This is a genomic window from Oligoflexus tunisiensis (assembly GCF_001748245.1).
GTDB lineage: Bacteria > Bdellovibrionota_B > Oligoflexia > Oligoflexales > Oligoflexaceae > Oligoflexus > Oligoflexus tunisiensis.
Genome location: NZ_BDFO01000001.1, coordinates 5311778 through 5541947, shown reverse-complemented (window position 1 = coordinate 5541947; position 230170 = coordinate 5311778). Strand labels below are relative to the sequence as shown.

208 protein-coding genes, 3 tRNA genes and 1 riboswitch (1 of these 212 only partly in view) are annotated in these 230170 nt (G+C 54.4%); of the genes, 100 read left to right on the top strand and 111 right to left on the bottom strand.

What is annotated here, in order from left to right; genetic code table 11:
- Together OLTU_RS22920 and OLTU_RS22915 are read right to left on the bottom strand one after the other, a co-directional pair.
- Positions 1 to 2506, bottom strand: partial view of a multidrug efflux RND transporter permease subunit gene (locus tag OLTU_RS22920; protein ID WP_141735078.1) — the 5' portion only. It extends 635 nt beyond the left edge of the window; 2506 of the gene's 3141 nt are visible here — the first part of the coding sequence; the start codon lies at positions 2504 to 2506; its stop codon lies beyond the left edge, outside the window.
- Positions 2507 to 2513: 7 nt separating this feature from the next.
- Positions 2514 to 3704 carry a MexX/AxyX family multidrug efflux RND transporter periplasmic adaptor subunit gene (locus tag OLTU_RS22915; protein WP_141735077.1) on the bottom strand — a complete coding sequence of 397 codons (1191 nt, stop codon included), beginning with the start codon at positions 3702 to 3704 and terminating at the stop codon, positions 2514 to 2516.
- A 158-nt stretch (positions 3705 to 3862) separates the two neighbouring features.
- Here OLTU_RS22915 and OLTU_RS22910 point away from each other — a divergent pair, with 158 nt between their 5' ends.
- On the top strand, positions 3863 to 4909 hold the full coding sequence (locus OLTU_RS22910) for a methyltransferase domain-containing protein (protein WP_141735076.1): 1047 nt from the start codon (positions 3863 to 3865) through the stop codon (positions 4907 to 4909).
- Here OLTU_RS22910 and selD read toward each other — a convergent pair.
- The gene (selD, locus tag OLTU_RS22905; protein WP_176736878.1) at positions 4906 to 7008 is read right to left on the bottom strand and encodes a selenide, water dikinase SelD; all 2103 of its coding nucleotides are present in this window, start codon (positions 7006 to 7008) and stop codon (positions 4906 to 4908) included. The genes OLTU_RS22910 and selD overlap by 4 nt on opposite strands.
- A 204-nt stretch (positions 7009 to 7212) precedes the next feature.
- Positions 7213 to 7512 carry a hypothetical protein gene (locus OLTU_RS22900; RefSeq protein ID WP_141735074.1) on the bottom strand — a complete coding sequence of 100 codons (300 nt, stop codon included), beginning with the start codon at positions 7510 to 7512 and terminating at the stop codon, positions 7213 to 7215.
- Between the two features lie 168 nt (positions 7513 to 7680).
- Between OLTU_RS22900 and OLTU_RS22895 the strand changes: the two genes are divergently transcribed.
- Genes OLTU_RS22895 through OLTU_RS22880 form a run of 4 tightly spaced genes read left to right on the top strand, consistent with a single transcriptional unit; the run spans position 7681 to position 10933 of the window.
- Entirely contained in the window at positions 7681 to 8871 is a 1191-nt protein-coding gene (locus OLTU_RS22895) for a hypothetical protein (RefSeq protein WP_141735073.1), read from the top strand.
- 8 nt (positions 8872 to 8879) lie between these two features.
- Positions 8880 to 9533 (top strand): hypothetical protein, encoded by a 654-nt coding sequence (locus OLTU_RS22890; protein WP_141735072.1) that lies wholly within the window; start codon positions 8880 to 8882, stop codon positions 9531 to 9533.
- A gap of 29 nt (positions 9534 to 9562) precedes the next feature.
- A complete protein-coding gene (gene arsS / locus OLTU_RS22885; protein WP_141735071.1) occupies positions 9563 to 10582 on the top strand; it encodes an arsenosugar biosynthesis radical SAM (seleno)protein ArsS in 1020 nt (339 codons plus the stop codon).
- A gap of 15 nt (positions 10583 to 10597) precedes the next feature.
- Positions 10598 to 10933 (top strand): arsenosugar biosynthesis-associated peroxidase-like protein, encoded by a 336-nt coding sequence (locus tag OLTU_RS22880; protein WP_218110208.1) that lies wholly within the window; start codon positions 10598 to 10600, stop codon positions 10931 to 10933.
- Here OLTU_RS22880 and OLTU_RS22875 read toward each other — a convergent pair.
- Together OLTU_RS22875 and OLTU_RS22870 are read right to left on the bottom strand one after the other, a co-directional pair.
- Positions 10926 to 11534: a TIGR04282 family arsenosugar biosynthesis glycosyltransferase gene (locus tag OLTU_RS22875; RefSeq protein WP_141735069.1), complete on the bottom strand. Its 609-nt coding sequence runs from the start codon at positions 11532 to 11534 to the stop codon at positions 10926 to 10928. The genes OLTU_RS22880 and OLTU_RS22875 overlap by 8 nt on opposite strands.
- Positions 11531 to 12205 carry a TIGR04283 family arsenosugar biosynthesis glycosyltransferase gene (locus OLTU_RS22870; protein ID WP_141735068.1) on the bottom strand — a complete coding sequence of 225 codons (675 nt, stop codon included), beginning with the start codon at positions 12203 to 12205 and terminating at the stop codon, positions 11531 to 11533. Before OLTU_RS22870 ends, OLTU_RS22875 begins: the two co-directional genes overlap by 4 nt.
- 84 nt (positions 12206 to 12289) lie before the next feature.
- On the opposite strand from OLTU_RS22870, the gene OLTU_RS32460 reads away from it, so the two are divergent.
- From OLTU_RS32460 to OLTU_RS22860, 3 genes are read left to right on the top strand one after another with little or no spacing between them, the layout of a single operon-like run.
- A complete protein-coding gene (locus OLTU_RS32460) occupies positions 12290 to 12988 on the top strand; it encodes a TVP38/TMEM64 family protein (protein ID WP_218110207.1) in 699 nt (232 codons plus the stop codon).
- Positions 12978 to 14423, top strand: a complete 1446-nt coding sequence (locus tag OLTU_RS22865; RefSeq protein WP_218110206.1) for a dihydrolipoyl dehydrogenase family protein — start codon at positions 12978 to 12980, stop codon at positions 14421 to 14423. Before OLTU_RS32460 ends, OLTU_RS22865 begins: the two co-directional genes overlap by 11 nt.
- Before the next feature lie 14 nt (positions 14424 to 14437).
- Positions 14438 to 14815 (top strand): hypothetical protein, encoded by a 378-nt coding sequence (locus tag OLTU_RS22860; protein WP_141735067.1) that lies wholly within the window; start codon positions 14438 to 14440, stop codon positions 14813 to 14815.
- Here the strand turns inward: OLTU_RS22860 and OLTU_RS22855 are convergent.
- Positions 14802 to 15437, bottom strand: a complete 636-nt coding sequence (locus OLTU_RS22855; RefSeq protein ID WP_141735066.1) for a hypothetical protein — start codon at positions 15435 to 15437, stop codon at positions 14802 to 14804. The genes OLTU_RS22860 and OLTU_RS22855 overlap by 14 nt on opposite strands.
- A gap of 116 nt (positions 15438 to 15553) precedes the next feature.
- Between OLTU_RS22855 and OLTU_RS22850 the strand changes: the two genes are divergently transcribed.
- On the top strand, positions 15554 to 16135 hold the full coding sequence (locus OLTU_RS22850; RefSeq protein ID WP_141735065.1) for an NUDIX domain-containing protein: 582 nt from the start codon (positions 15554 to 15556) through the stop codon (positions 16133 to 16135).
- 28 nt (positions 16136 to 16163) lie between these two features.
- Here OLTU_RS22850 and OLTU_RS22845 read toward each other — a convergent pair whose 3' ends face one another.
- From OLTU_RS22845 to OLTU_RS22835, 3 genes are all read right to left on the bottom strand, one after another.
- Positions 16164 to 17321, bottom strand: coding sequence for an NnrS family protein (locus tag OLTU_RS22845; RefSeq protein ID WP_176736877.1), 1158 nt, complete (start codon positions 17319 to 17321; stop codon positions 16164 to 16166).
- A 101-nt stretch (positions 17322 to 17422) separates the two neighbouring features.
- On the bottom strand, positions 17423 to 18616 hold the full coding sequence (locus OLTU_RS22840; RefSeq protein WP_141735063.1) for a hypothetical protein: 1194 nt from the start codon (positions 18614 to 18616) through the stop codon (positions 17423 to 17425).
- Entirely contained in the window at positions 18597 to 19421 is an 825-nt protein-coding gene (locus OLTU_RS22835; protein WP_141735062.1) for a hypothetical protein, read from the bottom strand. Before OLTU_RS22835 ends, OLTU_RS22840 begins: the two co-directional genes overlap by 20 nt.
- Positions 19422 to 19871: 450 nt before the next feature.
- Here OLTU_RS22835 and OLTU_RS22830 point away from each other — a divergent pair, with 450 nt between their 5' ends.
- The 4 genes from OLTU_RS22830 to OLTU_RS22815 all read left to right on the top strand — a co-directional run bounded on the left by OLTU_RS22830 (position 19872) and on the right by OLTU_RS22815 (position 23221).
- A complete protein-coding gene (locus tag OLTU_RS22830) occupies positions 19872 to 20591 on the top strand; it encodes a DUF4360 domain-containing protein (RefSeq protein ID WP_176736876.1) in 720 nt (239 codons plus the stop codon).
- 116 nt (positions 20592 to 20707) lie between these two features.
- Complete coding sequence (locus OLTU_RS22825) at positions 20708 to 21565, top strand: SDR family oxidoreductase (protein WP_141735060.1); 858 nt, start codon at positions 20708 to 20710, stop codon at positions 21563 to 21565.
- Between the two features lie 26 nt (positions 21566 to 21591).
- Positions 21592 to 22815 (top strand): SDR family oxidoreductase, encoded by a 1224-nt coding sequence (locus OLTU_RS22820; RefSeq protein WP_141735059.1) that lies wholly within the window; start codon positions 21592 to 21594, stop codon positions 22813 to 22815.
- Between the two features lie 190 nt (positions 22816 to 23005).
- Positions 23006 to 23221, top strand: a complete 216-nt coding sequence (locus OLTU_RS22815; protein WP_141735058.1) for a hypothetical protein — start codon at positions 23006 to 23008, stop codon at positions 23219 to 23221.
- Between the two features lie 58 nt (positions 23222 to 23279).
- Here the strand turns inward: OLTU_RS22815 and OLTU_RS22810 are convergent, their stop codons facing one another.
- From OLTU_RS22810 to OLTU_RS22770, 9 genes are all read right to left on the bottom strand, one after another.
- Entirely contained in the window at positions 23280 to 24137 is an 858-nt protein-coding gene (locus OLTU_RS22810; protein WP_218110205.1) for a hypothetical protein, read from the bottom strand.
- A 289-nt stretch (positions 24138 to 24426) separates the two neighbouring features.
- Positions 24427 to 24627, bottom strand: a complete 201-nt coding sequence (locus OLTU_RS22805) for a hypothetical protein (protein ID WP_141735056.1) — start codon at positions 24625 to 24627, stop codon at positions 24427 to 24429.
- Between the two features lie 114 nt (positions 24628 to 24741).
- Positions 24742 to 25845 carry a hypothetical protein gene (locus tag OLTU_RS22800; protein WP_141735055.1) on the bottom strand — a complete coding sequence of 368 codons (1104 nt, stop codon included), beginning with the start codon at positions 25843 to 25845 and terminating at the stop codon, positions 24742 to 24744.
- 110 nt (positions 25846 to 25955) lie between these two features.
- Positions 25956 to 26756, bottom strand: coding sequence for a trypsin-like serine peptidase (locus tag OLTU_RS22795; protein ID WP_141735054.1), 801 nt, complete (start codon positions 26754 to 26756; stop codon positions 25956 to 25958).
- A 48-nt stretch (positions 26757 to 26804) separates the two neighbouring features.
- The gene (locus tag OLTU_RS22790) at positions 26805 to 28256 is read right to left on the bottom strand and encodes an MACPF domain-containing protein (RefSeq protein WP_141735053.1); all 1452 of its coding nucleotides are present in this window, start codon (positions 28254 to 28256) and stop codon (positions 26805 to 26807) included.
- Between the two features lie 104 nt (positions 28257 to 28360).
- A complete protein-coding gene (locus OLTU_RS22785) occupies positions 28361 to 31732 on the bottom strand; it encodes an Ig-like domain-containing protein (protein WP_141735052.1) in 3372 nt (1123 codons plus the stop codon).
- Positions 31732 to 33360 (bottom strand): caspase family protein, encoded by a 1629-nt coding sequence (locus OLTU_RS22780; RefSeq protein ID WP_141735051.1) that lies wholly within the window; start codon positions 33358 to 33360, stop codon positions 31732 to 31734. The genes OLTU_RS22785 and OLTU_RS22780 overlap by 1 nt, the downstream gene beginning before the upstream one ends.
- A gap of 81 nt (positions 33361 to 33441) precedes the next feature.
- Positions 33442 to 34044 carry a hypothetical protein gene (locus tag OLTU_RS22775; RefSeq protein WP_141735050.1) on the bottom strand — a complete coding sequence of 201 codons (603 nt, stop codon included), beginning with the start codon at positions 34042 to 34044 and terminating at the stop codon, positions 33442 to 33444.
- Between the two features lie 12 nt (positions 34045 to 34056).
- Complete coding sequence (locus tag OLTU_RS22770) at positions 34057 to 34719, bottom strand: RNA polymerase sigma factor (RefSeq protein ID WP_176736875.1); 663 nt, start codon at positions 34717 to 34719, stop codon at positions 34057 to 34059.
- Between the two features lie 134 nt (positions 34720 to 34853).
- On the opposite strand from OLTU_RS22770, the gene OLTU_RS22765 reads away from it, so the two are divergent.
- From OLTU_RS22765 to OLTU_RS22755, 3 genes are read left to right on the top strand one after another with little or no spacing between them, the layout of a single operon-like run.
- On the top strand, positions 34854 to 35822 hold the full coding sequence (locus tag OLTU_RS22765; protein ID WP_176736874.1) for an isocitrate lyase/phosphoenolpyruvate mutase family protein: 969 nt from the start codon (positions 34854 to 34856) through the stop codon (positions 35820 to 35822).
- Positions 35822 to 36892 (top strand): phosphonopyruvate decarboxylase, encoded by a 1071-nt coding sequence (aepY, locus tag OLTU_RS22760; RefSeq protein ID WP_141735047.1) that lies wholly within the window; start codon positions 35822 to 35824, stop codon positions 36890 to 36892. Before OLTU_RS22765 ends, aepY begins: the two co-directional genes overlap by 1 nt.
- A complete protein-coding gene (locus tag OLTU_RS22755; RefSeq protein ID WP_141735046.1) occupies positions 36859 to 37950 on the top strand; it encodes an iron-containing alcohol dehydrogenase in 1092 nt (363 codons plus the stop codon). The genes aepY and OLTU_RS22755 overlap by 34 nt, the downstream gene beginning before the upstream one ends.
- Here the strand turns inward: OLTU_RS22755 and OLTU_RS22750 are convergent.
- Positions 37843 to 38853 (bottom strand): fatty acid desaturase family protein, encoded by a 1011-nt coding sequence (locus OLTU_RS22750; RefSeq protein ID WP_141735045.1) that lies wholly within the window; start codon positions 38851 to 38853, stop codon positions 37843 to 37845. The genes OLTU_RS22755 and OLTU_RS22750 overlap by 108 nt on opposite strands.
- Positions 38854 to 38865: 12 nt before the next feature.
- Between OLTU_RS22750 and OLTU_RS22745 the strand changes: the two genes are divergently transcribed.
- The 7 genes from OLTU_RS22745 (at position 38866) to OLTU_RS22715 (ending at position 52687) form a co-directional block, all read left to right on the top strand.
- The gene (locus OLTU_RS22745; protein WP_141735044.1) at positions 38866 to 42582 is read left to right on the top strand and encodes a CDP-archaeol synthase; all 3717 of its coding nucleotides are present in this window, start codon (positions 38866 to 38868) and stop codon (positions 42580 to 42582) included.
- Positions 42507 to 43223 (top strand): hypothetical protein, encoded by a 717-nt coding sequence (locus OLTU_RS22740; RefSeq protein ID WP_141735043.1) that lies wholly within the window; start codon positions 42507 to 42509, stop codon positions 43221 to 43223. Before OLTU_RS22745 ends, OLTU_RS22740 begins: the two co-directional genes overlap by 76 nt.
- A 17-nt stretch (positions 43224 to 43240) precedes the next feature.
- A complete protein-coding gene (locus OLTU_RS22735; protein WP_141735042.1) occupies positions 43241 to 44212 on the top strand; it encodes a class I SAM-dependent methyltransferase in 972 nt (323 codons plus the stop codon).
- Positions 44213 to 44227: 15 nt separating this feature from the next.
- A complete protein-coding gene (locus OLTU_RS22730; protein ID WP_141735041.1) occupies positions 44228 to 44938 on the top strand; it encodes a lysophospholipid acyltransferase family protein in 711 nt (236 codons plus the stop codon).
- Positions 44939 to 45038: 100 nt separating this feature from the next.
- On the top strand, positions 45039 to 47897 hold the full coding sequence (locus tag OLTU_RS22725; RefSeq protein ID WP_141735040.1) for a 7TM diverse intracellular signaling domain-containing protein: 2859 nt from the start codon (positions 45039 to 45041) through the stop codon (positions 47895 to 47897).
- A gap of 406 nt (positions 47898 to 48303) precedes the next feature.
- Positions 48304 to 51147 (top strand): coiled-coil domain-containing protein, encoded by a 2844-nt coding sequence (locus OLTU_RS22720; protein ID WP_141735039.1) that lies wholly within the window; start codon positions 48304 to 48306, stop codon positions 51145 to 51147.
- Positions 51148 to 51163: 16 nt separating this feature from the next.
- The gene (locus tag OLTU_RS22715; protein ID WP_141735038.1) at positions 51164 to 52687 is read left to right on the top strand and encodes an RCC1 domain-containing protein; all 1524 of its coding nucleotides are present in this window, start codon (positions 51164 to 51166) and stop codon (positions 52685 to 52687) included.
- Here the strand turns inward: OLTU_RS22715 and OLTU_RS22710 are convergent.
- The 4 genes from OLTU_RS22710 to OLTU_RS22695 all read right to left on the bottom strand — a co-directional run bounded on the left by OLTU_RS22710 (position 52674) and on the right by OLTU_RS22695 (position 55680).
- Complete coding sequence (locus tag OLTU_RS22710; protein WP_141735037.1) at positions 52674 to 53519, bottom strand: hypothetical protein; 846 nt, start codon at positions 53517 to 53519, stop codon at positions 52674 to 52676. The genes OLTU_RS22715 and OLTU_RS22710 overlap by 14 nt on opposite strands.
- Positions 53497 to 54642, bottom strand: a complete 1146-nt coding sequence (locus OLTU_RS22705) for a hypothetical protein (protein ID WP_141735036.1) — start codon at positions 54640 to 54642, stop codon at positions 53497 to 53499. Before OLTU_RS22705 ends, OLTU_RS22710 begins: the two co-directional genes overlap by 23 nt.
- Positions 54643 to 54733: 91 nt before the next feature.
- The gene (locus tag OLTU_RS22700) at positions 54734 to 55033 is read right to left on the bottom strand and encodes a hypothetical protein (RefSeq protein WP_141735035.1); all 300 of its coding nucleotides are present in this window, start codon (positions 55031 to 55033) and stop codon (positions 54734 to 54736) included.
- 287 nt (positions 55034 to 55320) lie between these two features.
- Complete coding sequence (locus OLTU_RS22695) at positions 55321 to 55680, bottom strand: hypothetical protein (protein WP_245676835.1); 360 nt, start codon at positions 55678 to 55680, stop codon at positions 55321 to 55323.
- A gap of 204 nt (positions 55681 to 55884) precedes the next feature.
- On the opposite strand from OLTU_RS22695, the gene OLTU_RS22690 reads away from it, so the two are divergent.
- Together OLTU_RS22690 and OLTU_RS22685 are read left to right on the top strand one after the other, a co-directional pair.
- On the top strand, positions 55885 to 56583 hold the full coding sequence (locus OLTU_RS22690; RefSeq protein ID WP_141735033.1) for a TetR/AcrR family transcriptional regulator: 699 nt from the start codon (positions 55885 to 55887) through the stop codon (positions 56581 to 56583).
- Between the two features lie 140 nt (positions 56584 to 56723).
- Positions 56724 to 59093 (top strand): parallel beta-helix domain-containing protein, encoded by a 2370-nt coding sequence (locus tag OLTU_RS22685; protein ID WP_141735032.1) that lies wholly within the window; start codon positions 56724 to 56726, stop codon positions 59091 to 59093.
- Between the two features lie 55 nt (positions 59094 to 59148).
- On the opposite strand, the gene OLTU_RS22680 is transcribed toward OLTU_RS22685, so the two are convergent.
- The gene (locus OLTU_RS22680) at positions 59149 to 59550 is read right to left on the bottom strand and encodes a CARDB domain-containing protein (RefSeq protein WP_141735031.1); all 402 of its coding nucleotides are present in this window, start codon (positions 59548 to 59550) and stop codon (positions 59149 to 59151) included.
- Between the two features lie 318 nt (positions 59551 to 59868).
- Between OLTU_RS22680 and OLTU_RS22675 the strand changes: the two genes are divergently transcribed.
- A complete protein-coding gene (locus tag OLTU_RS22675) occupies positions 59869 to 62316 on the top strand; it encodes a PAS domain S-box protein (protein ID WP_141735030.1) in 2448 nt (815 codons plus the stop codon).
- 122 nt (positions 62317 to 62438) lie between these two features.
- On the top strand, positions 62439 to 63281 hold the full coding sequence (locus tag OLTU_RS22670; protein ID WP_141735029.1) for a substrate-binding periplasmic protein: 843 nt from the start codon (positions 62439 to 62441) through the stop codon (positions 63279 to 63281).
- A gap of 14 nt (positions 63282 to 63295) precedes the next feature.
- On the opposite strand, the gene OLTU_RS22665 is transcribed toward OLTU_RS22670, so the two are convergent.
- The gene (locus tag OLTU_RS22665; protein ID WP_218110204.1) at positions 63296 to 63847 is read right to left on the bottom strand and encodes a VOC family protein; all 552 of its coding nucleotides are present in this window, start codon (positions 63845 to 63847) and stop codon (positions 63296 to 63298) included.
- A 211-nt stretch (positions 63848 to 64058) separates the two neighbouring features.
- Between OLTU_RS22665 and OLTU_RS22660 the strand changes: the two genes are divergently transcribed.
- The 5 genes from OLTU_RS22660 (at position 64059) to OLTU_RS22640 (ending at position 69362) form a co-directional block, all read left to right on the top strand.
- Positions 64059 to 64634 carry an RNA polymerase sigma factor gene (locus tag OLTU_RS22660; protein ID WP_176736871.1) on the top strand — a complete coding sequence of 192 codons (576 nt, stop codon included), beginning with the start codon at positions 64059 to 64061 and terminating at the stop codon, positions 64632 to 64634.
- Complete coding sequence (locus tag OLTU_RS22655; protein WP_141735027.1) at positions 64631 to 65272, top strand: hypothetical protein; 642 nt, start codon at positions 64631 to 64633, stop codon at positions 65270 to 65272. The genes OLTU_RS22660 and OLTU_RS22655 overlap by 4 nt, the downstream gene beginning before the upstream one ends.
- A complete protein-coding gene (locus OLTU_RS22650) occupies positions 65273 to 66919 on the top strand; it encodes a caspase family protein (protein WP_141735026.1) in 1647 nt (548 codons plus the stop codon). It begins immediately after the preceding gene.
- 11 nt (positions 66920 to 66930) lie between these two features.
- Positions 66931 to 68742: a carboxypeptidase-like regulatory domain-containing protein gene (locus tag OLTU_RS22645; protein ID WP_141735025.1), complete on the top strand. Its 1812-nt coding sequence runs from the start codon at positions 66931 to 66933 to the stop codon at positions 68740 to 68742.
- Between the two features lie 68 nt (positions 68743 to 68810).
- Positions 68811 to 69362: a hypothetical protein gene (locus tag OLTU_RS22640; RefSeq protein WP_141735024.1), complete on the top strand. Its 552-nt coding sequence runs from the start codon at positions 68811 to 68813 to the stop codon at positions 69360 to 69362.
- A 49-nt stretch (positions 69363 to 69411) separates the two neighbouring features.
- Here OLTU_RS22640 and OLTU_RS22635 read toward each other — a convergent pair whose 3' ends face one another.
- Both OLTU_RS22635 and OLTU_RS22630 read right to left on the bottom strand, forming a co-directional pair.
- Positions 69412 to 70152: a crotonase/enoyl-CoA hydratase family protein gene (locus tag OLTU_RS22635; RefSeq protein ID WP_141735023.1), complete on the bottom strand. Its 741-nt coding sequence runs from the start codon at positions 70150 to 70152 to the stop codon at positions 69412 to 69414.
- 116 nt (positions 70153 to 70268) lie between these two features.
- Complete coding sequence (locus tag OLTU_RS22630; protein ID WP_141735022.1) at positions 70269 to 70643, bottom strand: hypothetical protein; 375 nt, start codon at positions 70641 to 70643, stop codon at positions 70269 to 70271.
- Between the two features lie 232 nt (positions 70644 to 70875).
- Here OLTU_RS22630 and OLTU_RS22625 point away from each other — a divergent pair, with 232 nt between their 5' ends.
- Entirely contained in the window at positions 70876 to 72048 is a 1173-nt protein-coding gene (locus tag OLTU_RS22625) for a PQQ-dependent sugar dehydrogenase (RefSeq protein WP_141735021.1), read from the top strand.
- 33 nt (positions 72049 to 72081) lie between these two features.
- Positions 72082 to 72474 (top strand): cupin domain-containing protein, encoded by a 393-nt coding sequence (locus tag OLTU_RS22620; RefSeq protein WP_141735020.1) that lies wholly within the window; start codon positions 72082 to 72084, stop codon positions 72472 to 72474.
- A 14-nt stretch (positions 72475 to 72488) separates the two neighbouring features.
- Here OLTU_RS22620 and OLTU_RS22615 read toward each other — a convergent pair whose 3' ends face one another.
- Positions 72489 to 72782, bottom strand: coding sequence for a hypothetical protein (locus OLTU_RS22615; RefSeq protein WP_141735019.1), 294 nt, complete (start codon positions 72780 to 72782; stop codon positions 72489 to 72491).
- A gap of 254 nt (positions 72783 to 73036) precedes the next feature.
- On the opposite strand from OLTU_RS22615, the gene OLTU_RS22610 reads away from it, so the two are divergent.
- Complete coding sequence (locus OLTU_RS22610) at positions 73037 to 74062, top strand: transglutaminase-like domain-containing protein (RefSeq protein ID WP_176736870.1); 1026 nt, start codon at positions 73037 to 73039, stop codon at positions 74060 to 74062.
- 150 nt (positions 74063 to 74212) lie between these two features.
- Positions 74213 to 74641 (top strand): fasciclin domain-containing protein, encoded by a 429-nt coding sequence (locus OLTU_RS22605; RefSeq protein ID WP_141735017.1) that lies wholly within the window; start codon positions 74213 to 74215, stop codon positions 74639 to 74641.
- 52 nt (positions 74642 to 74693) lie between these two features.
- Here the strand turns inward: OLTU_RS22605 and OLTU_RS22600 are convergent, their stop codons facing one another.
- Together OLTU_RS22600 and OLTU_RS22595 are read right to left on the bottom strand one after the other, a co-directional pair.
- Positions 74694 to 76397, bottom strand: a complete 1704-nt coding sequence (locus tag OLTU_RS22600) for an acyl-CoA dehydrogenase family protein (RefSeq protein WP_141735016.1) — start codon at positions 76395 to 76397, stop codon at positions 74694 to 74696.
- A gap of 144 nt (positions 76398 to 76541) precedes the next feature.
- Positions 76542 to 77987: an aminotransferase-like domain-containing protein gene (locus tag OLTU_RS22595; protein WP_141735015.1), complete on the bottom strand. Its 1446-nt coding sequence runs from the start codon at positions 77985 to 77987 to the stop codon at positions 76542 to 76544.
- A gap of 160 nt (positions 77988 to 78147) precedes the next feature.
- On the opposite strand from OLTU_RS22595, the gene OLTU_RS22590 reads away from it, so the two are divergent.
- Positions 78148 to 78411, top strand: a complete 264-nt coding sequence (locus OLTU_RS22590; RefSeq protein WP_141735014.1) for a DUF2917 domain-containing protein — start codon at positions 78148 to 78150, stop codon at positions 78409 to 78411.
- Between the two features lie 24 nt (positions 78412 to 78435).
- On the opposite strand, the gene OLTU_RS22585 is transcribed toward OLTU_RS22590, so the two are convergent.
- A complete protein-coding gene (locus tag OLTU_RS22585) occupies positions 78436 to 79095 on the bottom strand; it encodes a dioxygenase family protein (protein ID WP_141735013.1) in 660 nt (219 codons plus the stop codon).
- Between the two features lie 113 nt (positions 79096 to 79208).
- On the opposite strand from OLTU_RS22585, the gene OLTU_RS22580 reads away from it, so the two are divergent.
- Positions 79209 to 80120, top strand: coding sequence for a LysR family transcriptional regulator (locus OLTU_RS22580; RefSeq protein WP_176736868.1), 912 nt, complete (start codon positions 79209 to 79211; stop codon positions 80118 to 80120).
- Positions 80121 to 80265: 145 nt separating this feature from the next.
- On the opposite strand, the gene OLTU_RS22575 is transcribed toward OLTU_RS22580, so the two are convergent.
- Positions 80266 to 80637 carry a hypothetical protein gene (locus tag OLTU_RS22575; RefSeq protein ID WP_141735011.1) on the bottom strand — a complete coding sequence of 124 codons (372 nt, stop codon included), beginning with the start codon at positions 80635 to 80637 and terminating at the stop codon, positions 80266 to 80268.
- Between the two features lie 367 nt (positions 80638 to 81004).
- Between OLTU_RS22575 and OLTU_RS22570 the strand changes: the two genes are divergently transcribed.
- Positions 81005 to 81442 carry a thioesterase family protein gene (locus tag OLTU_RS22570; protein ID WP_141735010.1) on the top strand — a complete coding sequence of 146 codons (438 nt, stop codon included), beginning with the start codon at positions 81005 to 81007 and terminating at the stop codon, positions 81440 to 81442.
- A gap of 6 nt (positions 81443 to 81448) precedes the next feature.
- Here OLTU_RS22570 and OLTU_RS22565 read toward each other — a convergent pair whose 3' ends face one another.
- The 4 genes from OLTU_RS22565 to OLTU_RS22550 all read right to left on the bottom strand — a co-directional run bounded on the left by OLTU_RS22565 (position 81449) and on the right by OLTU_RS22550 (position 85426).
- Positions 81449 to 82441 carry a GlxA family transcriptional regulator gene (locus tag OLTU_RS22565; protein WP_176736867.1) on the bottom strand — a complete coding sequence of 331 codons (993 nt, stop codon included), beginning with the start codon at positions 82439 to 82441 and terminating at the stop codon, positions 81449 to 81451.
- 742 nt (positions 82442 to 83183) lie between these two features.
- Positions 83184 to 83642, bottom strand: coding sequence for a hypothetical protein (locus tag OLTU_RS22560; RefSeq protein WP_141735008.1), 459 nt, complete (start codon positions 83640 to 83642; stop codon positions 83184 to 83186).
- Positions 83639 to 84307: a hypothetical protein gene (locus tag OLTU_RS22555; protein WP_141735007.1), complete on the bottom strand. Its 669-nt coding sequence runs from the start codon at positions 84305 to 84307 to the stop codon at positions 83639 to 83641. The genes OLTU_RS22560 and OLTU_RS22555 overlap by 4 nt, the downstream gene beginning before the upstream one ends.
- An 87-nt stretch (positions 84308 to 84394) precedes the next feature.
- Positions 84395 to 85426, bottom strand: a complete 1032-nt coding sequence (locus OLTU_RS22550) for an alkaline phosphatase D family protein (protein ID WP_141735006.1) — start codon at positions 85424 to 85426, stop codon at positions 84395 to 84397.
- An 803-nt stretch (positions 85427 to 86229) separates the two neighbouring features.
- Between OLTU_RS22550 and OLTU_RS22545 the strand changes: the two genes are divergently transcribed.
- The 5 genes from OLTU_RS22545 to OLTU_RS22525 all read left to right on the top strand — a co-directional run bounded on the left by OLTU_RS22545 (position 86230) and on the right by OLTU_RS22525 (position 89144).
- Positions 86230 to 87270: a Fic family protein gene (locus OLTU_RS22545; protein WP_141735005.1), complete on the top strand. Its 1041-nt coding sequence runs from the start codon at positions 86230 to 86232 to the stop codon at positions 87268 to 87270.
- Positions 87271 to 87438: 168 nt separating this feature from the next.
- Positions 87439 to 87573, top strand: coding sequence for a hypothetical protein (locus OLTU_RS33270; RefSeq protein ID WP_141735004.1), 135 nt, complete (start codon positions 87439 to 87441; stop codon positions 87571 to 87573).
- Positions 87519 to 87821, top strand: a complete 303-nt coding sequence (locus tag OLTU_RS22535; protein ID WP_141735003.1) for a helix-turn-helix domain-containing protein — start codon at positions 87519 to 87521, stop codon at positions 87819 to 87821. The genes OLTU_RS33270 and OLTU_RS22535 overlap by 55 nt, the downstream gene beginning before the upstream one ends.
- A complete protein-coding gene (locus OLTU_RS33265; protein ID WP_141735002.1) occupies positions 87776 to 88102 on the top strand; it encodes a transposase in 327 nt (108 codons plus the stop codon). Before OLTU_RS22535 ends, OLTU_RS33265 begins: the two co-directional genes overlap by 46 nt.
- Positions 88103 to 88277: 175 nt before the next feature.
- Positions 88278 to 89144 (top strand): alpha/beta hydrolase, encoded by an 867-nt coding sequence (locus tag OLTU_RS22525; RefSeq protein WP_218110202.1) that lies wholly within the window; start codon positions 88278 to 88280, stop codon positions 89142 to 89144.
- Here OLTU_RS22525 and OLTU_RS22520 read toward each other — a convergent pair.
- The 3 genes from OLTU_RS22520 to OLTU_RS22510 form a co-directional block, all read right to left on the bottom strand.
- Complete coding sequence (locus tag OLTU_RS22520) at positions 89111 to 91105, bottom strand: lipoprotein N-acyltransferase Lnb domain-containing protein (protein ID WP_218110201.1); 1995 nt, start codon at positions 91103 to 91105, stop codon at positions 89111 to 89113. The two genes, OLTU_RS22525 and OLTU_RS22520, sit on opposite strands and share 34 nt — an antisense overlap.
- Positions 91106 to 91517: 412 nt before the next feature.
- Entirely contained in the window at positions 91518 to 92804 is a 1287-nt protein-coding gene (locus OLTU_RS22515; RefSeq protein ID WP_141734999.1) for a hypothetical protein, read from the bottom strand.
- A 106-nt stretch (positions 92805 to 92910) separates the two neighbouring features.
- Entirely contained in the window at positions 92911 to 93753 is an 843-nt protein-coding gene (locus OLTU_RS22510) for a hypothetical protein (protein ID WP_218110200.1), read from the bottom strand.
- Between the two features lie 356 nt (positions 93754 to 94109).
- Here OLTU_RS22510 and OLTU_RS22505 point away from each other — a divergent pair, with 356 nt between their 5' ends.
- Together OLTU_RS22505 and OLTU_RS33380 are read left to right on the top strand one after the other, a co-directional pair.
- Complete coding sequence (locus OLTU_RS22505) at positions 94110 to 94529, top strand: hypothetical protein (protein ID WP_141734997.1); 420 nt, start codon at positions 94110 to 94112, stop codon at positions 94527 to 94529.
- Positions 94530 to 94542: 13 nt separating this feature from the next.
- Complete coding sequence (locus OLTU_RS33380) at positions 94543 to 95157, top strand: Kelch repeat-containing protein (protein ID WP_439956679.1); 615 nt, start codon at positions 94543 to 94545, stop codon at positions 95155 to 95157.
- A gap of 49 nt (positions 95158 to 95206) precedes the next feature.
- Here OLTU_RS33380 and OLTU_RS22500 read toward each other — a convergent pair.
- The 4 genes from OLTU_RS22500 to OLTU_RS22485 all read right to left on the bottom strand — a co-directional run bounded on the left by OLTU_RS22500 (position 95207) and on the right by OLTU_RS22485 (position 97083).
- Positions 95207 to 95290: transfer RNA gene (locus OLTU_RS22500), tRNA-Leu, on the bottom strand.
- 43 nt (positions 95291 to 95333) lie between these two features.
- Entirely contained in the window at positions 95334 to 96080 is a 747-nt protein-coding gene (locus tag OLTU_RS22495; RefSeq protein WP_141734996.1) for a matrixin family metalloprotease, read from the bottom strand.
- A complete protein-coding gene (locus OLTU_RS22490; protein ID WP_141734995.1) occupies positions 96071 to 96508 on the bottom strand; it encodes a hypothetical protein in 438 nt (145 codons plus the stop codon). The genes OLTU_RS22495 and OLTU_RS22490 overlap by 10 nt, the downstream gene beginning before the upstream one ends.
- Entirely contained in the window at positions 96496 to 97083 is a 588-nt protein-coding gene (locus OLTU_RS22485) for a hypothetical protein (RefSeq protein WP_218110199.1), read from the bottom strand. The genes OLTU_RS22490 and OLTU_RS22485 overlap by 13 nt, the downstream gene beginning before the upstream one ends.
- On the opposite strand from OLTU_RS22485, the gene OLTU_RS22480 reads away from it, so the two are divergent.
- Positions 97082 to 98056 (top strand): HD-GYP domain-containing protein, encoded by a 975-nt coding sequence (locus OLTU_RS22480; protein ID WP_218110198.1) that lies wholly within the window; start codon positions 97082 to 97084, stop codon positions 98054 to 98056. The two genes, OLTU_RS22485 and OLTU_RS22480, sit on opposite strands and share 2 nt — an antisense overlap.
- A gap of 74 nt (positions 98057 to 98130) precedes the next feature.
- Positions 98131 to 98862: a hypothetical protein gene (locus OLTU_RS22475; RefSeq protein ID WP_141734992.1), complete on the top strand. Its 732-nt coding sequence runs from the start codon at positions 98131 to 98133 to the stop codon at positions 98860 to 98862.
- A gap of 2 nt (positions 98863 to 98864) precedes the next feature.
- On the opposite strand, the gene OLTU_RS22470 is transcribed toward OLTU_RS22475, so the two are convergent.
- Both OLTU_RS22470 and hpf read right to left on the bottom strand, forming a co-directional pair.
- On the bottom strand, positions 98865 to 99824 hold the full coding sequence (locus OLTU_RS22470) for a GGDEF domain-containing response regulator (RefSeq protein WP_141734991.1): 960 nt from the start codon (positions 99822 to 99824) through the stop codon (positions 98865 to 98867).
- A gap of 184 nt (positions 99825 to 100008) precedes the next feature.
- Entirely contained in the window at positions 100009 to 100431 is a 423-nt protein-coding gene (gene hpf / locus OLTU_RS22465) for a ribosome hibernation-promoting factor, HPF/YfiA family (RefSeq protein WP_141734990.1), read from the bottom strand.
- A gap of 93 nt (positions 100432 to 100524) precedes the next feature.
- Here hpf and OLTU_RS22460 point away from each other — a divergent pair, with 93 nt between their 5' ends.
- Together OLTU_RS22460 and OLTU_RS22455 are read left to right on the top strand one after the other, a co-directional pair.
- On the top strand, positions 100525 to 101853 hold the full coding sequence (locus tag OLTU_RS22460) for a hypothetical protein (RefSeq protein WP_141734989.1): 1329 nt from the start codon (positions 100525 to 100527) through the stop codon (positions 101851 to 101853).
- Positions 101854 to 101968: 115 nt separating this feature from the next.
- Positions 101969 to 105202: a WD40 repeat domain-containing protein gene (locus OLTU_RS22455; protein ID WP_141734988.1), complete on the top strand. Its 3234-nt coding sequence runs from the start codon at positions 101969 to 101971 to the stop codon at positions 105200 to 105202.
- An 11-nt stretch (positions 105203 to 105213) separates the two neighbouring features.
- Here the strand turns inward: OLTU_RS22455 and OLTU_RS22450 are convergent, their stop codons facing one another.
- From OLTU_RS22450 to OLTU_RS22440, 3 genes are read right to left on the bottom strand one after another with little or no spacing between them, the layout of a single operon-like run.
- A complete protein-coding gene (locus OLTU_RS22450) occupies positions 105214 to 105651 on the bottom strand; it encodes a CopD family protein (protein ID WP_141734987.1) in 438 nt (145 codons plus the stop codon).
- Entirely contained in the window at positions 105651 to 106436 is a 786-nt protein-coding gene (locus tag OLTU_RS22445; protein ID WP_141734986.1) for a hypothetical protein, read from the bottom strand. The genes OLTU_RS22450 and OLTU_RS22445 overlap by 1 nt, the downstream gene beginning before the upstream one ends.
- Positions 106433 to 107386, bottom strand: coding sequence for an ATP-binding protein (locus OLTU_RS22440; protein ID WP_176736861.1), 954 nt, complete (start codon positions 107384 to 107386; stop codon positions 106433 to 106435). The genes OLTU_RS22445 and OLTU_RS22440 overlap by 4 nt, the downstream gene beginning before the upstream one ends.
- Positions 107387 to 107600: 214 nt before the next feature.
- Between OLTU_RS22440 and OLTU_RS22435 the strand changes: the two genes are divergently transcribed.
- The 3 genes from OLTU_RS22435 to OLTU_RS22425 are packed head-to-tail and all read left to right on the top strand — an operon-like array spanning position 107601 to position 110418.
- Positions 107601 to 109124 carry a M17 family metallopeptidase gene (locus tag OLTU_RS22435; protein WP_141734984.1) on the top strand — a complete coding sequence of 508 codons (1524 nt, stop codon included), beginning with the start codon at positions 107601 to 107603 and terminating at the stop codon, positions 109122 to 109124.
- A gap of 47 nt (positions 109125 to 109171) precedes the next feature.
- Positions 109172 to 109705, top strand: coding sequence for an RNA polymerase sigma factor (locus OLTU_RS22430; protein ID WP_176736860.1), 534 nt, complete (start codon positions 109172 to 109174; stop codon positions 109703 to 109705).
- Between the two features lie 23 nt (positions 109706 to 109728).
- Entirely contained in the window at positions 109729 to 110418 is a 690-nt protein-coding gene (locus tag OLTU_RS22425; RefSeq protein ID WP_141734982.1) for an anti-sigma factor, read from the top strand.
- Between the two features lie 6 nt (positions 110419 to 110424).
- On the opposite strand, the gene OLTU_RS22420 is transcribed toward OLTU_RS22425, so the two are convergent.
- The gene (locus OLTU_RS22420; RefSeq protein WP_141734981.1) at positions 110425 to 110808 is read right to left on the bottom strand and encodes a hypothetical protein; all 384 of its coding nucleotides are present in this window, start codon (positions 110806 to 110808) and stop codon (positions 110425 to 110427) included.
- Between the two features lie 235 nt (positions 110809 to 111043).
- Here OLTU_RS22420 and OLTU_RS22415 point away from each other — a divergent pair, with 235 nt between their 5' ends.
- Complete coding sequence (locus OLTU_RS22415) at positions 111044 to 111520, top strand: hypothetical protein (RefSeq protein WP_141734980.1); 477 nt, start codon at positions 111044 to 111046, stop codon at positions 111518 to 111520.
- Between the two features lie 93 nt (positions 111521 to 111613).
- Positions 111614 to 112090, top strand: coding sequence for a bacterioferritin (gene bfr, locus OLTU_RS22410; protein ID WP_141734979.1), 477 nt, complete (start codon positions 111614 to 111616; stop codon positions 112088 to 112090).
- Here the strand turns inward: bfr and OLTU_RS22405 are convergent.
- The 9 genes from OLTU_RS22405 to OLTU_RS22365 form a co-directional block, all read right to left on the bottom strand.
- Positions 112066 to 112260, bottom strand: a complete 195-nt coding sequence (locus tag OLTU_RS22405; protein ID WP_141734978.1) for a (2Fe-2S)-binding protein — start codon at positions 112258 to 112260, stop codon at positions 112066 to 112068. The two genes, bfr and OLTU_RS22405, sit on opposite strands and share 25 nt — an antisense overlap.
- Before the next feature lie 132 nt (positions 112261 to 112392).
- Positions 112393 to 113787, bottom strand: coding sequence for a di-heme oxidoreductase family protein (locus OLTU_RS22400; protein WP_218110197.1), 1395 nt, complete (start codon positions 113785 to 113787; stop codon positions 112393 to 112395).
- A 24-nt stretch (positions 113788 to 113811) separates the two neighbouring features.
- Positions 113812 to 114894, bottom strand: coding sequence for an imelysin family protein (locus tag OLTU_RS22395; protein ID WP_176736859.1), 1083 nt, complete (start codon positions 114892 to 114894; stop codon positions 113812 to 113814).
- Positions 114895 to 114920: 26 nt separating this feature from the next.
- The gene (locus tag OLTU_RS22390; protein ID WP_141734976.1) at positions 114921 to 116201 is read right to left on the bottom strand and encodes a hypothetical protein; all 1281 of its coding nucleotides are present in this window, start codon (positions 116199 to 116201) and stop codon (positions 114921 to 114923) included.
- Between the two features lie 288 nt (positions 116202 to 116489).
- Positions 116490 to 117047, bottom strand: coding sequence for a hypothetical protein (locus OLTU_RS22385; RefSeq protein WP_141734975.1), 558 nt, complete (start codon positions 117045 to 117047; stop codon positions 116490 to 116492).
- 26 nt (positions 117048 to 117073) lie between these two features.
- On the bottom strand, positions 117074 to 117682 hold the full coding sequence (locus OLTU_RS22380) for a DUF4360 domain-containing protein (RefSeq protein ID WP_141734974.1): 609 nt from the start codon (positions 117680 to 117682) through the stop codon (positions 117074 to 117076).
- Between the two features lie 150 nt (positions 117683 to 117832).
- Positions 117833 to 118255 carry a hypothetical protein gene (locus OLTU_RS22375; RefSeq protein ID WP_141734973.1) on the bottom strand — a complete coding sequence of 141 codons (423 nt, stop codon included), beginning with the start codon at positions 118253 to 118255 and terminating at the stop codon, positions 117833 to 117835.
- 40 nt (positions 118256 to 118295) lie between these two features.
- On the bottom strand, positions 118296 to 119792 hold the full coding sequence (locus tag OLTU_RS22370; protein ID WP_141736843.1) for a glycine--tRNA ligase: 1497 nt from the start codon (positions 119790 to 119792) through the stop codon (positions 118296 to 118298).
- A gap of 143 nt (positions 119793 to 119935) precedes the next feature.
- Positions 119936 to 120634 carry a hypothetical protein gene (locus tag OLTU_RS22365; RefSeq protein WP_141734972.1) on the bottom strand — a complete coding sequence of 233 codons (699 nt, stop codon included), beginning with the start codon at positions 120632 to 120634 and terminating at the stop codon, positions 119936 to 119938.
- Positions 120635 to 120810: 176 nt separating this feature from the next.
- Between OLTU_RS22365 and OLTU_RS22360 the strand changes: the two genes are divergently transcribed.
- On the top strand, positions 120811 to 121503 hold the full coding sequence (locus OLTU_RS22360; protein WP_141734971.1) for an HAD family hydrolase: 693 nt from the start codon (positions 120811 to 120813) through the stop codon (positions 121501 to 121503).
- On the opposite strand, the gene OLTU_RS22355 is transcribed toward OLTU_RS22360, so the two are convergent.
- The 4 genes from OLTU_RS22355 to OLTU_RS22340 all read right to left on the bottom strand — a co-directional run bounded on the left by OLTU_RS22355 (position 121500) and on the right by OLTU_RS22340 (position 125972).
- A complete protein-coding gene (locus OLTU_RS22355) occupies positions 121500 to 122264 on the bottom strand; it encodes a hypothetical protein (protein WP_141734970.1) in 765 nt (254 codons plus the stop codon). The genes OLTU_RS22360 and OLTU_RS22355 overlap by 4 nt on opposite strands.
- Positions 122265 to 122370: 106 nt before the next feature.
- Positions 122371 to 123108 carry an alpha/beta hydrolase family protein gene (locus OLTU_RS22350; protein WP_141734969.1) on the bottom strand — a complete coding sequence of 246 codons (738 nt, stop codon included), beginning with the start codon at positions 123106 to 123108 and terminating at the stop codon, positions 122371 to 122373.
- Positions 123109 to 123129: 21 nt separating this feature from the next.
- Positions 123130 to 124713, bottom strand: a complete 1584-nt coding sequence (locus tag OLTU_RS22345; RefSeq protein WP_141734968.1) for a hypothetical protein — start codon at positions 124711 to 124713, stop codon at positions 123130 to 123132.
- Positions 124714 to 124850: 137 nt separating this feature from the next.
- Positions 124851 to 125972 (bottom strand): glycosyltransferase family 4 protein, encoded by a 1122-nt coding sequence (locus tag OLTU_RS22340; RefSeq protein ID WP_176736858.1) that lies wholly within the window; start codon positions 125970 to 125972, stop codon positions 124851 to 124853.
- 87 nt (positions 125973 to 126059) lie between these two features.
- Between OLTU_RS22340 and OLTU_RS22335 the strand changes: the two genes are divergently transcribed.
- The 4 genes from OLTU_RS22335 (at position 126060) to OLTU_RS22320 (ending at position 128335) form a co-directional block, all read left to right on the top strand.
- Positions 126060 to 126680, top strand: coding sequence for a hypothetical protein (locus tag OLTU_RS22335; RefSeq protein ID WP_141734966.1), 621 nt, complete (start codon positions 126060 to 126062; stop codon positions 126678 to 126680).
- Positions 126681 to 126812: 132 nt separating this feature from the next.
- Entirely contained in the window at positions 126813 to 127073 is a 261-nt protein-coding gene (locus tag OLTU_RS22330; protein WP_141734965.1) for a hypothetical protein, read from the top strand.
- A gap of 226 nt (positions 127074 to 127299) precedes the next feature.
- Complete coding sequence (locus OLTU_RS22325) at positions 127300 to 128004, top strand: hypothetical protein (protein WP_141734964.1); 705 nt, start codon at positions 127300 to 127302, stop codon at positions 128002 to 128004.
- A 145-nt stretch (positions 128005 to 128149) separates the two neighbouring features.
- Positions 128150 to 128335, top strand: a complete 186-nt coding sequence (locus OLTU_RS22320) for a DUF7219 family protein (RefSeq protein WP_218110195.1) — start codon at positions 128150 to 128152, stop codon at positions 128333 to 128335.
- Here OLTU_RS22320 and OLTU_RS22315 read toward each other — a convergent pair whose 3' ends face one another.
- Complete coding sequence (locus tag OLTU_RS22315) at positions 128336 to 129547, bottom strand: zinc metalloprotease (RefSeq protein ID WP_141734962.1); 1212 nt, start codon at positions 129545 to 129547, stop codon at positions 128336 to 128338.
- Positions 129548 to 129970: 423 nt separating this feature from the next.
- On the opposite strand from OLTU_RS22315, the gene OLTU_RS22310 reads away from it, so the two are divergent.
- Together OLTU_RS22310 and OLTU_RS22305 are read left to right on the top strand one after the other, a co-directional pair.
- Entirely contained in the window at positions 129971 to 131551 is a 1581-nt protein-coding gene (locus OLTU_RS22310; RefSeq protein WP_218110194.1) for a sigma-54 interaction domain-containing protein, read from the top strand.
- Positions 131552 to 131738: 187 nt separating this feature from the next.
- Complete coding sequence (locus OLTU_RS22305) at positions 131739 to 132965, top strand: lactonase family protein (protein ID WP_176736857.1); 1227 nt, start codon at positions 131739 to 131741, stop codon at positions 132963 to 132965.
- 120 nt (positions 132966 to 133085) lie between these two features.
- Here the strand turns inward: OLTU_RS22305 and OLTU_RS22300 are convergent, their stop codons facing one another.
- Positions 133086 to 134351, bottom strand: a complete 1266-nt coding sequence (locus tag OLTU_RS22300; protein WP_141734960.1) for an NAD(P)/FAD-dependent oxidoreductase — start codon at positions 134349 to 134351, stop codon at positions 133086 to 133088.
- A 68-nt stretch (positions 134352 to 134419) separates the two neighbouring features.
- On the opposite strand from OLTU_RS22300, the gene OLTU_RS22295 reads away from it, so the two are divergent.
- From OLTU_RS22295 to glpX, 3 genes are all read left to right on the top strand, one after another.
- Positions 134420 to 135079 carry an NAD(P)H-binding protein gene (locus OLTU_RS22295; protein WP_141734959.1) on the top strand — a complete coding sequence of 220 codons (660 nt, stop codon included), beginning with the start codon at positions 134420 to 134422 and terminating at the stop codon, positions 135077 to 135079.
- 141 nt (positions 135080 to 135220) lie between these two features.
- Complete coding sequence (locus tag OLTU_RS22290) at positions 135221 to 135931, top strand: hypothetical protein (protein WP_141734958.1); 711 nt, start codon at positions 135221 to 135223, stop codon at positions 135929 to 135931.
- A 148-nt stretch (positions 135932 to 136079) separates the two neighbouring features.
- A complete protein-coding gene (gene glpX, locus OLTU_RS22285; protein ID WP_141734957.1) occupies positions 136080 to 137036 on the top strand; it encodes a class II fructose-bisphosphatase in 957 nt (318 codons plus the stop codon).
- Positions 137037 to 137094: 58 nt separating this feature from the next.
- On the opposite strand, the gene OLTU_RS22280 is transcribed toward glpX, so the two are convergent.
- A complete protein-coding gene (locus OLTU_RS22280) occupies positions 137095 to 138000 on the bottom strand; it encodes a hypothetical protein (protein ID WP_218110193.1) in 906 nt (301 codons plus the stop codon).
- 103 nt (positions 138001 to 138103) lie between these two features.
- Here OLTU_RS22280 and OLTU_RS22275 point away from each other — a divergent pair, with 103 nt between their 5' ends.
- Positions 138104 to 139162, top strand: coding sequence for a hypothetical protein (locus OLTU_RS22275; RefSeq protein ID WP_141734955.1), 1059 nt, complete (start codon positions 138104 to 138106; stop codon positions 139160 to 139162).
- A gap of 79 nt (positions 139163 to 139241) precedes the next feature.
- On the opposite strand, the gene uvrA is transcribed toward OLTU_RS22275, so the two are convergent.
- Positions 139242 to 142121, bottom strand: coding sequence for an excinuclease ABC subunit UvrA (gene uvrA, locus OLTU_RS22270; RefSeq protein WP_141734954.1), 2880 nt, complete (start codon positions 142119 to 142121; stop codon positions 139242 to 139244).
- Positions 142122 to 142273: 152 nt separating this feature from the next.
- Between uvrA and OLTU_RS22265 the strand changes: the two genes are divergently transcribed.
- Positions 142274 to 143125: a lysophospholipid acyltransferase family protein gene (locus OLTU_RS22265; RefSeq protein WP_176736856.1), complete on the top strand. Its 852-nt coding sequence runs from the start codon at positions 142274 to 142276 to the stop codon at positions 143123 to 143125.
- Positions 143126 to 143274: 149 nt separating this feature from the next.
- Entirely contained in the window at positions 143275 to 144531 is a 1257-nt protein-coding gene (locus OLTU_RS22260; protein WP_141734952.1) for a hypothetical protein, read from the top strand.
- A 36-nt stretch (positions 144532 to 144567) separates the two neighbouring features.
- Here OLTU_RS22260 and OLTU_RS22255 read toward each other — a convergent pair whose 3' ends face one another.
- Positions 144568 to 145443, bottom strand: coding sequence for a polyprenyl synthetase family protein (locus tag OLTU_RS22255; RefSeq protein ID WP_176736855.1), 876 nt, complete (start codon positions 145441 to 145443; stop codon positions 144568 to 144570).
- A gap of 241 nt (positions 145444 to 145684) precedes the next feature.
- Between OLTU_RS22255 and OLTU_RS22250 the strand changes: the two genes are divergently transcribed.
- Positions 145685 to 148465 carry a 7TM diverse intracellular signaling domain-containing protein gene (locus tag OLTU_RS22250; RefSeq protein WP_141734950.1) on the top strand — a complete coding sequence of 927 codons (2781 nt, stop codon included), beginning with the start codon at positions 145685 to 145687 and terminating at the stop codon, positions 148463 to 148465.
- Positions 148466 to 148480: 15 nt separating this feature from the next.
- Here OLTU_RS22250 and OLTU_RS22245 read toward each other — a convergent pair whose 3' ends face one another.
- The gene (locus OLTU_RS22245) at positions 148481 to 149491 is read right to left on the bottom strand and encodes an ATP-binding protein (protein WP_141734949.1); all 1011 of its coding nucleotides are present in this window, start codon (positions 149489 to 149491) and stop codon (positions 148481 to 148483) included.
- Positions 149492 to 149683: 192 nt separating this feature from the next.
- Between OLTU_RS22245 and OLTU_RS22240 the strand changes: the two genes are divergently transcribed.
- Positions 149684 to 150046 (top strand): Hpt domain-containing protein, encoded by a 363-nt coding sequence (locus tag OLTU_RS22240; protein WP_141734948.1) that lies wholly within the window; start codon positions 149684 to 149686, stop codon positions 150044 to 150046.
- 183 nt (positions 150047 to 150229) lie between these two features.
- The gene (locus OLTU_RS22235) at positions 150230 to 151015 is read left to right on the top strand and encodes a PilZ domain-containing protein (protein ID WP_141734947.1); all 786 of its coding nucleotides are present in this window, start codon (positions 150230 to 150232) and stop codon (positions 151013 to 151015) included.
- On the opposite strand, the gene OLTU_RS22230 is transcribed toward OLTU_RS22235, so the two are convergent.
- From OLTU_RS22230 to OLTU_RS22210, 5 genes are read right to left on the bottom strand one after another with little or no spacing between them, the layout of a single operon-like run.
- Entirely contained in the window at positions 151012 to 151557 is a 546-nt protein-coding gene (locus OLTU_RS22230) for a histidine phosphatase family protein (RefSeq protein WP_141734946.1), read from the bottom strand. The two genes, OLTU_RS22235 and OLTU_RS22230, sit on opposite strands and share 4 nt — an antisense overlap.
- A complete protein-coding gene (gene corA, locus OLTU_RS22225) occupies positions 151544 to 152698 on the bottom strand; it encodes a magnesium/cobalt transporter CorA (RefSeq protein WP_176736854.1) in 1155 nt (384 codons plus the stop codon). The genes OLTU_RS22230 and corA overlap by 14 nt, the downstream gene beginning before the upstream one ends.
- Positions 152699 to 152729: 31 nt before the next feature.
- Positions 152730 to 153521 carry an ABC transporter permease gene (locus OLTU_RS22220; protein ID WP_141734944.1) on the bottom strand — a complete coding sequence of 264 codons (792 nt, stop codon included), beginning with the start codon at positions 153519 to 153521 and terminating at the stop codon, positions 152730 to 152732.
- Positions 153522 to 153533: 12 nt separating this feature from the next.
- Positions 153534 to 154340, bottom strand: coding sequence for an ABC transporter permease (locus OLTU_RS22215; RefSeq protein ID WP_141734943.1), 807 nt, complete (start codon positions 154338 to 154340; stop codon positions 153534 to 153536).
- Positions 154337 to 155320 (bottom strand): ABC transporter ATP-binding protein, encoded by a 984-nt coding sequence (locus tag OLTU_RS22210; RefSeq protein ID WP_141734942.1) that lies wholly within the window; start codon positions 155318 to 155320, stop codon positions 154337 to 154339. The genes OLTU_RS22215 and OLTU_RS22210 overlap by 4 nt, the downstream gene beginning before the upstream one ends.
- A gap of 247 nt (positions 155321 to 155567) precedes the next feature.
- Between OLTU_RS22210 and OLTU_RS22200 the strand changes: the two genes are divergently transcribed.
- The 3 genes from OLTU_RS22200 (at position 155568) to OLTU_RS22190 (ending at position 158910) form a co-directional block, all read left to right on the top strand.
- The gene (locus OLTU_RS22200) at positions 155568 to 157337 is read left to right on the top strand and encodes a HEAT repeat domain-containing protein (RefSeq protein ID WP_218110192.1); all 1770 of its coding nucleotides are present in this window, start codon (positions 155568 to 155570) and stop codon (positions 157335 to 157337) included.
- Positions 157338 to 157366: 29 nt separating this feature from the next.
- Positions 157367 to 158206 (top strand): hypothetical protein, encoded by an 840-nt coding sequence (locus tag OLTU_RS22195; protein ID WP_141734939.1) that lies wholly within the window; start codon positions 157367 to 157369, stop codon positions 158204 to 158206.
- Positions 158207 to 158304: 98 nt separating this feature from the next.
- Positions 158305 to 158910, top strand: coding sequence for a 50S ribosomal protein L11 methyltransferase (locus tag OLTU_RS22190; protein ID WP_141734938.1), 606 nt, complete (start codon positions 158305 to 158307; stop codon positions 158908 to 158910).
- Here OLTU_RS22190 and OLTU_RS22185 read toward each other — a convergent pair.
- The 7 genes from OLTU_RS22185 to OLTU_RS22155 all read right to left on the bottom strand — a co-directional run bounded on the left by OLTU_RS22185 (position 158882) and on the right by OLTU_RS22155 (position 165672).
- A complete protein-coding gene (locus tag OLTU_RS22185; RefSeq protein ID WP_141734937.1) occupies positions 158882 to 159637 on the bottom strand; it encodes an adenosylcobinamide-GDP ribazoletransferase in 756 nt (251 codons plus the stop codon). The two genes, OLTU_RS22190 and OLTU_RS22185, sit on opposite strands and share 29 nt — an antisense overlap.
- Positions 159634 to 160671 carry a nicotinate-nucleotide--dimethylbenzimidazole phosphoribosyltransferase gene (gene cobT / locus OLTU_RS22180; RefSeq protein ID WP_141734936.1) on the bottom strand — a complete coding sequence of 346 codons (1038 nt, stop codon included), beginning with the start codon at positions 160669 to 160671 and terminating at the stop codon, positions 159634 to 159636. Before cobT ends, OLTU_RS22185 begins: the two co-directional genes overlap by 4 nt.
- A complete protein-coding gene (locus OLTU_RS22175) occupies positions 160646 to 162202 on the bottom strand; it encodes a cobyric acid synthase (protein ID WP_141734935.1) in 1557 nt (518 codons plus the stop codon). The genes cobT and OLTU_RS22175 overlap by 26 nt, the downstream gene beginning before the upstream one ends.
- Positions 162190 to 163248, bottom strand: coding sequence for a pyridoxal phosphate-dependent aminotransferase (locus tag OLTU_RS22170; RefSeq protein WP_176736853.1), 1059 nt, complete (start codon positions 163246 to 163248; stop codon positions 162190 to 162192). The genes OLTU_RS22175 and OLTU_RS22170 overlap by 13 nt, the downstream gene beginning before the upstream one ends.
- Positions 163249 to 163256: 8 nt before the next feature.
- A complete protein-coding gene (cbiB, locus tag OLTU_RS22165; protein WP_141734933.1) occupies positions 163257 to 164219 on the bottom strand; it encodes an adenosylcobinamide-phosphate synthase CbiB in 963 nt (320 codons plus the stop codon).
- Positions 164206 to 164802, bottom strand: coding sequence for a bifunctional adenosylcobinamide kinase/adenosylcobinamide-phosphate guanylyltransferase (cobU, locus tag OLTU_RS22160; RefSeq protein WP_218110191.1), 597 nt, complete (start codon positions 164800 to 164802; stop codon positions 164206 to 164208). The genes cbiB and cobU overlap by 14 nt, the downstream gene beginning before the upstream one ends.
- 150 nt (positions 164803 to 164952) lie before the next feature.
- Positions 164953 to 165672 carry an adenosylcobinamide amidohydrolase gene (locus tag OLTU_RS22155; protein WP_141734932.1) on the bottom strand — a complete coding sequence of 240 codons (720 nt, stop codon included), beginning with the start codon at positions 165670 to 165672 and terminating at the stop codon, positions 164953 to 164955.
- A 129-nt stretch (positions 165673 to 165801) separates the two neighbouring features.
- Between OLTU_RS22155 and OLTU_RS22150 the strand changes: the two genes are divergently transcribed.
- Positions 165802 to 168207, top strand: a complete 2406-nt coding sequence (locus OLTU_RS22150; protein ID WP_176736852.1) for a S9 family peptidase — start codon at positions 165802 to 165804, stop codon at positions 168205 to 168207.
- A 3-nt stretch (positions 168208 to 168210) separates the two neighbouring features.
- Here the strand turns inward: OLTU_RS22150 and OLTU_RS22145 are convergent, their stop codons facing one another.
- From OLTU_RS22145 to OLTU_RS22125, 5 genes are all read right to left on the bottom strand, one after another.
- The gene (locus tag OLTU_RS22145; protein ID WP_141734930.1) at positions 168211 to 169344 is read right to left on the bottom strand and encodes a hypothetical protein; all 1134 of its coding nucleotides are present in this window, start codon (positions 169342 to 169344) and stop codon (positions 168211 to 168213) included.
- The gene (locus OLTU_RS22140; protein WP_218110190.1) at positions 169341 to 170606 is read right to left on the bottom strand and encodes a hypothetical protein; all 1266 of its coding nucleotides are present in this window, start codon (positions 170604 to 170606) and stop codon (positions 169341 to 169343) included. Before OLTU_RS22140 ends, OLTU_RS22145 begins: the two co-directional genes overlap by 4 nt.
- 689 nt (positions 170607 to 171295) lie before the next feature.
- Positions 171296 to 172585 carry an MFS transporter gene (locus tag OLTU_RS22135; RefSeq protein WP_141734928.1) on the bottom strand — a complete coding sequence of 430 codons (1290 nt, stop codon included), beginning with the start codon at positions 172583 to 172585 and terminating at the stop codon, positions 171296 to 171298.
- A gap of 223 nt (positions 172586 to 172808) precedes the next feature.
- Positions 172809 to 173726: a hypothetical protein gene (locus tag OLTU_RS22130; protein ID WP_141734927.1), complete on the bottom strand. Its 918-nt coding sequence runs from the start codon at positions 173724 to 173726 to the stop codon at positions 172809 to 172811.
- A 69-nt stretch (positions 173727 to 173795) separates the two neighbouring features.
- On the bottom strand, positions 173796 to 174785 hold the full coding sequence (locus OLTU_RS22125) for a lipase family alpha/beta hydrolase (RefSeq protein WP_141734926.1): 990 nt from the start codon (positions 174783 to 174785) through the stop codon (positions 173796 to 173798).
- Between the two features lie 578 nt (positions 174786 to 175363).
- On the opposite strand from OLTU_RS22125, the gene OLTU_RS22120 reads away from it, so the two are divergent.
- Positions 175364 to 175714: a DMT family protein gene (locus OLTU_RS22120; protein WP_218110189.1), complete on the top strand. Its 351-nt coding sequence runs from the start codon at positions 175364 to 175366 to the stop codon at positions 175712 to 175714.
- 231 nt (positions 175715 to 175945) lie between these two features.
- Positions 175946 to 176611, top strand: a complete 666-nt coding sequence (locus OLTU_RS22115; protein ID WP_176736851.1) for an outer membrane protein — start codon at positions 175946 to 175948, stop codon at positions 176609 to 176611.
- A gap of 77 nt (positions 176612 to 176688) precedes the next feature.
- On the opposite strand, the gene OLTU_RS22110 is transcribed toward OLTU_RS22115, so the two are convergent.
- Positions 176689 to 177789: a DUF2225 domain-containing protein gene (locus tag OLTU_RS22110; protein ID WP_141734924.1), complete on the bottom strand. Its 1101-nt coding sequence runs from the start codon at positions 177787 to 177789 to the stop codon at positions 176689 to 176691.
- Between the two features lie 168 nt (positions 177790 to 177957).
- On the opposite strand from OLTU_RS22110, the gene OLTU_RS22105 reads away from it, so the two are divergent.
- On the top strand, positions 177958 to 178224 hold the full coding sequence (locus tag OLTU_RS22105) for a hypothetical protein (protein ID WP_141734923.1): 267 nt from the start codon (positions 177958 to 177960) through the stop codon (positions 178222 to 178224).
- A gap of 270 nt (positions 178225 to 178494) precedes the next feature.
- Positions 178495 to 180411: a molecular chaperone HtpG gene (gene htpG / locus OLTU_RS22100; protein WP_141734922.1), complete on the top strand. Its 1917-nt coding sequence runs from the start codon at positions 178495 to 178497 to the stop codon at positions 180409 to 180411.
- A 311-nt stretch (positions 180412 to 180722) separates the two neighbouring features.
- Here htpG and OLTU_RS22095 read toward each other — a convergent pair whose 3' ends face one another.
- The 5 genes from OLTU_RS22095 to OLTU_RS22075 all read right to left on the bottom strand — a co-directional run bounded on the left by OLTU_RS22095 (position 180723) and on the right by OLTU_RS22075 (position 184109).
- Positions 180723 to 182012, bottom strand: a complete 1290-nt coding sequence (locus OLTU_RS22095; protein ID WP_141734921.1) for an ATP-binding protein — start codon at positions 182010 to 182012, stop codon at positions 180723 to 180725.
- A complete protein-coding gene (locus OLTU_RS22090; RefSeq protein ID WP_141734920.1) occupies positions 182009 to 183070 on the bottom strand; it encodes a hypothetical protein in 1062 nt (353 codons plus the stop codon). Before OLTU_RS22090 ends, OLTU_RS22095 begins: the two co-directional genes overlap by 4 nt.
- An 11-nt stretch (positions 183071 to 183081) precedes the next feature.
- Positions 183082 to 183279 (bottom strand): CbtB domain-containing protein, encoded by a 198-nt coding sequence (locus OLTU_RS22085; protein ID WP_141734919.1) that lies wholly within the window; start codon positions 183277 to 183279, stop codon positions 183082 to 183084.
- A gap of 106 nt (positions 183280 to 183385) precedes the next feature.
- Positions 183386 to 183579: riboswitch (cobalamin riboswitch) on the bottom strand.
- 352 nt (positions 183580 to 183931) lie between these two features.
- Positions 183932 to 184008: transfer RNA gene (locus OLTU_RS22080), tRNA-Gly, on the bottom strand.
- 24 nt (positions 184009 to 184032) lie between these two features.
- Positions 184033 to 184109: transfer RNA gene (locus OLTU_RS22075), tRNA-Gly, on the bottom strand.
- A gap of 77 nt (positions 184110 to 184186) precedes the next feature.
- Between OLTU_RS22075 and OLTU_RS22070 the strand changes: the two genes are divergently transcribed.
- The 5 genes from OLTU_RS22070 (at position 184187) to OLTU_RS22050 (ending at position 190635) form a co-directional block, all read left to right on the top strand.
- Positions 184187 to 184777, top strand: a complete 591-nt coding sequence (locus tag OLTU_RS22070) for a hypothetical protein (protein ID WP_218110188.1) — start codon at positions 184187 to 184189, stop codon at positions 184775 to 184777.
- A 72-nt stretch (positions 184778 to 184849) separates the two neighbouring features.
- Entirely contained in the window at positions 184850 to 185476 is a 627-nt protein-coding gene (locus tag OLTU_RS22065) for a MotA/TolQ/ExbB proton channel family protein (protein ID WP_141734917.1), read from the top strand.
- Positions 185477 to 185485: 9 nt separating this feature from the next.
- Entirely contained in the window at positions 185486 to 185896 is a 411-nt protein-coding gene (locus OLTU_RS22060; RefSeq protein ID WP_141734916.1) for an ExbD/TolR family protein, read from the top strand.
- Between the two features lie 161 nt (positions 185897 to 186057).
- On the top strand, positions 186058 to 187494 hold the full coding sequence (locus tag OLTU_RS22055; RefSeq protein WP_141734915.1) for a glutamate-cysteine ligase family protein: 1437 nt from the start codon (positions 186058 to 186060) through the stop codon (positions 187492 to 187494).
- Between the two features lie 90 nt (positions 187495 to 187584).
- Positions 187585 to 190635 carry an NAD-glutamate dehydrogenase domain-containing protein gene (locus OLTU_RS22050; RefSeq protein WP_218110187.1) on the top strand — a complete coding sequence of 1017 codons (3051 nt, stop codon included), beginning with the start codon at positions 187585 to 187587 and terminating at the stop codon, positions 190633 to 190635.
- Positions 190636 to 190862: 227 nt separating this feature from the next.
- On the opposite strand, the gene OLTU_RS22045 is transcribed toward OLTU_RS22050, so the two are convergent.
- Entirely contained in the window at positions 190863 to 191477 is a 615-nt protein-coding gene (locus OLTU_RS22045; protein ID WP_141734913.1) for a YtfJ family protein, read from the bottom strand.
- A 148-nt stretch (positions 191478 to 191625) separates the two neighbouring features.
- Positions 191626 to 192159 (bottom strand): 2OG-Fe(II) oxygenase family protein, encoded by a 534-nt coding sequence (locus OLTU_RS22040; RefSeq protein ID WP_141734912.1) that lies wholly within the window; start codon positions 192157 to 192159, stop codon positions 191626 to 191628.
- 307 nt (positions 192160 to 192466) lie between these two features.
- On the opposite strand from OLTU_RS22040, the gene OLTU_RS22035 reads away from it, so the two are divergent.
- The 3 genes from OLTU_RS22035 to grrM all read left to right on the top strand — a co-directional run bounded on the left by OLTU_RS22035 (position 192467) and on the right by grrM (position 194734).
- Positions 192467 to 193144, top strand: coding sequence for a hypothetical protein (locus tag OLTU_RS22035; protein WP_218110186.1), 678 nt, complete (start codon positions 192467 to 192469; stop codon positions 193142 to 193144).
- Positions 193141 to 193518: a hypothetical protein gene (locus OLTU_RS32455; RefSeq protein ID WP_141734910.1), complete on the top strand. Its 378-nt coding sequence runs from the start codon at positions 193141 to 193143 to the stop codon at positions 193516 to 193518. The genes OLTU_RS22035 and OLTU_RS32455 overlap by 4 nt, the downstream gene beginning before the upstream one ends.
- Positions 193519 to 193579: 61 nt before the next feature.
- A complete protein-coding gene (gene grrM / locus OLTU_RS22025; RefSeq protein ID WP_141734909.1) occupies positions 193580 to 194734 on the top strand; it encodes a cyclophane-forming radical SAM/SPASM peptide maturase GrrM/OscB in 1155 nt (384 codons plus the stop codon).
- A gap of 5 nt (positions 194735 to 194739) precedes the next feature.
- On the opposite strand, the gene OLTU_RS22020 is transcribed toward grrM, so the two are convergent.
- From OLTU_RS22020 to OLTU_RS21995, 6 genes are all read right to left on the bottom strand, one after another.
- On the bottom strand, positions 194740 to 195798 hold the full coding sequence (locus OLTU_RS22020; RefSeq protein WP_141734908.1) for a hemerythrin domain-containing protein: 1059 nt from the start codon (positions 195796 to 195798) through the stop codon (positions 194740 to 194742).
- Between the two features lie 83 nt (positions 195799 to 195881).
- The gene (locus OLTU_RS22015) at positions 195882 to 196712 is read right to left on the bottom strand and encodes a hypothetical protein (protein WP_141734907.1); all 831 of its coding nucleotides are present in this window, start codon (positions 196710 to 196712) and stop codon (positions 195882 to 195884) included.
- Positions 196713 to 196716: 4 nt separating this feature from the next.
- Positions 196717 to 197820, bottom strand: a complete 1104-nt coding sequence (locus tag OLTU_RS22010; protein ID WP_141734906.1) for a hypothetical protein — start codon at positions 197818 to 197820, stop codon at positions 196717 to 196719.
- 72 nt (positions 197821 to 197892) lie between these two features.
- Entirely contained in the window at positions 197893 to 198405 is a 513-nt protein-coding gene (locus OLTU_RS22005) for a hypothetical protein (protein ID WP_141734905.1), read from the bottom strand.
- A gap of 32 nt (positions 198406 to 198437) precedes the next feature.
- Positions 198438 to 200429 carry a hypothetical protein gene (locus OLTU_RS22000; RefSeq protein ID WP_141734904.1) on the bottom strand — a complete coding sequence of 664 codons (1992 nt, stop codon included), beginning with the start codon at positions 200427 to 200429 and terminating at the stop codon, positions 198438 to 198440.
- Between the two features lie 204 nt (positions 200430 to 200633).
- On the bottom strand, positions 200634 to 201257 hold the full coding sequence (locus OLTU_RS21995; RefSeq protein ID WP_218110185.1) for a hypothetical protein: 624 nt from the start codon (positions 201255 to 201257) through the stop codon (positions 200634 to 200636).
- 434 nt (positions 201258 to 201691) lie between these two features.
- On the opposite strand from OLTU_RS21995, the gene OLTU_RS21990 reads away from it, so the two are divergent.
- Positions 201692 to 201940 carry a hypothetical protein gene (locus OLTU_RS21990; protein WP_141734902.1) on the top strand — a complete coding sequence of 83 codons (249 nt, stop codon included), beginning with the start codon at positions 201692 to 201694 and terminating at the stop codon, positions 201938 to 201940.
- A 75-nt stretch (positions 201941 to 202015) separates the two neighbouring features.
- On the opposite strand, the gene rpmG is transcribed toward OLTU_RS21990, so the two are convergent.
- On the bottom strand, positions 202016 to 202183 hold the full coding sequence (gene rpmG, locus OLTU_RS21985) for a 50S ribosomal protein L33 (RefSeq protein WP_141734901.1): 168 nt from the start codon (positions 202181 to 202183) through the stop codon (positions 202016 to 202018).
- A gap of 45 nt (positions 202184 to 202228) precedes the next feature.
- On the opposite strand from rpmG, the gene OLTU_RS21980 reads away from it, so the two are divergent.
- From OLTU_RS21980 to OLTU_RS21950, 7 genes are all read left to right on the top strand, one after another.
- Positions 202229 to 202624, top strand: a complete 396-nt coding sequence (locus tag OLTU_RS21980) for a GatB/YqeY domain-containing protein (protein ID WP_141734900.1) — start codon at positions 202229 to 202231, stop codon at positions 202622 to 202624.
- On the top strand, positions 202621 to 203382 hold the full coding sequence (locus tag OLTU_RS21975) for a 3'(2'),5'-bisphosphate nucleotidase CysQ family protein (protein ID WP_141734899.1): 762 nt from the start codon (positions 202621 to 202623) through the stop codon (positions 203380 to 203382). The genes OLTU_RS21980 and OLTU_RS21975 overlap by 4 nt, the downstream gene beginning before the upstream one ends.
- Positions 203383 to 203465: 83 nt before the next feature.
- Positions 203466 to 203897, top strand: a complete 432-nt coding sequence (locus tag OLTU_RS21970) for a response regulator (protein WP_141734898.1) — start codon at positions 203466 to 203468, stop codon at positions 203895 to 203897.
- Positions 203852 to 205132: a hypothetical protein gene (locus tag OLTU_RS21965; RefSeq protein ID WP_141734897.1), complete on the top strand. Its 1281-nt coding sequence runs from the start codon at positions 203852 to 203854 to the stop codon at positions 205130 to 205132. The genes OLTU_RS21970 and OLTU_RS21965 overlap by 46 nt, the downstream gene beginning before the upstream one ends.
- A gap of 7 nt (positions 205133 to 205139) precedes the next feature.
- Positions 205140 to 206657, top strand: coding sequence for a S1C family serine protease (locus tag OLTU_RS21960; protein ID WP_176736849.1), 1518 nt, complete (start codon positions 205140 to 205142; stop codon positions 206655 to 206657).
- Positions 206654 to 208108 (top strand): S1C family serine protease, encoded by a 1455-nt coding sequence (locus OLTU_RS21955; RefSeq protein WP_141734895.1) that lies wholly within the window; start codon positions 206654 to 206656, stop codon positions 208106 to 208108. Before OLTU_RS21960 ends, OLTU_RS21955 begins: the two co-directional genes overlap by 4 nt.
- A gap of 222 nt (positions 208109 to 208330) precedes the next feature.
- On the top strand, positions 208331 to 209635 hold the full coding sequence (locus OLTU_RS21950) for a sensor histidine kinase (protein WP_141734894.1): 1305 nt from the start codon (positions 208331 to 208333) through the stop codon (positions 209633 to 209635).
- Here the strand turns inward: OLTU_RS21950 and OLTU_RS21945 are convergent.
- Positions 209630 to 212125, bottom strand: a complete 2496-nt coding sequence (locus tag OLTU_RS21945; RefSeq protein ID WP_141734893.1) for a hypothetical protein — start codon at positions 212123 to 212125, stop codon at positions 209630 to 209632. The two genes, OLTU_RS21950 and OLTU_RS21945, sit on opposite strands and share 6 nt — an antisense overlap.
- A gap of 3 nt (positions 212126 to 212128) precedes the next feature.
- Positions 212129 to 213262: a two-component system sensor histidine kinase NtrB gene (locus tag OLTU_RS21940; RefSeq protein WP_176736848.1), complete on the bottom strand. Its 1134-nt coding sequence runs from the start codon at positions 213260 to 213262 to the stop codon at positions 212129 to 212131.
- Between the two features lie 186 nt (positions 213263 to 213448).
- On the opposite strand from OLTU_RS21940, the gene OLTU_RS21935 reads away from it, so the two are divergent.
- Positions 213449 to 213856, top strand: a complete 408-nt coding sequence (locus tag OLTU_RS21935; RefSeq protein ID WP_141734891.1) for a VOC family protein — start codon at positions 213449 to 213451, stop codon at positions 213854 to 213856.
- A 40-nt stretch (positions 213857 to 213896) separates the two neighbouring features.
- On the opposite strand, the gene OLTU_RS21930 is transcribed toward OLTU_RS21935, so the two are convergent.
- Together OLTU_RS21930 and OLTU_RS21925 are read right to left on the bottom strand one after the other, a co-directional pair.
- Positions 213897 to 215711 (bottom strand): monovalent cation:proton antiporter-2 (CPA2) family protein, encoded by a 1815-nt coding sequence (locus OLTU_RS21930; RefSeq protein WP_176736847.1) that lies wholly within the window; start codon positions 215709 to 215711, stop codon positions 213897 to 213899.
- Positions 215704 to 216300, bottom strand: a complete 597-nt coding sequence (locus OLTU_RS21925) for an NAD(P)H-dependent oxidoreductase (RefSeq protein WP_176736846.1) — start codon at positions 216298 to 216300, stop codon at positions 215704 to 215706. The genes OLTU_RS21930 and OLTU_RS21925 overlap by 8 nt, the downstream gene beginning before the upstream one ends.
- Before the next feature lie 154 nt (positions 216301 to 216454).
- On the opposite strand from OLTU_RS21925, the gene OLTU_RS21920 reads away from it, so the two are divergent.
- Positions 216455 to 217009, top strand: a complete 555-nt coding sequence (locus tag OLTU_RS21920; protein ID WP_176736845.1) for an RNA polymerase sigma factor — start codon at positions 216455 to 216457, stop codon at positions 217007 to 217009.
- A gap of 30 nt (positions 217010 to 217039) precedes the next feature.
- On the opposite strand, the gene OLTU_RS21915 is transcribed toward OLTU_RS21920, so the two are convergent.
- Positions 217040 to 217708, bottom strand: a complete 669-nt coding sequence (locus tag OLTU_RS21915) for an exopolysaccharide biosynthesis protein (protein ID WP_141734887.1) — start codon at positions 217706 to 217708, stop codon at positions 217040 to 217042.
- Between the two features lie 180 nt (positions 217709 to 217888).
- On the opposite strand from OLTU_RS21915, the gene OLTU_RS21910 reads away from it, so the two are divergent.
- Positions 217889 to 219301 (top strand): sensor histidine kinase, encoded by a 1413-nt coding sequence (locus OLTU_RS21910; protein WP_141734886.1) that lies wholly within the window; start codon positions 217889 to 217891, stop codon positions 219299 to 219301.
- A 77-nt stretch (positions 219302 to 219378) separates the two neighbouring features.
- Here the strand turns inward: OLTU_RS21910 and lon are convergent, their stop codons facing one another.
- The 4 genes from lon to tig all read right to left on the bottom strand — a co-directional run bounded on the left by lon (position 219379) and on the right by tig (position 225715).
- Positions 219379 to 221898, bottom strand: a complete 2520-nt coding sequence (lon, locus tag OLTU_RS21905) for an endopeptidase La (protein ID WP_141734885.1) — start codon at positions 221896 to 221898, stop codon at positions 219379 to 219381.
- A gap of 218 nt (positions 221899 to 222116) precedes the next feature.
- Positions 222117 to 223418, bottom strand: a complete 1302-nt coding sequence (clpX, locus tag OLTU_RS21900; RefSeq protein WP_141734884.1) for an ATP-dependent Clp protease ATP-binding subunit ClpX — start codon at positions 223416 to 223418, stop codon at positions 222117 to 222119.
- 62 nt (positions 223419 to 223480) lie between these two features.
- Positions 223481 to 224080, bottom strand: coding sequence for an ATP-dependent Clp endopeptidase proteolytic subunit ClpP (gene clpP / locus OLTU_RS21895; protein ID WP_141734883.1), 600 nt, complete (start codon positions 224078 to 224080; stop codon positions 223481 to 223483).
- Between the two features lie 345 nt (positions 224081 to 224425).
- Positions 224426 to 225715 carry a trigger factor gene (tig, locus tag OLTU_RS21890; protein WP_141734882.1) on the bottom strand — a complete coding sequence of 430 codons (1290 nt, stop codon included), beginning with the start codon at positions 225713 to 225715 and terminating at the stop codon, positions 224426 to 224428.
- A 226-nt stretch (positions 225716 to 225941) separates the two neighbouring features.
- Here tig and OLTU_RS21885 point away from each other — a divergent pair, with 226 nt between their 5' ends.
- Both OLTU_RS21885 and OLTU_RS21880 read left to right on the top strand, forming a co-directional pair.
- Positions 225942 to 226232, top strand: a complete 291-nt coding sequence (locus OLTU_RS21885; RefSeq protein WP_141734881.1) for an Hpt domain-containing protein — start codon at positions 225942 to 225944, stop codon at positions 226230 to 226232.
- A gap of 85 nt (positions 226233 to 226317) precedes the next feature.
- Positions 226318 to 228324, top strand: a complete 2007-nt coding sequence (locus tag OLTU_RS21880) for a hybrid sensor histidine kinase/response regulator (protein ID WP_141734880.1) — start codon at positions 226318 to 226320, stop codon at positions 228322 to 228324.
- Between the two features lie 3 nt (positions 228325 to 228327).
- On the opposite strand, the gene OLTU_RS21875 is transcribed toward OLTU_RS21880, so the two are convergent.
- The gene (locus tag OLTU_RS21875; protein ID WP_141734879.1) at positions 228328 to 230016 is read right to left on the bottom strand and encodes a dipeptidyl-peptidase 3 family protein; all 1689 of its coding nucleotides are present in this window, start codon (positions 230014 to 230016) and stop codon (positions 228328 to 228330) included.
- Positions 230017 to 230170: the final 154 nt, after the last annotated feature.

Sequence of the window (230170 nt, the reverse complement as noted above, 5' to 3'; positions counted from 1 at the left end):
CCATGGCATCACCACTGCTGCCGCCAGGAGGCGCCGTGCCGTTGATGGCGAGCGAGGGAAAACCATTGAACCGCGCAAGTTGCGGGGGGCCTACGGTCCAACGCAGCTGCGTAAAGGCTGACAGCGGAACCATGGTGCCTTCCCTGTTGCGGACATAGAGCCGGCCCACGTCTTCCGTTTCCAGGCGATTGCGTCCCTCGGCCTGGACGATGATCTTCCGCACTTGGTTGTTCATCATGAAGTCGCCAATATAATCCGAACCAAACATAACGGCGAGAGTTGTATTGATATCACCGATGGCCACTCCCATGGATTCAGCCTTTTCCCGATCGATTTCCAATTCCAGCTGCGGCGTGTCCGCGACACCTGCAAAATAAGCGCTGCCGATCGCAGGGTCCTGGCGCGCTGCATTCAGCAGCTGATCGCGTGCCGCCGTAAATTTTTGATAGCCGATACCCGCTCGATCCTGAAGCCGGAGATCAAAACCTGTGGATGTCCCAAGTCCAGGCAGGGAGGGTGTGTTGAGAGCCAGGACGGTCATATCACTACGGCCTGCAAAGGTCGCGGCGACCCGCCCCACAATCGCCTGGACGGAATCCTTGCTATCGTTCCTGTCGTCCCAGTTTTTGAGGTTGGCAAACATCATCCCGGAGCTGGGCCCGGACCCAAAAAAGCTGAAACCGCCAATCGCATAAACATAGCGAACCGGTTCATTGGCAAGAAGGTGACGCTGGACTTCACCCAGACTTTTCATGGTTTCCGCCAGTGGGGTTCCCTGTGGTTTGGAGACCATGATCATGAAACTGCCCTTGTCCTCTTCAGGAATAAAAGAGCCTGGCAGGCGCAAAAAGAGGAAGGCCATGACAGCCGTAAGGGACAGATAAAGGATGACCCAACGCAAAGGTCTTCTGACAATTCGATGAACCGACGCCGTGTACCGCTGCGTTGCGCGACTGAACATTTTATTGAACCAGCCGAAGAACCCTTTCCGTTCATGGTGTTCCTTGGGTATGGGTTTGAGCAGGGTGGCGGCCAAAGCCGGTGTCAGCGAAAGGGCCAGAAAAGCCGAGAAACTGATGGAAACGGCCAGTGTTACCGAGAATTGCCGATAAATGTTGCCGACCGCTCCACTGAAAAAGGCCATCGGAAGAAACACGGAAACCAGCACAACCGTAATTCCAATAATCGCGCCGCTGATCTGCTGCATGGCTTTGACAGTGGCCTCATAAGGTGGGAGTCCTTCCTCCTGCATCAGGCGTTCGACGTTTTCCACCACAACGATCGCGTCATCCACCAGAATACCGATGGCCAGCACCATCCCGAACATCGCGAGGACATTGATGGTGTAGCCCAGCGCCAGCAGGACCGCCATGGTTCCAAGCAAAGCCACAGGCACGACCAGGGTCGGTATGAGGGTCGCACGGAAATTTTGCATAAAGAGATACATGACGAGGAAGACCAGGAGGATGGCCTCGAGCAGTGTGACAATCACTCCTTTGATCGATATTTTGACAAACTCCGAAGTTTCAAAGGGTATATCGTAGCGGACGCCACTGGGAAACTGCTTCGACAGTTCATTCATCGCGGCCCGGACGGCATCAGCCGATTCCACGGCATTGGATCCAGGTGCAAGGCGGATGGCCAGACCTGACGCAGGAAGTCCATTGAGCCGCGACCTTGTCCCATACTCACTGCCACCGAGTTCGACACGGGCCACGTCCCTGATGCGAACGGCTGAACCGTCCGCTTGAGTCCGCAGGGCAATATCACCAAATTGTTCGGGTGTATTGAGATGAGACTCCGACATGATATTGGCACTGATGGGTGCGGATTCAGGCACACCTTCCGCACCGATGGCACCTACGGTCACGCGCGCATTATAGTTGCGCAGCGTGGCGATCAGATCCGTGGCCGTAATGTTCATGGCGGCGAGCCTGGCAGGATCGGGCCAGATACGCATGGCGCTTTCTGTGCCGAACTGCTGAACCTTTCCCACACCCTCAATGCGTCGAAGCGTTTGCAGAAGGGTGGCGGAAGCGAGTTCACCGAGTTCGACTTCATCCCAGCTGCCATCTTCTGACGAAAGCGTAACGATCATCGAAATGCTTTCCGCGGCCTTTTCCACCATCACACCATTGCGTCGGACGACTTCAGGCAAACGCGGTTCCACCGTCTTGAGGCGATTCTGGACTTCCACGGCTGCGAGATCCGGGTCGGTCCCCTGTTCGAAACTGACCGTGATGGAGGCCATGCCCGAGCTGCTGTTGGCGCTCGTATACATAAGCCCGGGCGCGCCGCTCATTTCCCGCTCGACGATGGCCGTTACAGCTTCCTCGACCGTTTGCGCGGAAGCGCCTGGATAGATCGCCGTAATCTGGACGACAGGCGGGGCAATATCCGGATACTGCTCGATGGGTAAGAGACGCAGAGACAGGATTCCGGCGAGCATGATGCCAAGAGCTATGACCCAGGCAAAAATAGGGCGATCGATAAAAAAACGAGCCATATTTTTCTCATCTTTTAATGGTTGAAGAGGGAGTCGTTGCCGGTTGATCTCTTGCCACCGGGGCCGACATGGGGATGGGTTTGACCTCCGTGCCGGCGACCATCCTGGACGGATTGGTTAAGATGATGCGTTCTCCACCCTTCAACCCTTGGGTCACGAGCCAGTTCGGGCCTTTGATCGTGTCAGCCTTCACGGTCAAGGCCTCGACCTTATCCTGCCCGTTGACCACCATGACGGTCGCTGAGTTCAGCCCGCGAATCAGAGCATCACGAGGCACAAGGACGGTGGCTTTGTTCACCGCTCTCACCATTCTTACGCTCACAAAGGTGCCCGGGAGCAATTCCTCTTTGGGATTGGGAAAGACAGCCCGCATGGTCACCGTATCGGTGTTGGGATCAACGGCCAGGTCGCTAAAAAGAAGTTGGCCCGGTTGATCGTATTCCGTGCCATCAGGCAGGATGATATGAACTGTGACTTCAGATTGGGGAATGCGTTCCAGTTGTCCCGTTTCGATGCCGCGCCGCATGTCCAGGACGTCGGCGGCTGGCTGGGCGAAGTTTACATATATCGGATCAATTTGCTCCACGATGGTCAAGGGTGTGGGAGTATCCAGCCCGACCAGGGCGCCTTCCGTGACCATGGCGCGGCGGGCCCGGCCATCGATGGGTGCGGTGACGTTGGCATAGGAAAGCTGCAGCCTGGCACTTTCCTGAGAGGCTTCAGCCGATACGACAGCAGCTCGCGCCTGGGCCTCTTCTGCCACTGCGGCTGTATATTCCATTTCGCTGACTGCTTTATCGGCCCGGAGTTCCTTGTAGCGATTCAGTTTATCCGCCGCCGCCGCGTGATTGGCTTTGGCGCTTTCCAGCTGTCCGGTCGCCATATTATAAGCGGCTCTGAGTGGAGCGGGATCGATGCGAAACAAACGCGTTCCTTTTTTTACCTGCTGACCTTCCTGATAAAGCCTGGCCGTGATGATGCCGGCAACCCTGGCTCTGACCTCGGCCTGGCGGAAAGCTTCCAGGCGTCCTGGCAGCTCTGTCGTAATGGGTTCTGAAGAACGCTCCGCGATCGCGATAACAACTTCAGGTTTGGCGGGGGGAGGTGCTTCTGCTGCTTTTTCCTTACATGCATTCTGGATAAAAATACCGGCTCCCAGGAAGGCCGCTGCCAGGATGATCTGCAGTTGTCTCAACATGTGATGCCTCTTATAGCAAGGATTGCGAAGGAATCCATGTACGGATCAAAGCCTACGACCTGTAGAAATATCATGGAATCACAGGAGTGCGTTTGATGTTCTTTCAAGGAATCCGTAATATGGGTGCAAACATGGATCTGTCACGGGGGAGCAAAGGAATGACCATGACACAACTGGACCTCATTAAAGACTACTATGGCAAAGTACTTGCCTCGAAAAATGATCTGAAAACCACAGCCTGTTGTTCCGCGGAATCGCTGGCTCCCCATCTCAGTCGGCTGGTCGCGCAGATTCACGACGAAGTGCGTGCCAAATTCTATGGATGCGGCGTGCCCATTCCCTCCTGTCTTGAGGGTTTGACCGTTCTCGACCTCGGCTGTGGCACGGGGCGGGATTGCTATCTGTTATCCAGTCTGGTGGGGCCGAAGGGCAAAGTGATCGGTGTGGACATGACCGACGAGCAGCTCGCGACGGCTCGGAAGTATCAGGACTATCACCGGAACATTTTTCAACTGAAGGAATCGAATATCAGCTTCCGGCAGGGTTTTATTGAAGATCTCACGGGCCTTGATATTGCGGATAACAGCGTGGATCTGGTTGTTTCCAACTGTGTGATCAACCTGTCGCCCGACAAGGAGCGGGTCTTCGCCGAAATCTTCCGGGTTCTGAAACCCGGCGGCGAACTTTATTTTTCGGATGTCTATGCGGATCGACGTCTGCCGGATCGTTTGCGTTCCGACCCGATCCTGCTGGGTGAATGTCTCGGCGGGGCTCTTTATTTTGAGGACTTCCGCCGCATCCTCGCGAAACAAAACTGCCTGGATTCGCGCACGGTCAGCCGTTCCGAAATCATGGTGACCGATCCGGAATTGCGGCAGCGCATCGGCAATGCGCGCTTTTTCAGTATCACCACCCGTTCGTTTAAACTGCCGCTGGAAGATCGCTGTGAAGATTACGGTCAGGTCGCCTGGTACAAGGGCACCATCGAACATGCGCCGCATACCTTTGCTCTCGACGACCATCATATTTTTGAAACCGGCAAGCCGATGACGGTCTGCTCCAATACAGCATCGATGCTGCAGGACACCCGTTATCGACAGCATTTCCGCGTGGAAGGCGATACCTCCACGCATTTTGGTTTGTTCGACTGCGGGCCTCAGACGGCAGCCCAGGCGAGTGGATCGAACGCCGGCGCCTGCTGCTAGCACACGTGAATGGCGGGATTTCCTGATTTTTGCACCGATCCGATGATGGAACAGTCCGGAAATCCTGCCAGACGCGCGGCAGCCACCCAGGCCTCCGCTTCGGATGCGGCGATGCTTAAAAGAAACGCTCCCGACGTTTGCGGATCGCAGAGCAGAGGCCAGGAGGCCGATCCCGCGTCGGAAATCTCACAGAGGCTTTCCGCATAACTCTGATTGCCGAGCGCCAGCGTACTGCTGATTCCTGCTTCGATCAGAGGGCCAACGCCATCCAGCTGCGGGATGTGATCGCCAAGCAATTCCACCGGAACCTGACTGGCGTGAGCCATTTCCGCCAGGTGACCGAGCAATCCGAATCCCGTCACATCCGTAACGCCGTGAACGCAGTCCTGCGTGATCAGCGAGAGAATATCCGCATGATTCCGCAGCATCGAACGCAGACAGCGATCCATCCAGAGACCGCGGGTGCGCTGATGCATGAGCCCCGCCAGCACCAGGCCCGTCCCCAAGGCTTTCGTCAGAACCAAAGCATCACCGGGCTTCAGACCGGCTTTCGGACGCCAGTTTGCGTCCGCAGGTTTTTGGGCCTGCAGGTGCAGGCCGATCGCCAACTGCTGACCTTCCGCCGTGTGTCCCCCCAGCATCGTCGCGTTCATCGTTTCCAAAATGGACGCCACGCCACAGAGCAGTTGATAGAGATCATCCTGCACCAACGGAGCGGCCTTATGCGGAAGCACCGCGAGCGTCATGCAGGTCTGAGGAAGGCCGCCTTTGGCGAGCAGGTCACCCGAGGCGTGGAGGCAGGCCATCTGTCCCAGGAGGAAGGGATCATCAATAAAGGCCGGGAAGTAATCGAGCGACTGCATGACCCAGCCCTGCATCGCGACCAGGGCCACATCCTCGCTCATGCCCATGGATTGGTGGGACGCGGCGTCCTGAAAAACTTTGGGATACGTCCGGGCCACGAGCCTGAGGGCTGATTTGAGGGTGCCGCCTTCCACTTTCGCACCGCAGCCCAGGCAACGCATGGAATCTTCACGGGCAGCGATCATCATGGGTGGCGCCAGGTTTTCAAATTTTTTCATGAAAGTTCGATCGATCCGGTTTTTCAAAGGCCAAACCCAGGAAGCCCCCCAATAAAGGGAACCGCGCATCGCGATCGCTTCCTTCCGTCCGGTGGTGATCAGAGCCAGATGATTCTTTTGCAGACGGGCCTTGAGCAAAGGCTGGGCCCTGAAGATCCGCCTGATATTTTCAAGGAGAGGACGGGCCAGGCGTACCGCATAGACTCCTGATCGGGGTCTCGGCTGCTTCTCAATAACAGCACAGTCGCCCACCGCAAAGATGCGATCCTGTCCCTGGCACAGGAGGGTTTCATCCGTCAGAAGAAAGCCACGTTTATCGACAGGAAGGCCGGATTCACGAAGAAGGCGAGGACCCTGGGCTGCGGTTGTCCACAGGACGAGGTCGCTGGCTGCTGCGATGCGGGTGGCGTGCGGTTCACCCAGGTGAAGTTCAATGCCACGATCCCGACACAGGCGCGCGAGTTTTTTTCGCAGACCCGCAGGAGCTTGCGGCACGAGTTCCGCATCGCGTTGAATCAAGGTGATTTTTTTTTCCGCTGCAAAACGACTCTGAAGGGCCAAGGCGACTTCCACACCGCCGGCGCCGCCACCGATAATGGCTATGCTTTGCGCTTCCCGCAGTCGATGTTCCTTCTGCAGGAAATCGTGCATGGGCTTCACGCCGACCCCAATCTCCTCTTTCTCAGGCTCACTGCCGATGTTGATGGAAAGAACGTCCCAGGGCAGGGCGGGGCGATGGGCCAGTGTGATTTTCTTATTTTTCACATCGATATGGGTTGCGGCGTCCTGAATAAAGCGGACCCGGGCGGCTGCGCAGAGCCGGACCAGATCGATATGCATCTCTTCATGGGAATAGTGCCCCGCCAGGTAACCGGGAAGCATTCCGGAATAGGCTGTCAGGCTCTGTGGGGACACCAGAACCACTTCCACATCAGGCAGAGGATTCATGCTCCACATTTTGATGAAAAGAGCGTGGGAGTGGCCGCCGCCGAGCAGTAAAAGTCGTTTCTTCAACATTGGACCTGAAGCACCCGTCATGCATATGATTTGGCCAGGGACTGTCGTATCAATAAAGATACTGCGTTGCTCGGTCGGCTGCGCTGCTCATTGGCCTGAAGCCAACTCCGCTGCTCGCCTTCCTCCCGCCTTGTCTTTTTATTGATACGACAGTCCCTGGCGAACACACTCTGCTTAGCATGACTGCGGGTTTTGGGAAAGCCTTCAGGGAATCCAGAGCTCATCATGGCATAGAACGCAGCTCGGTGGGCCATTATCGCTAACGCCTAGCAGGTCCGTGCCGTGGCACTCGGTGCAGGTGGTCGGGACCTGGTCGATCGATTCGTGATGCAGAAAGCCTTCACGATCCACGGTATGGGTCGCGGGCGCCAGCACCAGTTCCGGCTCATAGGCGATCCAGCGTTGCCCGTGACACTGATAGCACGAGGGTTCGCCGTTCAGGCCGCCCAGGAGGTTCGGTCCGTGACAGTGCTGGCAATACCGTTCGGCCCGGAGCGCGGACATGCCGTGCGCGATCCCTTGCTGGTCAACGGGATGACCGCGAATCTTGCGGATTCCCTTGTCCTGAATGCTGCAGGATGCGAAAATGAGGCAAAACCAAACTGAAATTATGATCCGGCCATATTTCAAGGAGTGAGCCCTCTCGTCAACTCATTCTGCAGGAAGTTTAACATGCCTCTGTTTCGAATCACCATGCTGGGTCTCATGTTTTTGTGCCTCATTCCATCCTATCACAGGATGGAGGCCACTCCGCTGCTCGCTCTGCGCGAAGCCCAAAACTGTGGGGGCTGCCATAACCCGGGGCGATCCCAGCGCCCCTACTTCGAGCGGCGCTGCACTTTGGATTGTCAGGGCTGCCACGCGGACCCTACCGGGGGTGGGGCTCGCAATCAGTGGGGCTATTATTATTCCATCGACCAGCTGCCGAGCTATCGCCCCTACAAGCCCATCGATCCGATGAAAGATGAGAGCCGCTTTGATTTGCATGTTGACGGCCGCACCCTAAACTGGGTGAAGCCCGGAGGGGAAAGGGTCACCTTCCCGATGTCGCTCGAGACGTCCGTGCGGGTCCGGCCCTTGATCCGTTACCTGAGCCTGAGCTATTCCGCGGTCATGATGGGCCGAATGGACGAATCCATTTTTCGGGTGGATCGTGAGGGATCCCGCCGCTTCCGCGAACGCTATGCGGCGATGGTCGATAACCTGCCCCTCAATGTTTATGTCCGGGCCTATCGCGGGACGCCCATGTATGGACTCAAGCGACCGAACCATACGCTGTGGATTCGCGAACGTCTGGGTCTGGATCAGTTCGCGACCACGGATGCCTATGAAATCGGGGGCACCCCCAACGTTCCATTCTTTCGCGTCTCCCGGATGATGGGTGATCCTTATGTGGAGGCTCCCTATCGGCAGAAGGGCACCAGCTATCATGCCGGCATGCGTGGCGTCAGCTTCGGCTGGCATGTGAACAGCAGCGGCTGGTCCACCCGTTCGGATTTTCATAAAATTGATATGACGGCCTTCGGCGGAGGCGCCACCTTCCTGAATTTCACACTGTATGGCGAACGCAACTGGCGCCACGTGCAGGCCATCGGCGGCATGGCCCCGGACGTGCCTCTCTACCTGCACCCATCCTCCAGCATTGGCGAATATACGCTGGCCTATCAGGGGCTGCGTGGCCTAACATTGGGTGTCATCAAAGAGGAACTGGATACCATGGGCCTCAAGGGGAAGCGGGATAATCTCTTCATCGACCTGCATCCCATTCCCTGGTTGCAGTTTGAAGTCTGGCGGCGGAAAGAAACTCTGGCTCGGACCGCCACCGATACGCTGGGTATCATCCATTTCTATGCTGATTTTTAAGGGGATTTATGAAAAAGCTGCTGCCCCGCTCCAGTCTGCTTCTGGCGGTCATCGCCCTGCCCACTCAGGTCAAGGACAAGTGGGAGCTGGAGACCTACTCGAGAATTCCTGTCAATGACGTGAGCTTTGCGCCCGAAGGCATTCGGATCAAGGTTCGCAAATCCGCCAGTCCCCTCATGTATCCCTTGGCCCCCCAGCCCGGAAAAATTTCCAGCTTCAAGATTTCAGGCACATTTCAAGGTCTGCCTGAATTCGCTGATGTCCGTCGGCAGGGCGAAAAAGGCGCTGATGACTATGCTTTGCGGCTGGGCCTGATCGTCCCTGGATCCAGGCAGCTCAGCGGCTGGCAGAAGCTCCTGGCGCCAGCCTGGGTGAAGAATCTTTATCAGAAGATGCCGCAGGGCATGGGGTTGGACGCCGTGCATTTTTTTAATATCACCCAGAATCCCGCTCAGGTAAACTCGGTCCGGGTTCATCCGGCATCCGAGCTTATCCGGGAGGAATTCATCGCGCACGTGTCGCAGCCAGGACCCTTTCAATATGAATATAAATTGAAGGAACCTGCATCAGCGGTGGCTCTTTGGTTAGCCGTTGATGGTGATGACACGCAATCAAACTACGACGTGGTGATCTCCAGCCTGGAACTCCGATCGGAACCCTAGGTTTTCCCGAGCCAACAAGGATACTGTTCATGGAACTCACAGCCACGCCGCTCGACACCGGGCGGGATCAGCATTTTCAATTTGCCAGCCGCGTGGCCCGAGCCGGGCTGGATCTCAAGCCGGGTAATATTGACACTCTGCAGATCAATATTACCAAACTCTGCAATCAGGCCTGTGTTCATTGCCATGTGGATGCCTCGCCACGGCGCCGGGAAATGATGAATGATGCGGTGGTGAATCAGGTCCTCAGGGTTCTGGAGGACAATCCGGAACTGCAGACGCTGGATATCACCGGCGGCGCTCCCGAGCTGCATCCACGCTTTATGGAAATGGTCATCCATGCCCGGTCTTTGGGCAGGAAGGTCATGGTTCGCCATAATCTGACTGTGATGCTCGACCCTCATCCTCGCACCAAAGAGTCCATGGAATACCTGGCGGATTTCTTTGCCGAGCAGCGGGTTGAAGTGATTTCCTCGCTTCCTTACTACCAGGAGTTTTTCACCGACAAGCAAAGGGGTGATGGAGTCTTCAAGAAAAGTATCGAAGCCATGCGCCGCCTGAACGCTCGAGGTTTTGGCATTCCGGGGACGGGCTTGATGTTCAACCTCGTCTATAATCCGGTCGGGTCCTTCCTTCCCGCTCCTCAGGCGGACCTGGAACGGGACTATCACCGGGAACTCCAGGCTCTTTTCCAGGTGCAGTTCAATCATCTCTTTGCGATCACGAACATGCCGATTCATCGGTTCAAAGCCCAGCTCCTGCGCATGGGTTCCTATGAAGAGTACATGGAAAAACTGGTCGCCGCGTTCAATCCCCAGGCGGCCGCCGGCATCATGTGCCGCAATTTAATTTCGGTGGCCTATGATGGTGCGCTTTACGATTGTGACTTCAATCAGATGCTCAAGCTGCCGTTGAACGAGGCAGGCAAACACCAGGATATTTTCACCTTTGATCGGACCAGGCTTGGGCAAAGAACCATAGCCGTGGCCGATCATTGTTTCGGATGCACAGCAGGAGCCGGTTCATCCTGCGGCGGGACCACTGCTTAAAATCAGGAGTTGCTAGTGAATTACTATGAATCCAAGGATCTGTCGAAATTTGCTGAAGTTGGAAAATTCCGTGGCGAGCTGATGGATAAATTCTTTGCTTACTACAATGCAGTGGTCGGGCAGGATGGAGCTTTGACCAAACGGGAAAAAGCCTTGATCGCACTCGCCGTATCGCACGTGAAGCAATGCCCCTATTGCATCGACGCCTATACCACCGCCTGTCTGGAAGCCGGTTCCAACCCGGAGCAGATGACGGAAGCCATTCACGTTGGAGCCGCCATGGAAGCCGGCATCAATCTGGTGCACGGGGTTCAGATGCACAATGCCTTGCGCCAGAAAGGGGCTATGTAAGCCATCCCGGAAGCCACTGCAGGTCGTCGGGTTCGTCGATATCATGAAGCATCGGCAGAGTCGCCAAAGTCCAGGACAGGGCCTGAATGCGGTCCTGGGTTTCGCGCGCCACCGACGCCGTGCTCCAATGAATATTTTCAAAGAGGGTGGAGTGAAAAGTCTTGAAACCAAGCAGAGCGTACCCGCCATCAAAGGTTGGTATCAAAACGCTGTCCCTGCTTTTTAACGCTTGCATGGCGGCTTGCATGGCGGCCGCGTCCAAAGCCGGACAGTCGGTGCCCACCAATAATACATTGTGTCCCGCCGCCGCAGCTCGGGAGCTGGCGCGAGCCAGTCGTTCACCCAAATCCCCCGAACCCTGTTCCGTTTGAATGATGCCAGGAGCGAGGGCCAGGCCACGCCAGCTGTCATCCTGCAGACTGGGTGTTGCACACAGTTCCACCTCATCGGCCCCCGCGAGCAGGGCCTGTTCCAGAGTATGCATCAGCATGCGCTGGGCCAGTTGAGCCGCGGATTCCGCTCCCAGTGCCGGAATCAAACGCGTCTTGGCAAATCCGGGCACGGGGGCTTTGGCAAAAATAATAATGCGGGTTGAATTCATCGATACGCCTTGACCAGGTCCTGAGGTGAAGCCCCTCGCCAGTACGCCCAGCGCAGACGCCACATGAGGAAAATGGTCCGCCAGACCCCTCGGGTTTCCCAACGGCGTCCGGACGTTCGCATCCTGGGCGTTAAACAGAGCGGGCGTGATATTCGCAAAAGACGTTTGGATATTTCGATATCTTCCATGAGCGGTTGATCGGGAAAGCCGCCGACCTGAAGAAAAGCCTCGCGTTTGATGAAGATCCCCTGATCCCCGGTCGCAATGCCTGAAAGCCGCGAACGCAGGTTGATAAAAAACGCAATGATCGGGAACATCCAGGCTCGCCCCTCGATCCGCACATCAAAGCGACCCCATACGCGGCGGGACCTCATTAAAGTCCGACTCATGATATCAAGCGCCCGAGGGGGAGGCAGGGTATCCGCATGGAGAAAGAGCAGGATATCACCGCGCGCCGCCTGGGCTCCGGTATTCATCTGCCGGGCCCGTCCGCGGGCTGCGGTTAAAACTTTGAAGCCTGCCTGTTCCACGATTGGCACCGAAGCATCGGCGCTGCCCCCATCCACAATCAGGACCTCGGCTCCACTTTGCGCGAAGGATCTCCAGTGATCCAGGACGAGGCCGAGAGACGCCGCCTCGTTCAGCATGGGAATAATAATGGACACGTTCACGCCAAGGTCCTACGTTGAGTTCATCCGGGGGCATGCTATCATCGAGCTGGGTATTCCGGCTATGGCTTTTCTGGAGACCAGGGCATGAAGCTTTCAGCGTCAAGAATTTCGGTGATCCTCCTTATCCTTCTTCTGGTGGTGGCCTATTTTTTTCTGGGGCTGGATTCCTATCTGACCCTGGATGCTCTGAAAGCCCAGCTTTCCCAATTTCAGGCTTTTTATCAGGAGCATCAGCTGCTGACGGTCCTGATTTATTTCGGCATTTATGTGGTGATGGCTGCCCTCTCCCTGCCAGGCGCCGCGGTTTTAACCCTGGCTGGTGGCGCGCTCTTTGGCTTCGGGCTGGGCCTTCTGCTGGTGTCCTTCGCGTCGACACTCGGAGCGACGGGGGCCTTTCTCGTGGCCCGGTTCCTCTTGCGCGACACGATTCAGAATCGCTATCGGGAACGCCTCGTGAAATTCAATGAGGGCATTCAGAAGGAAGGCGCCTTTTACCTCTTCACCCTGCGGCTTGTGCCCATTTTTCCCTTCTTTGTCATCAATCTGGTCATGGGCCTGACGCCTCTCCGGGCTTCCACCTTTTATTGGGTGAGTCAGCTCGGAATGCTTCCGGGGACAATGGTTTATGTCCTGGCAGGAACCCAGCTCGCCCGTTTTCAATCCCTGGCGGGCATCGTGTCGCTGGAAATTTTCGTCTCGTTCGCACTTTTGGGAATCTTTCCCTTGCTGGCCAAGCGTTTCATTACCTTTATAAAACGATATAGGAAAACTCATGAGCGCTAATCCACAGGACTACAACATGGTTGTGATCGGAGCCGGAGCTGCGGGTCTGGTCAGTGCTTATATCGCCGCCACGCTGAAAGCCAAGGTTGCCTTGATTGAAAAACATCGCATGGGCGGAGACTGTCTTTACACGGGCTGCGTGCCTTCCAAAGCTCTTATTAAAACCGCGCGGGTGGTCCATCAGATCAAGCAGCATAGAATCTATGGCATCAAATCGGCAAATTATGAGCTGGATTTCGCGGACGTGATGGAGCGCATTCAAACCGTCATCAAAAAAATTGAACCGCATGACAGTGTGGAACGCTACACCGGCCTGGGTGTCGAATGCATCCAGGGCGTGGCTGAGGTGGTGGATGCGCATACGGTCCAGGTCAACGGTCGCACGCTGAAGACCCGCAGTCTGGTTCTCGCGTTGGGGGCTTCCCCGCTGATTCCCAAAATCCCCGGCCTGGATGGGGTGAAAGTCCTGACCAGCGAAAACCTTTGGGACCTGCGAACCTTGCCTGAAAAACTTCTGGTGCTGGGCGGTGGTCCCATCGGCTGTGAAATGGCCCAGGCTTTCCAGCGTCTGGGATCGCAGGTCACCCTGGTCGAGGCGGGACCAAGGCTTCTGTCAAAGGAGGATGACGATGTCGCGGCGCTGATGGCCGCTCAGTTTCAACGCGAAGGGATACGGCTCCTCGTGGGCACCAAGGCCGAGGACGTAATCCGTGAAGCTGGTTCCACGATGATGCGAGTCCAAACGGTGGATGGACGCCAGGAAAAAATCGCGTTTGATGCCGTCTTCGTTGCCGTGGGTCGACGGGCCAACACCGGGCAGCTCGACATCGGGAACCTGGGTCTGGAGCTCAATGACAATGGCACCATCCGGGTGGATGAATACCTGCGGGCCAACGGTAAAAATATCTATGCGTGCGGTGATGTCGCCGGTCCTTATCAATTCACACACGCAGCGTCCCATCAGGCCTGGTACTGTGCGGTGAATGCGCTGTTTGCGCCGCTTAAAAAATTCAAAGTGGACTATCGGGTCATTCCCTGGGTGACATTCACGGACCCGGAGATTGCCCAGGTGGGGCATAACGAACAGACGGCCCGGAAGGAGGGTCTGGATTTTGAAACCACGATTTACAACCTGGATGATCTGGATCGTGCCATCGCGGAAAGTGAAGAGAGCGGTCGCATCAAGGTGCTCACCGAACGTGGCAAGGATAAAATCATCGGCGCCAACATCATCGGGCCGCATGCCGGGGAGTTGCTCGCCGAGTTCACAACGGCCATGAAACAGGGCTTGGGATTGAATTCCATTTTGGGGACGATTCATCCCTATCCCACCTTTGGAGAAGCCAATAAATATGTGGCGGGCCAATGGAAAAAGGAACATGCACCGGAAACCATCCTGGCCTGGCTCGAAAAGTATCAGGGTTGGCGTCGATAATGGGGGATTTTGGAATGGATGAGTTGGAACTTGTGCCCGAGCGTATTCGGCAGCTTTCGCTGTCTGAGGATGAATTGGTTCTGCCTTGGGATGCGGCTGTTGAGGCCGTCGCTATTTTGGAGAAAGTGGGTTTTCTGATTCTTTGCTGGGAAGGCTGGCTGCGCTATGCCGATGGCGCCGTGGGGCATTCGTTGAGTTATCAAGGCTCCCGCGAGATTCGGCGCTATCCTGACGAATCCTGGACGGATTTTTCGATGCGTGCCAGGCAGTCATTTCTCAAGTCGGGTGCTGAAAGTCTGCAAAAGTTTACCGCGAGGCCGGAAAATCCAGGGGCGCAGCTGTATTTTTGTTTGGTGTTTTCGAGGGACGAGGACAGGCCTAAAGGTCGATGATCCCACCGATCCCGACATGAACTGTGAGGAGAAGTATTTGCATCAAGCCAGGGGATTCAGCCGTCTGGTTAAGGCCTTCGTGGAACCATCCCGTGGGAAACCGGGTGCGGTAGAAGGTTAATGTCAGACCCCATTCGGAAAGTCTGATCAGAGATGGATGCTCTCTTTGGAAGTGAAGGCCAAGACCTGCATACTGACCCTGACGGCTGTGGTCAACCGAGGGTGGGTTCCAGTCATGGACGGTGGCAAGGACCCCGGGATGGTAGGTCACCCGCGTGGGCCCCCCGAACAGCACAAATCTTGTTGTATAAGTATCCGAGGTGCGAATCGATCGCGTCAGGCGCAGTCCCAGCAAATAATCAAAACCATAGAAGTATTGGTTGGGTTCCCGGGACTCGAAAAGATTGGCTCTGGCAAATTCCAATCCTGCACCGAAACCGTAGTCATCATACTCCGTGGTCCAGTCTCCCTGCACACGCAAGTGCAAGGCGTAGGCACTTCCATCAAACCCGGAGCCTCCGCCAGCGGAAATAAGAAAGCGCAGAGTGTCCTCGGATCCGGCAGATTCAGCCCGTCCGACCTTCGAACCCAGGAGGATAAGGATAAGAAATATGAATTTCATGATGGTTCCATGATAACACAAGCCCCTGGGGTACAAAATTTGCTGGAAGACCTTCCAGGCCGCATGCGGGTCATTGGTCTTTCGTTTCGCGTAACCACCGGCCAAGGAGAAACATTATGCCCCAGGATCGCGTCCGTATTCGCAAGGTCGAGGTTCTCTCGGATGACTGGTACATCCTGCGTAAAACCACGTTCGATTATCTCCGTAATGATGGCACATGGCAGACACTGACGCGGGAGACCTACGACCGCGGCAACGGTGCCACCATTTTGCTTTATAACCGCAGCCGGAAAACGGTAATCCTGACCCGACAGTTCCGCTACCCGGCCTTTGCCAATGGGAGCGATGGCTTTCTCATTGAAGCCTGTGCGGGTGTGCTGGATGAACAGGATCCGGAGGCCTGCGTCCGGCGGGAGACCGAGGAGGAGACTGGCTTCCGTATCAGGAACGTTCAGAAGGTCATGGAGGCTTTCATGAGTCCCGGTGCTGTTACCGAGCGCCTTTATTTCTTCATCGGTGAATACGACGACAAGGATCGGCACTCCCAAGGGGGCGGCAAGCCCGGTGAAGGAGAGGATATCGAGGTGCTGGAGTTGCCCCTGGATGAGGCTATGAGCATGGTTTCCCGTGGAGCGATCGTCGATGGCAAGACGATCATGCTGCTCCAGCATCTCAAGCTTTCAGGGCTCATGAATTAATGGGCCGAAAGCAGGATCGCACCGATGTTCAACCCGGTCGTCCATCCACTCGTGGCGAAGTCAGGACCTGCAGGAAAAGCCCGAAAAAAATGAGGAACGCCACGGCCCATAGAAGGCCGGCGATCACCACAGCGTTCCGGTAAAACAGAGGAGCCAATCCCACCACAACAACGCGCATCGCGGCGGCTGCATTGATCAGAACAAAACCCGTGACCAGAGCCCGTCGGGCCCGGATGGGGCGCCCGGTATGTCCAAGCGAAACCCGTGGCATCATCCCATAGATGAGAACGCCGATCGAACCGACCGCGATCGCGTGAATGCCAAGGCTCGGCGCGATCGGTTGCCAGACGCCGAAGCCTCGCAGAAAAAGTCCGATGACCAGCCAGAGATAACCGGAAAATAAAATCCAAAGCATCGGCTGGTGGCGCGTGCTCCAGGGATCCCACAACAGCCAGCGCGTTCCGTTGGCCAAAGCCGCCGCCAGCGTCACGACACCGAAAAAAGGCGATTGGGGCAGGAACGTGTCACTCAAAGCATAAACTGCGGTAAATCCCACACAGGCCAAATCAAGGGGGCGCCACGAGCGAACGTGAGCGGAGGCCTCGGCATTGCGTGTGAAGGCAGGAATCACCCGCCCGCCGATCACGACGATCAGGACGGTCAGCATTCCAACCCCGAGCGCGAGACCACGGTAGGCCGAGTCTTCCAGGATCCCCAGGGCTTCGCCATGAACCAGGGCATTCGCCCCAGCCAGAACCGCAAGCACAAGAAGAAGGCCCATATTCCGCTTTTGGCTCGCTTGCAAAAGATAAGGCGCAAGAAAAACGACCGCGAGGACGAGAAAAGCCAGATCCGTGGCTGCATAAAGATAACTGGGAGGCGCCAACAGCCAGGGCATGAGGCGAGCCACCAGCCAGACCCCTGCGAGCAGCTGCAATTTCCAACCATGAATGCCGCGTTTGCCCGTCCAGTTTTGCGAGGCTGTCATAAGAAAGCCCACAACCACAGCGGTCGCAAAGCCAAAGAGCATCTCGTGCGCATGCCACAGAATCATTGAAGGGAAATAGCGAGGTCCTGGCATCAACCCTGTCCATACGGCGAGCCATAAGAAAATCAGGACGGCAGCGGCCGCTCCGGCCAGCAGGAAAAACGGGCGGAAGGCCAAATTCCATAGAGCATGAGGCATGGTGCATTCCTCCGTTGACGTTTCATCGGTCTTTGGCTTCAGCATTTATGCAAGCTTTTTACCAGCTTTCTGGCTTGGGATTTGAGTCGCGCATGGCAGGGTCAACGGGAATACTTTTCAGTCCAATTGATGGCAAGAAGATCATCGGCCAGACCAAGGATATCCCCGCTCGCTCCTTCGCTGAGTTTCAAACTCAAGGACTTGTATTCCATAAAAACGGTGGCGGCGAGCTCATAGCTGCGATTGCGATAGAGCCAACGGGCCATTGCAATCCAGGACAGGAGCTCATGATCGACAAAAGGCATATCCCTGATCCTGGGCATGACCTTCTTGATTTCACTGATTCGTTTGATGAAAGGCACGGTGCTGTCATAGGCTTCTGCAATCGATTGCGTGATGGATTGCAGCTGTCCATGATGCTGAGCGTTGATGTTCACGAGGCCTGAGGAACGATCCAGAGCCGGTATACGATCCAGCCACTTCATTTTCGGTTGTCCTGCGGCCCACAGATAAAGTTCCATGAGGTAGGAACTGGCATCATGCGACATCCCTTTTCTGGTGATGGCGATCATTTCACTCAAATCCTGGCTGGCACTGGCGTGCAGGGTCACCCTCTGCCACTGCAACTCCAACTTGCAGGATTCATCGCGGATGATATTTTCCGATTCCTGTATCAATTCCCTGGTTTCTTCCAGGCGCCCGGCAAGGCGCATGGCCTTCACCAATTGAACGCGGATACGATCCCTGGTGTGTGGATCTTCGGTCTGGCTTAAACCATTTTTCAAAGCATGGATGGCAAGGGCAGCATTGCCGAGCCGCAGGGAACAGGTTCCCATCCCCAGGTTTTGCCGTGCCATGTGCTCGGCGGGCATGATGGCGATCTTTGCGGACAGCTGTCGTTCCCAAAGCGCCTGCGCGAACTCATGATTCGAATGATGGATGTCGCTCAAAATCGAATGAAGTTCCGAATAAAGAAAGGCCACTTGATTATGTCCAGGTTTGACTCCCACCACGCGCAGAATTTCCTGGCCTTGCATCGCCAGGTCATTGATCTGGCGTTTTCCGAGGCCACCAAAGCGGTAGTGATGAACCAAAGCCGACATGACCAGGATGAAGCGCCGAAGCATTTTCTCGGCATCCCTGGTTTCGCTTAACTGGTTGATCTGTTCGATAATGTAAAGGAGGCGACCCTCTTCCCTATGGCTGAGGAGGACCTGATCGAGTTCTTTTTTGATCCCGATTTTTTCCCGCTCGATATTGGGCCGCCGCCAAATCTCAAAGACGTTCTGAGCCATCACAGATGCCTCCCGCTTCCTGCAGACTTTGAATGTGCAGAAGGATGCCGGCCTCGTCCTCAGGTCTGAGATTGTCAAAATCCAAAATATACTGTTTGGCACTGGCGATGGCGCTACAGAAAGCCTGGGCTGATGCGGCTGATCGCGTGCGCAAATGCTCGTACAGATCGCCCTCCGCAGCATCAATACGCGCATAGAAGTTCATATTTTCCGGATTGTTGAGAGCCAATCGTTTGATTTGCGCAAAAGTGCTCGAAGTCCGTGCAAGATTTTCCGGCAGGATTTCGATGCCACGATCGGGCTTTAAAGCATTGGTTTCGATGCGAATGGATTGCCCTTGGGAATCCTGGAACGTGTAAGTATAAACAGAGGTTTCCGCCAGAATCTTAAGATTGGCGAGGGGACCACCGGCGAAATCAAAATCGACATCCCACAGGGCAGGCGCTACCGATGGCTTCTTCGCGATCGAATATCCGGCTGGGGCTTCTGCCGGCAGCTTCAGTTCATAACTCTCCCAGGCTTCCACCGGCGTCTTCACACGATTGCGATCGGCATCGGTAATCTTGCAACCCACGGTCAGTCTGGTTTCCTGCGTTTGATAGATGGAGCAATCCACCAAATATCCAGGCACACCTGCGCCGGTGTCGACGGGCCTGTCACTCGCCTTCGTATCAGGTTCCAGGGTTGCTATGGCGTCTGATGAATGATGACTTTTTTTGTCGCCAAAGATGTTGGCGTGATTCTGTTGGCAGCCCATAAGCTGCAAGAGGATGGAGAGCACAGAGAAGATCATCAAGGGTCGCATGGAATTCCTCTTCCGATTGAATACGGTAGCTTTTGCAGTTTTCTTGCCAAGGGCTTCGGGACGTCGCAGGATTTGGACACCTTTTAAGTCATTGATAATATCAAGCAATGTAGACCTGGCAGCTCACTGGACCCTGGCGAATCAGCTGGAAACTGTCCCCCCGTGAAATGGGCTTTTGCTCATTATTTTAATTATTACAGTATGTTACTAAAATTTCCTGGCGTCATTTTCTGTTTGGGTGTGTCAATGTCTTTGACGCGTCGTCCAAAAAAAGAGTCTTCTCATTCCTTCTCTATCCTCGCAAGGCTGTGAATCCGTTTCCTGCCAGGCAGATGAAGCGGAGAGTCGATGCAATGTAAGAAGTCAATTCAAGATCTTGGAATGCGACCGTGCTGGCTCATGGGTTGCAAAAAGAGATTTCAGAACGAAACCTCAACAAAGGGGATTCCCATGAAATCGAATGTGTTTGTTGCTCTGAGTCTTGTGGTTCTTATCGGCTGCCGTTCAGAATCCAAAAAAGCTGATCATGAAAACGAAGTGCCGGATCAGGTGGAGCAGACCACAACGCCCGCTCCAGCCAACGAAAACGTTCCCGAGGACGTGAATAAGCCGATGGTCAAGGAAACGGCTCCTGTGACCCCGGCCGCTGTTCCAGCTCTTCCCATCACAATAGGTAACAGTATCAGTGGCGGCAGTGGCTGTCCTCAAGGATCCCCGGCTCCCAAGGTATCATTTGATCAGGCGACGGGTCTGTTGAACTTTGCCTATGATCAGGTCGTGGCGAATGGTGACGCACTTGTGGAAAGTCGTAAGGTTTGCATATCAAGCCTCACCTTCGACATTCCAGCCGGTCAGCAGCTGGTTGTGCGGACCGACGATGGCGCGAAAGTCACGGGCGAGGCCAGCACGGCCGCTGATGGGTCGTCTTTCAGTGGATTTTACTATGAAGCCGGTGAGCCGCTCCAGGCGGAGTTCAAGCCGTCGCTGATCCCGGCGGGCGCCAATCAGAAGCTGACTCTTGCCATCAAAGCGGATCCCCTCACGGCTTCCTGTCAGACGTCGACCATCATCAACTTTTCCTTGAGCGCACGGGTTGCCGGCAGCGGAACGGTCCGTTTGAAATCCGCAGGGCCCTTCCGCGTTCAACTGATTCCCTGCAAGGCGCCATAAACGTAGGGAGATGGCCGGTCCCGCTGGCCATCACGTTCGAGTTCCTTGCTAAACCTGTGACTCATCCGTCATACTATTGTTACTATTTGCAGCCCAAGTCAGAAGGGTGATTCACCATGAGCCATTGGCAAGGAAAGACCGTTGTTATAACCGGAGCCGGATCAGGTATTGGCCGAGGGATCGCTCTGGCTCTTGCGAGGCAGCAGGCCAGGCTGATTGTGACCGACATTGACCTGGATGCCGTGAAAGCGACAGCAAAAGACTGCGGTGGAAGTGCAGAAGCTTTGCCGCTCGATGTCCGCGATGCTGCAGCCGTGTCGCGTTGTTGTGCTGATGTTGTGAAGCGCCATGGGCGCCTTGATTTTATGTTTAACAACGCTGGCCTGGGTATCGCAGGAGAGGTTCATGAAATCCCGCTCGTCTCCTGGGATCGCATTATTGATGTGAATATTCGGGGCGTCGTGCATGGCATCCATGCGGCTTACCCGATTATGGTGAAGCAAGGCAGTGGTCATATCATTAATACAGCGTCCCTGGCCGGCCTGGGATCTGTGCCGCTCTTCGCGCCTTATGCCATGACCAAGCATGCGATCGTGGGTCTGACGAGAAGTCTGCGCCTGGAGGCTGAGGTCCATGGGGTGCGGGTGAGTGCGCTCTGTCCCGCGGCCATTGAAACACCACTTCTGGATAAAACGGAAATTTCCGGACTGCCATCGATGGCCTGGATGCCTGATGCTCGACGTTTCCTGACCCGTCTGGGGGGACCTCCTTACCCGTTGGACCGTTTCGTTATCGAGACGCTTGCAGCCATTGAGAAGAATGAAGAACTGATCATCGTCCCAGGTCGGGCACGCATCGCTCAAAGGCTGGGGCAGTATATTCCAGGCGCCTTGACCCGGATCATAAGGAAGGTGCTGGCCGAGGAGCGGGCGCAACGGCCGTATTCGAATCCTTCTGGCAGGCAGGACGGATAGCCCATTCATCAAATACGGACGACCTCATGCAACAGACAAGTATCCTCCTGACAGGTGTCACTGGTTTTGTCGGAAGCACTCTTGCTGCGGTCATGCTCCGCCACGGCTATCGAATTCTCGCTCTCTCCCGAAACGACCCGGATGGCCTACGGACCAAAGCTAAAATTAAAGAAAGCTACCAGGGTTTCTTTCCAGGCGATTCGAACGAAATGCTGGAAAATCTTTTGCAGCATGTTGAAGTCCTGCCTTATGACCTCGAAGTCATTCGCTCCAACACAAGACACCTGGCTAACTTGAAGAGAGTCGATATAGTCTGGCACGGTGCGGCCGAGATGAGCTTCTCGTTGGGGAAGGCCGTTTCCACCTTCAATGGAAACGTGGGAATGGCCAACGGACTCTATCAACTGATCACGGAATTTTCGCCGAACTGCCGTCGCTTTTTCTTTGTTTCGACCGCGTATACCTCTGGCAACAGCCGCCAAATCCATCGCGAAGTTCTGCACTTTCAACCCGAACATGTGAACCCCTATCAAATGTCGAAGTGGGCCGCAGAGATGTCTCTGGCGATGGCCCGGACGGTTCACGGCCTGCCCCTGACCATTTTCCGTCCCTCGGTTGTGGTGGGGCATTCCCAAAACGGGTTTTACAATGGCCAGTCGTTCGGCATTTATGCCTATGCTCACCTTTATGAAAAGCTGCAGCAGCTCGGCATCCGCAAAGTTCATCTGGACGCGAAATCCGACACGACGCTGGATGTAGTTCCCATCGATCAGGTCGCGGCCCATGCCATGGCTCTGACCACGATGGCCCTGTCGGATGCCGTGTCCAGATTGGAACCCATGGATATCGTCCATGCGACCGGAACGCCCGTGAAAAGTTCCGAACTCGCGATGGCCCTCGAACGTGTCTACGGTGTTCAGTCCGTTCTGGATTCCAAACCCAGGAGCACCATTGATCACAGTCTGGATCAAGTCCTATCCATTTATAAGCGATTTAACAGCGACAATATTCGCTTTGATAAGTCCCGTATGTTGAGTCTGGTTCCTGCACCGGATGCCTGCAAAGCTGTGGATGTGGATAGGCTGTGCCTTTATTTCCAGAACACCAGTGTGCCGGATTCCAGGCTTTTAAAGAGTATGCAGCTTCTCGTCAGGTCTGTGAATCGTCTGTCCAAACCTTTCGATAATGTGAAGCAGATGGAACGCATCAATCGCAGCCTGGGCAATCGCCTCAAATTCTTTTTTATCTGAAATGACGAAAACCCTGCCAGCCACCGGAAATTCCTAGGGAAATTCCATCCCCTATATCTGAAAATATCAATAATATTAAAGGTATAAACTGTAGGAAATAAACCTATTAAATTTACCAGGGAGAGACCCGATCTCTTCAGGACTCGGTAATGAACTCCGAGCCATTTCCCCTTTTTGTAGAGGATCCGATATGTCAGATAGAAAAACTGTCTCTCTCAATGTTGAACAGATCAAAGACCGTGTATCGAGCAAAGCCCGTTCCGTTCTGGAAGATGCCAAGGATAGGGTGCAGGAGGCAAGGGAGCGGATTAACAACAAGGCCGTTGAGGTCAAAGAGCAGGCCCTTCTGGGAACAATTGACAAGGGTATCGCCATTCTGCAGAAGGCTAAAAATACCCTCAAATAATGTGCCTGTTGAAAGATTGAAAGCCCCAGCCTGGGGCTTTTTTTTGGAAGAGTTGATTTTAAAGATCGAAGTTGTAAAGCAGGCCCAAACCGAAGGAACTCGCATTGACAGAGATTTCTTCCTGAGCAACCGTATCGGTGGCTGCGACGCCATCAATCTTATAGGTGGCACCTTCCAATGCGGTTCCGCTGATCGAAGCAAATGCCGACAGACCCCAATATTGGCCCCAGAAATAGTCATAGCCCAAGCGGAGGCTTGTTCGGGTTCCGGACAGCTCGTAAGAAAGCTTGCGACCGGCCGTGTCCGTGGTTTCCGTTTCAAGATAGCCTGTTCCCACCGCTATCCCGAAGTACACGAGGCTCAGGGTGTCTCCATTCACATTCTTGAAGGCATTCCAGTCCAGTCGGATGGAGGTTCCGCTCAGGGAATAGTCCACGGAATCCCGGGTTACACTTTGTGTCACTAAATTCAGGTAAACAGCCCACCAGGACTCACTCCGAAAGCCGATCAGATCCCAGTCGAGCCCTGAATAGTTTTTGGGAAAGTCCAAAGTTTCGCTTTTTTGTTTGAAGCGCGCGGACTCTTGAGAGATTAGGAAGCGCCCTTGTAAACCCTGGCGCCAGCGACGTGGTTCTTCCTGATCCTTCCCGCCTTGCATGGTCTGAGTATTGACCTGACTATTCGTCTGCTCGTTCTTCTGTTCAACCTGATTGCTGTTGTTGACATTAATAACTGTTCCCGTTGACCCGGTGGATGCGTCATCGGAAATGTTTTGAATCGTATAGCGCTTGACCGTGACACGCCCCATCTCGGCCGTATCAATCACAAGGTCTGTTTGGTTCATCTCAACGATGACACCCTTCAGAACCGACCCGTTTTTCAGCTTGACGGTTTCCGCGACCAAGCCTTCACTCATCAATAAACCAGCCGCGATAAACAGCAATCTCATGGAAAGACCTGCCAAAGTTTAAGTGCTACCTCTCCCTGGTCGGTGCCTGCAAAGATTTCTTTAAGTCCGTTTTGCGAAAGGCCCTGGACCTCAACCGCAGGCTGGCGAAGCTTGAAACGTCAGATTTTCTTGTTCATTTTATGAGAAATTTGGAAAGCAGCAAAAGTCGCGGGTTGGGGTAAGTTAAAGCATAAACGCGTCATGTCCGCGAGCCAGCCTGGCGAGCGGCAGGTTGGAGGACAAGCTCCAGGTTCCCTTAGTGATGTTTGACTTCGTCACTGTTGAGCTTGTTCATTTTTTTCCGATTGGAAAGCTCCCGCTGCTCATCGGCGAGATCATCCAGGCCGCTGCCTTTTCCAGCGACTTTCACGTATTCCTGGTCCCTCTTCTGCCGGGCACGACGGCTTTCGTGGCTTTCTGCTTTGTCAGAATCGTTTGGTTGAAGATGGTCACTCATGGCATCCTCCTTTGAAGCGGGAAGGCTGATTCCCGCCGATAGCTTAAACTATCACTTCACTTTCCCTGGGTAAAGCTCATCCGTGAGGATGCGTCAGAGTCTCTCGTGCTGGTTTTACAGCTTTGTGGAATCGAAGGTTACGGTCTTTTCCAGAAGTTCGGAAACGCTTAGACCGGTGGCATTGGCTCTTGGGAAATTGCTAAGCCATGTGCTTTCGTTATAGATGAAATTGATGGTGCCATCCGCGTTGGCAGTCACCTGGTTGAACGCGAACTGCGGCGCATGCATCAGCTTGGATTGTGGCACGTTCGTATTCAATTGATTGACCGATGCGCCCACCGGTTCATCGTCTGTATTGAAAAGAACGGTCATCAGCATATCCGAATAGTTATTGCCATCATTGTCCGTACTGGTGACATCAAGGAAATAGCGTTCGATCGTGGGTTTGGCATCATCCACTGTTGAGAAGATATTGAGGAAGTTGCTGCAGATGGCCAGGGTATCGACACCGGCGCAGCCTGCGGCGTTCAGCAGGAGCTTGTTGTTGGTCACGTTCAGCATTCCATTGGGATCGGCATAGAGGACGATGTTCACATCCTTGTCAGGGCCGAGGACCACAGGCGTCTTCAGTGGAACGGTTGAACCGTGGCATTCGGATTCAATGGCAATCTCTTCAGCGGGTCCGGTTTCGGAAAGTCCCGTGGTGGCATTGGTATAGTATATTGTACCGTTCAGATCCGCTGAGGCCGTGACCAGAGTTTGATAGGTTTGTCCCCCCGTGCCGCCTTCTCCGCCCTTGCAGAATTCCACGGCTGTTCCCTGATATTCCACATCCGCTTCCACCGTTACCGAACCAGAGCCAGCGCTGGCGAGCAGGTTGTCCAGATCAGTGGTCATGAGGTCGACCATACAGTCAGCTGTGGTGGCTCCCGGGCATGTGTAAAAATCCGGACTGGCGTTGCTGTAACCGGTGCCACTCAGGCCTGACACCAGGTTCACGCGCGCGATGGGTACCTTGAGACTGGTGATCGTCAGATTGCTGTTGGAAATGGCTGTCCCCGCCAGGAGTTGCGCGCTCGGGCCCCGGAGTGCCTGCAGTTCGGCGGCGATCCCTGTGCTTCGCAACTTGGTGCCGACATTGGCTTTTTTGTCTTTCTCGCTGTCACAGGCGGAACTAGTGATGACGGCAGCCGTCAATAGCAGATAACGAGTAATCATGGAATTCCCTCCGGAATCTGAATTCGCAAATGAGTGGTAACATCCCTCATTATAGAAGCTCCAGAGTCCCGAGGTATGGGTAATCTTTACCGGGCGGGCGAGCCAGGGAATCAGTTTCTCGGCATGCGAGTCAGGGCCGCCGCAGCTGCTTTTGTATCCACGGCAACGTTGATAGGTTCCGAGGAACCACCGGTATAGTCAAAGAGATCATGATTGCCCGCCGCATTGATGGCGACGATTTGAAAGCCGCTCAGGGTTCTTTGCACGAGTGCTGCGCCCGACGACCCCGGCTCGGCATCACAGTCATGTGAAATCGTGCCGAGAGGAGCATTCGACTTCACGGAAGGCGTGATCGCTTTCAAAAGACGGCAACCCAAGTGAAAGGACGGGACTTCGCCATCCAGGCGATCTGAGGAATAGCCCTGCAGATCCACGGTGAGTGGATAACGGAGCGCAGCCGCCGCCTGTCCTGCCATTTTCAAAGGCGCAGGAGCCTTGCCCCAGGTGTGCTCGACCTTGACCAGCGCCCAATCATGTTTCCGGCCATCCACAGTGGAAGGTGTTGATGTGCCAAGGACAAAGGACTTGACCACATACTCGGCCGAGAAATTCCCCTGTTCATAAGCCGAATAAAAGAAACCATAGCTGAACTTATCAGCCGGAAAGACCAAACAGTGCGCCGCGGTGAGAACCACATCCGCCCTAACCAGGGTCGCCGTGCAGTATTTTTCAGAACCATTTTCCGGTGTCAACACCAGGCGTCCGATGGATTGCCTTGGGGCTACGGTCAGGTCAAAACTTTGAAAGGGCCGATCATCCGTGCCGATAACCGTGTGAACTTTGGATTCGTGACTCGATCCACAGCCCAGAGAGATCAGGGCCCAAACAGCAAGTACAAAACATGTCTTCATTGGAGTTCCTTAGGATGTGGGCCCCTCAGCAGTTCCGAGGGGCTCTGTTCAATGATGGGCCGGTGACACGGTCGCCGGTCGAATCACGACGGGACGAGGGTCCAGCACAATGTATTTACGGAATTTGCAGGTTACGTTCTCGATTTTATAGATCGTATTGGGCAAGGGAGATTTGCGATATTTCGCCATACACTCGCTCATGACGCCATTGCTTGTATAACCACTGGTTTTAAAGTTGAAAGTCTGTGTCAGAGTTTTTTTGGCAACGAATGGAAGGTTCGTCTTGAACGTCACCACGGCATCCATATCGTAGTGGCAAAGAGCCGCTTTATTCGCAGCTCGCGAATAGTTGCGCGCATTGGAGTCCATGCAGCCTTCCACAGTTTCCTTCTCGATGCGCTGAGGCAGGTCGGCTTTATTGGGATAAAGAAGATCCGTGTTGTAGCTGCAGCTGCGGGCCAGGTTGTAGCAATCACTGGAGCGACGGGCGATGGTGGTCAAGGTCTGATTCACTTCGATCAGCTTTTGATTCCAAACGCTGGCATCCAAACCAATGAACTGGCTCGGATTGTTCAGCATGAACTCAAGACTGTTTTTGTAGTCTTCATAGGCCAAAGACAGCTTTAGATAGTCGGCCAGAACCTCCTGGCGGAAAGCCAGATCAATGGTGTTATCAATGACAGGCAGTGCCAGAGTCTTGTAACTCACGGTGGTCACGCTTACCGGCCAGCCATTGTCGTGGTTGACGTTCTCGGGAAACTCAGTGATCCGTTTCACAACTTCCTCTGCGGACAGGTTGGCCTGAGTGTATACGCCACCGTCCTGGTACAAGGTATAGGACGTGCTGCTATTCTTGATAATATTTTCAAGATTTTGAGCGAAGCTGGCTGAACCTCCGAAAAGACCATAACTGCCTTTGATCGAAGCTTCTATCGTCCGCTTCTCCTCCTTGCTTCGGGTCTTAATCTCAAGCACTATGAAGAGTTCACCACCCGTTGTGCGACCTGCTACAAGTTCATTCCCGCAGCGTTCCAGGAAGCGCGAAAAATTTTCACCGGCCAGCTGATAGGCATCGGGCTTCAGCTGAATATCGCGCATGGCTTCGGTCATCAGTTGCACGTTGACCTTGCCCATGACATAAACCGAATAGTCATTAACCTTAATGGATTTTGCGTACTTGGCCTTGCCCGAAACCATGACGCCATAGTTGGCTTCTGCCGTGAAATCAAGCTTTTCAAATAGGTCCTGCGACGACTCAATCTTCTCGATCGTCATGCGGATACTCTTGCCATTGCTGGCGAAAACTTTTTCGGGTTCCGTCCGAACCACGCAGTCGCCTTTAACTTGACCGCTCAGCGTATCAAGTCCTTTCCCCAGATCCAGGGTGCTCTGCGGATCGGTGGGGATGATGGCCTTGGCAGTGGAATCCTGAGCGTCCTGTCCACAAGCCGTCAACAGGAGTCCTGCTGCCACAATGGCAGCCCATAGTGAAATCTTCATAGATGCCTCGAGTTACAAGGTTTAGGTAAGAAAAATTGGACCTCTCGAGGGGGAAGGACGCCGACGTGGGAAATGTTTTGCAGAAATTTATGGGGTGAAGCGATTCATGGTGTTGACAGCCACCAGCGGTCCCAGCCAGGGGTTGGCTCGACGTCATAGAGTGCCAGTTCCCCGGCCCTGCGGCTGATCCAGGCCAGACCATCTTCGAAGTAGGCGTAGCGACGATAGCCGTTGATAAATCCGTTGTGGCCAGAACTTAATCCTGGACCGGGGAGACTCCAATCCGGCGTCTCATAGTGAGTCCAGTCAGCCCCGCGTTTGACCAGCACTCCGGACGAGCGGCCGAAGCAGTAAAGCTCGCCCTTACGGTTGAAGCCGAGCCGTGCACAATGCGTGTGGCCCTGATCAGGAAGACGTTCCGTTTCCCATGTCTGGTTTCGATAAACACCGAGAATGCCGCGCTCCTCCTGATCGATCCCAGCGACCCAAAGTTCACCCTGATATTCGGTGGCATCATAAATTTTTTGGAAGGTTTGCCCGGCTCCGGTGGCTGTCGCCAGGCCGTTCTTCTCGCTCCAGGAATAAAGATCGTAGAGGCCATAGGAATCATGGATGACCTTGCGATTATCGCGCCAGAAGACTTCTCCATTGGCCAGAGTGATAAACTCTTCCGCACAGGTCATTCCACTTGCGTCATCGGCAAGCGGGGAGCAGCTCTGAATTTTGGTGAGTTTATTATCCTGAATAAAGAAATTCCCACCAGGCTTGCGGTATGCCCCGGAATCCACCATCGAAAACCAAAGACGGTTCCCGGCATCACGCTGCGCCGACCGGAAATAGGAGATCGCGACTCGTAGATCAAGGCTTTCAAAAAGCGGGTCTTTTTTATAGGAAAAGCCGTCAACATCAATTTTTCGCACGAGGCTGGAGTCTTCCCACTGGGACGTCCCAAAGATGCTGACGAGGCGGCCCTCCTCGAAGAGTGCAGCCGATGCCGTGTTAATGGGCATGCCGCTGGATTCATCGTGCCGCTGCATGGCTTTTTCGGACAAGGTGATCAAACCAGACCAGACCAGACCGAGATGCAAGACGCCGCCTTCCATACGAAACAGGTTGGTCGATCCGCCTGACAACTGCCGCGGCATATAAAAGTCGCGTGGCCGCGCGCTCGTTTGGGTGAGCACTCCTCCTTTGACACTTAAGAGCGATGATCCTTCATCGAAGAAAGCTGTCACTTCGGAAAAGCCATAGCTCCCGCCCCGGCTGTTCGGTGCCGGACCCTTCAATATTACGGTATTGAATGGGTTGAAAACAATTTTCTCAAGCGAGGCAAGATCCGGAACAAAGATAAGATCCCCGGACTTTAGGAAGACGTAGCTTCCGTCTTCAAACTGATAAGCGCCGCTGGTAAAACCCGCCTGGGGATGTAAACCCTGGTGAGAAATGTCCACCTGGCGCCAGACACCATTTTCCAGAACGTCGATCTGATTTTTCCCAGTGGTCCATACGCGATTGAGTTGATCACGATACAGTTCACGGGAGCGGAATTTGCCAGCCGGTCCCTGATACTCCGGAAATGCAGTCAGCTGACAGTCGCCAGTCGCGGGATCCAGGGTATAGTAGCGATCGTATGATAGAAGCGTCAGCAGCTTATCGGATTGCACCAGAATTTTCGGGTACTCGATCGCCTCAGGATTGTTCCAGACAGGACACGGAAATGCCTGGCGTTCGCCGTTCGGCAGAATTCGAAGGAAAGCCTCATCAGCCTTCAGACCGGCTGCCCACAAAACATCCGGGTTGAAGCGATCCGCGATCACACCGGCGTCGGTCATCGCCAGATCTTCGGTGCCCAGGGGCTGTTGCCAGCGATTTTCGGCCGGCAACCATTCCCAAAGCTGGGTTTTTCGATCCGCTGGCACTTGAAACACACCAAAGAAACGACCTTCCGAGTGATGCAAAGCCTGGGGCTGCAAGGCGGACGGATAATCAACAAGGGTCCACTGTCCAAAGGTGCCCGTCATGATTTGCCGGGCTGCACTGGTCGTGCGCAGGAGCCAGTAGTGATGGGGAGCCAGGCGGTCGATATCCCGGATACCATCCAGAGCCTGCCCCTCCCATTGATCAGCCGTAAACTGTGGATAGAGGCTTGGGTCGATCATGACCATGGCGGAATCGGTGGAAACTTTGCTGCGTTTGTCCATCGTGCGGACTTCCAGAATAATTTCCTTGGCTGCTGGAAATGTTTTCCAAAACGATTCATCCAGGCGGAACGCGATATCCGGGCTACAGGGCGTCCAGTCTTCCAGCCTTTGCCCCTGGCACCGGGCTTCATCACAGATGGCAAAACTTCCCGCTACCATCGTTACCGAATCGATTTGCATGCGCACGCGGCACTGCAGATTCGCGGTCAGAGTTTCATGGGGGCTGACATCATCCGCAAGCTGGGCGCTGGCCTCATAATAAGAGAAGGGCAGGCGTTCGACGTGCCCTAGGCGATTGCGGTGGGTTTGCGTCCAGCGCAAGTGAATGTCCGGCGGGCTGTGGTCCACGACCAGTGATAAGGGTTGCCGCTCGACAGTGTTCCCATGAGCGTCCGTGGCGCGCAGATACAGTGTATAGTGTCCGCCCTGGTTGAACCCCTGCCATTGATTGAGACTGCGAAATTGCGCTGGATTCTGGCAGCCCTGAGTATCATCCGGTGCAGCCAGACAATAGTAGGCTTCAACATCGGGATCGGTCTGGATCGGGAGGCGATCGGTGCCGTCGATCGAGACCTGACCTTCTTCATCCAAACTCACGTCCAATCTCGGTGTTCCGGTGAACATGGAGACGCGGCAGCCGCTGGCCAGGTTTTCCTTTTCACCAAAGGGATTGGTCAGGACGGGGGTGACAAGGTACTCGCCGTTATCCCATTCCGTATGATAGGGGGAAACATCGGTCAATCCCAGACCAGGTTCGATCCAGGAATCCAAACGATTCCACTCACGATCCAAAGCCTGGATGGCCAAATGCAAACTCTGTCCCTTCATGGCAAAGTCAGCTGCGATCGTCATAGGCAGTTCACTGCCGCGGCGCATTTTTCTGCCATCGACGGGACATTCCCAGGCAAATGTGGGGAGAGTCCATGCTTGAAGTCGTAAGTCCTGATTCAAGGCCAGTCGCGCGGAAACGATCCGAAAGGTTCGCTCCTGATTGTCCACGAGGAGATAGTCTTCACCTTCAGGCAGATCCAGACACGCGCGCTCGGTGATCGCTTCGGAACGGTCGTGACCTGTCAGCGTTCGAAGCGTGAGCTGGGAGCGATCCGCTTCCGTATAGCGCTCACCATTCGGCTTATGGATGGGGAAAGCTTCATGCTGGCTCGGACCACAGAGTCGCCGGTTGGTATCGATCCGATCCTGAAGCGAACCCGAGCAACTCATAAGAGCTGGCAAAACGACAAAAGCAAGTGTCAGGCCATGGAAATGTTTCATCATTAGAAAGTCCATGCGATCATGGTTGCTATTTTGGACCAGTGCCACACCCGGGGATAGCCGGATTCCGACGGATTTCTTATCCATTCCGTATCGACTTTGAGGCCGAATTTCAGGTTGCGGTCGATGTCTTCCCAGCCGATTTCACTTGTTAAACCCAGGAAGGGGCGCAGCAGAGTCTGATCGTTGTCGAGATAGGACGCGTCTTCCACATGCCGCTCCAAATAAAGAAGGCCAAGGCCTCCACCGATACTCACATAATAATCAGGATCACGTTTGATACCCGATACACGGAGATCCGCTCCCGTCCATGTCTGAGCAAGCTGAGCGGTCACTTGGGTCCAGCGCAGAGTTTGAGGGACCCGTGTGCCCTCTGAATCTATCCCATCGCTTTTCTGAGCGTGAAACAGCGATAACTCGCCAGCCCAGGGGCCCAGGATGTGATCGTAGGACCAGCCGAGCTGATAACCGAGGAGCGGCTTGTCACCCAACTTTTGCTTTAGGCCTGCATCATGCAGCCAGAGTTGGGCCGGGCCGATACGCAGAGCCTGCTCGGGTTTATATTCGAGGAAACGTGCGAGCGAATACTCGCGGCCTTCCTCCAGCCGGATGGTCTTGACGAGGAGGAGCTGATCGTTAAGGTCACGAATGGAAAGGCGATAGGATCCCGGCGGAACCGAGGCTCCACCTTTCTTCAGATCGGCCAGCTCTTGTCCATTCAGTTCCACTTTGAGTTTGCGCATCATCTTTTCATAGGCAAACAGCAGAGGATTGCCTTTCTTCTTCTCTCCGCGTACCACAATAGGATCACTGCCGACCACTTCAATCCGGGCGCTGGGGTGCTGCCGGCCCTGGCTTTCCTCCATCACCTGACGGCTTGCATAGCTGTGCGCTTCGGTGATGGAAATGGCTCCATCCTGATTCAGATCGTGTTGAAAGCCCTGGATGAGGTGATAAGTATAAAGACTATTCTGATGGCGGGCCGATTCGATGGCCTCTTCTCCCCAGGCGCTGGCCGAAAGAATAATGGAGCCTTCGACAGGGCTGCCGAACACGTTGTCGTCCCAGGCCCCCTTCTGTCGAGCCAGAAGGTCCAGGATTTTCTGATTGAGTCTGGACTTGCCGCCCCCTGAATAGCAGGTGTCGAGAATCAAAACCTTACGCCGGGATTTCAACCGCTGGAAGATTTCGAGCAGCTGTGTGTGGGACACACCGGAAAATGTGGGGGCTTCGGAGTCCGTTTCCGCTGTCACCATCACTTTTTCCAAAATGGTCCGACCATCCCGGATGGTTTTGCCGATGGTGCCATGCGCGGAGAGATAGATAACAACGACGTCGTCCTCTGAAAAGTTTTCCTTTTCCAGTTGATTCATGGATTGGATGACATCATCACGGGTGACCCAGCGATCTTTTTCACTCTGCGATGTGAGGACCACGCCACCATCAAAGGTGGCATCGAGAGCCTTGGCGAAGTCCTGAGCGTCTTTGCTCGCGTATTTCAACTGGCTCCAGTAGGAATCCTTGTATTGGTCGATACCAATCGTAAGATAGAGCCGTCGCGCGGCCCAAAGAGGATTTTGGAAGCCGAGCAGGATCAGGAATACCAGGGTTTTGAGGAGGCCGAAGTTCATGGAAATCTCGCCGAGGTTTGATGCACCCCCCTTATAAACAGCATGCTCTGCGAGGTCCAGACTTAATTTGGATAAAACGCCTTACTCAAATGATGGAGGTGTGACCTCACTGCAAGGCGCATCCACCGGGACTTCCTTCAACTCACGAATTATATTTATTTTTTGCGTGAGCTGGGCCTCATCGTCAGCAAGGATCGCACAGACGCGGCCTTGACGGGATTCGTTGAGTTCAAAGGTCCAGATCCCGGTCGGAGTCGGGCCTTGCCAGAGCACATGAAAAGGCTCGGTCGCCCAGACCAGGGCCAGGAACCTATATTCGCTGGCGGTTTCGCTCAGGCTGGCTTTGATTTGATTGGCGTCCCGTGTCAGGGTCAAGGCATTTGCAGGCAAACCAGGCTTTGATTCTCCACCTTTCCATTGATCCTGTTGGCGCTGATTCTGAAGCCATGGCACGAGGCCGAGCAGGAGAGCTGCGGCCAGCGCCCAGGGCCAATAGCGATGTTTCTTGACCGGGCTTGCGGTCGAGCCTATATCAGCTTCGAGTCTTTGCCAAAGGCGCTTCTTTTGCAGCTCATCGTCTGAAATGTCCGCATTCTGTTCCCGCATTTCCTGTTCGATCAATGCGACAAACTCTGCGTCGTTAATCAGATCTTTTGGTAAATCCGGTGTTTTCTGGTCTGTCACGCGTTTCAAGCCTCAAAGATAGGGTTCCAGCTTCTTTTGCAAACGCTGCTTGAATTTGTCTCTGAAGCGCGAGACCCGCGCTGCGATGGTTCCCGTCGGCTCCTGCAACCGTTCGGCGATCTCTTTCAGAGTCAAACCCTCTCGATAGTAAAGACAAAACGTTTCTCCGCCCGGTTCCTTGGCGATTTCATCGAGGAACTGACTCACCACCTGCAGCTGGATATCCCGCTCCGGATCGGATGCCCACATGGATTGTGACGGTTCGCGAACTTCAAAGGTATCCGGATCGGTCTTCTGCCGATTTTTTTTGCGAACGAAGTCAATGCCGGCGTTGCGGGCCGCAACGATTAAAAAAGACCGTTCCTGGTTTTCGGGGATCTGATCCATGCATTTATAAAAATTCATGAACACATCATGCTGAAGGTCTTCCACGTCCTTTTCAGTCAGGCGGAATTTCTTCAGAACATGACGCGTGACTTTGAAATTGTTTGTATAAATTTTTTGGAAACGTTGGTGTTTGGTCATTTCCACAAAAACCCGCATGATGGGAGGTTGGCGCCTGGCAGCTTCGGTTTGAAAGCCCATTCTTCCATGACTTGGCGCTGAATACCAACGGAAAGCGATGCAGCACCAGCCTTTGGCGGTCCGGCGACCGATGATGTTTGACTTTGGCATATGCCACATTTACCTGCATGAGTCCTCTGGATGCTAAAGAGGCAAGTTGATCGTGTCCAAATAGTTTTGTTAGCATGCCCCGACAATTGACCAGGAATTCAACGTGTTCTGCGCGTTCCACGGAAGGAAACAGCATGATCGGATACCCTGTGCTTCCTGAGATTCGGCGGCCGATGCTTTTGGAGAGTCTGAAGAGGAAAAGGACACTGCGTTTGGTGGAAGCTCACAGTCCTCTGGCCGCAAGGATCGTCAGCCTTGCCAAAGGCGCCGGTGATCCAGGCGAAGCCCTCCGATTCGATGGACTCTGGATCAGTTCCCTGGCGGATTCATCCCTGGCCGGCCTCCCGGATACTGAAATTCTGGGTTATCCGAAACGAGCTCAAGGTGTATCGGAGCTGACGCGAACCACTCACCTGCCGATGCTGGTGGATGCCGATACCGGCGGGGAAACGTCCAGTTTCGTCGATTTCATCCATATGCTGGAGCAGATCGGGGTATCGGGTTGCGTCGTCGAAGACAAGGTTTTTCCCAAGAAAAATAGTCTTATCAAAGAGGCCGATCAGCAACTCTGTGACTGCGACCAGTTCAGCGAAAAAATCCGTATCGCGCAGGCTGAAAAAATTAGTCCTGAATTCATGATCTGGGCGCGCACCGAAACTTTAATTGCCAAACAGGGTATGGACGAAGCCCTTTTTCGCGCTGAATCCTACATCCGTGCCGGCGCCGATGGCATCGTGATTCAATCTGTCGATCCCAGCGGTCAGGAGGTGTTGAGTTTTATTCAAGGCTTGCAAAATTTTACCCGATCCTGGAAGCATCCCGTGTGGTTCGCATGCATCCCCACAGCGTATCCACAGTTTACCGCGCAGCAGATGTTCGCGGCTGGCTTCCATATCACCATTTTTGCCAATCATTTGCTGCGGGCTTCCATAGCCGCGATGGAATCGGTCTGTCGTAGTTTGCTGAATGCAGACCGCAGTTGGGAATGTGAATCGGACATCGCCAGTATCCAACGGCTTTTCACCCTGGTTCCTCAGAAACGAACCTGGCGGACGGAATCGGTTTCTTTGCCCAATACCATGCCACAGTTTGGATTGAACTGATGGATGGTTTGCGCTTTCACCAGAAGCTCCTTGCTGCCGGCTACGAATATTTCGTAGGTGTGCCCGATTCCCTTCTGGGTGGCTGGATAAGCTGTGCCGCCGCCAATCCGCAGTTCAACATAGCAACTCAAGAGGGCGAAGCCCTTTCCCTGGCCATCGGCTACTATCTGGCGACTGGGAAGAAACCTGTGGTCTTCCTCCAGAACTCCGGACTCGGCAATCTCATCAATCCGCTTATGAGCATGGCTCATCCTGATGTTTATGATATTCCCATCCTTCTCCTCATCGGTTGGCGCGGGGCGCCTGGTTTTCATGATGAGCCCCAGCACAATACAATGGGACAGGCCACTCAAGACATACTTAAAGCGTGTGGAATCACAAGCACAGTGGTTCGCAGCGAGGGCGAGCTGGATTCCTGTCTGGAGTATGCGGGTATTCATGCGCTCCTCATCGAGCCGCATACGTTGACTGAAACCAAAAAGAAAAGTGAATCCCTCGGGACCCTGCGCATCTCTTACCTCGAGGCGTTTCTGCGGGCGGCTCCCCGACAAGCGGCACTTTTTGCCACAACGGGTTTCACTGCGCGCGAACTCTGGGTGCTGCAAAACAAAAGCCTCTCACACGCCTGTTTTTACAGTGTCGGAGGCATGGGATTTGTCAGTGCAATCGGGCTTGGCTTCGCCAGCTTTCAGCCCGAGCGGTGGACCTGTATATTGGACGGCGACGGCGCATTCCTCATGCATCTCGGCAACGCGGCCAGCATAGGCGCAAGGCAGCCTCCTCTATTTCTCCATATCATCTTTCGTAATGCTGTGCATGAATCAACCGGTTCCCAGCCCTTGACAGCGTTGCCGGAATCCCTGGCAGATCTTGGGAAAAAGTTAGGCTATCGTCGCGTGGAAACCATTCAGGACTTAAAAGACTTTGCGGATATTCTGCCTGAGCTGTTCGCCAGTCGCGGGCCTATTCTGGTGGAAGTCAGGATCCCCTCAGGCACCTTGAAAGATCTGCCTCGACCGACTGGAACACCCAAGGAATGGCTGACACAATTCCAGGCGCAGCTGTCATGAAGCCTTGCGTGCTGCTGACCGGAAGTCGCGGTGCGCCTCCGAACCTTGATATTCCACCCGGGATACGCAGCATTCGGGTGAATGAACGCGCGCTACCTCTAGGTCTTATTCATGAGATCAGGTCCTCACTCGCGCCTCTCCACTTTGTGATGGCCGTCGGAGGTGGAACGGTCATGGATGCAGCCAAAGCGCTCTTAAGTCTGCAGGCAGCGGAGTGGCCAACATATGTGGATCTGATTCCAACTACATTTGGTACCGGCTCGGAAGTCACTCGCTTTGCAACGGTATACGACATCGAGGGCCGCAAGCAGTCGGTTTTATTACCTGCCTCCACAATGGTCCGCGTCCACTATCGCCCTGAACTTCTGTGCACATTGCCAGACCTGGAGGTTCGAGCCGGATTCTGTGATGCATTCGCGCATTGTTTTGAGTCCCTTTGGGCCCGCAATGCCACTCCGGAATCCGTCGAGCTTGCGACCGCTGGCATGCGCATTGGAATGAAAATCCTTCATAACTGGGGGAGTCGAACGGATGAGCACTTCCGTGCGTTGCAAAACATGGGACGTCTTGGCGGTCAGGCGATTTCCTTGACTAAGACCACAGCCGCCCATGCGCTATCCTATGAATGGACACAAAAATGGAGCATTCCTCATGGTTTTGCGGCGGCAGCGGCGCTGCCGTCTCTGCATTCATTCTGTCGAGACAGGGCACCAGGCCAGCGATCATTATGGATTCAGGCAAGGGCAATGGGCGCTCGAAATCCAGCCGAAGTGCATGATCACCTTCTGCACGTGATCCAATTCCTCATCCCTGCCGATGTCCGCTGGCGTTTGTCTCAAGCGATTCGTTCAGGGCGGGTTCAAGCACCTTGCCCCGACCGTCTTGCGAATTTTCCCATGGTTTTGAGTCCTTCTCTCATTAACCAGTTGGATGGTCAGACGGCGATGGATTTAGATGTAAATGCCTGTTCGGCTTTCGTCATCAAACAGGAGGGTGGCGCCGGGGACGGCATGAGAATCACGCCACCAGCGGAACCAATGAACCCTGCGTGTCCCTGAACCTGCAACCCGATGCAGGTAGTACCCTGGGATATTGGGGAATTCATGGTGCTTTTCGTGCTCATTGAAATTCAGTAAAAACCAAAGCGCAAAAGGTTGAGGAAAGTTCAACGAGCGGGTGACTTTGACCTGCTCCGTACTGCGATAAGGCAGCACTTTCCTGCCGCATGCTCGCGACTGAGGTATATGAGTATGCTGACTGAGCATGATGGTTTCAAATAGGACCAGAAACAACCCATGGGTTAAAAGTAAGGCCATGCGTTGGGGCCAGAACAACTCGAAAATGACGATCCAGGGTAGTATCGTGAGAGCGATGCTGATCAGACCCTGTCGTTTGCCGCGTCGACACATCCCTGGATTCCAAAAGTTGGATAAGCGATAGACCAGTCCGAAAACCGGAATTCGCAGGTACCAAAAGCCATTGATTAGACTTTTCTTGCAGCCTGAAGGTGCGGCCTGTGCAACCGTTCGTGTCGTGGGATCGAGGTCCTTCCATCCAGCCCAAAGATGATGACGTGCATGCACATCCTTCCATAAGGAGTAAGGAATAATAGCCGCAAAACCTGCGAAGTGCCCGAACAGATCATTCGCGGCTTGTTTGGGAAAAAGGGTGCGATGGCCGCATTCATGCAAGAGGACAAACCAGAGCAACTGAGCAAAAGCACCCAGAAACACGCCAAGTGCCTGGCCCAGGACAGACTGAGATGCGATGCCGTACAGAGACGCTGCGCTTAAAGCTAGCGCAAAAGCGATATGGAATGTTGCTGCCTGCCAATTGGGACGCAATAGTTTTTCCTGATGAGAGAAATACTTCTTGCACACTATAAGAGAAAAACCCAGCGCTTCAAGTTGTTTTGAATTGGCAGTACCAGGGCCCGCTGATAGGATAGGGCACTTTTCCAAAGTCGAGGCCTGATGATGTCTGCTGTCGCTGCCTGGTCTGTTTTATTTCTTTTTCTTATGATCGGTACCTGTCAGACCCTTTGGCTAAAGAGCCCGGCGTGCTCCTGGCTGAAGTTGCCCATCGACGGAGGACTTCACCTTTTCGGCTCGCGGGTTTTCGGCGATCATAAAACCATCCGCGGATTTGTCCTCATTATACCGGTTTCGACTTTGATCTTCGGCATCTTCGGCCATCTGCTGTCACCAGCCTGGAAGGAGTGGCAGCTCACACCTTCCGTCTGGGCATGGGCAGGGTTTCTGATTGGTTGGGGCTACATGCTCGGCGAATTGCCTAACTCATTTTTGAAAAGGCAGCTGTCGATTGGTGAGGGGCAAAAAGCAGCGAACCGATGGCAGCGAATTTTTTTTAACGTTTTGGATGAAAGCGATTCCATCATCGGCGCGCTGATCTTTGGATCCATCCTATTGCCAATTGATGCGCTTTTTGTGGCTGTTATTTTACCGAGCGGAACCGCGCTGCACTGGACTTTCAATCAGCTTTTCCTTCAGCGTCGGCCAATGCCTCTCATTCATTCTGCATGGCTTTACTACGTGAGCTTTGCCCTGCTGACTTTGAGCCTCATCCTGGTCTGGCCGATTGCCTGGATTCACCCACGCATCAATCATGAACTGATACAAAAATACACACGTCTCGGTCTTTGGTTTCTGGGTATTCGGTACGAGGTGAAGGGCCGCATGGCATCGGATACGGGAATACTCCTTTGCAATCACAGTTCCTGGCTGGATCAGCTGCTTCTGATTGCCATCGCTCCCAAACCCCTGCTCTTTGTGGCCAACGAAAAGTATTTCAGATTGCCTTTTCTCGCCTGGGTCTTGCGCTGTCAGGGGAGCCTTCGGAAGCCGAACAGTCTCCGGACGGCGCGCTGGGTTCAAAATGAGATTAAACGCACGGTCGACGGCGGACGTCTCGTCGTAATCTTTCCGGAAGGCACGCGCTCTGAACTTGGTTTTCCACTGCCCTGGCGCGGCAACCTCCGGCGACTGCCACAACATATCAAGTGGGAATCCGCCTGGATCAGTGGCGCCTCGAATTGCCTGCCCCGAGCCAGTCGGCTGCGGGATATCAAACCGGGTCTCCTGCAGTTTCGCCTCATGGAAGGGGCAGCAAATCCGGGCCAGGCTTTGAGGGATCGATGGATCGAACACTGGATCCTGGATCACCTGGTGCCTCTGTCTCAAGCACATGACCCTCAAATATACGGGGGAAAGGCTGCTCAACTCGCGCGGAGCGGAGTTTGTCATCAGGTGCCCCCCGGTTTTGTGCTGGCTGCTGCCGTGGCGGAGCGAATGAACGATCCACGGGAAGGCAGTTTCCCGGAGCGATTGGACTGCGCCATTGATCAATGGTTTCAAAGCCAGGTTGCGACCAAAACCTGGGTCGTCCGCAGCAGTGCGATCGGTGAAGATGGAGAGGACCACTCTTTTGCCGGACAATTGGATAGCATCCTCCATGTGAAGTCATCCGACGATTTTAAGAAAGCCATTCGGCAGGTATTCGCTTCACAGAAACGAGCCGCCGCCTATGAGGTGTTGACGGCACAAAAACTTCAAGGCTGCGCGGTGATCCTGCAGGAGCAGGTCGCCGCAATGTTTGCTGGGGTTGCTTTCAGCCGATTTGTGCAGGGGCAGGCGGCCGATTTCCTGATTGAATATACCGAGGGTCTGGGCGAGGACCTGGTGCAGGGACGGGTCATTCCCTCGCGCGTGCATCTGTGTCGGCGCACGGGTCAAACCAAGGATGAGATCCATCAGGGAAATGTATTGCCCGATGACGTTTTGAAAAAGATTTTTCAAATGGGCATGGCATTGGAAAAATCCTGGGGCTGCAGTGTGGATTTGGAGTGGGCCGTTGATCACGCCGGGGAACTCTTTCTCTTGCAGGTCCGAGCCGTCACTCGAGATGGCCGTCTGGCTAAACTTCTGTCCAATGCCAACATGAATGAGAATTATCCAAAGCCCGTCACACCCTTTCTGTTCTCATTCGCCGCCAAAGGCTATCAACACTATTTTTTGCAACTTGGCGAGTGGACCGGCGTGCCGAAGAGAATCCTCAAGGCTGCGGAACCGGCACTCAGGAATATCCTCGGCGTTCATCAGGGGCACCTCTACTATAATTTGACCGCTGTTCGCGAGTGCCTGGGACAATTGCCTTTCAGCAATGGCCTCATACGGTTTTGGGATGAATTTCTCGGGATCGGCGTGGTCGATTTACCAACACGAGCGAAAGAGTCCCGATCCTGTCTCTTTCTCCTGCGTTTCCTTCTGCGGTTTGCGTTTTTTCTGAGTGTTTTTCCTTGGCTGTCCGCAAGATTTCAACGCCGAGTGCAGCAAACCTTGACGAGCCATCTCCCCGGCGATCCCTTGTCGGCACGACACCAGCAGCTGAAAGATATCTGTCGGGTCCGGTTCACAGGCTGGGGAGAGGCGGCGCTCTGTGATGCTGCCGTCATGGTTTATACCGGTTTCCTGCGCGCTCTGCTGGCCCGCTCTGTAGCGCCGGATGCCGTTCCGCGATGGAGCAGCCGGCTGCTTTCCGGGTCCGCTGCAATCAGTGCTCAGCAGTTGGACGATTTGCGGGATTTGCAGACAGCTTGCCTTGGTTTTCCAGACCTGGATAAGCTTTTGAAGAATGGAGAATGGTCAAAAGCCTGGGAGCATATCACGCGTTCATCACATTATACCCGGATTCGTCTCCATGTAAATCAGTGGCTGGAACGCTGGGGTACCCGCGTCTCCGGTGAACTCATGCTGACCGAACCCAATTACCTCGATGATCCCCTTATGCTGCTGAAGCTCCTCGGAAATCCCATTGCGCAAGCGGATCGGACGAAACCAATCGCACCTTATCGGGCTCTCCTACGAGAAAGTTTTCAGAGCGGCGGGTGGCGAACGCTCGTGCCGGCCTGCCTGGCTTTGGCGGCGGCCGGCCCGGCCCGTGCTGCGGTACGTGCCCGCGAGCGGTGCCGCCTGGCTCAATCGCATCTTTATGGGGCTTTGCGAGCCAATTTGCTGGGAACGGGGCGTATTTTGCAGGCTCGAGGGTTAATTTCAAGGGCGGACGATCTCTTTTTTCTATCGTTGGATGAACTCCTGGAATTCCTGCACGAAGGCAGCTACTCCCTCAGCCTCACGCGACAAACGATTGACCTTCGACGCCAGAAATATCTCGCCTATCAGGACTGCAAAGTCGCTGAACGCATAGGCCGTAGAGCCGGACACCGCTGGTTTTCCTGGGAGGATGTGTCCTCACCTTTGCCTGCGAATATGCATAGGCAGGGCGCGTGGCAGCAGCGTTTTGGGCTCCCAGCCTCCAGCGGATTTGTGAAGGGACGTATCCGTATTCTCCGTTCCACTGAAGAATGCCACAAGCTGAAGTCAGGGGAAATACTGGTGACCCGGGAAACCGATCCGGGGTGGATCGTGGCGATGGGACGAGCTGCTGCATTGGTGGTGGAACGAGGAGGCATGCTCTCCCATGGTGCGATCGTTGCCCGTGAGCTGGGCATTCCTGCTGTCGTGGGTCTGCGGGACATTACGGAAGATTTACAGGATGGAATGGAAATCGAAGTCGACGGTCTCAAAGGGATGATTCGATGGACCAACTCCGAGTCCTTTGTCGCTGGAGGAGCGAGCGCTTCCCTCTCCGGCACTATGGGCCGTTTGCGTTGATGCTGAGCGGACCGGTCCTGGGATTTCAGCCTGCCTGGCTGTGCCTTTGGACTTTGAGCCTGCTTTTGCAAAGCCGTCTAGGTGACGATCTTTGGTCGCATCGTACGGACGCCAGACAGCATCCGGATCGCGCTCTTGCCGGTCTCTCGTCTCTGATTGTTCCGATTCAAGTCTGTTGCTTGCTCCTGCTCCTGAACAGCGTTATGATCCTTCGTTTCGGCCCCTGGAGCGGGTGGCTCTATCTCCTGTTTTTGCTTTTCCAATTGCCTTTCTTCCCGCCCTTCGCAAAATACTGTTGTCTTGTGGCGTTGATTGATCATATGGCCATGGCTGATCCACACAAGATTCTTTTGCATGTTTTTCTGGTTGCAGCCAGCGCCGGGGCATTCGAATTGGGGCATGACGCTTTTCAAAACCATTCCGCTCGCTTTTACTATGGAATCCTGGCCATCGCTCCTCTGGGCTTAACCCACCTGCAAAACATGACTCTGTTCACTGCAGCCAGTTTCTGTGTCAGCCTTAGTCTGCTCAGGCTCCATTCGAACATGGACAGGACCCGAACGCGTCGCTTCATGACTTCAGCAATGGCTCATGTGAGCGCTGCGTTGATCGCAACCAGCCTCTTTAACCAACGACTTTAATTTGGAAAGGTTTCGTTATGCTGAATACAGAATCCACGTACACCTTTGAAGACGTCGCGTGCTACCTATGCGACTCCGAAAATCACAGACCGTTCCTTCAAGCTCAGGATGATCTAAGCGGAAAGGCCGGCACCTTTCACTTTGTGCGCTGCCGTTCCTGCGGTTTAGCCTACCAGCATCCGCGTATCGTATTTGACGAAATCGGTGCTTTCTATGACGAGGAATACATTGCCCATCGCAAGAAAACCAACTGGGGCATCCTCACAAGGTTCTATAATTCCCGCATGGGCAAGCATGATCGGGATAAATGGGCCATTGTACGAAAGCATGTGGAACTGGATGCTTCGAGTCAGGTTCTGGATATCGGCTGCGGAGCTGGAACGTTCCTGGAGAAGGTGCATAACGAGACCGGGGCCATGGGCACGGGCGTGGACTTCAAGGATTTGTCACAGAGCCCAGCATTCGCAAAAGCACGATTTCTGAATGGAACCCTGTTCGATCAAAATTTGGAGATGTCAAGTTTTGATCTCGTCACGATGTGGCATTTTCTGGAGCATGATTATAGGCCTGTTGAGACTCTGGCGCAAATCCGAAAGCTCCTCAAGCCGAGTGGCAAACTCATTCTTGAAGTTCCCAGGCTGGACAGCCTTTCCTTTCAGTTCTTCAAGGAACGGTGGCCTGGCCTGCAGGCGCCGCAGCATACTCTTCTCTTTGATCGTAAATCCTTATTGACCATGTTGAGAAAAAGCGGATTTATTGTGGACCAGTATCTGCCGTACGGGGCTTTCCCAGCTTATTTTTACTTCTTTGCGGGCGCTATTTTTAAACGGAAAAAAGGTTCAGGAGTGGATTTTGGCAAAGCAATCTATCCCTATTTCGTGGGTGAAGCGCTGACCAAACCGATCTTCGCTTTTGAACAGCACCTGAATATGGCCATGCAAACGGCGATCTGTACCCCTCAGTCAGACGGCATCAGTGAGATTCACTAATTGGAAGGCGTCAGGATGAAAGCATTACGAATTCTTGTGGCGACGCTCTGGATGCATCTGGCGGCCTTCCTGGCGTTTGTCGTCTATGTTTTGACGTTGGGTTCAGCTTTGGAGTGGATTCGTCAGGCCTGGTTGCCAGCATGCTCACGAATTTTCCTTGGAATCTTCGGAATTCGAGTGAATGTGAAGGGAGCGGTGCCAAAGATGGAGCAGGTTGTGTGGATTTGCAATCATCGCTCAACGCTGGACATTTTTGTGATCCTGTCCCTCGGCTTGCCGCGGACCCGGTATTTTCTAAGTGATTTCCTGCAGAAAATTCCGGCCTTTTTTGTGCTCGGTCGAATCCTTGGCTGTTTTTGGACACCGGATCAGAAATTCCCCAAGGAACGCGTCCTCCTCTTCCAAAAGGCCTCGCGCACACTCCGTCGCACAGGTGAAAGCGTGTTTCTGACTCCCGAAGGTCAGCGCATTGATTCCCGGATTGTGGGAAAATTCAACAAGGGTGCTTTTCATTTGGCCATGGACCTGGAACGGCCCGTGGTTCCGATTTATGTGGAAACGCCGGACGATATCAGTCCGGGTCTATCATGGAATCTCCGACCAGGAAAGGTAACGGTGAGCTTTCTTCCACCGATCGAAAGTCCAAAATATAACTCCGACCTGCTGCCGGAATTCGTGAGTTCCGTCCGCAGTGTCTTTGTACAACGCGCAGCGACCGGCTCGTAAATTCCCACCAAATGAATCTCCGAGTGAGGGAGTCCTCAGTGGACTCACAACCAATTACTCTTTACAATATTTAAAAATCAGCAATTCAAAGGCATCTTATATGTTTAAGTCCTTGGCTCTTACGCTTATAGGCTTTGCGGCCGGCATTCTCCTCCATGGCTCTGCGGTTATTGGAGCAGAAACCCGGACGGCTCAGAAGGGGGTGTTGAACCTGGAATCCTGGGCGGGAACTCCTGCGGTCCAGCTCAATGGAGAGTGGGAATTCTTTTGGAATGAGCTTTTGACCCCCGAACAGTATCTGACCCGTCTGGGACGGGGCGGGGAGCCGGTATTTGCCACCGTAGGGCAGCGTTTCCAAACCACAGTACCCGAGCACACCAGCCATGATATCGGCTATGCGACTTACGTTCTGCGAATTCAGGGTCTCAAGCGCAGTCGGCTGGCCTTTACAGCGTTCTCGGCTTTCACCAGCAGCAGGGTTTATGTTTTCGGCATGGATGGGCGTCAGAGCCAATCGCCATTGGTGGAACTGGGCCGGGTCAGCAAGAGTGTCGAAGAGAACGTGCCGACCATCAAATTTCACAACACACCCAGTTTTGAAGTGGAAAGCGAGCAGGATTATTTCATCCTCATCCAGGTCGCGAACTTCCACCATAGCTGGGGCGGCCTGTGGATTCCGCCCAGCATCGGCCTGGCCGATGCCGTCTTCAAAGAAGAACGTCAGGTAGCGCAGTTTGAATATTGGCTCATCGGCGTCATACTGTATGTGGGAATTTTCAACTGCAGCTTTTACCTGTGGCGACCCGAAGATAAGGGCAGCCTCCTCCTGGCTCTTTTCGTCTCCATCGTCTGCGTCCGCATATTTCTCTTATCCACCGGCAATAGCTTCACGGAATACCTGGCAGCTCAGTACCCTTTCTTCCTCTACAAAGTCATGATCAAAGAGCGCCATATCATAATGTCTGCCGGACCCCTTTTCTATCTCATGTTCCTTCAGGCCTACTTCCCAGCGCAGATACCGCAGCGCTTTGTCCAGGCCGCGAAGGCCATATGCGGCACGCTCGTTGCTCTTGTCCTTCTGCTGCCCGAGCGCATCTATACGTCCTTTGACAGTTTTCTGCGCTACAGCGGCTTTTTTCTCTTCTTCGCCTGTTTTTACTTCCTGGTCAAAGCTGTGGTCAGGAAAGAAGAAGGTGCGTTCATCTCCTTGACCGGCGGATTTTTCCTGCTGATAGGCACACTGAACGATGCAGCCTATACGATGGGATATACCTTTCTTCCCGACAACGCGACAGGTTATGGAGTGGCGTTATTCATGATATTCCAGTCGCAGATCGTCGCCATTCGCTTTGCCCGGACGTTTCGTCGAGCCGAGCAGCTCAGCTTCAAACTCCAGGATGAAGTCGATCGCCAGACTCGCGATATCAAGTCGATCCTGCACCATATCCAGCAGGGTATTTTCACGGTCGCAGGTCCTGAACAGAGAGTGGGCCAGCTTCACTCCAGCTATCTTGCCGAGCTCATGCGGCAGGACAGGATTGAAGGTCAAACTCTTCGTGATTTCCTGCTGAACCCATCCGACCTCGATGAGGAGCGCAAGGACATGGTCGAATCCTGCTTGAACGCCAACCTTCAGGAGCCGCTATGGACCTTTCAGCTCAATGAAGCCAACTTCATACGTGAGCTGCACTATCGATGGCCGGGCAGCGAGGAAAACCGCTTTTTCGAAATTGACTGGAATCCCATGACCGATAAGGCCGGCTGCATTGATCGCTTCCTGGTCAGCGTTCGCGATGTGACGGAACTTCGGGACCTGCAGCGCAAGAACCGGGAGCAGGAGGAGGATCTTGGCATTCTGGGCGAGTTGATTCAATTGCCTGAAGAAAAATTCATCCGTTTCCTGATTAGGACCCGCGAGCAACTCGCCGAGAACCGTGCGCTGATCACGTCCACCTCGAAACCACAGCCCGAGGTGATCAAACGCCTCTTCGTCAATATGCATACGGTTAAGGGCGCTGCCAGGACCTATTCGCTGCATGCGATCTCCTCAGCCAGTCACGAGGTCGAACAGTTCTATTCCCAGGTGCTGCGCGATCCAGTCCTCTGGGACCAAACCGGTCTTCTTGAGCAATTGGGCAAGGTCGAGGACATCCTCTTGAAATACCAGCGGGTCGGTGAACAGCGACTCGGTTGGCAGGATAAGAATCGATTCATCAAGGTGTCCCGAGCGGCCCTGGAGAAGATGGTCCAGGACATACATAAATTGAAATCCGAAACTCTCCCCTTCCGAGCCCAGGAAACGTTTCGCGCGGTGCAGGAGGAGCTGCTGGCCATATGCTATGCCCAGGTCGCGGCCGTCATGGACGAGGCGGCCCGGGGTCTTGACTCCATGGCGCGTAATCTTCAGAAAGCTGCTCCACGGATTGAAACACACACTCCTCCCATGGTGCTGCGGGAGCAGGCCGCGAATGCTCTTTACAACGCCCTGATCCATCTGCTCAGAAATTCCCTGGACCATGGGATCGAATCGCCGAGTGAGCGGACAGCCTGCCATAAAAACCCTGAAGGGCGCATTGTCTGCGAAGCCGCCATCGAGAAAGGCCTGCTCATGATCAGTTACTTTGATGACGGTCAGGGCTTGGACCTGAATGCTTTGAGAGTCAAGGCTCAGAAGGACCACCTTCTCCCGGACGAAGACCTGAATGATTCGCATAAGCTCGCCCACCTCATATTTGGAGCTGGCGTGTCGACCAAAAGTGAGGTGACTGAAATCTCCGGTCGCGGCATGGGCATGAGCGCTGTGAAGACCTATATCGAGGATATCGGTGGCCAGGTCTCCCTGCGTCTGCTCCCTTTCGAGCCAAAGAAGAGAGCGCCTTTCGTGGTGGTCATGAGCCTTCCCGAGCAGCACTTTTACTGGATCCATCAGGACCGCGGGCTGAAGGCTGCCTCGGCCTGATCCCCCGCCCCCTTCAGCATTCCCTTGTGACCAACTCGATCGCAAGGACTGTCAAGACAATCAACAAGAAACGCAAGGGCTGTCATCAGCCCGAACATTAAGGCTCGAAAACTCCTCAAACGGCGCCTGATGCCGGCTCGCGGCCATCAGTGGCCAGGATTTTGCTCTTACCTGCAGTATATCTATCCTTCACATGGCGAGTCGCGACAAAAGTCCTTTGGGCACGACCCTCCGTTTGAACTAGAAGGGCACGAAAAAGATGCTGAATCGGTCGCTCGTTTTGGGGCTTGTGGGCTTGTCCCTGATGATTGGGACGGGGTCTTGTAAGAAAAAATCGCAGTCAAAGTCTGAACCTGAGGCCGTTCCTCCCGCCTACTACCTGGAAAACACCAGCTGTCGGGAGCTTATGGAAAGCCCTCGGAATCTGAGTGGTCGGGCGTTAAGCAGCCTGGGCGGCGTCTGCGACATTGTCACGATTACCGACAGTGCAAAGCAAGCGGGTCTCAGCCTCGACGGCGAAGTCGACATTGATACGGAAGACCTGAAAAGCAAATATAAAAGGGCAAGGGCCCGGACTGAAAAGCAAATCGGCGGCGAAGAGCTGGAGAGCCTGATCGCCTCAGCCCTGGCTGGCGCCCGCGATGAAGTCAATCGCAGCACCTCGGAGTTGAAGCAGGAAGCTCGCGACCGCCTTAAAGAGGCGACCGGGACCTTGCGCCCCGAGTTTTTGCGCTGGGCCGACCAGTACGCTGTCGATCAAGGCATCGCCTATGTCGAACGCAAAATTATCGAAACATTTGAAGCGGAAACCGATAAGCTGGTCGACTATGGATTTGCCCAACTGGAACAGCAGATCGCCTCCCTGGGTGGCCTCAGTTCCCCTGAACTGGCCATGGCGGCCTTCATGCCCCTGGCTGACCTGGGGGTCAATAACTGGCAACTCGCCAGCATTCCCAGTCATCCCTTTACCGACGAATTAAAACGCCAGGGTGTGAGCGCTGAAGAGCTGGTTCGCATTTCGGCACGGGCTTTTCAAGCATTGAAGGATGCCACGCGTGAAGGGAAAAGTCTCGAGGATCTGGTCCGGGAGAGGGCTCGACGCGCCGTGGCCAGTCCTGAAGCGATCAAGGAATCCGTTGAAAAAGCCCAGGCCGCTTTTGAACAATTAAGAAGCGTTGCCGAAAGCAAGGAAAAACTCATCAATGAGCTGGAAACTCATGGGAAGAATATTCAAAGCAGTCTCTCGACCATCGAGAGAGTTCTGAATGAAAATATCAACAGTAACAGCTTTAGCACGATCCGAGACGCCCTGGGTGATCTTGAGAAGGAACCCTTCGTTGACGCTGTGATCGGTGTCAACGATCGCGCCAATCTTAAAAAGTTTGAAAACCTTTTGGATTTGGCTGATCTTTCGTATGGGATCATCGAAGGTGAAGTAAGCCTGGACGCCGAAAGCAAGGAAAGAATTATTGCGCTGGCGGATCAGGTTCTGCCGGATGCCGTCAACAGGGAAGAATTCAAAAAGGCGATCAACGTCGCGCAGGAATCTCTGGATGCTCTGCAGGCCTTCAACGAAGGCGAATGGGGCGATCTCAGCAGTGGCATCATCTCCATCGGCAAGCAAACTGGAATATTCGGCTCAGGGCCGCAAGCGGATAAGGTGGCTGGAGTGCTGCAAGTGGCAGCCCAGGCGGCCATCTCATATTTCACGGGTGATGTTTCAGGGATGGTATCGTCAGCCGTCTCTCTTTTTGGTGGCAAGAAAACCAGTGGCGATGCGGCCGGTGCCAAGCGTCATCAGGAGGTTATGGAGGCCCTGAAAGTCGTCAACTCGGGCATCCAGGAACTGAAGCAAGGCCAGGAAAAAATTTATGAACAGACGATTGAAATTCGCAAGACCCAGGTCGCCATCCGGCGCGATATTCGGGACAGTACCGAGAAAATTATTGAGGTGACCCGCGCCGGCTTCATTGAGCTCTTTAAGGGCCAGGAAGCGACCATCGACGGCATCAATCGCCTGGCGCAGGGCCAGGAGGAGATCAAGCAGCTGGTGTCCGAACAGATTCACGATATCCGCACGCAGGCCGCCCGCAATCATACGGAAACGATGCGGCTCCTGACAAGCATCCAAGGCAATATCAACCGCCTGGCCGGAGGCATCGGGGCCCTGCTGAAGAGCGATTTGGCCAACTGTGCTGTGCTCCAGCAGGAGCGGGACAAACGGGATCCACTCTTTTTCGATAGCAACGGTGAGTTTCATTCCTATGCCGCCTTCGATGCATTTTTTGCAAAGAACGGCAACCTCATGGCAAACTGCCTGAAGGCCATTCAAGGCCAAATCGTGTTTGTTGACCCGATTGCACCTGCCGATTCGGGCGTCTTTTTTCCTCCGGCCGCCAAGTCGATCTTCACGGCGCCTTTCGAATACAATGAGAGCTATCGTTTAACCTGGCAGTTTCTCCGGGACAAGCGCGCCCTGATCCATCATTTTTATAGTCTGACTCACCCCGTTCGCAGCCGACGGGAAATGGATGCCAAGTTCAAGGTCAAGGGCACCGTGCCTCAGGACGCCGCGATGCACAATCAAATCATCGCAAGCCTTGATCCCAAGGCCGACCAGAACATAGCCAATCCCGAAGCCGTGGCTTATATCGTCGAACAGCTCCTGTCCAGCTATGCTTACTTTGAACTCATGACGTCCGACTTCAAACCCCTTGGTTTTGCTGATCTCGTTACGAAGGATCCGGAACCGTTCCATCGTATTGGTTACGAAAAGATCGCCCGTGAGGCCTTGCCCATGCTCAAGTCTGCGATCGCGCAGCGGCAGCTTCTGCGAGGGGACCTAAGTTTACCCTTGATTGCTCAGGGGGAATGTCCAGCAACCCCCGGCGAATTTTTTCAGCTGATTCATAGCAATCGTATGCTGGCGAGCAATTTGCCGTCTTATCTTCTGGAAGCTGATGCCGGCTTTACCGCCTGTGGCGTCACCTATCAATGGGACCCGGCCACCAACTTCTATCGGGTGCTGAATCCCCAGGCGGGTGCGACTCCCGCCAGCTTCATCGTGCAGCGGCCCCAGGTCTATGGCGTGCTGTTTGCCGACCATCTCACGGAAAGACTGGTCAGACTTCAGGATGAGGTGGAAGAGGCTCTGGTGGGCCATGAACTGGCCCGGGAACTGGATCGGAAATCCTTGCGCGTCTATCGGGCCATTGTATTCCATTCACTTTCGCTCAGCCGTGGCCGCTGAGCTTTGAGGATCTGACATGAATCAGGCTTTGAAACAAACCGCCCGGCTTCTCATGCTATTGAGCCTGGGTTTTATCGTTGTCATGAATAGCCAGTGCAAGGGCAAAAAGTCCAAAAAAGCGCCTGCAGCTGATCCGGAGCAGGTTCTGCCGAATGATGAACCTGGGTCTCAAGGTGACGTCAAATTTTCGGTATTTTTTGAGGATAATCCCTTCTTTCGCCAGGATGGGATTCTGCCTGACACCGAAATTCGCGCGATTGTTATCAAAGCCAGCGCTGATGGCGATTCAAGCCAGGAGATCAATTTTAGTCTGGATAAGAAGGACTGTGCCTGGCCCGATATTCGAATGGAAGCGACCGAGAGCCTGAATACGGTCCAGGTGGTCGGATCAAGCCCGAGCCGCTTTGAAGGTCTATTCTCTCCCTGTCGACCGGAGATCGTCGCCACAGTCAAGGATAGCCCGCAAAGTGAAGCGAAGCGGTTAACCCTGACTTTGACGCAGAAGCCCTGGATCGACCGGCTGGTGGCGAGCAAAAAAAGGATCTGCGCGATCCGGGTTGATGGCTTCCTGTTCTGTTTTGATGGACGTGGACAGAAAGCCCAAGAATTTAAGGACTTCGGACCTATTCAATCCTGGGCGGAACTGGATGCTTTCGGCTGCAGCCTTAAGCCTGATGCCAGCGTCACCTGTGCAGGAGAAAACACTCAAGGGCAGCTCGGCAACGAGCAGACCAGTCCTGACCCCATCGTGGAACCCGTTCAGGCGAAAGTGGGACCCGCCCGCTCGATCGCTGTCGGCGACGATTTCGCCTGTGCCCTTCTGCAGGACGCGACGGTCAGCTGCTGGGGCAGCAATTTAAGAGGTCGGCGCGGCAATGATTCGATGGAGCCACAGGTTTTGACGGCGACGGCGGTCAAGAATCTCAGTCAGGTCAAAAAGATTGTGACTGGGGCTGACTTCGGCTGTGCCCTTCGGGAAAACGGAACTGTGGCCTGTTGGGGAAGCAACGAGTTTGGTCAACTGGCGCAAGGTGAGGGGGCCAATGCCTTTTCCCTGGTGCCTCTCGATATCGCGCTCACCGACATCGTCGATCTGAGTGCGGCTCAGGCCACTGTTTGCGCTGTCCGGGCCAATGGAGAGGTCCATTGCTGGGGAAGAAAGCAGGAATTTCCGATCAGCATGGAACCCAGACCTTTGCCGGTTCTGATAGGCACATTTACAGACGCCCAGCAGATTTACGTCGGCTATGAGCATAGCTGTGTCGTCAGACGCGAAGGTCTGATGAGCTGCTGGGGAAGCAACAGCCGAGGGCAGCTTGGAGCGGGAGCGGAATTCAACGGCCTCAATAACGTCGCGCTGGTTCCCCAGCCCGTCGTGGATATCAAGCCGGCGATCGGCGCGGCCATGGGGGATAGCCTCAGCTGTGCCTTGCATCTGGATGATAGCGTGAGCTGCTGGGGACGCCTGCTTCCGGTGTCCGGTCTGGATGAAAACGGGACCAAAGGTCTGGCGATCCCGATTGATTTCAGTGATTTTTAAGAGCGGACAATGTGTCCACTGTCGTCCTATCCTGAAGCAGAGCGGGAATAAGGCTTTTGAAATAATCTCCGTAGACCGAGTTTTTCATGGCACTCTCCTCGTACTGTCCTCCCGAGGGCATGAATTTACGCGGATCCGTAATGTAAAATCTTGCCTGCGACCAGGGTGCCTTGACATCATAACCTTGATTGATGCGGACCCACTGCTCCACGGACATGGGCTGCGGGTGGAGCGGGTCGAGGATCCAATATCCGGATCGGCTGTTAACGATGACGGCGACGTGAAAATGCCAGAATGTATTCTCAACTTTCAATTCACCCAGATTGAAAATTTTCGCGATGTGATTTTGAGGAACACCGGCTCGAAGCAGAGAATAGTGAATCAATAATGCCCGTCCAAAGCAAAAGCCAATTTCATTCGCGCGAGCAAAGCGATAAACCTGGGCCGGACCTGCCACCTGATGATGGCGAGCCTCATCCAGAATCCGTTGTGCCTCATCAAAAGTCAGTTGACCCAGCTCGGCCGGATTCTCCAGAGACGCCAGAACCTCCCGGTTCGCCTCCTGCGTTTTCTCATGGAAAAACTTCAACTTTCGAAGGCGCAGCGCCTTTTTATCGAGCCCAAGCTTTCGGAGCTCAAGTTCCTGGGGTTGCCACATCGTTTTCAGGGATTCCAACTCAGCCTGATTGAGCTGATAAAGGTCTTCATTGAGGAGCTGGCGCGCAGGTGCCGAGGGCTGATTCAATGTTATTAATACCTGCTGCCAGGGATGAACGCAGCCGCTCAGCAGGAGAAGGCACAGAATGAGTTTACAGACTTCGCGACTTCTCACAGTATAAGCTCCAGACCGATGCCGTAATGCTATTGAAGACGAGGCTCACCAGTTCCGCAAGGCGGATGGCTTCGCGGGCATATGCCTTGTCACAGGGAGCCATGAAGGCAAGAAAGCTGACCCCGACATTTTCGTGCCCACCGGCATCGTTGATATCCTTATGCCGACTGATCTGTCGTGCCGCTTTCTCAAAGCCTCCCTTCAAAAGGAGACTCGCCAGGGGGTCCATGGATTGAAACGAACTGCGTTCAAAGATGTCGATGACCATCGAAAAGGCCAGAAAGTTGCGTCCGGCCACATACTTTAATAAATGCATCAGGATCTGGGTCGACGACGTCACAGGAATGCTTTGAGGTTCGTCCGTGATGGCTTTCAGGGCCACGTCCAGAATCCGATCGTGACCTTTTTCTTCAGCCATGAATTCTTCAACCCGTTTCCTGGCTTGACCCGCGGTATCCAGGGCCGCGGCGAGTGACGTCTGGCACTTTTCCGTAACATAGTGATTCTGTCGGATCAAAAGGCCAGCCGCGACCTGGAAGGAACTCTTCGGCAGCGATTCAATCTTTTGAAAAATCTCGGAGCCTTTGTCATTTTCCATGACTTCCAGGAGATGAAAGCGACGGATGACGGAAAACAGGCTTTCGGGGTGAATGCGCTCGCCCAGGATTGAAAATTCCAGAGCGGCCTCAGCATCCCATTCCCATTCCTGGCGGTTCAGCTGACTGAAAAGCTGTCTGATCTCAGCTTCCGAGGGGCCAAACTCTGGCGAAGAGTTTTGAAGAGTTGCCAGAAGGAGATCCAGGGGGCCGGAATCCACCAGGTCATGATCCAAAAGTTTGGGGACATCCATGGTTTCAGGACGATCACCGTGCTTGGGCGTTGGCAGGATATAACAGAAGGGATAGAGCCTGACGACTTCAAAAAGACTTGTGATGAAGGGAATATCCTGGGCCGAGAGCGTGCCGCTTCCGAACTTTTCAACAAGCTCGACGGCAGCAGGACGATTGGATGCCGAGACAGGCAGTGACGCTTGCATCCACGGGGTCGTCAGGTTGAGTTTATCCTGAGTTTCTGTCAGCTCAACCGTGACTTCATCATAAGGCCAATAATAGTATGTGTTCATGGTCTTACCCGTGGATTCGCGGACCGCTGGCCGGCAAGGGCGCGAGGATTGAGGCAGGTTCCCGAATCTCGCCGCGCCGTGTGTTTACGAATTAAAGTTGAGCCACATTGGGGGGCAGGCAGGAATGAATGCTGGGATAGAATTCGCCTCTCTTGTCCCACTTTTGAGCCGTCATCGCCAACTGACCTTCCGCACAACCATTCTCCAGAATCTTTTTCTTGAGAGTTTCGTTGTTGTCCGACTGATCGCAGGTGCCAGCATAGGCCGCGCCTTCAGCGGATTCATACATGTCCAGACAGATGGTTTTGGTTTCAACGGGCGGGCGCATCAAAGCAAATGCGGACGACGATGCTGTGAGTGCCAAAGCTGTAACTGATTTCTTGAATTTCATGACGTCACCTCCAATTCGTTTTCTTTTCAAACATTAGACCAAATCGATGAATGTGCATGCGATGCATAACAGAAATCATTTTCAACTGTCGACGAAAATAATGCTTACCAGCCAGCCAGTTAATGGTCATGGCACGGGTTCCCATTAGGGAAGCGTTTGAAAGGATTTTTTTATGCACGAATATATTAATGGGAAAGGTCGGGACGGTTGCGGGTTTGCTGGAAATATCGTGTATGTCATCTGGTGCAGGGTTTGCGGCCCAGCCGTTCCATGGCCAGGCCATCCTCTCAGGATGACTTCGAAATTTTTGCGGCGAGTGGTTTCCCCTCCTTATAGGTCGCTGTGCCCATAAGGTGATCGAACCAGGGTTTTGTCACGCACCAGTTGAGATTTTGATTGCGGCCCATGTGATGCTCAACATGCCACGGCACATGTTTTTTTGCCCAGTTGAAATCCCGATGCGCTTTCTTGTGAACCCGGTAGTAGTTGACGATGCCATAGAAGACGGTGCAGACGAAGACCGGAGCCACAGGAATCAGAGGGAGATGGACCAATCCCAGCACGGCCAGTCCCAAAGCTTCCTTGCCTTGAGCATGCCAGCCGAATGGGGACCGATCATAGCCCGGATCGCTAAAATCACTCTTCATCGTCAGGCGATGGTGTTCATGCCAATGAAAGCTCCACAAGCTATTCTTGCTTTTCCCAAGCCCGTGAAGCACATATTTATGTATGAACCATTCGCCAGCATTGCAATAAACAAGGCCGAGTGGAATTCCAAGCAGGTTGCCCAGCATAGCAGCCTCAAAAGTAAATTATGACTACTTGGTCAATATATTGGAAGGGTGCTTCGCGTGTCAAGAAAAATGGGAGTTTCCGATCCGGATCGCCTGCCTCGGCAACGTCCAGGGGTGCCTGGGGGGAAGCGGGATGAGAACCGCCGTCTCAAGCAGCAGCTTTTGTTTCGAGCCGCGACGGAACTCTTCAAGAAATATGGCGTGGAAAGCGTCACAATCGATGACATTGTCGCAGGCGCTGGAATATCCAAGGGAAGCTTTTATAGTTACTTCGCAGATAAAGCCGAGCTCGTCCGGCTTCTCTTTGCTCCCCTCAGCCAGGAGTTCGAACAGGCGTTTCAACAGGCCAAGGAGCGGATGCAGCAGGCTGAAGGGGAAAGCGCCCTGTTCAGCGCTTATGAGGAAATGGCAACCCGGATGGCCCAGGCCTGCCTGAATGTTCCCGATCTTATCCTCATTTATTTGGCCGAATCCCGAGGGGCGCCGACGGATGCCAGGCAGCCTCTGATCAAACTTTCGCAGGTGATTATGCACCACGCGTTGGAATTAACAGAGATCGCTCAGCAGAGGCAGCTCTTAAGACCCTTTGACGCTCGCATCAGCTCGCTGGCTGTCATTGGGGCCATCGAACGTTTGCTCTTCGAATATTTGAGGGAAACCATCGCCTATCATCCTCTGGAGCTGATCGCGACCTTGATCTCCCTGGTACTCGATGGCTTGCGTGAAAACCCCAGTGCATCAGGGCCGACGCCTTAAAGTTTTGCTCAATATCATTCTCTGCAACAACTTCCCGACGCAATCGGCGACAAGTTCCCTTGCCAAAGGCCCTGGCACAGGTTAAGACCATCGCTACGTTTCCCCAATGTCGTTCATTCTATTCATAAAGAGGTAGTCTTATGACACGATTGCGTGAGCGCCCCGTGCGCTTGCAATGGACCGCCGCCGGTCTGTTGCTCCTGGCGTTGTGCAGTTCCATGGCCAGTGCCAAAGTCTGGAATCTTGCTGCCACTCCTCATCTGGAATTCGATGCTCAGGAAGCGCTCCTGCTGGCTCAGCCGGGAGATACGGTGCTCCTGCCTGCAGGACGCTTCGTTATGAATCAGGAGCTGAGCATCACCACGCCTTTCATCACACTCAAAGGCGCGGGCATGAACGCCACCACACTCGTCTATGGGACCAGTGCTGAGGGCCCTCAGGCCATCATTTCGTATGCGGATCATACGGTTGTGGAAGACCTGGCGATTATCGATCATCCAGGAGACGGCATTAAAATAATCGGTGCCGACGGAGCCACCATCCGTCGCGTGCGCGTGGAATGGACCAAACGCGGCTCGGCGGAAAACGGAGCCTATGGACTCTATCCCGTCGAGTCATCGAATGTACTGGTGGAAGATAGCGTCGTGATCGGAGCGTCCGATGCCGGTGTCTATGTTGGGCAGTCGAGCAACATCGTGGTCCGGCGCAATCGTGTGGAATATAACGTTGCCGGTATTGAAATTGAAAACTCCATGTACGCCGATGTCCATGATAACGTGGCGACCAACAACACGGGTGGCATTCTGGTCTTCAACCTTCCCAACCTGATGGTTCAGGGCGGACACGGCACACGCGTTTATCAAAACTTCATCTATGAAAATAACTTCAAAAACTTTGCGCCAGTCGGCAACATTGTCTCCACGGTTCCCCAGGGCACGGGTATCCTGGTCATGGCCAACGATGATGTGGAAGTCTTTCGGAATACCATCGAACGCCACAACACCACCAGCATAGCGGTCGTCAGTTATAACGTCACGCAAAAGGCCTTTGACGATCCCCGCTATGATGCAGTTCCGGAACATGTCTGGATTCATGACAACGTCATGCGCAAAGCCGGTGGTTTCGCAGTGATCGGTGGCAATCAACTCGGTCTGGTGGCGGCAGCCCTGAGCTTTCCTCATCGCGTGCCTCATATCACCTATGATGGGATGGGACTTCCGGATGGCAAGGGCGGAATTCTTGCGGCCGACCTCAGCGGCGCTCAACGCCTGTGCATTGGCTACAACGAGCACGACGGTGGGGATCATTCCTACTTCGGCAATATGCAGCTTTGGAAGCAAAACTGGTGGTCGCCTGTGCCAGGAGAAATGAATCGGAGCATGGCCGCCCATGCCTGCGAGCATCCCGCCTTTGGATCGGTTCAGCTGGCGCCTGTGCCTCCACTTCCCGAGCCTGATCCGAATCGCCCCACGGAAGACGAAATCGCTCAGCTATGTGAGCAAAAGGTTGAAGGCATCAACTGGGACGCCCTGGCCGTCGATTGTCCGAAACTCAGCCATTACAATCTTTTCACCGACGCCCGCGATCCGCTGTCGAAACCCCAGGACGACGGCTATCCTTATGATCTGACCACACCGCTGTTCTCCGATTACTCCAGCAAGGACAGAGTCCTGTTTTTGCCACCCGGCACGAGCGCGGCGTATCATGCCACCCAGGCCCTGGCGTTGCCCGTCGGCACGGTGATCGCGAAGACCTTTTATTTTCCAAGTGACCTGCGCAATCCCGAGGCTTCCCGGAAGCTGGTGGAAACAAGGCTCCTCATTCATCGGGAAAAAGGCTGGATGGGGCTGACCTATCAGTGGGCGCCGGATCACGCCGATGCGAAACTGATTCGGGGTGGTGCCGCTGTTGATGTCAGCTGGATCGATAGCCAGGGGCAAAAGCGCAGCAACACCTACCGTGTTCCGAACATGGCTCAATGCGTAGGCTGTCACCTGAATGGAGCGCCCATCGGGGTCAAGGCCGGTTACCTCAACAGGGAGGGACATGGCGAGCTCAGCGGTCACAATCAGCTGGAATATTTAATGAACGCCGGTCGCCTTGTCGGAGCACCTGCCGATTTCCAGAGCATTCCGCGTTATCCCATCTGGAATCAACCCGGCAGTGGATCCCTGGCGGAACGGGCGCAAACCTATCTCGATATCAACTGCGCGCACTGCCATAGCCCGTCCGGCAAGGCCAGCACGTCGGCGCTCTTTCTGCAAATCGGTCAGCCGGCAGGTGTCAACTCGGGCCTTTGCAAGCCGCCGGTTGCGGCAGGTCGTGGGACCGGCGGAGCCCTGTTCGATATCGTGCCGGGTCAGCCCGAAAAATCCCTCCTGGTGGATCGCATGAACTCCATCAAGGCCGCTGTGAAGATGCCCGAGCTGGCCAAAACCATGGTCCATACCGAGGGCGTATCGCTCGTCTCGGAATGGATCCGCAGTCTGCCCGGTACCTGCAAGGAATGAAAGACCCTGGGTCGATGACCACGCCACCTGGCTGACCGCCAGGTGGCCTCGCCTTTTAGCCCTCGCAAACCAAACGAAGGACATTGTCCCGTTCGTTCGATTCCGCAACCGTCTTAGTGGAATCGGCTTGAATGGTGGCGTCCAACTTGCCAGCTTTATACTTAGCGGTTATGCCAATCCGCTGACTTTCACCGGCCTTCAGAGCCTTGACAAAAAAGGCCTGTGAAGGCGCGTTGCTTTGATCGATGCGAATGAAGCTGCTGCCTGCGTTGGCATTGCCGACGTTAGTCACCTGAATGACGACCACACCCTGACCGCATCTAAATTGCGGAGCACTGGCCTTAAGGTTGGGAGCTGCCACGGAAGAGACTGTGGAGGCCTCATCGTCCTGCACGCCGCAGGCTGTTATGGTGGCCAAAAGAGCTGCAGTCGAAAGAATTTTCAAGAGTTTTTTCATGATGTTAGTGATCCTGTTCCTGCGTGTGTGTTCTGAGCCTTCCCAAAGTGAAAGCACCCGGGGTCGTCGTCAGTATTGGGCAGGGATACGATCAGGATCAACTCATTCGATCTTACAAGACCTGCTATGATTTGATACGTATGGTCATGAGTCTGGTTACTGCCGACATGGTTATGTGATCCTCCACACTTCTCCCCCCGACCATACGGCCGGCATGGGTTCCCGATCATGAATATGATAATTTATCATGGATTGACCGCTGGCTTCTTCCGTCATACCTCATTTTCCCAGCAGCCAGAATGAGAAGGGCTTTTCCGGATGACGATAACTGAACTGATCTCCCTCTGCCGTTCAGGCTTCCATAAGGTTTGGAAGCTGGGCCGTGTCATCAGCTCCTCCTTACTCAAACTGACCCGGACGCCTGACGACCGGTTTTTCAGCTGTGCGTTTGAGCAGGGAGGCATGGGGATTGTTCTGCTGTCTGAAAGGGGCCATCTCGTTCGGGCCAATCGGAAATTTTGCGAATGGCTTTTGTATTCTTCAGACGTTTTGATCAAAAGGAACTTTGAGAATGCCATTCACCCGGATGACCTGGATAAATTTCGCGAATTTCGTGACTCCCTGCTGAACGGAACGAAGGAGGCTGAGGTTTGTTCACTCCGCTGCTTCAGATCCGATGGGGTGGTTCTCTGCTTGGAATTCACGGCCTCCATCGTGCGCGCGACGCCGGGAGACTCCCGATGCCTGATGGCGTTTGTGCAGGATGTCAGTCAACGGCAAGCCCAGGAGGCGATCTGGAAGGAGAGCGTGGAACGCTTTCGTCAGCTCTCCGAAAATATCCGCGAAGCGTTTTGGATCCTTGACCTTCATGAGCAGCGCTTCATTTATTTCAGCGCCGCGAGCGAAGCCGTCTATGGACTGCCGATGGAGACCCTCAGGACCTTTGGAGACGATGAAGCATGGGCGATGATCCATCCCGACGACCAGCCGGTGGCGAAGGCCATTCTGCACGAAATTCAAACCTCAGGCGTCGAAGGAATGGCCCAGTTCCGTATCACGAAGCAGGGGAAAACGGCCTGGCTTTCGGCCAGGGCTTTTCCCGTCAGGGATGAAGCGGGGCTTGTTTACAGGATCGTTGGCATCACCGAGGACATTACCGAAAGAAAGCTTCATGACGAGGAGCGGGAAAAACTCATTGCGGACCTGGATCTTGAGCGTGCGCGGTTGGATTCCATGCTCGTCCATGCTCCTGTCGGCTTCGCCTTCTTCGATAGGGAGCTCCGTTATGTTCGCATCAACGACTATCTTGCCCGTTCCAATGGACTGCCTCCTGAAACCCACCTGGGGCGGAAGGTAACAGAAATCCTCGCCTATGAATCGGAACGCGTGGAATCCTCCATGAAGCAGGTCTTCGATACCGGGATTGCCCTCGCTGATCTGGAATACACGAGCGAGATCCGTCTGCGTCCTGGAATACAGCACCACTGGCTCTCCGGTATTTTCCCGGTCATCACGAACGCTGGAAAGATCCCTCTCGTCGGTGTCGTTGCCCTTGAGACAACGGAACTTAAAAATATGAGTGAGGAACTCAGGAAGGCCGTGGAGGCCGCGGAAAGTGCCAGCCGATCCAAAAGCCAATTTTTGGCCAATATGAGCCATGAGATCCGCACACCCCTGAATGCCATTCTCGGCTTCTCCGAATTGATTACGGATGAACAGCTTTCGAGCCTCCAGCGCCAGCGGTACATCACGTCGATTCAAAGAAATGCGCAGAGTCTGGCTCATTTGATCGATGATATTCTGGACCTTTCCAAGGTCGAGGCCGGACGCCTCATCATTCAGAAAGACGTGACGTCTCTTCGCGAGCTGTTGGACGAGGTCGTTTCCCTCTTCGAGGAACGCGCCCGTGAAAAGGATATTCGAATCGAGGTTCAAACGGCCGAAAATCTGCCTGAACGAATCCTCATCGATTCCAATCGCCTCCGTCAGATCCTGAGCAATATCGTCGGCAATGCCATCAAATTCACGGATCATGGTTCGGTCAGCCTGATCGTGAGAGTTCTTGAGCCAGGATCTGACAAGGACGTCAAGATCGAGTTCGTGATTCGTGATACAGGGGTGGGCATTTCTGAAGAGCAGCAGGCCAGAATTTTCCAGCCCTTCACTCAAGCCGACGCCAGCACCTCCCGGAGGTACGGCGGAACCGGATTGGGTCTCGTCCTGTCGCGACACCTGGCGCAGCTTTTGGGGGGAGGCCTTTATCTGCTGGAAAGTCGGCCCGGCTGCGGCAGCGTTTTCTCCATCCAGATCGTGGGGGAAGTTCCCTCGGGTGACACTGAAGTCCATGCTTTGGAACCATCGCGTCCTCCCAAAACTGATAGGGTGCGATTAAACGGTCTGAATATCCTTGTCGCAGAGGATGCGCCGGACAACCAGCTCTACCTTCAGTGCGTCCTGCACAATGCGGGGATCGAGCTGGATATTGCTGAAAACGGCAACGAGGTTCTTCGCAAGATCCATGAGAAGGCCTATGACATCATCCTGATGGATATGCAGATGCCCTTCATGGATGGATATGAGACGACCAGTGAACTCCGCAGCCTCGGATGGCGTATGCCCATCATCGCGCTGACCGCCCATGCGATGAAGGAGGACCGGGAGCGTTGTCTCAAAATCGGCTGCAATGAATATTTATCGAAGCCAATCAAACCTTCGCAACTCCTTGCGACCATAGCTCAATTCGCGGAGACGGTGGAAGCACCGTAATGGATGAGGCTCGTGCGGACAGCACCAGGCACTATGGGCTGGCTAGCCATTTCAAGTTTTGAAGGGTAATCTCCTGAGAGCTGCTTGTTGAGCTTATCTGCGTCTCTTGTGCAGAGGCTAACATGAAACTCCTTCAGTTGTTTGTTACAAGTCTGCTGCTCGGTCTCCTGACCAGCTCAACCGTGGTGGCCGCAAAATCGAGCCGACTCGTCGTGGCCATGGTGCATTGGCCTCCTTTGAAAATTATCGACGAAGACGGGTTCGGTGGGATTGACGTCGCAATTCTAACGGAGATTACAAAGCGGACAGGCATTGAATTCTCATACCTGAAATGCCCCTGGGCACGCTGTCTGAAAATGCTGGAAGACGGCAAGGTCGATGTCATCACGAGTCTTGCCCATTCGCCAAAGCGGGCGGAGTCCGTCATGTTCATCGAGCCACCCGTGTGGGACGGCTTCGACATCTTTTTCTATACGCTTGGAAGCGAGATCAGGTCGTATGCGGACCTTAAGGAGCGTTCCATCGGAGTGGTCCGTGGGTCGGCCTACTTCAAAAGGTTCGATGAGGATCGCAGTCTCAAAAAAGTTTCCGTGACCGAAGAGAATCAACTGATCAAGATGCTGCTCGCCGGCCGGATCGATGTGATTCCAGGGATCGAGGGCAATCTCGACTATATGATCATGAAGCGATGCTTATCGGGGAAAATTAAAAAAAGCTCATTTAGCGGGTTTGACCCGAATCCGTATTTCATAGGCTTGTCGAAGAAATCGAAGTTCGTCAGCCTGGCGCCTCAGCTGAGTCGTGTTCTGCACGAAATGAGAAAGGAGAAGCAGTTCGCCGCTATCGAGCAGAAGGTCTTGAAGAAATTATCCAGCACTGTGAAACAGGGATGCTGCTGGATGTCCTTTCTCCAATGTCCTGCCAACGGCGGCTTGCTGGGAAGTTATGTCCCCGAGCCGACTTGAACTCGGGATGGAACTTATTCCCCTGGTTGGCCGCTGCCAGCCATCTGCTGCATCATCGCCTTGCTGCGCTTCTTCAATTCGGCATTGGAAACATTCTCAATGTGGGTGGCTATTTCCCACTGGTTGCCCTGCGGATCCTTCACAATCCCATAGCGATCGCCCCAGAACATGTTTTCCAAGGGCATGACAATCTCGGCTCCGGCGGCCACGGCCTGCTCCATAACCTTGTCGACATTCTTCACATACAGCATAATGCTGGATTTTGTCGTGAAGGTCTGCATGGCTTCGCCAAAATGCACGAGGGAGTCGCCAATCTTCACCACCGCGTGGACGATGATGCCGTTGGGCCCTTCGATGATGCCCTTCACTTTGGCTCCGAACGCCGCTTTGCAAAATTCGATCGTGGGCGCGGCACCGTTCAGGATCAGCGAAGGCGTGATGGTGCGGTATCCTTCCGGGATAGGGGACACCTTCAACCGGGACCTGGTCGCCTTGCGGGTCGTCTTCCTCTTGGCTTTCGTGCTTTTCTTTGCCTTGGCTTTCGCCTTCTTCTTCCTCGATGTCACCTCTGCCTCCTGAAAATTGTCCGTGCATGATCTGGATATTATGAAACCTGGACCCTTCCGGATCAAGCCAGCATTGACGTCAAGTCAGGTTTGCTGTTTTGCTTAAAATTTAATCACGTCACCGCTTGAAATTATTTGAGACAAAAGCTCCTGCCCCGTCCACTATACTTCCCAGCAACTGAAAACCGACTCCATGGGGAACTGCCTGCGAATGGCTTCAAAAAAGGCCGAATTTCTGGTGTTTTATCAAAGGTATGTCGGTGCCTTGCAGGCCTATTTTCGGCGTCTGGGTGTCACAAAAGCCGAACAGATCGCTGATCTTGTCCAGGAAAGCTTTGTCGAATCCTATCGCTCCTGGGACAGTCTCCAGTCCGAGGCGACGGCTCAGGCCTGGCTCCATACCATAGCCCGGCGCCAGCTGGCCAGGTCGATCCGGAAAAATCGCCACTACATTCTGAGCGAGGTGGAAGATGCCGCCTTGAGCTCAACCGCAAGCACGCCTTCCAATCAGGAATCCAATCTGGAAGCGCAGCGCTTCTGCCAGATCGTTCTCAACCAGCTGGCCTTGACCCGTGATGATGCACGGCGCCAGGCCCTGACCGCCTATTACCTTGAGGAGAAGAGTTTTCGGGAAATTGCCAGCGAGTCGGGAATCAATCTTTCCACACTGACGACCTGGTGCAGCCGTTTCCGGCAGGAATGTCTCAAAAAGCTTCCCAACCCTCAGCAAGACTCGTATGTCCCTCTCAAGAGCCTGCTTGCGTCGAAAAAAGGAGCGAAGCTATGAACATCCTGGTGGATTGGCTGCATTCCATGCTCTGGCGCAGGAAATTTCAGAACGAGCTGCGGCGCGTGGAAAAAATTCCCGCCATGACGGCGAGCGATGATGAGCTCTGGGCCCGGATTGCCGCCGATATCGAACACATCGAGCCGGTTCGTCCCAAACGATCGCGACGGCCTTATGCTCTGGCGGCGGCTGCGGTCATCGCTCTGTGCTTCGTGACAGCAAGGACCTTCGCGCCGTCTTCGGTGATGTCAGGGATAAAGTCCGCTCCCCCAGCGGCTGCTGTGCTGCCAAGCTCGACCCTGGCCTTTGCCATTTTGAAAGCCAACGGGGACATCGTGCCGGGCAGCGAAGCGGCCCGACTTCTGCCGGAGGACGGGGTGATTTTCTATGTGGAAACCCCGGGCCTTTTTCAGGGTGAGAGCTTCACACTCGATATTCTGGTGCAGACCCCGACCGGCCAATGGGAAAAAATTGTGGATCACTACCGCATCGGATCCAGTATCGCAACCATCAAGGGTCAATTGGGGTTTATCGTCTATAAACCTGATGGACCGGGAATTTATCATTTTCATGGCATCCGCTATCTGGAAAAAACCTCCGAAAAATTCGCCGGATTTTCGGTGGAAAGGATCCCTTGAATGTCGAAAAAGGTTCGTGCTCTCCTGGCTTTTTGGGCTTTCTTCATCAGCCTGTCGGCCCAGGCCGGCGTCAGCGAAAAAGTGCTCTCACCGGCGGCCGTGGAAAAAGCCATCGAGCCGCGTCGTCTCTTTTTGTTCGTCGGGATCAACAGCTTCGCGGATGGTCAGTATCCCGCTTTGGAATTCCCTCAAAAGGACGTCGATGATTTTCAGAATTTCATTCAGAGCCACAACGCGACCGATCAGGATTACGTCATCACTCTGAAAGGTCAGGAGGCGACGCTGGCACGGGTGACCGAGGCCCTGGATGAGATTGAAAGAAGAAACCTCTCCGAACGGGATATGGTCTTCGTTTATCTTTCCACCCATGGAACTTTGGATTTTTCCAGTACGCGGCAGATGGAACGATACGCCGTGGTCTATGATACGACCTTCAAACAGACTCGGGACAATGGCTTGTCCATTGCCTGGCTGGAAAATCGCTTGCGTCGCCTTCGGTCCCAGCGCAAGGCCTTGATTCTGGCTTTGTGCCACTCAGGAAGCGGCAAATCCGCTCTGCCGAGTGCCATTCACGACGAACTGAAATCCATGAAGGGCCATGTCCAGTCCAAGCCTCTCCATGAAGCGTCATCGGCGATGATGGTACTCTCGGCCAGCTCCTGGGGAGAACCTGCCCGGGAAAATCGGGTGCTGAGGAACGATGTATACACGCATTTTCTTTTGAAAGGCCTCCAAAAAAATGACGCGAATTTGGACGGGGCCGTATCCCTCTTTGAAGCGCATGAGTATGCGCGGTCTATGACCTACGATTTTACCCGCGGCAGCCAGACGCCTACTGCTCTGGTGAATCTGAAGGGCATGGATCCTCTGATCCTGAAGGGGAAAGTGGAACAGGTCGGCTTTCCGCTGATATTTGCCGATTCCGAAGTCTGGCGCAATCTTAGCCTCAAAATCAATGGTCGATTGAAAGGTTCGCTCTGGCAACCCCGCCAGGCCGAGGAGGGGCATGTGCGCGTCGCGCTTCTGGATCCCGAACATCCGGATCAGCCCCTGATGGATCACTATATGTATCTGGAGCCTCATCAAAGCTATTCCGTGACCTCGCTGCTGGCTCGCAAATCCACGTGGCTGGTGCAGGTCATTCTCGGTCAGATCCCGGTGGACCTGGGCGTCGATGCTCCGTCCTTGCGTCAGGCCACAAGCCTGGGTTTGGGCGTGAGCCTGCAGGCCATCCTGGCAACGCCCTTCACTGCCTCGATTGAATATCATCGACTGAGCGAACACTCCAAAAAAACCGTCGACTATGACGTCAGTGACCTGACGTACAACGCCGATCTCATCAAGGCCGGCATCGGTTTCAGTACCTATTGGATGCCGAGGCTTTTGATGGATACCAGCCTTTCCCTGGAATATCTGACGATCGAGCGGCAGATCGGTAACGAAAGCTATGATCAGCGTCGGCAAAACCTGCGAATCATCTATCCTGCCATTGCCTGCGAATTGCGTGCGATCAACCTGGTAGGCTCGTGGTTTGCCGGACTTGGTGCGGTGGTCTATCCCCTTCGGACCAAAGTCGTCGCCTGGGATGAACGGCGGGATGCCCTGCGGCCGATCACGGGGCGCGTGACCCTGGGGACAACTCTTTGAAGGAGTCTTCCATGAAATCTCTGGCTCTCATGTTCTCTGTCGTCTGGGCCCTGTGGGGCTGCAGTCAGGGAGGTTTTCAAAACAGTCGGGACTATTTTCAAAGCCTCTATGGTCTGAGCCCGATGCCGCTCAGTTTATCGGGCCGTTCGTTTATCGGCCGTGTCGTCGATGAAGAAGGGCACGCTGTGCCGATGGCCAGGATCTATTTAAAAGGCGTTCCACTCTATACGACCTCCAATCAAAAAGGCGGCTTCCTGCTGTCTGGATTGCAGGACGCGCACAGCACCATCTATATCATCGGTGGCAATGGTTTAGGGAAAACCCTGAACATTGAGCTCGACGAGGCTCATCTGATCGAGAACGAGCAGATCGTCCTGGAAAAAAACGTCCGGGTCAGCGGTCGCGTGATGTCGGGTGCCGCGCCGGTCAGCGACGCGAGGATTTCCATGGAAGGCAGCCCCTTCACCACCAATTCCGATGGCGAGGGACAGTTTGTTCTGGAGCTGCCGACGGGTGACTATCGCCTTGAGGTTCAGCATCTTCTCTACAATCCCTTTGAATTGGAACAACTCCCGGTGGCAGGGGACATTGTTCGTAACATGGACCTGGAGCCTCTCGGTTTTCCTACGGTTGAACTGCGCCTCGACAAAGCCGAAGGTTCGCTCATCCGCGGTCTTTCCACCACTATCCAGATCGACAAAAGCCCGAGTGTCCGTTACATGCGGGTCATCAGTCACTCCTTTAACATCAGCAGCGAACTGCCCTCAACCTGGGTGGAGGCTCGGGATGCGCTGGCTCTCACGCACAAGGGCCCCGGATTGAGCTGGTTGAGCCTGCAGTTCATGGATCAGTTTGGAAAGATGACAGATCCAATGAATGTGTCCTACTACAATACCCTTTACGACACGAGCTGGCGGTTGATCCTGGGGACGGTGACGGAGCCCCTGCACATTCGAAAAAACGAAAAGGTCGCCTTTATAGGCTCGGTTCCTCCTCCGCATGGCGCCACGAATTCAAAACCCTCCATCCCCGGCTCCCCCGTCGTCACAGCCAGTGCTGACGTCGGCTCCGGATCCAGTTCCATCTTCAGTACAGTGATCAATGCGCCTGTGGATGTGGAAGGCGGAGCCATTCTGCGCGGTGGGGCTCAGTTCAATCACAGTTTGCGTCTTCAGGGAACAGAGGATCATCCCGTGGCCTGGGATCTGCGTGGTGAAGCGGGTGAATCGGGAACAGCCTGGATACGATCCAGTCAGGGTGTGATGCGCCATGCTCAGCTCCAGGGAGGCCATCTGGCTTTTGAGCCGTCCTTTCGTTCCGAAATCAAGGATGGTCTTTGGCAGGTCGAACATTCCTCATTCGACAGGATGCAGATCGCCTTTTCCAATGGCTATACGTTGGACTCAATGCGGATTGGTTTCGAATTTTGCTTTTTCGGTACAAGCCAGCTGAGCTTCCACTCCTGGGGCAAAAGCGCTGAAACCGGCGACGCAGTTCCAACACCGGAATTGCCGGCAGGATTTTTGCAGGACCTGTCGATTGCCCTGGTTTCGAATACGTTTCAAGATTCCCGACTTCAAAACGATGGGCCGGATTCAGCCGATTCCGAGGAACAGTTGGCTATGGTTCTGGAGAAAAACAATTTTTTTGGGCAGGTCCAGCCCGATTACTACCTTCGTCTGCCCAAAGGGATTCTTGCCCATGACGCTCAGGTGACTCTGACGGCGGGTGAAAACTATTTTGAATTTTCGGAAGCAATTATCGCAAATTTCCCGGCCTGGTCGCCCTATTTAGGAAAAGTACTCGATCAGCCTTTACCGTGAGACAAAAACGCTGCGATCGACCACTTACCTTTGTTCGAGAAATTCCCAGCCCAAGCAAAGGAGTCCCTATGTATCGATTGATTGGTTTGATAAGTCTGGCGTTTCCTCTCCTGATCTCTCAGCTGACCTTTGGTCAGGCTTCCAGCACGAAACCCTATCCGATTGACCTTCATGATCACAATCGTGCCATTGCTTTTGGATCGGCCTTGATGGTGACCGAGGGCGGCAGTGATCAGAGAGATTGGAAGCAGGTGGACGTGATGTTCAGCTGCGGTTCCGGTTCCAAACCTTCGGATCCATCGGTGCCTGGAAAGCCAGGTTCAGGATCATCCGACTTCAAAGATGGCTGCACCGCGGGCGTGCATTACGTGACCCGCTATGATTTCGTGGAATGTCCCGACGGTCGCGCCTACATTATGCGCAGCGGTGAAGGGGTTTTCGTGATCAGCGCGACGGAAGGCTCTTTCTTCGCCTGGGCAGAAAGCGTGGCATGCAGCGGCAGCTCCAAACCTTCGCCTGTTCCCATGCCAATCCCATCCCCGACCGATCCTGGAGCAGCAGGCCTGACGGATGAGAATCGTCCGCTGGATTTTGACCATATCACGAGAACCCTTCGTTGATCGGGCCGAGGCAGGTCGCGTTGCGGCCTGCTTACTCTTCTCCTGATGATTATACAGGGGCGGCCTTTTTCGGCGTCACATAGCGAAGGACTCCCATGACCAGGGCATCACGCAGATCGAGCGGCAACGACCAGCGAATCGCCTTCAAAGTGTTGTCCCGGACGCGCAACTTGGTGATTTGATGAGCGCGCCGATCGAGAAGCGCGAGCTGCGCCGCAACCGCGTTCGCCTGATCCAGCAGGTTATCCAGCGGCACCACGTCGTCGAGCATGCCCGCGGCGAGAGCTTCCTCCGGCGTATACGTGGCAGCCAGGATCGTTGCCCGCTGAAGCTCGGCCGGTGTCAAACGCAAGCGCATGACCTCGGTCACGACCCGCGGCATGGGCAGACCGATGGCAACTTCATTAGCCGTGTACTTATACGGGCCAGCCGCGCCGATGCGGTAATCAGAGGACAGCAAAAGAAAAAGGCCCATGGCAATCGTGTGACCGCTGCTGGCCGCTATCACCGGCCGCGGAAACGAAAGCAGTCGAGCTGTCATGGCATAGCCCGCATTCAGCATACTTATGGCCGCCGCACCGCCCGACCGCATCACCTTGAGATCGAACCCCGCGGAGAAGGTTTCGGCTCGTCCCGTCAGCACGATGATGGCCTTGTCCCTCTCGGCCTGGTCGATGGCCTCGTTCAGCTCCTTGAACATCGGGGGCGAAAGCGCATTGCGCTTGCCGTCGTCCATCGTGATCGTGGCGACTTCGCCGTCAAGCTGATAACTGACTGCTGAATGGCTCATGAAACCCTCCTGCCTGAAAAATTCTCAGCATAATGCAAAATCCATCAAACGGATCAATAGAAATTTGCGGATGTGAGATGCATATTTTCAGGGAGTCGGCGTTGCTTCGTATGGAATCAATTTGAATCTGCCGCCGTCTTGTAACGGCAGTGGAACGTATAGATGTACTGGTAAGTTTCGCACTGATTGAAGGTGTTGCGTCGAGCGCAGCGGCGGGCTGGGGCATCGTAGGTTAGCTTAAGAGTTCCAGGAACCACAGCCTGGCCTGTTTTTGTCTCGTGGTCTTTCGAAAAAGTCTCACAAGCGGAAGACTGTGTTGCATCTATGGAAATGGAACGAAATAGATAAACCTGCTGAAAACTTAAGACGAGTTCACCACTGAGAGCGAGATCGTTCCGAACCTGGTATGTAGCGGAGTTACTCAAATAATCCTCACGGCTGCCACAGGCAATTGCCGTCATGAATGCTACAAAAAAAAGAATATGTTTCATAAGAGACTCCTGCGTTGGATGAACGTCGGATAAACCAAAGTATGTCGGTCTGAGGAGTGTTTTGTATCAAAATGGCATGGGTAGGTCAATATTTTTTGGGCCTGGAAAACGCTCTTTCCCTGAGGCTTAAACGAGGTTGCGTACCATGGAGTTGCCTCTCTCCAAACGTGCCAAATTCAATTCAAATTTGGCTATGTTATAATAGGCCCCTTTATGAGTCTTTCCATGCTGTATGGAAAAGGAGCTGCTTGTGACGTTTTGCCGAAAAATTCCGCATCAAGTTTTCATTTACCTGCTTCCCTTGACCCTCTCCTGGGCTTGTTCCAATAAGAAATCCCAGTCAGATACCCCGTCCCTTCCCTATGACACCACTTATCCCTATCAGATCATCGAAGTGGTCTCAGGATTGGAACATCCCTGGGCCTTTGGTTTTCTCCCCAACGGAGACATCCTGGTTACCGAAAGGGAGGGAAGGCTGCGCCTTATCCGGGACGGCAACCTGCAGGACAGCCCCATTCCAGGACTTCCCGATGTTTACGCAGAAGGTCAGGGTGGGCTCCTTGATCTTGCCATTGCTCCGGATTTTGCCACCAGTCAATTGATTTATCTTACCTATGCGAAACCTATTGAGAGTGGTCCGGCCACCACAGCTGTCGCCCGCGCTCAGCTGGTTGATGATCAGTTGGTTGCCCTCGAGGATATATTTGTCGCCAATGCCCCGGGCGGTGGCCAACACTTTGGTTCACGTCTGGCGTTTGCTTCCGATGGCATGCTGATCATCAGCGTGGGCGAGCGTGGCCTGCAGGCTCCTGCGCAGGAGCTGAACAATCATATCGGCAAAACCATTCGTATTCACCCCGATGGGCGTGTGCCGGAAGACAATCCGTTTGTTGGGCAGGAGGGTGCTCTGCCGGAAATTTACTCCTATGGCCACCGCAATGTGCAGGGCATGGCAGTTCAACCGGAAACGGGGATCATTTGGCAGAACGAGCACGGACCCAAGGGCGGTGATGAACTGAACAGGATCAAGCCAGGTTTGAATTATGGCTGGCCCATTGCCAGTTTTGGCGATCACTACGATGGTGGGTTGATTCCTGATCACGACACCGTCGAAGGTGTGGAATTGCCCCTCACCTACTGGGTACCGTCCATCGGGACATCAGGAATGGCTTTCTATACCGGAGATCAATTTCCCGCCTGGAAAGGACACTCGTTTCATGGAGCCTTGGTGGGGCAACATTTGGTGCGAGCTGTCATCCAGGATGGAAACGTGGTGTATCAGGAAAAGTTGCTTGAAGAATTCGGACAAAGAATTCGCGACGTTCGTGATGGCCCGGACGGTTATTTATACATTCTTACAGATGAGGCTGATGGTGTGCTGGCTCGGCTTGAGCCTGTGCCTTAGGATGTGTTGGTCAATCAAATCAGGAGGAACGTCATGGAAAAAGCGAATCGCCTCGATCAACGCTATGCTGTTCTCAATCCCAAAGGCGCTTCCGAGCTATGGGACGCCGCCGACTTCTGGAAGATGGTAGCGAATCCTGCCGATCCCAGGAATTCCGCTGATATGGGGTATCTTGTCAGCCACTACGAATTCACTCAGGACTGGGAGAGCTGGGAAAATCATCCGAGCGGCGATGAACTGGTTTTCTGCAGCTCAGGACAGATGACCTTTGTGCTGGAGCTTGATGGAAAGGCGCAGGAAGTGCCTTTGACTGCGGGCCAATTCGTGATCGTTCCGAAAAACACATGGCATACGGCCAAAGTCCAGGAGAAGGCCCAGGCACTGTTTATCACCTGGGGTTTTGGAACCATGCATCGAAAGGCCTAGGCAGGAGGATGTCTTCAAGCTTCGGTGGTGAACAGAGCAGCGAGGAGGAGCAACCAAAGGAGCAGGCCGCAAGCCATCACAATCCAGGACTTCACGGAGAAGCGATCATCCCACTGAACCTCATGGTGAGTGGCTTTGTTAAGATCGCGGACAAGCCGATTGAAAGGAAGCAGCGGTACAAAGCTTGCGATGCTGATGAGCCATAGAGGATCCGGCAGGTTGCTGACCATCAACATGAAAAAGTACGTCCATGCCAACGCCAGCGGTGGTTGTGCCGGCACGTCTTGGGCCGTCGCATCATGGTTCATGTTCTCGGGGCATAGTAACGGGATTCTGCAAGAGGGAATTTGATTCCAATCTTCGGACTCCTATGATTGTACAACGTTCATCCCTTTCTTTTCGGAATATTGTAAGTCCCCCTTCAATTAAGTTTTTTTGGCCTTTTTCATGGACGGGCCCGCTCGTTTGGGGGCGATGATGACGAAAAGTATAGATGAAAGCAGCGAAGGTCTTGACCCATTTCCCGATCACACGCATACTGCTGCCACCAAGGGGGTCATTTATGCTACACATAAGACTGAAATGTTTGATTATCTTTCTTCTCGGCTTTTTCACTTTATCGGCACAGGCCGTGGATCGCGCCGATCGGCTTATCGAGTTTCAGTACCAGGTTCACGTCCCAGCTCTCAAAGCCGAAGACTTGCCTTTGGTCATCATGGTACCGCTGGCTCCTTCCAATGAGCAGCAGTCCGTTCTTGCCCGCAGTATCGAATCAAGCCCCAGGCAAACCATCACAGGATCGGAAGTGCGGAAGGAGCCAACCTATGGCAATGAATTCTGGGCCTGGACCATCAACAGTCCACGGAGCGAGCCGACGACGGTGACCTTTCGTTACAAGGTCCTGCGACATTTCCATTCAGCCGGTCCATGGCAAGCCGCCACGAAACATGATTACAAACCGGGTGAAAAAGCTCCCTATCAACGTTTTCTTGAGGCCGACACACGCGTGCCGATCGAAGGCGAACTGATTTCCAAATTGCGGAAGGAAATTCCCAAAACAGCGATCACACCGGTGCAGAAGGCCAGGGCTATTTATGATTATGTCGTCGATAATATGGAATACAAAAAAGTCGGCACCGGCTGGGGCAACGGGGATACCTATTGGGCCTGCAGCCAGAAGTATGGAAACTGCACGGATTTCCATGCGCTCCTCACGTCGATGGCCCGAGCCGAGGGAATTCCGGCAAAATTTGCCATTGGATTTTCCATCCCGACGGATAAGCCTCAAGGTGATATCCCAGGCTATCATTGCTGGCTTGAGCTTTATCTGCCTCAGTTGGCCTGGATGCCCGTCGATGCTTCGGAAGCGAAAAAGCATCCTGAGCAGCGTGAACTTCTTTTTGGAAACCATCCAGCGGATCGAATCGAATTCAGTATCGGACGGGATTTGAAGCTGCCCGGTATGCAGGCTGAGCCGTTGAATTACTTCATCTATCCGCACGTTGAAAAACGGGGCAAGGCGGTTCAAGATCTGGTGAAGACCAGGTTCACGTATCGGATCCTTAAAAAGGAAGGAGGCAAAGCCTAAGTCAAGGCTGGTTGGGCTGCCATAGCGCCGGCCCATCCCTGCGATTACCCACTTCTTTCTGCGTATTTCCTATTATCAATCATTCTTCGCTTCTTATGCTACAGTGCCCCTCATACCCAATGGTTCGGCATCAGCTGGAGTAATCAGAAAATGAAGAATATCATCGAGACCATCCATGGCACTGGCAATTTGAAAGTTCTGTCCCAATCGCTGGATTCAGCAGGCCTGTCCGACAATTTAAATGAACCTGGGCCCTTTACGGTCTTCGCGCCGAGTGACGAGGCCTTTGCGAGTATGCCGCCGCATAGCATGGAGGCTTTGTTGAAGAACATTCCTTATTTGCAGCGGATTCTGTTCAATCACGTGGTGAAAGAAAAATACGACTCCAACCATTTCGTCAAATTAAAAGCTGTTAAGACCATGGCAGACTCCGGATTGCATGTCGAATCGAAACCCAAAGTTACCATCAACGGAGCGAAAGTCGTTAAGCCGAATATAGTTTGCACGAATGGAATCATTCATATCATCGACCATGTGCTGATGCTGAGCATGACGCCATCGGCCATCGGGAGTTACTGAAGACACGGGTCAAAAGGCAGCCACAAGCTGCTGCCTTTGACGGAAGTCACACTCAGTTTCTCAAGCGGTAAGCATCTTTCAGGGGCAGAACGTCCTGGACCCAGACTTCCTGGAAGCCTGCAGGATCCGCATCGGCCTTCATAATCATCTGCTGATAGATGGCTTCCTGAGCAGGCTCGATGGCGTGATTCAGAATCATCTTCAAAGCATACTCAGAAAAATCCCGAATCAAAAAGCCGAAGATTTGATTTTTCAATGCGGGTTTGACCGCATAAATCCTGGCATTTTCCAGAATCAGCTGGCCATAAGCAATCAGCGTAAAGAGTTCGCCGTTGGCCAGCATGAAGTCGACATTCTTCTGCTGGGCTTCGGTCGGTGGTGTTTCACTGATGAGTTTTTTGAAGAGGTCGATCTGCTTTTGAAATAGCACAATATTGGAAAGGGTTTCATCAGCAAAGGCACGGCGATAATCACCAAAACGAATCTCGCTCAGACCGCCGGAATTCTGCCGGAAAAGATAGGCGTCATCGACCGCTTCACTTTTCTGTGGAACTTCGGGATAGCCGACATGGCCGAAGAAATAATTTTTGATAAATTTGATGATCAAGGCCATGTTCACATGGGTGGTGCCTTCGAGTTTGGGCAGCATGCCGATATCGCGAATGGCCATCTCAAAATAGGTGTCCTGCTCGAAACCCTTGGCGGCGATTACATCGTGCAGCATGCCCACCACTTTTTCGCCCTGACTTGTCACTTTCATCTTCATAATGGGATTGAAGAGCAGATAGCGGCGATCCTCGGGTGAGGCCACGCGCATGTAATCACAGGCCCTGAGTCCGAAGAGTTTCATGGCCACCAGGCGCGCATACGCTTCCGTAAAGAGCTTCCTGACATGAGGGAAATCGGTGACCTGACGCTTGTAGAGCTCGCGATTCGCGGTATGGTCAATCGCTTCATAAAAGGCATGCGTGGCAATGCCGATCGAGGCAAAGCCCAGCTCGAATTTTCCAATATTGACCGTGTTCAGCGCTGCATTCCACGCCTGCTCACTCCGGTGCAGGATATCCTTTTCCGTGATCGGATAATCCTCAAGGGCATATTCAGCAACGAAGGCCGGACGTACACCCGAGGTGGCGATTTTCTTTTTTACCGTGTATCCCGGCTGACCCGGACGAGCGACGAAAAACACGTAATCACCTGTGTCGGCGAATTTGCCAAAGGTGGAGACCATGGCAGCCTTGTTGCCGTTGCCGATGTAGTACTTGGTGCCGTTGGCTTTCCAACGACCTTCACCATCCTGTGTCAGGGTCATGTCCGTGGAATAGATATCAGCCCCGTGAGCTTTTTCCGAAAGTCCGAAGGCAAAGATGCCGCCGTCCTGCAAGGCCGAAGCCGCCTCGTTTTTGGCCTCTTCATTATCACTCATCCAGATCGGCCCCAGGCCCAGGATGGAAACCTGCCAGGCATACCAATACGAAAGACCGTAAAAACCGAGGATCTCGTTCATTTCACTGATTCGCCACATATCCCAGCGGCTGTCTTTGGCTCCATAGCCCGCGGGGGTCAGAAGCTGGGCGAATATCTTTTCCTCGCGAACGAACTGGAAGAAATCGTCATGCCATGTCGAATTTTGATCGTCTTTTTTAATCGCCGCCAAACCCTTCTGTTCAAAAAAACCAATAGTCTTTTCAATCAGGGCCCTGGATTGGGGATCCGGATGCTGACGGCTGTAATGTCTGGGATTCAAGAGTAACATGAGGTCCTCCCGCATGGCTGATGTGATGGAGGCCCAGGTTAACCTGCTTTGCGAACGACGCAAAGTTTTTTTTCGTCGCCCCAGCTACCGGCGAACGGATTGTTGCTGAAAAAATTTACGTGTGTCAGCTGACAACAGTCCCTGTCAACTCACCAAACGTCCCAGTTTAATGACGGCCTGTTCCATCACCCTATTCAGAGGGTGGCCGCAGCTGATCCGTACAAAGCTTTCAAACATCCCCTTATGAGCAGCGAAGACGGATCCAGGTATCACGCTGATTTTCTCGCTCCGCGCCCGTTCAAATAGAATTTGAGCCTTGCCGTGTTCCGGCAACTGAACCCAGAGGACAAAACCACCTTGAGGTCGGCTCACTCTCGTTCCCTCAGGAAAATGGTCAAGGATGATCTTCGTGTATTGCTGAACCTGTAACTTCAATTTCATACGCAGTTGATGCAGGTGCCTGTCGTAGCGGTCACCCTGGAGATATTCAGCCAATGCATACTGGGCAAGCGTTGGACTGGCGATGGTGGTGACAGCCTTGCGCTTCTCAAAGAGACTTTGGTACTTTCCTGGGATGGCCCAGCCCAGGCGAAGTCCAGGAGCCAGGGTTTTGGAAAAGGATGAGCAGTATATAACATCACCTTTGCTATCATAAGCTTTAACCGGTTTGGGGCGCAGCTCGCCATGGAAGAGTTCTCCATAGATATCATCCTCTATCAGCGGAATACTGGCTGAACTCACAAGCTCCAGCAGAGCTTTCTTGCGAGCCTCGGGCATGAGCCCTCCCGCTGGATTATTGAAATTGGGAATGGCAAGCACCGCTGCGATCTTATTTTGCTGCATAACAGACGCCAGAAATTCAACGTCCAGGCCAGTATCAGGATGTGAAGGAATATGGATAATGTGAAGGTCTAGGGATGCGATGAGGTCCAGAATTCCAAAGAAGAGTGGGCACTCAACCGCGATAGTGTCGCCCGGTTTCGCAACACTTGCCAGGGCAACATGCAGGGCTTCCATGCAGCCGCTGGTGATGACAATGTCATCGGCTGCTGTACGACATCCGCTCTGGCTGGCCCGCTGTGCGATCTGTCGCCGCAATTCCACGTTGCCACTGGGGAGTTCATAGAGACAGCTTTCCGGGCCCAGCTCACGTCCGGCAGCCATCATGGAGCGCTGCAAGGATTTTAAAGGCAAAAGAGCGGGGGCGGGCGTCGCAGTGCCCAGCGGCACAAAGAATGGATCCCGGGCTGCAGCGACGATTTCATTGATAAAGGGGGCCGTCACGACCTTGCAACTCGGCAACTGTTCACGCAAGGTTTGTTTCAACGCGTCCTGATCCAGGAGTTCCGGCAACGTCGCGGGGCCACGAACATAATATCCCGACTGCGGGCGTGCTTCGATCAGTTGCTGGCGCTCCAGAAGGTTGAAAGCCTGTACGGCGGTGGCGAGGCTTACCTGATAGATGCGACAGACTTTTCGGATCGACGGGAGCTTCTCGCCCAGCTTCAGGTTTTCCATCCGAATCTGCTCGGCAAGCTCCGCAGCAATTCTTTCATAGAGGAAGGTGTGGGCTTTCGATGAATCCGTCATTTTTAAGCATGCCCCTTTTCGTGCAGCGTCGTTCTCCTGGACCTAACATGCTTAAAACTATAACAAAAACTGTTATGGTCGAATAGAGGGAAATCTGGATCTGTATCTTTTTTCAGGAGTTGCCGATATTGGCCTCAGACCATGACGAAGGGAGTGAAATATGCGTCTTGATGCCAATACCAATGAACTCAACTTCAAGCTCAAGTCACGCGCGCTGCTATCTCTGGTACCCGAGGGGCCCGGTGGATTCCAGATCACATGCACGGAAGGTCTTTTGTGGATCACAGTATTTGATTGCAAGCAGGACGTCATACTTCATGCAGGCGAGAGGTTCCGTCTTCCTTCAGGGCAGAAGTCTGTGATTCAAGCCTTGGATGACACGATGTTTGCCCTGAAGGAAGTATCGAAATCCTTGTGCGCGTGAACCCGCCAAGGGTCAAAGGCTGGTTCAAGTTTTTTTCAACTGAACAGTAAACACTCCCTTGGGGATGACCTCTCCCTCTTCGCGATCAAAGCGGACGATCAGTCGATTCCCTTCCTCAAGTGGTAAATCCAGGAGGATAAGATCCTTTTGGTTCAACGCCTCACCCGCAAAATACATTTGAGTCGTCAGCTCGCGGAAACCGGGGGCTGAAATTTTAAAGTGGATGTGCGGCGGACGAATCCACCCGTCGGCAGCGGGATAAGCTCCAGGTTTGATGGTTCGAATCTTGACGTAACCGCTGGCATCCGTATATGCCTTGGCCCAATATTGAAAATAGGGATCGAGATCGGCCGTATTAGGATCCCGTGGATGGTTATATTTACCCGTCGCGCAGGCCTGCCAGAGATCCACGAGTGCTCCCTCGAGGGATTGGCAATCTTCATCTTGAACCTGAACCCAGAGATCCAGGATCTCGCCGCGGGCCACCTGGTTTTTTCCTGCCAATCGAGTCAGGTCGGCGTCCAAATCTCTCTGTGGTTTAACTGGGTAAAAGGGTCCCTCGGGTTGTGAGGGTGAAGGTGTACCCAAGCAGGCCTCCTGCGCCAGGGCAAAGCCAGCTGGACCAGCTGCTCCCAGGAAAAATGATGCTTGAATGAGCTTACGTCGGTTTAACGATGATCCCATGCCACTGTCTCCTTGAAAAGGCGGTTGGAAGGATTGGTTTCAAAAAATGGATTACACCAAAAGCTCTATCGAGTAAAAATCGAAACTTTGATGCCTGCCATAGGAGATTGCTTATGCTGCCGACTTACCCTGAGCTTGCTGGATTTATTGAGATCGCGAAGCTGGGTAATATAAGTCGGGCTGCACAGAGCCTTGGTCTTTCTCAGCCATCCTTGAGTCAGGCACTCAAAAAGCTCGAAGAACGGGTTGGTTCCCCTCTGTTCCTCCGTCAAAGATCGGGAGTCCAGCTCACCGACGCAGGCAAAGTGGTGCTGGAGCGGGCTCAAGAGATTATTGGCTTATGGGGGCAAACGCTCAGCCATACGTCTTGGGTCAGCAAGGAGCTGTCCGGTCGTATTCGGATCGGCTGTCATGTCAGTGTCGCTCAATACGCTCTTCCTTCCTTGATGCGCTGCATTCATAAGGACTTCCCCGGACTGCAAACGACCTTGATCCATGATCTATCGCGTCGTCTCGTGGATCAGATTCTCCACTATGAAGCTGATGTGGCCATAGCCATTAATCCTCTTCGATCGTCCGAGCTGGTCATTCGCACTCTGGCTACGGATGAAGTTACTTTCTTTGCTGCCAGACCGTTGAGTTCTCTTGCCGAAGCAGAGAACCTCTGGCTGATCGCCGAACCCAATCTCGTTCAGACCCAGGTTTTGTTGCGCCACGTGAATAGCCAAGGCTACTCTTTCAAAGGCATTATCGAGAGCGCAAGTCTGGAAGTATGCGCGGCTCTGGTTCGGGATTCCGTTGGAGTCGGTATACTTCCAGAACGCGTGCAAAGACTCCATGCTCCGGCTGCGTTCAAGGTGCCCGGTGCACCAAGTTTTAAAGATGGAATCAAACTCGTCTACCGCGTTGAGTATGCTGCGAATCAGGCTGTTAAAACGTTCATGAAGCGGATGGAGAAGGTTTTGGTTGAGGCGCTTGCTTATGATGGGGGGTGCATTGAAACGGTTGAAGCTGAGCCAGTCTGAATCGTCCGGGCTTTGCAGTATGAAAACGGAAGGACTGGGCAAGAGGGGATGCCGAACCGAACCCAAACTGGGCACAATCCTGAAACTTGTCGTACTGCTGGTCAGACCTGTACTGTTATAAGGAAGCACATCTCGGCGATTTGTATCACCTGAAGCAGAACAGCCCGCGATTGTTTCCCTGTGCCTGATGGTTGGCGACGCCACCCAAATAGCCCTGATTTTTACACCAATGGTCCGCGCCTCGATCCATATCGAAGCTATCATACCAGCCACCAATGGGGGGATCTGCATAGAGAATTTTTCCAGCAACTGCGGTTGAAAGATTGGCAATCGAGGCCTTTTGCTCTTCCAATTTCGCGGTCAAAGCTTTGAGGTCATTTGTAAGTTTAAGAATGGCAGCCTCCTGGGCCTGGATCTGCGCTTGCTGTATTGCAATAACCTTGTCCGTCTGTGGGTCGGCCATCAATCGACTGGAAAGACTTAGGGTTAGAATCAGAACTTTGAACATATGCTTCATGGCGGATTTTCCTCTTAACTCATTGAGACAGCGGGATTAGGACTTCCTGCTGTGAGGAATATTGCAGGGCGAAACCCGGAAATCGGAAGTTCCCGGTGACGTCAATGTGAGCTTGCCTGGGACCGTAAGAGGCTAAAAAGACTATTGTGGCCCTCACGTTTGCAGGGCAGCTCTAACATCCGGTAGGCCACGATTCGAACCCGTTGATGCAATAATGACCTATTAAAGTCAAGTGTTGGCCCGATTGCGTCCATTTCTGGCCCGGAATACCCTGTAATTCATGGTCGGATTTTGGGTAAAAAGGAAGCCACACTCAAGGGGCGTTTTCAGAAAAAATGTAAAGTCTCACCAAGGGAGGATCAGGACGATGTTTGAAAAAAATCTCTATGCGGGATGGGGCGATATGGACTTCAATTCGCACATGCGGAACACAGCTTACCTTGATAAATCCGGTGATGTCCGCATGATGCTTTTTGCCACGAATGGCTTTCCCATGAGCGAATTTGTGCGCCTACGCATCGGTCCCGTGGTGTTCAAGGATGAAATGGAATATTACAAGGAAATTGGTCTTCTGGACGAGCTTCGGGTCACACTTACGGTCGCGGGGCTTTCTACAGACGGCAGCCGCTTCTGTTTGAGAAATGAGTTCTTCCGTCCTGACGGGAAGATCGCAGCAAGGGTCACGAGCAACGGTGCCTGGCTTAATCTTGCGACACGGAAACTGACGGCACCTCCTTCCGAGCTATTGGCCGCCCTTGAGTCGCTGCCGAAAGCAGAGGATTTTGTGGTGTTGAAGCCAGGCTGATTTTTATCAGTCACCGAAATTGTGTTCCGTATATTTTTTTCGATAGACGCTGGGGGTGACCCCAGTATAGTCGCGAAAGACAGTCCGGAACCGACCCATGTCTGAGAAACCTGCGCGTGATCCGATTTCTTCGACGCTGAGCTTACTGCCCACGAGCTCCCTTTTCGTCGATTCGACGCGAATGCGATGCAAATAGGCTAATGGTGTATCTCCGGTAGCTTTTTTGAAGCGCCGTTTTAAGGTTCTCTCACTCACTCTGGCGATCCTTGCCAGGGTTTCAATCCCTATCGGTTTACGGAAGTTTGTTTCAAGAAAATGCTGAGCCACAAGAATTGGATCGTCTCCATGATTTTTTTGAAAATCAAAAGGGAGAGAGCGCAGCTGGGCTTCGGTCTTGTGTTCAAGAACCATGGCCCTGGCCAGTTGCAAAGTCAATTCCAAACCACAGTACTTTTCCACGATATAGAGGCAGAGATCTGCATAAGCGCTGGCTCCGCCTGAGCAAAGCAGGCGCTCCTCATCGGTCACAAGATATTCGGGCCGAAGCTGAACTTCGGGATAGCGCTGTTTGAGCTCTCCTGCGTATCCCCAATGGGTTGTAGCCAGTCGGCCGTTAAGAAGGCCGGTTTCAGCCAGGAGGAAGGTGCCAGTACAAATCGAAGCCAGCACTGTTCCTTTCTGATACTGATCCCGTAGCCATGGAATCACATGGCTATGAAAAGGTTCAAACTGATCAATCAAACCCGACGAAATGATAACGATGTCTGTTTTCTTCACTGATGTCAGTGAACAATGAGGCTGAATTGTAAGGTTGCCACTCAATTTGGAAGGACGACCATCGACGGTCACGACTTCCACCTCAAATCTAGGATCCCGGTCCAGGCCCTGCATATCATTCCAGGCAACTCCCGTCTGTTCGAAAATATCGGTCGGGCCGGCAACGCTGGAGGCGATAGCATCATCCAGCGAAAGTATAGTCACCTTTGTCTTTCGTTTCATGAGATCCCCCGTCGGTTCATGGCAGACTTTATCAATGCCGCTCAATGGGAAGCCGCTCCATAAAACCATTCCCGGGGAATAATCTAGTCGATGATGTATGGAAAGGCAGCAGGAAATGCCTGGACGCGACCGGTCAGATAGGACTGACCCCCTCCGCTGGCTGAGTCAAGGCAAAGAAGTCCGCCTGTCATTGGGATTAACGAGGTAACTGTCTTTGACAAGCCCGATCGCATGGAGACTCCAGCTTTCAATTTCAGCGGTGTGATCGGAACCGTTCAGGGCGACATTTACGAAGTAAAATCTGGTAAGGGAACCATCAGGATTCAACTGATGCGATTGATGAGAGCTTGCCTTCCGTTGGCAGCCCCATATCCCGGCACCGTCGTAGCTTGGTCGAAGTTTTGCTGGACATCGAGCCTGACAAATGCAGCGTCATCGTAACCATGACGACCGAAATCTGCTTCTGCGTTAACGGCTCCAGCCCGGTTGGGTTTCGAAACTGTTTAGGCTGGAGCGCTCCACATGAGAAGGAACTCAAAGTTGCAAGTACACTGACGCCATCCTTCAGGGGCATTTTACACATGCTAATCTGCCAAATATAAGAATTTGAGGGGCACTCAGGCCTTATCGATAGGCCAGGACAGGAATAAACAGGAATTTTTTACCGTCGGCCTTATGGCTCACACTCTGGGCGAATATATGCCATGCGTCCTGTTTGATTGCCCGAAATCTTTGCTGAAATCTACTGATTTGTCTTCCCTATGATATCCATCAACGCCTGCCAATGAACCCGAACTCTCTCGTCTTTGATCATGGCACGACTCGAATTTCCGTCGAGAACTGCGAGTCCCCTGTCATCGCTGGGCAGGTTTCGAACAGAAAACATGTCGGGAGGTGCATTCTTTATATAGTCTATGACAGCCTCCAAATGTGGTCTGGCTTCGGGATTGGCGCGCAGTCCTTCCAGGAGCACAGTCAAGGCTTCAAGACGCGTTGTCTCCGCTTCTGTCGGGGTTTCGTCAGGAGTCTCCGTCCTGTCCTGCACCAAGGGCGCAAAGGAAATCGGCTTCGGGCTTTCGGCGGCAGGCCGGCTAATGGCTGCCTTTGGCCGTTCCTGACTTTTCCCGGTTCTCATATTCTCATACATCGCTCCCGCCAGCAGGAGGATTGCAGAAATGATACAAGTGCCCGTCAACTTCATAAGGATTTAGCCTCATTGATCGTCATCTGCCCATCACCTTCCACGACCTTGTAACTCCCGACATCATCAAAGCCTGCTGCCTGCGCGATGCTGTCATAAAAAGCAATCCATTCCGGACTATTGCCATCTTCCTGAGCCGCATCAAATGTGGCTCCACTTTTCCAGGCGTTCATGAATGCAGGATAATCATGTGGGCTATTGGTGTTTACTTTCTCAGCGCCGTTGACAACTGAAAACCCAGCATTAAGAAAACCCTCAGCATGGGATTTCCCATAGCAGGCCGTCGAATACAAAGCCCTTAGCTTGGAGGGATGTGACACGATGGATTGAATCTCGGTGCCAAGGGTTTCTGTCTGGATCAGCCGGTCCTGAAACCAAAGGCGATCCGGAGCTCCGTGCAGGTGAATAAAGACATCAAGCGCAGCAAGGTCGGGATCCTGGGTGATACTTTCCAGGGAATTGGTAAAGTTTGCCAGCGATGCCTTGTCGGCTGCCAGAACATAAATGTGCCGATAGGAGTCTTTTAGCTTTTGCTCGGCAAGGCTTACGGACATCACATCAAGAAAACGGTACAACCACTTAAATTCTTTTTTACCATGAGTTTCCAGGTTGGAAACGACGAGAAGATCGCGCTTGGTGATGGGTACAGACTCAGCAGCGCTCAAAGTTTGAGACTTCAGACCAAAGATCAGGAGCGATATAATATAAGTTGATATTTTCATAGTGTAGTCCTGAAAAAATTTTGTTCATGTTCAGGCAAACTTCGCCATAATTTCCTTTAATGTTCCGTACTGGCCTGTTGAATGAATTTGCATGCGAACTTGAGGTCCGGAAATCGTCCAATCTATGGCCAGCACACCATAATTTTTATAGCCTACAACAGTCGCGAGCTGGCCAGGATGGGGCAGCTTGATGCCGTTGGCATGAGTCAAACCACTGGACATGACTTCGTAGATGGGCTTTCCATTCGGCAGCTGTATCCGTGCGACTTCAGCGAAATGGCGGTCGCCGCTGAGGACGATGGTTGGGATAGGGACCGACGCTAAAAGTTCAAGCAGGCGGCGTTTTTCTGCGCCATATTCTGTCCAGCCTTCAAGTCCCAGTCCAACCACAGGTGATGTCAGATTCAAACTGGATCCAATCACAAGCAGATCCGCGCTGGATCCTGCGACTTCTTCCGCCAGCCATTGCCATTGATCTTCGCCCAGGATTTCCCTTGTGCTGAGGGTTTTGTTCATGTTGTAGCGCAAATCAAGGAGGATAATGTGAGTCTGCTGACCTGGGGGACCCAAGACGTAGCTTTGATAGACTCCGGAGTGGTTCCAGACTTTCGCGCTTTGCGGCACATCAAGGAAATCCAACAGGGCTATTTTGCTGGCGGCTTTGTCAGTGAAGTGACCATCCATGTTATTGGAAGCGAAGTCATGGTCATCCCAGGTGCCTATGATCGGCACAGTTTGTCGGAAATTCTTATAGTAGCTGTTGTCTTTGAGTGACAGATAGCGGCGTATCCTCTCTTCCATCGAGGTCCCATCCGCATAGATATTATCGCCCAGCCAAATCCAAATATCAGGATTGTCTCTGGCAATGACATCCCAATGCTTTTGATCAAGATGCGATTGATTGCACGAACCAAAGGCAATCCTGGTCAGGGGTTTGTCCTCGAGTCTGGCCAAACCATTCGCATTGCTTTTGGGCCAGTAATCGAGGGCAAAAGCCGATTGGGCAAGCATCAGCGAAGCCATTCCAGTCGAACCACGACGCAAAAAGGTTCTACGATCCATGGAGACCTCATAGTGACTACAAATTTTTTAACATTGTGTTGAAGTGCAGAAGGCTGAGTGGAATTCCGTGTAGGTAGCCCCACATGCAGCCTCGAACTAAATGATGACTAGTTGGTCAATATATTGGAAGTGTTTTTTGTGTCAAGAGAAAAGGGTGTATTTGTATTGTTGCTATTTTTGGAACTGGTGCTGGCAAATTTATGCAGCTGTTTGAGTTCTGATGCTTTGTTGCCAATTCCTGCGTGTTTGAAGGAATTGGTGAGGGATGTTGATTTCATCAGGCAAGGTTCTCTCGAATCCCAAAAAACGTGATTTCTTGTCAACGATCTATCATCAAATGGTGGAGGAGAATTTCAGGCTTATGCAACGGGTGCGAGTGCAACCCCTTCGCTTCGCAGAACATGATGAATCGATGGTAGCCAAAGTGAATGGTGGGAGGCTCGATAGGTTGAATTGCTGTTCTTCGATTGCTTAGCTTGTGGCCTCAATCAGATGTGAATTGGTACAACCTTACTGCTGCACGATTTTAAGTCCTGTGTAGTTACCGAGTCCACCGGCATTTATTTTGGTGGCCTTTTTGGCGTTATGGCAGGCCTGCTCACCAGGAATTCATGTCATGACCTATTCATTTTGGAGGAAGAAGGCTGAAAGACTTAAGATTTTAGTGGTTTAAGAGAAGTGTTGAATAGGTACTAAAACTCATAAATAGGTACTAGAATCCAACTCAGTACATATTTATCTTGCCACTTTGATCCCCATACGATACCTCTTTAATAGGTACTGAATGGAGTACGAGTACATATATGCCCAAATCGTTTGAATCAGATTATCTTAAAAATCAGCTGGTTAGCCATGAGACTTTGAAGCTCATAAGGCTTCTAGGAGAATTCAGAGGAAAAGAGGATCTATACCGAATCCAGTCACCACAAACTTTGGAAACGTTAAAGCAAAATGCAGTCATTCAAAGTACTGAATCCTCAAATCGTATCGAAGGAGTGACTGTTTCGAATCCAAAACGGCTTAAAGAAATTGTCGTGAATCGTGCCGAACCATCCAACCGATCTGAACAAGAGATCGCAGGCTACCGCGATGTTTTAAACACGATTCATGGACAGAACTCAGATATACCCTTTACATCAAATCTTGTCCTGCAAATGCACCGAGACCTTTTCAAATACACGACGGAACAAGGTGGCGTTTGGAAGAACAGTGATAATTCCATAACCGAAGTTGGGCCTGATGGTCAAAAGAAACTAAGATTTCAACCCACTCCAGCTTGGCAAACGCCTGCGTCTATGCAGGAACTTCATTCTCTTTATAGGGAAAGTGATGCTGAACGGCTGCTTGCTATTCCGGCCTATGTACTCGACTTTTTATGTATACACCCTTTTCGGGATGGAAATGGTCGTATGGCCAGGCTTTTATCTCTCCTTATGCTATATCATGCAGGCTTTACAGTGGGGCGATATATCAGTTTGGAAAAAATAGTCGAGGATACCAAGGAGACTTATTATGAAGCTCTCTATAAATCCTCGCAGGGATGGCACGAGCAGAAGCACAATTTGACTCCTTGGACGGAATACTTTCTTGGAGTGATGTTGCTCAGCGCCTATCGGGAATTCGAAAATCGAGTTGGCTTGGTCGAAAATTCCAAAGGGGCCAAGGGAGCAATGGTTGTCGCCGCGATTCAGCGGCTGCCGCGATCGTTTACGATTGCGGACGTTGCTGCCCAATGCCCGACCGTAGGAATTGATCACATTAGGAAAGTCATGCGTGCGGAAAGAGATGCCGGACGACTGCGCGTCGAAGGTCGAGGACCAAATGCAAGCTGGTTGAGACTATAGAAGCCATTTCTAAACCCAATTTCTTGATATATTGATGGTCTCTTAAGTAAAGGCTCAATGCAGGTTTTTCCTGGATAAGCTATATAGATGATTCAACCTCATGGAGCGAGGTGAATCATGAGACCCAAAGGTTCATCGGAAGAGTAGGAGCGTCGTCGTCAGCACGCAGTGGTGTTGGTCTTGGAACATGGGTATTCTGCAATAGAAGCTGCTGAAGCGGTTGGTGTACAGAGAAGAGCAGTCCATCGTTGGTTGGCTGTCTTGGCGATAAGGAAATTGCGAGGCTGGAAAAAATCCTGCTGAAGGGCCCCATCAAAGCCGGATTCGAAAACGACCTCTGGACTTGCCATAGAATTCAAGCAGTCATTGAAAAGGCTTTCGGTATCGTATTTCATCGCAGTCATGTTTGGCGCCTTTTGCAACAGACGGACTGGACGCCTCAGAAGCCTGAAAAACGAGCGATTGAAAGAGACGAAAAAGGCATCGAAAGGTTCATCAAAATAGAATGGAAAAAGATTGTAAAGAAGCTCAGAAAAGCAGTGCTACTATAGTATTTGCTGACGAGTCGGGTCTACAGATGGGTCCAAACCTTCAAAGGACCTGGGCGCCTCGCGCTTTCATCGAGCAACTCAAGCAAAACATACGAGGCCAGATCCGACTTGTTTGGGATCGTCTTCTTGTGCATCGCTCCAAAAAAATGCTGCGTTACCTGAATAAGCAGCGTCGGGTCGAGGTCCATTATCTGCCAGCCTATGCACCCGAGCAAAATCCAGTTGAATACATATGGGCATATTTGAAGAATTCTTCCCTATGCAACCGTCCATTGCCCTGACGTTGAAGAATTGTTTCTGACAACGAAAGATCGCATGTGCGAAATAAGGAAAAGAAAAGACTTGGTGAAGTCATTCATACAACACAGTCCTTTGTCGTCAGCATTAGGTCTTTAATTATGAGACATGCAATAAGAGTATTTCAAAACTCCTGATGAGGTCTTTATGTCTGGCGGTATGAAGAAAAGAAAGTTGGGGGTGATCCTGATATGGCTCGCATGCGGTTGCAACAGTGCCTTTTACCAGCCTGATTTTGTGGAGTATCGCACCCCCCGTGCTGAGAAACTGAATTACAGCGATATTGCCATCCCGACGGAAGACGGCCTGGTTCTGCACGGCTGGACCATACGGCCACAGAACCCATCCCAGGGCCTGGTCATTCATTTCCATGGCAATGCGCAGAATATGTCTTCACATATGGCCTACGTTACCTGGCTGGTTCGAAGTGGTTACACCGTTATCACCTTTGACTATCGTGGCTACGGGAGATCCCCAGGACAGGCCAGCCGCCTGGGTTTAATCCGCGATGGGAAGGCTGTCCTGCGCTATGTCGATAAGCAGCCTGAGTTTGCCGATCAGGATATTTTTGTTCTGGCACAAAGCCTGGGTGGAGCCGTGGCCATTCCTTCCCTGGCTTTGGTTCAGCCGCGAGGATTGTGCGGGCTGATTGTAGAGAGTTCCTTTGCCTCCTATCGTGATATGGCGGCAGAACGTCTCAAAAAAATCTGGCCGACACGCCCTCTGCAGTGGCCTCTTTCCTTTTTGGTATCCGATGACTGGCGGCCCATGGATAGTGTGGCGGAACTTGGAATTCCACTGCTCTTTATTCATGGGGATCAGGATGAGGTTGTTCCCTATGCTGAAGGGGAAAAACTCTTTGCCAGGGCCACATCACCCGACAAGGAATTCTGGACGATTCCTCAAGGTGGTCACACAGAAGCCTTTCTCCGAGAGGACAGCCCCTACCGGACAAAGCTTTTGCAGTTTCTCCGGGAGGCTTCAAACAAGCGTCACCAGTCATTGATGTCCAAGGCCAGTAGATAGGAGCCGCGCTGGTTCACCTTCTGAGAACGGCGCCACCTGGAATCAAAAATGAATCGTGCCCGCCACTCATGATCGTTCCCCTGGCCGAGACGGGCTACGATTTCGATACGACCTGTGCTGATGTCGATCGCCTGCTGGTCGCGGAAAGTCCTTTTGTAAGCGAGCTCTCCGCGCAGTTGCCAGTGGCGTCGCCGGTCAAAAGTCCAGAGGCCCTCAAGGCCTGAGCTGAATGACAATCCACCGCGCCCGCGGCTTTGCATCAAGGTTCTCTCGGAGTCCGCCTCCCAAACCGTCCCGATTCCGGATCCGGTTGATAGCAGCAGAAAGTGATCATGGTATTCGGATGAAGCCAGGTTAAAAAGCAGCTCACCGCCAAAGATCGTACTATCGATGGCCGTCGGGTCACCTTGAGCTTCGAGAGCCGCCAGGCCAAAACCATAGCTGCCGTCACGACTGAGAAACGGAGGCACCCCTTGCAGGCGTTCCTTGAATTTTCGCAGGGAGATACCGCTCAGGCGCCAGCTCTCGATCTGATCCTGCCGCGAGGGATCGATCGTCACTTCGCCAGCCAGAAACCGTACCGCAGTGGCTCTTTGCATGGAATAACGGGACATGGATCCCATGTTTTGGGCATAGAGGCTCCCGCCCGCCGTCATCAGGGGACGCGTATGCGATGAGTCGGAAACCCCGAGGCCATAGTAAAAGGACGCCAGGCGAACCGATGGACTGCCAACCGACGGGTCCGGATGCTCAAGGCTCGAAAGATGGGACCGGGATCTGCCGGCTCGCCAAATGGAACTTGCGACTGAGGCCTCTGCGGATGCGAGCAGCTCACTTTTAAGGGCCATGCGGGCTGTGGCGGTGGGAAGAGACGTATAGTTCAGACAGGCTGTTTTCTTGTCCAGATGATGGAGCTCGGCCTTGGGCGCCAGCAATAGAATCTGTTTGATCGCGGCACTCAGGGATGGATCATGTTTGGCAATCAAAGCCAAATGGAAATAGGCCCGGGATCTGACGGCAGCGGCGGCATCAAAAAGTTCGGCCTCAGTTGGCCAGACCAGATCCGGCCGCCGCAGCGCGACCTGATAAAGTTTCTTGATCGCTTCCTGAGCAGCCTGGGCTTCCAATTTGTAACTGTAAAATCCAGGGTGAACCTCTTCGATCAGATTCCTGCGAGACAGCATGGCAATCAACGCATTCGGTGGCATGACCCCAGCCGAAAAGCTGGCCACCTCCGCGTCTCCAATCCCTTCCCCAATGATCTGGACCAGAACTGAAGCGCAGTTGCGATCAAAAAAATAGTATTCCTGTTTGTAGCTTTTCCTGGCGAGGAAGAGACGGTCGAGGAGAGATCGCTTCTGCAATTCGGTAAGCTTCAGGCGATAGCGCAAGAGGGTCCGATCCTCATCCAGGGTGTAACGCCTGATCGTGGCAAAAAGAGTCGTTCGGTCGAAGACTGTTAAATAACCACCCGCCAGGCCTTTAAGGGCCTGAACGGCGGCCGTGATGGGATGAAAGTCCTGCCGCGGCGCTTCATTCCCATCGACCTGAGTTTCACAACGATAGGGATCCAGCCGCATCCTGGCGGTTTCCTCAAGGGATTTTTGCTCCTCGCTCGTATCGGCTAAAAATGCCACAACAATATCATGGGGATTTTCAAGACCCATTTCACGGGCCAGCGGATTGTTTCTTAACCGCATTCGCAGAAGAATATGACCGGCGACTTCCGAAGCATCCTGGACTCCAGGGGTTGCATAAAGTAATTCAAAGCCTTCAACTGTATCATAGTTGATTGGCCCAATGTTAATGACCTCATGGCTAAGGGGATCAAGAAACTCGACATCATCCAGAAACCCTTGGTCGATCGAAGGGCAGTGACGGTCGTCAAGGGCGGAACGGAAATCGGGAAAGAGCTTTTGAAAAAAGGCATACTTGTCCGGGGCACGACATTTCAAGTTCATGGCACCCGCGACGCTTTCAGGTGCAATATAAGCCAGGGCGAAAGCGACGAAATCGGAATGAGGACTGGAAAGGGCGTCAGCTGTGGCGAAGGCTCGGGGATCGCGGTTATCGGAGGTCCACCAAAAGGGAATAGGGACGCCTGCAAGTTGCCTCAGACGCCAGCCGCTGATGCGTCTCCATTCTGCGGATTGGCTATAACCATAAGACTCGTCATAGCTTTCAAGGAGGGATGTTAAAGTACAGACCTCCGGCTCAGATCGGTCGGAGCAGTCTGGCTCCAGGTCCATGGCATCCCTGGTCTGCCGGAAGTCATGAAGAGATAATGGCAGTGGCCGGCCCCATGCTGTGAAAGGCAGGAACAATAGCAAGGTCAGAGAAAGATGCAGGGATTTCATGGCAACTCTGAATCCATTAGAGATGGGGCAGAATAAAGGACATAATTGAGGCCAGCTGAGGTCTGGTGGGTTTTTCCGGTACATTGGCCTTGATGATTGCGATCAATCGGGATCGATCGACACCCAGGACCTGGCTCATGTAGTCGAGTAAAGGTCCATTCGCGGCATAGGCCTGGTTGATAAAATCCTGGGCCAGGTCAGGATCCATCGCAGCGAAGGTATCGCCTGAAGTCTTGCGGGTGGTTTTCTCGGTGCTGTCATCAGTCGCCTTGCTGCCATTGAGGGTACTTTCACCGACTGAACCTGTGGTCCTGGTGACACTGGCGGCAGCGGTCACAGTCGTGTTTAAGGTGCCCTTCAAAGTATAATCGGAGACGTCCGAAGTCCCTTCGGTCATATGCGTTGTGAACTCTCCTGTCGGCTTGGTGGAGGAGCGGTGCGTGGCCTGACTGGCCTTGGTCGCGGATTCAGCGGTCGCTTGCAATGCGTCCGTTGTCGGCTGCGTGGTAGCTCGGGAGACCTGAGTCGACACTTCGGAGGTGGGCTTGGAAGTTGTTTTATATGTATATTCATAGGTCGCGTTCACCAAGTCTGTCGTTTGCTTCGTGAGCCTGGAGGCTCGGGTGGTGAGCTGTGCGGTTGGCTCGGTTGTGTAATCCGTCGTCAGTTGCTGGCTTTTCTGAGTAAGGTCTGTGACGTAGGTCGTGCTTTCTCCCGTCAAGCGCGAACTCGGGGCGGTCGTCTGTTGCCAGGTATAGTTTGTCGAGCGATGTGTGACGTCGGTCAAAGTCGTGGTCAGCTCGGACAGGGGCCTGGTTGTGAGGCGGTTGGTGAACTTTGTTCCCTCGGTCGAAGACCGTACTGTCGGTTCGGTCGTGAGCTCATAGGTGGTTTGTGAGGAATCCTTTGTTGACCCTACAGTGGAATGAGTCACACGCGTTGTCACCTCGCTCATAGGTTTGGTGGAGCTTTCGTGGGTGACCCGGGATACTTTGGTTGTGGACCTGGCGGTCTGAACGGTCATTTTAGTCGTGGATTCGGATGTCGCTGTGCTTGATTCAGCGGTCGGATGGGTTGTCAGATCGTAGCTGAAGTCGCTGGTGCTCCTGGTGGTGCGCGAGCTCTTTTCCGTCACGGCTGTGAAGCTGTCGGCACTGGGTTTGGTGGTCCGTCTGTAGGTGGTATCTGATGAGTTTGAGGTTGATTGTCCCAGGAATTCAAAGACGCCGGCTGGCAGTCTGGTTGCCAGGCATCCGGACCAGAGGAAAACCCATCGAAATATGGTCGACCAGTTGAATCTCATAAAGCGTTAGGCTCCTGCTTGATGAGATACCATCATAACAAAAAAAGCGGATGAATTTCACTGATCGATCGCATGATTTCCAGATAGGCGGCGTCCAACTTGTGGTTTACTGGGAGAGGAGTATGAGCTGAACTTCGACAGGTATACTGAGTTTGGGCACCAGGCTCTGAAAGCCGTCTTCGGAAAAGCAGAGTTCCTCGGCTGACGTCAGGGTGCTGGCGAGGTCGGCCGTTGTCTGTTCATCCCAGTAATGGGGTCCAGTGATAATTTCCTTCCAGTAGTTGGGAGTGAGTGGGGCGAAGAGAACTTCGAAAGCGGGCTCATAGAAATTCAACACGAAAGCTGCTATCAAGTCACTGAAACTCTGAATCTCAACCTCGAAATCGATATCCGGGAATCTGAAGCTGAGCTGCTGCTCACTCCTTCCTATATGGGATTTATTGGAGCTATCGAACACGTTGAAGAGCGAGGGCGTGGCATGACCATCGCAGCTTGAAGACTCGAGGGTAAAATCCAGGGTGTACGCCCAGAAGATGGAATCGATCACGTCGTTCTTCAGGAGTCCGATCATCCCCTGGCGTTTCTCGTAATAGCGCTTCGATAGGAACGGATGGGTGAAGATGAAATAATGCGTGTAGCTGCCATTGGCATGGAATTCGTAGTAGCTCTGATAGCTTAGATCATAGTTGAAGGCGATGTTCGCCTCGCGAGCCTCTGACCGCCAGACCGAAGCTTCGATTCCGTCTCTGATACAAAGGGAGGGGTTGATCGCGAGGTCACAAGGGGTATCCGTGCCTTCTTCTCCTTCTTCGGAGCCTTCTCCTTGCGTAGCGGCCTCACTCTTGGGGCAGTTTTCTCCCTCCCAGATTCCGGGCAGATCGCGATGGCATTTCCTGTCAAAGTAGTGCGGACCGATTCGCTTGAAGCCACAGCTTAAATTCAGGATCATGAGCAGGGCAAAACACAGGACTGGCCAGACTCCTGGGGAATGGTGTTCTGGATTAAGGGTTGAGGCCGGCATGTAAGGATTATCTCGCCCGAAATTGTTCTTAATGCTGGGATCGGTCACAGGCCCTTTGTCATGAACATAAAAAATCTTAACCGGGTGGCAAGGGTGGAGAATTAAAGAGATATTAAGCTGGTTTCGAAATTCAACCTGGACAGCCGCAGGCACCAGTGTTCGCTTGAATTTTTGCAGGCCTGAAGACGGTTACTTTCGTTGAAAACATTACTGAATAGCAGGATTGCTATTGCCTGTCATATTGCGGACGTCGCCTCCGATAAGGTCATCAAAGGGGGCGCTCCGTGTATCGACTCAAGGGTTTGGCATCAGTTCTCCTTCTGGCACTCTCGTGCGGCCCTGAAACCTCGTTTATTGTTGATTCACACCTTATTTGTAATGCAGAAGTCGATGGAATGGCATTCCACGCCGACATGAGCGGTTCACGCCATTCAGAAAATGAATGCAGGGGAGCAGGAAAATGCTGGGGGAAGGAAATCCCCTATGAGCCTGGAATTCTTTCCATCTTGCGCTGCACATATGTGCCAGTGGATGAAGAACAAGCAGGATCAGAGATGCAGGACATGGGAAACGGGCGCTGTGAATCGGAGGAGGGCTTCATTCAAGTAAACAGGGAGGAGGCGTCAGCGGTTGTCAGCTACAATGGGATCGAGCAGCCCATGAAATGCACGGCTTCCACACACTATCGCGACGAGCACGGCTGACATTTTTTTCGGAATGCTATCCAACAAATGCCAAAGTTCCATTGTCAGCTGCCTCTTATGGATGCAATGGACAAAGAACACCCATCAGCTCACGAATGGTGCATGGAGTCGAACTCATGAAACCTGCAACCAAAAAACATCCACACCGGCTCATCGCTGTCAAAGACTTGTCAATACAGTAGGGCACACCTTGATCCAGGCTTGCTGCAAAAAACAGGCAGGATGGTTAAGATGGCATCATTCTGCGGTTTGGACGGGAACTCGAATGATAGTTTGGGGTGGGGTCTTCGACTCCAGCGTGGGTCAGAATAATCCAATTTACTATGACGTTGGCTATTCCTATGACCCAGTTTCCGACAGTTGGCAGGTGCTTTCAAAATCCGGAAGGCCTCCTGCCCGAGCCGCACATTCTGCTATTTGGACGGGTAGCGCCATGATAATATTCGGTGGCAACTCTCATTTATCGCTCGGAGGCCTATACGATCCTGCCGATGACACATGGACTGCGATCAGCCATGACAATGCCGTGACATATCGCCAGTCCCACACTGGTCTTTGGATCGGAGACAGATTTATGGTTTGGGGAGGACGAGCGGAAGGAGCAGATGGAGGCATATTTGTCCCCTGAAATCGTAGGCGACAATTTTGATTGGATTGAGCTGTTCTCCAGTCGTCAATGCCCCCGACCAGACTTGAACTGGTACAACCTTACGGTCGCAGGATTTTAAGTCCTGTGTGTCTACCGATTCCACCACGAGGGCTCGCGATGCAGGGCCCTAAGGTAACTTAGGAAGGGGTGTGGGCTCAAGCCCTGGGTTTGAATTTTTCGCGAAGCCGACGGGTTAAGGGTAGGCAAATGGGCGTGAGAAGGACGAGGGCGAGGGTGGTGCTGTTTGGGGTGGAGCCGCTGATGACGCCGCAACCCGCGAGTTCCTGGGGTTCGCCGATGGTGGATAGGGGATACAGGTAGATGAGCCCCGCCTCGTCATCCAGACCGAGGTTGAGGGAACGGTCGGTGCGGGCGTAGCCCATAACCGCCGAGTAGTCGCTGTGATTATGGCCGAGTCCGAGGCAGTGACCAATTTCATGCATCAGGGTAAAGGCGAGGGACCGGGCGGTGGCACCGCGTTCGGAAACGGCGATGTCGCAGTCAACGATGGTTTTTCCTTCGATGCCTGGCGCGGCGTAGGCGGAGGTAGTGAGATTGGTTTTGCCGACCACGATCGAGAAGATGCGATCCTCCTTGTCCAAAGTCGCATAATCTGAGAAGGCGACATCCATTTCAAGATAGGAATCGGCGACATCATTCCAGGGCCTGATGGCGAGTTGAACAAGCGTCAACCAGAAGTCTTCATCACTCAGGTCTGCATAGGCACCATCGAGGAATTCGTCTTTTTCCTTGATGGACGGTGGATTCAGACTGAGTTCGAAAACAATGCGCGGATTTTCTTCCGTAACATCCATCCGGGCTTCGGTGGGACCGGAGAGCAAAACAAAGGCCTGCAGGTCGGTACTGCTGAACAGTATCGCCAAAATGAAAATCAGAACCATTTCATAATCCCCACACGCAATGCGGTTGGACTGGCAAGCCCGCCGAAACCAAAGCCCAAAGCCTGGGTGAATTCCGCAGAAAAACAGCCCACCCAACCGCCACAACCCAGCTCAATTCCAAATCCACCGTATGGTCCCACGCCACCACCATTCGTGCTGAAAGCAATGCCGGCACCAAGACTGCTGTAACCACCCCATTTGGTTTTTTGCCGTGAAGCCACGGAAAACCCGGTGATCGCAAGATTATATTCGGTGCCTTTATCGGTCACATACGATAGACCCATGTCACGCCCCGCCGGAGGAATGGACACCGGATTCGGACCACCACTGCCCACTGCAGGAGGACCAAAGCGCAAGGCAATGCCGCCGGCATAAAGCAGCTCGGGGACGAGCAGTAAACCCAGGAAAATTAGCCTTAAATGCGCCATCCCACCCCCAAGCTCAGACTTTGTTTGCGGGCCGTGGCCAGCAGAATTCCGGAGGAGCCCGCAAAAAATTGCGCATTATTCCAATCCAGGGAGATGGCGAGCTTTGAGGTGGACATCACCCCCAAACCAAAATAGGCCCCAAAATTATAAGCCTCGTGACTCCGGGTGGGGAGTTCAGGGTCCGCACTGCGAATCACAGCTTCATCACGCGACAAGGCAAGCCCGACCCGCGCGGCGATGTACTTGCTCTTGAGCATCGGATAATTATACGCAAAGGTCAGCATCTGGGTGGCCTGCCGTACACGACCTTGAATTCGGCCGTAATAGTGCAGCTCGGTATAGATGCGGCCGTTGATCAGAGAACGGGCAATCCATTCCGGACGATAGCGTTCGTCCCCTTCCTCGATCGCCCCTACGGCCAGGCTGAAGACCTGGTCCGCTTGCGCCGGAAAAGTGCAAAAGAGCGCAGGAAAAACTGCTAAAATAAGGGAACACAAAGGCCGATCAAGCAGATGTGGAAGCTGCAGGACCGGCCAGCACATGGGCCACCAATTCTTCAGATGGGTAAGAATCATGGATCGACGCATGACCATTGATCGAGCGAATTTGCAGGCTCTGAAACTCTCAGAGATTCGAAACAGCATGACCGAATTTGACCTCTATCTGGATCTCGGTGGAGAGATCGTTCCCTACGCGAATGGACCCCATTGCTGGTCGCCGGATGAAACCGAGCAGCTCCTGCAAAACGGGCAGTTCGTGCTTCTCTATAATCGGGCCGACGCCGATCGCGTTCGCCACTACCTGGCTTCGCGCGTGGATGCGCCGGAGAAGCCGCACACGGATGCCAGTCATATCCTGGCCGACGGGATTTCTGAATTTGTAAAAACGCTCTACGCCGTGCGGTTTCCTCAGGAACACTATGGCCTTGTGAAGAGTCTGACGCTGGCCCTGGATAAATTTTTACAGGCCTATCCGCAGCTGAGCGATCTCTGTCTGCGTCTCGTGCAGCATGATCCCTATACATTCTATCACAGCGCCCGCGTCGCGGGTTATTCGGTGGCCCTGGGACTGGCTCTGCGCGGGGCTGATGAAGCCAGGCTGTGGGATATGGCCATGGGCTCGTTTCTGCATGATCTTGGTAATTTGTCCGTTCCGCGGGAAATTCTGAATCATGCGGGCTCGTTGAACGATGCGGAATGGGATCAAATCCGTCAGCATCCGGAGGAAGGCCTGAAACTTCTGGAGGATGTGCCTCTCACCCGCATGGTCCGCGACATCATCTTTTATCATCATGAAAGACTTGACGGGGGAGGCTACCCGCGGCGCCTGCGCGGCTCGCTGATTTCTCCGGAGCTGCGCATCGTGAGTTTTGCGGATGTCTATACAGCCCTGACCGTGCCGCGCAGCTATCAGAAGGCCCGCACGTCCGTCGAAGCCATTCAATTCATTGAGGATCACCTCCTCAAATTCCTCGACCCCAAGATCCTGCATGCCATGCGGCGCCTTCTGACCGTGGAAGGCGGTCAACTTAGCCAGATTGCCGGCTAAGGACGGACAAAGAGCCCTTTGCGTCCCGCGCCCTATGCATTAGAATGCCGGGACGGAACGCGAGGGAGGTTTCAGTGCTACGAAAATCCATTCTGTGTTGGGGTCTTGGGGCCATGGCCATGGCGGCCTCTGCAGCCGAAACGGAAACTCCAGCTCAGGTCGAGGGACAGGACGACGAACAAAGTGCAGAACCTTTGAGCGCCAGCGACAGGGCATCGGCACTTGCCTATACTCAGAAAGAACTGCAGGATAAATTTCAAACCGGTGCGAGCCTGGACCTCGGGCGTGTCACGCCCTGGTCGGAACTGGGCGCAGCCTTTTTTGGTCGGATCGGTGGTCCGATCAGCAGTCTTTCGCTGGGATTCGGCGACTTTGAATATTCCGGAAATTTGAATCAGCGCAACTATATGGTGTCAGGCCACGCGGAAAGCGCTTACGTGGCTGCCCGCTATTTCGTGCTGGGCTTTGGTCCGCTTTATGTGGAGCCTGCCATCGGCCTTGTGCATTGGAACGGTGATGTGAAACCGCGCGGTAATGATGATATCGACGATATCGCGGCATCGGCCCTGACCTCGCGCTTTGATCTGCTGGGTGCTGATATTGATGTGAATCTTGGGATTATGTGGCTCTTCACCAACGGCGTGTTTGTGGATTATAATTTCCTGAACCTGAGCCATGCCCTGCTGCTTCAGGAGAGTTATACCGTCAGCACCTCGGAAGCCCGCAAAGCGATCCGCACGCAAATCGCTGGTCCCATCTCCATGAGCGGGATCAATCTACGTGTCGGTTATGCCTTTGATTTTTAGGTTCAGCTGTTCACAGCTTTTCGGCTGGCACGGTCGCCCCGGCTTTGCAGCTGTCTTGTGAGATCATCCTCGGCCGCGAGCAGCATTTCCTGGATACTCTGCAGTTTGCCTTCCGCCACTTGATAGGTGCTCATACCAAAGCAGAGTTCGACCGCAATGCGGTCGTGTTCGAGGCCATAGAGGTGCTCGCTCACGTAGTGGATGATGCGTGCCTTGAGGTTCTCGGCTCCATCCTCACGGGTTTCCGGCAGAATGAGCAGAAATTCCCCGCCCCAGCTGCGACCCACAACATCATCCGCACGAGTCAGATGGATCAGGTCGTTACCCAGCTGCTGCAGCATCTTAATGCAGAAAGTGGGACCCTTGATGTGGCCCACTTCTTTAAAATTTTCGATCGACATGATCATCAGGGTCAGCGGCGTTCCAAAGCGCTCGGAGTGGCGAAATTCCTTTTCCAGCCGGGCGTTCATATAAGGCAGATTATAAAGCCGCGTGATGCTGTCCTGATCCTCCAGCTCGCGGATCGTCTCCTTGGATTGATTCAGCTTGTTCAAAAGGCTATTGGCCTTGTCACTGAGCATTTTGAATTTAATCAAAAGGGCCACGCGCGCCGCGAGGTCATTTTTCAGGTTTTCAGCCGTGCAGGCGGTATCCGCGCCCGATTGCTGGACGAGTTCCGCCAGATTTTTCGAGCGGCTCGAAGCCACGATAAGAATGCCGTAATAATGCGGTGCAGCCTGGTCGCTGCGAATCCATTGAGCCAGTTCCACCCCGGAAATGGACGGCAGTTTTTCGTCGATGACGACCACATCCGGTTCGAAATCATCGATACTGTCCATCGCGGTTTCCGCGGTCAGGGCGGTTTCCGTCCGGTACTGCGTGAGCTGAGCCTGATACTGCATCAGCGACTCAGCAGAACCCGCGACGATTAGAATTTTGCCCATTTTATCTTTATTCGACATGGCCCCGGTCCACAGGATTATCTATCTCAGGTATCCGGAAAAACTATCGGCAGGATACTGGGAAAAATGAGGAAATTGAGGCTAAATACTGGAAGACCCGACGTTTTTTAACGTCGGGTCCCGGTTGACTGTTCCCGTTTTGGGAGGCTTCCCGGGCCTTTTGAAATGACCCGGGATCCTCGACTCAATGTAGAAGCTGAAAGCTACTCACCTCGGACGATTCAGACTCTTCCTCATCCCAATCATCCATGGTGGGGAAGGAATCAGAGCCGCCCACTACACTCAAGGCCCGAACCTGGGCGATCGGTAGACGTGAGCGGCGACGGGTCTTCATTTTATGGCGAGACAGTTGCGCCTCCAGTTTTTGCGCCACGAGATCGATCGTTGCATACATGTTTTCGCTGGCTCCAGAGGCATTCAAGACAGTGCCGTTCCAGCCTTGAAAATAACAGTGAATTTTCTGCTCATTCTTTTCTGTCGAAAAGGTAATACGGACGAGGCCAGAGTCGCCAAGAAAGCGCTCAATGACATCGCTCAGTTTTCTCTGTGAGAGGGATTTCAGGGCTTCAGAACTTTGCATCTTCTTGAAATAAAACTGAAACACCATACGACGTCTCCTTTTTCGAGAAAGAAGTCCTGCCCCCAATGACCCACGGGTTGGGCCGTATTGAGTGGGAAGGGCAGGAGGCCTTGATCTTCTATGACGTCATATCTTTTCGAGCCTCACTTTCTATCTAACACCTTTACGAATGAAGAATCGATAAGATTTCTATCACCAGAACTTCTTTTTTCCGCTATCCACCGGTCGGCGGCCTACCCATTGGTCAGAATGCAAACTGCTAAAACCACAAGGAATTTTTTACCCTGCAGAAATATGCTCAAGTTTTTAGAGCATTTAGCCGATAGGAACCGGGTTGAGGGAACTATTCGCTATTTGTTCAGCCAATTGGGGGAGCATATGATTCGTCGTGGGCTGGTCTGCCTTGGACTTTCCATCAATTTGATCATGGCTGTTGCTTGCGGTCCAAAGGCGGCCACGGATTCAACGGCTCAACGTGGAAATACTGATGCTCTTGGTGGCAACCCTACGGGCGATCCCGGTACGGGCAATAACCCGGCAACAGGCAATAAGGGCCCCGTGGTTTTGCCGAGTCAGCAGACCGCTAAAGCCAAGTCGTACTTCGAAAATAAGATACTGCCATTGGTCAAATCCCCTCCATGTACGGATTGCCATAACGATCCGCGCATAGTTGTCGTTCAGCAGGGTGGCCTGGCACCCCAAAGTTTCGATACCATGTTCAAATTGCTGAAAGATGGAACTGGTCCCAACAATAACCGTCTCTTCAATATGATGCGAGGCGTCGTTCCTCACGAAGGCGGTCAGCAGTGCACGACCGAAACGTCTCCATTCTGCGCCGAGTTGCAGGCCTGGTACAAAGAGGCTTTTGGAGACGGCTTGCTCAATCTGGGGCGTATTTCGGATATCTCAGCTCAGGGGACAGCCTCCGGTTATGCAGGTATTTCCGCTGCACCAACCACTGTACTTCCCGTTCGCTTTTACCTCGACGGTGAATCTGGCAAAGGCGTGAAAATTGGTGAAGTCATGGCGAATCTGGAAGCGAATGACAATAACATCGATGGACCGCATGGCTTTTCGTTTGCGATTCCCCAGGCCAATATCGACAACAAACCTCATACGCTGTATGTTTATGCCGTTCAGGACGGTAAGGAAGTCCAAATTTCGGGATCGCCGTTTGCCTATGCAGCTTATAAAGGGAAGGGCCAGAATGCTGTCTCATACCCTGACTTTGGAAGTTGCACGGGATGTCACAACGGGAAAGACTATACGAGCTATTGGTCGAATATCCTGACCCCTCCTCCTGACAAAGGAGGCGAACCTGATTCCAACTTCCTTTATAACAAGGCAGCAGGTCCCCATAGCGGCGGCACATTTACCAACCTGCAGCCGGCAATTAGGACTTGGTGGTGTCAGGAGTTTCCTGAAGCTCAGAATGCGAAATGTCTTTAATCGTTGTCTGTTAAGTTATTATAAATATTGAATATTATCTCTAATTTTGATGTTTACATATTTTTTTCCGCCGGGTAATATGCGCTGAATAGGCGCACTTTGCCCGGAGGGTTCCTTGAAAATCATAGTCAGGTTATTATCAACTGCCATTTTCCTGACCTCCTGCTCTCAATTTTCAAATACAGTCCATTCATTTGAATTCGAATGCGGCGAAGCTCCGGATTTTGAGCGCTATACCTATTTGAAGTTTTATACGGCGGGAAAGAGTCCCGTTGATGAAAAAGATATCCGTGCTCCCCGCTCGGAAAACATCGCTTTCACAAACAAGAGCTGTCTTAAGGTCAAAAGAGGCCTAGCGGACAATTTTAATGTGTCTGTTCCCGCCATGAGCTCAGGTTTGACCATAACAGACTCCATGCTGGCCGCCAGTGAGTTGCTGAAGCTGGAATTCCATGTATTCAACTACAAAAATCTTGCACCCAAGTGTCCGACTTCATTGGCCACTCACTCGCGACTCATTGAGTTGCCTCTTGACACACAGAAGCAGGACCTTTCAGGATTTGATTGGAAAGTTACCATCGCACAAGTCGGCGGCTTGCCCGAATCAGAGATCAAGCTCGTCGATGCAGGCCGTCTTCTGTTTGATGTTTCGGGCCTTCAGGATGGCCAATATCGGATGAAAATGTGGTTCAAGCAGCTCCATTCAGTCGACCAGCTGGAAAGCAGTTATGACTGTGAGATTCATGTTGATCGAAAAAGCCCAGTCGTTTCCCTGACAGGATTACGGCGTACAGGGGAATCCGAGTCTGATCCGGAGTTGATCGCCCCTGGTGAAGCCATCCGAATCAACATTGTGGATGACGGAACACCGTCCGATGTCTTTGCATGCCTCGCGCGTTCAGGATCCCCCAATCAAGACTGTGAGCTGAAGTTGCTGGCCGATCGTGTGATCCTTGCTCCGGCCAAAGGAGAGTGGACCCTTAAGGCATTCGCACAGGATAAAGCGGGGAATCGAGGACCCGTCATTGAAAGAATATTTCAGGTTTATGACAGTCATGCTGTTGAAGCCATTCGCGCCTTGTCTCAGAATGCACAGTTCGCAGTGACGAATGGTGATGGCATTGCCTCCATTCTTTCGGCAATCGGTGCCTATGAAAAGTATCAGACGCTTGGATCATCGGAAGAAAAGAAGACCATTCTTCCCGACGTGAAACGAGCGATTCTTGAAACGAGCATATTGCCAAGAGAAGAGCTGTACTTTGCTTTGGGCAAGCCTGAGAACCGTCAGGGAATTGGTCTTATGGCGACAGCCGAAGGATTTGCTCTCGTATCAAGGATCCATAACGAGCTAACGAATGAGACGGTTCTTGAAATCTCACCGGTAGACGGTCAACCCAGTACAAAAATAAATATCAGCAATCTCCTGTCGGAACTTGGGGTGCCAAATGTGAAAGTATGCTCGAACCATAGCACCGTAGTTGCCTTTGGTCGCAGTGGGTTGGTCTATTTGAGCAATGGTGAGAGCCCTGAACTGATTAAGTTTGATGGCAGGCTCCACCACAATGGTTTTGGGATTTCCGACGACTGCCGCTTTATCTACTACAGTCAGGTTGAATTGAATTCCTCTGCACCCAAATCCACCACAGTTATCGGCTTAACCTCCAAGAAGCAATTTGTAATCGAGCCTGCGGTAGAGTCTGTCATAACATCAGTTGGAGATGAGGAAGGCTCTGTTCTGGTCTTTGGCTCACGTCAATATAGTATTGTCAATCTGCTGAATGGGGAGCGTCACCTGGCGTTTCCAAAAATCCCTGCAGCACAAGTCTCGAAAGTTATGGCTTCCGCTGGTGGCCATGTCGCTGTTCACAGCCGCGACTCGAACTTGCACATCTTTAATAAGTCCATGGACGAGAGTTCAGCCGTATTTCAGGATGTGGAATCGGTCCACTATTCTTCGCTCCCAGATGAGATCCTTGCCGTCAAGACGGGTGGTTTTACAGTTCATGTGATAGACACAGTTGGCGCCTCCATAAGAACGACACTTGGAGGGGTCTTTAAGAATATTTCCTACCTGGGAGCTGACAAGGATTTTATCGTTTATCGAGACCACACAGTGGACGGTGTTACGGTTTTCAAACGACAGGATGGCGATGTCGTCGACAAAGTCTTTTCTCAGACTTCAATGGTTTCGAATGTCTGGATCGCCAATCCTGGATATCTTTACTTTGAAAATACCCGCTTCATGAAACTTTTCCAGCTTTCGGATGGTTTCGTGCCAAAAATTTTGCCGCCTCATTCCAGAGCCATAGGGCTGCAGTTCATGGATGATGGGACTTTACTCTTTAAATCCCAATCCGTTGGTTTTTCCAACGCCAGCCGCGCTACTGAAATGTTGTCTTCTCTATCGAAATGGGCTTTCGACAGGGATGAGCATGAAGTATACCCGATCCAATCTGTAAGCTTTACCGGCTTTCTTAATCAGCTTCCTTATGTCCTTCAATCTCGAGATGTTAATTTATTCAAGGACCCTTCTGGAAATGAAAGAATAGCCGCTATAGTTCAGAAAGAAAATATTGCCATCTATGACAGGGCGGATCTTGCAAAGCCACTCGTGAGTGCAAAATTATGCGGAGATTGGCTCCTGGATCTGGATGTGTCAGCCGATGGAGCTTACGGACTTGTCGTTTGCTTGAACGGAGAGATAAGCGTATTTCGTACTGATAATCTTCAAAAACTGGTTAGTGATAATGTCAGCGGATTTCATCCGGTACAAGGTCGATTCGGAAAAAGTTATGCAGAAATCTTCATGACTGACTCTGGAGAGGATCTGCACAAATATCGCGTGGTCAAGCACCCAACTGGTCCTTGGAAACTCACACCTGAATCAAGCCTAAAGAGTTCGGGTCTGAGGCTTGCAAGCAATGGCGATCGAACCGAATTGGTAACCGCAGATAAAGCATCGCTTTTGCGGATCTTTGATTTGGACCTTTCACTGAAGCGCACACCGATTCTGCTGAATAGCGAATTTTCAATATATGCATCATCAGTTGTCTACGCTCCCAACGGAAGGAAGGCTTATGCAGGCATGTATGATGGGACTCTGACAGAAGTTGATTTGGAGACCGGTCGTGTCTTTAAAGTTAGAGTGAGCCGAACCGATGTGGGCCCGACCAACATCGTTATCTCGCCAGACGAAAGACGGATTGGATTTGCTGTTTCCGGCTCAGTCAGGGTCTGGAACAATGATCTCGCGAAGAATTACGAAACTCTTTGTGAATGGTTGCGCCCTCGTCGGCAATATTTCACTGGCTTGTCCGGGGATTCACCAGATCTCTGCAGGGGCCCTTAAACTCCAGACTGTCACGACCAAGGCCTCACAATCACCATGATCACCACCACGATCATCAAAAGGGTCGGCACTTCATTCATAAACCGAAAAAAGCCACCGCGGGGCAGGGTCTCGCTCCGCTGGACCACACCGACCTGTTTGCCCGCATAAAGCGTGCTGGCTGTCATCAGGATCACCGAGAGAAGCTTGACGTGGAACCAGGGCATTTTCATAAGCCCGGGATTCAAATGGATCATGGCGAGGCCTGCGATCCAGGCGGCGATCATCGCCGGCAGGGTGATGGCCTTCCACAGGCGGCGCGACATGGTTTGGAGGAGTTCCTCGACCTTGGGATGCTCGTGGCGTCGCTCTGCACAGTAGACCAGCAGACGATACAGATAAAGTATGCCGGCCATCCAGCTGATGATGGCGATCACGTGAAAGGCCAAAATCGAACGATACCATTCCATTAGGAAGCTCCCGAAGGTGATTTAAGCAACTGACCGCTCATGCTCTGCAGGCGTGAGATGCAGTCACGGCTGATGAGTTCGAAAGGATGCTGGCTCTTGCGTTTGCGTTGAATACGGCGGCTGATTTCGGAACGCACACTGCCATCGTCGAGGCTATCCGGTTCCGACTGCTGCTCCTGCATGAATTCAAGCCACAAAAAGGCGTCGGCGTTGTAAGCCCTTTGGACCAGATGTTCCAGGGCCTCGGCATGCATGGGATCCCAGAGCTTGTCGATCTGCTCGACAAAAAGCGCCAAAGGCCCTTCATGGTCACGGGTAAAGTGGGCGAGGTCCTTGTTGTCACTTCGGGTCAGGTTCAGAACCCGGGCTTCCACCCCAAAGCGCCAGAGTGCGGCCACGGCCTTGCTCCAGGCCAGCGACGGCATATTCTTTTGTCCCGTGAACGCGATCTGCGTGCCGGCTTTGTCACGTTTCAGGACCGCCGCCACCTCCTGAAGGATCAGACTGGAAAAGGGCGTCGGAACCTGATGCGGCTGGCGTGTCGCCTGCGGCCAGAGCTTTTTGTAGTGCGCATAAAGTCTCTGAACCCGCAGAAGACGCGCCTGCAGGGAGCAGGTGCGAATCCCCGAGCGGTGACCATCCCAGGCCCGGCCTTCACCGGAGCAGCAGGGGAACATATCGGTTTGCAGGCGCAGCTGACCATCCTCGGCCGCAGCCAAACCCAGGCCCAGACCATTCAGCAGAGGGTTGCCCAGGTTGCTGAGAACGCAGGAATGCGCGCTCATATCGAACCCCGACGTGGACCCGGAGGCTGAGGCTTCAGTCCCTGCAGTTTTTCCTCGAGGGTGCGTTTGCGGAAATCCTCGCCCGTCAGTTCCATGAATTCTGAGGTTTCAAAGAGTCGCGAATAGATCCGCGGTCCAATTCTTTGCTCCAGACTTTCAAAACGGTCGAGTTCAAAACTCCCCGGCTTGCGCTCATCCAGATTGGTCGAGTAATTGACCCGCGTATTGGGCTTCAGATCGTAGTTGGTTGAGGCCACGATGATCCTGTTGCGATTGTAACGGCCCATGACCAGCTGATCGAGAATGGACAGCTCCCAGTCGCTGTTGCGACCCTTGCCGAGTTCATCGATGAACAGAATATCCACCTCGATGAGCGTATTCAATAGACTGGCATCGCTTTTGTCCTGCGCATAGCCGGCCTTGAGTTCGAGCAGCAGCTGGAAAAAATCGATGAAACGGACACTGATGCCCTTGCCGGCAAAGTTCTTGGCAATCGCACAGAGCAGATAGGTTTTGCCGACCCCGACCGGACCGCCAAGGACCAGTCCACGCGGCCGCTCCGGATCGAATTCACGGTACCAATGGGAGAGGCGGGTCACCACCTCGCGGCCGTTGCCGCTGAAGTTGCTAAACGAATCGAGTCGGGCGGCGCTGTAACGAGCCGGCAGACAGGCACTATTGATAAAGTTGACGATCCGCGAGGGGGCTGGTGTGCGACAGGGTTTGGATCTGCCGTCGACCATCTTGCGGTTCTTTCCAAAGCAGCTGGAACAGGTGCTGACACAGTTGCAAAGCTCGGCATGCGTGAGGGATCCCATCGTTTTCAATCGATAGCCAATACCATCACAGCAGCTTCTTTTCTGATCCAGGGCACAGCCCATATCAGGCAACTCGGTCTGGTGCGCGGGCTGGTGCAATTCTTCTTTTAATGAACGGATGGGGCGCTCCATAGATTCCTCTGGGCACTGTTTGGCACGGAAGGCGAGTATAAACCATGCGGGAGCGCTGACTCTACACAGAAGAGGACCCGGGGGAAAGTCGGCTTCTTTGACGAGGCAAAACAGGGACGGAAAGCGGCGGGATTGCAGAGAAAAGGGTTGGCACAAGGGGTCGGATCGCACAAGATGAAAGCCTGACTTATTGCATGGGACTCCAGGAGCATTCATGGCCAAGACTCTGTCAAAAATTCACCATCAGATGGATCAGACCGCCCTTTCCAGTTTTGATGCCCAAATTTGGATCCTCTGGTTGAAACCAGGGATGAAGGAATGGGCTGAGGTTTTCCCGGAAACCATGGGCGCGGCGGAGCGGGATATACTCCAGGCCCTGATTCAAAGGGACCCCCAAAAGCCGGAGGCCGGCAGTCTTTTGTCCTTTGATCGCAACCCGCTGCAACGCTGGGTGGTGGCGGTCGCGGATGAAGGGATGGAAACCTTTCGCTGGCTGAGTCTGGCGCGACAGATCCTGAAACCTTTGAAAGAACATGGCTGCAAAAAAATCCTCGCGAATCTGACCAGCGTGCCCTTGCCCCAGTCGCTGCAGGCCGCGGATGCGTTGACCGCTGCCGCCAAGGGCCTGCTCTTTTCCTTCCCGAAATACTCGCAGAAGGAGGTGAAGAAAAAGGATGGAGAGCTGACGCTCGATCTTCTGGTGGTTCCCGAGGTCGATCTCGAGGAAGCGACGCGTGTGGTGCAGCATGCCGAATCCACGAGCGCGGCGAACAATCAGGTCCGGCACCTCGTGATGCAGGCGGGCAATGATTTAACGCCAGCGCAGTATGTCGCGCGCCTTAAAAAATTGGCGGAACAGAATGAACTGGGTTATCAGTTCACCTCGCAGAAGAAGCTGGAAAGCATGGGCGCGGGCGCGTTTCTGGCTGTCGCGCAGGGTTCCGCACACGAGGATGCGGGCCTTGTGAAACTCACCTATGAAGGCAACGGGAAAAAAGGTTTGAAGCATCTCGTGCTGGTCGGCAAGGGTGTGACCTTTGATACGGGTGGACACAATATCAAGAACTCGCAGGGCATGTACGGCATGCATCGGGATATGGCGGGATCGGCCCTGGCCTATAGCCTTGTGGCTCTGGCGTCCAAAGAAAAATGGCCGGTGCGGGTCACGGCGTTTCTGGCGATTGCGGAGAATATGATCGGTCCGCGCGCCTATCGGCAAAATGATGTGATCACGGCCTTGAATGGGAAAACAATCGAGATCGTCGATACTGATGCTGAAGGTCGCATGCTGCTCGCCGACACCCTGCATATCGCTTCGGGTGAAAAGCCGGATCTGCTGCTTGATTTTGCCACGCTCACAGGGGCCTGTATCCGGGCTCTCAGTACACTCTATTCCGGAGTCTTCACCAACCGACAGGACCTCGTGCCGGCGCTGATTGCGGCGGGACGGGAATCGGGGGAACGGGTCTGGCCCTTCCCCATGGATGCGGACTTCGCGGAATGCCTTAAATCTGATATTGCTGATATCAAGCAGTGCCGCGTAAGTGGTGGTGTGGATCACATTGAAGCCTCTTTGTTTTTGAAAGAATTCGTCGGCAAGGATATACCTTGGGTTCATCTTGATCTGTCGGCAGCGGAAAATAGCGGAGGTTTGGCACACATTGAGACAGAAGTCACGGGCTTTGGCGTGCGGTTCGTTTCCCGGTTTGTTCGTAACTATTGGGGCTGGTCGGTCTGAGTCCGCCTGCTTTGCCGAGCAAGTCCGAATCATTTGGTGAGGTTAGAGTGAACCAGTCCCCAGCTCAGAGAGCCACGAATTTTCGCGAGATCTATGAGGCCCATGTCGGGCTGGTCCAGTTTGTGCTGCGTTCCTTTCGGCTCAGCGAAGAGGAGCGCGACGATCTGGTCCAGGACGTTTTTCTGCGTCTGCATCAGTCGCTCGATCGCATCGACCCCCTGAAAATCAAGGGTTTTCTATCGATTACCGCCCGCAATCTGGCGATTGACAAAGTGCGGCAAAGTCAAAGCCGCAAGACTGAGGCGGTCGGCGAGGATATTGCCAATCTTGAGGCCACCCTATGGGAACAAAATACCGACCGGCGTGCAGTAATAGCGGTCGCTGAGCGTTTTATAGAAGAGGTCGCCCGTCAACCAGGCGGCGAATGTTTCGGCTTGTTCTATAAGGAGGGGCTTTCTGTTCGGGATATTGCCGAGCGTTTGGGTGAAAGTACAGGTACAATCACCTCACGTCTCAGTCGCATGCGCCAGAAGTTTAAGGACGACCTCGCAAGAAAGCTCGCAGAACTGGATGGGATCTGAGACAGACAGAGAAGGACGATGACATGAGCAAGGACAAACATTCCGGGAGCGATCCCGAGTTCGCGATGAGTCCGGAGGATGAAGCGTTCCTCCGTCTTGTCGAGGACAGTTATGAGGCGGCGGGGCGACCGAAGGACCAGGCCGGAGCGGATCGAGTCTGGGGAAAGTTGGAAGCCCGGCTGGCTGCTGACGCCAACCCACCATCAGTCGGGTCCCGGCCGGATGCGCCGGTGCGTTCCATTTCATCAACTCACAGACGCCGCGGTTGGATTTATGTGTCCGGCATCCTGGGGGCTGTGGCCGCGCTCCTGCTCTTTTTAAACAGCACGTCCCCGGTCACCGAGGAAAGCCCTGGCACCATGCCCACGCGGGGCACTGCGGCCGGATTCTCGGCTTCCATTATCGTCTACGATGATCGTCCGGCAGCGGCTCCGGCCGGCAGCCGTCATCAGATCAAGGTCAACGTCACGGCGGATGCGGATGGTTACGTCGCTCTCTTTCGGCAGCAGGGCGAGCCGGAACCGGTGTTTGTGGCGAATTTGGAATATAAGAAAGAGCAGGGCGATATGCATATCCTGGAAGAGAATGCGGTCTCGGGAACGCGGTATTGCATCCTCGGCGCCCAGGATCAGGAGGGTTTGAAGCACCTGATTGAAATCATCGGTCAGCTGTGGGCCTATCTGCCCGAGAACGCCTGCTACACCGTTCCCTGATTCGCATCACCAGCGGGGTTTATAGATCCAGCCCAGGCCCCCGCGCTGATGGGTCATCGCATAGACCCCTTCATTCAACGTGACATTCACCAGCGCTCTCTCCTGACTGGATACCGCATTCAGCCACAGGAGATTGCCCCAGCTGAACGCCAGCAGCAGAAGAATGGTGCTGGTCCAGAAGCTCACTGGATAATCCTCGAGCCAATGTTTTTGCACCAGAACCTTAATATAGAATGCGATCAGGCCGGGCATGGCGATAAACGCATAGAATAAACTGCGTTCCCGATCAAATTCATCGGATACCCAAAGCGTTCCGTAGAAACCGATCAGGCAGTAGAAGGCCAGCAGGCCTAGAAAATAATGACGAATGGTTCGATCCTGCGGATTCATCGAGCGCATCCTCCTCATCGTCTTCCAGGGTTTCGTGGTCGGCGCGCATGCCGCCCCACATCGGGATGCAGCCCACGCATGCTCCATCATGGTCGGCACGCAGCCCACGCATGCTCCATCATGGTCGGCACGCAGCCCACACATGTTCCATAATGTGACGGCACGCAGCTTTCAGTCAAGATTTTGCCCTCTCCGCCGAAGAGTTTTTGGGGCCGGAATTTCCCAGGGAGGGGATATGACTGGATTTTGGCGCTTTCTGATAAGTGTGACACTGGCGTCTGGAGCGCAAGCTGGACCTGCCGTTGAACCCTATGTCAAAAATTTGGCACTGATCGGCGTGATCCATGTGCAGGGGGCAAAGTCCAAGAGCCAATCGGTTGCCGTGGTGCGGGATAAATCGAGCGGCAGGACCCGCATGCTGCATAAAGGCGATCGCCTGGTGCAAGCGGAATTGGAAGTGCGGGAACTCGGTCCGCAGCACATCACTCTGGTGCGCGGTACGCAGACCTTTGTGTTGCGCGTGGAATCCTATACCGATACGAGTACCACCCTGTCGAATCATGTGGAAACCACGGAAGTGGAACTCACGCCTGAGAAGACTGTCGAGCCTTTGGTGGAAAATGAATCCAAACCGGAAGAAGCGGATGAGCCGCAAGCCGCCACGCCTGAACCCGACTGCGAAGCTGAGGCGTGCGCCAGTGCCATTGAATAAAAATAAATAAGCATTGAACTCGGTTCATGTTCCCCTTATCCATAAGTGTTGGAGATGACACGATCAACGCAACATATGGATAAGGATGTAGCCATGAAAGGTGATGCGAAAGTCATCGAAGCCCTGAACGATGTGCTCACGGGCGAGCTGACGGCAATTAATCAGTATTTTCTACACGCCAGAATGTGTAAGGACTGGGGCTATGATCGCATAGCTGATAAAGTCCGCCACGAATCCATCGATGAAATGAAGCATGCTGAAAAACTAATGGATCGCATCCTCTTTTTGGAAGGCGTGCCCAACGTCCAAAGACTCATGAAGATCAACATCGGCGAGACGGTCAAGGAACAATTCGAAAGCGATCTGAAGCTGGAGTACGATGCTGTGGATCGACTGAAGAAGGCGATCCAGGTCGCGATCGACGCCCGGGATCATACGTCCCGGGAGCTCTTTGAACATATCCTGGAGGATGAGGAAAATCATATCGACTGGCTGGAAACCCAATTGGGTCTGATTCAGGAGCTGACGCTCGTGAATTATCTGGCTCAACAACTGCGTGAAGAATCCTGAGCGGCTTTCTTGCCGTTTTCTTGCAGGGTTTTTTTCAACTCGGGGATGCAGGCACCACAACTGCTGCCGGCCTGGCACTTATTTTGTAATTGCCGCAGGGTGTCACATCCCTGCTCTTTCAACTGTTCGATTGCCCTGTTATTCACGCCGAAACAAAGACAGACGATCATGAGAGCCTTCCTCCAACATTTCCTCTCTTATCGGATTTTATCATACAGATATTGAGAATTACTTTCAATATCAATTAAGAGTGCGTAAATCCTGGACTTTTTGAATAGGTCAGGAAGGCATTTTCTGCCGACCTAGAGCGACTTAAGAAAATCAAGGAGTTGCGCGCGTTCCTCGGCTTTCAATATTTCAAATGCCTTGCGGGATGCTTCCGCCTCCCCGCCGTGCCAGAGGATGGCCTCCTCCAGACTCCGCGCCCGTCCGTCATGCAGAAATCCGCTTTGCGGAAGTATGGTGCCCGTGAGTCCAATTCCCCAAAGAGGAGGCGTTCGCCATTCCCGACCGCTGGCCAGAAAATCCGGACGGCCATCGGCGAGGCCTTCGCCCATATCGTGAAGCAAAAGATCCGTATAAGGGGCAAAGGTCTGGTTGCGCAGGGCGGCGATGCTGCTGCTGTCGTCCGTGCTGAGCGCAGGACGATGGCATGAGGCGCAGCCGCTGGCTTGAAAGAGGATTTCCCCTTGCACCGCGGACGGAGAGGGCGTGCGCACGCGATCCGGAACAGCCAGGGTCTGGGTATAGAAGGCGGTTTTCCGGACAAAGTCGGCATCGATTTCCAGGGACCCATCGGCGCCAGGGAAGATCGGATTGGTCACACCCATATCGTCGGCGAAGGCGGCGGCGGTCTGCACCAAAAGGCTGGGGGCGGAGGCTTTCCAACCAAAGCGACCCGCAGCCAGGGATTGTGTGACAGGATCCCAGACCTGATTCAGGCGTCCTGAGATGCCGTCGCCGTCCGTATCCTCCGGATCCTCCAGGTCGCGAAGCGTTGACACCGGCACCGCTTCCAAAAGACCAAGACCCACGACCGGCGGCGTTTGCCGGATGGAACGTTGCACGGCGCTGTCCTGCATCAGGGCGAGTTTTTCCGGGGAACCCTCATACGCGAGGATGGGTTTGCGCAAGGTATAGCCTGTGCCGTCGGGATACTGACCGCTGACCTCCTCCCAGCTGAGACTCAGGGTGATTTCAGGTTCGGCACCCAGGACAGCATGATTTTGAATCTGCGTTCCAAAACCTGGAACAGGATAAGGACCCGCACCGGGAACTTGCAGGCTTTGCAATTCGGGAAAGCGATCCAGGGCCGAAGGATCAAGACTCACCCGCACGAGGACCGGCGAACGCAGCGTTCCATTGGCGCCAAGAACGGGCATGCCGCGTCCATTGCGAACATGGCAGCCGCGGCAGCTCGTGTTGTTGAATGTCGGCCCCAGACCCGGACGCACCGGGGACGGGCCCTTGACGAATTCACCTTCAAAGAAGACATCACCTTCCCCGTGCAGTTGAAACTCCTCAGGATTGAGGTTCGCGGCCGGGGCGGTGAACGCCGTGGAGGTCCGGTTTTTGATCGTGGTCCCACCACCGGCCAGAAACATCTCGGCTTCGGGACTCGTGGAATTCCTGGAGCGCGGGCCGCAGCTCACAAGGACCAAAAGGAGTGAGGGAACAAACCAAAAACGGAACATCATCGGCGCATCTCCTATCCTTGGATATCAGGGTGCGAGAACAGCACGAACCTTGGTATCCAGAAGTTCCTGCAGCTCACGAATGGCCAGCTGTGCGGCCAGAATTTTCGGACGGGCCGCCGCATCGACAATCGAATTCCGGAAAGGATCAGGGATCGCCTTCAGGGCCGCAAGAGAGGCATCGATAGCGGCTTCAACTGCGGCATTCAAATCCGGATCGAGAGCCTGAACCCGCGCACTCAGACTGGCGTCCGCGGCCTTTCCACTTTTGCTGCCTTGCCAGACGTGACGGATACTATGAATGTTATTTTGAAAGTCTTCGAGTGAATTAAACGAGAACTGGCTTTCCACGAGGTTCGGGTCCTGCTGATCAAAGGGCTGCGCGATTTTGTTATTCGCCACCTCATCAGCGATGCCGACCATGCCTTCCACCATTTCCTCAATGGCGGCTGCGGTTGACGGATAAAGATCATTGCCACTGTCACCGGCCGCCTTCAGGCTGATGGCGAAAGGCGTGTTGTTATCCAGGCCTTCCTTCCAGGCCTGCAGGATGCGTGCGGTGACAGATTTATGATTGGCGGTCAAAGCCTGAAGGTAATTTTTTTCCGGGCTGGTGAGATTGGCCAGCGTCTTGCCCTTGTCATAACCAAAGAGAATGAATTCGATGGCGTGAAAGCCTTTCAGACTGGGGTCAACCGTGTCCACATCCACATTATTGTAGGCGGCAATGGCCGCATCGAGACCGGCATGATCCAATGGCCAACTGTCGAGAGCAGGGTCATAGCCATAGGTATCGACCGGTCCGAAGAGGAAGGACTCACTTTGCTCCCAGGGCACACGGGTCGCGGCCCAGGCGTTGCGTGCCGCTTGAAAATTTTCCTCGGTCGGTGTCGCAACCAGGGTTGTGACAGCATCATGCAGCGACGCCGAGCGTGTGGCCAGGTCCTGGTAGGTATCGAGCACGACATCATCGACAAAGGTATTGAGGATGGCCTTGTCCTGGACCGGGTCCGCAGCAGGTTCTTCATCCGTATCGGACTTGCTGCAGGCGCCGACGCTGATAAACAAGGAGAAAGCCAGGGAAAGAGGCAAACAAGCGAGTCGTTTCATGTCATTCATCCCTTATGTGAAAGATCTTAATACACAAAGTTGAGGGCAAAGCGATAATCATGCTCGGTGCGCAGCTGGTCGGAACCAAAGGTTCGTTCCGTGGCATCGAGTTTGAAATTCAGAATCGTCGCCACCTGATAACTGACCCCGAGGCTGACATTGTGTCGCGAAAAACGCGCTTGATCCAAGGCGCCCGCCGCCGCCTTGTAAACGGTGTCGTAGCTTTCCCAGCGGACAAAGGGGACGACGCTATCCTCCGCTTCGAAACCTTCGAAGCGATAACCCCATTCGGTCCAGGCCGCATAGGCCTCCTTGCCGACGGGACTGCGGAGCACGCCCTGGTATTTTTGAGAGAGACCAGCGTTGCGGCGGTTGATGTCATCCGCGTTCTGGAGTTTGCCATGAACGACCGAAGCCTGGCCCTGAATACGATTCCACTGTCCCCGGGCAAACCAAGAGGTCAGCTGCAACGCGGTTTCCACATAGCCGCAGGGAGCCACTTCCTGCGCATCGTTTTCCGCTGGGCAGGTTTTGGTGAGATCCGGTTGCGGGCGGTTGGCGCTGGAATCTCCGTAGTAATATGAGAAACCCGTTTCGAGACCGGGAATATCGGTGTTGGTCCAGCGCAGAACAAAGGCGGGATTGTTGGCCTTGTTCGTTTCAAATTTTTTCTGCTGTCCACCGACCACGAAATACTGGGAACTGAAGCCCGTGGAATCCAGGCCATTGATCAGCTGAGCGTGCAGCTTTTGATTCCAGCCCTGGAGCAGGACTTCGGCACCGATTTCGCTCCAGCCGGAGGGGATCAGGTGCTCCTCACTCTCCGCACGCACCGTGCCGAGATAGTCGAAGGGTTCATGATGCAAGGGCAGAAGACCAAAGGCCACCGGCACGCGACCGATGCGCACTCGGGCGTGCTCCAGCTGTTTCTGGATGAACAGCTTTTCAAATTGAATTTCGCCGCCTTTCTCCACTTCGCTTTCGTATTCACCGGCCTCTTCATATTCAAGTTCCAGCGCGGTGCCGGTACCGCCGTGCTCGATTTCAAGTTCCGCTTCGAAGGAAAAACCACGGATCAGTTCCTGCTCGAGTTCGAGAACGAAACGGCGGGTTTCGAAAATCCAGCGTTTATCTTTTTTTGATCCGCGCGAACTGGCCTTGGGATCAGCGCCATAGTCGGCGTAACTGAAGACAAGGTCACCGTATCCGGAGATTTTGGGTGCCGAAGGGGAAGTTGCTGTTGATGTTTCAGCATGGCTCGTGGAAGCCAGCAGTGTAAGAGGAAGAGCCAAAAGCCTGAAGCGCATGGATGGACATCCTCAAATGCGAAAGGGTTCGCGGCCGCGCCCACGGCACACTGGGCCTGGGCTTAATGAAAATGATAGTGATTCTTATTACAATAATTGCGCCAAAGCCAGTTTAATTTTCAGGTAAGAATTCAGCAGGCAGGACCTTGAATTGACAGACTTTTGGCGAAAATTCTTACGTCGATGCGGTTGGGCGACTGGCCATTGTTCAGGCCTTGGACGGACGCGGTCGCTGGATTGGACAGGAAAAGCCCCGCCTGCCCGGTGGGCAGACGGCATCACGAGGACTTACTGAGGGGAGTCCGAAGTTGCTGCGGTCGGCGTAACAATGATTTGTTTCCACTGAAAGCTCGGCCCGCAACCGGACTGAGGTGCGGTTTCCTGGGAGGGCATTTGCAGCTCACTGGTCCAGGTAATTTTAAGTTCCGCCTCACCTGGTTCTTCATCCAAAATCGAGTAGGATTCCTTCCAACTGAGGGGTTCGGTGGAAGGTTGCTCGATCGACCAAAGCTGGGCCGGGCCGACCGTTCCCGCTGCGCTGAAGCGCACCGTGGAAAGCATTTTGCTGCCGTGAGCCGCGTGATACTGAGCGTCCATCTGCCACGAACCCGCCATCACTCTGGATCCTTCATGATAAGGAACCTTGATCTGACAGACCGCCTTGCGACGGTCAGCCGTGAGCGGTGGCAGACTGGAAAGATCAATGATGAGGCGTCCCTGTTCATCAAATTTGATCGCTGTGCTTTCCAATTTGCTGCAGGGACCCAGGAGGCGGACGCGCGAGGGATCCTGGATCATACCCGCGGTCCCTATCAAGCCGATAAAACCGATCGTTGCAAGGCTCATGTCCGACCTCCATGGTCATGCTGAGTTTAGCAGGATTTCCAAGTCCAGTAGTAACGGATCGAGTAGGTCTTGCCGCTTTGAGCGCCTTCCGAGATGCTGATCACAGCATCGTCGCCCTTGGCGTTAACTGTGACCGTGGTCTTGAAGGTGGTGTCCTTTCCGCAAGGGTTCCAAATCTTTTTAGCGAAATGCAGATCCTTATTCAGGACAACATCCTGAACGCTGCCGTCGGCATAGGTGTAGCTGGCGATGGCGGCGTCGCTGACCTGTCCGCCCAGTGTATGGCGCAGAGTGGCGAGGGTTTGGCCATTTTCCGAGCTGATGTTGGAGAAACCAGCGATGCCTGCGCGGCTGGTGGTGAACGTCAGGCCAGCAGGAATGCGGGCATCAAATTTGAATTGGCAGGTTTTGGTGACGTTTTTCACGCCCTCACCTGTGACAGCTTCCAGATTCGTGAAGACGAGGTCAAACGAACCGTCACCGTTGAAGCTGACAAAAGCGTCATCGGCGCTGCAACCGTTGCCGATGAATTTGATGCTGTCTTCGTTGACCTGCAGACGGCCGTGCGATGTCCAGCCAGCGAACGAAGCGGTGCTTGATGCGAGAAGGGTCAGTGCGATCAGTTGCTTCATCATGGTTACTTTCCTCAAGAGAATTCGTTGTTCGGATGCAACGGTTATCTCTCAAGGCGCTGATTCTTTGAACTGATAGGGGCTGGGAAATTGTGCGAGGATATGAGGCGATTCGAGGATACCCCCATCCTTTTCCGATGGGGGTTCATTCACTTATTCATGGGGCTCGTCGTACCACTTGTCTTCCACCCGACGACGGTGGATGAGATGCCAGGCTTCACCCGCGAAGACCTTGCCAAATTTGACAAGCTCAGGATCGTCCATGTTTCCTTCAGCCCGGATGACAATATTGAGCTGATCAACCGCTTTGGCTTTTTCCTGAAGATTGGCGGCATCCTCACGAGCCTGGGCATGGTTATCATAGAAAACCACCCCATAGCGCTTCAGAACCGGCGGTGCTTTGCGTGTAATCTCGACCGGCTGGGCCGCTTCACCCTGCTGGCGCGGATGGCGCGGGCCACCGCCACCCTGCTGGTTGCCACCGCCACCGCCGCCACCACCGCCGCGACGGCGCCGATTGCGGTTGCGATCCCCATGACTTCCGGAGCCCTGCTGGTTATTGGGACGTCTGTTCAAATTCCCTCCTGGCGCAACGCTACGATGCGCGGAACAGCTTTCAAGGATGACGACAGGCTTCCACTACTTTCGCAATGGCGGCCGGGATCGTCAAGCGTTCCTGCTGGGCCGTATCCCGATCGCGCAATGTAACCGTCTGATCGTCCAAAGTCTGGGTATCAATCGTGATACAGAAGGGGGTGCCGACCTCGTCATGTTTGGCGTAGCGTTTTCCTATGCTCTGGGCATCATCACAGGCCACGTTCAGACCGGCCCGGCGCAATTCCTTGGCAATGGCCTCGGCTTTTTCCGGCTGACCATCCTTTTTCACCAAAGGCAAAACCGCCACCTTGATCGGAGCCAGAGCGGGATGCAGTTTCAAAAGCACGCGGATTTTTTCCTGACCGTTGGCATCGACGCTTTTTTCTTCATGGTAGGCATCGAGCAGCATGGCCAGGACCGTACGGGTGAGACCCGCGGCGGGTTCGATCACGTAAGGCACATAACGCCAGCCGGGTTTGCCTGTCTCGGGATCGGTCTTGTTCTGATCGAAGTAGCTGAGCTTGGAGCCGGTGGCTGCACCGTGACGTTTCAAGTCATAATCCGTCCGCGAGGCGATGCCTTCGAGTTCACCCCAACCCCAGGGATAGAGGTACTCGACATCGTAGCAGTCGTCCGAGTAGTGAGCCAGCTCGTTATCCTCGTGCTGGCGCAGGCGGAAGTTCGCCGGGGTGTTCGCATACTTGCGATACCAGGCCATGCGCTCGTCGGTCCAGTATTTCAGCCAGTGATCCTGAGTGCCGGGCTCGATGAAGAATTCCATTTCCATCTGTTCGAATTCGCAGGAACGGAAGATGAAGTGCTCCACCACGATTTCATTGCGGAAGGATTTGCCCTGCTGGGCGATACCAAAGGGCACTTTCATCGAGGTCGTCTGCTGCACATTCAGAAACTGCACGAACATGGCCTGAGCAGTTTCCGGGCGCAGATACACGAGCGATCGTTTCAAACACTCTTCGTATTGGGCGCGCATCTCGCGTTCGTCGAGATTTTTATCCTTGATCTCTTTAAAGAAATCGGCAAGCGGATCCACCGGGCCGAGCGTGGTGCGGAACATGCCATTGAACTGGCGCTCGTCGCTGAGATTGGGCGAGCCGCAGACGGGGCACACATAACCGCAGGCGCCGACGGTGCCTTTCAGTTTTTTACCCGAAGCCTTGCCGCCCTCCTGAAAGACGACTTCACTGCCCACTTCCGCGCGGGGAGCCTTGTCACCGCGAAAGCGTTCCTTGCAGTTGAGGCAATCGACCAAAGGATCGGAAAAACCGGCCACGTGACCCGAGGTTTCCCAAACCTTGGGATGCATGATGATCGAGGCATCAATGCCGACGATATCGTCGCGCTCGTAAACCATCGAACGCCACCAGGCGGCCGCGATATTGCGTTTCAACTCAACGCCCAAGGGACCATAGTCATAGGCCGACTTGAGGCCGCCGTATATTTCAGAGCTTTGAAATACAAAGCCGCGTCGTTTGCAGAGAGACACGATTTTTGTCATGAGGTCCAATTCGTTCAAAGCTGCGACTCCTGCCTGGCTGGTAAGTCTCGAAAAGGGAAAAGATAGACGTTTCCCGATGAGAGCTCAAGGCGGAATCGGTGGGTGGAAAGACCTGTGGTGGCCAGTCTGACAAGTCGTGCGACTTATGTGTCGAGCAGGCTCAAGGCCACTTTGGGGCTGATGGCGATGCGATCCTTGCCGTGAGTTCTGGCCTCCAGCGACTGTTGAGTCAGGTTTGCCGTGGCATCGCCCAGCTGAGCCTCTTCATCAATGAGCAGGTCCTTGGCCTGGGGCACAGCCGGCTCGTCCGTCGGAACCAGAGTCAGATAGCGGGCCGGTGCCGGGCTTTCCAGAAAGGTCTGCCGATAAAGGCTCAGATCCAATGGGGTGATATCCCGGCGTTCGATGGGCTGTGGCTCGGTCGTTACAATTTTGATGGTGCGATAAGGCAGTCTATCCGGCTCCTCTGATCCGCTCCGGTAAGGGGCAGCATGGTCTTCCCAGATTTCCGATGCGGTACGGCTTTGCTGATTGGCCTTAAGCTGGCTGAGGCGCTGCAGTTCATCCTGCAAGGATTCGTACTCTTTGCTGGCCAGCGATTTCTCATCCGTCCAGGGACGCAGAGCCAGACGGAGACGCTGCAGGAGTTGAAAACTGGCATCCTGATCCTGAGGCTGCAGGGGAGTTGCACGGTGCCGATGCTGTTGGGCTTCCGGGTCAATCTGGCTGAAAGAAACCCGGCGGGCGGTACGCGAGGGACCGCTGATGCGCGGACCGTTGGCTTCGGCCTGACGCCTCTGCATGCGTATCATGCTGATGGCTGTACGGTGTCTTATTCCCATCTCGGACCTCCTGTCACGCCCTGGGACTCGGCAATTCGTAGTCAAGCCTTCGGCAAAATTGGGAAGAAATTAAGGGCTCCGGTCCTTTTGCAGGTTTGAGCTTTGGCAAAAAGTCGGGCTAAACTGGGAGGCATGCGAGGGATAGGCCCGCGCGAAAAACGAGAGGTGAGCCAGGCATGAGTTACCGCGTTCTGCTTTTTGATATTGATGGCACCCTGGTGCGCGCAGGAGGTGCGGGCAAGGCCGCGCTGGCCCGGGCCCTGACGGAACTGCATGCGATCGAGCAGCCGTTCGTCGATATCAGCTTTGGTGGGCGCACCGATCAATCGATTGCACGCGAACTCTTTGACCGGCATGAGATCCCCTGGACGCCCGAGGCCGGGCAGGAATATTTGGATCTTTATGCCAGCTACTTTCATGAGGCGCTGCAGAACCAGGCGCCGATCCTGTTGCCGGGCGTGCGCGAGCTTCTGCAAAAGCTGCACGATGATGGACGGCATTTCATGGGCCTCCTGACGGGAAATATTGAACGCTGCGCGCAGATCAAACTCGAGGCCTTTCACCTGTGGCCTTATTTTCATTTTGGTGGTTTTGGCGATCATCATGAGGATCGCGCGGAAATCGCTGCTGAAGCCTTCCGCCGCGCGGAGCGTTTATGCGGCCGTGAACTGCGCCCGCATGAGGTTTTGATTATCGGGGATACGCCCGCGGATGTGCGCTGTGCTCGTGCGATCGGAGCCGATGTTTTGATCGTGGGAACAGGACCGGTGGCCCGAGCGGCGATTGATGAAGCCGAACCGGATTTTTTTCATGACGATTTGTCCCGGCTTGAGGATATTCTCAAGCTCATTCATGCCGGACGTCTTTAATTCTTGTGCCAGAAGAGGGTCGATTCCCAGAGCATGCCCGTCTCACCAATCCTGGCCACGCCCAGAGTGGGATCAATCTGGCCCGTTTTGGCATCAATGATCTGAATCGTCAGGGCTCCGGCTCGATAGGTCTGGCCCGGGCCGGGAGCGTTTTTCCGTACAAGGTCGGTCACCGTGGGAATCAATTGCGCGCTGATCGGTTTTTGTGGATCAAACGTCAAAGCCAGGGATTCGAGTTTCTGGGTTCCCGCCACACCGCTGAGACTAAAGAGCGGCAGATCTCCGGACTGGCTGCGTTTTTGCCAATCGGTGGCGGCAAAGGATTGACCGTTGATCGCGAGGCGCGCCCCGGGTGAAAGCTGGGCATTGGCCACGATGATTTTAAAGGTTTGATCGGGACTGATGGCTTCGGCCGGTTCAACGAAGTTGGCGTCGAGGAGATTGAAAAAATCCACGCCGGTCACGTTGTATTTATCATCATACTCATGCACATGCTTCACGGTGGTTCCCGCGTTGAAGGCATAGGTTTGCGTCGCGGTATCCAGATCGAAGTGCCCGCCGGGGACGCCACCAGGCTGCGTGATGGGTTTGCTGGCAGGAGGCGGACCATCAGGGGTCGGCTCAACGGCCACCTCGTCCACGGTTTCGGTGGGGACGGGAATGGGTTCCGCGGTGACCGAAGTCTTGCCGGAAAAGTTATTCCGATCACAAGCCGTCAGACTTAAAAGGAGAAAGCTGCTGACCAGCGACGCACTTTTCATATGTATTCCCCGGTGGATGTGTCTTATGAAACTTATCGGTCCCCGGGTTGCGGCTTTTGATGAAACGCTTTAAAAGGCTGATTTCATGAAGGAATTCAAGAGGTATTCAGCGGGTCGGGAGGCGGGCCATGTCGAGGATTTTCCGGATCCCTTTGATCAGTTCGGCCTGCATGTCAAACGCACAATGCCCCCCGCCCGCCGGAGTTTCCGCCTGAACCAGAGCCTGCCGTGATTTCCAATAGCTTATGCCTTGCATGGTTTGAGGATAGAGAAAGTCCTTCTGCTGAATTATAAAGTACAAGGGAAATTTCCGGGCCGCTTCCGGGCTGAGCTTTTTGAACACGTCAGGTGGAAAAATCACCGGACCCCCACCGCCGCAGAGCATGACGGCTCCGCCCTGCCAGGCGCTGATGACGGCAGGCAGAAGATCACCGCTGAGAAAGGTCGAGCCTGCGGAATAACCAGCCAGGATCAGGCGATCGCGTTTGATTTCGGGGTGTTTGGCCTGAATTTCCCGTTCCAGAAAGGACTTCACATAGTCCACGTGCCTATTGTTGGGAGCATGCCGACCCTCGGGCCAGGTCACAGCCTGGTTGGGAGCCTGCAGAGCCACCGGCACAAGATCGTAGGTGCGTGCGACCTTCTGCAAAGTTTCAAAGGAGCTGGCATAGGCCTGCGTATTGCCGGAACCATGAAAGAAAAGGAGCAGGCCCTGATTCGTGCCAAAGGCTGCCGTGTAAAGACCCGACTTGCCTGTGACAGGATCCTTGAAGGTATGTTCCGTCCGTGTTTCGGCCGCGACGCGCAGGCTGAGAAAAAGAGTCAGAAGAATCCAAACGCGCATCGAACCTCCCGTAGGTACGGATCAGGAGACCCTGGGGCAGGCCTCCAGTATGTCCGCCGCGTCTTCAGCCGGTTTTTCCTTCCAGCGGGCGAGAATCACAGGGAATTTCTGCTGAACGACGCTGCAGTATTCCATTTTATCATGATCCCCGAGCGCGGTGAGGGCTGTTCCCAGGGCTGTATTCAAAATGCGGCTGAGCGTTTGCTTGCTGCTGAGTTCGAGCACTTCATCCGTGGCCCGCAGCGTCTGCAGCCACTGCATCAAAAGACCGGCTTTATGCAGGGTGGGCGTGAGTCCTTCACGTCGTGCCACGACCGTCGTTTGAAACACGGAATCAACGGTATGAGCCAGCACCGCGCCGACCACGTGAATATCATCGAAGGACGGAACGCTGCAGAGTTCCAGCGGTGAGACCTCACTTTTGTTCACCGTGTCAAGACCCATGCGCATGGTGATGTCGAAGGTTTCGCGCCATAGGTCTTCATTCCAGACTTTAGGCAGGCCGCCGTACATCACGGGACTCAGAACATCACGGGTCTCCTGAAAGCAGGAGATATCGAAAAGCCCCTTGGCCTCATTCAAACTGTAATGGGCAAAAAGATCCGAGAAACCTTCATTGAGGGCTCCGAAGATACGGCCCGGGCTCGAGAGGAACGCATGACGTTCCCTGCGCGTTTCAGGATTGTCACTGCGATCCTGCAGTCCAAGGGACCCATGAATGGAATGGAGACCCCGATGCGACTGCCAGTAGTCGAGATAGGCCTGAAAGCTGACCACGGTGGAATCACCGAAGAGCTGCTGAAAGACGTGATGCCCATATTCATGATGAATGACCACGGGAAATTCCCAGAGCCCCTTGCCGTTATAGAGCCCCTGCTGCCGGGCCTCGACGCTCTGCGGAATGACGGAAATATTATAAATGCTCGGGCTCAGTGTATCGTCGGCGAAGGGTGAGTAGAACGCATTGTCCGTTCCGATCGTCACTGTCTGGGTCGCGTTCTGCGATTTGGTGCCGTCCATGCGAATGATTTGCTCAACGCGCTTCACATCCTTTTTATACTGAGGAAAAAGTCCAAGGCCCACCGCCGGCATCACTGGCAGCTCCAATTGCGGGGCACTGTTCTGAACGATTTGATAAAAGGCGAAGGAATCCTCGACCGCTTTTTTCAGCTGCAGGCCGATCGCTTCCATGGAATCCGCCGGGGCCGGCGCATCGCACAGCCGGAGCTCCTGGCGTTCGCCCTGAACGGTGTAACGCATATCGGTCTTGTTGGTGAGTTCCCGTTCGAAGGTGCGCGCATCCAGAATCCTGGTGGTGATGGAGATCGTCTCCTCCTGGGTATCCTGAAAGCCAAACCAGGCGCTCTGCACAGCCAATCCCTGCAGAGCCTGGGAGTCTGATCGCATGGCGCAGGAAGGATCCGCCAATCCCAGAGGCAGCGGCGTGCCAAAGGTCTCTTTCTTGAATTCCACAAGCTCGGCACCATTCGCCGCTGGTGGTGCCGGAACGGTCACCGTCACGACCTTCGTGCGCGTGCGCGGTTGACAGGCGCCGGCAGCCAGGGCCAGAGCACAGACCGAAAGACGAACCAATCGTTTCTTCATCGGGGAATCTCCTTAGGGGCGCGGAGAGAGGATGGAACCTGATTCTGGGATCGTTCAGGCTGAGGTTATGGCATACGCGGTTGCCGCCCGCAAGCAGTTTAGCTGGCTATGGACGGGTTTGGTGGACTCATACAAATTTATGACGATTCCGCCGCACCGATCAGCTCCTCATAGACGCGGAGATTGCCGCTGACCATGGCTTCCAGCGAAAATTCGCGGGCCACGTGTGTGGTGGCACCCTGTCGTAATTTTTCCAGCAGCGCAGGATCCCGGAGCAGCCGCTCCAGATTGTTGGCAAACGCCTGAGGATCCTTGGCCGGAGAAATCAGGCCGGTGCGTTCGTGCAAAATGATCTCAGGGATCCCACCCACAGCTGTCGCGACGAGTGTACAGCCGCTGTGCACAGCATCCAGCAGGCTGGTGCCGAGGCCTTCATCCTGTGACGAGAGAGCAAAGATATCCGTCGCCCCCAGCAGTTGCGCCACATCCTTGCGAACACCGAGAAAACGCAGACGATCCGGGCCGAGATTGAGTTCCGCCGCCAGGGCTTCCGCCGCGGGACGCAGCGCGCCATCCCCCGCGATGTAGGCAAAGAACGGTACGCCGCGTTCCTGCAGAATGCCGAGGGCGCGAATCAGCGTCGCATGATCCTTCTGCTCCGTAATATAAGCCAGGTTCCCAATGATGATACGGTCCATCGGGATCTGCCATTCCGTGGTCAGAATCCGGCGGGCCTGCGCGCGATCCACGTCGGCAAAGGGGCCGGGATCGACGGCACTGCACACCTTGGTGAGACGGTTCGCCGGCACGCCGAAATCCGCAAGGATGCGTTGAATGGCATCGGAAATGCAAATGTAACGATCGATGGATGGATGCATGTATTTGCGTCGATGCCAGGAGCCAGGCGCCGGTGGGTAATCCACCCGACGATGCACCACCAGCTTCACCTCGGGACAAAGTTTTTTCACGAAGAGACCAAGATTGTGAGCCCGTCCCGACTGACAATCGATGAGTTGAATTCCATGCCGGCGGACATAGCGGGCGACCGCGAAGGCAGCGGTCAGGATCCGCGCGCCACGCATGGGAACGGCCAGTGTTCGAGCCAGATGTGACATGCGGGCGATGGCTTCACTCCCCGGTGGAGCGACGAGGTGCCATTGCCAATTTTTGTTTTGCACCGACTGCAGAAGGAGCCGGATTTGGTTTTCTCCCCCACGCCAGGTGCTTTCGCTATCGATGTGCAGAACTTTGAAAGGCATTGATTCCCTCGACTTCACTTGTTGCCGCATCGTATTCATGATAGAAACATGGAACAACACCTTTTTCACCCTGCGGAGGTTTTTTCGATGAAGCAACGCTGTCTGGCACTGCTCCTGGTCGTTCCCTTTCTGCTGGCAAGCCCGGCCTTTGCGCTGTTTGATGCTCAGGTTTTAACGGGAAATCGTTCGACTGATTTTAAATTGGGTAGTACCAGCAGCACCGAATCAGGGCAGGAATTGAAAGCGGCCGCTCACCTGGACCCCATTCCTCTGGTGCCCGTCGGCTTTGGTCTGTCCTTGAGCCAAATCAACTGGGACAAGTCGAACAAGCTGGGCATCAAATCGATGGACGGTTTTGAAGTGGGGCTGGAAGTGGAAGCCTGGCTGCCCATCGAGTTGGGTGGTCTGGAGATCTACGGAAAACTTGGCTACACCGTGTTCGGGGCCTATGTTGCAACCTTCGATGAAGCGACCACGGGTCAGGAAGTGAAGATGGCTTTCAAGCCATCGGGGACTTACATCGCCGCTGGGGTCAAGTACAACTTTCTGCTCCGCCTGGGTGTGATGCTCGAAATCGAGTCGGGCAGCCGCGAATTGGAGTTTGACGAGTTTGAGAACCTGCCGGCTGGCGTGAGTGCAGACACCCTGAAGGTGAGCGGAGACGCTCCAAATACGAGCATCCTCCTGGGGGTCCAGGCGGGCATTTGACTATTTAATTTTTTTAGTAAGATTTTAACGTAATGATTTTATTGAAATAATTCGTTGCCCCCGCCCTCGCGATTAAAGTTGGGGTCCTGCCTGCCGATAGGCACCTTATCAAGTTCGCAGGAGAGGGGTCATATGAAAAAGGTCACTGAAATCAAAAGCCGCAATCTCCGCAAGGAACGCAACGCAGACATTCTTCGTCGCATGCGTAATGGAGAACAGCTGGCGAGTTTCAACAGCTATGCGAGCTGGTTTCCGCCACGTCCTATCATACAGAAGGACATGCACGCTCTGCAGGAGCTTTATGGAAACGATGTCGTTGCCATGAACTCAACGCCAAGCGAATCGCGCGAATCCAGCAGTTCGATGGATATGATGCCTCTGCGTTTGGCTTGACAAGAAGTTGACACGATCAAGGCCTGGACCTCTGTCCGGGCCTTTCTTGTTGTCACTCGGCCAGGACGCACAGGACCAAAAGCCTTAAAACAGCCCTGGCTGTAACGGCTCGCGCGCAATGCAGTTTCGCAGTCTCCTCAAGAAGACAGCCCTTTTTTGGTTCCTTCAAGTCGATGCCGGTGCGGTCCGAACGTCTCCAGGTCCCTGGTGGACTGGAGGAACGTGCATGAAATTCTCAGAGTCGGATGACAGCCCGTACCCTTTACGACTGACAGCCACCAATGCCGCGATCGACTATTCCCTTTATGAAGTTTCGGCCTGCACCGTCGGTATCCTGACGCGCGAGCACCTTTGCAGCCGCGATTACCTCTTCATGGAAGCCGTCGGCCGCCGCATCCCCTTGCGCGTGTCCGCGATTCTGCCTCCCTTCCGTGTGCCTCAGGGCCCGGTGGTCAAACGCTATCGATTGACCTGCCTCGACTGTTTGATGGAACTCGATCGCATCCTGATGCCTGACTTCGGCACGCCGAACGGTCTGCAGTTTCCGCGCTGCCCGGTCAATCCCAGGGTTTACGTGGAGGCCCGCTGGCCGCATCGGGAGCAACTCGAAATATTGGAATCGGTCGATATTTCCCGCTCCGGCCTGCTGCTGCGGGTCGTCCGAGGGGATGACCATGCCGCCCTGGCGATAGATTCCGTGGTTGCTTTGCGTCTGGATGTCGCGCGCCTCTGGTTGCCCGAATCCTTGCAGCCATGGGGACGGCTCGTGCGGGCCTTCCCTTCCTATGATGAATTCAAAACCTTTTCTTATATCGCCGTGCAGCTCATTGATTTCAGCCAGCGGGATGCCGCGCACTGGAATCAGCTGCTTCGTCGGATTGAGCGCGGCTTTTTGTCCGGCCTCAGCAAGCTGGCCTCATCAAAGCTTTGATCGTGGAAATCCCAGCCCCTTTCGGTTAGGCTGGTGCCAGGACTCCCCATCGTTGCGCTTCAGGCTGCACGAGCAGGAGGCTTTGCCATTTTGGGGGATAAACGTGGTGCATAAAGATGGAAAGCAGGATGCAAAGGACTCCATCATGGAGGAAAGTTTGCAGCATTTCGCCAGCGATGTCGGCATCGTCTGTGCCTTGGAAGCTGGCGGCAAGATCACGCCACAGGAAGCTTACAAGCAGATTAAAGCCAGATGGAAGGAATTGAAAAAAGCCAAGAAGGCTCTTTATCCCAAGGATAAGGATCTGGAAGACGACAAGAGTGGTGATTGATCAGCGCGGATAAAGCGCCAGGATTGCGGCTTTATCCCAGTCCGTGATGCTGTTGATTCCTTCATAACCCATAATCGAGGGATGCAGAGTCTCTCCACGGATGTCGCGGCTGAATTCATGACCGAGGCCCCAGAAGTGGCCCATCTCATGAACAGCCGTGAGCAGATAGGCCTCCCGGAACCGGCTCAGGGCATCGTGGAAAATGAAGATCTGGCTGTCGACGATCCTGAAGTTCTGAAAATCCACGACCGGCATCGTGACGCCGAACACCGCCGTATCCTCCTGGGTTTCCAACCGATAGCTTTTCACCAGATTGATGCAGTGCTGATTCACATCCGTCCACGGCTTGCCATTCTTAACGAATTCCACTTCATAGCTGAGTCCGCCCATGGTGCCCGTCGGGTCACCCATGGCCACGCTCCAGTCGGTGATGGAGCGGTTGAAGGTCTCCTGGTCCTCGGCACTGAGATCACCACAGATGGAAACTTTCACCGGGCCTTCCCAGGGAATCGCGAGGCCCTTGCCCCCGAGATACTGATAGCTGTTATCGAGTTGGGGCACGGGCTTCTGGTCGTCATCGAAGCGCGTGAAGGTCATGCCGCCCAGGTAATTCCCCAGCTCATCCGTATCGCTGATCAGAATACTGAACACCCGTTTGTCTGCGGATAGACTATAGTGTTCGGCAACGACGGGATCACCACTCACGGCGGTGATATCCCAACGTCCATTGACCTCCACAAATTCCAAAACCGGATAGTCATTAAAGCCTTCGCCTTGGGCTTTATATAAGAGTTTGTCGCCTTCGCGCTGAAAGCTGTAGAGACTCAGTTCATTGTCCAGCTGCCCATCATCGGTGCTGTTCTGATCCTCCAATTCCTCCTGACTGTCCACGCGGTCGATGGTGGTAACGTCCACTTTCGGTTGGAACACGGTGAACCCAGCGAGCGTGTAGTCGCTGAAATCCCCGAGTGTGGCCGTGGTGACGAAACTCTCCTTATCGGGGAGGGTGCCGTCGAGCATAACCATGGGATCGCCCAGAACAAAGTAGCGATCAGGGACCGCCGTATTCTTGCCCTTTTTGGACGATCGACCACAGGCCGTCGCGAAAGGAAGACTGAGGACGAGAAGGATGAGCAAACCCCAGCGAGCCTGCAAACCTTGAATAATAAAGGGATTGGTGCCCGAGGGCGCGGTCATGAGTCGCTTGGACATCAGCAAAAATCCTAGGGTGGAACTTTTCCAAATATCACAACAGAGGGCTTTACGGCGGAATCACCGGAAAGTTGAGAGTATTTTCAAAAAAATTCAACTGGGAGGGGTCACCCTACAGAAATGTTGGAAGGCCTGGTGTTCGGGCCCAGCGACGAAGGTGAAATTTTTCTACAAATTTCCTACAGAACTGCATCAAATTGTGGCTTTTTGACGTAAATGAGTGTTCTCAATGTGCGCTCAGGCCTGATTTTGTACATATCCGTAGCTTTTAAACTGGCTCTCTTCGTCATTTTTTTACATAAAGAAAGTGTTCACAGATAAAAATCGGGATATAACCGGCCTAACACATACGGATGTGAAGATCTTTCAAAGCTCGCGTACTGTCAAAAAGCTGAAACTTTTTGCAAGCAAAGGGAGGGTAGGATGAATCCCCGAAGTCAGGCGGCGTCGATCTTGCTTCAGCACTCAGAAGATCGCATTCGCCGGGAACGACAACTCGATGTCCTGCGCATGGCGGCAGTCAACCTCGAGAAGAGTGCAGGGTTTGTGGATGGACTCAGGGAAATTCTGGGTTCGCTCGAAAGGCACTGCGATCTTGTTCTTGGTCGTATCAACTTCCTGGATGGTGTGATCGACATTGGAAAGGAAATCCGGGCACCCGGTGGTGAGAAGCCGATCGATCCCCAGGTGGAAGAAGCGATTCAGATGGCGAATCAGGATGTGCTTCGAAACTGGCGACCGAAAATGGTTCCAGTCCCCAACTTCGAAGGCTCCCGATTCCACAGCACCTTCGAAGTCGAACGCGGTGTCCAGCTTTATGTTCTGAGTCATCCCATCAAATTCAACGAAAGGAAAATGGGAACTCTGACCGCTGTGAAAGTTTGCTACGGTAGCTTCGAACCCAAGACTGAACAGTCCTTCCTTTCCGTCCTCACCTCCATGATTGCCCAGTCGGGCATGATCAACCGCTTCTATCCCGATCAACAGCACGATGCCGCCTCACCCCAGCCTGTGGTTCCGACCCAGGACAAGGTGAAATTCGATCGTTCCCCGATCATCGGCAATTCGAAAGCCATGCTGGGCGTCTTCGAATTGATGCAGCAGGTTGCCGACACCGATACCACCGTGCTTATCCTCGGTGAAAGCGGAGTGGGCAAAGAGTTGATTGCGGACGCTCTGCATCGCAACAGCGTGCGGCGCGGCAAACCCTTTATCAAGGTGAACTGCGCAGCGCTGCCGGAAACGCTACTGGAAAGTGAACTCTTCGGGCATGAACGCGGTGCTTTCACCGGCGCGCACACCCAGAAGAAAGGTCGCTTTGAACTCGCGAACAGCGGCACCATTTTCCTGGATGAAATTGGTGATCTGTCCCTGACCACGCAGATCAAACTCCTGCGCGTTCTGCAGCAGAGGGAATTTGAACGTCTCGGTGGCGTCTCGACCATCAAAGCGGATGTGCGGGTGATCGCGGCCACCAACCGTAATCTGGAGGAGATGATCGAACGTGGGCAATTCCGCCAGGATCTTTACTATCGCTTGAATGTGTTCCCCTTGCATGTCCCGGCCCTGCGCGAGCGCAAGACGGATATCATGCCTCTCACCGATTTCTTCATTGAAAAGTACCGCAAGGTGCATAACAAAAACATCCGTCGTATCTCGACCCCAGCCATCGACATGCTCACCAGCTATCATTGGCCTGGAAATGTTCGTGAACTTGAAAACTGTATGGAACGCGCCGTTCTGCTGAGCAATGAAGGCGTCATCCGTGGACATCACCTTCCCCCCAGTCTTCAAATCGCCGAAAGCACGGGCGTTGAAACTGGCAACAACCTGAAGACGACCCTTGAGTCGATGGAACGTGAATTGATCCTGGATTCGCTGAAGGCCAGCAAAGGCAATATGGCTAAAGCGGCTCGTGAATTGGGCCTGACTGAACGTGTAATGGGCCTGCGAGCCAAAAAATATAACCTCGATCCTCGCAAGTTCCGCAAACCGAATTCTTAAGTTTTTTTCAGCGCGGTGGCATTCCCTTCTGGTCAAACAGAACGATGCCACCGCCTGGTAACTCTCCCGTGCCCGTATTCCCTGCCATTTTCCTCCCTCGCGACGATTCCCTGAAACTCCATTCTGTGCCATGATCATCCCTTAAAGAGGAGGACCGATGATGACCGTTCATTTCAGGAGGTGGGCTTTGAGTTTGCTCATGCTGGGAAGCACATCCTGTCAAAAAAATTCCAGTGATACCCGTGATGCGCCGGCGCCATCATTGAATCCTGATGCCCCTCCGGTGACTTCGGATACCGATACGAAACCGAAACCGGATGATGGCGGCACCGCGAATCCCAACACGCCGACTCCCACGCCGCCACGTTACTATGCTTATGTAGGGGGCAGCAGCGGCCAGATTGGTATTTATAAATTTGAGGTTCCGGCCGGAACCCTGCAGACCGTGAAAAACGTTCCTTTGGCGGGAACGGTCACGAGTTTCATGGCCTTTCATCCCAGCTCGCCCTGGGTTTATGTCGTGAATGAAAGCGGAGCCGGGGCTGTCATGTCCTTTTCCATCAACCCCGAGACGGGTGATCTGACCAAACTCAATGAAATTTTGGCCAACGGCGGCGGGCCCACACATGTGAGTGTGGATCGCAGCGGCAAGTACGTGATGACCGCCAACTATGGAACGGGTGAAGTCAACACCTTCGCCATTCAAACCGATGGCCGGCTTGGGCCAGCGCTGGCCAGCACCATCGCGGGGCAGAATGCGCATCAGATTCTGAGCGCGCCCTCGGGGACGGCCGTCTATGTTCCCTGTCTCGGGTCCAATTATATCGCCCAATATACTCTGAACGCGCAGACCGGCCAGCTGGTTGCGCAAACCCCACCGACCTTGAATCTGCTCACCGGTGGTCCACGGCATATGGCCTTTCATCCGACCAGCCCCTGGGCCTATGTCCTGAAGGAAGTGAGCAGCACGATCCAGGCGGTGAGTCTGGACGCTGGCACACAGCAGCTGAAACTGCTCGGCACCGAGCTGCTCACCCGCCCGGTGGGAGGTGGCGGCAACACCGGAGCCGAGGTGCAGGTGCATCCGTCCGGGTCCTATGTTTATGCTTCCAACCGTGGGGATGATACGATCGCGCTGCTGACCGTCAATGCGGATGGAACTTTGACTTTTAAAAATGCGACCCTGACTGGCGGAACCACGCCGCGGCATTTTTCGATAGTGCCGAATGGGAAGTGGATCCTGGCGGCCAATCAGAATTCGGGAAATGTCACCGTCCTCGAACTCAATCCGGAGACCGGTGCCTTGACCCTTCGCGGTCAGCCGACGCCTTTCGCAGGAGCGCAGTATGTGGAGGTGATTGATCTGAACCGTTATAAAACCACGGCGAACGGTCTGCGTGCGCCAAGGAAATAGTCGCTATTTCGGAGCGGTCTGCGTGCGTCAAGGAAATAGTCGCTATTTCGGAGCGGTCTGCGTGCGCCAGGCAAATCGTCGCTATTTCGGAGCGGTCTGCGTGCGCCAGGCAAATCGTCGCTATTTCGGAGCCGTATGCGTGCGCCATTCCTTGTTCAGGATCAGGCGCGCGCCTTTTTTATACGTGAGATACGACCAGGCCCACTGCATGAAGACCAGCAGACGGTTTTTGAAACCAATCAAGTAATAAATGTGCACGACAAGCCAGGCGAGCCAGGCGATGATGCCGGTGAGCTTGATCGGGCCCATTTCCGCAATCGCCTTGTTACGCCCGATGGTGGCCATTGCGCCTTTATCAAGGTAACGGAAGGGTTCGATGGCGGCCCCTTTTAAACGAGCTTTGATGACCCGGGCCACATACTTGCCCTGCTGACTGGCCACCGGGGCGAGGCCGGGCAGGGGTTTGCCATCCGGTCCCGGGAAGTGCGCCTGATCCCCGAGCACGAAAACCTCGGGGTAATCCTTCAGGCTGCAGTCGTTTTCCACGATCACGCGCCCGCCGCTATCCAGAGCCACACCCAGAGTTTGATTCACTCCGGTCGGCGCCACGCCCGCAGCCCAGATCACGGTGGAAGCGGCGACGAATTCGTTGCCGATATAAACGCCATCCGCCGTGATATTGGTCACGCGTGAATTGGTCCAGACATGAACGCCGAGACGCTCCAGATCCTCGGTGGCTTTTTCCGAAAGACTCGGGGCAAAGCCGGAGAGGATCCGTGCTCCGGTCTCGATCAGGATCACGCGGGTGCGGGCCGGGTTGAAGTTTTTGAAATCCTGCGCAAAGGTGTGGCGACTGATTTCGGCAATCGAACCGGCCATCTCCACTCCGGTGGGGCCGCCACCGACGATGATGAAGGTCTGCAGTTTCTTTTGCTTTTCAACATCCTTTTCCTGTTCTGCCATTTCAAACGCGAGCAGAATGCGCCGCCGGATTTCAGTGGCCTGTTCCAAAGTCTTGAGGCCAGGGGCATCCCCTTCCCATTCGTTTTTGCCGAAATAGCTGTGTTTGGCACCGCAGGCCAAAATCAGATAGTCGTAGGAGAAGACCTGGTCTTCCATAAACAATTTTTTGGCTGCAAGATCCACGCGATCGACATGTCCCAGGAGAACGCTGGTATTCTGATCCCTGGCGAGCACGGCCCGGATGGGCACGGCGATATCCGCCGGGCTGAGCGCGGCGGTGGAAACCTGATAGAGCAGGGGCTGGAAGAGATGATGATTGCGTTTATCGATAAGGGTGACGCGAATATCTTTCGTGCGTCCCAGTTTTTTGGCTGCATTCAATCCGGCAAAGCCAGCACCGACGATAATCACGTGCTTTGTCATAATTTCTCCCCTGGTCATCCAGCTTATTGTATACTGGATCGCCAAATGAGGCTACAGCGAGGTGAACCATGCAAGCCGTGATAGTGGGAGCAACAGGACTGGTTGGGGGTTGGGTGATCCAGGAGCTTTTGGCCGAACCAGGATGCACGCAGCTGACCAGCATTGGCCGCCGGGCTCAGACGCCTCAGGTTAAAAAATGGAGCGAGCGGATCGGGCCCATGAACGATCTGGAGCCACTCCTGAAGGATATGAACGCGGATGTGGCGTTCTGCTGTTTGGGAACGACCATTAAAAAAGCCGGATCGCAGTCGGCTTTTGAAGAGATCGACTGGCACCTGCCGATCCGCTTTGCGCAGGCGATCCGAGCCCGGGGGGTGAAGCAGTTTCATGTGGTGTCATCCCTGGGGGCTGACCCGCGGTCCAAGAACTTTTATCTGCGCACCAAAGGGCGCATGGAAGAGGATCTTAAGAAGTTTGGTTTTGAAACACTTGTGTTCTATCGTCCTTCGCTCCTGCTCGGGGAGCGCGAGGAAAAAAGGCCGCTGGAGCGCCTGTCCATCGGCGCCTGGCGTTTCCTGGAACCGGTTTATCCGCGCTTTTTGCAAACCTGGAAACCGATTGCGGCCAAGGCTGTGGCGCGGGTGATGGTGCAGGAGGCGCTGGCGGAAAAAAAGGGCACGCGAATTTTGGAAAACCGGGATATACACGCGAAAATTGCCCAATTCTGATGGCCGGAAAGAATGAAAAATGGGCCGCCGCTGGAACAGGCAGTGGCTTGATTTATCTTGAGAAACGTGTCCAGAGCGGGACCGCATCAGGTTACCGTGCGAACCCTCCGATAAAGATTGCAGACATAGGAGTCTCAGTCCATGGTCATACGGAATCGTTGCCTCGGTTCAGTCGTGTTGAGCTTTGTGGTGCTGGCGGCCTGCCAGGTGCCACCCAAGGCTCAGGATGAAGCCGTGACGCATCAAGAGCCCAGGGGCACGCAGGGTGATGCATCCGAAGGCGTGGTCGGACCGGATGAGGCTTTTTTTGCAGCCTGGTACCTGGATCAGGTGTTTCGGTATTCCAGGGATTATGGCAGTCCCACGCTGGACAGCGGCTTCGGTCCGATGGTGCCGGCGGGGTCGGTTTCCGCATTTGATTTTCAGGCCAATTTCACCGAGGCGCGTCTGCAGTTGATGACGCAATCCCTTTATGCTTACGGCGATCTGGATCGTGATGGACAGCTGACGGAACAGGAATTCATTGGATTGAAAATTGATCCCGCGCTCCTGGGCCGTGACGCCGATAAGATTTCTCACGCCTTTGATCAGGCTTTCTTTTTGCGTGTGGCCGGTGCTGATGAGCTGATCCAGATCGATGAGTGTGCTGAATTTTTGCACGCAATCGGCCCCATGATCCAGGAAGACCTCGATCGTCTGACGGCGCAGGAGCAGAGACGCCTCCTGATTCACTCCTGGGAGCTGGTTCTCGGCCGCTATGATGCCGATCAAAGTGGAAGCCTCAGCCTGCAGGAACAGCGTGATTTACGCAAGGATCGCGCCCTCCTGATCAGCCGCCTTCTGGGCGAATAATCCCTATTATAAAACCACCAAAGCGTGATGCGCGCCCTGGGTGAAGCCCCTCGGTCCGGGTCCTGGTATTTGACTCCTAGCGGCAGATCAGCTAGGAAGAGTGTCTGGAGTTCACATTTCTGTAGGTCTTTAAGAAGGGAAACGGGCTATGGATCGTAACTTGGCATTGGAATTTGTGCGTGTGACCGAAGCGGCAGCCCTGTCTGCAGCCCGCTGGGTGGGACGTGGCGACGAAAATGCAGCGGATCATGCTGCTGTGGAATCCATGCGACGCGCTTTTGACTCCATGCATATTGACGCAACAATTGTGATCGGTGAAGGCGAGCGCGACGAGGCGCCCATGCTCTTTATCGGGGAAAAGGTTGGCAAGGGCGGTCCCATGATTGATATCGCCTGTGATCCTCTGGAAGGCACCTCCATTACCGCCAAAGGTGGCAGCGAAGCCTTGGCCGTAATTGCGGCCGCCGAGCATGGCAACTTTCTGCATGCCCCTGACACTTACATGAAGAAGCTGGCCGTTGGTCCTGGGGCCCGGGGTGTTATCGATATCAATGAAACACCCACGTGGAACCTGCAGCGTATCGCCAAGGCTCTGCATAAAAAAGTCGAAGATCTGACTGTGATTATCCTCGACCGTCCCCGGCATCAGGAACTCATCGGTGAAGTTCGCCAGGCCGGTGCCTGTATTCGTTTGATCGGTGACGGTGACGTTTCCGCGGCGATTGCCACGGCCGATTCCGGGACCGGTGTCGATGTGCTGATGGGTATCGGTGGCGCTCCGGAAGGCGTGATTGCAGCCGCGGCCCTGCGTTGCCTGGGTGGAGAAATTCAAGGCGTTCTGCAATTCCGCAAGGACGACGAACGCAAGCGGGCGCGCGCCATGGGTATTACCGATGAAAATCGTGTGTACGGTATGGATGATCTGGCCCGCGGTCATGTGATGTTTATTGCCACGGGTGTGACGAATGGTTCCTATCTGCGTGGCGTGCGGTATACTCCGTACGGGGCTACGACGCATTCGATCGTGATGCGCTCACAGACCGGGACAATTCGTGAGATCACGAGCCGTCATCATTTTGCGACGAAGCCGAATTACGGTTGGTAAGCTCTCGAGAAGAAAAAAGCCCCTGGAATGATCCGGGGGCTTTTTTATTTTTACCGGATCAGTTGATCATGGCGAAAGTCAGGGCGTAGCCGGTAATACTGGACTCGCTGGTATCGGACTCACCACTCACGAACTGAAGTTGGGCACCCAGTTCCATGTTGGGAGCCAGGTCGAAGCCACCGCTCAGGAAGATTTGGGTCAGGTCGGATCCATCGATGCCGCTACTGTTCGAAAAGGAGCGGAAAGCCACTTCCACACGGGAGTTGTCGCTGACGGCGGATTCCAGAATCAGGCTGTAGCTGGTTTCTGTTTCCAGTGTTTGTGTGGGCTGCTCGATGCCCGGATAGTCCGCTTGATCATAGCGCAAACCAAGAGCCAGGACAGGTAACACTTTGTAACGACCATGCACGATGATCGTCTGAGGTGCGTTGGCGCTCGACTTGTCATCGTCCTCATTGGCTGTTGATAAGGCGAGGGAGGCTTCCCATGGGCCCTGATGCAAAGTTCCACCTACTGTAAAGGTGTTATAATTGTAGGATTCCGATCCGGTGGGATAGTCATCTTCGCCGCTGAAGATATTGATGCTGGCACCGAGGCTGAAAATGGGGCTGATCGCAAAGGCCAGGCTCGGGCGAATCGCTGTTTCAGAACCTTCAAGATCGAAGCCGCCCCCTTCCTGTTTTGAAGTGTCATAGTGAATATCAGCACCCAGAACCATTTGTCCAAGAGCCTGGTGATAGGCGGCCGCAAGGGACTGACCCTCGAGGTCGATTTCCGTTCCTCCTGGTTTGACCTCGTACGACCCGCTCAGAAGCCCGGCCAGAGCCTCAAAACGGCCCGCCGTCACCTGATAATGCTGAGAAGGTGATACAATGGAAGGGCTGGACAAAAGAAAATTTTCGAATCCTGCTCCTTCTTCCTGAGCAAAAGCCGGAATGGATACGGCGGAGACAGAGAGGAGCATGCATTTGGCGGAGAATTTCATCATCAGATCCCTTTTTTGGAAAAAAGAAAACAAAAAAGTAATGGTCTCGCCATGAAAAAGCAATCATGAGGTGAATGGATCTGTGAAAATACCTATACTCGATCTGGGAGTTCTGGCCAAATTCCTGCTCCCTGCCACGATCCTGGCGGGGATTATTGTCTACATCTTCCTGCGTTCGATTGTGGTTTTCTTCTGGCAGGCAACCCATAGCACCAAGGTCCAGAAAAAAGTCGGGGAACTGCGCAAGCCCAAGGCTGCTCCGGTGGCCGTAAGGAAAACCGACCTTTTTGCACAGCTGAACAGTCAGCAGAAGAAAATCTATCTGCGTGCCAAGGAACTCATCGAGCTGCAGCAGTTTCAGGATGCCGCCAAACTTTTTGAGTCGATCAATTTCCAACGCAAGGCCATCGATCTTCTGGAGTCCCACGGCCTGATTGAGGAAGCCTGCGCCATTCTTTTACGAATGGGTGTTCCTTATCGCGCGGCGGTTGTGTATGAACGCAACGGACAATATTTGAAGGCCAGTGAATTTTTCCTGAAGGACGGCAAGTACGAACAGGCGGCCCGCTGCCTGGAAAGGATGGCCGAAAAGGATTTCCATTTTTATCGGAAGGCGGGCGAGTGTTATCTGAAAGCCGGTCTGGTGGAAAGCGCTCTGACCGTCCTGAGCCGCCTGGATGCCAGCCAGGATGTGTTGCGTCTGTCCCTGGAACACGAGCGCTACGATTTCCTCCAGCGTTATCTGGATCTGCCTTTTCATGCCCAGGCCCTGCTGCCCCAGCTGACGCCGGCGCAGGTTCAGAATCTGGTGAATATCGTGGCCCTGACGCCCCAGGGGGCTTTAAGCCTGGCGCATTGGACCATGTATCGGCCGGATGAAGCCATGGTTCTGGCAGCCCTGTTCAAGCTGCATGTCAGCAAGGATCTGGCGCAGGTCTTCTGGAGTCGTTTGGATGATGGCTTCAGCGATTTTATCTGTGGGCTGCTACCGACAGTTCCGAAAATGCCGGCTGCAGAAATATTGCAAAGGCATGCGGAAGCGTTGGATGGTCTGGGCCGTCCGGTTCATGCGCAGCGGCTGTGGTCGCTGGCCGGGTTGAATGGGGATACGCGGAAAACCACTCTTGCGATCGGTCTTTGAGATGACAGAGTAGGGCTTCGCGATCGGTCTTTGAGATGACATGGACGGTGGGGGCATGCCCCCACAATCCGACCTTAATTCAACCCAATATATCCTTCAAAAAACGCCCCGTATGCGAGGCCTTGACGCGGGCCACTTCTTCCGGTGTCCCCTGGGCGACCAGCTGACCGCCGGCCTTGCCGCCCTCCGGTCCGATATCAATCACCCAGTCGGCGCATTTGATGACATCGAGGTTGTGTTCGATCACGACCACGCTGTTGCCCGCGTTCACCAGGCGCTGGATCACGTCCAAAAGATGCGCGATGTCCTGGAAGTGCAGACCGGTTGTCGGTTCATCCAGTACATAAAGGGTCCGTCCGGTATCCCGCTTGGCCAGTTCGCGAGCCAGCTTGATGCGCTGGGCCTCGCCGCCTGAGAGTGTCGTTGCCGATTGACCCAGGGAGATATAGGACAGCCCCACTTCAATCAGCGTATCGAGCACCTGCACGATCTTCGGATGCTTGGCAAAGACATCCCGAGCCTCCCGCACGGATAGCTTCAGGATATCCGCAATCGAATGGCCCTTATAAAGGATTTCACAGGTCGTCGCATTGAAACGTGAACCCTTGCACGCTTCACAGGGCACGAACACGTCGGCGAGAAAGTGCATCTCGACCTTGATGAAACCATCGCCCTGGCACGGCTCGCACCGGCCCCCCTTCACGTTGAAGGAAAAACGGCCCTTGGTATAGCCACGCATCTGCGATTCCGGAAGCATCGCATAAAAATCACGGATCAGATCAAAAACCTTGGTATAGGTCGCCGGATTGCTGCGCGGCGTCCGACCGATCGGCTTCTGGTCGATATTGATGACCTTGTCGATATGCTCGAGGCCACGAATTTTCTTATGGCGACCGACTTCCACGTCGGCATCATGAAGTTTTTTGGCCAGCGCGGGATACAGAATATGATTGATCAGCGTGGACTTGCCCGCCCCGGACACGCCGGTGACGGCGGTGAGAAGACCCACCGGAATGCTGACATCGATATTCTGCAGATTGTTTTCCTGCGCCCCTTCAATGAGGATGCAACGCTTGTCATCCCGCGGTCGCCTCTGGGTCGGGATTTCGATTTTGCGCTTGCCGCTGAGGTACTGACCGGTCAAGGACCGGCTCTCCTTCAGGATGGATTTCAAAGGCCCGCTGGCCACGATATGCCCGCCTTCGGTGCCAGCACCGGGACCGAAGTCGACGATCCAGTCGGCCGCTTCAATCGTCTCCTGATCATGCTCGACCACGATCAAGGAGTTCCCGAGATCGCGCAGATGCATGAGCGTGCTCAGAAGTTTTTGATTGTCACGCTGGTGCAAACCGATCGATGGCTCATCGAGGATGTAAAGAACCCCGGTCAGTTCCGAACCGATCTGCGACGCAAGGCGGATGCGCTGGGCTTCACCCCCGGACAAGGTCGGACCCTTGCGATCGAGGCTCAGATAACCCAGGCCCACGTTCACCAGAAAGCTGAGGCGGGCCTGAATTTCCTTAAGCAGCTCCTTGGCGATCATCTTTTGATTCTCGCCGAGCTGCAGATCTTTCATAAACGCGCGGCAGTCCTCGATCGACATCTGGCAAAGCTCAATGATCGATTTGCCCTGCACCAGCACGGACAGAACTTCCGGTTTGAGGCGGCGTCCTTCACAGCTTTCACAGGCCTGCGAGGACATGAATTTGCCGTACCACTCCTTCATGCCTTCCGACTGCGTGGAGAGATAGCGCCGCATCATGCTCTTCAGGATGCCTTCATATTCCGTCTCCCAGGTGCCTTCACTGCGGGCGCCCTTCCATTTCACGGAAAGGGACTTGCCCGGCTCACCGTAAAGAATCAGATTCTGCTGCTTTTTGCCAAGTTTCGACCAGGGCTTGTCAAAATCAATGCCCCACTGTTTGCGCATGGCATTGAAACGCTCCTTGCTCCAGCCGCCTTCCTTGCTGTCACCATTTTTGAAATAGGAGGCCCAGGGCACGATCGCGCCCTCGCGAATGGACAGCGAAGGATCGGGAATGACCTTGTCCGGATCCATGGCCACCACGGTGCCGAGTCCATTGCAGGTCAGACACATACCGGCCGGCGCATTAAAGGAAAAGAGCGGCGGATCGAGTTCCGGATAGGCGATCCCGCAGCAGCTGCGTTCCTCGCTCATGCGGAGGTCGGAGCCGTTTTCGGGATGGACAATGATTTTGCCCTGGCCGCGTTTCAAGGCCTGCTCCACCGAGTCGGTGAGCCTTTGCCGAAAACTCGAACCCGCTTTGACGATCAGACGATCGACCACGGCCTCGATGCTGTGTTTTTTGTGTTTGGCCAGGTCCTGCACATCGGTGATGCTGACCACCGATCCGTTCACCCGCACGCGTTCATAGCCCTGGGATTGCAGAACTTCGAGCACTTCCTTATGGGTGCCTTTGCGATGCTCCACCAGCGGCGCCAGAATCAGAATTTTGGTGCCTTCCGGCATCTCCTGAATCTGCTGAACCATGCTGGCGGCATCACCCCGTCCCACTTTTTTGCCGCATTTATAGCAGTGCTGAATCCCAACGCGGGCATAGAGCACGCGCAGATAGTCATAAACTTCCGTAATGGTGCCGACCGTGGAACGCGGGTTCTTGCTGGCCGATTTCTGTTCGATCGAGATGGTGGGCGCGAGGCCACGAATGGATTCATATTTCGGTTTGTCCATCTGGCCCAGGAACTGCCTGGCATAGGAGGACAAGGATTCAACATAGCGCCTTTGCCCTTCGGCAAAGATGGTGTCAAAGGCCAGGCTTGATTTCCCGGAGCCGGAGACGCCTGTAAAAACCACCAGTTTCTTTTTAGGGACGCTGACGGAAACGTGTTTGAGATTGTGCTCTTCCGCGCCACGGACAACGAGTTCATCGCTTTCAAGTGCAGCAGATGCGGCAAAGTGAGGCTGAGCAGAGGTCATGTGAAGCATCCTTTATGCGAAATACGGGGTTAACCATACTTTTGTACAAACAAAAAATCCAGCAGGTTTTCGTTGGACTTTCCGGGGCGGGGGCGCTAATTCATGGCAGCTATGGCCCACTTGTTCTGCCTGCCTTTGGGAGACCCCTTGACATGTATTATCTGATGCAACTGCTTTCCCGAACGCTCGGCCTTCTGTCGCCAAAATCTCTGGAGCGACTGGCCGCAACGCTCACTTTTATAGTCTTTGACCTCCTGCGCCTCAGGCGTCAGCTGATGCTCCAGAATCTTGAGCGCGCCTTTGGCACGACCCGGACCGTCGCAGAAAAAGAGACGATAGCCCGTGCGGCGGTCTTCAACTTTGTGCAAACCCTGCTCGAAACTCTCAGTTCACCTGCCTATCCTTTGGCGCAAAATATCGAACTGCGCGGCAGCGAGCATCTTTACGCCGCGCTCGCCAAAGGGCAGGGCGTGTATGTCCTCTGCTTTCATATGGGCAACTGGGAGGCCATGGCAGCCAAGGTTTCGCAGGAATTCGTGCCCGTGTATGCCGTGATGAAGCCCATCGGTTCCGCCGGCATGAATCGCTTCGTCGAGGAGCTGCGAACCCGCAACGGATTGAACTGGATCAAGCGGGATAAGAAAGGCGACGGCTTCCGTGGCATTCGCGAGGTCCTGCAACGCAAGGACATCGTGGGCTTCATCATCGACCAGGCGCGCCCGGGAGAACCGCGGCTTCCTTTCTTTGGTCACCCCGCGAAAACCAATACCAGCTTTGCCGCCATCTGGCGCCGCATGCCTGCGCCCATCGTTCCCGTCCATATTCATCGCGTAAGTTTCGGGCGGCATGTGGTGACCTGCGAACCGGAGCTGACGATGGTGCACCAGAGGGGCAATGTGTCGGGTGACATTCTGCAGAATTCGCAGATGTTCAGCGAAGTGGTGGAGAATATAGTGCGGCAATATCCCGAACATTATTTTTGGTTCCACAACCGCTGGAAATAACATCGTTAAGAACGGCTAATGCAAATGTCAAAATCACATTACCCCAAATGATGGATATAAGTTATTGAGTTTCCAGGAGGAAAGGCCATTTATTAAGGCGAGAGCCAGGAAAACCGATGAGTCTCCTATGCACCAAGAAGGAGTCGCAAATGAAAACCTGGCCCAAAAGGTTTTTGATGAGCTTTGCCATGCTCAGTGGGCTTTGCGCCTGCCAGCAGCCCGTGGCTGATCAAACCGTGGAGGAGAAAGGTCCCAATGCTGACGTCCAACAGGAAGGGAGTGTGCCGTCGCCGTTTATCATGGCGGTGAAGCTGGCCACCGTTCCGAAGGAGCAGCTGGATCAAAAGTTTGCTGCCACCGGTGCGAAGGCTCGTACGGGCGTGGACATTTATCGTCTTTACTATCGAACCACGGATATGAAGAACAATGTGGTGAAAGCCACCGGCATCGTGGTTGTACCGACCATTCGTTTGCCGGTCTTTCCCTGGATCAGTTTGCAGCGCATGACCATCACAGGTGAGGCGCAGGCTCCCAGCAACAAACCGGAGGAAGGGATCTTCGAGGCTTCCCAGGGTTTTATCACCGTGGTCGCCGATCAGGTGGGTTTTGGTGGCACAACCGGAATCCTGCATCCTTTTCTCTTCAAGAATGCTTATCCGAAAGCTCTGATCGAGATGCTGCGTGCATCGAAGACTTTTGTGGAAGCGAATGGCCTCAAGGTGGGTCCTCTCTTCCTGCGTGGCTATTCCGAGGGCGCTTATGCGACCATGGCTTTGCAAAAGGCCATTGAAACCCAGCATGAGGATGAATTCCAACTGGCGGCCTCCGCCGGGGGCGCGGGTCCTTATGAACTGGAACAGGGTATGATGCAGAGCCTGGCTTTGCCGCAGATGAATCCCGTGAGTTTCTCGCTCCTGACGCTATCCTATGCGCAGTATCTGGCGCCGGAGCTTGATTTAAGCAAGATCTTTGCGATCAATCCGGATGACGTGAAGCAGACCTTGAACGGCAGCAAGATCTATACTGAGGCCCTGCAGAGTTTGCCGTCGGCGCCTTCGACTCTTCTGAAACCGGAATTCATCGCCGATTTCATTCTGGAGCAGCCCACCACTCCGGAGGCTCAGACGCTGCGGCGATTGCTCGCGGAAAATGGGCTTTTCAAGGATGGCTGGGTTCCGAAAACGCAGACGCGTTTTTATCACTGTCGCGATGATGAAGCGGTGCCGGTCCAGGCCACGGATTATGCATATGGCGCGATCACGGCCCTGGCTCCCAATGCTCCCGTGACCAAAGTGATTATGGATAGCCCCGATGCTACGAAACCTTTCCGACACAGCACATGTCCTTTGTATTTTGCGCCGGTCAGCTGGTTCGGTGAGATCGCGTCGTCTCTGGCGTTTCAATGAGATCGTGTGGGGGACGCTGACTGTAACCCAGGCCCGTCAGCGGGTCCTCTGCAGCAACTGAACCGCCAGACCATGCAGGGCCTTGCCCTTTTCGCCAAAGGGCAGGAGGTCCTGAAGGGCTTCGGTTGTCAAACGCTCCGCGCGGGCGCTCGCCTCTGCGTGTGACATAATCGTCAGATAGGTCAGCTTTCCCGAATGCGCATCCTTGCCCTGTGATTTCCCAGTGGCCGCACTGTTATCCAAAAGATCATCGATAATTTGAAAGGCGAGGCCCAGGCGTGAGCCGAAGATCCTGAGGCGCTCCACTCCGTCAGCGGAGGCTTCACCGGCTATGGCTCCCATGGCACAGGCCGCAGCTATCAAGGCGCCCGTCTTATTCGAATGAATGGCGTCGAGATCCTGGGCGGTAAAGCCGGAGCGTCCCGTCCAGTGCATATCCAGATCCTGGCCGTAAACCATGCCGCGGCCTCCCGCCGCTTCACTCAAAGCCCGGACAAGCTCCACCTGGGCGGCTGCTGTCAGATGCGTGGATTGCAGGAGGATTTGAAAGGAATCGGTCAGCAGCGCATCGCCCACCAGCAGCGCCGTGGCCTCATCAAAAACCTTGTGCGTGGTCGCACGTCCGCGGCGCATATCATCATCATCCATGCAGGGCAAATCATCATGCACGAGGCTATAGGTGTGCACAAATTCCAAAGCCATCGCAGCCGGCAGAGCCTTGTCCCAGGCTGAACCCACAGCTTCCGCAGCGGCCATGGCCAGGAGTGGACGAATGCGTTTGCCCTGACCGGCCAAAGCGTAACGACAGGCCGCATGCAGCCTTGTGGGTTCGTTGTAAAGCCGATCCTGCACGTCGCGCCACGCGGCTTCGAAGCGCTGCAGCCAAGGGGACAACTCGATGAAACTCACCATAACCAACCTCCGCGATCCAGGCATTAGATCAAAAGCCAGGGGCCCTTGTCCAGTGCGCCGCCTTATTGCAGGCAGGGTTCCGGCCGATGCCCCCAAAATGACGTCAAAATCTGGGGGCCAAGTCCTTGAATTCCTTTACGTCCTATTCTTTACCGAATAATTCAAGTCTTGAGAATGCTTGAGATAAAGTTTTCCTTTTGGAATTCCGACCAGAAGCCTGAGGATTTTCAAGGGGAGTCGGATGCATAGAGTCTTGAGGCTGCTCTGTCTGGTTGCTTTGGTCCTGTCGGGCCTGGGCAATGCGGAGGAGCGTCTGCTGATTCTGGACGCCGTCGAGGGCCGTTATACGGTCGGCCCCTATGCCGACGTTTATGAGGACAAGAGCCGACGGATGTCTTTTGAAAAGGCCCAGCGGTATTTTAAAAGGGGCCGTTTCAAAGCGGAGGTCCAGGAGGTTCCCAACTACGGCTTCACGGGTCGCGCCTACTGGTTTCATCTGAAGGTCATCGGCACGGAGAATCAGCAGGAACCCTGGTTTCTGGCGCTCGAATATGCCCTGGTGGATCAGATCGATATTTATTATCAGGATGCGGATGGAAACTGGCAGCATAAGCAATCAGGAGACCGCCGCGAGTTTGCCACGCGTGATCTGAAGAATCGCTTCTTTTATTTTGATATGCCCGTCCGGGCGGATCAGCCCATGGAAATCTACGTGCGTGCGCAAACCGATGGAGCCTCCCAGTTCGTCCTCTATTTCAAAACACTCCGGGAGATCCTGAAAGCGGACCACGAAAGCCAGTATTTTCAGGGCATGTTCGTGGGGCTGCTGGCCGTGATGATCGCCTACTATCTGCTGATGACGATCGGCGCCCGCAGCATGGAAAACTTCTACCTGAGCGCCTTTCTGTTTTCGCTCCTCCTTTTTCATATGGCCATGAACGGATTGGCCATCGAATATCTGTGGACCGACTTCATCTGGTGGTCGAACGCATCGGTGGCGTTTGCCGTGCCCTTTGTTTTCTTCACGGCGCTCCTGAATGCCTATAGCTTTCTGCCTGTGCGCAATTATAAGCGTCTGCAGCTGACCTTTTATGTCTTTATCTTGATCCTGGGGTCTGAGTGTCTCGGAAGTTTTATCCTGCCCTACATTGCGATCAAGGGCTATGTGGTTTCGGGGATGCTGACCATCCTGCTGATCTTCGGGACCAGTTTATTCATGCTGATCAAAGGTTACAAGCCTGCCCGCTTTTATCTGCTGGCCTGGGTGTCGCTCATGATGGGAGCGATGATCTATGGCTTTCAGAAGCTCGGGGTGGTTCCTGTGACCTTCTGGACAACTCACTGTGTGGAAATCTCCGCCTCCTGTCTGGTCGTGCTCCTTTCGGTGGGTGCGGCCGACAAGATCAACGAGATCAACAAAAAGATTCGCAAGGCGCAGAAAGTCGCGCTGCAGGCTCAGGTGGAAGCCCGTCGTGTGACCGAGCTGATGAATTCCCAGCTCGAAGGTCTGGTGAAGGAACGCACCGAGGAACTCTGGCAGCAGACCAAGGATATGAGCGTCATGCTTCACAATATCCAGCAGGGGATCTGTACCGTGGATGGCGACGGCATCATTCACAAGGAATACTCGAGCTATATGGAACAGATTCTGGAGCAGAAAGGACTGGAAGGTCGTTCGCTCTTCGAACTGATCTTTGCGAAGTCCGATCAGCCCGCGGAAAAAGTTCAGATGCTCCATTCGGTGCTGCAATCGTGCATGGCCGAGGACACTGTTAATTTTGATATCAATTCGCATCTCCTGCCCCGACACATTCAGCTGGTTCAAGGCAACAGCCGGCGTGACCTGGAAATGGAGTGGGCACCGATTGAGGATGCCGAGAACCGGGTGCAGAAGGTGCTGACCGCCATCCGGGATGTGACGGAGATCAAAAAAGCCGAGGCCATGGCCGCAGCCCGGCAGCGCGAGTTGGAAGTCATGGGCCGCATCCTGGATCTGCCGGCCTCCAAGTTCAAACGCTTTGTTCAGTCCACCCGGCATCTTTTGCAGGATTGCTACAAGATCCTCGCGCGGACGGATCTGAAGGACCACTGGTATATGATCCTGCGCAACGCCCACACCATCAAGGGCAATGCCCGAACCTATGGACTCGATGAAATGTCGAAGATGGTGCATGAGGTGGAAAATGGACTCTTCAGTTTTGATCGCCAGAAGCTGGGCCCGGTGGAACGCGAGTTCTCGATCAAAGGGTTGAAGGATATCGAAGAGCTGCTGAATTTCTATGTGATGATCCATGATGAGAAGCTCAAGCGGGCGGCCTTTGCAGATTTCGAAGCGGCGCTGGTTCGTCTCTCGACTCTGGTCGTGGCCCACAAGGACCAGATGAGCGCCTACCTGCAGCGCGAATTCACGGATATCCTGGGGCGCCTCGATCAGCTGAACGTGAACAGCTTTCATAAGGCGCTGCAGCCGATCATCAGCTCGCTGAAGCCGCTGGCTCAGCAGCTGGGCAAGCAGACCCCAACGGTCCTGATCCATGGCATCGACTTTTATGTGGAGCCCGATCAAACGGAAATGCTGGAGGATATCTTTGTCCATGCCTTCCGCAATAGTCTGGATCACGGTTTTGCCCCGGAGGATCAGGGTGAGATCACGCTGAGCATCCAGCACGAGGAGTCCTATACAGAGATCATCTATGCCGACAACGGGCGGGGCTTGAACCTGCCTGTGCTGCAACGCAAGGCTCTCGACAGAAACCTCATCACCCTGGAAGCCAGCGAGGATGAGATCGCTCATACTATCTTTGTACCGGGCATTTCAAGCGCGCAGGTTGTGACGGAAATTTCCGGACGCGGCGTGGGCATGGAGGCCGTCCGGGCCTTCGTGAAGCTCCTGGGCGGAAACGTGGAAGTGGTCCTGGATGGTCCTGGCCGGCAGGAGGGTTACCGGAAGTTCCATCTGAGAATTCGATTGCCAGTGCAGAAGAAGATCGTCCAGCGCAACGTGCATCTGGTGGCCTCCTGAAGCCCTGACGGAGTCTCAGGCGGTCTTCTTGCGGTGATTGCGCGGACCGGTTTGCAGGAACAGCGGGGAATAGTTATCGGTATTGAAGAAATGTAAAGCGGTATGCGCCGAGTCGAGCTTGCTTTCCTTGACGCTCTGTTCAATGTCGATAAGGCCGATGAACTCCGTGCGCTTCAAGGGATCGACATTGATGATCAGACTATCGACATGTTTATAGCAGAAGAATAAACCCAAACCGGCCCCACCACTGTCCTCATCGAACTCGGGTGTGTCCTTGATGGAGAAACAGCGGATCAGGCACTTCAGCACGAGATCGCGCGTGATGGAACCAAACTGATCCGTGACGGAAATGGCTATGCGCCGGCCATCACTGCCGAATTCCAGGCGGGCGGCCTCGGTCACGGGCAACACCACCGACTCGGTGCGGTTCTTGTGATTATGCAAACGGTTGCCGCGCCGGTCGACTGGGGCATCAAAGATTGCGTTCATCAGCAGCTCTTCCGCCACGACTTCCATATGCTTGATAATGGCGCTGCGCAGGCCCATGCTGCGGCCATACTCCTTCAGGAATTCCACATATTCGCGACGGGTGGACGCATCACGGATGTGAAAGGTCCAGGTATGCGCACCCCACGCGAGGTATTTTTTCAGACCAAATATATCGTTTTGCATGATCTTTGCGATGGTACCCAGCAGGTCGCTATTATTCAGAGCGTTTTTCGGACCTTTGGCGATGAAATTGGTGAAATGGCGAAGATCGGCTAAATAAGGATAAATTTCCGTCAGCGGCGACTGCGACATGACAATGGTCGGGATGGTCGCCAGCTCGATGCCGCGATTGATGAGATGCTGATGACCTTCCATATCGAGCGCGTAGGTGTTGACCTGATGCTCCAGTACCGCTTCTTCAAGCTTTTTAAACGATTCCGGAGCAATGACGTCGCAACCGGTTGCCGTCAGGATGCGCAGAGCATCACGGCGATTCTTGCGCTGAGGGTCAAAGAAAAGAATCTTGTTGTTCTGCATGGATAGCAATCCTTCGATCCATAGGGCCGTGGATATTCCACGAGCCTTGCCGACAAAGAAATGGCCTCTGTAAGCTCGGCAGGAAGCAGCGGGAACCTGAGATCAATCGCGCCAGGGCCACGATAAGAGCTTGAAATTTAGACCAAAATTTTATACCCAGAAGAACGCAATTTCGCTGCGGAGAAGGCACTCATGATGCAGGAACCAACTCAACCGAAAGTTCTCGATTCTTCCGTTTTGGAAGGCTTGCGCGTTTATGCCAAGTCAGGTGCATTTCTTCAGCAAGTTATTGAGATTTTTGAGCAACATGGAAAAGCTTCGTTGGAAGAGCTGTATGCAGCTTCGGAGAGCGACGATAATGAAAGCGTCCGGCGCGTCGCGCATCGGCTGAAAGGCAGCTGCCTCAACGTGGGCGCGACGCAGATGGCGCAAAAGCTGAGACACCTGGAGCAGTTATGCGCCGCGAATGCCACTCGTGATGACACCCATGTCCTCATCGCTGAGCTGCCGGATGTGTTCGCCGATACGTGTAACGCCTTGAAATCAATCCCTTGATTCCCAGCGCCCCCAAGTCCTGGACCGGATCTGCCGAAGAACAAACGGGGAATTTTCGATTCATGAGGGCAGCCTTTTGAATCGGCATCTCCCGGTTCATGGAGAGAGAGTCTTCTGAACTGGCCTTTTTCGATTCACGGACAGGGAGTTTCCTGAATCGCGGTCTCGTTTGGGCAGGCAGGGATGGCGTTTCGACGAAATATTTTACAAAAACTTCGCCATGCGGTGGCACGGAACCTATTCCGGCCCAAGCTCGGTGATATCTATGCCAAAGCCAGCCCGAATTATCGCCGCAAGTATCATCGCCATGATGTGTCCTCCTATGAACTGGCCTTTGTCACGATCGGGGATCGAACATTCCGCATCTTGAATATCAGCTACGGTGGTCTGCGCGTGCGCGGGGAAAATCTGGAGTTCCTGGCGCCGCTTTACAAGAGTGGTCAGCTGGTGCATGCCGGCATTGCCATCATGGGTTCGTCCTATAAATTGCCCGTAAGGGTTGTGGCGCTGGACAAAGGCATGGCGGGTTTGAGCTTTGAACGCATACAAAGCCTGGATGAGCAGTTCCTCACGCGCTTTCTCTACTTTATGGACGCCGGTATCCTCTTGAAGTCCCTGCCGAAGGGTCGAGTCGGCGATATCTATCAGAATCCGGCCTGGCATTCCTATGGCGGGCTCAATGGAGCCATTGAAGTGCATCTGCACCTCGACGGACAAAGCGAAGTTGTCGAGGCCCATGTTTTCTATCTCAACGGCCTCAGGCAGGATGTGGCGATCTTCACGTCGCGTGGGATCAGCGTCTCCTGCATGCCGAAACGCGAGCTGAAATCCCGCGACAAGCGCGAGATCCTGGTTCACGTCCTTTGCATCATGCTGGGTCTCAGGCAGGTGGGACGTACCGATCGCCTGGACGCCTTGATCCAGAGTGGACTCACCAAGCTCTTCCGTCCCAGCAACAAAACCATCTAAAGTTCCCACACCCGATGTTCACCAAAACGGATAGGCAAACTGAGACAGCTCGCATAGTCAGCGCCGGTGAGGAGGTGCTGGAGGGCCCGGATAACACCAGCGTGCGTGACCAGAAGAAGGTGATCACCGGCCGCCCACAGTTCCGGATCGGCAAGAAAGGTCTGGACCCGCTCGATGATCTGCAGAAAGGATTCCCCCGCCGGTGGAGCGCGATGCACGACATCCTCGGTCCAGTATTCACTGATCACACGAGGGATATCGGCCCAGAATTGCCCTTCCCAGTGACCGAACGACAATTCCAAAAGTCGCGCATCCTTGTGCACGTCCCCGAGTTTCAAATCGGTGGCCAGCTGAAAGCAGCGTTGCAGGGGACTGCTGATAATACGGTCGTAGGGAACACCCGGCAGGGTTTCCTGAACCCCACGCAGATCGTCCAGGTAACTCGCGGCCAAAGGCACATCGATTTGCCCATAACAAAGACCAGGCCTTACAGCCACTGGAGTGTGGCGCAGAGCCACCAGGCGTTTCTTAAGCTTTTTCATCAGGACCTCGCTGTCCGTTTTCCAAATCACGACGGGTGGCCACCGACAAGGCAAACCAACGGCGTCGATAAAAGTATAGCAGAAGGGATCCGGCGGAGAGGGCCATGAGGCCCAGGGCGAAAGGATAGCCGTAGAACCAATCGAGTTCCGGCATGTTCCAGCGGGATTCACGATTGAAGTTCATGCCGTAGAGCCCGGTGATAAAGGTCATGGGAATGAAGGTCGCGGTGATGATGGTCAGAAATTTCATGACCTCGTTGGAGTGATGCGTCTGCAGGGAGAGATGCAAACTGATCAGGGTCTTGGAGCTGTCCTTCTGGTTTTCCAGAAAGTCGAGGATCTGGATCGTATGATCAAAACAGTCCCGCATATAAACCGTGACTTCCTCGGTGATCGGGGATTCCGGATCGCGGATGAGCTGGGTTAAAAGCTCCTTATGACTCCAAAGGATGCGATGAAAATAATTCAGGCGGGAGCCGATGTCATAGATTTCCAGAATGGCCGCCGGCTTGAGCGCGTGCACGATCTCCTCCTCGGCCAGTTCCAGCTTGTGGGCGAAGAACTCGGCGATGGGGAAGTACAGATCGATCACGGCATCGATGATCGCATAGCAAAGATAATCGCAGCCCTTGTGACGAATCTGCCCCACCTTCTTCTGAATGCGATTGCGGATGGATTCCATATAATCGATCGGTGAGTTTTGAAAGCTGACCACAAAACCCTGGCCGATGATGATGCTCACATGTTCGCTTTCATTGCGGGCATCCAGACGCGGAATATGCACCGTAATAAAACTGTAGGTGTCGAAGTATTCCACCTTGGGGCGCTGATACTGGTTGATGATGTCCTCAACCGTCAGGCGGTGAATGCCGAGCTCCTGGCAGAGTTTTTGTAAAAGCGGAATATTGCCGAGCCCGATGACGCTGATCCAGGAGACCTTATGCTTCTTCACCAGGTCCGCAAGACCCGGCACTTCATCCAGGTTCCGCGCCTCGAGCTTTTCCTGATCATAGGCCATGAGCGCCAGGCGGGTCGGTGTCGGATCGATCGGCTCGATCACCGTTCCGGGGCTGCTGCCGGGCGGGGGACGGTGAAAGATGTTGTAACGAATGCGACGTCTGGTCAGCAGTTTATTCACCACGGATGCGTGTCTCCTTATCATGCCCATTCACTCAACCCTGGGCCGAGGCGTAGCGGCGCAAGCCCCGCTGCCAGAGCCAACGATTCAGCAAAAGAAATCCTGCCACCACAGCCATCATATGCAGAACGGAACCCCAGCCGACATCATCAAAGAGCGCCTGGGCCGGGATCGAGGCAAAAACCGAAAAGGGCACCACGCTCAGCAGTACGCCTTTGATCACGCCATGAAAAATATGGTGCGGTCGGGTCGCGAAGTTCACGCCCTCAAAATAAATGGAGAGAGGACCGTCGGTGCTTTCCGTCCAGAATACGCTCATGAGCAGGGCAAAGATCACCAGGAAGTAGAGAAAGCTCGCGGCGAGTATCATGAGCCCATACACCCCATAGGCCTGCCAGGAAATAGGCTCGGGATACTGATGAAAGGCCCAGGCAAGGATGGACAAGGCCACACCCACATTGATAAGGGAACCGAAGTTGATAGAGCGGAAGCCGACGAAGAACCAGGAGGAGATGGGTTTGGTCAGATAGTGGTCCAATGAACCCTGGCGGTAGAGCTGCTGGAAGGCGTGATACATATCAGCAAAAAAAGTCATCTGCAGGGCGTCGACCAGCAGAAAGCCGCTGATAAAGATCATGGCCTGGGATCGATTCCAAACGCCGATGGTTTCCGTGTGGCTATACAGGATTTCATAGAAGCCGAGAAAGACGCTGTAAAAAATGATATCCATGACCACCCGGAAGAGGAGCTCGGCCCGAAACTGCAGCGCCCGGGAGGCGGCAAAGCGCAGAAAGTTGAGATAGATGCGAACATAGCGCCAGATCATGAACCGCTCCTTTCAAGCTCCGATACCGGAATAATTGCGGACGCCGCGGTTGAAGCTGAAGCGGGCGATGCCGTTGAAAACAACCAGCCAAAGGCAGGCCATCCCGCAGCCCTGAAAAAACCCGGTCCAGGACATCTTGCCGAGCAGCGCCTCCGCGGGCCAGGCGGCCAGTAGCGGAAAGGGCGTATAAAATAAAAGATTCCGGGCCCAGTCCGGATAAAGGTCCATGGGAATCAGCTGGCCACCGAGCAGCTGGATCAGAAAGTTGAAAAGCACGAGCAGCGACCAGACCTGGTCAAACCAGAAGGCCAGGGTCTGCAGGACGGCATTGATCAGAAAGCGCAGGGAAACGCCGAGAAATACCAGCACCAGAAACTGAAGGAGACTGGTCATGCCCGGCAGCTGGATATCCTGCAGCGCAAAGACCACCCAGAAGAGGAGCAGGGCCAGAAAACTTTGACAGAAGCTGACCAGGGAGCCTCCGAGATGCATGGCATAGCGAAAGCCGAAATAGGAAACGGGATAGACGAGGTACTTGTTCAACGAACCGGAGTAGATGTCATCACCCAGCCCACCGAACTGGTCAGAGTTCACCTGCACCTTGCGCAGGATGGAAGTGATCAGCGAATAAAGCACCAGAGTCCGCAGAGTATAACCAGGAAAATCAGCACCGCCGCGTGAGGCCAGCACCGCGCTCCAAAGATACCAGTTGATGGAGGCGACCACGAAGAGTTCGAGCGAAAGACTCACCCAGAAACCCCAGGGGTAGGCAAGCCGCATGCGCATCTGGCCGCTCATGACCTGAAGGAACCACCTCATGTCAGCTCCCGCGATGTTTGCAGCGCATCGATGATGCTGGCGAGATCGTCCTCCTCGATGGCGAGATCCGCAAGCGGCGCCACGCTGAGAATTTTCAAAATGTTTTCGCTGACGTCATCCTTGGAAACGGACAGCATCAAGGTCCCGGACTCGTCCGCCTCCCGGGCCTGCGGGCATACGGAGAGAACCGCGGCTTTCGTCGCATCGTCCTTCACCCCGAGACGAATTTTTCGCGTCTGGGCGTAGCGGTTTGTGATGTCGGTGAGCCGGCCGGAAAACACGAGTTCACCTTCGCGCAGAATAAGGAGACGTTCACACAGTGCGGTGACGTCCTCCATATAGTGGCTGGTCAGTATCATCGCGGGTTGAAAGGTGCGCCGGTAGTCATGTAGAAAAGTGCGGATCGCCCGCTGGGAACCGATATCGAGGCCGATCGTCGGTTCATCCAGAAAAATGACCTTGGGCTGATGCAGAAGCGCCGCCACCAGTTCAAATTTCATGCGTTCACCGAGACTCAGACGCCGGATTTGCGTTTTGAGCAGCTTGCGCAGATCCAGGGTTTCCAAAAAATAATCGAGTCGCTCCTGATAAGCCTTGGCCGGAATGCGATAGATTTCCTGCAGGAGGAGCAGGCTGTCCGCCGCCGGCAAATCCGGCCAGAGCTGCGATTTCTGCCCCAGTATCAAAGCGATCTGATGCTTGAATGGATCCTTGCGTTCCCAGGGCACATAGCCCTGCACGTCGGCCGTTCCCGAACTCGGATGCATGATGCCCGCGAGCATCTTGATCAAAGTGGTTTTGCCGGCGCCATTGGCACCAAGCAGGCCGACGATTTCACCGGGCGCCACCTCAAAGGATATCGGTCTTAAGGCATGACGATCGAGCCAGCGTCGATGAATCAGACCTTTGATGCTGCCGAGCAGACCGGGATCCTTTTCATGAATGCGATAGGTTTTGGCCAGGTTGGAAACCCGAATCACGTCCGCCCTCTCTTTCGGTTCGAGTGCTTTCCATCATAACACCAAAATTCCGGAATTGACCGCTGTTGCTATAGGCGACATGCTGACGTGGTTGAATACCGAGGAAACAATCTGCGGAAAAACTTCAACAGGCTGAGCTGTCATCGCTTGCAGTCTTCGCTGAAAATTGTTAATCCCAAAAACAACACTCAATTTGTTTGTAGGCAAGTCTTTCATGGCTCTTCGTCGTATAATTGTTAGCCTAATTATGCTGGCAACCTTCGCTGGAGCGGTTCTCCTGCTCTGGCCCGCGCCTGCGACGTCCCATCGATCCGTGCCCGAACCTGTGCCGTCAGGTTTTCCGGTGCAGTCCTTTGATTTCTCCTATGCTTCACATAGCTATTTGAATCCCGCTCTGCCAGGTGTCCCGTCCCAGGGCGAAGGATTGACGATCGCCTGCGAATCCAAGGGTGCTCTGCATCTGGCCCTGCCGGCTGCTGGTGAGCCGGCCCTGGTCTTTGAATTTACAAATGTGCTCTGTGCGGGCGCGGATGTGATCCAGGAACGTGGCCTCAGTCGTACTGTTCATTACACGCGGAATTTTCTGGCTTCCGCTGCAGCGGTAGGGCGGGCCACCGAGGATCCGGCTCTGGCCATTGCTCGCAGTCTGTTTCTTCAACTGGATGGCGGGCTGCGTTCCAGCTGGCCGCAAAAGAAGCCCTGGCTGCAGCACGAACGTCGTCTGGAAGGGGATGTGACCGTTACGGTGGATTGGAATCAGGATCAAAAGATTGTGCATTGGTCCAAGAAATTTTCCGGACCGGTCCACGGTGAACCCACCGCGGCGGGATTGACGCAAACCCTTCAATATCAGGTGGTCGCAAGCAGTGAGGAGGCGCAGCCCATTGAATTTGGTCTTTTGCGTCTTGAGGGTCATGAGCAGAGCGTGTCCCTGCAAAATAAAAATCTGGTTGCACGCACGGATATTGAAATCAGGATTCAGCGGCGCGCACCAGCCAGCATCGCTCATGTGAAATCCCTGCTCGCCGGCCAGGCCAATGCACCGGCTGCCGCCCCTAAAATGCTCAGCACCAGGGAAAGGGAGCGGATCGTTCAACGCTGGCGTCGATTCAAGGATGGGGAGGGTCAGGCCCCTGCGCGTGGTTCCACGGAATCCAATCAGGAGGAATATCTGGAATTGAAACAGGCCCTGCGTCAGGACCCATCTCTGGGAGTGGAGCTGGCGGAGGATCTGGAGGACATCGATCCGGCCAGCAGCGCCTTTGCCACCTTATCCGGCGCGTTGATTTATTCGGGCGAGGCGCAAGCGCTGGATGCCTTTGTCGCTCAGGCCCTGGCGCACAAGGACGACGTCGCGTGGCAGGAGCGCGCCCTGCCCATGGTGGGCCTCGCTCCGGGACCGACGCTGCAGAGCTGGAAGTATTTGGATACCATGCGGCAGCAAAGCAAGGATCCGGAGCTGAGCACCGCGGCGGAACTCGGCATGGCCACCCATTTGAAGCACGGTTATCAGGACCCTGCTTTTGTCGATGAGCTGCAGGCGCGTCTGACTGCGGCCCATTCGGAAATGGAGCGCCTGCATCTTTTGGATCTGGTGGGCAATGCCGGTCTGGAACAATTTTTTCCGATCGTGGCGTCGTGGCTTCCGGGAGCCTCATTAAAACTGCGTCTGCGCATCGTTCAGGCTCTGCGTTTCATGCAGCGGCCCGAGGCGGAAAAACTGCTTTTGCTGCTGGCCGCGGATCCCCATATGGATCTGGCACTGATGGCTCTGCAGTGTCTTCGCGATCGGGTTGTTGCAACCGACTCCATTCCGGTGCTTTTGCAACTTCTGCGCAGCGCACCGGACGACCGCATCCGTCTTAAGGTTTTGGAAAATCTTTATGAAGCGCGACATCGCGATGCTCATCTTCTGAAAAAGATTCGTGACATCCGCGAGGCGCTGGTGGTGAGCCCACAGCTCGCCGAGGCCTGGGATCAAATGGAAAAGGATTGGGTGGATCCAGGGGAAACCTGATCCTCTTACTTATCAAAGGGAGATTTGACATGCAAAAGTTTTGGATGGCAGCCGGGGCCTTGTTAATGTTCGCCAGTGAAATGTCAGCCGCTGAGAGGTGTCATGAGTGGGGCTGGCAGAAGGGCAGTCGCCGCACGGCTCAGTTCGGATTGAATGCCGATCTTTGCCTCGGCGCGCACAATCCCCAGGCCGTGGTGAATGAAGTGAAGGCGAGTGGGGAAGCGGAGGGCTATCTGCTCGACCGTCGCATTCCGCTTCTGCGGACGGAAGCCGGCACACGCAGCCACGCAGGTCACCAGCTCGAACTCAGTGCCGGAGTCTTTGTCGTGGGGCAGAAGGTTTGGGGACCAGCCATGAATGTGACGACGCCATCCTATGAAAAAAGCTTCAATCTCCCTGCATTGGATATGGAATTTCCCTATCGCGTGCAACTCGGTCCGATCGGAGTTACCGTCGCTGCGGGTGTCCGCGGTTCGGCGGGTGTGGATCTGAATGCCTCCGCGCAGCTGGCCCAATTGCAGGCCCGCATGATTCCGCATCTCGATACCAACGGCTATGCCTATGCGGATGTCGATCTCTGGCTGGCCCATGTGGGTGCAGAAGGTTCGCTGCTCTTTGCACGCGGAGATATCACGCTCGGCGCTTCCACGCAGGTGATCCTCCGCGATCAGGCGACCGTGCTGACAGGTTCGGTTCAAGGTCTTTACAGCCTGCAGACTCTGGATGGCCGCTTGATTGTTTATGCCGATACCAAATCCGCCCGCCGTCGTGGAGTGCATAGCTGGGAACGGCAGCTTCTCGGCTTTGATGGTTTTACGATGCAGGGGACGATGTTTGAAGCGGCGATCCCGGATGTGGTGATTTATTGATTGACTTCAGCTTGCTTCAAATTCTGACGGGTATAGACTGAAAATCCACCTTCGCGGTGGATTTTTTCGTTTCCGTTTGTGCAAGGAAGGCCCGCCTGATGGAATCCCACAGTTCCCGTCCTTTGAGTCCCCTTGTCTTTCTGTTTCCGGTCGGACAGACCAGCCCGTTGCCTGCGACCCCTCGATTGGGTCTGGCCCAAATTCCCAGTTCTGCATTTGGTGATGGCTCCCATCCCACCACAAGGCTTTGTGCGGGAGCCGTGGATTTTCTCTGTCGCACCCAGGCGATCTCGAATTTTCTTGATGTCGGAACCGGCACAGGCGTCCTGGCCCGTATCGCCCGGGCGCGCGGCGCGAAATTTGTCGCGGGCACCGATATCGATCCTCTGGCGCTGGAGGCGGCGCAGCGCAATGCGGATTTGGATGGCGCGTCTCTACCTATTGCTTTCGAAAATGCGCCACCGGATCATTGGGGTACGCATTTTGATTTGATCACGGCCAATATTTTGGAAGAACCGCTGCGTGAACTCGCGCCGGCTCTCGTGCGGGCTTTGGTGCCGGGTGGTCAACTGCTCCTGAGCGGGTTTACGCGTCTGCAAGCCCCGGGCCTGCGTTTATGGTATCAGAGTTTTGGTATGCAGCTGCTCAGTGAATCCGAACTGGATGGCTGGATCCTCATGCACCTGGCCAAAGCCCAGCACTGAGCAGGAGGAAACTGAATTCAGCGATTTTGATGGCGGCTCCCAGGCAATCGCCTGTGAGTCCTTTCAATTTGCCCTGCAGATAAAAGCGCAGCCACAAAAAGAGGACAACGAAAACAGTCACAAATAAAATGATCGACAGAGAGGAAGGCAGGAGAAGAAGCGCCGGAAGCAAAGGCCAGAGTGGGAGAATCACCCGCCAGCCGTGAAAGGACTGTGGAATAAAGCCCTGAGAACGGCTTCCTGCTCGATTGAGATAGGGCAGTGTTCCGAGCAAGGGAATGCAGATGCCGCGGCTCAGGATAGCCGTTAGCAGCAGCGCCCGACCCTGAAATTCCACGGCTGTGCCGCGAAGAGCCAGAAAACTGCCACCCAGGATGATCACAAGCGCCAGCACACCATAACTTCCCACCCGCGGATCCTTCATAATGTCCAGACGCCGTTCCACGGTTTGACCACCGAGCATCCCATCGGCAAAATCAGCCAGTCCATCCTCGTGCATTCCTGCTGATAAAAGACAGGGAAATATCAGCGCCAAAAACAAAGCCACATCCTGCGCCATGCTCCGGGCTGCATAATGCAGGATCGCATACTGCAGACCACCGATCAGCCAGCCCATCACAGGCAGCATGAGACTGGCCCGCGTGAAGGCCTCCGGCGGCAGCGTCCAGCGCACAGGAATGCGAGTGAAGGTTACGATGGCGGCCAGAAAGCTCTGCAGGGCTCTCATGAACGGACGGGCCCTTCCACTTCCGCTGTGGCAAACGTTGCCATATCGCAGAGCAGTGCCGCTGCCGTCCGGATCAAGGGCAGAGCCAGGGCCGCACCGGTCCCTTCGCCGAGCCTCATATTTAGATCAAGAAGAGGCTCCATCTTCAGATGTTCGAGCAGGGCTGTATGACCATCAGCGGCCGAACGATGGGCGAAGAGCAGATACGGTTTCATTTCAGGATAGGCCTTGATCGCCACAAGAATCGCAGCGCTCGCAATCAGTCCATCGACAACGATCAGCATGCGCTCCTCCGCAGCCGCCAGAGCCGCTCCGGCCATCATTGCCAGCTCGAATCCCCCAAAAATCCGCAGCGCTTCAAAAGGAGCCGTGACACGTCCATGCTTTTGCAGGGCCTCCTCCAATCGCAGGCGCTTCTGCTGCAGCTGGGTATCATCGCAGCCTGCGCCGCGACTGATGGCGGCCGGCAGAGGCACATCACAAAGACAATGAATCAGCAGCGCCGCCGACGACGAATTGCCGATGCCCATCTCACCGAAAGCCAGAGTATTGCAGCCCTCGCTTTTTAATTTCTGAACCAGCTCCGCGCCCGTGCGCAGCGCCTGCAAAAGTTCCGGCACCGTCATGGCCGATTCTTCCAGCATGTTGCGTGTCCCGGGACCCAGGCGTCGATCCAAAACGCCAGGCCACGGTGTGGGTTCGAGCGTGCCGGCATTGATCAGATGCAAATCCCAACCCAGCTCGCGGGTCATCACATTGATGGCCGCGCCACCCTGCGAAAAATTGCGAACCATGGCACCGGTCACGCTCTGTGGATAGGGACTGACGCCAGTCCGGGCCACGCCATGATCAGCGGCAAAAACGAGCAGACTGGGCTTTTCAATCCGCGGCTTCAGAGTTCCCTGCACCATTGCGATTTGAATCGCGAGTTCCTCCAGGCGACCCAGGGAATGCAAAGGTTTGGTCTTGTTATCCATTTCCGCCTGGACCGCAGCGCGAAACGATGATTCAGGGGAGGAGATGTGAAACTGCATGAGATTTCCTCGCTGGCAGGTGAAGTAATGTAAGAAGGGCCGGCATGTCCACATGCTGATCCCAGGTGGCCGCCAACTCATCGAAGGCCTTATGTTTGGAACGCACCTGGGTCACCGCAACAGGCGCGAGACCTTTGGCCCGTCTGAGCGCATTGATCGTGGTCAAACGGAGATGCGTGTTATCAAAAAGTCCGTGAATCAGGGTGCCCATAAAATGACGATTCGCGTGCAGCCATCCTTCCTGCCGGCCATCCTCCGGATCATAAAGCGCGGCCCCACCTGGTCCTTCGCAAGGAAGAGTGACCTGACCCATATGAATTTCATAGCCCTCCAGGGGAACCCCTATCATGTTCGGCATCCAATCGGGAGCTTTTAGAAACTGCAGCTCCCGCTGCCTCGTCACCTTTTCAGCTGAAAAAACGGTGCGAATCGGCAGAAGGCCGAGCCCGTCCGTATGAGGGGTATCCGCTTCGACCCGATCCGGATCCTCGATACGGAGGCCCATCATCTGATAGCCCCCACAGATCGCCAGTATCGGTCTTTTTTCAAGCAGACGTTGCTTCAGGACCTCAGCAAAACCACGCTCCCGCAGCCAGGCGAGATCACTGATGGTCGCCTTGGATCCAGGGATAATCACAAGATCCGCGTCACGGGCTTCACGCGGGTCTGTGATATACGCGACATGGCAATGCTGCTCCTCTTCGAGCCTGGCAAACTCATCATAATTGGAGAGACGTGGCAAACGAATCACGGCGATATCAAGACCCTGCGGATCCCGCCGCAAACGATCCGGCCGTTCATCGAGACCAAGCGAATCCTCCTCCGCCACCCCGTGATGTCGCATATAGGGCAGAACACCAAAGACAGGTTTTCCGCTGCGCCGCTCGATAAAGTGAATGCCATCCTCAAAGAGGCCCGGATCACCACGAAATTTGTTGATGATGAATCCCGCGACGAGGTCCCGCTCATCCGGATCCAAAAGGTCCAGTGTTCCCAACAGGGATGCGAACACACCTCCACGATCGATATCACCCACCAAAAGCACAGGCGCCTGCACGCTTTTGGCGACGAACATATTCACGATATCATGGGCCTTCAGATTGACTTCAGCCGGACTCCCCGCGCCTTCAACGATCACCAGATCATGCGAGCGACGCAGCTCATTCAAACTGCTCAGAATAATTTCCCGGAGACGCGGCTTCGCCTCATGATAGCTGCCGAAGTGATAACGGCCTGCCGGACGCCCGAGCACCACCAGCTGCGAATGCCGATCCCCTTCGGGTTTTAGCAGAAGCGGATTCATATGCACCGTGGCCGCGACGCCTGCCGCTTCCGCCTGAATCAACTGGGCCCGGCCGATCTCTCCCCCATCACGCGTCACCCCTGCATTCAGAGCCATGTTCTGAGCCTTGAAAGGCGCGACCTTGAAACCACGCTGCGCGAACCAGCGACAGAGCGCAGTGGTGATCAGACTTTTGCCAACATTGGAACTGGTTCCTTGAACCATCAGTACGGGGCTCAGGCTTGACATGAAAACTCCTCATCCAGCGCTTTCCAGAATCTCTGGAGTTCCGGCTGCGGTCGCGCGGCCACCCGCAGCCAATGGGGAAGACCATACGAAGCGCAGCTGCGCAGGAGGATGCGATGATGCTGCCACAGACCTGCGATGAGTTCCGCGGCTCGCGGTGAACGCAGCATGGTGAAAACAGTTTGGGACGGCGCAAAATAAAACGCCCGCTCCTGAAGGCCTTCTTCCAGACGCTGCCTATCCTCGAGCAGCAGCTGACGGCTTTCCGCCAGGCGCTCGTGGTTCTGCGTTATCCAAATCCCAGCGGCCTGAGCGAGGCTGTTCACCGACCAGGTGGGAATTTCCTGAGCCATTTCGTGTACCAAAACAGGATGCGCCTCCACATAACCCAGCCGGAGGCCGGCGATTGCGAAGTCCTTGGTCAGCGAATGAAAACGCAGAACATTGGAGGGCCATTCGATGAGGCTGGAGCTGCGCCAGTGCGGGCTGAGATTCAGAAAGGAAAGATCCAGACAGAACAGCGTGCGAGGAAAGGCCTGAGCCACTCCGGAAAATCCTATCATATCCTGAAAAAAACCGGTCGGGCTGCAGGGATTGCTGGTCATCACGAGCGCCGGCTGATGATGTTCAAGGAGTCCTTTCAATTCATCCAGCGACCAGTGAAAGAGATCCTCCTCCCGCGCCCGCAGCACGATTTTTTCCGCACCTGTGCGCGCCGCGGCCCTGGCAAATTCAGAATAGTTGGGTTCAATCGCAATCCAGCGCAGCCCGGGTTTCAGGAAGGCGCGCGCCGCGGCCCAAAACAGTTCATTGCAGCCATTGCCCACCAGAATTTCCTCCGCCGCGCGGCCTGACATCCGGGCCAGCCCTTCGCGCAGCTCCGTTTGCTGCGGATCCGGATACTGATCAAAAGCCTGGCGACTGAGGAATGTACGCAGATCCGCATCGGGACCATAGGGATTGATGTTCACACTCAGATCCAGGACGGAAGCATCGGGCAAAACTCCATCAGGCGTCAGCCCACCGTGCATCCATGGGGATGGTTCCATCGTCTCTCTCATTGATACATTCCTGCCATGACGATCGCCGCCGCGAGAAACCAGGGCCAGGCGAGCGCCGCCGCCAGTTCCGCAAAGCGCCAGGCTTCATGAATTAAAGGCAGCGCGCTCGGTCTGAGCGGAAGACCCAGCGTGTAAGCGGAAGGTTTGCGCAGCTGAATGCCCAGCATGCCCGCCATCGTTGCCATGGGCCAGCCTCCATTCGGGCTCGGTGTCCGCGCATGATCACGTCGGGCCACAGCCCAGGCCGCGCGTGCGCTCGGATTGTCCAAGGTTCGGAGCCAGCCCCGCACACTGCGTGCCAGCAGCAAAAATAAAACAGTGAGACGCGCGGGAATATAGTTCAAGGCATCATCCGTTCGCGCCGCCACGCAGCCTAAATCCTTATAGTGATTTTTGTAACCGATCATCGCATCCATGGTGTTCACCGCTCGATAAAAGATGGCGCCGGGCACACCGAAAAGGACCGCAAAAAACCAGGGCGCGATCACGCTGTCAGAAAGATTTTCCGCCAGCGAACTGATGGCCGCTTCGGTCAGCTCCTCTTCGTTCAGCTGACTCGCATTACGGCTGCAGAGTGAACGCAGTTCAAAGCGCGCGGTTTCCACATCACCCTGCGCGAGATGCTGATGCACCGTCTCCGCTGCGCCCCCGAGGGCCTTCCAGGCAAAGCTGGCTTTCAACCAAAACGCTGTGATTAAAACCTGGACCAGAGGCCAGGCTGCGACCGCTTCAATGCTGAGCCAGACGAGAAACGTGAACGCGGCTGGAATCACGAGCGTCATCAGCAGGCCGCCCCAAAATTCAAGGCGCGGTCCGCGTCCTAGAAAAAGGCGTTCCCCCCAGGTCGTCGCCTGCCCCATCCAAACAACAGGATGCCAGCGATTGGGATATTCCCCTCGCAGGAGATCCCAGGCGAGGGCCAGAATCCAGGCCAAGGCCAGAGTTTCAGGACCCGGCATGATCAGCCTCGGCGGCCAGACGGGCCAGTTTTTTGAGAGGCAGAACCACACCCAGCGCCGCGAGATGCACCTCATGGGCGACGCTGCTGATGTCCTGCTGCAGACGGCCATTCAAATCACGAAAGCGACGGGCCAGGGCATTGTCCGGCACGATACCGAAACCCACTTCATTGCTCACCAGCAAAACCCGCGGTGCTTTCCGCATCGCCGCATCAAGCCCGAGCTGTACCTGCTCGCGAATTTCGCCATCGCTTTTGTCCTGCAGCATCAGATTGCTGATCCAGAGCGTAAGGCAATCGATCAGAATCACATCAAAGGCAGGCTGCAATTCCAGATGCTGATGCAAGCCAAAGGGCGCTTCAAGCGTCAGAAAATTTTCGCGGCGTTCCTCCTGATGAAGGCGGATCCGTTCCTGCATCTCCGCATCCCAGGCCTGTGCTGTGGCGACGAAGAGTCTTTTCTTACCGGCCCTCAGTGCGGTTTCCACAGCAAAGCGACTTTTTCCGGAACGCGCGCCACCACTGATCAATTCCAGTTGGGAGTGAGGAGGCAAGGAAAAGGCCAAGGGTGTGACGGGAAACAAAGCCTTCTCCTTATGGGTGATCGATTGACTGCCGTATAAATAAAGATACTGCGTTGCTCAGTTGGCTGCGCTGCTCATTGGCCTAATTGCCAACTCCGCTGCTCGCCTCCCTCCCGCCTTGTCTCTTTATTTATACGACAGTCAAGACGGTTATTTCATTGCCGCTTGGAACCTGTCAAGCGCCAGCGGGTGATCCGGATGGAGCTGCATCCAGCGCTGCACACCCTTCTGCACGGCAGTGAAGACGGAGGCTCCAATGGCGGATCCAACATCCGTGTGTTTGCCGGCATAAGGGCTCACGGATTCCCTATCCGGACATGCTATGACATGACAATCGGTTCCTGTGCCTGTGGCCGGCAGCCCGGACATCGCACTGCGCAAACCGCTCTCGAGCACCGCCGCAGTTTTGGCTTCGGCGCTGATCACCAGGGCTTCGAGCATGGCTTCCAAACTTAACGCGTGATCGACAAGACAGACGCAGTTGATGGTCCCCACCGGCGCCCCTGTGCGACTGGGATCGCCGGCCCGCAGGGCGTTGCCGAGTCCCACGGTGGCCACGGCTGTCGCAGTGATGCCACCCACTGTCGCCACGACCCGGGTATAGTGTTCGATTTTGGCGCTGGTCATAAGACCCAGCGCATCATCAGCTCCGATATTTTTTAATTTCTGCTGCAGAAAATTTCGCGGACAGGTGTCGCGCGTCAAATCATAAGGACCGACCTGAATCCAGGCGATTTTTTGGGCAACGTGGATCCCACCGCCATGAAGCGCCCAGCTCAAGGTTTTCATGGGTTCGGGAAGCGTCCACAGCAGATGGGGCTGCGTTTCACCTGGGCCACGATGGATTAGAATGGATGCATCTCGCTTCATACCTGTGTTCTCTAGCACGATGCCCGGGAATTCTCGATTGGAAAAACGGGTTAGGCTTGCCGAATCGTGATGGAGGCGCTACCAACGAAGAAGGACAAAATGAATGAACCGAACCAAAAAGGATGCGACATGATCCGCAAACTTTGTATCCTGGGACTCTTCTGGGCCCAGACGGCTGTTTTCGCAGGGCCGAAACCGGCACCAGCGATTCCGACCACCTTACGTGACATGATCAAGGCTCCCCTGTGGCCCATGATGGTGAAGGATCCGACAGCCGAGAAGGTGCTGTATCTGGAGCGCGCGCCGATGGTTCCCCTGGAACTGCTGGCGGCTCCGGATTTGGGACTGGCTGGTGTGCAGGTTGATCCTCAAATATGGAGCACGAAGCGGCGCACGATTTATACCAATCCCTCGATATTTTCCCTGGAAAAACGTCAGACCATCACCATTCGCATTCCAGAGGATCGCCATGTGGAAACCGTGCGTTTCAGCCCCAATGGTCGCTGGCTCGCGCTCAGTGTCGATGCTCAGAATGGAGTTGAAATCTGGCTGGCCGATGCTCAGACGGGTGCCGCCCGGCGTCTGGAAAAACATTATTTGAATGACACGATGATTCAAGTGCCATTTCAGTGGTCGGCGGATAGTCGGACGCTTTTCGTTGCCACGCGGGAAAAATTTCAGGAGGGCCTGAAGGTCCCGCTCCTGGAGGGCGTGACCATCGAAGAGGCGGAAGGCACCAAGGTTCCGGCCCGGACTTATGCGCATTTGCTCCGCACAGCAGCGGATCAAAAACTGTTTCATAAAGTGGCCCAGGTGCAACTCGTGGCTGTGGATGTCAAAACCTTGAGGACCAAACGGATCGGGCCCGTGCTGCCTCTGCAGTCCTTTGCCCTGGCGCCGAATGGTGAGCATGTTCTTTTGGAAAGTTATGCGAAACCTTATTCGCTGGCCGTCCCTGCACGATTATTCGCTCGTGATGTGCAGGTGCTGTCCTTGAAAAAGGGCTCCTTGCAAAAAGTTCTGCAGATGCCCCTGGCGGAAACCATACCACCCGAGGGCGAGCGCATCGGACCGCGCGACGTTCAATGGCAGCTGGATCATCCGGCCCGTCTTCTCTGGTGGGAGGCTCTGGATGATGGGGATCCACGCAAGAAGGTTGACCATCGCGACCGTTTGATGAGCTGGGATTTACCCTTTATTGGCAAACCCGTGGAACATCTCCGCACGGAAAATCGTGCGATCTCGGTGAATTTTCTTCCGCGTGCCGATCAGATCCTGGTGCGCGATTACAATCCTGATACCCATCGCAGTCTTGTGGATTTCGCTGATCTTAAAACCAGGGAGCGCCGGCGCCTGCTCGATTATCAAACCACGGATGACTACAATCACCCCGGGCGGATTCACCTGACTCAGGATGCTGACGGTCACTACCGGGTGTTCATGGATCAGGATCGTCTCTTCCTGTCCGGTGATGGTGACAGTCCCAAGGGTGAGCGGCCGTTCCTCGATGCGATGGATATTAAAACCGGCAAGACCACGCGGCTTTTCCAATCCCCGGCTGATACCCCGTATATTGAGGAATTCAGCTTCATGATCGGCCATCAGCCCCATCGCCTCGCGGTGTCGCGCCAGGCAGCGGTCGAGCCACCGAATCTTTGGCTTCATGATTTGCGGACGACGCAGAGCGAAGCCCTGACACAATTCGTGGACAATGTTCCCGCCATGACGCGCGCGCAAAAGCAGCCTTTGGTCTATCAAAGAAAGGATGGCATCACGCTCTCCGGCACACTTTATCTTCCGCATGATTATGTGCCTGGCACCAAGCTGCCGGCCATGGTCTGGGCCTATCCTGAGGAGTTTCGTTCGAAGGACGTTGCCGGTCAGGTCAGGGTCTCCGATAAACGCTACAGCCGCCCGTCACCCATCGGTGTGGAGTGGCTCGTGACCCAGGGTTATGCGGTCCTCACCCAGGCGGCCATGCCGGTGGTCGGTGACAAGGAAACGGTCAACAACACATTCGTGCAGCAGATCGTATCCAACGCGGAAGCCGCCATCGACGCGCTGGATAAACGCGGTGTCGTGGATCGTAAACGGGTCGCCATCGGTGGCCATAGCTATGGAGCCTTCATGACCGCCAACCTTCTGGCTCATAGTGATCTGTTTTGTGCCGGCGTCGCACGCAGCGGTGCCTACAATCGCAGTCTCACACCCTTTGGTTTTCAGGCCGAACGGCGCACGTTCTGGGAGGCCAAGGACTTTTATATGATGGTTTCGCCCTTCGCCACCGCCGATCAAATCAAGACGCCCTTGCTCTTGATCCACGGGAAAAATGATAACAACCCCGGCACCGCCCCCATGCAAACCGAGCGGATGTTTCAGGCCATTCGTGGCGTCGGCGGCACCGCGCGCCTTGTGATGCTGCCTTATGAATCGCATGGGTATCGGGCGCAGGAAAATGTGGAGCTGGTGCAGAGTGAAACGCTCGGCTGGTTGAATCGGAACTGTGGACCGATCAAGGCCACGGCGAAGCGTTGAGGATCACTGCGGACGGATGGGCTGGAAGTGTCCCAGAACCAGGGGGCACTTGTAGGCTTCGTTAGTTCGTTCCAGCACACCGACGTCATAGATCTGATCCAGTGGCAGATTCAAGGATTTTCCCGGCGCAACACCCACAGCGTCGCCGAAACTCAGCGGACAGCTTCGATACGGATTTTTGAAGCGAGGTTTATAGGTGCCGCAGGCAAGCGCCAGGAAGCAGGGATATTCCGGATCAGGTTCCAGGAAAAAAGGGGTCTCGGTGGGATTGTTCACCCTCAGTGTGGCCTTGGCCTCCTGATCACTTCCCTGAAGGCTGACAGTGAACCTAATCGCACGGGTCTGGGCTGATCGGAGGCTGGCGAAGTGCTGCGATTCCGCTCTCAGTTTCGCAACCCGTCTGAAAAGAGGTTTTCTCGCATAAACCTTGGCCGCCTTCAGGCAGGAATCAAGCCTTTTTTGGGACTGCAGATTGCGCAAATGGTGATGCGTCGTCCAATCACTTTCGAATGCGCCTTCCATATGATCCAGAAGCCATTTGATCTCCCCCTCGCTCGCGGCTCTGGCGGGAGCTTCCGATGGAGTCTCGCCGAACGTCATATAGCTGATGTAATCACGGGCTCCAATGCGATCGGCAGGAATCACTTTCTTGACCTCGGCGTTCCTGACCTCATACAGCAGACCTGTTGCATCCAGATGGATATAACGCTGACGTCGGGAGGAATCTTGAAACGAGACCCGCACCTGGCAGCGCCCGAGCTTTGGCTGGAACTTCGGGGAACGGCAAGGGTTCGGAAAACTCCTCAATCCATCCTTCCCAATAACCGTCACGGCGTGAGCTTCACCGCGTAAACTCATGTTTTGATCCAGACTGAGCAACGTTCCTGCGAAATCCGAGTCACTGTACCAGCTCCTGGTCGGACGCGAGGACAGAAAATTGGTCTGCTCCAGACACTGAACCAGCTCACTCCAGGCTTCCGTCCTGCCGGGCGTTGCGATGCTTTCCCACTCCAACGGGGCGGGCCTGGACGCCGGCTTTGACCCGCCCAAGGTTTTCGATCGGGTGGGACGCTGACAGGACAGCGTGACCAATAGGAACATGAGAATGAAGGAGGAACGATGCAAAATTCCCTTCATGGCGATTCCCGCTCTCCCAGGATGAAGACTTTCTGCGGCGCACTGCGAATGGGATTTCTCCGCCCGAAAGAAAGGCTGAATTCAAGCTCTCCCGCCTTCGCAAACTCATTGACGCGAAGATGAATGAGAAAGCTCCGTACAACTCCAGGCCCAATCGTGAGCCTGTTCGGCCATGGTTTGAGATTCTTGCGGGCGCCCAATGCGAGACCATCGGAATCGGCGGCCACGCATGATGAGATACTTCCGATATCGGTGAAAAAACCTTTGGGCAGCACCGACCAATGTGGACTGCACGATGACCCGGGGTCGGTATCAAAGGACCCAGGCGATTCATTGATCAGGATGGCCTCGATGGACAGGATTTCCTTGGGCCTGACCTTCCTTTGCAGGGGTTTCAGCTTCAGGGTCATCATTGCATTGCGGGATTTCTGCGCAAGGATGCCTGGCTTCAGTCTTGAGCCAAGGGCCGCGACCACCTTGGGCAGGGCCTTCAATCCGACCCTGGTGCCGGCACTCTCGCAGGTATCCAGACCTGCCTGGATTTGATCGATCGTCGTATCGCTGCCGACGGAAATTTCCGGATCGGCGATCGTCGCCATTTGCGTGAGGTTCCTGATGAAAAGCGGAACGAGTTCTTGATCAAGGCTCAGCTTCGGTCCCCATAGATCCTGGGCCCTGGGATGCAACTGAAAGGGAATGACCTTCTGATTCATGAAATTGGTGGAGCCGCCGAGTGGCTGGATGATTTCATCGGGAAATCGTCTGGCATCTTCAGCGATCTGCCTGTCGACTTGATGAAAGAATTGAAAGCGTCCGCCGCTGGCAAACTTTCCATTCCACCATGAACCGATGCCGCTCGCGGTGTAATGGTAACCCCAGGTCTCTGGCCGTCTTGTGTGCGAACGATAGGGGATGGCCATGTAGCAGACGGTTTCGGTTTGCTTGTACTTGATGCCAAAGGTGTGGCGCTGGCAGCGAAGCCTGTCGACACCGGCAAAATAAGGGGTGAAGACTGTGATCCTGTCAGCATCAATCCTATGGAAAAATTGTGGGGAGGGCCTTGCATAGTGGGATAGGTGCACCACGCCTTCGAGCATGTCCCCGCAGGTGATGAAGTCAGCCCAATCCCTTTGCGTGAGATTCCGCGTCGGGGTCTCGACCGGCAGATCGGGCAATTCCCGTCTGTGCAGTGATCCTCCGGCGCCGTCTCGGGAATAACCGGATTCAAGCCCCCAATGCCCATCGGCCCGCACAGAGGACACAAGGCATGCCGCAAGGCAAAGCATGGGTGTCTTTTTCATGAATGGCCTTTTTATTGACATGTCGTGATTATAGCAGGGAATAAGTAAGATTGGGCGCTGTTCTTGGGCATTGCCAACGAAGAATTATGCCTAGTATTTACACCGGAGAACAGCTTGGAACAATGGAACGTCTTTCTTGCCTTCTCCTCTAACTCCAATTTTGGCTGTGTTGTTCCCGCCTCTTACCAGAGGGCAATATGTGGATATATGAACGCTTGCGGATCCAAGAATGCAAGAGAATCGTCGTCCATGCAATGTATCTTTGCCCGACGGAAAGGTGTATTCCTTTTCAGCTTTACACTTGTATGGCCCGGGCGTAGGAATCTCCTCCTCAGTATCAGGAGCGGGCTTGAATATGCGCACTTCATCAGTTTTGGCATTCCAGATTTCAACTTCCCACGACGCGGGATATGCTGAATTGGAACTAAGAATGGCAAGCCCAAAGAGAAGCCTTATCAATCAATATCTCCTGAAATTATCTTTGCATCGACACGGCAAATTACGTCTGGCTGGTTAGGCAGACTTGATGCTTCTGACACGCTTGTTTACTTGATTCCAGAGATGCTGTCAAAAGGTGTTAACTGGATCGAAAACTTGCTATGAAAAAAACGTTCTCAAGAGGCACAACTTGAATCGAATTGCTTACAACCCTATCTCGAAAACAACCGCGAGGGAATCAACAGCCCCCGCAGGCGACTGTCCCCGAGTCGCGCCAGAACCATAACCGGCACGAAGCGCAGAACACTCGACAGGATGAAGACGTGAAAGTAATTCGCGGCGGTGAGCGTGCCGGCGCCGAGAATCATGAAACCAATCCATGATCCCAGGAACGTCGCCGTTGCGTTCAAGAGCTGGGTGATGGTCAGAAGACTGATCCGCTCCCGATGCGAATGCTTATCCAATATCATCAGGGTCACACCGAGTTCGTGACAGCCCCAGGCAAAACCGGAAAAGGTTTGAATCAGAAAGAGCCAGGTGAAGTTGCTGCTGACGATCCAGAGCATCGGCAGGGGAGCGATGAGCAGGGCTCCCAGATGGGTCAGGGTCGTGGAGCCAAGATTATGGGCCAGCTTATGCATGACCCCGCCGCCCACCACACGCGCGACGAATGCTGTGCTGATCAGGATCATATAGTCATGATAGTCGAGTTCCAGCTGCTTTAGCATGTAGGCGTTAAAGAAGGGACCAGAGATGTTGGTGGCGATTTGAGTCAGAAAGAGAAAAAGGATAATGACCAGGGAACGCTTTTCAGCCAGCCAGGACCAGAAACTCTTTTTGAAGAGGGCCCGCGCATCGACCAGGGGGCGCACGAGGCTGTCCGGATGCTTCGCCAGAAATACGACGGATATGTAACGGCAGAGGCCACTTACAAAAAACAGGAGCGCAAAGATCGGCAGCCTTTGGGGCGTTTCCGATTGGGTTTCCAAAGCCAGACCCGCCACCAGCAGACCAAGCAGGGTAAAGAACTGGGCCACCCGGGTGCGGTAGGAGAAAAAATGGGTCCGCTGTTCATCGGGCACGATGGAACCAATCCAGCTGCTCCAGCTCGGGCCGGCTGCCAGACCAAAGGTCCAGTAGACGCTGATCAAGACAAAGACCGTGATGTCGTTCGACAGAGGACTGATGGTCCAGCCGTAGCTTAGAAGAGCGAGCAGCACCAGAGCACTGCCCTGAATGCTGGCACTCACCATGACCCAGAATTTCTGGGAGCGGAAAAACTGGGCACAGAATCCGGACGCCAGTTGAATGACCGACCCGATCAGCATCGGCAGGGTCACGAGCAGGCCGGAGGCCCGTTCACTGAAACCCATGGTCAGCACAAAGGCACTGAGATAGGTTTCAGCCATTCCAACCATCAGCGAATAGAACGTAACGTCCCAGAGACTGGCTCTGAGAGGCGGCGGCACGGCTGCGAAAGCCTGAGGAAATCGGGTGTTCATGGAGAGTTTTTAACCTGTTTCTAGGAGCCTGGCCGAAAACTCCTCGCTCGTTGACGCCTTGCCTTCAAGGGGTTTTCGGCCAGGCTCTTACTATCTTAGAATATCTGTTGCGGAAGAGAAGAGTCCGTTTGGAGTCAGGAGCGCGGGCTGATCATTTGGCAGAAAGTTTTGAATAGTTCCAAAGAAAGGCCGCCGTCGCTGGATGCCGACGGCCTTGCGCGGCTTACTTTTTAAAGTCTTCTTCTTTGACATCATCCTGATACTTGGCCTGAGTATAACCACAGGTTTTCTTCGGTTCATTGCGAATTTTTGGAATGTCATGAACGCAGACAGCCTGGGCGACATCAACAGGCCTGGATGCGGGAGCACTGAGAAGGCTCATGGCTTCGGCGTACTCCGGGGTATTGGGTTTGCCCTTCACCTTGCAGAGGAGTGAGACGGCCAGCATCAAGGTGTAGCATGGGTTGTTGCCATCGAACTTCACCGCAGCCCGATGATACTTGATCGATTCATCGATATTGCCGCGAATGTGAAAGAACCAATCCATCAGAAAGAAGTTGGGCACAAGGCGGAAGAAGAGCCCAAGCCCATAGTGCACGGACCCTTGCAGGGATACGTTCGGGCGGAACTGCATGTCGATGCCCGATTCCACGACTTCGATCCAGGCGTCGCGCACCGAGCGCCCATAACGCAGGGAGGCGAAGATGCCATCAATGCTGGCAATCTTGGCCCGCAGGGAGGCCTTGAAAAACTTGCAGAGGATATTGGTCGGCGCGCGCTTCAAACACTCATTGATGCGTTTTTCACCCTCATCCAGGTAACGGCGGGCGGTGGGGTGGTCCTTGGGATCGGTGAAACTTGAACCCAGAAAAAAGGATTCCGCGGCCATCATGGAATAACCATCGAGCCAGTCGGGTTTTTTTCGAATCACCTGTTCCAGGATGGTCAGGCGGCGTTCATGTTCGGCATTGGACAAAGCCTCGACCTGGAACTTCTCCTGTAGGATTTGAAATTCCCGGGCCAGATCCGGCTCAGCCTGAAGCGGGCTGGTATCGAGCTGATAGATTTTTTTGTCGTGGGCTTCAAGCGGGAGGGAAAAAATCCAGGCCAGGAGCAAAAGGCAAGAAAACAGACTGTGCATGTCCGAAACCCCAGGTTAAGAACGAAGGGCATCAGCATATCACAGCCCGTATCAAACAGAACAGAGTCCTTAGAAACCGAGGTCAGCCAAATCGTTCGCCAAAGTCTGATAAAAATTCAGATGACGAAAACGACTCGACGTGCTCCCAAAAAGCTGTCCGATCAGGTCGATATGATCGGCGCTGACGGTCCCGCGATAGCGTCCCCAGATCGAGGAACTTTCCGCGACCAGTCCGTCATTCCTTGTGCCAAGACCAAAGGCCACCTGAAAACCAATCAGCAGGGGATCCATGCGATCGCCCGTGCCCCAGCCGGTGATGCTGCTGGCGCCGGAATAGGATTGGTAGTAGACATCCGGGCTGTCGAGATTCGCAGGATTGAATTCCTCCTCCAGAAACCTGGGCGATAGGTTCCAAAGGGCGGCCCGGATGTCGAGATCTGACGGCCTCTTCTGGCCTTTGCCAAGAAAGCCCGCCACCAGATATTCGAACGCCTTATACAGCAGGTTGTCGCCTTTGCCTAAAACCTTAAAGATCAAATCGGGAACCGGCGAGCCGCGGTGCGGTGTGCCGATGGTCGTCACCGAAGCCACCTTGTGGGCATATCCCATCTGGGCGATCAGATAACGGGCATCCAGTCCACCCATCGAGTGCGCGACGATATTCACCTTCTCGGCGCCGGTGGCCTGCATTATTGCATCGAGCTGCGGCGCGAGTTCGCGGGCACGTAGAGCCACTGTCTGGACAGGACTGACAACTGTGGTGAAGATGTCATAGCCTTTGCCGTGGAGCGTGCCGCGCACCTTGTAGAAATAATCGAAAAAGAAGACCTGGTCCCATCCGAGAAATCCGTGAAGCAGGACGATGGGGTAGCGGGTGTGCCTGGCGCGCTCTTCGACCAGATCCGCGACTTCGGAATAATCAGCAATGTCCGGGTCAACTTCACGATTCTCTTCCTCGATGTACTCATCTGGATCAATCTCCGCATTGGCAAGTAGCCTGTCCTTCGGTCCCGTGAAAATGGCGCATAATAGCCCCAGTGAGAGCATGAAACGTGTCATAGCGATCCCCTCGAATCGAGTCCAAAATCTGTCGGCTGTTTGTGACGATCTACAGTCGGTATACTTCCTGTTGGTGCCCTGTCGAATTTAAAAAAACGAAAGATCCTTGAAACATAGAGCTGATAAGGAAAAAAAATTCCAACCGGCCTGTCGGGAAGCGCTTTCAAGCCGACACTGCAGTCACGCCAGCCTGAGTCGAATGAGGGTGGGAGAGGGAGGACGATCAAGCGGCCACGCCATGCAGAAAGGGTAGGTCGCGCCGCTCTTCAGCCCCGGAGGGCCGCCTGCTGGGTGCATCCTATGATCGCTGCCGGCATTCTGATCGCTGGACGGGACTCGAGGCCGACCGAGGCTGGGGCTGGAAAATTCCGCCCGACTCCGAGGCGCTGGTCTGCAGCAGAGGGGTTGAGGTTCAATCCTTTCCCCGCCGGCAACGGACGATTCCTTCCGCTTTTTTACCCAGCTCTGCACGCTGACCTGGTCAAAAATCGGTTGTCCCCGTTTCCCTTCGGTAGGCGTTGCGGAATTCCATGGAATTCGGCACAATGCTTTCCATCCCTTGCCAGCCGGAGCCACCCATGCTGAAGACTTTGGGTCTTCTTCTTCTGTCCAATTTCTTTATGACCTATGCCTGGTACGGGCATCTCAAGACCATGAATCACAAACCGCTTTACTTCGCGATCCTGGTGAGCTGGGGCATCGCCTTCTTTGAATATTGCCTGCAGGTGCCAGCCAATCGCACCGGTTACCAATTCTTCAGCCTGGCTCAGCTGAAAATTATCCAGGAAGTCATCACGCTCCTGGTCTTTGTTGGTTTTTCCATTTTCTATATGAAAGAAAAGCCTCAGCTGAACCTGCTCTGGGCCGGACTCTGCCTCCTCGGTGCTGTTTATTTCATTTTCCGCGATGGCCCCGGCGTGACCCACTGAGCGGCTCAACGTAACCTGGCTCATACAGCTGTTCGGAAATCTGCTGCACCCCATACCTGTGATCCTCGATTTTTACTGCGTCAACTTACTTGGTGTTGGGCACAATTCCCTCGCAAATGACTCATTTTAAGCCATTCGGAGAGCCGCGAATGCTGGCCTGCGGCTTGCATTGCCAAGCGTGACCCCAGGGCTTAGATGGGTCGATTTAGCATCATGAAAGGTAGAACACTTATGAAGACAACTCTGCTTTCTCTCGTTGGACTTGTGGCTTTGACTTCTGCCCCTGCATTCGCCGATGTTGGCCAGGTTAAGGCTTTCGTGTTTACGTCTCAGTCCCAGCTTCGCATCGATGGTATGGAAGCTCGTGGTGGCAACGTCACGATCGGTCGTGAGTTTTCTGCCGACGAACAGGAAGGAGATGAGCTGAACTCGATCGGTGGCGGTGCCGCGTTTGAAATGCGCCTGGCCAACCAAATGTATGTCGGCGCTGGTGTCGGTTACATCAACTATGATGGCGAAAATGAGCAGGCCGGATACTCCGACCTCACCGCCAACGTCTATGGCTCGCTGGATGTTTGGTCCAACGAGACGACCGCAGTCTTTGGCAAGGCGGGTCTTTCCTATCACCGCCTGACTCTTGATAGCTTCAATGACGGTGGCATCGAAGCGGATGCAGATGGCACCAACCTGGGTAACTACGATGTCGGTGCCGGTGCGCGCTATAAGCTCAATTATGCCACCACTGTGGGTTTGGAATACAAGTACACGGATACTTTTGCTCGCAGTGATGTCGATCTCGAATTGGAAGGGGCTGGTCTGGTCTATGATGGCCTGAAGTATAAGGACGTGGGAATCCGCAACAATGAAGTCCAGGCTTCCCTCGGCTTTATTTTCTAACAGCTCTCCTGAACTGTTCACGCGAACTTCCCTGTGATTGATGACCCGGGCTTTCCAACCAGCCCGGGTTTTTTATCTCAACCGGATTTCAGGATATCGAACAGACCTTTCTTCTTTTCCTTCGGCAGCACTTTGGCGATGACTTTATCCGAGTAGCGGGCCTGCCGCAGAATCTGCACCTTCTCTTCGTAACTTTTATCCGCATGCTGATTCAACAAATCCTGAGCGGTCTTGACCTGGCGCTCGATGATCGTCAGTTCGATCTTGTCATAAATCAATTCCACCTGGCTGAGGAGCGCGAGGCATTTGCCATGAGCGGTTTCCATGTCCTGCAGGTCACTGCTTGCAAAGTGGCTATCATCCCCGCGCTTCTTTTTGATCAGGCTTTCGTAGTACTTCACGCGGCTCTTGCATTCCACGATGGATTTTTTTGCTTCTCCCAAGCGGCTCAGCTTCATGTGGATGCGGGTGATGATGAGACGGACGTTGACCTCCTGCAGGATGGTATTCACCGCTGCGGATTTGGTCAGCGCGAGCTGATAATACTTCAGTGCCTTTTCCAGCGTCGCGGGCTCACCTGGCGCAAAAGAGGGCCAAAGCGGCCTCAGTGCGGAGATCAGCGCTTGGGCTTCCTCCTTGACGCTTGGCGATTTGGTGAGTCCGTGGCGAAGATCATGCAACAGCCAGCCCAGGCGCAAATAGTAGGACGCCAGCTGAAGGCATTCCCCGTTGACGACCTCCTCGACCTGTTCCCACTGAAAGCAGGCCAGAAGATTCAGTTTGAGACCGTTGATAAAAACGGATTGATTCTCCTTGGGGTCACTGATCAAAAGTTGTTGGATACTCTGCGACGTGGTATAGGCCGCCTGACCTTTTTGATACTGCTTGCGGAAACGGGTCGTGCTCAAATTGCCATCTTTAAATGGCTGCAGAAAAAAAATGTGGTCGGCGGTAAAAAAACAGTAGGGACATTGCCAGAAATAGAAGAGTTTGGGGTCCACACGAGGAGCTACCTTTTTGGACCAAAGAACGGTGACGGGGCGCAAATCGATATCGCGTTTCGTCTCGCTATAAAGGGTGGACTTCAGGCGACTGAAGCGGCCATCCTTTTCGCAAATGACGCAGCGAGCCTGCATGGTCTGAAAGGGGCTTATCCCCGCATCCTGGCTGGGACTCATGGATTTCTCACTGGCGATGAGTTAATGAGTATCATGGCGTTTGGGTGCGCCAGCCTCACTCTCTATTGTATGTTAGAGTGGCTTGTTTTGTGCAGGATCCAGGGGCCGGCTTATGGATTTTAAAAGCTGGCCGTGCGCCCTGCTGCTGTTCAACTTCTGGAGATGATAATGGAAAATGCTGATCTTAAGCCTCATGCCAGCGTGCTTTCGCGGAGTGCCCTGAGTGCCTATATCACCGGCCCCGTGAATACCAGTCCGCCACCCAAAAGCACGTTCAACCCGTACCGTAAACGGGCGGGATTATTGAATATAGTTAATCTTGAGGCCGCTGAGGAAGCCCTTCAGAAGTCGATTGCCAAGGAGCAGCCGACCCAGGAAGTCCTGACCCTTCCGGATACTGTACCGCCTTTGACCGGGGCTACGCTTACGACCTGATGTGTCAAAATTTTGACGGCCGGTCCCCCCCGGCTGTCACCTGAGCCCGCGAAGGGCCGGTCCTCCGGCCGCCACCCCACCGGAATTTGCCTGCGGCTTCGGCCACTCCCCGTCATTTGCCTGCGGCTCTGCGGCTGCCACTCCACCCGTCATTTGCCTGCGGCTCTGCCCCCCCGTAATTTTCCCGCCAGCTCTTGACAGCTGCAAAACAAAGCTCATGGTGTTATACGAGGAGTTTAACGACTTTTGGACTAACATGAGGAGCGGTTCATGGCCAAAGAAACACGTGCGTTTCAAGCCGAAGTCAAACAAATTCTGGACCTTATGGTCCACTCGCTATACTCACACCGTGAAATATTCTTACGCGAGTTGATTTCGAATGCTTCAGACGCACTGGACAAGCTGCGTTTTGAGGAGCTTTCCCATCCCGAGTGGAAGGGCTCGGATGAGGAAAAGCATATCCGTCTTGTACCCGACAAGGAAAAGCGCACGCTGACCATCATCGATAACGGGATCGGGATGACCCACGATGAAGTGCTGCAAAACATTGGAACCATCGCCCACTCGGGCACCAAGGAATTCCTGAAAAAAGCCAAGGAAGCCAAGGATAAGCCGGAACTGATTGGTCAGTTCGGTGTGGGTTTCTATTCCTCTTTCATGGTGGCCGATCGCGTCACGGTTCATACCAGCAAGGCCGGCACCGAGGAAGGCACGCTTTGGGAAAGCACGGGGGATGGCTCCTTTACCGTGGACAGCGTCAAGCGTCCCGAAGGCCATGGCACCACGATCATCCTGCATCTCAAGAAATTCGAAGATGATGACAGCTCCGTGGAAGATTTCGCCGATGAATGGGTCCTGCGCCGCATCGTGAAAAAATACTCCGACTTCATCGCCTGGCCGATCAAAATGAAGGTCACGCGCGAAGAGGACGAAGTCGATGCCGAAGGCAAGCCTATCGAAGGCAAGACCAAAAAGGTCGAAGAGGACGAGGTCCTCAACAGCCGCAAGGCCATCTGGCTGCGCTCGCCCAGCGAGGTGACAGATGACGAGTATAAGGAATTCTATAAGCACGTCTCGCACGACTGGAGCGATCCGTTCGAACGCATCCACTATCGCGCTGAAGGCAGTCAGGAATTTACCGCGCTGATGTTCATTCCCAGCACGGTGCCCTTCGATTACAACTATCGCGACACGAAGTGGGGTCTTTCCCTTTACGTGAACCGCGTGTTTATCATGGATCACTGTGAAGATCTCGTGCCGGCTTACCTGCGGTTTCTGCGCGGCGTGATCGATAGTTCGGACCTTTCCCTCAACGTTTCGCGTGAGATTCTGCAGAAGGATCGTCAGGTTCAGGCCATCAAGAAGGCTGTGGTCGGCAAGGTGCTGAAGCACCTCCAGAGCATGATGGACAATGAGCGTGAGCGCTATGAGACCTTCTGGAAAAACTTCGGTGCCACCCTGAAGGAAGGGATCACCAACGATTTCTCCAACAAGGAAAAGCTGGAGGAACTGAGCCTCTTCCACAGCACGCATTCGGATAAGCTGACGAGCCTCGCCGAGTATGTCGGCCGCATGAAGAAAGAGCAGAAGGAAATTTACTTCATCACCGGCGACTCGCTCAAGACACTGCAGAACAGCCCCTACCTTGAACGCCTGAAGGCCAAGGACTATGAAGTGCTCTACTGCATCGATCCGGTCGATGAGTGGGTTATGCAGTCGATTTCCAAATTCAAGGACAAGCATCTGCGGTCCATCACCAAGGAAGGCCTTGACCTTGATAGTGAGGAAGAGAAGAAGAAGACCGAGGAAGAGGTGAAAGCCAAGGAGCAGGAGTTCAAGTCTCTGCTCAACACCATTCAGGGTGCGGTGGCGGAAAAGGTGAAGGAAGTGAAAATCTCCACGCGCCTTGTGGATTCCCCCTGCTGCCTCGTGTCCGGCGCCTACGATCCATCCGCGCGCATGGCTCGCATGATGGAATCCATGGGCCAGTCGATGCCGCAGCAGAAACGCATCATGGAGATCAACCCCAATCATCCGGTGTTTGGTCGCATGAAGGATCTGCCGGAAAACACCCAGAAAGAATGGGCGGAGATTCTGTACAACCAGGCTCTGTTGACCGAAGGTTCTCCGATCGAAGACCCCATGCGCTTCAGTCGTCAGATCGCCAACCTCATGACCCATATGTAAGCGCCGGGGGGCCTCGGGCCCCCTGGAATCTTCAACAGTTTTTTCGAGAGCCCACCTTTTTTTACCCATGCGTCCCTCCGTTTCGTGGAAAAAAAAATCCCAACTGGTAAGTTAGGGGTACGAAACATCGAAGAGGTACGTTATGCATGGGGAAGATCGTCTGCGATCCCTCAAGAAATTCTCAGCCATTGCTCTGGTTCTGACCCTGGGTGGAACTTTTCATGGACTCTGCTGGTCGAGTCTTGTCCGACCGAGCGGTGAGATGCTGCGGCCATCCGTAGTTCCTGGTGCGGATCAGCGCTTTCGCATGATCAACGACGCGGACATGGAAACTCAGAAGAACTGTGCACAAGACGCGCCGAAAATTCTGGTATCAAACCACTGACGTCATGCCCTGCGGGGAGCGCCAGCTGCTGCTCCTCAATCGATGCCGCGTAACGCAGCGCAAGCTGCACCTGATCCGCATCCACCTGGGCCAGGCCTGCCTGAATAGCCAGATCACCGGCGATACGCACCAGCCCTCCCAATTCCCTGAGACGCGTGGTCAGACGTCCCGCCTGGCCGGAGCGTCGACGTGCTTCCTCGTAAATGAGGGCCAGAGCTGACGGGGTAAAATGTGGGATGCGTCCATCCTTATTAACCTCCTGAGCCACGAAACGATCGAGGTCCCGGCGATGCTGCGGCGTATCCGGCATCGTGCAGGCGGTGAGCACTTCAAATCCATAGCCTAAAATTCGCGAACGCAGAGCTGGAATGATGCGCGGCAGATCCTCGACATTGCCGGCCGCCACCAGCACAAAATCACAGGGAACCGGTTCACTGCGAATCAGGGTTCCACTGGAACCGCTCTGCCGTCCCGTGATGGGCAGGGAACGATCCTGAATCGCGGTGAGCAAAAGTTTTTGCGCCTCAACGCTGAGGTTTCCGATTTCGTCAATGTAGAGAATCCCGCCGTGCGCCCTATGCACAGCCCCGGGTTCGACCAGAGCGTGCGGTGGACTTTCCGAGCCCCCGGATTGATAAGGATCATGCCGCACATCACCAAAGAGCGCGCCTTCACTGCTGGCGGTGGCATCGATAAAGGGGGCGGGACCGGCCTTGCGTTCGACCAGAATTTTTGCAGCGCGGCCGCTCGCACGCGTTCGACCAGGTTTTCTGAGACGCCAGAGCCAGATCAGAGCCATCACTCCGGCCAGACTCAGACCATAGGCCCGGTCCCTGATCAGCAGCCAGCCACAAAGGAGAAGGATGCCGCCGGCGGCGAGACTGAGGAGATAATTGTGACTGAACGTTTCCCGTCGCTCCTGCTGCCGCTCCTTCTTTTGCTCCGCTTCCAGTTCAGCACGCGGACGCACGACAATGCGCGGACAGCTTGGATCGTCGGGATTCTCCAGACTGGCGACGCAAAAGGCTTCGGTCGGCGGCAGGAGTTCCGCAATGGCACGACCGAGCAGACTTTTGCCGGTGCCTGGTTCGCCTATGAGCAGCACAAAGCGTCTTTGTTTAGCGGCCAGACGCACCACGGCCACGGCATGCTCCTGTCCGATCACCTGGTCGATGAGGAGAGGAGGCCGCTCGGTTGTGTCCGCGTTTTCATTCAAGCCAGACCACCCTTGCGACCAGCCGCATGATGTCCTGCAACCAGACCCAGAATCAAGGCCAGGGCTGTGACAAACATCAGAAGTCCAAAGGATTTGATGACGGAAGGCAGTGGAGGTTCCACGCCGATGACGTCAACATCCAGCTCCGCCCGGGCGCTGGTCCCTGGTTCTCTGGTTTCCGTCAAAGGTGTGGCGAGAACTGTCACGCGATGCGGGGAGCCATCATAAAATTGTCCCTGCCAGTGAAGAAGACCGTCGGGAGCTTCGACTTCCGTGTAAAAAACCTGGCGCTCGTGTTCCAGCTGGGTGACCTGCACTTGAAAACGGGCGGCCTTCGCAAGTCCCTTGGCATTCTGATAACGGGCGGTGAGTTCGGCGAGTCGGCCCACCCGTGGTTCGGCGGTGAGCAACTGGATGGTGACGGTTCCACCGAGATCATCTTCGTGATGTTCGGGAGCGGAAGGGGGCGCCGCGTGCTCGTGCGAACCGTGAGCTTTCAATGGAGTATTGGGCCAAAAGACAAGCAGCAGCACGAGTCCAGCGGTTGAGCCCGCTCCACGGGCAAAAATAAATCCACTGATGCTGCCGACGGCGATGAGGATCATGAGGAGAACGCCCAAATTTCTCACGCGAGCCGGGCTTTCGGTGATGGTCGTTTGCCATTCCTTGCGGATGGGCGCAAAGCTGGAATCGCCCGGCATGGGAGTGAGAGTTGCGGCGAGGGTATAGACGCCGCGAATCGGGGGTATGAATTGAAAAGCATGGGATCCCCGTTCGATGGGAACAACGGCTTCATGGAGTGTGGTTCCTTCGACCACTGGGAAATCGGTGGAACCAAGCCAGGGGCTCTTCGGGGCCTGCAGTTGAATGTGGAGACGGGCGCGAGGGGGCCGCTCTCCGTTCGGAGACTGCACGAGAATGCGAAATTCGAGGCTGTCCTCACGCGGATGAACGTCGCTGGGAGGCCGATCGGTTTGCAGCTCGAGCCTTACGGGTTCGGCGGCGTGCAGGTGGCTGCTTATGAAACAGAGCAGGGTCATGACGAGAATGGGGAGCATAAGCCAACCTTTCAGTGACAGGGAATGAGCATAAGGTTATGTCTCAGTTCGTGGAAGTAATCGTGAACGATCGGAGTGGTGGTGAAGAGCATCATGTAGAGCACAAGGCCGACGATGGCGAGCGTGATGATGGATTTGTGGACAAGACCGATTTTGAGATGCCTTGTGATGCGCAGATGTCGACGTGCTTGCGTGGTGATGGTCGGCATGGACCTTCCTTTCCCTCATGGTTGGAGATTGCGGTAAACCACGGGTATTGGAAGACGACACAGCTCGCGCCGGTGCCGTTCAACATTCCCATTCACCCGGGGATTGTCGAACCTCATGGCGCAGGCAGGTCTTCTGGCTTGTGGGATTCCAGCGTCTGGCCGGTTCCCGATCCCCTTCCCCGATGGATTTCGAGTGGTATGGATCGGGCATGCTCCCAACTTACAGCGGCGGGTCCGCGTCGGATTTTCACCGACTTCCCTTTTGATTCCTGGCGGAAACCTTGCGCATGGCGAGGCTTTTAAAACACCCGGTCGGGCCGGTGTCAATCCTTAACGTTGGGTATTTGGGGGAGAAAAATTGAGGGATGATGGGTAAAATGACGTTTCACGGCATGCGGGCCGGCGCCCTCCGGGCGTGACAGAAACCAGAATTGGAGCCTTGTGGGCGTGACGGAAGCCGGGAGTTGGAGCGGCATCGGCGGCGTGACGAGGAGCCCGGAGTTGAACCGCAGCGGTCCTGCGCCGCGACAGAACAGGCCGCAATTTCGCATGGCGCGCGGCGGCGACAGAAACAAAGTCAACACCGGCAGCTTTTGCCCGCGTTTGTTTTCTGAATTCACGATAGAGTGGAGTATGGAATACTGGAAGATATTGGAGCGGGTGAAGGGACTCGAACCCTCGACCTGCGCGATGGCAACGCGCCGCTCTAGCCAACTGAGCTACACCCGCTTTGGGAAACCTCGATTCGAATGATGGAGCGGGTGAAGGGACTCGAACCCTCGACCTGCGCGATGGCAACGCGCCGCTCTAGCCAACTGAGCTACACCCGCTTTCTCTGAAAGATTCCAAGATCTCTCGAGGTGAGGTGTTTGTTTACGGAACCTTGCGTTTCTTGTCAAGGAATGTTGTGAGAAATTTTCAGGAAATTTTGCAAAACTTGAAGCCCCTGATCAGCTGGCGCAGTTGGTGGCCACGCGATAAGGCTTCGCACGAGGACTCGCAAAAGCGGAAACTTCAGGACCTTCAGGCTCGTGAAAACCGCCGCCTTTTGACGCTGGCTCGTCCGGAACGCCGTAGCCCAACAGAGTGGCGGCCGGTCACGGATAGCCGCCTCGTGCAGGACGCCTTCCATCGGTTCCGCCAACTCATGTACGACTGCAACCGCCGAACCAAGCAGGAACCGGGCGCCACACCCCGCGCTCTCTGGGAAGCCGGCAAACTGGCTGGTGATCGCGCCTACTTTTTTCTACAGCCCTGGAATGATCGGGGCTATCTCTTCGAAGAAACCCCACGTGGCTGGGTTGTCGCGCGCGCGGAAAAAATAGCGGCCCAGTCGCAATTTGTCCGGGATCGACTGGCCTGGGATCATGTGATTCTGCACGAGGCGACCGATCGACCCGGCCTTTTGCGCGTCAGCTCCGAACAGATGGGCGAGGGCATCGTGAGCCTCCGCCTCTACGAAGACTTTATGTCCCAGGCATTTCGATCAGAAGCTTGATGACACCATTGAGTAACCTATGCCATATCTTGAAGAGAACAGGGTTCTCTCAGCGAAAGGAGTAGCGGTAAGATGGAATTTAACATCGTGGACAAGTTGCTGGCGATCACTTCACTCGGTAGCGAATGGGTGCTGTGGCTCCTTCTGGCTCTCAGCGTAATCTCGCTCGGGGTCATAGTGGAACGCTTGATTTTTTACGCCCGCATCCGTCTCGATTTTGTGAATTTCTCGCGCGAAGTGACCCGTCGTCTGATCGACAATGACATCGACGGCATCAAAGGCATGTGCAGCACCAGCGCGTCCATCGAATCGCAAACCATCCTGCGCGGTCTTGAGTACAAGGAACGTGGCGTCGATGCCATGGAACAAAGCATGACCGGTTTTCTGTTTGGTGAAAAACAAAAACTCGACCATGGTCTTGTGATCCTTGGGACGCTCGGCTCCAACGCTCCTTTTATCGGTCTCTTCGGTACCGTTATCGGGATCATCCAGGCGTTCAGCGACCTCGCCACCAACCCGGCCGGCGGTCCCTCCGTGGTCATGGCCGGTATCTCGGAAGCCCTGATCGCCACGGCGGTCGGCCTTATCGTGGCGATTCCCGCGGTCATTGCCTTCAACGGTTTTCAACGCGTGGTGCGCCGCAAATTGTCCAATGCCGAAGCGATGAAGAATTTGGTCATCGCTCACTTTTCAGAATAAGGAAATGCCATGGCCGGCAGCGTACAGAATGATGACGAAGGGATTAACGATATCAACGTCACACCGCTGGTGGACGTGATGCTCGTGCTCCTGATTATCTTTATGGTCACAGCCAACTACATCACCAACAATGCGATCAATCTGGAGCTGCCCAAGGCCGCGACGGGTCAGGATACCGGGGCCACCAACCTCGGCTTCAGTATCGACAAGGACTCGAAGCTGTTTTTGGATGGCAAGCCGATCAGTTACGAAGAACTGCCGCAAGTCATTGCGGATCGCAAAAAGGCCAAGCCCGATGTGCAGGCGCTGATCTCCGCCGACGTGAAAACGCCTCACGGCGATGTCGTGAAGCTCATTGATACCGTACGGCGCAACGGGATTCTGAATTTTGCCATCAATGTGGAAGTGGAAGCCCAGTAAGAGCTTCCAACTGAGCGAAAAAGCGCCACGGATCGGTTCCGGCGGCGCTTTTGTTACAAAAGGCGTCCCCCGTGGGAGCGGACTATTGTGCAGTTTAGCGCTGCTGGGGTATAACCAGGCCTACGAAGGTGGACTGATTATACTGGAGAAAGAGGTCAAGCATGGCGGATCAGAAGCAGGAAACCTTGAGTGCCGAGGCCTGCTACGAATACGTTTACCACAAAGTCTTTCCGCTGCGCCCCGCGGACTACTGTACCAAATATCCAAAATGGCCAGGACTTGTGGGTCTGGAAGTGGAAATGCTGCCACTCTGGACGCGAACCCTGAATCAGAAGAAGCCTGAGACCGTTCACCTTTTCGATGAAGGCGGGCTGGTTCCTGCCCTCGAAAGCCTGAAGGCATCTCAGTCATTGTGGCAATATAACTATCAGCCCGATGACCCCACCCATCTTCTGACCATCAGTCTCGACGATTCGGACATGATCAGCTTTGAACCCGGTGGACAGCTCGAATTTTCGACCCGGCCCTATCCCTGCCTGTCTGAGGCGATTCAGCGCATGCAAAGCATCCAGGGAATTTTGGATCAGGCGCTGGCGCAAAAAGGGATCAGTATTATTCAGGTCGGCATGAACCCCTGGCTGACTGTGGATGAGATCGGTCTGCAGATGACCAAGCCCCGCTATCGGGCGATGGATGCCTTTTTCACCAGTCAAAACGAATTTGGGCGCCGCATGATGCGACAGACCTGTACGATTCAGGTCAACCTCGATTTCGGCGGCAATGACGAAGTGCTGGCCAAACGTTATCTCCTGGCCAACCTTTTAGCCCCGTTTGCGACGGCGATGTTTGCGAATTCACCTTTCCTGGATGGCCAGGCCAACGAATACCTCAGCAATCGGGCCCGGGTCTGGCAGCATATGGATGACTCCCGTACTGGCTTTCCTCATCTGGAAGGCGTGGTGAAGTCCATGAATCGCAAGGCCTGCGTGGATACTTACTATGACTTCATCATGAACGGTCGGGTGGTGTTTGCGGAGCCTCTGCACTATCGGGTGATGGATGGCCGCTTCCGCTTCAAGGATTGGGTTGAACACGGCATCGATGGTGTGAAACCAACCATGAAGGAGCTGCAGACGCATCTTTCGCTGCAGTTTCCGGAAGTGCGTGCCCGCGGATTCATGGAACTGCGTTCGATCGATTGCCAGCACCGCTTCTGGCAGGTGGCGCCCGCTGCGTTTTGTGTGGCCATGCTTTACAATGATACCGCCCTGCATGCCGGCCTTGATCTTCTTTTGCCTCTCCGCAATCGGTTGATCGAATACTGGAAGTATTCCATCCATGGCCTGAAAAATCCCGATATGGCTCAGATGGCCCAGAAAATCATGCGGATTGCACGGGATGCTTTTGGCGGTTTGCCGCCGTGTTTCCAAGGAGCCAATACTTCGCGTATATTTGAAGCTTACGCGGCATACTATACCGACCGCGCTCGGACCCCGGCCGAGGATCTCCTGGAGATTCACGCCAGCGAGGGCGGCCTGACCGGCACCAGCTTTGGTCGCATGACCGAACGCTGGCAAAAATTTCTTGATTCCCAATGAAGGATGACGGCGCTTGGGCACAGGGGCGCCGCCTCAGAATAATGGTGAACATTAGGACCCCGTAAAATGAAAACATCAACGACTGAAAAAGTGAAGAAGCGACAAGACGGTGAGTTGAGTCTCGATTTCCAGGACAGTGTGGAATCTCCCACCTATGCGCGGGAAATGTCCGGAGAGCAGCTGGAACACTATATCGAGGATATCGCTGAAACCGTACGCATTGGTCTGGATCATAGCATTTCGATTCTGACCCCGTGGTTTTTCAATGCCATGCCGCCGATCTATTATCAGACGACGCCAAGGCAGGAAAAGGTTCGGCACCTGTCGGCGATCATCACTGGTCACGTGTTTGAAACGAAGCAGACGGTGGAACTTTGGGATCGTGATCGTTCCAAGGTTACCTACATCGGGCCAGGCGGGGACCGCAAAATTCTGATCGATATGGCCACGCGGATCAAGGGCAATGACCTGAAGATGGGTGCGGTGTATTTCTCCCGCGACAAGCTCCTCTTCCTGTCGACCTTTATCTGTTCCAAGCATAAGCCGCTCGATCGCAGCAACAAGCACATTGCTGACAAGATCGAGTACTCGCGGCAAATGATGCACGAAGAGTACGGCAGCGAAAAGGAGGTCAACCATTACCTCAATAACCTCGACAACGATCTTGTGACCTACGCGACCACCGCGCGCCTTTCGCTGACCTATCGCATGGTCAAGCACATGATCGAGCATCAGGGGGCGCATACCATCCTGGATACGATCGAGAATTCGACCAGTGCGCGTCTGACTCTGGGCTTCAAGAATATTTCGCCAGCCAACATGCTGGAGCCGGTTCTTAATCTGATTCACCGTTATGACTTCAACGTGGGTCGTGCCTTCCTCGCGAAATTCGAAGAGGGTTACGACGAGTCGATCACCGTCATGCACCTGATTCTGTCCCATGGCACGGGTGAAAAGGTGAACTCGGAAATGGTGCCGATGATTCAGCTGACCAAGGCTCTCAGGACCTTGGGTTGGGTGGATTACGATGACTTCAGCAAGTTCAGCGAAGCGCCATTCCTGTTCTCGATCAACGCCACCAACCTGATCCGGGCCTGGGCCAACTGGTGTCATATTTTCCTGAGCAAGCAGAACCCCTATGCGTTCAGTCTCTATAAGATCAACAATACCTTCTTCCAGCACCGCGAACTGCTGGCGATCCTGGTGAAGATGTTCCGCACCAAGTTCGACCCGTCCGCACGCCTCGACTGGGACAAGATTTATGGTGCGCTGGAAGAGGAGGCCAACGATAAGATCGATGACATCATCGAGGAAGTCGATCGCAGCATCTTCCGCGAATGCATCAGCTTCATCAACCACTGCCAGAAGACCAATTACTTCCTGTCGACCAAAACGGGTCTGGCCTTCCGCATCAATCCGGAAGTCCTCGACAAGAAGTATTACGACCAGATGCCCTTCAGCATCTACTATATCATCGGCAAGGAATTCCGTTTCTTCCAGGTTCGCTGGAAGGATATCGCCCGCGGTGGCGTGCGTGTGGTCATGCCGCGTTCCGATGCGGATTATGATATGGCGCTGGCCGGGCTCTTTGATGAGGTCTATGGCCTCTCCAACGCTCAGCAGCTGAAGAACAAGGACATTCCCGAAGGGGGATCCAAGGCCGTGCTGGCTCTGAAACCAGGCGGACACCGGGATCAGGCTGTGAAGGGTTCGATCAACGCCCTCCTTGACCTGCTGGTGGAAGAGGACGAATCGCACGAGACGGCCAAGCACAAGGTGGTCAGCTTCTATAACAAGCCGGATATCATCTATCTCGGCCCGGATGAGAACATCACCAATGCGCTCATCGTCTGGATTCCTGAGCAGGCTCGGCGCCGCGGCTATCGTTATGCCGCCGCGTTCATGTCGTCGAAGCCTGGCGAGGGCATCAACCACAAGGAATTTGGTGTGACCTCGGAAGGGGTCAACGTTTATGTGGATAACGTTCTGGCCTATCTCGGCATCGATCCGGCGACCGACAAATTTACAGTGAAAATGACCGGTGGTCCCGACGGGGACGTGGCCGGTAACGAGCTCAAGATCCTGCACCGCGAGTACGGAGAGAATGCCCGGGTGGTCGCCATTTCCGATGGCTACGGCGCGGCGTATGATCCGCAGGGCCTTGATTGGTCCGAGCTGTTGCGTCTTGTCCACGAGGGCAAGTCCATTATGGAGTTCAACAAGGAAAAATTGAGCCAGGATCCCAATGGATTTGTGGTGATTGCCAATAGCAACGAGAATATCCGGATCCGTAATGAAATTTATCGCAAGGTTTATGCCGATATCTTCATCCCGGCCGGAGGTCGTCCTTATTCGGTCAACGACAAGAATTGGGTGGATTTCTTCGGCAAGAACGGACAGGCGAGCGTTCGTGCCATCGTCGAAGGAGCCAACATCTTCTTCACGAAGGAAGCCCGTCGCGGTCTGCAGGAAAAGGGCATTATCATTGTCAAGGATTCATCGGCGAACAAGACCGGTGTGATCTGCTCGTCCTATGAGATTATTGCTTCGCTGACGCTGAGTGCCGAGGAATTCCTGGAAATCAAGACGATCTATGTCTCGGAAGTCATCCAGATCCTGCGGAAAAAGGCTGACCAGGAGGCCAAGCTCCTCTTCCGTGAACTGTCGCAGGAGGAGAACCGCAATCTGGTCGATCTTTCGCTCCTCATTTCCAGGGAGATCAACCATCTGACCGACGTGCTGCTCGAGAACCTGTCCGAGCGCACGGATGATGTCCTGAAGGATCCCTTCTTCCAGGACATCGTGATTCAGCATTGCCCACCCGTGCTGGTGGAAAAATATCGGGATCGCATTCTGGAGAGACTGCCCGACGCGCATAAGATTGCCATTATCTCGTCGTCGGTCGCCAGCTATGTCGTCTACAAGGAAGGTCTGGGCTGGATGCGCACGCTGCCGAAGTCCAAGCTCTTCGATGCGCTGATCGTCTATATGCAGAAGGACAGGCTGGCTACTCAGCTCATGGAATCCGTTATGGCGTCTGGCATTCAGGAGCGTGATCAGATCAATGCGATCCTGGCTCGCAGTGCGGCACGTAACCTTACTGATCTGGAAATCCAGCAGAAACTCATGCAAAGCACGTAATGACTTCGTAATCACACCCAGAAAGACAACACGCCTTGATCAGAGGCGTGTGTTCACCGTGAGAGATAAAGTCCCTCACGGTGTGGGCGTGACTTGAAATTTAAGCCTGCACCCCGTAAAAAGACCGAAGACAAAAGCCGTTAGGCTTTATGCACATTAGAATGTAGCATCTTCTCATTCAAAGAAATCTCTCTATAGAGGTTTCTTTGCTTTTTCAGCCTCAGTTGTTACAAAGTCTTCTTATCTTTCTGAACATCCGCTGGTGCCACGGTCTCAGCTTTGGCGATAGGCGCCTGCTCCGCTTCCTTGACCTTCGCGCTCACGAGATCAATAAACTTCCCAATCTCGTTCTTTTCAAGTTTTCCAGCCTTTTCATAAAGCACGCTGCCGTCGCGATCCACGAGCAGAACGTGATAGCCTTCCGGCGTCAGGTTCCAGTTCTGTGCGGCATAGCGATCCTTGTCGAAGACATAAGTCGTGCGGGGGAATTTTTCCTGCTTGCTGCGCAGCACACTCATGATGATGGCATTCGGCTTCCAGGTGGCGGCCATGTTGATAATGGCGACGGAGTTGAACAGGGCGTCCGGGAACTTTGCGGCTTGCAGGCGGTTCACCAGCTCGTCATTCAAATCGCTGTCATCCGGATCCACATACACCACAAAGTTAAGCGTGCCGTTCATCGACTGGCTGTGCCAGGCGCCTCCGTCCTTGACGTTGCCCCCGTGCTCGCCGGAAATGGTCAGAGGCGGCAGGGACTTGCCGGGTTCCAGTTTATAAGCGGCCAGCGCAGAAAGTGGAGCCAAGGCCAGAAGACTCAGGAGGCCGAAGCGGACAAATTGCATAGTAACCTCGCATGAAATAGGGATCGCAACTTTGCTTCTCGATAGCACAGCCGACCATTCATGTCCAATGAAGAGTCCCAAATTGAGGGCCGGGAACCCCGCTGAGGAAGGGTTTCAGACCCTAATGGCGTATCCGGGCGGGGTCGGTTCAATACGGAAGACTTCCGCAATTTTTATAAAGGATCTGAGCCCTGAGGATATACTTGAGACCGCCTTCGATCCTGGCGCTATTGTGCAACAGATTCTGTGGGAAAATAACCGCTTTGCCCGTGGACGGCTCGATGCTCTGGCGTCGCTCCGGAAAGCCCGTGGCCCCGCCCTGGCAGCGATTCAAATACACGACGAGAGTCAGGAGACTCTGCACATCCGGAGCCCAGACGATGGCCTGGTCCTGATGATCGGGAAAGGTATCATTTTCCGTGTATTTGAAGAACTGGCAGGTGCCCTTGTGAATGCCGAAGTATTCCCAATCCAGAATCCGCTCCGGAACATGACCGCGTAATTTATCTTCGAGCCAGGCCTGCTCGAGGTTGGTGTGTTGAATTTTCCTGGATCCATAATTGGATTGCCGCCAGGAGCCAAGCTCAGCATTCTCAATGCATTGCTGGCAAAGGTCGGCGGCGAAGAAGTTGTCGATTTCAATCGGTTCGATCTGATCCTTGATAAAATCGCGCATGAGCATGACCGGCCTCCTTCTCTTCGATCATCCTATAAAACAGCCGTTTTGAATCGTCCATCCTGCATTGCTGCGTAAGGAAATTTCGCTATCAAACGTTGGAGGATTCCTCGTATTGCGTTCGTAATAGAATTGATCTAAACCAAGCCTTGTCGGGCTTCCAAGGTTCTTACAAATTTTTTAGAAAACGAGCAGAATTATGAACAAGGCTCTGCTGTGGGGAGGCTTCTGTCTCTTCCTTTTACTGGCCTTCCTTTGGATCACCTCAAGGCTAAAGCCAATCCGGGCGCGGGATCTTACTTTATCTCAGCCTATGCCGTCGATTCCAGCTAAGGTCGTGCGTACCGAGCGTTCTGTGTCCGAGCCGACAAAGATTCCCAAAGATCCCGTTGCCGAAAGCGAGACTCCGATCGTGCAGGAGACTGTCGAACCTGCTCCTGACAAGGCTCCTGAACCGCTAACGCCTCCGCCTCTGGATCTTAAAAAATTTGCGATTGATGAGATTCTGGCCCTGCCGATCCCAGAACAGAAAAAATTTTTGACCAAAAATCAACTGCAGCATCCGGAAAAATTCACAAGATTTCGCAATATCTCCCAGCCGTCTGTGATTGAGCAGTATCTGAAGGGAGATTTCAGCGGAAAGATTGAAGGCAAAAGCGGCGAGGAGTGGTACCTGCGTATGAACATCGACGGTGAAGTCGAGCAGGATCATTTCCAAGGTGAAATCGCCGTCGAACTTCTCGATAAGACCCGTTCGCCGCTGAGTCGCAGCCATCTGCGAGGGCCCCTGGACGATCACATCCGTGTGGTGGAGGAAGGAGACCGGAGTTCACTCCTCATCCAACCGACCGGACCTGAAAACGTCAAGCTTTATCAGGTTTTCATCGGTGGCAAGAGCAAGCAGCAACTGACGGGAAATTACTATGCTCGCAATGGAGAGGGCAAGCTCCAGATTCTCGGATCTTTTGTGCTGACGAAAGGAGAGTTATGAATTCTGAACACTTGGACAAGGTCAAGGAACTTCTGAAGGATCTGAAACGCAGCGAAGGATCGAACAATGTGATGAAGCGGGCAGCGGTTGTCGCCGTTGTGCTGGGTTTCATCAAGTCCACGGCGGGCCTTGCCGGCGACGGCGATGTCAACAAGCTGGTCAAGGCTTTGGGTCCCGACACCGAACGCTCCGAAACAACCCGCCCCTGGGGGGATTGGAGTGATTGGAAGGACTGGAAAGACTGGTCGGACTGGAACGATTGGAACAACTGGTCTGATTGGAAGGATTGGAACGATTGGAAGGATTGGAACGACTGGAAAGACTGGAAAAATTGGAACAACTGGAGAGATTGGATGAACTTCTATCCAATGTGACAACGTTGATCAAGCGGTTCCTTCCCGGAGGGGAAGGGGCCGCAGCCCACGGAGGTGCTGGATGGGACCGTTGCGACTGCTTATTCTTCAAGCGACACCGTTCTGCAATTTAAATTGCACCTATTGCTATCTGCCGGACAAAACGATTCGCCGCCGTATGAGCCTCGAAGTCATCGAGCAGAGCGTCGCCCGTATTGTCGCATCCGGCCTCATTCATAAGGAGTTTTCGATCGTCTGGCATGCGGGCGAACCGCTCGCGGCCGGCATGAAATTCTATCGGGAAGCGGACGCCGCCATTCGCAAGCATGTGCCGGCGGAGGTGAAATTCAAACACTGCCTGCAGACCAATGGCACGTTGATCAATCGCGAATGGTGCACACTCTTCAAGGAGCTGCCGATCAGCGTCGGGGTCAGCGTCGATGGGCCCGCCTTTATCAATGACAAGTTTCGAGTGGATCGTCGCGGCAAGGGTTCGCTGGCTCAGATTGAGCAGGGTGTGGCGCATCTGAGGGATGCCGGGCTGCCCTTTTACACCATCTCGGTCGTCACCAAGGATGCGGTTCAGCAGCCTGATGCGATCTTTCGCTATCTTTATCAATTGGGTCCGGAATGCATCGCCTTCAACGTCGAGGAAATCGAAGGCGTCCATGAATCGTCCAGTCTGCAGTCAGTGACTGTGGAGGAATTCGGCCGCTTTATGGAGCGTATGCATGAGCTGAGCTTTGAAGTGGGGCAACCCAACCTTGTGCGCGAATTCCGTCATGCCCATGCCGCGATCATGGGCACCGTGCGCAAAGTGCCACGGGGTCTTGCGATGGAAAACAATCCGCTGGCCATCATCAATGTCGATGTCGACGGCAATTTCAGCAGCTTCAGTCCAGAGCTACTAGGCATGAAGCATCCCACGCATGGGGACTTCATCCTCGGCAACTTCCTGCACTCGGGGATTGAAGAGCTGAAGCAGTCCACGAAATTTCAGGAGATGACGCGCGAGATTGAAGCTGGTGTGAAGGCCTGCCAGGCAAGCTGTGAATACTTTCATTTCTGCGGGGGCGGAGCACCGTCCAACAAACTCTTTGAGAATGGTTCGTTCAACTCCGCAGAAACGCTGCACTGTCGGATGACCAAAAAGGTGATCACGGACATCGTGCTGAGCCGCATGGAAACCATGCTGGCTCATGATTTGCCGGCAGAGTATGCCGAGCTGATGGCTTGAAGGGGTTATACGGAAGCGGTCGACTCCCGGCCGGTCTGCGGAGGGACCGTTTCCAGCCCCCCGATATTTTCCTGAATACGCTGCCTGGCCTTAAGAAAATGCTGGGCCAGATCCCGACGCAGCTCCTCGCTGCTGTTTCTGCGGATGAGTTTGAAGAGCTGATTTTCCTCCTCCTCCACATGCTGGGAGACGAGCTGATGCAGCTCATCGATTTTGTCGAGGAAGGGTTCATGCTCGTCCAGCACATCGGAGACTTCATCGAGCAGCACCCGGATATCAGCATGATCCTGCCGGGCTTCGCCCAGGTATTCCCGCATGGAATCCACAGCCTGGAAGCGTATGTAAACCGTTTCCTCTTCGGCGATGGAATGGGCGTTGAGATCCGCCTTCAGCTGCCGGAAGATGCCGAGAGCGCGTTCATGGGTTTTCGCGTCTTCAATTTCCTTGAACAGAAGTTCCACTTTGCGGTGGTCCATTTGCAGAACTGAAAAAATTTCCCTCTCGTCCATGTTGTTTCCTTTCCGATGAATCACACGACCGGCAAGTCCGGCTACGGCGTCACGCGCACGCGATAACAGGCCCTCCTGCATCTCCTTCCCGGTCAGCCACGAGACGCCGGCGTGATCCATGAAGTGAATCAGTAGATTCATATGGGTATTGAGATCCGACTGCATGCCTTCCAGTGGGGCCAGCGTCAAACGAATGTCCGGCAGGGATTTCTGGGAAACTTTGAGGGCGAGCTGGACCGCGGTCTGCTGATGTTTTTTCAGCAGCATGTAGGCGTGCAATTTTTCCACGGGCTGGGATGTTTCCCCCACCACGATATCAATCAGAAGATCAGCGATCTGTTCCGTGGACCGCCGCGGTGCTGCGCGCACCCCAAAGGCGGTCATCACCGTTTCCAGGTGTTCCACATTCCTTTGGTCGTCATCGGCCATGCTGCGGAAGTGTTCATCCCAGAAACCCGCACGTTCGTTGCAAAGGGCCAGGGCTCTTTGTCGATACATCATGTCAGACAGTTCACAACCTAGGGCGTCCCGGAGGGATTCTTCGGCAATCTGCATAGGTAATTCCTCGTGTTATGGTCCTGTTCCTTCACGAGGAAGCTATAACATCGCTACGGTGTTCTTCCCATCCGCAATTCACACTATGACTTTCCAGGGTAGGAAAGCAGGATGAGCTGCATGCGGACGGCAGGGGTTTGAATCAGGCCGTCGAAACGAATTTCAAGACCAGGACTGCAGGCACGTTCGGCTGTGGTTTCGAATTGAAACTGAATACCATTCTGCAGAAGAGGCGGCCTGATCATGAGACCATCCGGGACCGGCAGGGCTTCCTGAGGGCCGGCCGCGCGGGAATTCCCATCTATATTGTAATAGATGAGGCTCTCCCAACGCATATCCTGGCGAGGCTGCTCACGATCCACAAGGAAAGCCTTCGGCCCCCAGATAATCTGAACACGACGCGATCCGTCCTGGTTTAAACGCGTGCTGATGCTTTCCAATTCCTCCGTGGTCTCCTGAAGTGTGGTCAGCACCGTGTCGGCACAGGGCGCACAGAATTCAGGGTGGCTGTAAACCTCTTCCAACTCCAGAGCCAGATCATTCACCATGTCATAGACCTTATCGAGCCTTTGCCAGTCTTCCTGAATCGCTGAACAGGATCTTTGTTCAGGAACAGTTGGAATGATGAAACTCGTGCCTTCGAGGGTGAAGACCTTGCCATCATCCGATTTCACCGGCCCAGGTTTGATCACGCTGATGAACGTTTGATCCGCCAGCACTTTTTTCGCGAGTCGCGTACTTTGCTGCAGACGCCGCGAAAGATCCTTGGGGGATTCCGTTCCTTTCTGCAGGGAGCGGAGCAGGTGATGAACCTGCGTGGCCTGTGTGCTCACGGTTACCCGTTGGACGGCGCGGACAACGGGACGAGCGGGAACTTCGACCATAAGAAGAGGCAACATCAGCAGGGCCTTCATGATGTCACCCTTCCTGCACGGCCCGGGCCGCTGCGATCAGGCTGCCTGTGGCATCCGGCTGGGTACCTTGAAAACTCACGTTTCCTGCGGGATCCACACAGAAGGTGGAGACAAAGTAGGGGCTGAAGGAACCGCCCTGCCAGGCCAGATGCACACAAAGATCGGTGCCGCGGCTTTGCGCATCCTGGAAAATCCGGACCAGCGTCTCATCCACGATTTGACGACAGGCGGGATGGGGACCGGAACCCACGGCCGTACAAGGGGCGAGAGACTTTTGCGCGACATCGAAAAGTTTCAAAGCCGCCAGATCCAAAATCGCCGCCTTCTTCCAGGCATTCTCCACCGTACTTTCCGCGGTGGCCGGGCCGATCGGAAGGAAACGCAGTCGCGGCCAAAGACTCGCGGCCTGAGCCGGCAGATGCGCCCAATGCTGGATCGCATCCGTGCCGACCGTCATGGCGATCGCTTCAATCCCCATGGGACCACGGCCTTGCAAATGTTCAAGGGCCTGGGTCAGCACCACGGTTTGTTCGGCCGGAATGTGCAGCTCCGTGCGAATCCATTGTATGGCGGCATCCCTGTTCAAGGCAGGTGCCTGCACATGCCAGGCGAGGTTGATATCATGCGGATCCGTGGGAACCAGATGATGGCGCAGGTAAAGCCCGCCTTTGGTTTCATGGCCAAAGGGTTTGCCATTGATCATCATGATTTGCCGGTTGCCCTGAAACTGAGGATCAAAGGCGACACTCAGAGTCACATCAAGAGCCTTCCACGCCACAGGCACTTCACAGTCCACGATCCGCGCCTGGCCGGAGGCGGTTTGGGAAGCGTCCAGCTCCACTTGAAAAGCCAGTTTGCGCGCCGGCATGATATGGATTCGACGTCCTTCATGCTCCACTTCGTAGCGCCAATCGTTGGACGAAGCCTGCATCAGAAAGGGATTGCCCATACGGTCAGCGGGTTCCAGCAGGGCTTCATTCTGCTCCCAGGCCAGCTGGCAAACGCTGTCCTCGTTGGGCAATTCGTAGGCGGCCCCTTCCTCGGCTTGAACATCCCCGCAGGCCGCAAGGCTCAGACTTATCGTCAGAACGGACAAGGATTTTTTCATGGTGAACTCTTTCGCTCCAGGTCGACAGGCCCGCTCGCATGGGAATCATGCGGGCAGGCCTGCTGTGTTTTATCAGTTCAGAGCCAGACCAAACTTATCGAAGGTGTAACGCCGATACTCTTCCAGAAACTCGGCCGACTTTGCATTTAAAGCGTCGGTTTCCGCCTGCAAAGCCTCAGCCTCCGCATCCACCGCTGCCAGAGCCGCTTCGACTTCCGGACTGTTGGCATCCGGGGCCGCATGGACTGCCTGACGGTAAGCGGCATGCGCCGCCTCGTATTTGGCATAAACGGCATCGTAAGTCTTCTGCTGCTCCCGATAAGCATGAAACGTTTCCAGCGCTTCCTCATCACCACTGGCTTGCAGTTCCTCAGCGACTTTTTCCAGACTCGGGGCTTCCACTTTCTTCAGAACCTCGATGGTCCGATCGAGATCCTTCGCGGAGATCTCCTCGGGTTTTGGCTCAGAAGCGGACGGCTGGGAAGCCGCCTCGGATGGCACCGGATCCTTTCCACTCAATTTCTGAAACCCAAGGTATGTGACACCAACCAGCACGAGAACACCTGCTATGACTTTGCGTTTCATGGGATACCTCCTTCGATACTAGGTTATGGCCTTCAGGGGGCATCAACTGTCAGATCAATCACGGCGTTGCCTTTCAACGTCCGGAACGACTGCTCGTTATAGTTCCGGGTGATGATCGCGCTGAAATCCTCGTGATGGCTTGTGCTGCCGCTGCGGCTGCCGGCGATTTCATCCAGCGATTTCATGACCACACTGGTGACCTTGCAGTAGACGTTGGGACCGCAGATGGCTTCCAGTCCGGTGCCGAGGCTCGAGAAGAACTTCGTTTGATCGGGAATATTCTGCGGCGCTTCCACGATTTCGGTTCGCCATGATTTCGCATAGGTCATCAGGAATTCCGTGGTGATCTCGTTGATGGCCTTGTTGCGCAGAGCATCGAGTCGAGCCTGGGCATCACCGGAGTTGGGTGAAGCATCGCTGGGATTTTCATCCGTTTTGCAACTGATGCCATTGAAGCCGGAGCTGGTGCGGCGGGTATCGTCCCATTTTTCACCCCACCAGAGGAAGTTCCACTCACCCGAGTTGCGCACATAGTCCATGGATTTTTGCACATCCAGGGTACAGCTCACGCGCATCGGATCCGCTTTCACGTGGTAGTCGTAATTGAGGGCCACCGACTGAGCCATGACCCGTTGCGGACGCGGCTGGTAGCGATAGGTTTGGAAGGACCAGGCCTTGCGGGCATTGCCCAAAGGCATGATGGATGCCACGGTACTGGGCTGTCCTCGCTTCGACGTGCCCATGCAGTAGACGCCCTGGTTGATATCCGCTCTAAACGTGCCAGCTGACGCGCTGGGTTTGGTTTCGATGGGGCGCAGAGGAACTCCGGCCTTGGTTTTGAAAACCCACTGGCTGGATGGAGTCGCGACTCCGGGCAGGACATCAGAAAATTTCGCACCCGTGATTTTGAAGAAGGTGTTCTTTGGTTGAGTGATCTGGTCCACCATGGGCGAGGAGGAGGTGTCGGTGGAACCCGCCGTATGGGAAACAGAATCGACCGTCGAGGCCAGCGTTACGTTGAAGATAGGCAACTGACGAACACCGAAGTTGCGACCTGAAAAGGCGGGTACCTGGGCGAGAGCGGCCTGCATGTCGGCTGCTTCCGTGCCCCAGATCGAATAGCTCGAGGAGGCGAGACCGACCACCTTGGTTTCAAAGACCTGCAGAGTTTTCTCATTGCGGCCGAAAACTTCCGTAGCAACTTTATCCACCACAGCCATGGCCTGCTGGGTTTGTTCGATAGCTTCCGCCAGGCGCGTGAGGTCGGCGTCATACGGCAGCCAGGCCTGCTTGGCCGTAAAGTAGGCGTTTTGCAGAGGAATGCGTTCCGCTTCCAATTGAGCCTTCCGGGTGTTCAACGCAGGGGCCTGGGTCTGACGATTGGCGACGGCCTGCTGCAGGGCTTCACGAGCGGCCACGATCTGGTCGGGCAGCGCCACGCTCAGAAGAGTGGCAGCTGTGTTGATCGCTGTGTCGAGAGCGGCGAGCTGCGACTTCACCTCATCGATCTCATTGTCCTTCAGCTGCAGTTTTTCCTCGGCAATTTTGAAGGCGGCGTATTCCGGTTTCTCCTTCAAAAGTTCCGCGCTGGCCATCTTGGTGGCCAGAGACGTGATGAGGTTGGCGAAGCGATAGTAGTTGCCATACTGCAGGTCAAAGTATGGGGAATACGCGCCCTGCGCGGCTCTGGTTTCAAACTCCGCCTGCGGTGGCAGCTTGTAGGTCAGGGCAAACTGGTTTTCAAGGACCGGACAGTTGACCGCGCCGTTCACAGGTGAATAGACACCGGCCTGGGTTTTTTTCGACGAAGGGGAAACATAAAGAATTTTGGAATCCAGATGATCCTGGAAAAGGGCGGTGCCTGCCAGGTTTGGATTCCTTTGGATGGCCTGGGCCTGAGACAGTTTCAAGGATGAATTCTGGGCTCCCGTGTAGCTCGGCAAGGCATAAACCTGTGAGCTGGTGGCTGTGAATGAAGCCAGCAATAAAAGAGAAAGAGGTCTGCGGAACTGCTTGCAACGCATGAGATGCACTCCATTTAAGGGTTTGTTTCCGTGGGGTTCGTGACGTCATGACCTTCACAAGGCCCACAGTAGGCTGCGGAGTGGGGATCGACAAGCGTCGGGCGGGGCGGCTGCTCAAGATGTGTTCACAAAAAGCGGGAATTGAAGAACAGGGAGGAGGCTGGCTGATCATGGTTCATTATTATGATCAGCCAGCGGCACAGATTAACGAGGGCTGGTGAGTGGCCGCACGTAAACAGGAATTTGGCAGGATTGAGCACGGGGTGCCAGCAGGCTGACCTCCAGGCTTGCCACCGTCATCGGCTGGGGCAGATGATAGCTGATGGTCCGTGAGCGCGTGCTTTCCGGAGCGACAAAGGTGGTGCCATCGCTGGTCACGACGCCGAGGTCGGCCACCTCGTATTCGCTACAGTAGTCGGGAATGACCAGTTCGATATCCTGGGTATAGTAGGACCCCTGAAGGGCGACCGGCTTCCGATTCACAAAGCCACCGGCATGATCCACGACGCCAGCAAAGACGCGCTGGGGCGGGACGGGGGCGACGGTCGCCATGCTTTGGATCGAAATGCTGCAGTCCTGCCAACGGTAGGTATTCTGCACGAAATTGATTTCGATCAGCTCCACCTTCTTATTATCCGTCACGAAAAGATTATTTTGAAAGCGAACTTCACTCAGCGTATTGCTGCCCTGGTAGCGGACCCGTGGATAAACGGAGAACCTTGTACAGGCCCGCGTTGGTACAAACGTAATACGGAAAGGTGTGATGCGTCGCGGCGTCGTTAATGGAAAGGAATAGACCGATTGGCCATAGGGTATTCGCATTTGCATGGTTTTCAGATTATTCCAAACAGGCTGGTTCCCTTGCGCGAAAAGAGGTGTCGCCAACAACAACGAGAGTACAAGGCTGAAAAGATTCAATTTCATCGCATTCCTCTTTTTGAATTTTGCTTGTGACAACTCAAGGGGTATAAGGCGCATCCTGTAAGAAAATCAAGGTGCAGGTTGAATCCTTCCTTTTTGTATAAAAGTTTGCCGGATACCATGCAAGGCGGCCCATTCTTTCACGCGGTAGGAATATGGGTTGTACACCATTCGTGTGCCCTTCTTTTGGATTAGTCGCAAACCGAAGCACCGGTTTTTTTACAAAATAAAGCCAATAAAACCAGAATTTTGAAGAATTAACTCGAGGGATCATCGTTTTGCGCGAAGGGGAATATAGAGTCTCTGCTCAACAGTGCAAACCAACCGTGAGGGTAAAACGTATGGCTCAGGGCATTATTCTGATCATTATGTCTCTTAGTCTCGTGACCGCGGGCATGAGCGCACGCGCTCTCATCCTGGAGTGGCGTAAAGCTCACCGCCAGCTCTATGGGACCATGAATTTTGATGGTCGGGCCACGCGTGGATCGAAGGTGCAGATGCTGACGAACGTGATCGTCTGTCTGGTCTCACTCGTGCTGCTGGCGTGTAGTTTGATGATTTATCAGTTCATCCACTTTCCGGTCCTCTGAGAGTCGAACGCACGAAAAAAAGCGAGCCTTGGATCACGTCCAGGCTCGCTTTTATATTCACAAAGTCAGGATCAATTACTTGATCTTGGCTTCTTTGAACACAACGTGTTGCTTCACTTTAGGATCGTACTTCTTCAGCTGAAGTTTTTCCTGACCGCGTTTTTTCGAGGTCGTATAGAAATACCCGGTTCCTGCGGAAGAAACGAGGCGGATAAGTTCACGGGCCTGTTTGCCTTTTGCCATGGTTTGATATCCTTAAATCATAAGCAGCCAATACCAGGAGAAGAGATGTACCAGAAAGCCTTCGGGATATTCAAGCAAAATCCGTGGCAGCTGGCGGCCCTTTGGGGTAACCTCAGGACACTTGTTGGTTCAACCGCCGAAGGAGCAGGTGCCTTGAGTTTGATGGAACGGATCTCCGAAGACATGAAGACTGCCATGAGGGCCAGAGACAAGTTTAAAACCGGTGTGCTGCGCATGCTGCTCTCCGAGTTTAAGTATGCCATGACTTCCGACCAACGCAGCACCACACTGGAAGATGAGCAGGCCCTCAAAGTCATAACGGCCTACCGGAAGAAGCTGAAAAAATCACTCGACGCCTATCCCGAAGGTGACAAACGTACCGAAATAGCTCAGGAAATCGATATTGTGGAAAGTTATATGGGTGATAGCGTGAAATCATGATCCCTATCACGCGCCTGGAAGACCTCGCCCTGCAAGCGGGTGAGGCCGTCATGAAAGTCTATCGAAGCGGTCAGTTTGACGTCAAAGCCAAGGATGACCAGTCGCCTGTCACGCGGGCGGATTTGGTGTCCAATGAGATCATCTGCCGCGGTCTGCGGGAGCTCGCCGCCTGGCCCATCATTTCTGAGGAAGGCAGCGGCGAATCCTGGCCGGACGCCGATTCCATCTCGACCTATTGGCTCATCGATCCGGTGGACGGGACCAAGGAGTTCATCGCCCGCCGCCCCACCTTTACCGTGAACATCGCCCTGATCGATCAGGGTGTCCCTGTGACGGGTGTGGTCTACGCCCCGGAGCGTGAGGAGCTTTATTCCGGCTCATCGGAGGGGTTCCGCATCAATCAAAAAAGGGTGCAGCCCGTCTGGGGCCCGGATCGCGTGGCCGTCTGCAGCGCCTCGCGGCCTGAAAAGGAGTTCGAGGGTTTCGTGCACGACAATGAACTGAACGCCGTGATCAAAATCGGCTCCTCGATCAAGTATTGTCTGGTGGCCAAGGGCGAAGCCCATTTCTATCCGCGATTCAGCCCTTTGTCCGCCTGGGACATCGGCGCCGGTGATGCGGTGGCTCGTGCTGCAGGCTGTTCCATGCTTGAAATGAGCAGTGGTCTGCCTCTGCGCTATGAGTTCAAACGCCGCTGGAACCCCGCCTTCATTCTTCAGGCGCCTGGTTGCGTCGCTCGCTTAAATCAAAGACAATAGCTCTATCCCTACGTATCCCTCACGACCGTTCCGGGGGATACACAATTACCCGCAGGCTGGCTCTGACCAAGGGAGAAACGACTGTGTTCAGTAAACCCTATCTGATGGTGATCGTGGACGATGAGAGGGACCTCGCAGGCGTTCTCGCGGAATACCTTGAGGATATGTTTCCCGGGGTCTTTGCCGCTCATTTTTTCAATGAGCCGGAAGGCGCCATCAACTTTGTGGAAACGAATCCCGTGCGCGTGGTGGTGACCGAGGTGCGCATGCCGGGTATGGATGGGGATCAGATCAACCTGCGCGTGAAGCAAATGGGTCGCGGTATCAAAACGGTGATCATTACGGGAAACTTGAGTTATACCAAAGCCCTTACCTGCTACAATGATGGTGCTGATGCGTTTATTCAGAAACCATTTAATCCCAGCGAGATCCGCTCGACCTTTCAGAGGGTACTGGATTGCATCGAATCATGGGAAGACGTGCTCCGCAACATCGCGCACGAGAAAGTTTCATAAGGAATCTGCCGCTCGTCCTCGTCCTGCTTTTGTCGGGCTGCTCTGAATCCACCAATATCATGGGTTTGATTGCAGCGTCCTCCGTGGAGCACGATGCGGGCGCCCTGCTTTCGCGTTCCCGCATTCGGCAGGATGCTGGGGACTATGAGGGCGCGTTGAGCGATGCGGAAGCAGCCGTGGCCCTGGCGCCGGACTGCGGAGCCTGCGCGGTCCAGGCCGGTTACTGTCATCTGGGAGTGGCCGGGCTGGATATGTTTCAGCTGACCCGCAAGATGATCGAGAAGAATGCCAGCGAGGACACGGCTGAGGAAGCGGATGCCCCCGCCCTGACGGAATCCGGCAATGCCTCCAGCCAACTCACGGCCCTGGCGAGTCTGGTCGGCCTTGGTTCAAGTGATTATGAAGCCATCACACTCGCAGGCAACCGCCTCGATACGCTGGAAGGAGCGCCAACGACAGGCCCCTTCCGCAGCCTGCCCGTTTATCTGCCCAAGGCCGCACCCGAGGCCCGCGTCTCGGACTCCTCCACGCTGCAGCATATTGCGCGTGCGGTTGAGGTCATTTGTCCCTTCATGCCTTCTTCAGTCAAGATTCTGGGCGAGCAGCCTGATATTCGGCATGCGGCGGAGGCCTGCGTTCGGGATGAGGACGTGGAAGGGGCGGGCAGCAACGCTCTCTTCATTTGGGCGGTCTCTCATCTGGTGGAAGCGATCGCCTTTCATCAGGTAGTTCTTTATACTCAGGATGGTGTGACGCCCAATCTGCAGAAACGTGCGGCCATTCTGGAAAATCAGGGGGAAATTGCCTCGCTGACGGAGTACGTCCAGGCCGTTCAGGATCTTGCAGCAGTGGTGGATATTATTCTGCCCACCGAGGTCAATGCCGCACGTGCTTCCATGCTGACCGCGATGTTCAACGACCTGCAAACGGTTTCGCTGGCCTTTCAACACATGGCCGCTGTGCCCCCGTCCCTCTCCAAGGGTATCGTGGATGCCATCGCGGAACTGCAGGGTCAGAAGGATAAGATTGGCAGCAGCGGGGCGGGCGCGGGTGACAAGGATGAAGGGGCCGTTGCCTTTAAGGATCAGCTGACCGAAGGCATGGCCACGGAGCTGAAAAAACAAATTACGACAAAAATCGATTCGGGCCAGCTGAGTGATCAGGAACGCTCGGATCTTTGTAATGCCTATCGACAGATCAGCACGCAGGCGATTGCGAGCTGTGAGACGCCTTGAGGTTCATATGTTCAAAAGAGGCTGGAGGATCCTGGCACTTGCCCTGATGCTGGGATCCACACAGGGAAATGCCGTGGAATTGGGGCCGGTCCGCAAGGCCATTTTTAAAGTTCGCGTGATTTCCCAGGAACCCGACTATAAACAACCGTGGAATCATCAGCCGGTGAAGTCCTCCTCGGGCACCGGTTTTTATATCGGCCAGGCCGGAATCCTCACCAACGCGCATGTGGTGGCCAATGGCAAATTCATTTCCGTGCTCAGGGACGGAGATGATGAGCCGGTCAGCGCGCGGGTGAAATTCATGGCCCATGACTGTGATCTGGCCCTTCTCGAAGTCCAGGATCCTGGCTATTTCTATGGTGTAACACCGATCGGCTTTGGCGATATCCCGGATGTGCGGGAAATGGTGAATACCGTCGGCTATCCCACCGGAGGGGAACAGCTTTCGATCACCCAGGGCGTGGTCTCGCGGGTGAGCTATCGCCGTTATGTGCACTCGGGAGCGGAGAGTCACCTGCTGGTGCAGGTGGATTCCGCCATCAACCCGGGCAACAGCGGTGGTCCTGTCCTGCAGGGGCAAGTGGCCGTAGGGGTTGCGTTTCAGGCCTTCACAGGCGCGGAGAATACCGGCTACATTATTCCCACGCCGGTCATCAAACGCTTTCTCACCGATATTGCCGACGGGCGTTATGATGGTCATCCCGTCCAGGGCTTCAACGTGCAGGACGGCGCGCTCGAAAATACCGCGACCCGGCGTTATCACGGTTTGAAAGCCGGCGAGGGCGGCGTGAAGGTCAGCGAGGTGGCCTCCTATTCCCCACTTGCGGGATCGGTGGCCTCGGGCGATATCATCCTCGCCATCGACGGCAAGCCGGTCGGCGTGGATGGCAAGATTTCCTATCTGCGGGATCGGTTGCCGTTTCGGGTGCTCTATGATCTGAAGCAGAGAGGCGATGCACTCCGGCTTGATATCCTGCGGCAGGGGAAAAGGCAGAGCATCAACGTGCTGCTGCAGGCCAAGGAGCCTTTCTACAGCGGAGCACACATCTTTCTCAATCAGCCGCGCTTTCTCAAGTTCGCGGGTCTGGTCTTTACCAGCCTGAGTCGGGATTTTCTGGAGATCTGGGGACGCGCCTGGATGATCGATGCCCCGCTTCATTTGCGTTACATTCACAATCATTTTTCCCATATCAAAGAGCTGCAGGGCGCACGTGATGTGATCGTGCTCGCTCAGCGCCTGCCTCATGCCGTGAATACCTTTGCAGGATATTTCATGGATGCGGTGCTGACGCGCGTGAATGGCAAAAAGGTTTTGTCCCTGGAGGATCTCGCCCGGGTGCTCGACGAAGCGGATCAGCCCCACCTGAAATTTGAATTCTGGCAGGAGGACGTGCCCTTGATTCTGCCGCTCGAGGCCTCGCGCCATGCCGACAAGGAAATTACGCAGCGCTACAAAATTCCTTTAACGCGCTGGCTTGGACCCGATGATGATGGTGCGACCGCGGACTGGGGAGCGGAGAAATGAAAAGAATCTGGCTGAGTTTTCTGCTGATCTGGTTCGGACAGCCTCTGCTTGCGAAAAGTTTGGAAGACAGCATCCTGCGCATTCATTCGGTGGTGCAAAGGACGGATTACGATGCGCCCTGGACGGCCAAACAAAATGAACGCATGTCGCACATGGCTGTGGTGCTCGATGAGAGGACTCTGCTCACCGCAGCCTTCGCCGTGAAGGAAGCGCGGTACCTGGAGGCGGAAAAACTGGGGGATCCGAAGCGCTATCCTTTGAAGATTGAATTCGTCGATGAGATTGCCAATCTCGCCGTCCTCCGTTTTGAAGCCGAGGCGCCACCCGAACTCGAAGCCCTGCCGCTCGGATCGGATTTGAGGCTGGGCGACAATGTTATCCTTTATCAGGGGCTCGAAGCGGAAACATTGGTCGGCAACGCGATCAAACTGCGCGAGGTGGAAGTCCGTCCTGTATACCTGGCGGAATATCCTCTGCCGCAATATGTCTTTGAAATGCGACGGTCGGGATATGGCTGGTTTGAACCGATCCTGCGTGATGAAAAATTGGTCGCTGTCGCCATCGGTCAATCGTCCAGTTCTGTCTTTGCCCTGCCGAGTCGCCTCGTCAAGCGCTTCCTGGAAAGCTGGCGTGATCCACCTTACCGCAGTTTCGTTGATCCTGGTTTTAAGGTCAGTTCCATGCTATCGCCTTACCTGCGTGATTGGGCCAAGGCCGACAAGGAGAATGATGGGGTCTGGATTCAAAGGGTGCATGCGAATTCACCATTTGCCGATCTTGTGCAGGTGGGTGACGTGCTGCTTGAATTTCAAGGTGTGCGTATTTCAGCGCGCGGATCCTTTGAGCATCCGCGCTGGGGCCGCATCTCCTATCTCAGTCAGCTCGCGGAGATTGCCGCTGGCGATCGTGTGCGTCTAACCCTTCTGCGCAAGGGGGAAAAGATCAAAGTGGAAAAGGTCATGCCTCCGTATGATCCTTCTCATGAGCGTATTCCACCGCCAGCACTCTCCCAGCCGGTTTATATTATCTTCGGTGGTTTTTTATTTCAGGAGCTTTCTGCTGGTCTTATGCACAGCTGGGGTTCCCAATGGAAACGTCGGGCACCTCTGCCTTATCTATTTGAAGCGGAGTACCAGCGAAATCCCAGCGCCGACGGCAAGGCACGCGCCGTGGTTTTACAAAGAGTCCTGCCGATTGAATACAACAAGGGCTATCATGAAATGGAGGACGTGTTTGTTGCGCAGGTCAATGGCCGCGCAATTCAGCACCTCAAGGATCTCGAAGCGGCCTTGAATGATCCGAAATTTCGGGAGCAGGGTTATGCCCACATAATTGTAGAACCGGGGCATGAGGAAGTAATTCTTTCGTATCAGGGTCTGGATCGGGTCCACAAAACCATCCGCAAGCGTTACGGACTCCCTGAGACAGCCCGCTTCTGGCAACCCGAGTAATCGATCAATGCGACCCTTGGCCGAGGGTCGCCACCTCCTCCAGGTTTTCTTAAGTATACATCCGCATCTATTCATTCCACATAATTCCCGTTAGTATGAGCTCGCGTCAGGACACTTGATGTTTGACAGAGAGGGAATGCGCCAGCCATATTCCATGTGCATAGAACGCGCCAGGCCAGGACGGGGAAGCAGTCGGTGAGAAAAAGCGGTTCAGGATTGAAGATGACGTTGGAGTCCATGCTATCTTATGGTGTGCAACGTCTGCCCGATCAGGACCTGCGCCTTCAGCTTGTTGTTTTCAATGCAGCGATGGTGGTATCCATTGCTCTGTCCCTCGGGTTCAGTCTGATTCTGCTGATCTCGGGGCATTACGACCTTCTGATTTATAAGGCGTTGCCTTTTCTGCTTCTGTTCGGTCTCATCCCTTTGATAGCGCGGCGACGATATTTTTTTCTGGCGCGCATTCTGTTTGTCGCACTTTGCCAGGCCAGTGTCGCCTTTGGTGTTTACTCGTATGGCCCATCGAGCCCGTTCGCTATTTTTTATCTTGATCTGGCCCTCTTTCCCTTTTTGATCTTTCGGGCCAAGGAGCGGCGGTGGATAGTCCTGACCATCCTGAGTGCCTTTGTGCTTTTCGTGCTGCTGGAACTTCAGCTTTTTCCGACACAGGATCAGCCGCTGCCCCAGGACATCCAGCCTTATGCGAGGCTGCTTTTTTCCACCGGAGCCTTTATCGGTGTGATCGCACCGTCGGCGCTGGTTTTCTGGCAAACCCATGTCGGCTTTCGGCGGGCGCTGCGCAAGCATCGGGTTCAGGCGCGTGATGAAAAATTTGTGGCCATCGGTCGCCTGGCGGCTGGAGCGGCTCATGAAATCAACAATCCCCTGGCCATCGTGCAGCTGACTCTGGAAAATCTGGAGAATACCTTCGGGGTCCTGAAGGAACCGGCGGCGCAGGTGCGCATGCGGCACGGGTATGCCGCCATCCAGCGCATTCATGAGATTCTGCAAAAACTTTTAAGCTCAAGTTTGATCCCGATGGCTCAGCCGGAATCCTGGCCCGCTCGTGATATCGCGGGACTGATAGAGCAGCGTTGTCGTCGGATTCTGGAGGATCAGGGTGTGCACCTGATCCTTCGCACGACCGTGCCGCCGGGCTATCGCGTGCTCTGTCATCGGCATAGTGTCCTGGATGTGGTCGAGAGCTTGATCCATAACGCCCTGGATGCGCTCGCTGGTCAGGTGCGACCGCGCATTGAACTGACGCTCTGCTGTGATCGTGCCTGCATTCAGATCAAGGTGGAGGACAGCGGCCCTGGTGTTTCGGAGGAAAAATTGCGCTCGATTTTCACGCCCTTTTTCACCACCAAGGATGTGGGCAGCGGACTCGGTTTGAGTCTTTACAGTGCGCGGTGCATCGCGCAGCAGTATGGAGGGGATCTGACCTGTGAAAGCGGGCCGGGCGGACGTTTTCTCCTGACCCTGCCGCTCGACGTGGAAACCTCCAAGGCAAACCTGGGCTCATGACGCCCGATGCAGGGGATCATTCGAGCCGGAAAAACTGCGCCAGCGCAGTTCGATGGCTGCCTGGATACTGGTCGGCAGTTCCGATTCCTGCAGTATGTTTTCGATCATTTCCTTCCACAGAAGAAGCAATGGGCTGGAAATGCTCATCTCGGTGCCACGCTGCTGATCCAGGGCCAGCTTTCCGTCCATGAAGGCCAGGAGCAGCTCCTGATCCGCCTCGACTTCGATCAGAGTGCGGGCCAGGATTTCAAACACACGGCTCACATCATTTTCACGATTGATCGGCAGCGCCCGGGCCAGATGAAAGAAGGCTTCGACCGCCTTATGCAGAATAATTTCGTGACTGCGCAGCGCCGGAGCCCGGCAGGCTGCGGCAATGGTCTGCATCAGCTGACCGACCGCTTCCATATTCAGCGTGCGGGTTGGCAGGCTCGCAAGCAGCAGCCAGGCTTCCCGACAACGCGGATGATCCGGTTCGAGGCAGATGCGCTGCAGCTCATGCAGCTGGCGCAGTTCGAGTTTGCTGAGATGAGCCTTATGCAGCTCCTGACTCGGATAGCCGATCTTTTGAACGAGCTCCCGTGTATCGCGGCGGAAGGTTTGCCAATCATTTTTGTGCATGCGTACATTGCGTTCCAGAATGTCCGCCCGCGCCACCATCTTGAGAAGTATATCCAGAGCCAGGTCCTTGGCACGGAATCCCTGCCAGTCATGTTCACTCATGACCTTGAGATGATTCTGCAGATCGATGTGATCCGGATCACGGGCGAGGCTGGTTTCAATTTCCTCACAAATTCTTTGCGAAGGAAGAGGCAAAGGCAAAGGAGCCAGGCGACTGCGGATTTCATCGAGCGCATGATAGCGCTGCAGACGCGGGATCAGGTTTTCAAACTTGATCAGGAAAATGGCTGTTTCCATCGCCTTGCCGTGCACCTGCTCCAGCTGGATCGGCCAGCGTTCAATGGTGGAGGCCAGAAATGGCGATTCGGTTTTCAGACGATCGCGGGCAGTTTCACTGATCCAGATGAAGTTGCCCAGCCACTGCGCGGCGCTGAGCTGGGTGAGGACCCGCTGCCGTTCGCGCGGATTCAAATTTTCCAGGCGGACATCAAAACTGGCTTCATCCTCGCCGCTGCGCATGGACTGATCGATCCAGTTGTAATCGAGATGAAAGAAACCCTGCAGACGACTGAAGAGCTGTTCCACCTTGTTCTCGGACAGCACGCGGCCGAGCTCCGGATCCAAAAGCGGCAGAAGGCGCACGAGCTGCTTCAGACGCTTTTCCACGAGAGGCAGACCATCGAGATAGAGAACAGTGAGAATCAAAAGCGATTCCGTGCAGCTGATGATGCTGTGCTCTGGATCGAGCGAGACCAGAATCTGTGAGCCCTGGGTCTGGGTGCTGAGAATCTGTTCGGAAAAGATCCGTGACATGATCTGCTCGCATTGCATCTGGCGGGCCCGATAGAGAAGGGCCGGCAGATGCACACGACAGTCTTCATGCGGATCATGGTCGATCATGATAATCGCGGTACGCAGGCCGAGCCAGGTCTCCTGGGCCGCGCGCGGCAGATGATGTTTTTTCAAAAATTGTTCCGCACGACCGCCGCCGGCCTGCCAGGGGCTGTGGATGTTGCGTGGCAAAAGCTGGGCCTGATGCCAGTGCCGCAGCTGCTGAAACAGACATGGAATCCAGGCCAGAGTAATGGTTCCCCAGACAATTTTGGAGCCAAGCCAGGGCTGGACAATGCTATCCGGAGCGTGCTGCGAGAGCAGCCATTGACTGAATGCGGCGGTGACGGCGCAGGCCACCCAGTGGCCGATATAAAAGCGGAAACGATCCCGATAGCGACGGATGGATGATTTGAGGCGGCGCTGTTGGACCCGCGTCCCGGCGTGTCGTGCGGTCAGGCGGCGAATGCCGAGTATCAGTAGCGGCTGCAGAAGGAGGCAGGCATAAATATTACGTACCACCTTGAGCGAGGGCTCCTCGATGCCCTGGAACTGCAGAAGACGCAGATCCCAGGTGACAAAACCCAGATTCAAAAGTCCTATCACCAGAGCGAGACTGGTTCGTTCCACATAGGAGCTGCCGAGCAGCCGGGCCATGTTTTCATTCAGAATCAGGGCCAGAGCCAGGAGCACAAGGGAATAGAGCGCATAGGCGAGGCCGGCTGTGAGCGGCACCTGCATCAGGACGAATTGCAGGGAAAAAAGCAGGGCGGCACTGCCGAAGATGGCCAATTGCAAAAGACCGAGCAGACTGCTGCGTGCCTCCCGCAGCACAATGAAGAGGCTGATGAAAAATCCGGCCATGGAACCAAAGCCGGAGATCCAAAGCAGTAGGGGAAAAACCACGGGAAACGGATGCGCGTTGCCCGGTCGATAGCCGATCAGCAGCATGCCGCTGCTGAACACGCAGGCGCAAACCAGTGCGGCATGGGTCGCAAAGCGTTCCGGCGAAATTTTGCTGCGCGGCAGATGGTCCACGTGTCACCCGGCCTGTTGCTGGGCATCCGGCCGGGGCACCAGCACCCGGAAACAGCTGCCCTGATTCAAACGACTTTCCACTTCGATGATGCCCTGCAGATCATGGATGATCCCGTGGCAGATGGAAAGACCGAGGCCCGTGCCCTGGCCTTCCCCCTTGCTGGTAAAGAAGGGATCGAAGATTTTTTTGATATGTTCCGGCGGAATGCCAATGCCGGAGTCGATCACCTCGGCCATGGACCAGTGTCCCCGCGCGTCGTCCAGCAGGCCGGTGCGCAGTTTCAAGGTTCCACCATTGGGCATCGCCTGGATGGCGTTTTGAATGAGATTGAGAAAGACCTGGATGATCTTGTTGCGATTGCCCCGCATCGTGGCCCGATGCGCGCCCCATTCCTCCTGGATTTCGATACGATCGGCGGCGCCCCCGACCGTGGAGAAGCGCAGGGCGGATTCGAGCGCATCCTGCAGGTCGACAATGCCTTCGTTCTTTTTATCTTCTATCGCCGGCTGCTTGCGGGCGAAGTCGAGCAGGCTTTCCACAATGGTCTTGCAGCGTTTCGCCGCGGATTCGATTTCCACCACGTCCTGATAGTGCGGACTTTCCTTGTCCATCGTGCGGAGAAGCATCTGGGCAAAGAGCAGAATGCCAGCCAGTGGGTTGTTGATTTCATGGGCAATGCCGCCCGCCAGCAAACCAATGGAGGCCAGCTTTTCATGCTGGATCAGCTGATTTTGCAGCTGCTTGGCGATGGTGCGATCCCGGTAGATATGCAGAGCACCTTCCAAATCGCCCTGATGATTGAAGATCGGCTGGGAGGTCACCTCATAGATGCGGCCAGGATAAACCTGCTTCAGATCAAAGGTCAGAGGCTTTTGCGTATCGACGCTTTCAATCAGCTGGCAGCCCGGGCAGGGTGCGTTGCGACCGGCAAACATCTGATAGCATTTTTTCCCGATGACCTGCTTGATATCGCGGTTGGACAATGCGGCCATCGCACGATTGGCCTGCATGATGTTAAATTCCTTGTCGATCAGCATGAGCGGATCCACGATGGCATCGACCGTGGCCATCCACCGCCGCTTGAGCCCTTCGACGAACTCAAGGGTATCCGGATTTTTCTCTTCATTCTTGGCCATGCGACCCACCCCGCTGTTGCCTGGATTCATCTGCGAAGGATTTATCGGTGAAGGTGGCGGACCTTGAAGAGGTAAAAAATGCCTGGTTGTAAAAAAAATTGAGCGGGGCCTGTCGATTTGCGGTCGGGTCATTCGACTCCAAGGTGCAGGATGTGAAAACCCCTCTTTTTCATAAGGAATTTTGTCATGGCACAACTCCAACCTTATCTGCTCTTCAATGGCAACTGTCGGCAGGCCATGGAATTTTATCAAAAGCACCTCGGCGGCAAGCTGGAGCTGATGAATTTTTCACAGGCGCCGGAAGGACAGTGTCCAGCCGGCGCGGAGAATCGGGTGATGCACGCCTGCCTGTTGGCGGGAGAGCTGAATCTCATGGCCTCGGATGCGACACCGGACAGCGCTGTGAAGCCGGGTGATGATGCTTATCTGTGCCTGAGCGTGGAGTCCAATGAAGAGGCGGAGCGTTTGTTCAAGGCACTCAGTGACAAGGGTCGGATTATTATGCCTATTGCCGAAACATTCTGGACAACGCGTTTTGGGATGTTCGAGGATCAGTTCGGGCGGCACTGGATGATTAACGGAAGGCAGAAGTAAGGCGAAGACTCACCACGGTGCCCGGACCGTGGTGACGACTTTAATCCCAGCCGTCTGCGGGATCGCCCGACTTGAGAGCGGTGGCATCCTGAGCAAAAAGTTTTTCCAACTGCTCGCGGGCTTCGCGGGTTTTGGAAATGAACTGCTTTTCATCCCCATGATAGGGATAAAGCCTATGCAGCGTTGCGACATCGTATTCCCGAAAATGCAGCGCGGTTCGCCAGGCCTGATAGGGATGAACGCCCATGATCTCCAGAGCCTTGCAGCCGATCAGAAGGGCTGATCCAAAGGTTTCCCGTTCGAAATGTTCGATCCCCTTGTCCATGAGTTCATAGGCGTGCGTTCGATCATAGGCACGCACCAGAATCGGGACCTGGGGATATTCGCGCTTCACCATTTCCGCCACACGGGTGACGGCAGCCCGATCGTTCATGGTAATCACCAGCATGCGGGCGTGGGCCAGCCCGGCAGCTTCCAGCAGCTGCAGCTGTGAGGCATCTCCGTAGTAGGCCTTATAACCGTAGCGCCGCACGTTCTCAATATGCTCGGGGTTGTGATCAATCACGGTGGTGGAAATGCGGTTGGTATGCAGAAGGCGGGCCACGATTTGTCCCATGCGACCGAATCCGGCGATGATCACCGGATGCTTCTCCTCGGGAATCGCATCGGGCGCCCGTTTTCTCTCGTCCTCGACGCAGGCCGCAGCTGCCCAGCGATCATAAATCAATAGGAGCAGAGGTGTGGTCAGCATGGAGAGACCCACGACGCCGTTGAGCAGATCCACGCGGCTTGAAGGAAGAGAGCCAGTCTGAATCGCATGACTATAGAGGACAAACGCAAATTCACCGCCCTGCGAAAGGAGAAGGCCAAGCAGAAGATTGTCGCGTTTTTTTACCCCCGAAAACCAGGAGACGATGACAATCACCAGAGTTTTGATCAGGATCAGACCGCAGACCAGGCCAGCGATGAGAAGGGGTTGAGCGGCGAGCAGTTTCAGATTAATGCTCATGCCGACCGCGAGAAAGAACAGACCGAGCAGGAGGCCCTTGAAGGGTTCAATATTCGCCTCGAGCTCATGGCGGTATTCCGATTCCGCGAGGATAACGCCCGCGAGAAAAGCCCCAAGGGCCATCGAAAGACCGACTTTCACCATCACATACGAAATACCAACGACAATCAGCAGGGAAAAGGCGATCGAAAGCTCATGAATGCGGGCGCCGGCAATCCAACGAAAAACGGGGCGCGTGAGATAACGTCCGCCGATGATGATGCCGACAATGGACAGGACGGCGGTGAGAGCATGCTTGAAACTGAACTCGTCCATAGGGCTGGCACCGCCGCCTGGCGTCAGGAGCGAGGCCAAAAGAAGCAGGGGCACAACCGCGATATCCTGAAAGAGGAGGATGCCAAATCCTTTCTGGCCCGCCGGATGCTGCCTGAGACCCCGTTCCCCGATGATCTGCATCGCAATCGCCGTGGAGGACATGGCCACGCCCATGCCGCCCGCGATCGCTTCACGCCAGGTCCATTGCATGAAGTGCAGCGCGATCGCGACGAGGAGGATCGTCAGAAACAGTTGCGCCGACCCCAGACCGAAAATGGAACGACGCAGGGTCCAGAGCCGCCGAGGATTCAATTCCAGACCAATGAGAAAGAGGAGCAGCACCACACCAAATTCTGCGAGGTGCAAAATTTTTTCCGGATGGCTCACCCAGCCGAAGACCTCGGGTCCCACCAGGACGCCCGCCACGAGATAACCGATCACCGACCCCAGACCAAGGCGTGCGGTCACCGGAACAGCGAGCACAGCGGCTGCAAAGAGAATCACCATAAAAAGCAAAGTACTGTCAGTCATGGGTGGAATCCTTTGCGGCGTCATTGAGAATCCTGAGAGCCTCGGGCCCCTTCTGCCGATACTCCACCAGAAGCTGGCGATATTGTTGGGCCTGGGCCTGGAGGACTTCCTCCGTGCGGCCTGCATTGCCTTGCATGAGCAAAGGTCGATGCGCGTGGAGTCCGCAGAGCCAGGCGGTCGCTTCAAACGGTCGCAGAAGTTCAGACAGACTGAAGCGTTGCGAACCCTGGCGTTCCCAGGCCATCGTCTGGGCTCCAATCGACAGGACCTGAAGGAAATCCTTGCCGTGCAAAGCATCGCCGCCGGGGCCATAGGCAAAGCCCTGCTGCAGAACCGTATCCTGCCATTCCTTGAGCAGGGCCGGGCAGCTATACCAATAAAGCGGATATTGAAAAACAATCAGATCAGCTTGCTGGAGGGACAGCTGCTCCGTCCGGACATCGATGTAGTGATGGGGGTAGAGGCGATAAAGATCGTGGATTTTGACGCCCTCGAGATCCTGGATGGCGGCATGCAAAAGCTTTTGCAGGCGGGATTGTTCAGGGTTGGGATGGGCATAGAGGACCAGAATACGCCTGAGGTCATTCATGAACATTTCCCTCCTTTTATCCAGGTCTTGCCAAAAAGGCCTGAGGTGTTCGCGGAAACGGGGTTTTTTGGAACAGTATTTTGTAATAGGAGTATTGAACGCTCGATGCAAGGAAGGCCCCGCGCTAGCTTCTCCCTTGGAAAGGGGGAGTGTTATGGACAAGCCCATCCTTGTATCAACGGAGTTCACTGCAATCTATCGTTTGGTTCAACCCAAATTGCTTAAGTACCTGCGAAAGTTCGGCGTCAGCGACTGCGACGTGGAGGATCTGGTGCAGGACTGCTTTATGAGTTACCTCAAGGCGGGGCACAGCATGTCCCCCGCCAGCGCCTCGGCTTTTTTGATCACCACGGCCCGGAATCGTGCGATTGACCACTGGCGCAAACAGAAGGTGACTGCGACGGATTCCATCGAAACTTATGCGGAACGACTGGCTCAGCCCGTTCAGGATGGTGTGCGGACGGCGCTCCTTTTGGATAGGCTGGCCACCCATATCGAGGCCATGAATTCCCAGCATAAGAGCAGCCTCACCTTTAAAAAGTTCTATCGTGACGGCCAGAGTCTGCATGACATCGCTGTCGAATTCGGTGAGCCTCTTGGGACAGTCTCCGGACGTGTGTTCCGCATGCGGCGGCAGTTCAAGGATAAATGGCGTCGGGAGCTGGAATCTTTTGATGATCAGCTGGAGCGGGCCGGGTTTGGGACCTAAAACCCGGGTCGTTCGACCCGGGGCTTCACGTCATGTCAGGAACAAGGCTTCGATTGCGAATCTGACGACTTCCCACCAGAACGCAAAATAACACCAGGTTGCCAGAGCAATACAATGTCCCATGGCAATCATGAGTCCATCGCGTTCCAGAATGCCAAGGCACAAAAGGATCACGGCCCATGCTGGAAGGGAATTTGAGAACAGGATGATGGGAGGAAGCGGCAGACTGAGTGCAAATCCGCTCAGAACGAGGCTGAACCCCACGAGCGTAAGCAGGGGCGGGTTGAACATGAAAGCCAGTCGGGGTTTAAAGAGATGATCGACATGGGAAAAGATTTTGATCGCTCTTGAGCTGATCGAGCGCAGGGTCTCGGTATGAATTTCCCGTTTCGCCAGAAACCGCGGCAGCATGGATGAGCGACCCAGGACCAGTTTTATCCCAAGGACCATGACAGCCAGCCCAAACACGATCGATACACCGGGTAAAGGAATCGGCTGAACAAAAGGAATACAGAGGATGAGGCCCAGCGTGGCGAACCCGCGCCCCTGGAGAATGCCCTCAATTTCGGCTATGGTGATTTTTTCCCCTGTCATCTGCTCTCGCAAGGATTCAAGGTCTTCGACAAAACTTCCTGTTAAAGGCTTGTCTGACTTGGTGGACAAGGAGTCCTCGGTTTCCGGAGTCGCTTGACTCCTCATGATTGCCCATGTTCCGCGTGGCAACTGCTCATTTTAGCATCCATCCACCTAAACTTCATGACTTGCAAGTAAAATTCTTATCTTTCTCAAATGTGAGGAAGAGTTTAATTTTGCCCTCACCATTTCAACTCAGGATTGAAAGGTACAGGTGACCATGTATTGACGGGCACGGAGAACACCATGAGTCGACGCTCGATCAGGCTTAAGAATGTAATTCTGTCCGGATCATTTCTCCTTGCCCTCTTTGGTATCATGGCCTCGGTGGGCCTCATGCTGATGACCAGCTATCTGGGTGCTGCCGCCAAGGGTATCAAGATCGCTGTTGATAGCATCGTGGCCAGCGAAGAGCTGCACGTCAACCTCCTTCATCACTACCGTAACCAGCTTTTGTTTAATCTCACCGGTGCCACGTCCCACGCTCTGCAGCGCGATGAGGCCGAAGCGCAGCTGAGGTCCGGCATTCAATCCATTGATTTATACATCAATACCGACGCCGAGCGAGTCCTGGCGCGTGACATACAGGATCGTATTCAAACCTATCTGAGCCGCGCGGGCAGGGGAGCCATCACGGACTATGGGGCGGCAGATGCCGAAGTGGACGACATCGCCAGGCGCATTCGAAAGCTGATTCAGTTGAACCAGGAGCAGGCGTTGAGCGCAGGGGAACGTGTGGCTCGCCAGGATAGGATGGCGGATATCCTGGGGATCAGCATCATCGCCTTATTGCTCATCACCCTTTTGGCCCTTGGGTTCGGGACACACTTCATTATTTATAAGCCACTCGTGTCGCTCCGGGAGATCGTGAAACTCTATGGTCAAGGTCAATTCCGAGCTCGGGCTGAACCCAACGGACCCCAGGAGTTGCAGGAGATGGCTGCCGTTTTCAACGAAATGGCCCACAACCTGGAAAACAGTCATAAGAATCAGCAGCGCTTTCTTTCCGCTGTCGCGCACGATCTGAGGAATCCGCTAAGCGCCATTAAAATGGCGATGCATTTGATTGCTGATTCGGACAAGCGGAATAAAATCCCTGACCTCGCTGAGATCGTGAAACGGCAAAGCGATCATCTCGATCGCATGGTCAGTGACCTTTTGGATCGAACGCGTGTTGAGGCCGGGGAACTCAAGCTTCAATGTGAAGACCATGACCTCAGGGTATCGGTGAACCAGGCTGTTCGTCTCTATCAGACGACGTCCACGATCCACAACATCACGATGCGGCTTCCTGAGGTCCCGATTGTCGCCCACTGCGATCCGACCCGTATCGGCCAGGTCCTTAATAACCTCTTGAGCAATGCGATCAAGTATTCGCCTGAGGGTGGGGCCATCGAAGTCGACCTTGCCTGCCAGGACGGATCGGCTCTGATCAGCGTAACGGATCAGGGTTTGGGAATCTCCCCTGATGAGTGCGCGCAGATTTTTGAGCCGTTCAGGAGGAGTCCATCGACCCGGGAAAACATTCCCGGTGTTGGCCTGGGTCTCTCCGTCTCGCGCCGCATCGTGGAAGCTCACGGGGGTAACATTGAAGTTCGAAGTCAGAAGGGGGCGGGATCGACTTTTATCATCCGCCTGCCGCTTCTGGAAAAGCAATAATTGCGCCCTGCAGGCCAGAAAAAAAGAAAGGCGGGATAAACCCGCCCTTCACCCAAGTAACGTGCAGGAAACAGGAGTCAATGCGCAAAGGACAGCTCATCCGTCTCGGCTTCTGTCACTTTTTTCAGTTTCTCGAACAGTTCATCCTGAACTTCACTGCTGTGATCCGGATGCTTCCAGACCAGCGCGTGCATCAGAACATAGTCCATGTGCTCGACAGGAACGATGCTCAGATCCTTCAGGATGTTTTTGGGGATATCGATCAGATCCTTCTCGTTTTCCTTCGGCAGAATGATCTTCTTGATCCCACCGCGGTGCGCAGCCAGGATTTTCTCCTTCAGACCACCGATGGGCAGCACGCGGCCGCGCAGAGTGATCTCGCCGGTCATGGCCACATCCTTGCTCACCGGCCGGTGCGTGAGCGCACTGGTCAGAGCGGTTGCCATGGTGATACCCGCACTTGGTCCGTCCTTGGGAATTGCGCCCTCAGGAACGTGAATGTGCAGATCCACCTTGGTATAGAAATCCTCGGGGATGTTCAGGAACTTCGCCCGGGAACGCACGTAGCTCAAAGCGGCCTGTGCGGATTCCTGCATGACTTCGCCGAGTTTACCGGTGATCGTCAGCTTGCCGCTGCCTGGCAGAACATTCACTTCGCAAACCAGCAGGTCGCCGCCGACTTCGGTCCACGCCATGCCTGTGCACATGCCGACTTCGTTGTGGTCATTCTGATGACCGATGCGGTACTTGCGTGGTCCCAGGTACTTGTTCACGGACTTTTCGTTGATCTTCTCGCTGATGCTGTTCGGGGTAATCTTCAGCTTCTCTTTCAGCGGCTTGTCGCCACCGGTCTTCGCTTTGATTTCCTCATGAACATCACCTTCGATTTTCTTCATGTGCTTGCGAGCCACCTTACGGCAGATCGAAGCCAGCTCGCGCTCCAGACTCCGCACACCGGATTCGCGCGTGTAGTAGCGAATCAGCTCATGTGTAGCCTTGGGCAGGAAGGTCACGTCCTGGCCATCCAGACCGTTTTCCTTCAGCTGCTTGGGAATCAGGTACTGCGTGGAGATCGCCACCTTTTCCTCTTCCGTGTAACCGGCGAGGGAAATCACTTCCATACGGTCCAGAAGAGGACGCGGGATGGTGTGCAGGGAGTTGGCGGTCGCCAGGAACAGCACATTCGACAGATCATAGTCCAGGTCCAGATAATGATCGTTGAAGGTGTGGTTTTGTTCCGGATCCAGGACCTCAAGCAAAGCCGAGGACGGGTCGCCGCGGAAGTCCTGGGACAGCTTGTCGATCTCGTCAAGCAGGATCACAGGGTTCGATTTTCCAGCCTTTTTCAGGGCGTGGATGATCTTGCCGGGCATCGAACCGATGTAGGTTCGACGGTGACCGCGGATTTCCGCTTCGTCACGCACGCCGCCGAGGGCCACGCGAACGAACTTGCGGCCGGTGGCGGTGGCCACGCTACGCGCCAGCGAGGTCTTGCCCACACCAGGAGGTCCAACCAGACACAGGATGGGACCCTTCATGTTGTCAACCAGCACGCGGACCGAAAGGTACTCAAGGATACGATCCTTGACTTTTTCGAGGCCGAAGTGGTCCTTGTTGAGCACATCTTCCGCGTAAAGCGTGTCACGGATTTCTTCGGAGAAATCGTTCCAGGGCAGCGACAGCACCGTATCGATGTAATTGCGGACAACCGTGGCTTCCGCGGACATCGGCGACATGTGCTTGAGCTTCTTCACTTCCTTCAGGAGCTTTTCGCGAGCTTCTTCGGTGAGCTTGCGGGTTTTGATCGCGTTTTCCAGTTCAGAAATCTCCGCCCGACCGTCATCACGGTCGCCCAGTTCCTTTTGAATCGCCTGCATCTGCTCGTTCAGATAGTACTCTTTCTGAGTCTTTTCCATCTGACGCTTGACGCGGGCCCGGATCTTCTTCTCGACCCGCATGATTTCGATTTCCGATTGGATGTAACCATAGAGATCCTCCAGCCGCTTGGCTGGATTGGTTTCTTCCAAAAGGCGTTGCTTGTCCTGCAGCTTCAGGTTGCTCAGGTGAGCCACCAGCGTATCCGCCAGCTTCGATTCGTCTTCCATCGACGCGATCGAAAGCAGCATCTCGGGTGGGATGCGTTTATTCAAGCGCACGTAGTTGTCGAAGGACATCTTCACCGTACGCACCAGCGCTTCGTTTTCCACGCCCGGCGACTTCTGCTCGGGGAGAGCTTCCGCTTTCACCAGGAAGTAGTCTTCGGTTTGCACGTATTCCGTAATACGCGCCCTTTTCTGACCTTCTACCAGTACCTTGACTGTCCCGTCGGGGAGGCGTAAAAGCTGCAAAATTGTCGAGATAGTCCCGATGGAATAGATATCCTCGGGCGCCGGCTCGTTGGTTTTGGCTTTGATCTGCGCGGCAAGCAGGATTTCCTTGTTGGTACTCATCGCCTGCTCGAGCGCCTGAATCGACTTCTCACGACCGACAAACAAAGGCACGACGGTCGAAGGAAAGACCAGGATGTCGCGCAGAGGAAGCAATGGTATTCTGACGGCCTCTGGCTTATTAACAGGGTCTTTGGACTCATCCGACATTCTGTCTGCCTCCTCATGAGTGATCGCACACCAGTCCCTGTCAGGCCCGGTGCCGTTCATCTTACGCTCTACTTGATGATCTCATATAAGTATCTTAGCGCAATAAAATCGAGGAAGACAGTCCATATTACTCGCCGCCAAAAATTAAAAAAGGCTCTTGCGAGCCTTTCTTACAAATCGGATGAGATGGTTTAGCGAGAAGAACTTGCGAGCTTCACTTAAGTGGAACCAGTACCGAAATCCCGGTCTTTCGTTTCGCGCGCAGCGGCTGCATTGATCGCGGCCATTTCCTCGGGCGTGCGATAGACCAGAATAGCCTGAGCCCCATTCAGTATGAGCTCTTCGGTGATAACCACTTCCTTGATGGATTTCTCGGAAGGGATTTCGTACATGATCTCAAGCATCGATTCTTCCAGGATAGCGCGCAGGCCGCGGGCTCCCGTCTTGCGTTTCAATGCTTCCTTCACCACAGCGCGCATAGCGCCTTCCGTAAATTTGAGATTCACGTTTTCGAAATCGAAGAGCTTCTGGAACTGCTTAACGATAGCATTCTTCGGCTTCGTGAGAATGTCGATCATCGCTTCTTCAGTCAGACTTGCCAAAGAGCAGATCACGGGCAAACGACCGATAAATTCGGGAATAAGACCGAATTTTGCCAGGTCACCCGTTGTGACTTTATTCAGAAGCTCGGTCACATTACGCTCACGCTTGCTCTGAATCTCAGCGCCGAAACCCAGGGAGCTTGTTTCGATCCGCTGGGCCACGATATCTTCCAGACCGGCAAACGCGCCCCCGCAGATGAAGAGGACGTTCGATGTGTCCACTTGCAGGAATTCCTGCTGCGGGTGCTTCCGGCCGCCGCGAGGCGGAACGTTGGCGATCGTGCCTTCAATAATTTTCAAGAGCGCCTGCTGGACACCCTCACCCGAAACGTCGCGGGTAATCGAGGGATTGTCCCCCTTGCGGGCGATCTTGTCGATCTCATCGATATAAGCGATGCCACGTTGCGCTAGCTCAACATCGTAGTCGGCATTCTGGAGCAGGTTCAGAATGATGTTCTCAACGTCTTCTCCGACATAACCTGCTTCGGTGAGGTTGGTGGCGTCCGAGATGGTGAAGGGAACGTTCAGAATCCGCGCCAGCGTCTGCGCCAGCAGCGTCTTTCCGCTACCGGTGGGGCCGATGAGCAGAATGTTGGACTTGGTCAGCTCAACTTCGTCTCCGGTCGATTTGTGATCGATACGCTTGTAATGGTTGTGCACCGCGACAGAGAGGATCTTCTTGGCTCGCTCCTGGCCAATAACGTACTCGTCGAGGATGCGCTTGATGTCCTTGGGATTTGGTATCTTGTTGCTGGTGTTCAGCAACTCTTCTTTTTCGACTTCCTCGGCGATAATGTCATTGCATAGCTGAATGCATTCGTCGCAAATATAGACGTTCGGACCTGCAATCAGCTTTTTGACTTCTTTCTGACCTTTCCCGCAAAAGCTGCAATGCAAACCGCTGTCTTTGCTGGCCATAGAATTGCTCTCCCTTTAGGCTCTCTGCCAAGTCTGTCTAGTATAGACCGACGGGCCCGCGATTAATCTTTCTTCGGTTTCTTTCCCGGAGAGATGATGTGATCGACGATCCCGTATTCCTTTGCCTGCTCTGCCGACAGGAAATAGTCGCGGTCGATATCTTTGGTTATCTGAGCCTCGGATCGACCGGTGTGTTTCGACAGAATGCCCGTCATTTTCTTCTTCATGTTGATGATCTCCTGCGCCTGAATATCGATGTCCGTGGCCTGGCCACCGGCACCGCCCAGAGGCTGGTGGATCATGATACGGGCATTCGGCAGAGCATGGCGTTTCCCTGGGCTACCCGCGGCCAGAAGCCACGCACCCATGGAACAGCACTGACCGATACAATAGGTCCGGATGTCTGGACGAATCAACTGCATACAGTCATAGATAGCCAATCCGGCCGTGATCGATCCCCCGGGCGAATTGATATAGATACTGATGTCCTTTTCCGGGTCGACGCTTTCGAGATACAGAAGCTGCGCAACAATGGTATTCGCGATTTCATCGTAAATCGGCGAGCCCAACATCACGATCCGTTCCATTAGCAAGCGGGAATATATGTCCCAGGCTCGCTCCCCTCGGTTCGTCTGTTCCACGACAGTTGGTATGATGGCCATTCCCACTTCCTTATGCAGCACAGGGTTTAGCTTCGTGTATCGAACCACAAAATCCTTTGCAGTTGTCAATACATACATGCTTTAACTTAAGCCACAACTCAGCCAAAGACAAGATGCTTCCTATCGCGAACCGTAATTGGTTCCACGCCGCGTCGCTCATGGCTTTCACCCGACTGGTGAAGAAAACCACATCAGTTTTCGACGGACGGATAGAAGTCTTTAGAGGAAAATAAATCCTTCCTATTTGGGCAGAGAATTGGCTTTCGAACGCGACGTAAAAAAAATCTCCAGTCCGTTTTTGAACTGAAGATCATTCTATCAGAAAGAATTTTTTAAATTAAAGGCTTAAGTGTGGGCGGGAGTCTCTGTGACCTTGGCATTATCAATCACAAAGTCCAAAGCCTTCTTAAAGAGCAGTGATTCTCGGGCATGAGGACCCATCGAGGCTTTGATGCTATCGACCAGCTTGCTATCCAATTCCTTGCTGGCGTCCGCTCCACCGACCAACTCTTTGACATAGGAGTCAAAATCTTCATCGTTCACCTGGATACTTTCCGACTTGATAATCTCGGAAAGAATCAGGGTATTCTTCGCTCTTTGTTTGGCAGTGTCACGCAGGCGCTTGCGCTCGTCCTCACTGGCCTTGGCGGCTTTGCGCTGGGCATCGTTTTGGAATTCCATCTCATCGAACATGCTGTCGATAACCTGGTCCACCATGGAGGGTGGCACTTCAAAATTATTACTGGCCGAGAGTTGGTCAAAGATGGCGGTTTCCAGCTGACTGCGTTTTGCCCCTTCAGCCTGGCGCTTCAGACGGTCGCGAATATTGGTCCGGAGCGCCTCAAGGGAGTCAACACCCATGTCCTTGGCCAGCTCGTCATTGACTTCGGGGAGCAGGATCTCGACAATTTTTTCCAATTTGACAGTGCATTGCGCGGTCTTGCCGACTTTGCTCTTGTCGTTGACATGCTCAGGAACCTGAATGTTCAGCTGCTTCTCTTCGCCGGCTTTCATGCCGGTCAAGGCTTCTTCAAGCTCAGGCAGGAGGTACTTTTTGCCAAGTTCAACCGGAACGCTTTCAAAGGTGAACTCAGGGAAGGGCTCGCCATCAACCGTCGCGGTCTGTGAAATGGTCACGATATGGTTGGCGCCAGCCGCGGTGCCTTCCTCGGTATCCTTGGTCTTGGCGTGACGGCGCTGAATCATTTCCAGTTCGCGCTCAACGTCAGCATCGGTCACGTCAGCCGCGGGGGCCTCGAGGTTCAGGCCTTTGTAGCCTTCAATTTTCAGAGCGGGGAGAATATCGACCAAGGCGCTAAAGGTATAGTCCTTGTCCTCTTTGGGAAGGTCCATGGTTTCCAGGACGGGTGCGGCGATAGGGCGTATAGACTGCTGTTCAATGGCGCTAAACAGGTGGTTGCGAACCAATTGATCGGCGACATCATAGGCGATCGAAGTTCCGTACATCTTACGGATCACGTTCATAGGGGCCTTGCCAGGACGGAATCCATTGATGCGGGCTTTTTGCTGCAACTTGCGATAAACGGAATCGAAAGCGTTTTTCACATCTCCGGCCGACAATTCCACTTTGATACGGCGCTGGACCGTATTGACTTCTTCGACAAGTGCCTTCATATCAACCTCTGATTAAGGCAAAGCGACGCTGTTTGTTGGTCCCAGGAGCATGGCCCGGCTCATCGCTTTGCTGGATGCTACGTAAGCAGCGGACGGCACACACGCGGTCAGCCACCAGAAAAGTTTGCAAATTATAGAAGCTCCCGGGACTTTGTCAACCAGAGCTGGAGGACCTAAGCTATAATATAAAGGACCCGGTATTCCATACTGGCAAGGGAGGATCCGTGTGATAGTTGAAATCGATAAGGAACTGGAGGACGTCTTTCCGCGTTATCTGCGTAACCGCGAAGACGACATGATGAAAATCCAGGCAGCCCTGGAGAAGAAAGACTTCGAAACTTTACGCCAAATCGGTCACAAGCTCGCGGGAAACGCGTCGGGTTATGGCCTGCTCGATTTGGGAGAGATGGCTCGCGAATTGGAGCGCTCCGCCGGAGACCGCCAGTTTGATAAGTGTCGCCTTGTGAGCAGTCAAATGAAAGCCTATCTTGCCGACCTCAAGCCTAAATTCGTCTGATCTCCCCAAACCACCAAAGCTGCCAGCTTGAACCCCTTGCTCCCTGACCGATAATCCTTTTGTACAGGTAACCTGAGGGTCAAGGATGCAAGTCTGGTGGCAGCCGCGTCGGCTCCAATTTTTTCTGACAGCTCATTTGTTCGGAGTGGGGCTGATCATCCTCCTTTTTGTCTCCTGGCTCTCGATGCGCCAGTCGGCTCATTTTCTGCGTTCGATGACGGAAGAGGCGGCCCAAAAATCCTTGTCCGTGGCCCAGCTCGCCGTCCATGGCTGGACCCAGGGCGAGCTGTCCGGGCCAGAGCTTGACGCGAAACGTCAGGAGCAGCTGAAAAAGATCGCCGCCGGACAATGGGCGACGATACTGGTCATGAAAACCGATGGAACCCTGGTCGCGCATTCACCTTTTGCCAACGATCGGCTTTATGCCAGGGAAGGCCGCGATCGCAATGTGTTTCTGCATCAGGATTGCTATCTGCGTTGCACGCTGCAGGCCCTTCAGGATCGCTTTGGCAGTCTGAAGTCTCTGGATGGAGTGCATGCTCTGCAAATCCATGATGCCGCCGGTCCGCTCGTCGCGGCGATGGCGCGTGTTCAGGATCTGATCGTGGTGACCATTGCGTCGGAAAAAAATTATGAAAAGCTTCTCCAGGATTCCGCGACGAGTCTGGTGCAGGCTCTGCTCGTTCTGCTCCTCGTGGTGCTCGCTTTCAACTTCCTCGTCGGATCGCAGGTCACGCGGCCCATCCTGCAGCTCAATGATGCGGCCGGGCATCTCGAACGAGGCGACTTTCATCCGCTCCAGAATTCGCAGCGCGAGGATGAAATCGGCCAGCTGGCCCGCTCGATGGGCAGCATGGCTCGGCGCCTTAAGGATTCGGTGCGGGATCTGGAAAGTCAGGTCGAGCGCCGCACGGCGGACCTCAAGGACATCATCGAAAAATACGCGGAAACCAATAAAGCACTGGAGCGCAACAACGCGACCAAGGATCGCATCTTTTCCATTATCGCTCACGATTTGAAAAGTCCTTTCAACGCCCTGAAAGGTTATAGCGGCATCATCAGCGACAGTCTCGATTCTTTGCGTCCGGATCAGCTGCGGGAGATGGTCGATAAAATTTCCGTCTCCTCCGAGGAGGCGCATGGGCTTTTGGAAAACCTTCTGCAATGGGCCCTGGTGCAGACCGGTGGCATGCGGGTCAAGTGGGAGAATCACAACCTGCGTGAGATCGTGCTGGAGGTTTTTGATTTGATGCGGGTGAACGCCAAGGTCAAGGGCATCCACCTCGATCTTCAGTTGAGCCCGGACATCTGGGTGCATGCGGACCGCATGATGGTGGCCACGGTGATCCGTAACCTCGTGGCCAATGCCATCAAGTTCACCCGCTCGGACGAGGGCTATATCCTATGTCGGGCCACCGAGGATCGCGATCGCATTCTGATGATGATCGAGGACAATGGGGTCGGCATCGCACCCGCGCACATCGGCAAACTCTTCCAAAGGAGCAGCTGGTTCAGTGAAAAGGGCACCCGGGATGAACGGGGCACCGGGCTGGGGCTTGGCCTCTGCCGTGAATTCATCAGTCTCAGTCAGGGCAAGCTGGAAGTCGAGAGTCAGCTCGGCAAGGGCACGCGCTTTTTTGTGAGCTGGAAGAAGGGGCAGGCGCCGGCGGCCGCTTTGGATGACAGCATCGAACGGCCGCTCAGCATTCTTTATGTCGATGATTCCGAAGACAACCATGATCTCGTGCGCATCTATCTGAAAGCCTTCCCCTGGAAACTGGCTTTTGCCGAGGATGGGCAGAAGGGCCTCGAAGCCTATAAAAATGGGCATTTTGATATCGTTTTGATGGATCTCAACATGCCCGTGATGGGTGGCATTGAAGCCACCCGCCTCCTGCGCGAACTGGAGCATAAGGAGCAAAGGCCGCGTACCGTGGTCATCGCCTTCACCTCATCAGTGCTGCAAACCGATATCGATGCGGCGATTCAGGCCGGTTGTGATTCCTATCTCGTCAAGCCGATCAAGAAACAAAACCTTGTCAACATCATCAGTCGTCTGATGAAGCATGTTCGTCAACGCAGCCCGGGCTGACCATCAGGAACCGTACTGCTGGACCAGTTGATCCGCCGTGATGAATTGCGGAGCGATATCCACGGGCGTGCCGCGCAGACGATCGAGCGCTTTCTTCACTTCCGGACGCATGACGGCCATGCGTTTCAGCCAGTCCTGGGCCTTCTTGTAATCACCGGTTGCCTGGAGTTCCATCAGGTCCCTGGTGAGTTGGGTGACCGCGTCCTTGATGCGACTCTTGTCCACCGCAAAAAGTCCTTTTTTATCCACCGTGAAGGCACCGGCATCGAGAAGCGTATTCAACTGCAGAGCGATGCCCTTGCCATGGGCTTCATTCAAACCAAAACGAATCGACCGGAAGGCGGAGGCGAGGAAGGTGATATACATCGACGATTCGAGTTTTTTGTCCATCACGCCCTTGTCAATGAGCTGCTGCATGGCCCAGAGACCTGAAATGTCGGCCTTGGCCTCCTCGATCGCGGAGTAGGCATCCTGCAGAGCTGTGCGTACGCTGGTATTATCCTTCGACTGATACACGCTGTGTGGTCCCAGCCCGTGCATCACTTCATGCATCAGGATGTGCGTGAAGAAGGCGTCAAAGGTCACCGCCTTCTGGTCCTGAGGCGCGAGCACGGCCTTGGTGATCGGCACCAGAATCTTTGCAAACTTGGCCTCCTGAATATTCTTCAACATCGTGCGTTTGGTTCCCATGTCCTTGGACACGCGGACATCATTCGGCAGATTGAAGGCTGCCGTCTGCACACCGTGGCTCGCATCACCGGAACTGTAGATCGAGTTCACGACCTTGATCGGAGCCAGTGCACCGAGCTTGGGATTCCGGTATTTGGGATCGATGGGCAGCTTGTTTTCCAGATCCTGCAATTCCTTTTTGTATTTGGCCAGCTTCGCTGTCTCCGCTTCATCCCGCAGAGTCACGAAGGCTTCAAAGGCAGCCTTGGCGTTGAACCAGCCGTCCTCGTAGACTTCGTAAGGTCCAATGGTGGGCTCAATACTCGCATCCAGCTTCATCCAGGCCACTTCACTTTCATAGTAATCGTTGGTCTGGAAGGCTTTGGCGCGTGACGTTAAAAAGGTCTTGAGCGTGGGTTGCTTCGTGAGGGCCGCTGCTTTCAAAAGATAATCAGCCGCCAGGGCCAGCTCCTTCTGATACTCGACATGATAGCCGACACTGCTGAATTTGCCCTGCGCGTCGCGGCGAATAACGGTGAAAAAGCCCTGCGCTTGTTCCCTGTCCGCCGGACTGAGGCCTTTCATCCAATTTTCAATATCCTGTTTCGTGGTCCCGGCGGGATAGAAGTTGGCCTCCTCAGGCTTTTCCGGCACCGCGGGCAGAAAGGGCCGATTGTCCTCCAGGCGAATCCACGGGCCTTTATAGAGGGCAAACATGCGAACCCGCGCCTGACCGAGTTCACTTTGATCCTTTAAAAGATCCAAAAGGCGGGCCGTATTGCCTGCCCAGACCTGTTGCAAATAGAGACCATCCATGATCTGTGCGGCCTGGATGATATGGGCCAGCGCCTTCTTTTCCGATTCGGGCAGCGCTTTCACGTCAACCTGCAAAGGCACGGGCGCAAACGCCGCCTCCATTTTTTTCAATTCCTGAAGATTGGGAATCGCGGTGGATGCGGCCTGGACCGGTGCATGCAGACAGAGAGCCAAAAGGCCCAGACTGATTTTCAAACCCCATTTCATCGTGGCTTATCTCCTTCACGTTTGCCCTTAAACTAGCCTGCCGTGAGTGAAAAAGGGAAGAAAAATCTTACAGAGCCCGCCATGAAAATTCTACCGAGTGCGGTTCCTATGCGGTCGGCCTCAGGGTGGTAAACTAAATCCAAGCCAATTTCCT

Excerpts from the sequence above, each read along its gene's own strand:
- OLTU_RS32455 (WP_141734910.1), top strand. The coding sequence starts at position 193,141 with ATGAATTCTGAACACTTGGACAAGGTCAAGGAACTTCTGAAGGATCTG.
- OLTU_RS22770 (WP_176736875.1), bottom strand. The coding sequence starts at position 34,719 with ATGCCAAAGTCAAACATCATCGGTCGCCGGACCGCCAAAGGCTGGTGC.
- OLTU_RS22545 (WP_141735005.1), top strand. The coding sequence starts at position 86,230 with ATGCCCAAATCGTTTGAATCAGATTATCTTAAAAATCAGCTGGTTAGC.
- OLTU_RS22015 (WP_141734907.1), bottom strand. The coding sequence starts at position 196,712 with ATGAAGGCCCTGCTGATGTTGCCTCTTCTTATGGTCGAAGTTCCCGCT.
- OLTU_RS21915 (WP_141734887.1), bottom strand. The coding sequence starts at position 217,708 with ATGAGGAGTCAAGCGACTCCGGAAACCGAGGACTCCTTGTCCACCAAG.
- OLTU_RS22755 (WP_141735046.1), top strand. The coding sequence starts at position 36,859 with ATGGCTGACACAATTCCAGGCGCAGCTGTCATGAAGCCTTGCGTGCTG.
- OLTU_RS22810 (WP_218110205.1), bottom strand. The coding sequence starts at position 24,137 with ATGAGTGAAGGCTTGGTCGCGGAAACCGTCAAGCTGAAAAACGGGTCG.
- OLTU_RS22125 (WP_141734926.1), bottom strand. The coding sequence starts at position 174,785 with ATGACACGTTTCATGCTCTCACTGGGGCTATTATGCGCCATTTTCACG.
- OLTU_RS32460 (WP_218110207.1), top strand. The coding sequence starts at position 12,290 with ATGAAGCTTTCAGCGTCAAGAATTTCGGTGATCCTCCTTATCCTTCTT.
- cbiB (WP_141734933.1), bottom strand. The coding sequence starts at position 164,219 with ATGCCGGGTCCTGAAACTCTGGCCTTGGCCTGGATTCTGGCCCTCGCC.
- glpX (WP_141734957.1), top strand. The coding sequence starts at position 136,080 with ATGGATCGTAACTTGGCATTGGAATTTGTGCGTGTGACCGAAGCGGCA.
- OLTU_RS22890 (WP_141735072.1), top strand. The coding sequence starts at position 8,880 with ATGAAAAAGCTGCTGCCCCGCTCCAGTCTGCTTCTGGCGGTCATCGCC.
- OLTU_RS22185 (WP_141734937.1), bottom strand. The coding sequence starts at position 159,637 with ATGAGAGCCCTGCAGAGCTTTCTGGCCGCCATCGTAACCTTCACTCGC.
- OLTU_RS22855 (WP_141735066.1), bottom strand. The coding sequence starts at position 15,437 with ATGAAATTCATATTTCTTATCCTTATCCTCCTGGGTTCGAAGGTCGGA.
- OLTU_RS22820 (WP_141735059.1), top strand. The coding sequence starts at position 21,592 with ATGCAACAGACAAGTATCCTCCTGACAGGTGTCACTGGTTTTGTCGGA.
- grrM (WP_141734909.1), top strand. The coding sequence starts at position 193,580 with ATGGGACCGTTGCGACTGCTTATTCTTCAAGCGACACCGTTCTGCAAT.
- OLTU_RS22020 (WP_141734908.1), bottom strand. The coding sequence starts at position 195,798 with ATGCAGATTGCCGAAGAATCCCTCCGGGACGCCCTAGGTTGTGAACTG.
- OLTU_RS22795 (WP_141735054.1), bottom strand. The coding sequence starts at position 26,756 with ATGAAGACATGTTTTGTACTTGCTGTTTGGGCCCTGATCTCTCTGGGC.
- OLTU_RS22220 (WP_141734944.1), bottom strand. The coding sequence starts at position 153,521 with ATGATCTGGCGCTATGTTCGCATCTATCTCAACTTTCTGCGCTTTGCC.
- OLTU_RS22655 (WP_141735027.1), top strand. The coding sequence starts at position 64,631 with ATGAACATCCTGGTGGATTGGCTGCATTCCATGCTCTGGCGCAGGAAA.
- OLTU_RS22660 (WP_176736871.1), top strand. The coding sequence starts at position 64,059 with ATGGCTTCAAAAAAGGCCGAATTTCTGGTGTTTTATCAAAGGTATGTC.
- OLTU_RS21960 (WP_176736849.1), top strand. The coding sequence starts at position 205,140 with ATGTTCAAAAGAGGCTGGAGGATCCTGGCACTTGCCCTGATGCTGGGA.
- OLTU_RS22215 (WP_141734943.1), bottom strand. The coding sequence starts at position 154,340 with ATGAGGTGGTTCCTTCAGGTCATGAGCGGCCAGATGCGCATGCGGCTT.
- OLTU_RS22825 (WP_141735060.1), top strand. The coding sequence starts at position 20,708 with ATGAGCCATTGGCAAGGAAAGACCGTTGTTATAACCGGAGCCGGATCA.
- OLTU_RS22800 (WP_141735055.1), bottom strand. The coding sequence starts at position 25,845 with ATGATTACTCGTTATCTGCTATTGACGGCTGCCGTCATCACTAGTTCC.
- OLTU_RS22310 (WP_218110194.1), top strand. The coding sequence starts at position 129,971 with ATGAATCCCCGAAGTCAGGCGGCGTCGATCTTGCTTCAGCACTCAGAA.
- OLTU_RS33380 (WP_439956679.1), top strand. The coding sequence starts at position 94,543 with ATGCTATCCAACAAATGCCAAAGTTCCATTGTCAGCTGCCTCTTATGG.
- htpG (WP_141734922.1), top strand. The coding sequence starts at position 178,495 with ATGGCCAAAGAAACACGTGCGTTTCAAGCCGAAGTCAAACAAATTCTG.
- clpP (WP_141734883.1), bottom strand. The coding sequence starts at position 224,080 with ATGGCCATCATACCAACTGTCGTGGAACAGACGAACCGAGGGGAGCGA.
- OLTU_RS22670 (WP_141735029.1), top strand. The coding sequence starts at position 62,439 with ATGAAACTCCTTCAGTTGTTTGTTACAAGTCTGCTGCTCGGTCTCCTG.
- OLTU_RS22895 (WP_141735073.1), top strand. The coding sequence starts at position 7,681 with ATGCCTCTGTTTCGAATCACCATGCTGGGTCTCATGTTTTTGTGCCTC.
- OLTU_RS22130 (WP_141734927.1), bottom strand. The coding sequence starts at position 173,726 with ATGCACAGTCTGTTTTCTTGCCTTTTGCTCCTGGCCTGGATTTTTTCC.
- OLTU_RS22705 (WP_141735036.1), bottom strand. The coding sequence starts at position 54,642 with ATGAACACATACTATTATTGGCCTTATGATGAAGTCACGGTTGAGCTG.
- OLTU_RS22360 (WP_141734971.1), top strand. The coding sequence starts at position 120,811 with ATGAGTTACCGCGTTCTGCTTTTTGATATTGATGGCACCCTGGTGCGC.
- OLTU_RS21910 (WP_141734886.1), top strand. The coding sequence starts at position 217,889 with ATGAGTCGACGCTCGATCAGGCTTAAGAATGTAATTCTGTCCGGATCA.
- OLTU_RS22390 (WP_141734976.1), bottom strand. The coding sequence starts at position 116,201 with ATGCGCTTCAGGCTTTTGGCTCTTCCTCTTACACTGCTGGCTTCCACG.
- OLTU_RS22675 (WP_141735030.1), top strand. The coding sequence starts at position 59,869 with ATGACGATAACTGAACTGATCTCCCTCTGCCGTTCAGGCTTCCATAAG.
- OLTU_RS22200 (WP_218110192.1), top strand. The coding sequence starts at position 155,568 with ATGCTGGCAACCTTCGCTGGAGCGGTTCTCCTGCTCTGGCCCGCGCCT.
- lon (WP_141734885.1), bottom strand. The coding sequence starts at position 221,898 with ATGTCGGATGAGTCCAAAGACCCTGTTAATAAGCCAGAGGCCGTCAGA.
- OLTU_RS22830 (WP_176736876.1), top strand. The coding sequence starts at position 19,872 with ATGAAATCGAATGTGTTTGTTGCTCTGAGTCTTGTGGTTCTTATCGGC.
- OLTU_RS21980 (WP_141734900.1), top strand. The coding sequence starts at position 202,229 with ATGTACCAGAAAGCCTTCGGGATATTCAAGCAAAATCCGTGGCAGCTG.
- OLTU_RS22260 (WP_141734952.1), top strand. The coding sequence starts at position 143,275 with ATGAAAACCTGGCCCAAAAGGTTTTTGATGAGCTTTGCCATGCTCAGT.
- OLTU_RS22370 (WP_141736843.1), bottom strand. The coding sequence starts at position 119,792 with ATGACAAAAATCGTGTCTCTCTGCAAACGACGCGGCTTTGTATTTCAA.
- OLTU_RS22435 (WP_141734984.1), top strand. The coding sequence starts at position 107,601 with ATGGCCAAGACTCTGTCAAAAATTCACCATCAGATGGATCAGACCGCC.
- OLTU_RS22085 (WP_141734919.1), bottom strand. The coding sequence starts at position 183,279 with ATGCCGACCATCACCACGCAAGCACGTCGACATCTGCGCATCACAAGG.
- selD (WP_176736878.1), bottom strand. The coding sequence starts at position 7,008 with ATGTTGAAGAAACGACTTTTACTGCTCGGCGGCGGCCACTCCCACGCT.
- OLTU_RS22120 (WP_218110189.1), top strand. The coding sequence starts at position 175,364 with ATGCTGAAGACTTTGGGTCTTCTTCTTCTGTCCAATTTCTTTATGACC.
- OLTU_RS22280 (WP_218110193.1), bottom strand. The coding sequence starts at position 138,000 with ATGCTCCTCTCTGTCTCCGCCGTATCCATTCCGGCTTTTGCTCAGGAA.
- OLTU_RS22915 (WP_141735077.1), bottom strand. The coding sequence starts at position 3,704 with ATGTTGAGACAACTGCAGATCATCCTGGCAGCGGCCTTCCTGGGAGCC.
- tig (WP_141734882.1), bottom strand. The coding sequence starts at position 225,715 with ATGAAGGCACTTGTCGAAGAAGTCAATACGGTCCAGCGCCGTATCAAA.
- OLTU_RS22325 (WP_141734964.1), top strand. The coding sequence starts at position 127,300 with ATGAAATTCTCAGAGTCGGATGACAGCCCGTACCCTTTACGACTGACA.
- OLTU_RS22055 (WP_141734915.1), top strand. The coding sequence starts at position 186,058 with ATGGCGGATCAGAAGCAGGAAACCTTGAGTGCCGAGGCCTGCTACGAA.
- OLTU_RS21975 (WP_141734899.1), top strand. The coding sequence starts at position 202,621 with ATGATCCCTATCACGCGCCTGGAAGACCTCGCCCTGCAAGCGGGTGAG.
- OLTU_RS22745 (WP_141735044.1), top strand. The coding sequence starts at position 38,866 with ATGATGTCTGCTGTCGCTGCCTGGTCTGTTTTATTTCTTTTTCTTATG.
- OLTU_RS22090 (WP_141734920.1), bottom strand. The coding sequence starts at position 183,070 with ATGCTCCCCATTCTCGTCATGACCCTGCTCTGTTTCATAAGCAGCCAC.
- OLTU_RS22615 (WP_141735019.1), bottom strand. The coding sequence starts at position 72,782 with ATGAACCATGATGCGACGGCCCAAGACGTGCCGGCACAACCACCGCTG.
- OLTU_RS22340 (WP_176736858.1), bottom strand. The coding sequence starts at position 125,972 with ATGCCTTTCAAAGTTCTGCACATCGATAGCGAAAGCACCTGGCGTGGG.
- OLTU_RS22580 (WP_176736868.1), top strand. The coding sequence starts at position 79,209 with ATGCTGCCGACTTACCCTGAGCTTGCTGGATTTATTGAGATCGCGAAG.
- OLTU_RS22515 (WP_141734999.1), bottom strand. The coding sequence starts at position 92,804 with ATGAGATTCAACTGGTCGACCATATTTCGATGGGTTTTCCTCTGGTCC.
- OLTU_RS22605 (WP_141735017.1), top strand. The coding sequence starts at position 74,213 with ATGAAGAATATCATCGAGACCATCCATGGCACTGGCAATTTGAAAGTT.
- OLTU_RS22550 (WP_141735006.1), bottom strand. The coding sequence starts at position 85,426 with ATGGATCGTAGAACCTTTTTGCGTCGTGGTTCGACTGGAATGGCTTCG.
- OLTU_RS22250 (WP_141734950.1), top strand. The coding sequence starts at position 145,685 with ATGCATAGAGTCTTGAGGCTGCTCTGTCTGGTTGCTTTGGTCCTGTCG.
- rpmG (WP_141734901.1), bottom strand. The coding sequence starts at position 202,183 with ATGGCAAAAGGCAAACAGGCCCGTGAACTTATCCGCCTCGTTTCTTCC.
- OLTU_RS22740 (WP_141735043.1), top strand. The coding sequence starts at position 42,507 with ATGGACCAACTCCGAGTCCTTTGTCGCTGGAGGAGCGAGCGCTTCCCT.
- OLTU_RS22045 (WP_141734913.1), bottom strand. The coding sequence starts at position 191,477 with ATGCAATTTGTCCGCTTCGGCCTCCTGAGTCTTCTGGCCTTGGCTCCA.
- OLTU_RS22420 (WP_141734981.1), bottom strand. The coding sequence starts at position 110,808 with ATGAATCCGCAGGATCGAACCATTCGTCATTATTTTCTAGGCCTGCTG.
- arsS (WP_141735071.1), top strand. The coding sequence starts at position 9,563 with ATGGAACTCACAGCCACGCCGCTCGACACCGGGCGGGATCAGCATTTT.
- OLTU_RS22365 (WP_141734972.1), bottom strand. The coding sequence starts at position 120,634 with ATGGGAATAAGACACCGTACAGCCATCAGCATGATACGCATGCAGAGG.
- OLTU_RS22835 (WP_141735062.1), bottom strand. The coding sequence starts at position 19,421 with ATGCGACCCTTGATGATCTTCTCTGTGCTCTCCATCCTCTTGCAGCTT.
- OLTU_RS22875 (WP_141735069.1), bottom strand. The coding sequence starts at position 11,534 with ATGAATTCAACCCGCATTATTATTTTTGCCAAAGCCCCCGTGCCCGGA.
- OLTU_RS22845 (WP_176736877.1), bottom strand. The coding sequence starts at position 17,321 with ATGCCTCATGCTCTATGGAATTTGGCCTTCCGCCCGTTTTTCCTGCTG.
- OLTU_RS22145 (WP_141734930.1), bottom strand. The coding sequence starts at position 169,344 with ATGAAGGGAATTTTGCATCGTTCCTCCTTCATTCTCATGTTCCTATTG.
- OLTU_RS21940 (WP_176736848.1), bottom strand. The coding sequence starts at position 213,262 with ATGGCCAAGAATGAAGAGAAAAATCCGGATACCCTTGAGTTCGTCGAA.
- OLTU_RS22560 (WP_141735008.1), bottom strand. The coding sequence starts at position 83,642 with ATGAAGTTGACGGGCACTTGTATCATTTCTGCAATCCTCCTGCTGGCG.
- OLTU_RS21920 (WP_176736845.1), top strand. The coding sequence starts at position 216,455 with ATGGACAAGCCCATCCTTGTATCAACGGAGTTCACTGCAATCTATCGT.
- OLTU_RS21875 (WP_141734879.1), bottom strand. The coding sequence starts at position 230,016 with ATGAAATGGGGTTTGAAAATCAGTCTGGGCCTTTTGGCTCTCTGTCTG.
- OLTU_RS21995 (WP_218110185.1), bottom strand. The coding sequence starts at position 201,257 with ATGCAAATGCGAATACCCTATGGCCAATCGGTCTATTCCTTTCCATTA.
- OLTU_RS22000 (WP_141734904.1), bottom strand. The coding sequence starts at position 200,429 with ATGCGTTGCAAGCAGTTCCGCAGACCTCTTTCTCTTTTATTGCTGGCT.
- OLTU_RS22730 (WP_141735041.1), top strand. The coding sequence starts at position 44,228 with ATGAAAGCATTACGAATTCTTGTGGCGACGCTCTGGATGCATCTGGCG.
- uvrA (WP_141734954.1), bottom strand. The coding sequence starts at position 142,121 with ATGACCTCTGCTCAGCCTCACTTTGCCGCATCTGCTGCACTTGAAAGC.
- OLTU_RS21935 (WP_141734891.1), top strand. The coding sequence starts at position 213,449 with ATGGCACAACTCCAACCTTATCTGCTCTTCAATGGCAACTGTCGGCAG.
- OLTU_RS22380 (WP_141734974.1), bottom strand. The coding sequence starts at position 117,682 with ATGATGAAGCAACTGATCGCACTGACCCTTCTCGCATCAAGCACCGCT.
- OLTU_RS22245 (WP_141734949.1), bottom strand. The coding sequence starts at position 149,491 with ATGCAGAACAACAAGATTCTTTTCTTTGACCCTCAGCGCAAGAATCGC.
- cobT (WP_141734936.1), bottom strand. The coding sequence starts at position 160,671 with ATGCAGTTTCACATCTCCTCCCCTGAATCATCGTTTCGCGCTGCGGTC.
- OLTU_RS22570 (WP_141735010.1), top strand. The coding sequence starts at position 81,005 with ATGTTTGAAAAAAATCTCTATGCGGGATGGGGCGATATGGACTTCAAT.
- OLTU_RS22510 (WP_218110200.1), bottom strand. The coding sequence starts at position 93,753 with ATGATCCTGAATTTAAGCTGTGGCTTCAAGCGAATCGGTCCGCACTAC.
- OLTU_RS22725 (WP_141735040.1), top strand. The coding sequence starts at position 45,039 with ATGTTTAAGTCCTTGGCTCTTACGCTTATAGGCTTTGCGGCCGGCATT.
- OLTU_RS21955 (WP_141734895.1), top strand. The coding sequence starts at position 206,654 with ATGAAAAGAATCTGGCTGAGTTTTCTGCTGATCTGGTTCGGACAGCCT.
- OLTU_RS22635 (WP_141735023.1), bottom strand. The coding sequence starts at position 70,152 with ATGAGCCATTCAGCAGTCAGTTATCAGCTTGACGGCGAAGTCGCCACG.
- OLTU_RS22620 (WP_141735020.1), top strand. The coding sequence starts at position 72,082 with ATGGAAAAAGCGAATCGCCTCGATCAACGCTATGCTGTTCTCAATCCC.
- OLTU_RS22300 (WP_141734960.1), bottom strand. The coding sequence starts at position 134,351 with ATGACAAAGCACGTGATTATCGTCGGTGCTGGCTTTGCCGGATTGAAT.
- OLTU_RS22400 (WP_218110197.1), bottom strand. The coding sequence starts at position 113,787 with ATGATGTTCCGTTTTTGGTTTGTTCCCTCACTCCTTTTGGTCCTTGTG.
- OLTU_RS22005 (WP_141734905.1), bottom strand. The coding sequence starts at position 198,405 with ATGAAACGCAAAGTCATAGCAGGTGTTCTCGTGCTGGTTGGTGTCACA.
- bfr (WP_141734979.1), top strand. The coding sequence starts at position 111,614 with ATGAAAGGTGATGCGAAAGTCATCGAAGCCCTGAACGATGTGCTCACG.
- OLTU_RS22255 (WP_176736855.1), bottom strand. The coding sequence starts at position 145,443 with ATGGTGAGTTTCATCGAGTTGTCCCCTTGGCTGCAGCGCTTCGAAGCC.
- OLTU_RS22450 (WP_141734987.1), bottom strand. The coding sequence starts at position 105,651 with ATGGAATGGTATCGTTCGATTTTGGCCTTTCACGTGATCGCCATCATC.
- OLTU_RS22195 (WP_141734939.1), top strand. The coding sequence starts at position 157,367 with ATGCAAAAGTTTTGGATGGCAGCCGGGGCCTTGTTAATGTTCGCCAGT.
- OLTU_RS22480 (WP_218110198.1), top strand. The coding sequence starts at position 97,082 with ATGGATCGACGCATGACCATTGATCGAGCGAATTTGCAGGCTCTGAAA.
- OLTU_RS22345 (WP_141734968.1), bottom strand. The coding sequence starts at position 124,713 with ATGAAGAAACGATTGGTTCGTCTTTCGGTCTGTGCTCTGGCCCTGGCT.
- OLTU_RS22720 (WP_141735039.1), top strand. The coding sequence starts at position 48,304 with ATGGAAAGCCCTCGGAATCTGAGTGGTCGGGCGTTAAGCAGCCTGGGC.
- OLTU_RS22440 (WP_176736861.1), bottom strand. The coding sequence starts at position 107,386 with ATGGAGCGCCCCATCCGTTCATTAAAAGAAGAATTGCACCAGCCCGCG.
- OLTU_RS22780 (WP_141735051.1), bottom strand. The coding sequence starts at position 33,360 with ATGAACTTCGGCCTCCTCAAAACCCTGGTATTCCTGATCCTGCTCGGC.
- OLTU_RS22595 (WP_141735015.1), bottom strand. The coding sequence starts at position 77,987 with ATGACGGATTCATCGAAAGCCCACACCTTCCTCTATGAAAGAATTGCT.
- OLTU_RS22150 (WP_176736852.1), top strand. The coding sequence starts at position 165,802 with ATGATCCGCAAACTTTGTATCCTGGGACTCTTCTGGGCCCAGACGGCT.
- OLTU_RS22685 (WP_141735032.1), top strand. The coding sequence starts at position 56,724 with ATGACACGATTGCGTGAGCGCCCCGTGCGCTTGCAATGGACCGCCGCC.
- OLTU_RS22385 (WP_141734975.1), bottom strand. The coding sequence starts at position 117,047 with ATGAGCCTTGCAACGATCGGTTTTATCGGCTTGATAGGGACCGCGGGT.
- OLTU_RS22235 (WP_141734947.1), top strand. The coding sequence starts at position 150,230 with ATGGCGTTTCGACGAAATATTTTACAAAAACTTCGCCATGCGGTGGCA.
- OLTU_RS22900 (WP_141735074.1), bottom strand. The coding sequence starts at position 7,512 with ATGTCCGCGCTCCGGGCCGAACGGTATTGCCAGCACTGTCACGGACCG.
- OLTU_RS22490 (WP_141734995.1), bottom strand. The coding sequence starts at position 96,508 with ATGGCGCATTTAAGGCTAATTTTCCTGGGTTTACTGCTCGTCCCCGAG.
- OLTU_RS22350 (WP_141734969.1), bottom strand. The coding sequence starts at position 123,108 with ATGCGCGTTTGGATTCTTCTGACTCTTTTTCTCAGCCTGCGCGTCGCG.
- OLTU_RS22700 (WP_141735035.1), bottom strand. The coding sequence starts at position 55,033 with ATGAAATTCAAGAAATCAGTTACAGCTTTGGCACTCACAGCATCGTCG.
- OLTU_RS22650 (WP_141735026.1), top strand. The coding sequence starts at position 65,273 with ATGTCGAAAAAGGTTCGTGCTCTCCTGGCTTTTTGGGCTTTCTTCATC.
- OLTU_RS22610 (WP_176736870.1), top strand. The coding sequence starts at position 73,037 with ATGCTACACATAAGACTGAAATGTTTGATTATCTTTCTTCTCGGCTTT.
- OLTU_RS22645 (WP_141735025.1), top strand. The coding sequence starts at position 66,931 with ATGAAATCTCTGGCTCTCATGTTCTCTGTCGTCTGGGCCCTGTGGGGC.
- OLTU_RS22805 (WP_141735056.1), bottom strand. The coding sequence starts at position 24,627 with ATGAGTGACCATCTTCAACCAAACGATTCTGACAAAGCAGAAAGCCAC.
- OLTU_RS22170 (WP_176736853.1), bottom strand. The coding sequence starts at position 163,248 with ATGGAACCATCCCCATGGATGCACGGTGGGCTGACGCCTGATGGAGTT.
- OLTU_RS33265 (WP_141735002.1), top strand. The coding sequence starts at position 87,776 with ATGGAAAAAGATTGTAAAGAAGCTCAGAAAAGCAGTGCTACTATAGTA.
- OLTU_RS22290 (WP_141734958.1), top strand. The coding sequence starts at position 135,221 with ATGGTCATACGGAATCGTTGCCTCGGTTCAGTCGTGTTGAGCTTTGTG.
- OLTU_RS22520 (WP_218110201.1), bottom strand. The coding sequence starts at position 91,105 with ATGAACTTGAAATGTCGTGCCCCGGACAAGTATGCCTTTTTTCAAAAG.
- OLTU_RS22470 (WP_141734991.1), bottom strand. The coding sequence starts at position 99,824 with ATGTCGAATAAAGATAAAATGGGCAAAATTCTAATCGTCGCGGGTTCT.
- OLTU_RS22445 (WP_141734986.1), bottom strand. The coding sequence starts at position 106,436 with ATGAGCGCGCATTCCTGCGTTCTCAGCAACCTGGGCAACCCTCTGCTG.
- OLTU_RS22565 (WP_176736867.1), bottom strand. The coding sequence starts at position 82,441 with ATGAAACGAAAGACAAAGGTGACTATACTTTCGCTGGATGATGCTATC.
- OLTU_RS22330 (WP_141734965.1), top strand. The coding sequence starts at position 126,813 with ATGAAAAAGGTCACTGAAATCAAAAGCCGCAATCTCCGCAAGGAACGC.
- OLTU_RS22865 (WP_218110206.1), top strand. The coding sequence starts at position 12,978 with ATGAGCGCTAATCCACAGGACTACAACATGGTTGTGATCGGAGCCGGA.
- OLTU_RS22525 (WP_218110202.1), top strand. The coding sequence starts at position 88,278 with ATGAAGAAAAGAAAGTTGGGGGTGATCCTGATATGGCTCGCATGCGGT.
- OLTU_RS22230 (WP_141734946.1), bottom strand. The coding sequence starts at position 151,557 with ATGAAAAAGCTTAAGAAACGCCTGGTGGCTCTGCGCCACACTCCAGTG.
- OLTU_RS22155 (WP_141734932.1), bottom strand. The coding sequence starts at position 165,672 with ATGAAGCGAGATGCATCCATTCTAATCCATCGTGGCCCAGGTGAAACG.
- OLTU_RS22695 (WP_245676835.1), bottom strand. The coding sequence starts at position 55,680 with ATGAAGAGTGATTTTAGCGATCCGGGCTATGATCGGTCCCCATTCGGC.
- OLTU_RS22295 (WP_141734959.1), top strand. The coding sequence starts at position 134,420 with ATGCAAGCCGTGATAGTGGGAGCAACAGGACTGGTTGGGGGTTGGGTG.
- OLTU_RS22790 (WP_141735053.1), bottom strand. The coding sequence starts at position 28,256 with ATGAAGATTTCACTATGGGCTGCCATTGTGGCAGCAGGACTCCTGTTG.
- OLTU_RS22765 (WP_176736874.1), top strand. The coding sequence starts at position 34,854 with ATGATCGGATACCCTGTGCTTCCTGAGATTCGGCGGCCGATGCTTTTG.
- OLTU_RS22320 (WP_218110195.1), top strand. The coding sequence starts at position 128,150 with ATGGAGGAAAGTTTGCAGCATTTCGCCAGCGATGTCGGCATCGTCTGT.
- OLTU_RS21880 (WP_141734880.1), top strand. The coding sequence starts at position 226,318 with ATGCAAGTCTGGTGGCAGCCGCGTCGGCTCCAATTTTTTCTGACAGCT.
- OLTU_RS22315 (WP_141734962.1), bottom strand. The coding sequence starts at position 129,547 with ATGTCCAAGCGACTCATGACCGCGCCCTCGGGCACCAATCCCTTTATT.
- OLTU_RS22625 (WP_141735021.1), top strand. The coding sequence starts at position 70,876 with ATGGAAAAGGAGCTGCTTGTGACGTTTTGCCGAAAAATTCCGCATCAA.
- OLTU_RS22860 (WP_141735067.1), top strand. The coding sequence starts at position 14,438 with ATGGATGAGTTGGAACTTGTGCCCGAGCGTATTCGGCAGCTTTCGCTG.
- hpf (WP_141734990.1), bottom strand. The coding sequence starts at position 100,431 with ATGGTGTTTCAGTTTTATTTCAAGAAGATGCAAAGTTCTGAAGCCCTG.
- OLTU_RS22630 (WP_141735022.1), bottom strand. The coding sequence starts at position 70,643 with ATGAAACATATTCTTTTTTTTGTAGCATTCATGACGGCAATTGCCTGT.
- OLTU_RS22600 (WP_141735016.1), bottom strand. The coding sequence starts at position 76,397 with ATGTTACTCTTGAATCCCAGACATTACAGCCGTCAGCATCCGGATCCC.
- OLTU_RS22040 (WP_141734912.1), bottom strand. The coding sequence starts at position 192,159 with ATGCTCATGCGCGATTTTATCAAGGATCAGATCGAACCGATTGAAATC.
- OLTU_RS22715 (WP_141735038.1), top strand. The coding sequence starts at position 51,164 with ATGAATCAGGCTTTGAAACAAACCGCCCGGCTTCTCATGCTATTGAGC.
- OLTU_RS22590 (WP_141735014.1), top strand. The coding sequence starts at position 78,148 with ATGCGTCTTGATGCCAATACCAATGAACTCAACTTCAAGCTCAAGTCA.
- OLTU_RS22110 (WP_141734924.1), bottom strand. The coding sequence starts at position 177,789 with ATGAGTCCCAGCCAGGATGCGGGGATAAGCCCCTTTCAGACCATGCAG.
- OLTU_RS22355 (WP_141734970.1), bottom strand. The coding sequence starts at position 122,264 with ATGAAAAGTGCGTCGCTGGTCAGCAGCTTTCTCCTTTTAAGTCTGACG.
- OLTU_RS22680 (WP_141735031.1), bottom strand. The coding sequence starts at position 59,550 with ATGAAAAAACTCTTGAAAATTCTTTCGACTGCAGCTCTTTTGGCCACC.
- OLTU_RS21965 (WP_141734897.1), top strand. The coding sequence starts at position 203,852 with ATGGGAAGACGTGCTCCGCAACATCGCGCACGAGAAAGTTTCATAAGG.
- OLTU_RS22415 (WP_141734980.1), top strand. The coding sequence starts at position 111,044 with ATGACTGGATTTTGGCGCTTTCTGATAAGTGTGACACTGGCGTCTGGA.
- OLTU_RS21930 (WP_176736847.1), bottom strand. The coding sequence starts at position 215,711 with ATGACTGACAGTACTTTGCTTTTTATGGTGATTCTCTTTGCAGCCGCT.
- OLTU_RS22105 (WP_141734923.1), top strand. The coding sequence starts at position 177,958 with ATGGAAAATGCTGATCTTAAGCCTCATGCCAGCGTGCTTTCGCGGAGT.
- OLTU_RS22640 (WP_141735024.1), top strand. The coding sequence starts at position 68,811 with ATGTATCGATTGATTGGTTTGATAAGTCTGGCGTTTCCTCTCCTGATC.
- OLTU_RS22115 (WP_176736851.1), top strand. The coding sequence starts at position 175,946 with ATGAAGACAACTCTGCTTTCTCTCGTTGGACTTGTGGCTTTGACTTCT.
- OLTU_RS22065 (WP_141734917.1), top strand. The coding sequence starts at position 184,850 with ATGGAATTTAACATCGTGGACAAGTTGCTGGCGATCACTTCACTCGGT.
- OLTU_RS22135 (WP_141734928.1), bottom strand. The coding sequence starts at position 172,585 with ATGAACACCCGATTTCCTCAGGCTTTCGCAGCCGTGCCGCCGCCTCTC.
- OLTU_RS21950 (WP_141734894.1), top strand. The coding sequence starts at position 208,331 with ATGACGTTGGAGTCCATGCTATCTTATGGTGTGCAACGTCTGCCCGAT.
- OLTU_RS22585 (WP_141735013.1), bottom strand. The coding sequence starts at position 79,095 with ATGGGATCATCGTTAAACCGACGTAAGCTCATTCAAGCATCATTTTTC.
- OLTU_RS21925 (WP_176736846.1), bottom strand. The coding sequence starts at position 216,300 with ATGAATGACCTCAGGCGTATTCTGGTCCTCTATGCCCATCCCAACCCT.
- OLTU_RS22335 (WP_141734966.1), top strand. The coding sequence starts at position 126,060 with ATGAAGCAACGCTGTCTGGCACTGCTCCTGGTCGTTCCCTTTCTGCTG.
- OLTU_RS22850 (WP_141735065.1), top strand. The coding sequence starts at position 15,554 with ATGCCCCAGGATCGCGTCCGTATTCGCAAGGTCGAGGTTCTCTCGGAT.
- OLTU_RS22495 (WP_141734996.1), bottom strand. The coding sequence starts at position 96,080 with ATGGTTCTGATTTTCATTTTGGCGATACTGTTCAGCAGTACCGACCTG.
- OLTU_RS22785 (WP_141735052.1), bottom strand. The coding sequence starts at position 31,732 with ATGATGAAACATTTCCATGGCCTGACACTTGCTTTTGTCGTTTTGCCA.
- OLTU_RS22175 (WP_141734935.1), bottom strand. The coding sequence starts at position 162,202 with ATGTCAAGCCTGAGCCCCGTACTGATGGTTCAAGGAACCAGTTCCAAT.
- OLTU_RS22405 (WP_141734978.1), bottom strand. The coding sequence starts at position 112,260 with ATGATCGTCTGTCTTTGTTTCGGCGTGAATAACAGGGCAATCGAACAG.
- OLTU_RS22060 (WP_141734916.1), top strand. The coding sequence starts at position 185,486 with ATGGCCGGCAGCGTACAGAATGATGACGAAGGGATTAACGATATCAAC.
- OLTU_RS22735 (WP_141735042.1), top strand. The coding sequence starts at position 43,241 with ATGCTGAATACAGAATCCACGTACACCTTTGAAGACGTCGCGTGCTAC.
- clpX (WP_141734884.1), bottom strand. The coding sequence starts at position 223,418 with ATGGCCAGCAAAGACAGCGGTTTGCATTGCAGCTTTTGCGGGAAAGGT.
- OLTU_RS22190 (WP_141734938.1), top strand. The coding sequence starts at position 158,305 with ATGGAATCCCACAGTTCCCGTCCTTTGAGTCCCCTTGTCTTTCTGTTT.
- OLTU_RS22460 (WP_141734989.1), top strand. The coding sequence starts at position 100,525 with ATGACGTCATATCTTTTCGAGCCTCACTTTCTATCTAACACCTTTACG.
- OLTU_RS22840 (WP_141735063.1), bottom strand. The coding sequence starts at position 18,616 with ATGGCTCAGAACGTCTTTGAGATTTGGCGGCGGCCCAATATCGAGCGG.
- OLTU_RS22240 (WP_141734948.1), top strand. The coding sequence starts at position 149,684 with ATGATGCAGGAACCAACTCAACCGAAAGTTCTCGATTCTTCCGTTTTG.
- OLTU_RS22575 (WP_141735011.1), bottom strand. The coding sequence starts at position 80,637 with ATGAAGCATATGTTCAAAGTTCTGATTCTAACCCTAAGTCTTTCCAGT.
- OLTU_RS22425 (WP_141734982.1), top strand. The coding sequence starts at position 109,729 with ATGAGCAAGGACAAACATTCCGGGAGCGATCCCGAGTTCGCGATGAGT.
- OLTU_RS22265 (WP_176736856.1), top strand. The coding sequence starts at position 142,274 with ATGTATTATCTGATGCAACTGCTTTCCCGAACGCTCGGCCTTCTGTCG.
- OLTU_RS21990 (WP_141734902.1), top strand. The coding sequence starts at position 201,692 with ATGGCTCAGGGCATTATTCTGATCATTATGTCTCTTAGTCTCGTGACC.
- aepY (WP_141735047.1), top strand. The coding sequence starts at position 35,822 with ATGGATGGTTTGCGCTTTCACCAGAAGCTCCTTGCTGCCGGCTACGAA.
- OLTU_RS22010 (WP_141734906.1), bottom strand. The coding sequence starts at position 197,820 with ATGAAAAAATCCTTGTCCGTTCTGACGATAAGTCTGAGCCTTGCGGCC.
- OLTU_RS22035 (WP_218110186.1), top strand. The coding sequence starts at position 192,467 with ATGCCGTCGATTCCAGCTAAGGTCGTGCGTACCGAGCGTTCTGTGTCC.
- OLTU_RS22910 (WP_141735076.1), top strand. The coding sequence starts at position 3,863 with ATGACCATGACACAACTGGACCTCATTAAAGACTACTATGGCAAAGTA.
- OLTU_RS22395 (WP_176736859.1), bottom strand. The coding sequence starts at position 114,894 with ATGAAACGACTCGCTTGTTTGCCTCTTTCCCTGGCTTTCTCCTTGTTT.
- OLTU_RS22815 (WP_141735058.1), top strand. The coding sequence starts at position 23,006 with ATGTCAGATAGAAAAACTGTCTCTCTCAATGTTGAACAGATCAAAGAC.
- OLTU_RS22485 (WP_218110199.1), bottom strand. The coding sequence starts at position 97,083 with ATGATTCTTACCCATCTGAAGAATTGGTGGCCCATGTGCTGGCCGGTC.